The organism is Nonomuraea roseola, assembly GCF_039535395.1.
Taxonomy (GTDB): Bacteria; Actinomycetota; Actinomycetes; order Streptosporangiales; family Streptosporangiaceae; genus Nonomuraea; species Nonomuraea roseola.
In genome coordinates, this window is sequence record NZ_BAAAXC010000005.1 from 112,917 (window position 1) to 342,229 (window position 229,313).

Genomic DNA, 229,313 nt, shown 5'->3' on the forward strand with positions numbered 1-229,313 from the left:
CAGCCGGGCCGCCTCACTCAGCGGCAGGTCGGTGGCGGGGTCGTCGTGCGCGAGCACCAGCGCCTCCATGCCGCGCAGGAAGCGCTCCACGGCCACGGAGTCCATGACCGGCGAGGCGGCGTGGAGCGCCACGGCGACGGCGTCACGCCACTCGTCCACGCGCAGGTAGGTGTCGGAGCCGTGGTGCGCCCAGGCCTCCGGGACCGGGTTCCAGGCGAAGGCGGTGCGCCGGCCGCCGTACTCCTTGGTGCGCTGCTTGATGAAGTTGATCTCCGAGCCCAGCCGTACGGTCGCGCCGCGCAGGGAGCCCTCCCGCGACACCATCTCGACGACCTTGTCGTAGGGCACGTACGCGTGCTCCCCTGCCCGCTCGTAGGCGCTCGCCACCCGGCGTAGCAGCTCGCCGAACGACGGGTCGCCGGCGCAGCCGACCCGCACCAGCATCGGCGAGAACATGCACGTCAGCACGTCCGGGCAAGGGTGGGACCCGCGGTTGCTGACGAACGCCAGGTGCGCGACGCTGTCCTGGCCGGTGTAGGCGGCCATCATCGCGGTGTAGGCGGCCACGTGCACCAGCGACGGCCACACGCCGTGCCGGTCGGCCAGGCGCCGCGAGACCCCCAACATCGCCGGTGAGACCAGTGTCGCGTGCCGGGCGGGCGGCTCTGACCGCGCCCCGCGCCGCGCCGCGAACGGGTCGGCGGGCAACCCGGCCACCTCGTCCTGCCAGTACGCCATCGCCTGCGACGCCAGGATGGCGGCGTCGGCCGACGCCTCGTACCGGGCCAGGTCGGCGGGCTGACGGCGCACAGGGAGCAGGGCCGCAGGACGGCGGGCGGCGGCGCCTGCGCTCTGCGCGCGCAGCTCCCGCTTGATCTCGCCGAGCGTCCACACGTCCACGGCCAGGTGGTTGAACACCAGCACGCAGTGCCTCGGCACGCCGCCCGAAGTGATCAGGCAGGCCCGGATCGGCCACTCGGCGGCGAGGTCGAACGGCCTGCCGGTGAGCTCCTCGACCACGTCGGCGGGCGCGGCGGTGCCGTCCCGCTCGGTGGTGGCCACCGTGACCGGTAGCGGCGCGGCCGGATGCACCCGCTGCGCCGGCTCAGGGCCGAGGTCGAAGGTGGTGCGCAGGATCTCGTGCCGGCGCGCCAGGTAGGTGAGCATCGCCCTGCAGGCGGCGACCGTGAGCCCAGCGGGCAGATCGAAGCGCAGGACCACGTGCGTCTCGCGCTGGTGGCGGGGCGGCAGCTGATGGAACCGCAGCCACATGTAGCGCTGTCCCCAGCCCAGGTTCGCGGATTTCACCGGTTCCCACCCCCAGCGGTTGTCGCATAATCCCGGACACGTTCGAGGATCAGCTTTTCCGGCACCTGGCACAACCACTGCTCAATGGCAGGTTCCGGCCCGGGATAAGCTGCCACGTGCGCCTTTCCCCGGCCGCCTTGACCGGTGCCCGGCCATTCGGCAGCCTCGATATCGGCGAGTATTCTCCGCTGGATTCGAGGTAACGCGATGCTGGAAATACCGGACCGGTTCCAGAGCATTCTGCGCGCGCATCTGCCGTACGCGGAGGCGGGCGGGCTGACCGCCCGCGACGAGCTGTCCGCGCTCGGCCTCGACTCGATGGGCGTCGTGCGCCTGCTCGTCGACATCGAGAACGGCTACGCGGTCGAACTGCCCGACGAGATCCTGGACGAGGCCACGTTCGCGACCGTCGGCTCGTTGTGGCGGGCGCTGTCCACGCTCATGACGACAGGATCGGACAGCTCCCGGTCGTTCTGACGCGGGTCACCTGCCCAGCAGGCCCACCAGGGCCCGCCGGTCCACCTTGCCGTTGGCGTTGAGCGGCAGCTCCGCCAGCACCGTGACCGAGCGGGGCACCATGTATCCGGGCAGCGCCCGCGTGACGCCCTTGACCAGCGTCGTCGCGTCCAGGCCCGCGCCTGTGCAGGCGGCGGCCAGCTCCGCCTCGCCGTCGGGGCCCGGCACCGCCAGCACGATCGCCTCCCGCACCCCCGGCTGTCCGCGCAGGGCGCACTCGACCTCACCCAGCTCCACCCGGTGGCCCGAGATCTTCACCTGCTGGTCCAACCGGCCCAGGTGCACCAGGAGCCCGTCGCGCCACGCCACCCGGTCCCCGGTGCGGTACCACAGCTCGGGCGCGGCCGTGTCGCCCGTCGCGGCGGGGACGGCGGAGCCGCCGTCGAAGGCGGCGAACCGGCCCGCGTTCGCCGCCGGATCGGTGTAACCGGGGAAGCGCTGCACCCCCCGCAGGCACAGCTCGCCCTCCTCGGCGGGCCGCCCGTCCCCGTCGAGCACCAGATGCTCGACGCCGGGGTACGGCAGGCCGATCGGCACCGTGCCGTTGACCGTCTCCGGCCAGCGGGACCGGTCGGCCGGCAGGCGGTACTCGGTGCAGCTGAGCGTCAGCTCCGTCGGGCCGTACAGGTTCTCCAGGACGCTGCCGGGCGCGGCCACCCGCCAGGCGTCGGCCTGCCGCAGGGTGAGGGGCTCCCCGCAGAACAGGCTCCACCGCAGCGACGGCATCGCCGCAGGAGTCAGCCGGCGCAGCCGCATGGCCACCGACACCACCGACGGCACCGAGAACCAGTGGGTCAGCCGTTCCCGAGCGGCGAACGCGACGGGCTTGAGCAGGTCGTAGCGGCCGGGCACGACGAGCGTCGCGCCGCTGCCCCAGGTGGCGAACAGGTCGAACACCGACAGGTCGAACGTCAGGTCGAAGGTCTGGGAGACGCGGCTGCCGGGGCCGAGCTCGTACCGGGGGATCACGTGCCGCAGGTAGGCGTCCACGCCGCGGTGGCGCACCGGCACCCCCTTCGGGACCCCGGTGGATCCCGACGTGAACAGCACGTAGGCCAGGTCGTCGGCGCCCGCCTCCCGAAGGGCGGCGGCGGTGCGCGGGCCGGTCCGCAGGGCGCCCTGCCCCACCCGCAAGGTGCGCGGTCCGCGCCCTGACGGCTCGGCGAGATCCGGCGGCTCGTGGGAGGCGTCGGACAGCACGAGGTCGAGGCGGGCGGAGGCGGCCACCAGGCGGTTGCGCGCGGCCGGCGCGGCCGGGTTCAGCGGGACCGCCGCCGCGCCCAGCCGCTGGATCGCCAGATACCCGGCGTAGGCCAGGACGCCGCGGCCCGCGTGCAGCCCCACCCGCGCCGGAGGCCGGTCGCAGGTGGCCGCGATCCGCGCCGCGAGGCCCCCGGACATCGTCTCCAGCTCGGCGTAGGTGTACCGCTCGCCGCCGACCTCCAGGGCGACCCGATCGCCGAAACGCGCCGCGGAAGCGGCGAACCACTGGTAGAGGGTGCGTGCCATGGGCTCTCCACGGTGATGGCCCGGCCGCTACCCGGGCGGCTCGGGCGGGCGGGAGGGGAACAGCGCCGGCGGCAGCTCCTCGCCCGCGCTCCACAGGTCCTTCAACGCCCGGCCGGGGTCGGTCAGCGCGAGCTGCATTCCCAGCGGGATCGTCCGCATGATGTCGATCATCGCAGGGGCCGGCAGCACCTCGGGGTCGGCCAGCATGAGCACGCTGGTGCGCCCGCCCCGCACCTCGATCCGGACCCGGAAGGCCTGCCCGTACGGCTGGGCCAGAGGCGTCCAGGCCAGCTCGGCGGGCGTCTGGTTGGCCGGATCGCACGGCCGCCTGTCCACCTGGATGTAGTTGAACCAGGCCCGGAAGAGGTGGTTGATCCAGCAGCCGTGCTCCGGCGCAGGCCCGGCGGCCCCGGCCACCTCGGCGATCCGGTCGACGTCGTAGGACCCGTGACGGTAGGCCCGGGCGCCCGCCCAGTGCAGGCGCCTGATGTGCTCGGCGAGCGTGGCCCGCCGGTCGACCTCCGTGACGACGGGGATGAGCTGGTTCATCGTGCCGATGAGGTGCTGGTCCTCAGGGGCGAACCGGTTGGACGACATCAGGCTCATCGTGACCCGGCCGGTGCCGAGATGCCTGGCCAGACCGGCGGCCACGAAGGCCATCACCACCGCAGGGGCGGTGACGCCGTGCCTGCGGGCCGCCTCCGCCGCCAGGCCGCCCAGGCGCCGCGAGTGCAGGGTCAGCTCCAGCCGCTCCCGCTTGACCCGCGCGGGCAGCGTCGGCAGCCCGTCCGTGAGCCCCTCGGCCAGCACCCCCCGCCAGTAGCGCTCCGCGCCCTCCTGCCGGGGCCGCCAGGCCGCCCCGCGCTGCCGCCGCGCCAGCTCGCGCGGCGGAGGCCCTGGCGGCGCCACCGCGCCCGCGCCGGACGTCAGCGCCTTGAACTCGTCCTGCAGGTGGTGGATCGACCACAGGTCGACGATCAAATGGGAGAAGGTCAGCGACAGGTACACCGGGGCGCCCCGCGAGCTGACCATCCGGCCGCGCCAGTTGAGGTCGCCGGCCATCGCGAACGGCAGCGCCACCAGCTCGGCCTTGGTCCGCTCGTGCTCCGAGGGGTCGGTGACGATCCGGTCGACCCGCTCGATCGGCGGCGCCACGCCCTCGTGCACGTGCTGGACCGGGCCGTCGCCGCCCGGGTGGTAGGTGGTCCGCAGGGCCTCGTGCCGCTCGACGAGCCGCTCCAGCGCGGCCGTCACCTGCCCGGTGGACAGGCCACGCAGATCCCAGGTGGCCGGCAGGTTCGCCTCGGCCAGCCAGTCCTCCGGATACCGCTCGATCTCTCGCCAGCTGAAGAGCTGGCCGTGGCTGAGCGGAGACTCGACGGGCATGCGCCCCTCCTCCCGCGGATTTCTCCGTCCGTCATTCATCCCCGAGCCGGACGTCCGGGTCAAGGCTCAGCCCGGTCGGAGGCGATGGCAATAAATGGCGGCAACAAGGTGCCGCCCGCAGACCGTGTGCCGCATGAGAACCGGCAATTAGGGTCTCACTCACTATGCAATAGCCGCGAACTCGTCCGGCTGTCGGTAAATGCATCACAGCCGTTCGGATAAACGGCGTCTTATGGACGCCCGAGGCTTGGGGTGGCGTATTGATGGCTGAGTCGAGACAGCGACCCGGGACGGGCGGGCCGGACGCGATCGCCGTCATCGGCATGGCGTGCAGGCTCCCTCAGGCCGCCGATCCGGTGGGTTTCTGGAGGCTGCTGCGCGAGGGCGTGGACGCGGTCGCCGACGCGCCCGCCGGCCGGTGGCCGGACGCCGCCGAGTACCGGAGGGGCGGGTTCCTGGCCGACGTGGACGGCTTCGACGCGGCCTTCTTCGGCATCTCGCCGAACGAGGCGGCGGCCATGGACCCGCATCAGCGGCTGGCGCTCGAACTCGGCTGGGAGGCGCTGGAGGACGCCCGCGTCCTGCCCGCCGCCCTGCGCGGCAGCGCCGCCGGCGTCTTCCTCGGCGCCATCTCCCAGGACTACGCCGCGCTGAGTGACAGGGCCGCGAGCCCCGGCCGGCACGCCTACACCGGCGTCAACCGGGCGCTGATCGCCAACCGGATCTCGTACGTGCTCGGGCTGCGCGGGCCCAGCCTCACCCTCGACACGGGCCAGTCGTCGTCGCTCGTCGCGGTCCAGATGGCCGGGGCGAGCCTGCGGCGCGGCGAGAGTGACCTGGCGCTGGCCGGCGGGGTGAACCTGAACCTGCTCGCCGAGACCACCGCCGCCATCGGCGCCTTCGGCGCGCTGTCGCCCGACGGACGCTGCCACGTCTTCGACGAGCGGGCCAACGGGTACGTGCGCGGCGAGGGCGGCGCGGTCGTGGTGCTCAAGCGGCTGGCCGACGCGCTGGCCGACGGCGACCGGGTGCACGCGGTGATCCTCGGCGGGGCCGTCAACAACGACGGCGGCGGCGAGGGGCTGACCGTGCCGAGCGCACGGGCGCAGGAGGAGGTCATCAGGCTCGCCTGCGCCGAAGCCGGCGTCGCGCCTGGCGACGTGGGCTACGTCGAGCTGCACGGCACGGGCACCAAGGTCGGCGACCCGGTGGAGGCGGCCGCGCTCGGCGCCGCCTACGGAGCCGGGCGTGCGGAGCCGCTCCTGGTCGGGTCCGTCAAGACGAACATCGGCCACCTGGAGGGCGCGGCGGGCATCGCCGGGCTGCTCAAGGTGGTCCTCGCGGTCAAGCATCGCCGGCTGCCCGCCAGCCTGCACTTCCAGACGCCTCCCGCGCAGATCCCCCTGGACACCCTGCGCCTGCGGGTGGTGCAGGAGACCCGCCCGTGGCCGGAGGGCGGCCGTCTGGTGGCGGGCGTCAGCTCCTTCGGCATGGGCGGCACGAACTGCCACCTGATCGTCGCCGAGCCCCCTCCCGCCGCCACGGTCGCCCCAGGCGGAACGCCCGGCACCGCGCAACGCGACCCCGCGGGACACGACATCGCGGGACACGACATCGCGGGACGCGACATCGCGGGACGCGACATCGCGGGACGCGACATCGCGGGACGCGACATCGCGGGACGCGACATCGCGGGACGCGACATCGCGGGACACGGCACCGCCGGATACGACTCTGCGGGACACGGCACCGCGGGACACGACTCCGAAGGGGTCGACTTCGGGGGACCGGGCGCGGAGGCGCCCTGGGTGGTGTCCGGGCGGACGGAGGAGGCGGTGCGCGAGCAGGCGGGCCGGCTGGCCACGATCGCCGCCGCCCACGCCGCCCCCCACGACGCTGGCGGAGTGGACTTCGACGGCGCGCGGCCGGTGGACGTGGCGTTGAGCCTCGCCGTGAGCAGGACGGCCTTCGAGCGCCGTGCCGTGGTGCACGCCCCCGACGCCGCCACGCGTCAGGAGGCGCTGCGCGCACTGGCCTCGGGCCGCCTCCACGACGCCGTCGTCACCGGCGGCGCCGTCGGTGGGGGGTGCGCCTTCGTCTTCCCCGGGCAGGGCTCGCAGTGGCCGGGGATGGCGCGTGAGCTGATCGCCGCCTCGCCGATCTTCGGCGCGCGGCTGGCGGAGTGCGCAGGCGCGCTCGAACCCTTCACCGGCTACGCCCTGATGGACGTGCTCCAGGAGCGTCCCGGCGCCCCTGGCCTGGACCGGGTGGACGTGGTGCAGCCCGCCCTGTGGGCCGTCATGGTCTCGCTCGCCGAGACGTGGCGGGCGCACGGCGTGCGGCCCGACGTGGTCGTCGGCCACTCCCAGGGCGAGATCGCCGCCGCCACCGTCGCCGGCGCGCTCACCCTGCCCGACGCCGCCAGGGTCGTCGCGCTGCGCAGCCGCGCCATCGCCGGCATCACCGGCAGGGGCGGCATGATGTCGGTCGCCGCCCCCCTGGACGTTGTCGAGCCGGTCCTGCCCGAAGGCGTGTCCGTGGCCGCCTTCAACGGCCCCCGCTCTCTGGTGGTCTCCGGCCCGAGAGAGGCGCTGGCCGAGCTCGCCGCCCGGCTGCCCGGCCACCGAACCAAGATCATTACTGTGGACTACGCCTCCCACTCGCCCGAGGTCGAGGCGGTGCGCGAGGAGGTGCTGGAGGCGCTGGCCCCGATCCGGCCGGTGAGCAGCGCGACGGCGTTCGTCTCCACGCTCACGGGCGAGCCCATGGACACGGCCGGGCTCGACGCCGCCTACTGGTATCGCAGCCTGCGCCGACCGGTCCGCTTCGGCCAGGCCGTACGGGCCGCCCTGGAGCGCTGCGCGCTGTTCGTGGAGTGCAGCCCGCACCCGGTTCTGGTCACGGGCGTGGAAGAGAGCGCGGAAGACGCCGGCCGGGAGGTGGCCGTGGTCGCCACGCTGCGCCGCGGCGAGGGCGGCTCGGAGCGGCTGACCCGGTCACTCGCCCAGGCGTACGCCCAGGGCGCGCCGGTGGACTGGTCCCTGCTCTGCCCCGGCGGGCGGCTGGTGGATCTGCCCACGTACCCGTTCCAGCGCCGCCGCCACACCACGGCCGCCCCGCCGCCCCGAATCGTACGGCCGCAGGCGCCGGACGCGGCGGGCACGCCGGAGCCGTCGGGGACGCCGGACGCGCCGGCGGCCAGGTCCAGGAAGGAGCTGCGCGAGCTGGTGCTGGCGGCCACGGCGCGGCTGCTCGGCTACGGCGACACGACCGCCGTCGAGCCTGAGCGCACGTTCAAGGACCTCGGCCTTGAGTCGGCCACCGCCGTCGAGCTGCGGGACAGGCTGCGCGCGGCCACCGGGCTGCGGCTGCCCGCCGGACTGCTGTACGACCACCCCACGCCCGACCGGCTGGCCGGCCACCTGCACGCGCTGCTCACCGGCGGCGGGCCGGAGGAGGCGGACGGCGGCGGCGCGCGGGATCGGGCGGACGACGACCCGATCGCGGTGGTCGGCATGGGCTGCCGCTATCCCGGCGAGGTCGTCTCGCCCGAGGACCTCTGGCGGCTGGTCAGCACCGGCACCGACGCGATCACCGAGTTCCCCGCCAACCGCGGATGGGACCTCGACACGCTCTTCGCCCCCGGTGCCTCGGGCACCAGCGACACCCGGTACGGCGGGTTCCTGCATGACGCCGACCGGTTCGACGCCGCGTTCTTCGGAATCAGCCCGCGCGAGGCCACGGCCATGGACCCGCAGCAGCGGGTGCTCCTGGAGACCTGCTGGGAAGCCGTGGAGCGCGCCGGCATCGACCCGGCCACCCTGCGGGGCTCGGCCACCGGCGTGTACGTCGGCGCCATGGCCCCCGACTACGGACCCCGGCTGCACCAGCCGGACGGCGCCTCCGACGGTCACCTGCTGACCGGCACCGCGCTCAGCGTCGTCTCCGGCCGCGTCGCGTACGCGCTCGGCCTGCGTGGACCGGCGATCACCACGGACACGGCCTGCTCGTCCTCGCTCGTCTCGATCATCCTGGCGATGCGGGCGCTGCGGCGCGGGGAATGCGCGCTGGCGCTGGCGGGCGGCGTGACCGTCATGTCGACGCCCGGCATGTTCGTGGAGTTCAGCAGGCAGGGCGGGCTGGCCCCCGACGGACGGTGCAAGGCCTTCTCCGCCCTGGCCGACGGCACGGGGTGGGCCGAGGGCGCAGGCATGCTCGTGCTGGAGCGGCTCTCCGACGCGCGCCGCAACGGTCATCCGGTCCTCGCTGTGCTGCGGGGCGGCGCGGTCAACCAGGACGGCGCCAGCAACGGCCTCACCGCGCCGAGCGGTCAGGCGCAGCGGGAGGTCATCAGGCAGGCGCTGGCCGACGCCCGGCTCAGCGCCGCCGAGGTCGACGCCGTGGAGGCGCACGGCACGGGCACCCGGCTGGGCGACCCCATCGAGGCGGACTCGCTCATCGCCGTGTACGGCGAGGGGAGAGACCCGGGGCGACCGGTCTGGCTCGGCTCGCTCAAGTCCAACATCGGCCACACCCAGGCGGCGGCCGGGGTGGCCGGGGTGATCAAGATGGTGAAGGCGCTGGAACACCGCACCCTGCCGCCCACCCTGCACGCCGCCGACCCCACGCCGCACGTGGACTGGGCCTCGGCCGGGGTCAGGCTGCTCACCGGGCAGGTCGAGCTGGCGCAGGACCGGCCGCCGCGGGCAGGGGTGTCCAGCTTCGGCATCAGCGGCACGAACGCCCACCTCATCGTGGAAGCCGCCCCGCCGCCGCCCGCCGCGCGCCCTGACGAAGCGCCGCAGGTCCTCGACCCGGCGGCAGGGCCGATGGTGTGGGTGGTGTCGGCCAGGAGCGAGCCCGCGCTGCGCGCCCAGGCGGCCAGGCTGCACGCGTACGCCGACGGGCTCGCGGACGGCGCGCTGGCCGACGCCGGGAGGACGCTGGCCAGGCGAACCGCGTTCGCGCATCGCGCCGTGGTGGTGGCCGCAGGCCGCGACGAGCTGCTCGCCGGGCTCGAGGCCGTGGCCGCCGGGACCCCGCACGCCGCCGTCACCAGCGGGGCCGCGCCTGCCGAGGCCAGGCCGGTGTTCGTCTTCCCAGGCCAGGGCTCCCAGTGGGCCGGCATGGCCGTGGACCTCCTCGACGCCAGCCCCGCCTTCCGCGACCAGGTCGGCCGGTGCGACCGCGCGCTGCGGCCGTACACCGGATGGTCGGTCGTGGACGTGCTGCGCGGCAGGAACGGCGCGCCCCCGCTGGAGGGCTCGGACGTCATCCAGCCTGCGCTGTTCGCCGTCATGATCGCGCTGGCCGGGCTGTGGCGCTCGCTCGGCGTGCACCCCGCGGCCGTCGTCGGCCACTCCCAGGGCGAGATCGCCGCGGCGTGCGTGGCAGGGGCGCTCTCCCTGGAGGACGCCGCGCGCGTGGTCGCGCTGCGCAGCCGGGCCCTGACGAGGCTCGGCGACAAGGGCGGCATGCTGGCCGTGTCGCTGCCCGCCGCCAGGGCCGAGGAACTGCTGCGACCCTGGGCAGGCCGCCTGTGGCCGGCCGTGTACAGCGGCCCGTCCAGCACGGTGGTGGCGGGCGACGCCGACGCGCTGGAGGAGTGCGCCGCCGCCTGCGGTGACGACGTCCAGGCCCGCCGGGTCGCGATCGGCTACGCCGCCCACACCCCACACATCGAGGAGCTGCGCGAGGAGATCCTGCGCAGCCTCGACGGAGTACGGCCCCGCGACACCGAGGTGGCGTTCTGCTCCTCGTACGCGGGCGAGTTCATCGACACCGGCCTGCTGACGGCCGCCTACTGGTTCACGAGTCTGCGCAACCCGGTCCGCTTCCAGCAGGCGATCGAGGCGGTCGCGGCCACAGGAACGCCGGTGTTCGTCGAGGCCAGCCCGCACCCGGTGCTCACCGGCCACGTCGTGGACACGTTGGCGGCGGCCGGCGTCGCCGGAGGCGCCACGGGCACGCTGCGGCGCGACGACGGCGGCCTGCCCAGGCTGTTCAAGGCGCTCGGCCAGGCGTGGGTGCTCGGCGCCGGCGTGAACTGGGCGGCCGCGCTCGGCCCCGCCGGCCGCCACCACGACAGCCTGCCCGCCTACCCCTTCGAGCGGCACAGGCACTGGCTCGCCCCCGGCCCCGCCGGCGGCCCTGGCGGCTCCGGCCATCCGCTGCTCGGCACCGCCCTGCCGCTCGCGGCCGACGGCGGCTTCCTGCTGGCCGGCCGGCTGTCCGTCGGCACCGATCCGTGGCTGGCCGACCACGCGGTGGACGGCACCGTCCTGCTGCCCGGCACCGCCTTCGTCGAGCTGGCGCTGCAGGCCGCCGTCACGGCGGGCTGCGACGCCGTCGAGGAGCTGACCTTGGAGGCCCCGCTGCCGCTGCCCGCGGCGGGTGGCGTCCACGTCCAGGTCACCGTGGGCGGCCAGGACGAACAGGGCCGCCGCACCGTGGCCGTCCACGCCCGCCCTGCCGGTGACACCGACGCCCCCTGGACCCGCCACGCCACCGGCCTGCTCGGCCCCGCTCCCGAGGACCCGCCCGAGCGCCTGCCTTCCTGGCCGCCCGATGGCGTCCCGATCGGCCTGGACGGGCTCTACGAGCTGCTCGCCGAGCGGGGGTACGCCTACGGTCCCGCGTTCCAGGGACTGCGCGCCGCCTGGCGCGCGGGCGAGGACGCCTTCGTCGAGGTGGCGCCGCCCGACCAGGTACGCGCCGACGCCGGGCGGTTCGTCCTGCACCCTGCCCTGCTGGACGCGGTGCTGCACCTGGTGGTGCTGGAGTCGGCCGACGACCCCACCGCGCTGCTGCTGCCGTTCTCATGGAGCGGGGTGCGAGTGGCCGCGCTCGGCGCGGAGGCGCTGCGCGCTCGTGTGAAGGATCTCGGCGACGACCGGATCGCGCTGAGCCTGTTCGACGGGGCGGGAGACCGGATCGCCGCCGTCGTCCTGCTGGCGCTGCGCCGCCTGCCGCGAAGCGCCGCCCGCCCCGCCTCCGCCGCCGCCCGCTACACCGTCGAATGGGCTGAACCGCCCGTGCTCGGCGCCGGGACGGGTGAAGGGGACTGGGCGCTGGTCGGCTACGACGAGGCGGCCGACGAACTGGGCGCCGAACTGGAGCGGGCGGGCATCGCGGCGCCGCGCCACTACGACCTCGCCTCGCTGGCCGGAATGAGCGCAGGCCGGGTCCCTGGCGTGGTGCTGGCGCCCGTCCACGCCGACGGTGACGACCTTCCCTACGCCGCGCACGACGCCCTGCGTGAGGTGCTCGACCTGGCACAGGGCTGGCTGGCCGACGAGCGGTTCGCCGAGTCCCGGCTGGTGTTCGCCACCCGCCCTGGCGGGCCCGAGGCGGCGGCGGTGTGGGGGCTGGTGCGTTCGGCGCAGTCGGAGCACCCCGGCCGGTTCGTCCTCGCCGAGATCGCCCCCGGCTTCTCCGGCTGGGAGCGGCTGGCCGCCGCGATCGCCGCCGGCGAGACCCAGCTCGCCGCCGCGGGACAGGACCTGCTGGCGCCGCGCCTGACCCGGCGTGAGGTCGCCGCCGAGCCGCTGCCCGAGGTGTCGGGGACGGTGCTGGTGACCGGTGGCACAGGTGGTCTGGGCGCGTTGGTGGCGCGGCGGTTGGTGACGGGCCACGGGGTGCGGGATCTGTTGCTGGTCTCGCGTCGTGGGCCGGCCGCTCCGGGTGCGGCCGAGCTGGTGGCGGAGCTGGAGGGGCTGGGTGCGCGGGTGGTGGTGGCGGCGTGTGACGTCTCCGATCGTGACGCGCTGGCCGCTCTGCTGGCGGAGGTGCCGCTGGGCGGTGTGGTGCACACCGCCGCCGTGCTCGACGACGCCGTGCTCGAAGGGCTTTCCGCCTCCCGGCTCGACGCGGTGCTGGCGCCGAAGGCGGATGCGGCCTGGTATCTGCACGAGTTGACGGCGGAGCGGCCGTTGTCGTTGTTCGTGTTGTTCTCCTCGCTGGCCGGGGTGCTGGGCAATGCGGGGCAGGGCAATTACGCGGCGGCGAACGCGTTCTTGGACGCGCTGGCGGCGCATCGCAGGCAGTCGGGGTTGGCGGGTGTGTCGGTGGCGTGGGGGTTGTGGGACACCGAGTCGGGGATGACCGGTGGTCTGTCGCAGGCGGATGTGGCCCGGCTGGGGCGGGCGGGTGTCGCGCCGTTGAGTGTGGAGCAGGGGTTGGAGCTGTTCGACGCGGCTGTGTCGGGTTCTGATCCGTTGGTGGTGGCGGCGCGGTGGGACATGGCGGGGTTGCGTGCCAGGGCTGAGGCGGGTGATCTGCCGGTCATGCTCCGCGGGCTCGTCCGCACGCCCCGACGCGCGACGGCGGCGGCCGGGACCGTCGCCGCCGGCCTCGGCGGGCTGACCGACCGGCTGGCGGGGCTGAGCGAGGCCGACGGCCGCGCCCACCTGACCGAGCTGGTCCGCTCGCACGTCGCCGCCGTCCTCGCGCACGGCCGCCCCGACCAGGTGGACGTGGACCGCGCTTTCAACGAACTCGGCTTCGACTCCCTGACCGCCGTCGAGCTGCGCAACCGGCTCAACGCCGCCGCCGGGCTCCGCCTGCCGGCCACGCTCGTCTTCGACCACCCGACCGTCACCGCGCTCGCCGGCTACCTGTTCAACGCGCTGGCGCCCGAGGCGCCCTCGGCCGAGGACGCCCTGCGCGCCGCGGTGGACCAGGCCGAGTCGACGCTGCGGGCGGCCAACGGCGAGTCGGAGGCCGTCCGCGGTCAGCTCGTCGCCATCCTGCAGAGCGCGCTGACCAGGATCGGCGGCGCCGCCGCCCCCTCCGCCGCCCCCACCGGCTCCAGCGGGGCCGAGGAGATCGGTTCCGCTTCGGACGAGGAGATCTTCGCCCTCATCGACAACCGGGCGATGACGTCCCCCCTGTCTATGGAAAGGCCCGAACGTGGCGAATGACGAGAAGCTCCGCGCCTACCTCAAGCGTGTGACCGTCGAGCTGGCGGAGACCCGCCGACGCCTCGCCGAGGAGGAGGGCCGCTGGCACGAGCCGGTGGCGATCGTCGGGATGGCCTGCCGTTTCCCCGGCGGGGTGACGGGTCCTGAGGAGTTGTGGGATCTGGTGGCGTCGGGCGGGGACGCGATCAGTGGGTTCCCCGCCGATCGTGGGTGGGATCTGGAGGGGTTGTTCGATCCTGATCCGGAGGCGTCGGGCAAGTCGTACGTGCGGCACGGCGGGTTCGTGCATGACGCGGGGGAGTTCGACGCGGGGTTCTTCGGGATGAGTCCGCGTAGCGCGCTGGCGACCGATCCGCAGCATCGGCTGTTCCTGGAGTCGTGCTGGGAGGCGCTGGAGCGGGCGGGGATCGATCCGGGGTCGTTACGCGGCAGCCGTACCGGCGTCTACGCCGGATGCATGTACGAGCTCTACTCGACCCGGTTCCTCGACCGGGTGCCCGAGTCGGTCGAGGGGACCCTGCTCACCTCCAGCACGCCGAGCGTGCTGTCCGGGCGCGTCTCCTACACCCTCGGCCTGGAGGGGCCGTCCATCACGGTCGACACCGCCTGCTCCTCCTCCCTGGTGGCGCTCCACCTCGCGACCCGGGCGCTGCGCCAGCAGGAGTGCACGCTCGCGCTGGCCGGCGGCGTCACCGTCATCGCCGCCCCCGACGTCTTCGTGGAGTTCTCCCGGCAGCGGGCGCTGTCGGCCGACGGGCGGTGCAAGTCGTTCTCGGCTTCGGCTGACGGTGCGGCGTGGGCCGAGGGGGTGGGGGTGCTGGTGCTGGAGCGGTTGTCGCAGGCGGTTCGTCATGGGCGGCGGGTGCTGGCGGTGATCCGGGGGTCGGCGGTGAACCAGGACGGGGCGAGCAACGGGTTGACGGCGCCGAGTGGTCCTGCGCAGGAGCGGGTGATTCAGCAGGCGTTGGCGGACGCGTTGCTGGACACGCGGGATGTGGATGCGGTGGAGGCGCATGGGACGGGGACGCGGTTGGGTGATCCGATCGAGGCGGGGGCGTTGCTGGCGACGTATGGGCGGGGCCGGGCGGAGGATCGGCCGGTGTGGGTGGGGTCGGTGAAGTCGAACATCGGTCACACGCAGGCGGCGGCGGGGGTGGCGGGGGTGATCAAGATGGTGCAGGCGATGCGGCATGGGGTGTTGCCGCCGACGTTGCACGTCACCGAGCCGACCCCGCACGTCGACTGGTCGGCGGGGCGGGCCGAGCTGCTGACCGGAGCCCGCGCCTGGCCGGCCGGTGAGCGGCCCCGTCGCGCGGGCGTCTCCTCGTTCGGCATCAGCGGCACCAACGCCCACCTCATCCTCGAGGAGCCCCCCGCCCTGCCGGAAGCGGGCCAGGAGACCGATCTCGGCGAGGAGCCGCCGGTCCCTCTCGCGGGGCCGATCGCCTGGCCGATCAGCGCGCGCAGCGACCGGTCCCTGCGGGCCCAGGCCGCCCGGCTGCACGCGGCCGTCACCTCCGGCGAGCAGCCCGACCCCGCCGACGTGGCGCACACACTCGCAGGACGCGCCGCCTTCCCCCACCGCGCCGTCGTGCTCGCCCGCGATCACGCCACCCTCACCGCCACCCTCGCGGCGTACGCGAACCAGCCCACGACGGCGCCCCCGCCCGGCGGCGACGGCCGGCACGGCGAAGCGAGCCCGTCCGCGGGTTCGCGGCGGGACGGGGAGGCCGCGACCGCCGGTGCGCGGCCACTGGCGGCGGTGGTCGAGGGGGTGGCCGCCGAGCAGCCGCGGACCGCGTTCCTGTTCACCGGGCAGGGCGGGCAGCGTGCCCGGATGGGCAGGGAGCTCGCGGCCGCCGCTCCGGCGTTCGCCGCCGCCCTCGAAGAGGTGTGCGCCGCCCTTGACCCCCACCTCGACAGACCGCTGCGCGAGGTGATGTGGGCCGAGCCCGGCAGTCCCGACGCCGAGCTGCTGAACCAGACCGCCTACACGCAACCGGCGCTGTTCGCCTTCGAGGTGGCCGCCTTCCGGCTGCTGGAGTCGTACGGGGTGAGACCCGACATCGTCGCAGGGCATTCGGTGGGCGAGTACGCGGCCGCGTACGCCGCCGGCGTCTGGTCCCTGCCGGACGCGGCCCGCCTCATCGCCGCCCGCGGCCGCCTCATGCAGGAGCTGTGCGAACCCGGCGCCATGGTCGCGGTGGAGGCGACGGCCGAGGAGGTCGCCGCGACGCTGACCGGGCTGGAGTCGCGCGTCGGCGTCGCCGCCGTCAACGGTCCCACCGGCGTGGTCGTGTCCGGCGCCGAGCAGGAGTGCCTGGCGCTGGCCGAGCAGTGGCGGGCGCGCGGCCGGCGCACCCGGCGGCTGTCCGTCAGCCACGCCTTCCACTCCCCGCTCATGGAGCCGATGCTGCCCGCGTTCGCCGCCGAGCTGGCGCGCGTGACGTTCGACCGCCCCCATACGGCCACCGTCACCGGCATCGAGGGAACGTGGACCTCGGCCCGTTACTGGCTCGACCAGATCACCAGGCCCGTCCTGTTCCAGACGGCGATCTCCCGGCTCGAGGACGAGGGCGTCGGCGTCTTCCTGGAAGTGGGGCCGCAGGCGGTGCTGTCCGGCATGGCGCACGACTGCGTCACCCGCGAGGGCGCCGCGATCGTCTCCCTGCACCGCCGCGACCGTACCGAACCCGACGCGCTGGCCGACTGCCTCGCCCGCGCGTGGACGGCGGGGGCGGAGGTGGACTGGCCCGCGCCGGCGGGTGGGGGCAGGCTCGTGGACCTGCCCACGTACGCCTTCGACCGCGAGCGCTTCTGGCTCGACCCGCCCGCACCCGCCGCCGACCTGGCCTCGGCGGGGCTGCGCGAGGCCGGCCATCCGCTGCTCAGCGCGGCCGTCGACCTGCCCGAGGACGGCCAGGCCGTGCTGACAGGCCGGCTGTCGCCGGCCGCCGCGCCATGGCTGGCCGGCCACGCGGTGTCCGGCACGGTCGTCCTGCCCGGGGCCGCGCTCGCCGAGCTGGTCCTGGAGGCCGGCGGCCGGGCGGGCTGCGACCTGGTCGAAGAGCTGGTGTTCGAGGCCCCGCTCACGCTGCCGGCCGGCGGCGGCGTGGCGATCCAGGTCGTCGTGGAGCGCGCCGACGCCTCCGGCGCCAGGCCGGTGCGCGTGTACTCGCGCCCCGCCGACGACCCGGACGCCGCCTGGACCCGCCACGTGTCGGCCACGGTCACCCCCGACGGCGAGGACGGCCCCGTGCCGGTCGCCGGCACTGCCGACGGATCGGGTTCGTGGGCGTCGGTGTGGCCGCCGTCCGGTGCCGAGCCGGTGGAGGTGGAGGGTGGTTACGAGCGGCTGGCCGAGCGGGGTTACGAGTACGGGCCCGCCTTCCAGGGGTTACGCGCGGTGTGGCGGCGGGGGGAGGAGCTGTTCGCCGAGGTGGCGTTGCCTGAGGAGGTCGACCCCGCCGGATACGGCGTCCACCCCGCCCTTCTCGACGCTGCCTTCCACCCGCTGCTCGTCGCCGGGGAGAGCGCGACGGTGCGGCTGCCGTTCGAGCTGCGCGGCCTGCGGCTCCTCCAGCCCGGGACGGGCACACTGCGGGTCCGCCTGACCGGAGCGGAGGCTGACGCGTGCGCCGTCGAGGCCGCCGACACGGCCGGACGGCCCGTGCTCTCCCTCGCCTCGCTCCGGGTACGGCCGGTCCCGTCCGGGGCGCTGGCCGGCTCCGCCCAGGCCGTCTACGGAGTGGACTGGGTCGAGACGCAGGCAGGGGACGGTGTGGCGGAGGCCGTGGTGATCCCGTGCGTGAGCGACCGCCCCGACGTCCCCTCCGCGGTGCGGCAGCTGACCACGCAGGTGCTGGAGGCCATCAGGGACGAGCGGCTGGCCGAGTCCCGGCTGACGTTCGTCACCCGAGCGGGCGACCCCGCGGGCGCCGCCGTGTGGGGGCTGGTGCGCTCGGCGCAGTCGGAGCAGCCTGGCCGGTTCGTCCTGGCCGAGGTCGAGGACGGCCACGCCGACTGGGGGCGGCTGGCGGCGGTCGCCGAGCCCCAGGTACGCGTGCGCGACGGAAAGATGCTGGCCCCCAGGCTGGCCCGCCGCAGGCTTGAGGCACAACCGTTGCCCGAGGTGTCGGGGACGGTGCTGGTGACCGGTGGCACGGGTGGTCTGGGCGCGTTGGTGGCGCGGCGGTTGGTGACGGGTCACGGGGTGCGGGATCTGTTGCTGGTTTCGCGTCGTGGGCCGGGCGCGCCGGGTGCGGCCGAGCTGGTGGCGGAGCTGGAGGGGCTGGGTGCGCGGGTGGTGGTGGCGGCGTGTGACGTCTCCGATCGCGAGGCGCTGGCCGCTCTGCTGGAGCGGGTGCCGCTGGCGGGTGTGGTGCACACCGCGGGAGTGCTGGACGACGCGCTGGTGGAAGGGCTGAGCGCGGAGCGGATGGACGCGGTGCTGGCGCCGAAGGCGGATGCGGCCTGGTATCTGCACGAGTTGACGGCGGAGCGGCCGTTGTCGTTGTTCGTGTTGTTCTCCTCGCTGGCCGGGGTGCTGGGCAATGCGGGGCAGGGCAATTACGCGGCGGCGAACGCGTTCTTGGACGCGCTGGCGGCGCATCGCAGGCAGCTGGGGTTGGCGGGTGTGTCGGTGGCGTGGGGGTTGTGGGACACCGAGTCGGGGATGACCGGTGGTCTGTCGCAGGCGGATGTGGCCCGGCTGGGGCGGGCGGGTGTCGCGCCGTTGAGTGTGGAGCAGGGGTTGGAGCTGTTCGACGCGGCTGTGTCGGGTTCTGATCCGTTGGTGGTGGCGGCGCGGTGGGACATGGCGGGGTTGCGTGCCAGGGCTGAGGCGGGTGATCTGCCGGTCATGCTCCGCGGGCTCGTCCGCACCCCCCGACGCACCACGAACTCCGGGGGCGTGGCCGAACTGATGATCCGCCTCGCGGCTCTCACCAGGGACGAGGCACTGCGGCTGCTCACCGAGAGAGTCCGCGGCCACGTCGCCGCCGTCCTCGCGCACGGCAGTCCCGACAAGGTCAGCGTGGACCGCGCCTTCAACCAGCTCGGCTTCGACTCCCTCACCGCCGTCGAACTGCGCAACCGGCTCAACGCCGACACCGGCCTTCGCCTGCCGCCCACCCTCGTTTTCGACCACCCCACGATCAGCTCACTCGCCGAGTTCCTGTTCAGCACCCTCGCACCGGCGCCGCCGTCTCCCGAGGAGACACTGCGCGGCGCGCTCGAACGCGTGGGATCCATGCTCACCGGCGCCAAGGACGACGGCGAGGCCATCCGCAGCAAGCTCGTCGCCGTGCTGCAGAGCGGCCTGGCCAGATTCGGCGCGGCACCGGACGGCACAGGCCGTCCCGACACGATGGTCGACAAGATCGACTCCGCCTCCGACGAGGAGATCTTCGCCCTCATCGACAACGAACTGTGACGCCATGACCGCGACAGGAAAGGCCCGACCGATGGGAACCGAGGACAAGCTCCGCGCCTACCTCAAGCGTGCGACCGTCGAACTGGCGGAGACCCGCCAGCGCCTCGCCGAGGAGGAGGGCCGCAGGCACGAGCCGGTGGCGATCGTCGGGATGGCCTGCCGTTTCCCCGGCGGGGTGACGGGTCCTGAGGAGCTGTGGGATCTGGTGGCGTCGGGCAGGGACGCGATCAGTGGGTTCCCCGCCGATCGCGGGTGGGATCTGGAGGGGTTGTTCGATCCTGATCCGGAGGCGTCGGGCAAGTCGTACGTGCGGCACGGCGGGTTCGTGCATGACGCGGGGGAGTTCGACGCGGGGTTCTTCGGGATGAGTCCGCGTAGCGCGCTGGCGACCGATCCGCAGCATCGGCTGTTCCTGGAGTCGTGCTGGGAGGCGCTGGAGCGGGCGGGGATCGATCCGGGGTCGTTACGCGGCAGCCGTACCGGCGTCTACGCCGGATGCATGTACGAGCACTACTCCACTCGCTTCCTGGAACTCGCCCCCGGCTCCGTCGAGGGGACCCTGTTCACCTCCAGCGCCTCCAGCGTGCTGTCCGGGCGCGTCTCCTACACCCTCGGCCTCGAGGGGCCGTCCATCACGATCGACACCGCCTGCTCCTCCTCGCTGGTCGCCATGCACCTGGCCGTGCAGGCGCTCCGGCGCGGCGAGTGCTCGCTCGCCCTGTCCGGAGGCGTGTCCGTCATGGCCTCGCCGGTTCCGTTCGTGGAGTTCTCCCGGCAGCGGGCGCTGTCGGCCGACGGGCGGTGCAAGTCGTTCTCGGCTTCGGCTGACGGTGCGGCGTGGGCTGAGGGGGTGGGGGTGCTGGTGCTGGAGCGGTTGTCGCAGGCGGTTCGTCATGGGCGGCGGGTGCTGGCGGTGATCCGGGGGTCGGCGGTGAACCAGGACGGGGCGAGCAACGGGTTGACGGCGCCGAGTGGTCCTGCGCAGGAGCGGGTGATTCAGCAGGCGTTGGCGGACGCGTTGCTGGACACGCGGGATGTGGATGCGGTGGAGGCGCATGGGACGGGGACGCGGTTGGGTGATCCGATCGAGGCGGGGGCGTTGCTGGCGACGTATGGGCGGGGCCGGGCGGAGGGCCGGCCGGTGTGGGTGGGGTCGGTGAAGTCGAACATCGGTCACACGCAGGCGGCGGCGGGGGTGGCGGGGGTGATCAAGATGGTGCAGGCGATGCGGCATGGGGTGTTGCCGCCGACGTTGCACGTCACCGAGCCGACCCCGCACGTCGACTGGGACTCGGGAGGCGTCCGCGTGGCCACCCGCGCGGTGGACTTCCCCACCGACAGGCCGGCCCGCGCCGGTATCTCCAGCTTCGGCGTCAGCGGCACCAACGCCCACGTCGTCCTGGAAGGCGTCCCCGCGACCGCCCCGGAGGAGCGGCCCGCCGCGGCAGGCGAGCCGCTCGTCTGGATCGTGTCGGCCAAGACCAAGACCGCCCTGCGCGCCCAGGCCGGCCGGCTGCGCCGATACGCCGACGGCGCCTCCGACGACGACCTGCGCGCCACCGGCCGCGCCCTGGCAGGAAGAGCCGGGTTCGCGCACCGCGCCGTCGTGGTGGCCGAGGACCGCGCCGAACTGCTCGCCGCGCTCGCGGCCGTCGCCGACGGCACCCCCCACGCCGCCGCCGTCACGGGCGAGGCGCTCCCCGCCGCCAGGCCCGTGTTCGTCTTCCCCGGCCAGGGCTCCCAGTGGGCGGGCATGGCCGTCGACCTCCTGGACACCAGCGAGGTCTTCCGCACCCGGCTGCTGAGCTGCGACGAGGCACTGCGCCCGCACACCGGATGGTCGGTCGTCGACGTCCTGCACGGCAGGAACGGCGCCCCCGCCCTGGAGGGCACCGACGTCATCCAGCCCGTCCTGTTCGCCGTCATGGTCTCCCTCGCCGAGCTGTGGCGCTCCCACGGCGTCCACCCCACGGCCGTCATCGGCCACTCCCAGGGCGAGATCGCCGCCGCGTGCGTCGCCGGAGCGCTCACCCTGGAGGACGCCGCCAAGGTCGTCGCCCTGCGATCGAGGGCGCTGATCCGGCTCAGCGGCACCGGCGGCATGCTCGCCGTGGCCCTGCCCGCGGCCGAGACCCAGGCGCGGCTCGAACCCTGGAAGGGCCGCCTCTGGGTGGCCGTCCACAGCGGCCCCGCCTCCTGCGTCGTCGCAGGCGAGGCCGGCGCGCTGGAGGAGTTCACCGCCGCCTGCGGAGAAAGCGTCCGCGTGCGCCGCATCGCCGTCGACTACGCCTCCCACACCCCGCTCGTCGAGCCCATCGCCGACGAGCTCGCCGTCGCCCTCGACGGGGTGCGGCCGCACGACACCGGCATCGCCTTCTGCTCCTCCCTCGCCGGGCAGTTCATCGAGCCGGCCCGGCTGACCGCCGGATACTGGTACGACAACCTGCGCAACCCGGTGCTCTTCGACGAGGCGATCAGAGCGTGCGCCGGACCGGGCACGCCACTGTTCGTCGAGGTCAGCCCGCACCCGGTGCTGGGCGCCGACGCCGACGACAGCTGCCACGCCGCGGGCATCACCGCCGGGGTCTGCGCGTCACTGCGCCGCGGCGCGGGCGACTGGCCGCGCTTCCTCACCGCGCTCGCCCACGCCTGGGTGCTCGGCGCGGGCGTCGACTGGCTCAGCGCGCTCGGCCCTGCCCCCCCACCCGATGGCCGATCCGCCCACCTACGCCTTCGAGCGGCGCCGGTACTGGCTCGGGGACCACGAGGCGCCCGGCCGCCCCACCGGAGCGGGCATCGAAGGCTCCCGGCATCCGCTGCTCTCCGCCGTCGTCCCCGTGGCCGGCGACGCGTACGTCCTGTCCGGCCAGCTGTCGGCCAGGAGTGCGCCCTGGCTCGGAGACCACGCCGTGGAGGGCGGCGTCCTGCTGCCCGGTGCCGCGTTCGCCGAGCTCGCCCTCGAAGGCGGCGCCCACGCCGGCTGCGGACGCCTGGACGAACTCGTCATCGAGGCGCCGCTGCTCCTTCCTGAGAACGGCTCCGTCACCATCCAGGTCACCGTGGACCCGCCCGACGACGAGCGGCGCCGCGCCGTCGCCATCCACTCCCGCACCTCCGACGGCTGGCGAAGGCACGCCTCCGGCGCCCTCACCGCCGGCGCCCCCGCCGGCGCCCCGTACCCGTGGGCGTCGGTGTGGCCGCCGTCCGATGCCGAGCCGGTGGAGGTGGAGGGTGGTTACGAGCGGCTGGCCGAGCGGGGTTACGAGTACGGGCCCGCCTTCCAGGGATTGCGCGCGGTGTGGCGGCGGGGGGAGGAGCTGTTCGCCGAGGTGGCGTTGCCTGAGGAGGTCGACCCCGCCGGATACGGCATCCACCCCGCCCTCCTCGACGCCGCCCTCCACCCCCTCGTCCTGACCGGCGGCGATGACGACCTGCGGCTGCCGTTCGCGTTCGGCGGCGTGCTGCTGCACGCCTCCGGAGCCCCCGAGCTGCGCGTACGGCTGACCACCACCGGCGAGGACACCCTCGTCGAGGCGGCCGACCCCGCCGGCGCGCCCGTCCTGTCGATCGACGCCCTCCGCGTGCGGGCCGCCGCCCCCCGCCAGGCCGCCCTCGCCGGCACGGCGGCGCACGGCGTGGACTGGGTCGAAGCGCCCGCCGCCGCGGCCGGAGCGGCCGAGCCCGTGGTGATCTCATGCGTGAGCGACCAGCCCGACATGCCCGCCCGCGTCCGCGAGCTGACAGGCCGGGTCCTGGACGCCATCGCCGCACAGCCCGACGACCTCACCCCCAGCGACGCCACCGTCGTCTTCGCCACCCGAGCGGGCGACCCCGCGGGTGCCGCCGTGTGGGGGCTGGTGCGCTCTGCGCAGTCGGAGCAGCCGGGCAGGTTCGTCCTGGCCGAGGTCGAGGACGGGCACACCGACTGGTCCCTCGTCACGGCGACCGGCGAACCCCAGGTCAGGGTCGTGCACGGCAAACCCCTCATCCCGCGCCTGACCCGGCGTGAGGTCGCCGCCGAGCCGTTGCCTGAGGTGTCGGGGACGGTGCTGGTGACCGGTGGCACGGGTGGTCTGGGGGCGTTGGTGGCGCGGCGGTTGGTGACGGGTCACGGGGTGCGGGATCTGTTGCTGGTTTCGCGTCGTGGGCCGGCCGCTCCGGGTGCGGCCGAGCTGGTGGCGGAGCTGGAGGGGCTGGGTGCGCGGGTGGTGGTGGCGGCGTGTGACGTCTCCGATCGCGAGGCGCTGGCCGCTCTGCTGGAGCGGGTGCCGCTGGCGGGTGTGGTGCACACCGCGGGAGTGCTGGACGACGCGCTGGTGGAAGGGCTGAGCGCGGAGCGGATGGACGCGGTGCTGGCGCCGAAGGCGGATGCGGCCTGGTATCTGCACGAGTTGACGGCGGAGCGGCCGTTGTCGTTGTTCGTGTTGTTCTCCTCGCTGGCCGGGGTGCTGGGCAATGCGGGGCAGGGCAATTACGCGGCGGCGAACGCGTTCTTGGACGCGCTGGCGGCGCATCGCAGGCAGTCGGGGTTGGCGGGTGTGTCGGTGGCGTGGGGGTTGTGGGACACCGAGTCGGGGATGACCGGTGGTCTGTCGCAGGCGGATGTGGCCCGGCTGGGGCGGGCGGGTGTCGCGCCGTTGAGTGTGGAGCAGGGGTTGGAGCTGTTCGACGCGGCTGTGTCGGGTTCTGATCCGTTGGTGGTGGCGGCGCGGTGGGACATGGCGGGGTTGCGTGCCAGGGCTGAGGCGGGTGATCTGCCGGTCATGCTCCGCGGGCTCGTCCGCACCCCCCGACGCGCCGCCGGAACCGGCGCCGGAGCCGGACCGGGCGCGCTCGCAGGACGCCTGGCCACGCTGCCCCGCCAGGACGCGCTCCGGCTCCTCGTCGACACCGTCCGCGCCCAGGTCGCCGCCGTCCTCGCCCACGGCAGCCCCGACAGCGTCCAACTCGACCGCCCCTTCAACCAGCTCGGCTTCGACTCCCTCACCGCCGTCGAACTGCGCAACCGGCTCAACGCCGACACCGGCCTGCGCCTGCCGCCCACGCTCGTCTTCGACCACCCCACCGTCAACGCGCTGGCCGCCTACCTGGCCGAAGTCCTCGCCCCCGCGCCGCCCTCAGCAGAGGACACGCTGCGCAAGGCGCTGGAGCAGATCGACGACCTGCTCCTCAACGCCAACGGGGAGGGAGACGTCGTCCGCGCCCGGCTCGTGCCGATCCTGCAGGGCGCGCTCACCAAGCTCGGAGCCGCCCCCGCGGACGCCGGCGGCGTGATGGACAAGATCGACTCCGCCTCCGACGAGGAGATCTTCGCCCTCATCGACAACGAACTGTGACGACATGACCGCGACAGGAAAGGCTCCACCGATGGGGACCGAGGACAAGCTCCGCGCCTACCTCAAACGCGTGACCGTCGAACTGGCCCAGACCCGCCGCCGCCTCGCCGAGGTGGAGGAGCGACGCGACGAGCCCATCGCCGTCATCGGCATGGCCTGCCGTTACCCCGGTGGCGCGGACACCGCCGAGGGCTTCTGGGACCTGCTCAGGGACGGCCGGCACGCGGTCCGCGAAGTGCCGTCCACCCGGTGGGACATCGACGAGTACTACGACCCCGACCCGCGGGTCCCCGGCGGCATCTACACCCGATACGGAACCTTCCTCGACGACATCGCCGGCTGGGACGCCGAGTTCTTCGGCCTGTCACCCCGCGAGGCCCTGCGCATGGACCCCCAGCAGCGCATGCTCCTGGAGCTCGCATGGGAGGGCCTGGAGAACGCCGGCCTGTCACCGTCACGGCTCAGAGGCAGCCGCACCGGCGTCATGGTCGGCTTCATGGACACCCTCCAGTACGGCAGGCTCCAGATGGAATGGCAGGGCCGCGACGCCCTGTCCGACCCCTATCTCGGCCAGGGCGCCATCCCCAGCGTCGCCGCCGGGCGCATCGCCTACCAACTCGACCTGATCGGCCCCACCCTCACAGTCGACACCGCCTGCTCCTCCTCGCTCATCGCCGTCCACCTGGCCGCCGAGAGCCTACGCAGGGGGGAGTGCGACCTCGCTCTTGCGGCCGGGGCGTCCCTGTCGCTGCACCCCACGCTCTACATCCAGGCGTGCGCCGGGCTCATGATGTGCCCCGACGGCCGGTGCAAGACCTTCGACGAGAACGCCGACGGCTACGTCATGGGCGAGGGCGGCGGCCTCGTCGTGCTCGAACCGCTGTCCAAGGCCCTGGCCAACGGCCGCCGCATCCGGGCCGTGCTGCGCGGCTCGGCCGTCAACCAGGACGGCCGCAGCAACGGGCTCACCGCCCCCAGCCGCAAGGCCCAGGCCGACGTGATCACCCGCGCGCTCGCCGCCGCGCACGTCACGCCCGACGAGATCGACTACGTCGAGGCGCACGGCTCGGGCACCCACCTCGGCGACGCCATCGAGCTGTCGGCGCTGCACGACGTCTTCGGCGGACGCCCCGCGGGCCGCCCCCTCCTGGTCGGCGCCGTCAAGACCAACATCGGCCACACCCAGGCCGCCGCCGGGGTCGCCGGGCTGATCAAGACGGTGCTCATCCTGGAGAACGAGCTGATCCCGCCCAGCCTCAACCTGAGCACCCCTGCCGCCGCCATCCCAGGCGACGGCACCGTACAGCCCGTCACCGGAGCGCTGCCCCTGCCCCGCCAGGACACCCCCAGGCTCGCCGGCGTCAGCTCCTTCGGGCTGTCGGGCACCAACGCGCACCTCGTCCTGCAGGCGGCCCCGTCCCCTGCGAGCCCCGACCGTCCGGCGGGGGAGGCTTCGGCCGCGCCGTACGTGCTGCCGCTGTCGGCGGGCAGCGAGGCGGCGCTGCGGGAGCAGGCCGACCGCCTCGCCGGCTGGCTCGAGGAGCGGCCGGGTTCCGGCCTGGCCGACGTCGCCCACACGCTCCAGACCGGCCGCGCCGAACTGGACCACCGTCGCGCCCTCGTCTGCGCCGACACCGGCGAGGCCCTGCGGCAGCTGCGCTCCGCCGCCGCCGGCGGTCACCGTGTCAAGCGCCGCCCCCGCATCGCCTTCCTCCTCCCCGGCGTGGGCGACCAGTACGCCGGCCTCGGCAGGGAGCTTTACGCCGCCGAACCCGTCTACGCCGAGGCCGTCGACCGGTGCGTCGAACTCGTCCGCCGGCGTTCAGGCGTGGACCTTCACCCCCTGTTCTTCCCCGAAGGCGCCACCCCCGCCGGCCGCCCCGCCGACCTGGCCGCGCTCCTCGGCCGGGCGCGCGAGGAGTCCGGCGACTCCCACGACCCGCTCGACCAGGCCGCGATCGCCCACCCCTTCCTGTTCACCGTCGAGTACGCGCTCGCCAGGCTCCTCGGCCACTGGGGCGTCACGCCCGACCTGCTCGTCGGCTACAGCCTCGGCGAGTACGTCGCCGCCTGCCTGGCCGGCGTGTTCACCCTCGAAGACGCCCTGCACGTGGTCGTCGAGCGGGCCCACCTGATCAGCGCCGTGCCCGCGGGACGCATGGTCGCGGTCGCCGCCCCCGAGGACCGGATCCGCGCCGCCCTCGCGGGAACCGGAGCCGAAGTGGACGTCGCCGCCCGCAACGGGCCCGCGATGACCGTGCTCAGCGGCCTGCCCGCCGAGATCGACGCCGTGACCGCCGCGCTCACGGCGGACGGCCTCGCCTGCCGTCCCCTGCGCTCGGCGCACGCCTTCCACTCCACGCTGCTGCAGCCCGCCAGGGAGAAGCTCGCCGCCGTGCTGGAGGGCGTGACCCGGCGTCCTCCCGCCATCGCCATCGTGTCCAACCTCACCGGGCGGCAGCTCACCGCCGACCAGGCCACCAGCACCTCCTACTGGGCCGACCAGCTCGTCGGCACCGTCCGCTTCGCCGACGGCGTCCGGCACTGCCTGGAGCAGGAGGTGTCCGCGTTCGTCGAGCTCGGCCCCGGCCAGACACTCGGCGGGCTGGTCCGCCAGAACCTGACCGGCGGCACGGGCGGCGCCGCCGCCGTCCTCGGCACGCTCACCCCGCGCTGGAGCGCGGCGGAGAGCAGGCACCCCCATGGCGACCTCGTCGCCACCTGCGCCACGCTGTGGGAACTCGGCGTGGACGTCACCTGGGACCTCGCAAGGCCTGGCCGCGGCCGGGTCCTCGACCTGCCCACCTACCCCTTCCAGCGCGTCCGCTTCTGGCCCGAACCGACCCAGCCCCTCCCTGAGACCGCCGGGACAGGGACGGCCGAACCCGCCGATCACACCTTCGCCCCCACCTGGCGGCGCGATCCTGCCGTCCGCGCCACCTCACCGGCCGGCCGCCCGCTGCCCGGCCCACTCGTCGTCTTCGCCGACCCCGAGGGGACCGGGACGGCCCTCGCCGACCTGGCCGCCGCGTCCGGCACTCCCGTCGTCGAGGTGGTGCCCGGCACCGGGCCGCGCCGCGACGGACGCCGCCTCACCATCGACCCGGCCGACCCCGCGCAGTACGCCGAGGCGTTCGCCGGGCTGGGCGACGGGCCCGTGCACGTGGCCCACCTGTGGAGCCTGGCCGTCCCCTGCGCGAAGGGAGCGGCCCCGCCCGGCGACGACGACCTGCGCGCCGCCGTGGAGCACGGCTTCCACAGCCTCATGCTCGCCGTGCAGGCACTGGGGGAGCGGCCCGCCCGGTTGCTCACCGTGACACGGGGGGCGGCGGACATCCTCGGCGGCGACGCCACCGCGCCCCACCAGGCGCTGGCCCACGGGCTGGGCCGGGCGGCACGGCACGAGTACCCCGGCCTCACCTGGTCAGGCGCCGACCTCGACCCCGGCGCCCCGCTCGAAGGCGCCGCCCCGCACCTCCTCACCGAGCTGCTCACCGAGCCCGGCGCGGGCGACGCCCCCGACTCGCCCGACCCGCTCACCGGCTGGCGGCGCGGCCGGCGCTGGGTACGCGGCTGGACCCCTGTCCCCGGCCACGCCGAGCCTGACCGGCCCGCCTGGCGTCCCGACGGCACCTACCTCATCACCGGCGGCACGCGCGGCCTCGGCATGGCTCTGGCCGGGCACCTCGTCCGCGCGGGCGTCCGCCGCCTCGCCCTCCTCGCCCGAACCCCTCTGCCCGAGGGCAACGAAGAGGTCGCACGGCTGGAGGCCGCGGGCGCCGAGGTGCTGCTGCTGACCGCCGACGCGGGGGTGCCCGAGCAGCTGCGCGCCGCCCTCAGACGAGCGCGGGAGCACTTCGGCGGGCTGCACGGCGTGATCCACGCCGCCGGGCTGCCCGCCGGTGGGCTGCTGGTGCGGCGCACCCCCGCCGAAGCAGCCCAGGTGCTCGCCCCCAAGGTGTACGCCATGGGCCCGCTCGCCGAGCTGGTCGGCCCAGACACCCCGGAGAACGAGCGGCTCGAGCTGCTCGTCCTCTACTCCTCCGCCGTCACCGCCTTCGGCGGCATCGGCGAGGGCGACTACTGCGCCGCCAACACCGTGCTCGACGCCTACGGCCAGGCCCTGGCCGGCACCGCGCCCTCCACCCGGGTCGTCTCCGTCGCCTGGGGGCCCTGGCAGCACGACGTCTGGCAGTCGGAACGGCTCGGGACCACCGGCGGCCTCGCCGACAGGGTCGCCGCCTACCGCGCCCACTACGGCTTCGCCGACGACGCCGGATGCGCCCTCCTGGACCGCATCCTCGCCGGTGGCCACGGCTCGGTCATGGCCGTCAGGCAGCCGCTCCGCGAGGTGCTCGACGCCTGGACGAACATGCTCGACCTGGACGGCCTCCTCCAGGCGGCCACGGCCGCGCCGCAGGGCGAGCGCTTCCCCCGGCCCCGCCTGCGCACCGACTTCGCCGCCCCGAGGACCGAGGCCGAGGCCAGGATGGCCGACCTGTGGGGCGCCTACCTCGGAATCGACCAGGTCGGCGTGCACGACCCGTTCTTCGACCTCGGCGGCAACTCCCTGACCGGCATGGCCATGGTGCTCGCCATCGAGAAGGACCTCGGCCGTCCCATCGCGCCCGCGGTGCTGTTCGAGCACCCGACCGTCGCCGCCTTCGCGGCAGCCCTGGACGGCGGCGGCGACCCCGGCGCGCAGGAGGCGCTCTCCACCAGTTCCGCACGGGGGCAGCGGCGGCGCCGGGCCCGTTCAGGCAATCGCAAATGAGGCCGGACATGAGGACGGTAGACGTGATCGACGACATCGACGGCCCTGGCACCGACATCGCGATCGTCGGCATGTCCGGCCGCTTCCCCGGGGCGTCAGGCGTCGCCGAGCTCTGGTCGGCCATCCGCGCGGGAGACTCCGGGATCACCCGCTTCACCGACGACGAGCTGCGGGCCGCGGGCGTCCCCGCCGAACTCGTGGACGACCCCGCGTACGTGAAGGCCGCGCCGGTCATCGACGGCGTCGAGGAGTTCGACGCGGCCTTCTTCGGCTTCAGCCCCAAGGAGGCCCAGATCCTCGACCCGCAGCACCGGCTGTTCCTGGAGCACAGCTGGGCGGCGCTGGAGGACGCGGGCTGCGACCCCAAGCGCTTCGACGGCGCCATCGGCGTGTTCGGCGGTTGCGCCCACAGCTCCTACATGCAGAACAACCTGCTGCCCAGCGGCATCACCGCCGTCATGGGCGACCTCGCCGTCGGCCTGGCCAACGACAAGGACTCGCTCACCACCCGGGTGGCGCACACGATCGGCCTGTCGGGCCCCAGCTACGGCGTGCAGAGCTACTGCTCCACCTCGCTCGTCGCCGTGTGCGCCGGCGCCTCGAGCCTGGCGGGCTACGAGTGCGACCTGGCCCTGGCCGGCGGCGTCGCGGTCAACGTGCCGCAGCGGGTCGGCTACCTGTACCAGCAGGGCGGCATCGCGCCGCCGGACGGCCGGTGCCGCGCCTTCGACGCGCGCGGCCTCGGCAGCCCGCTCGGCAGCGGCGTCGGCGTCGTCGCCCTGCGGCGGCTGGAGGACGCGCTCGCCGACGGCGACCAGATCTACGCGGTCATCCGCGGCTGGGCGGTCAACAACGACGGCGGGCGCAAGGTCGGCTTCACCGCGCCCGGCGTGCAGGGGCAGGCCGCCGTCATGGCCGAGGCGCTGGCCAGCGCCGACCTCTCGCCCGCCGACATCGACTACATCGAGGCGCACGGCACGGGCACCGCGCTCGGCGACGCCGCCGAGCTGGCCGCGCTCCAGCAGGTCTACGGCGGTCAGTCGCTGCTGATCGGCTCCGTCAAGCCGAACGTCGGTCACCTGGACCGGGCCGCGGGCGTGACCAACCTGATCAAGGCCGCGCTCGCCCTGCGTCACGACGAGATCCCGCCCACGCTCAACCTGTCGGAACCGAACCCGCAGCTCGACACCGGTGAGGCCCGGCTCGACGTGGTCACCAGGCTGCGGAGCTGGCCGCGCGAGGCCGGCCGCATCCGCCGGGCAGGGGTGAGCGCGTTCGGCATCGGCGGCACCAACGCCCACGTGGTGCTGGAGGAGGCGCCGCTGGTGCCCAGGACCGAGGAGAGGCCGCGCCCGGAACCGCTGATCTGGTCGGCGCGCACGGCCACGGCCGCCGACGAGATGACCGCCCGGCTCGCCGGCCACCTCGCAGGCGACGGGCGCGAGCACCGGCTGGCCGATGTGGCCCACACGCTGCAGGCCGGGCGGCAGCAGTTCGGACACCGCAGGCTGCTGGTCGCCTCCTCCACCGCCGAGGCCGCCGTGGGGCTGGCGGGCGCGACCGTGCTCGGCCGCGCCGAGAGCCGCACCGACCGGCCCGTCGCCTTCCTCATCGCGGGCACCGGCGAGCAGTACCCCGGCATGGCCGCCGAGCTGTACGTCAGCGAGCCGGTCTTCCGCGAGGTGCTCGACGACTGCCGCGCTCACCTGCGCAGGCTCATGGGCGGCGCCGACCCGCTCGCCGAGATGCTCGCCCCCAGGAAGCCCCCGGCGGACGGCACGCTCGGCGCGCTGTTCGGCCGCGCGCCCGAGCCCGCCGCCGCGACCCCGACCGGCGTGCTGCAGCCCGCCCTGTTCGCGGTCGAGTACGCGCTCGCCAGGCTCGTCCAGTCGTGGGGGATCCAGCCGGCGATGCTGGCCGGATACAGCCTCGGCGAGTACGTGGCCGCCTGCCTGGCCGGCGTGCTCTCCCTGGAATCGGCGCTCGCCCTCGTCACCCACCGCGCCCGCCTCATCGACGAGCTGCCCGCCGGTGCCATGGCCGCGGTGCCGCTGGCCGCCGCGGACGTGCTGGAGCGCATCCAACGCGCAGGCATCACCGGCGTCGGCGTCGGCGCGATCAGCGGGCCCGAGCTCACCGTGCTGTCCGGTGAGCCGCAGGGCATCGCCGCCGTCAGGGCGCTCCTGGAGGCCGAGGCGGTGCCGTGCCGGCCGCTGGCCACCACGCACGCCTTCCACTCCGCCATGATGGAGCCGATCCGCGAAAGGCTCACCTCGTGGATCGCGGCCAACGTGCCGCTGCACGCGCCGCGCGTGCCGTACGTGTCCAACGTCACGGGCGAGCCGGCCGTCGCCGAGCAGGTCACCGACCCTGCCTACTGGGCCGAGCACATGTGCGCGCCCGTCCGCTTCCACGACGTGCTGCGCACCCTCCTGCGGCAGGAGGGCGAGCCCGCGCTCCTGGAGATCGGGCCCGGCCAGTCGCTGGGCGCGATGGCGCGCGGCCACGCCGACTGCCCGCCGGAGCGCTGGCCGCTCATCGTGGCGTCCATGCCCGGCGCGAGCGACCCGCGCCCCGCCCAGGCCGTGCTCGCCGAGGCGGCGGGGCGGCTCTGGCTGGCGGGCGTCCCGATCGACTGGACCGGCTACCGCCAGGACCGCCCCGTCGCCAAGGTCGGCCTGCCCACGTATCCCTTCCAGCGCGAGCGCTTCTGGGTGAACCCCCCAGGAGGCGGCGCGCTCGCCCGCGACACCGCTCCCTCGGTCGGCGAGCCCATCCCCTCGAACGGGCAGGCGGGGGAGGGCGCGTCCGCCCGCAGTGGGACGGGGGACGGCGCTTCGCGGGCCGCCCACGTGACGCTGATGGCCCCCCGGTGGACATCCGGCGCGCCCGCAGAGGCCGGAAAGCAGGTCGCGCGCTGCGTCATCCTGCCCGACGACGCAGGGGCCGGCGAGGCGCTGGCCCGGACGTTGCGCGCCGCGGGCACCGAGGTCATCACCGTCACCGGCGGGAACGCCTTCACCGAGACGCCGGGCGGCTTCACCATCGACCCCGCCTCACCCGCCGATCACGCCGCCCTGGCAGAGCGCCTCACCACCTCCGCCGGCGTCACCGTGGTCGACCTGCGCCTGCTCGACCGTCCCGGAGAGGGTGACGGCAGGGACACGCTGCCTCCCGTGGCGCGGCTGCTCGCCGCCTGGGGCGAGGCGGGCGCCGACTCCGCCCGCGTCATTCTCGTCACGCGGGGCGGCCAGGCCGTGTCCGCCGGCGACCGCCCCGACCCCGGGCAGGCCGCCGCCGCCACGCTCCCCATGGTCGCCAACCAGGAGTACCTGAACCTCGACTGCGCCACCGTCGACGTGGCACCCGGCGCGGACGCCGCCGAAGTGGCAGGCGCGCTCGCCGCGGAGGTGCGCCACCCGTCCGGTGACGTCTTCGTCGCCTACCGCGGCGGATCCCGCCTGATCCGCGCCTACACCCCCGCCGAGCCCGCGTCCGAGCCCGCGTCCGGGCCTGGCGGGGCGCCGGTCCGGCCTGGCGGGACGTATCTCGTCACCGGCGGGCTCGGGGACGTCGGCCTGCTGCTGGCCGGGCACCTGGCCAGGAAGGGCGCAGGCAGGCTGATCCTGCTGAGCAGGGGCGGCGTCCCCGACGACGAGGGGCATCCGCGCCGCACGGCCGTCACCGCGCTGCGCGAGCTGGGAGTCGAGGTCAGCACCCCCAGAGTGGACGTCACGGACGCCGCAGCCGTACGCGCGCTGCTCGCAGGGGAGAGCCGCCTGGACGGCGTCGTGCACGCCGCCGCCGTGACCACTCCCGACACCTTCAGCCCGCTGCGCGACCTTGAAGGGGACGGCGTCGCCAGGCACTTCGACGCCAAGGTCACCGGAGCCCTGGCGCTGGAGCGGGCCCTCGCCGAGACGGACCTCGCGCCGGACTTCTGCGTGCTGTTCTCCTCCACCTCCGCGTTGCTCGGCGGTATCACCTTCGGCAGCTACGCCGCCGCCAACGCGGCGCTGACCGCGATCGCCCACCGCCGCCACGAAGGGCCCGCCCCATGGACGGCCGTGAGCTGGGACACCTGGTCGGTGACGCTCGACCGCATCGAGGGCGGGTTCGGCGCGGCCATGGCCGCCCACTCCATGACCGCCGAGGAGGCGCTGGCCGCCTTCGACCGGCTGCGGGACGCAGGCCACCCACACGTCGTCGTGGCCGCGGGCGGCCTGGACGACCGGCTCCCCAGGGCGGTGCTCGCGCTGCCGGGCGGGGAGGCCGGAGCGGGGTCCGCCGCCGGGGGCGCCGACCGGTTTCCGCGGCCCGAGCTGCCCCAGCCCTACACTGCGCCGACCTCGCAGTCCGAGCGCGACCTGGCCGGGCTCTGGTCGGAGGTGCTCGGCGTCGAGCCGGTCGGCACCCGTGACAACTTCTTCGACCTGGGCGGCAACTCCCTGGTGGCGCTGCAGATGCTGGCGCTGGTGAAGAAGCGGTACGGCATCGCGGTGCCGACCGTGACCCTGTTCGAGGCGCCCACCGTGCAGACGCTGGCCGCCGTCCTCGACGAGCGGCGCGGTGAAAGCGCCCCGCAGCCCGTCCGGCAGCCCGTCAGGGCGGCGCCCGTCCATGTCACCGAGCGCGCCGACGAGGACCGGCGGATCGCGATCGTCGGCATGGCCGGCCGTTTTCCCGGCGCCCCCGATGTGTCCGCGTTCTGGCGGAACCTCCGGGACGGCGTCGAGTCGATCACGTTCTTCTCCGAGGAGGAGCTGATCGCCGCCGGAGCCGACCCCGAGCAGGTGCGCGACCCCGCCTACGTGCCCGCCAGGCCGGTGCTCGACGACGTCGGCGGCTTCGACGCCACGTTCTTCGGCATGAGCCCGCGCATGGCCGCGATCACCGACCCGCAGCAGCGTGCCTTCCTGGAGGTCTGCTGGGAGGCCCTGGAGCAGGCCGGCTACGCCGCACCCGAGCACCGGGGCAGGGTCGGCGTGTTCGGCGGCGCCAACATCAGCACCTACCTGCTCAGGATGACCGACCACCTGCTCGGCGGCGGCCAGAAGGGCTTCACCGACTTCGAAGTGATCATGGGCAACGACAAGGACGCCCTGCCCACCACCGTCTCCTACCTGCTCGACCTGCACGGGCCCAGCGTCGCGGTGCAGACGTTCTGCTCCACCTCGCTGGTCGCCGCGCACCTGGCGGTGCAGAGCCTGCGCAACGGGGAGTGCGAGCTCGCCCTGGCCGGCGGCGTCTCCATCCGCGTGCCTGACCGCGTGGGCCACCTGTACGGGCCGGGCGGGCAGGAGTCGCCCGACGGGCACGTGCGCACCTTCGACGCCCTGGCCAAGGGCAGCATGTTCGGCGACGGCGCCGCCGCCGTCCTGCTCAAGCGCCTGCCCGACGCGCTGCGCGACGGCGACCACATCTGGGGGGTGATCCGCGGCTCGGCCATGAACAACGACGGCGCCATGAAGGTCGGCTACACCGCGCCGAGCGTCGTCGGCCAGTCCCGGGTGATCGCCGACGCGATGGCCGACGCCGGCGTCACCGGCGAGGACATCAGCTACGTCGAGGCGCACGGCACCGCCACCGAGCTGGGCGACCCGATCGAGGTGGCGGCGCTCACCCGCGCCTTCGGGCCCACCCGCGACAACCGGTACTGCGCGATCGGCTCGGTCAAGACCAACGTCGGCCACCTCGACCGCGCGGCGGGGGCGAGCGGCCTGATCAAGACCGCGTTCGCGCTGCGCGAAGGCGTGATCCCGGCCAGCCTGCACTACACCAGCCCCAACCCGGAGATCGACTTCGAGTCCGGCCCCTTCTACGTCAACACCGAGCTGTCGCCGTGGCGGACCCGCGACGGCCGGCCACGCATCGCGGGACTCAACTCGCTCGGCATGGGCGGCACCAACGTGCATATGGTGATCGAGGAGCCGCCCGCCCGCCCCGACGCGCCGCCGCCCGCCCGCCGCTACCAGATGCTGCCGGTCTCGGCCCGCGGCGCCGCCGCCGCGGACGAGGCGTGCCGCCGCCTCGGCCGCCACCTGGCCGCCGAGCCTGGCACGCGGCTCGCGGACGTGGCCTACACCCTGCAGGCCGGGCGCAAGACGTTCGAGCACCGGCGCGCGCTGGTCGCCGCCGACGCCGGCGCAGCCGCCGCCGCGCTGGACGGCGGCACCGGCCTGCTCGGCCGGGTGGACACCGTCCAGGGCCGCAAGGTCGCCTTCCTGCTCGCCGGGGTCGGCGAGCAGTACCCAGGGCTCGCCGGCGACCTGCACCGGCACGAACCGGCCTTCCGCCAGGCCCTCGACGAATGCCTGCACCTGCTGGAGGAGGTCGTGGGCCTCGAGGACGTCGCCGCCCTGCTGACCGGAGCCCGCGCCGCCGGCCCCGGCCTGGCCGCCCTGCTGGGCCGCGACGGCACCCGCGACGAGCGGGCCGCGGCGCTGGCGCGGACCGAGGTCGCGCAGCCCGCGATGTTCGCCGTGGAGTACGCGCTGGCACGCACCCTCATGGCGTGGGGCGTGCGGCCGGAGATCATGCTCGGGTACAGCCTCGGCGAGTACGTCGCGGCCTGCCTGGCGGGCGTGCTCTCCCTCGAGGACGCCGTCGCCCTGGTCGCGTACCGGGCGCGGCTCATCGCCGGGCTGCCCGCCGGGTCGATGCTCGCCGTCTCGATGTCCGCCGCCGCGCTGAGCCGCCGCTTCCGGCTGGAGGAGCGCGGGCTCGACGTCGCCGCGGTCAACGGCCCCCAGGTCACCGTCGTCGCCGGTCCCGCCGAGCCCGTCGCCGCCCTGGCCGCCGAGCTGCGCGCGGCCGAGATCCCCTGCCGGCCCCTTGAGACCACCCACGCCTTCCACTCCCGCATGCTGGAGCCCGCGGCCCACGACCTCACCCAGTGGATCAAGGCCAACATCACGCTCAACCCGCCCGCCATGCCGTACATCTCGAACGTCACCGGCGGCGTCGCGGACGCCGAGCTGGTGTGCGACCCCGGCTACTGGGCCAGGCACATGTGCGCGACCGTGCGGTTCGCCGACGGCGCCGACCGGCTGCTGGCCGATCCTGAGCTGGCCGTCGTGGAGATCGGGCCTGGCCAGTCGCTCGGCGCGCTGGTGCGCGGCGCCGGCTGCCCGCCGGAACGGTGGCCGCTGATCACGCACACGATGCCCGCCGCGAGCGACGCCATGCCAGGAGACGAGGCGCTGGCCGGCTGCCTGGCGCGGCTGTGGCTGTCCGGCGTCACCCTCGACTGGGACGCCTACCACGGCAGGGTCGCAGACGCCGCCGCCGGCGAGCTGCCCGGCCGCATCCCGCTGCCCACCTACCCCTTCCAGCGACAGCGCCACTGGATCGACCCGCCCGCCCGCCGCGCGCCGGCCGCCGCCGAGCCTGAGGACCTGTTCGAGGCCGTCGCCGGGCTGCCCAAGCTGCCCGAGGACGAGTGGCTCTACCTGCCCGTCTGGCGGCAGACCGCGGCCCCCGCGCCCGCCGCGGGGCAGCCCGGCTCCTGGCTGGTCCTCACCCGCGACGGCCTCGCCGACGAGGCCGCGCGGCGGCTGAGCGCCACCGGCGCCACCGTCACCCTGGTACGGCCGGGCGACGCCTACACCGTCACCCCCCACGGCCACACCATCAGGCCGGGCAGCGTCGCCGACGCGCTCGCCCTGCTGCGCGACCTGCGCGCCGCCGGCCGCCCCCTGGAGCGGGTCGTCCACCTGTGGACGCTGGAGCCGGGGCCGCACGACCTCACCGTCGCCCGCGGCCTGCACACGCTCGTCGCGCTCGCCCGCGCCGCCGGCGAGTCGGGCATCGGCGGCTGGTCGCTCGACGTGGCCGTCTCCGGCACCCAGCAGGTGCTGGGCGAGGAGGTGACCGACCCCTCCGGCGCCACACTGACCGGCCCCTGCCTGGTGATCCCGCTGGAGTACCCGGGTGTGACCACCCGCCTCATCGACCTGCCAGGCGAGCCGGCCGCCGCGGACCTGGACGCGCTGGCCGCCGAGCTGGCCCGTCCGCACGGCGACCGCACGGTGGCGCTGCGCCGCGGCCGGCGCTGGCTGCCCGGCTACGACCCGATGCCCGTCCCCGCCACCCCGGAGCCGCTGCGGGACGGCGGCGTCTACCTGATCACCGGCGGGCTCGGCGGCATCGCCCTCGGCCTGGCCGAGCATCTGGCGCGCGAGCGCCGTGCCCGTCTGGTGCTGCTGGCCAGGAACGGCCTGCCGCCCCGCGCGGAGTGGGCCGCCGTCCTGGACGGCCGGCAGGCGGCCGCGGAGACGACCAGGCGGCGCGTGGCCCAGGTCACAGGACTGATCGAGCTGGGCGCCGAGGTCGAGATCGTCACCGGCGACACGGCACGGGCCGCGGACGTGCGCCGCGCCGTGGAGGCGGCCATGGACCGCTTCGGCGCGCTGCACGGCGTCCTGCACGCCGCCGGGGTGCCCGCCATGGGGCTCATGCAGTTCAAGCGTGCCGAGGAGCTCGACGAGGTGCTCGCCCCCAAGGTCGGCGGCACGCTCGCGATCGCCGAGGCGCTGCGCCTCGGCCGCCCCGACGAGATCGAGCTCGACTTCCTCGCCCTGTTCTCCTCGATCACCTCCGCCACCGGCGGCGGCCCAGGCCAGGTCGACTACTGCGCCGCCAACGCCTACCTGGACGCCTACGCCTGCCGGCTCGCGGCCACCGGCCGCCGCGTGGTCGCCGTCGGCTGGGGCGAGTGGACCTGGAACGCCTGGGAGGCCGGGCTCGAAGGGTACGAGGAGGCGCTGCGCGACTTCTTCCGCGACAACAGGGCCCGCATCGGCATCGGGTTCGACGACGGCTGGCGCTCTCTGCTGCGCGCCCTGGCCACCGGCGAGCCGCGCGTCGTCGTCTCCACCCAGGACTTCCCCACCCTGGTGGCCGGCAGCGCCCGGTTCACGCTGGAGGCGGTGACCTCACCGGGGCTGGGAGGCAGCGGCGGCGAGCGGCACCCCCGCCCCGAACTGCTCACCCCCTACCAGGAACCGGCCGGCCCCACCGAGGAGGCCATCGCCGCGATCTGGGGGGAGTCGCTGCGGCTGGAGCGCGTCGGCGTGCTCGACAACTTCTTCGAACTCGGCGGCAACTCCCTGCTCGGCGTCACGATCGTGGCCGCGGTGCGCCGCGCGTTCGAGCTGGACGAGCTGCCGCCGCACATCCTCTACGAGGCCCCGACCGTGGCCGCGCTCGCCCGCACCGCCGAGGCGCTCGCCTCCGGAGCGACGCCCGTGGCCGCCGACCCAGGCGGCAGCCAGGTACGCGCCCAGCTGCGCAGATCCGGGCTCGAAGCCTCCGCCGCCCGCAGACGCGGCCGGTGACACCACATCCACAGAAGGAACCACGATGAGCGGAACGGAGCGCACATGACCGTGATCGGCGTAATCGGCGCCGGCGTGATGGGCGTCGGCGTTGCCCAGAACCTCGCCCAGACCGGCCACGACGTGGTCCTGGTCGACAAGGACGAGCGTGTCCTGCGGGAGGCGCTGGCCACGATCGGCCGCAACGCCAGGATGAGCCGCCTCATGGGCGGCCCCGCCCTGGACCCCGACGAGGTGCTGTCCAGGATCACCACCGCGGTCGGCGCCGCCGGTGCGGCCAAGGCCGACCTCGTCATCGAGAACGTGACGGAGAACTGGGACGTCAAGCGGGAGGTGTACGAGACGCTCGACGCCGAGTGCGGCCCCGGCACCGTCTTCGTCGTCAACACCTCCGCCATCCCCATCACCAAGGTCGCGGCCGTCACCCGGCGGCCCGACAAGGTAATCGGCGTGCACTTCATGAACCCCGTGCCCGCCAAGCCCGCCGTGGAGCTGATCCCCGGCTTCCACACCTCAGAGGACACCGTCCAGCGCACCAGGGACCTGCTGGCCGCCATGGGCAAGAAGGCCATCGACGTCAAGGACTCGTGCGGCTTCGTCTCCAACCGGGTGCTGATGCTGACCGTCAACGAGGCCGCCTACCTGGTGCACGAGGGCGTGGCCGACGCCGAGTCGGTGGACGAGGTCTTCCGCAGCTGCTTCGGCCACCCGATGGGCCCGCTGGAGACCGCCGACCTGATCGGTGTCGACACCATCCTCTACAGCGTCGAGGTGCTCTACGAGCACTACGCCGACAGCAAGTACCGCCCCTGCCCGCTGCTGAAGCAGATGACCGACGCAGGGCTGCACGGACGAAAGTCCGGGCGCGGCTTCTACACCTACGACACGCAGAACTGAAGGAGTCACCGCATGTCCACCACCGCCAAGGGCCAGATCCTCGACTTCATCCGCGGCAGGTACCCGCAGGCTGAGATCGACGAGTCGCAGGACATCTTCGCGCTCGGCTTCGTCAACTCGCTGTTCGCCATGGAGCTGGTGATGTTCGTCGAGAAGACGTTCGACGTCACCATCCCCAACGAGGAGCTGCGCATCGACAACTTCCGCACCGCCGACGCCATGTCCGAGCTGGTGTCCAGGCTCGCGCCCGACCTGGCCGTCGCGTGACCCTCACCGGCACGGTGCCCGCCACTGCCGCGGGCACCGGACCCGTCACCGACCGGCGCTCGGCCCGCGCGTTCGTCGACACCCATGTCGTGCCGTACGCCGACGCCTACGACAGGAGCGGTCGCGTTCCCGAGGAACTGCTGCGGCGGGTCGCCGAGGCCGGGCTGTGGGCGCCCTTCCTGCCGCCGGAGTCGGGCGGCGCGGGAATGGACATGGTCACCCTCGGCGAGATCCACGAGGAGGTGGGCCGCGGCTGCTCGTCGCTGCGCAGCCTGCTCACCGTGCACACCATGGTCTCGTGGACCGTGCAGCGCTGGGGCACCGCCGAGCAGCGCGAGCGATGGGCGGCGGCGCTCGGGCGAGGAGACACGCTCGGCGCGTTCTGCCTGTCGGAGCCCGGCGCGGGCAGCGACGCCGCGGGCATCACCACCACCGCCACCCAGACAGGCGGCGGCTGGGTGATCAACGGCGTGAAGAAGTGGACGACCGGCGGCCAGCGGGCCGACGTGTTCCTCGTCTTCGCCCGCACCGCCACCAGCATCGGCGCGTTCCTCGTGCCGAAGGACACCCCCGGGGTGGAGGTCCGGCCGATCGACGACATGCTCGGCACCCGCGCCTCCATGCTGGCGGAGATCTCCTTCACGGACGTGGCCCTCGGCCCCGACACGCTGCTCGGACCGAGCGGCTTCACCGCCGGCATGGTCCTGACCGGCACCCTCGACCTCGGCCGCTACAGCGTGGCGGCCGGATCCCTCGGCATCCTCCAGGCGTGCCTGGAGGCGTCCGCGAGTTACGCCGCCCGCCGGGAGGTGGGCGGCCGCCCGCTGGCGGAGCTGCCGCTGATCCAGGCCAAGCTCTCCGACATGGTGACCGACGCGCGGGCGGCCCGGCTGCTGGTCGCGCAGGCGGGCCGCCTCAAGGACGCAGGGGAGTCCGCCACGATCATGGCGACCTGGGTGGCGAAGTACTTCGCCTCCACCGCGGCGGCCCGGCACGCCTCCGAGGCTGTCCAGATCCACGGCGCGAACGGCTGCGCGCCCGGCTCCCCGGTGGCGCGCTTCTACCGCGACGCCAAGGTGATGGAGATCATCGAAGGCAGCAACGAGGTCCAGCGGATCACCATCGCGGGCCAGGCAGAACGGGAGACGACCAGATGACCGTGACCACCGAGCGGCCCGACGCGCTTCCCGTCAAGCCCGCGCGCGGCCGCATCAAGTGCATCGTGTGGGACCTCGACAACACGCTGTGGAACGGGGTGCTGCTGGAGGACGGCGAGGTCACCGTGCGGCCCGACGTCGTGGAGCGCATCCATGAGCTCGACCGCAAGGGCGTGCTCCACTCCATCGCCAGCAAGAACGATCGCGACGCGGCGATGGAGAAGCTGCGCGAGCTCGGGCTGGAGGAGATGTTCCTGCACCCGCAGATCAACTGGAACGCCAAGTCCGACTCGATCAGGACCATCGCCAAGGCCCTCAACCTCGGCCTGGACGCCTTCGCCTTCGTCGACGACCAGGAGTTCGAGCGGGCCGAGGTGGCCCACCAGGCACCGGAGGTGACCTGCGTCGACATCCTGGAGCTGGAGGAGGCGCTGACCAGGCCCGAGTTCCGGCCCAGGTTCGTCACCGACGAGTCGGCGCAGCGGCGCGCCATGTACCGCGGCCAGATCGCCAGGGAGGAGCTGGAGCAGGAGTTCGTCGGCACCAACGAGGAGTTCCTGGCCGGCCTTGGCATGACCTTCACCATCGCGCCCGCCCGCAGGGAGGACCTGCAGCGGGCCGAGGAGCTCACGGTCCGCACCAACCAGCTCAACTCCACCGGCCGCACCTACTCCTACGACGAACTCGACGCGCTGCGCGAGTCGCCCGATCACCTGCTTCTCGTCGCCTCCCTCACCGACATGTTCGGCAGCTACGGCAAGATCGGGCTGGCGCTGGTGGAGAAGGGCGAGGACGCCTGGCGGCTGTGCATGATGCTGATGTCGTGCAGGGTGATGTCGCGCGGGGTGGGGATGGTGCTGCTCAACCACATCATGCGGCTGGCCGCGGAGGCGGGCGTCGCCGTGCGGGCCGACTTCGTGGAGACGGGCCGCAACCGCATGATGCAGATCACCTACGCCTTCGCCGGGTTCAGGGAGGTGAGCAGGGACGGGGCCCACGTGGTGCTCGAGGCCGACCTGAGCGCCGTCCAGCCGCCGCCCTCGTACGTGAAGCTCGACATCGCCGAATGAGGGACCGACCATGACCGTCCATGACCTGACCGACGACGACGTGCTCGTCCGCTGGCTGCCGTTCAGGACCCTGACCGGCGCCGAACCGGGGGCGCTGCCGCTCTACTGCCTGCCGCACGCCGGCGGCGCCGCCTCCGCGTTCCGCATGTGGCAGCGCAAGCTGCCGGGCGTCGCCGTCCAGCCTGTTCAGCCGCCTGGCCGGGAGGGCCGGCACAAGGAACCGCCCTACCTGCACATGTCCGAGCTGGCCTCGGACCTGGCCGACGTGGTGCTCGCCGACGTGGAGCTGTCGTCGGCCGGCCGCCGCTACGCCCTGTACGGGCACAGCCTGGGCGCGCTGGTGGCCTTCGAGCTGGTCCGGGAGGTCCGGCGGCGGGGCGGGCCCGAGCCGGTTCACCTGTTCGTCTCGGGAGCCGACGCCCCGCACGTCACCTACGAGCCTGGACCGCCGGTGTCGGGGATGACCAGGGTGGAGGTGGTCGCCCTGCTGCGGCGGCTCGGCGGCACACCCGAGTGGCTGCTGGCCGATCCGGACGCGCTGGAGATGATCCTGCCCGCCGTGCAGGCCGACTTCACCGTCAAGGAGACCTACCTCTACCGGGAGGAGCCGCCGCTCGACGTGCCGATCTCCGCGCTCCCGAGCGCCTCGGACCCGCGCGTCGCGCCCGCGAAGGTGGCCCGCTGGCGTGACCAGACCACGGCCCCGTTCGCGCTGCACCCGTTCGACGGCGGGCACTTCGCGGTGTTCGAGCAGGCGGCGCGAACCCAGCGGCTGCTCGCCCAGGCGCTGCTCCCGTGGGTGTGAGGAACCGGCGGGCGGTCTTCGGGGCGCGGGTGTCGCGCGTCAGGCCGGATCAGGCGGACGCCGCGGGCGTGCGGGTGTGGCGGGTGGACCTGGACAGGGCGGGCGCCCCTCGCGGGTGGCGCCTGCTGTCCGGCGCCGAGCGCGAGCGGGCGCTGGCCTTCGCGGACCCGGCCGAACGGCGCCGCTACGTGGTGGCGCACGCCGCCCTGCGCACGGTGCTCGGCGGGCTGTGCGGCGTGCCCGCCGACCGGCTCGGCTTCGGCCGCGACGGCTCAGGCCGTCCGTGCCTGCTGCCCCTGGGCCGGCGGCCGGTGCCCGACTTCAACCTGTCGCACTCAGGTGCGTGGGCCCTGGTGGCGACCGCGCCGCCGGGCGTCCGCGTGGGCGTGGACGTCGAGCGGGTCCGCGGCTTCGACCACCTGGAGCTGGCCAGGCGCTTCTACCAGCCCGAGGAGGTCGCCCGGCTGCGGGCCGCGGGGCCTGACGGGTTCTTCCGGCTGTGGACCGCCAAGGAGGCCTACGTCAAGGCGTCCGGCGCGGGCCTGGCCGGTATGAGCGACGTCCTCGTACGCGAAGGGAGCGCGACGCACGCCACCGTGCTGTCGCGCTCCGCGCGTTTCCCCGAGTGCCGGGTCCGCTGGCTGGACGTCGCGCCCGGCTACGCCGCCGCCCTGGTCACGACCGCCCTGGTCACGACCGCTTCGACACCGGCACCACGTACCGGCTGAACACCAGCTCGCGCAGCACGTCGTCACCGCCCTCCACGATCGAGACGTAGCGCATGTCGCGCAGCAGCTTGCCGATGACGGACTCGTGCGTGTAGCCGAGCCCGCCGAACATCTCCGAGGCCGCCGAGGCGATGCGCCACCCCGTCTGGCCGCAGAACATCTTGGCCGTCAGCGCCTGCTTCAGCGTGCCCACGCGCAGGAACTCCTCGCCCGCGTCCGGCCGGGCGGCGATCGCGTCGTAGGCGCGCGCCGCGGCCATGCACTGGTTGGCCATGACCTCGATCTCCATCTCGAACTGGCCGAGCCGGCCGGCGAACACCGCGTTGCCGGTCAGCGGGGCGCCCTTCACCGTCTTGGTCGCGCCGTACTCCATGCACACGTCGCGCACGCGGCGGGCGACGCCGAGCGCCGTGGCGGCGATGAGGATGCGGCTGGCGTTCAGCCCCACCTCCAGCAGGCGCAGCCCGTTGCCGCGCAGCACGTTGCCCTTCGGGACGCGCACGCCGGACAGCGACACCTGGTAGGTCGCCGAGGAGCGCAGCCCGATGACGTCCCACCGTTTGTCCACGGTGACGCCCGGCGTGTCGCGCGGCACCAGCACGGCCAGGTACCCGGACGGGTCGTCCTGCGCGCGGGCCACCACCACGAGGAAGCGGGCGAAGTCGGTGTTCGTGGAGAAGGCCTTCTGCCCGTCGAGGACGATCGTGTCGCCCTCATGGCGCGCGGTGGTCGTGATCCTGGCCAGCTCGCTGCCGGCGGCGTGCTCGCTGCCCAGCGTGGCGCAGAAGCCGTTGCCGGCCACGAGCTCGCCCAGGTGGCGCTCCTTGAGCTCCTCGCTGCCGTACCACGTCACCATGCTCGTGGTCAGCACGGGGATGAACAGGGTGAACGCCACTCCGGCGTCGGCGTAGGCCAGCTCGGCGGTGATGCGCACGCTCTCCTCGAGCCCGAGGCCGAGCCCGCCGATCTCCTTGGGCAGCCACCAGTTGGCCAGACCGGTGGCTGCGAAGCGCTCGTAGAGGGGGAGCGGCGCGTCGGCGAGCGAGTCAAGATAGGCGTCCTTGCCCGCCAGCTCGCGGCGGGCGAACCCCTGCACGGCCCTCAGGTACGCGGGCTGCTTCATCGGCGGTTCACGCCTCCTCGTCGTCGCGGACGTCGAGCAACTCGGCGAGCTGGCGGACCGTCGGGCACTCCAGCAGGCCGGTCACCGGCACCGACGCGTTCAGCGCCTTGCGGATCCGGGTGGTGAGCTCGATCGCGAGCAGCGAGTGGCCGCCGAGCTCGAAGAAGTTGTCCAGGGCGCCGATCGGATCGATGCCGAGCACCCGGGACCAGATCGCGGCCAGCGTGGCCTCGGTGCCCTCGCGCGGCTCCACGTAGGCGTTGTTCAGCTCGGGACGAGGGTGCCGCTCCCGGTCGTCATCGTCGTCGCCGGCCTCGTGGATGTCGCCGGTGACCCACTGCGCGATCCGGGCGTCGAGCGAGCCCGTCGAGATGACGAGGTGGCCGGCGCGGTCGGCGGCCGACAGCGCCCGCTCGAACACGTCCACGCCCTCGGCCGGGGTCATCGCGAAGTCGACGACGGCGCCGCTGTGGCCGGCGACCCTGTCAGGATCGATGTTCCAGGTGTCCCAGTCCACCGTGACCCACCGCCCGGCGCCCCTCGTGCGGGCGACGCGGACGTAGGCGTCCAGAGCGGCGTTGGCGGCCGCGTACGGCCCCAGCGTCATGCCTCCGAGCACGGCCGCGATGGACGACAGCGTGATGCGGCGGTCCGGGCAGCGGTCGCCGAGCACCTTCTGCAGGACGTGGAAGCCGGTCACCTTGGCGGCCAGGTGGGCGTCGCACTGGGGCCGGTCCATCAGGTGGGCGAAGTTGAAGTAGGCGCCGTCCTGCACGCCCGCGCCGTGCACCACCACGTCGATGTCGCCGAAGCGGGCGACCGCCTCCGACACGACGGCGCGCATCCGCTCCTCGTCGGCCACGTCGGCCGACAGGGCGAGCACGGTGGCGCCGCGGCTCTCCAGGTCGAGGATGTTGCGGATGTGCCGGGCGGTCCGCTCGCCGCCGGGCGGCACGTCGGCCAGGTAGGCCTCCCATCCCTCCCTCGGCGGCAGCGGGGAGCGGCCGGTCAGCACCAGGCGGCAGCCGTACGCGTCGGCCAGGTGGCGTGCCAGGACCAGCCCTACGTCGCCGAGCCCGCCGGTGATGAGGACCGTGTCGCCGTCGCGGAACGGCCGCCGCTCAGGGTCAAGCTCGGCCACAGGGTAGGGCTCGTAGCGGCGCAGCCACGTCTCACCCGCGCGCACGGCCGTCGGGCCCTCGTGCGCGCAGACCGACGCGGCCAGCACCGCCTCCGCCAGCGCCGCCAGGCCGGGGCCTGTGGAGTCTGTGGCGTCGAGGTCGACGTGGCGGCAGCGCAGCCGCGGGTTCTCCTGCTGGAGGCTGGGGGCGAGCGCCGCCAGCGTGGCGTGCTCGGGGTGGCGCAGCTCGGCCCCCGCGACGTTCACCGCGAGGGAGGTGAGCAGGACCAGCTCGGCCCTGGGCGCCGAGCCGGTGTTGTCGACCAGCTCGCGGGCCAGCTCGAGCGCCGAGTAGAAGCCGCGGTCCTGTTCCGCGGCGAAGTGCGCCACCGGGTCGCCGCCGGGCGCAGGCTCGGCGGACGCGAGGCTGAAGCCGTGCACGATCGCGCGCGGGCTGACCACCAGCGAGTAGAGCAGCTCGGCCATGTCGCCCGGCGTGCCCGAGCGGATAGTGAAGTCGCCGTCGTCGTGCTGCTCGAACCGGTCCCCGTCCCGCACCGCGGTCACTTCGGCGCCGGCCAGGTTCAGCCGCTCGACCAGCGCCTCGCCGCGCTCGTCGGCGGTGAACACCAGCCAGGGGCCTGCCTCGCGCAGCCGCTCGTCCAGGTCGGCGACGGGCAGCGGGCGCTGCCTCCAGGACGGCAGGTGGGTCCACTGCGAACGGTCGAAGCTCTTGCCCTCGCCGGCCGGCGGGCGCGCCTGGCCGGCTGCGGCCTTGACCCAGAACCTGCGCCGCTGGAACGGGTAGGTCGGCAGCTCGAGGCGGAGTCCTGCGCCGCCGTGCAGCTTCGCCCAGTCCAGGACGCTGCCCGCCAGCCAGAGCCTGGCCAGGGTGGACAGCAGCCACGTGGCGGCGTCGGCGCCCTCCTCGGGCGCGACCGGCACCTCCTCGGCCTGCGCGGCGTCACCGCCGCCCACCAGATGGACGCCCAGCCCGGCCAGGCCCTCGGCCAGCGCGCTCAGCGCCTCCTCTCTGCCCGCACCCCCCGCCGTCGCCGCGCCGGGACGCAGCACCACGTCGACCGCCGCGTGCAGCTCCGCCCACCAGGAGTCCTGCGGACCTGCGGCGGCCACTCCATCTGCGCGGGTCTCGCCGGCGGACGGGACGTGCGCCGGCACGGCCAGCCGTACCTTGGGGTTGCGCCGCTGGGTCCTGCCGTCGATCCAGCGTGACGGGTCGGCCAGCGCGGCCACCGCGTCGTCGCGGTCCCTGCACACGACCGCGCGGCGCAGCGCGAAGGCGCCCCGCGACATCTGCAGGGTGAACGCCACGTCCGCGAGATCGGCGGCTCGCTCCTCGGCCAGGTGCCGGCGGAGCCGCTCGGTGAGATCGGACAGGGCCTGCTCGTCGGCTGCCGAGAACACCAGCAGGTGCGGGCCTGGCCTGGCGGGCCGCACCGGCCGGGGCGGCGCCTGCTCCATCACCACGTGCGCGTTGGTGCCGCCGAGCCCGAAGGAGCTCACCCCGGCCCGCCGCGGGTGCGGGCCCGCCGGCCACGGCCGGTCCTCGCTCAGCACGGTGAACCGGTCACGCGCCGTCGCCAGCGCCGGGTTGGGCGTCTCGTAGCCGGGCGTGCCCGGCAGCAGCTCGTGCTTGAGGACGAGCGCGGCGCGCATCAGCCCCGTGACGCCGGAGGCGCGGTCGAGGTGCCCGAGACTCGGCTTGACCGATCCCAGCACGCACGGCGTCTCCGTGGCCTGGGTGAACACCCGGCTCATCGCCGCCAGCTCGATCGAGTCGCCCAGCATGGTGCCGGTCGCGTGGCATTCGACGTAGCCGACGGTCTCGGGCTTGACCCCGGCCACGCCCAGCGCCGACTCGATCACCTCGGCCTGGCCGTCGACACCGGGCGCCGTGTAGCCGGCGCGCAGGCGGCCGTCGTTGTTGGCCGCCGACCCCAGGATGACCGCGTGGATGACGTCCCCGTCGGCGATCGCGTCGGACATGCGCTTGAGCGCCACCGCGCCGGCCCCGCTGCCCATCACCGTGCCGCCCGCCTCGGCGTCGAAGCTGCGCACCCGTCCGTCCGGCGACATGATGCCGCCCTGCTCGTACAGGTAGCCGGACGGCTGGGGGAGCGGGGTGAAGGCGCCGCCGGCCACGGCCAGGTCGCACTCGTAGGTGAGCAGGCTCTGGCAGGCCAGGTGGACGGCGACCAGCGAGGTCGAGCAGAAGGTCTGCACCGACACGGCGGGCCCACGCAGCCCGAGCTTGTAGGAGACCAGGGAGGCCAGAGAGTCGCGCTCGTTGCCGATGGCCATCAGCATGGCGCCGCCCGGCTGGGAGGTGAGGTGCTGGATGTTCTGCACGACGTAGTCGGGGAAGCCGCAGCCGCCGAACACGGCGACCTGGCCGGGCACGTCCGTCGGGCAGTAGCCGGCGCCCTCCAGCGCCTCCCACGAGCACTCCAGGAACAGCCGGTGCTGCGGGTCCATCGTCTCGGCCTCGCGCGGATTGATGCCGAACACGCCGGCGTCGAACCGGTCGAGACCGTCCAGCGGGCCGCCGACGCGGACGTAGCGCGGGTCGGCCAGCTCGCCGGGGTTCACCCCGGCCTCGCGCAGCTCCTCGTCGGTGATCGTACGCAGGCCCTTGACACCCGCCAGCAGGTTGTCCCACAGCTCGGCGACGCCGGCGGCGCCCGGGAATCGCCCGGACATGCCGATCAGCGCGACCGCGGACTCGTAGTCGGTTCCGGTCATGACGTCCTTCCGCTCCTGAGCATGTTGCGCCGCTGCGCGATCCTGGACCGCTGCTGCTCGCGGGCCTCGGCAGGCTGTTCGCCCGCCTCCTGGTCCGCCCTGGCCGCCTCGGCCAGCGAGGCGATGGTCGGTGCCTGGTAGAGGATGTGCGGCGGCAGGTAGGACAGCTCCAGCGCCTTCCTGACCTCGGCGATGATCTCCATGCCGAGCAGCGAGTTGCCGCCGAGCTCGAAGAAGTTGTCGTGCACGCCGACCCGCTCCAGGCCGAGCGCCTCGGTCCACACCCCGGCGATGGCCTCCTCGGCGGGCGACTGCGGCTCGACGTAGGCGGTCGACAGCTCGGGTCTCGGGTGCCTGCCGAAGGCGTCGCGGATCTTCTTCACCGTCGCCTGATGGCTCTCGATGGACGACCGGCGGCTCATCGCCACCATCGGCGCGAAGTCCTGGGTGGAGGCCACCACGTGCGGCTCGCCGCTGGCCAGCACCCGCAGCAGCGTCTGCCAGCCCTGGTCGAAGGTGAGGCCGAAGTTCTCCCTGTACCACTCGAAGTACTGCCGGGAGCCCTCGTCGTAGTTGTCGAGCCCGTCGGTCCAGCCGTTCCACGTCCACTCGCACCAGTCGATCGAGGTGACGGTCACGCCGGGCAGCGGGTCGCTGAGCGCGAAGGAGTCCAGGAAGGCGTTGGCCGCGCAGTAGTCCACCTGGCCCGCGCCGCCGCCCGTCGCCGACGTCGTGGAGGAGAACAGGGCGAGGAAGTCGACAGGCACCTCGCGCAGCACCTCGGCCAGCGCCAGCGTGCCGGCCACCTTCGGCGCCAGCACGCGCTCCATGTCGGCGACGGTCTTGAACTGCATGAGGCCCACCGCCGGCACGCCGGCGCAGTGCAGGACGCCGTCGAGCTCGCCGAAGTGCTCGAGCGCGGCGTCCACGGCTCGTCGTACGTCCTCGGCGCGGGAGACGTCCCCCGCGACGGTGACCACGCCCGAACCGGCCGCCTCCAGGCGGCGCAGCCCTTCAAGCCGCCTGCGGACCTCGCCCGCGGCGCTCCCGCCGGCCAGGATCGACGCCCACTCCTCGCGCGGCGGCACCGGCGTACGGCCGAGCAGCACCAGCCGCGCCCGGTACTGCTCGGCCAGCCTCTCGGCCATCGCGAGCCCGATGCCGCCGAGCCCGCCGGTCACCAGGTAGACGCCGCCCTGGCGGACCCGGGCCGCCGGCGGGGCCTGCTCGATGACGGCGGCGTCGAGAGTCTCGTAGTCGGGGATCCAGCGCCGGCCGGCGCGCAGGGCGACGACCTGGTCGGCGGGCTCCGCGCGCAGCTCGGCGAGCAGCCCGCGGGCCGCGGAGCCGGGACCGAGGTCGATCAGCCGGGTGCGCGTCCTCGGGTACTCGACGGGGATGAGCCTGGTGGGGCCGAGCAGGGTGCCGCTCGCGGCGTGCACGCGGTCGCCGGGGTGCACGCGGTGGGCGCCGCTGGTGACGATGTCGAGGGTCCAGCCGTGCAACCCCAGGTCGCCGCAGGCGCGGGCGAACGCGACCAGCGTGTGCAGGCCGCGCCGCAGGCACTCGCCGACGGGCCGGTCGCCGTCGGCGTTCCACAGGTGCACGACCCGCTCGGGGGCCCAGTCGCGGCCGGTCAGCTCGCGCAGCGCCGCGACGGCGTCCTCCGGCGAGCCTGGCCGCACCTGGATGCCGTCGGGGCCGCTGGCGAACGCCTCGCCTGGCCGTATCAGCACCGCCTCCCTGCCGGTGGCCGCCAGGTGCGCCAGCAGCGGCGCGGCCAGCTCGTCGGCGAGCCCCGCGTCGGTGTAGACCAGCCAGCGGGCCGCCTCCTGCGACATCGGCGGTCGCGGGGTGGTCTCTCGCCAGAGCGGCGCGTGAATCCAGCGGGTGTCGGGCAGTCGGGGGTAGGCCTTGGCGATGCTCTTGGGATCGCTCTCGTCGAACGCGGGCGTGCCGCCGCCCAGCGCGGACTCGTCGATCTCCAGCCAGTACTCCTGGTGCTCGAACGGGTAGGAGGGCAGCGGCACGCGGCCGGGCGCCCAGCCGACGCCGTCGTCGTGCAGCGCCGTCCAGTCCACCGGCACGCCGGTCAGCCAGAGCTTGGCCACCGCCGTCGCCAGCGCGGCCCCCGCGTCCTGAGGGTCGCCGGCGGCGGGCAGCGTGGTCACGATGAGCGGCCACCGGCCGCGCTCACAGGACGGGTGCCCGCGGGTCAGCGCGCCCAGCGACTGGCCGGGGCCGAGCTCGGCGAGGGCGAGCTCGGGGATGCCGAGCACGTGGTCGAGCCCTGCGCCGAACTCGACGGTCTCGCACATGTGCCTGGCCCAGTATCCGGGGTCGGTGACGAGCTCCTCGGTGGCGGGCGCCCCTGTCACGTTGCTCAAGTACGGCAGGGACGGCGCGCGCAGGGTGATGTTGTCGGCGATCCACGTGGTCAGCTCGCCGGCGACCGGCGCGAGCATCCGCGAGTGGAAGGCGTGCGTGGTCTCCAGCCGCCGATGGCCGATCTTGGCTTCCAGCAGCCGGGCCGCCGCCGCCTCGACCGCGGCCACCGGTCCCGCGAGCACCACCTGGGAGCCGGTCCTGACGGCCACGTCCAGGTCACGGCTGCCCTCCTCTCCCAGCACCGCGGTCAGCCGCCGCTCGTTGGCGGAGACGGCCAGCATCGCGCCCTCGGGCTGGGAGGTGATGAGCTTGGCCCGGTAGGCGACCAGCCGCAGCGCGTCGGGCAGCGACAGCACGCCCGCCAGGCAGGCCGCGACGTACTCGCCCAGGCTGTAACCGATCATGACCTCGGGCCGCAGGCCCCACCGCATGAGCCGTCGCGCCAGCGCGTACTCGGCGACGAAGACGGCGGGCTGCACCAGGTGGGCCTCGGTCATGGAGCGCGGCGCCTCCCCGCCGGCCCGCCCCAGCAGCCTGGCCAGGTCGCCCGTCCCGTCCGAGGTCCGCTCGGCGGGCGTGAACACGTCGGACAGCTGCCCTGGCTCGGTGAGCCCGAGAACGGCGAGGCACTCGTCGACGTCCGCCCTGAAGCCAGGGTCCTCGGCGTAGAGCCCGGCCACCATGCCCGGATACTGCTCGCCGACCCCGGCGATCAGGAAGCCGACCTGGCGTCCCACGGTGGCGTCCGTACGGCCCAGCGGCCCCGCGGGGTCGGCGAGCAGGGCGGCTGCCCGGCCGGTCGAGTCGGCGACGACGACCTTGCGATGGTTGAACACCTTGCGCCCGGCCTGCAGCGTGTAGGCCACGTCGCCCAGATCGTCGGCGGAGCTCTCCAGATGCTCGGCCAGCCGGGCGCAGGAGCGCTCGGCGGCCGCCGCCGACCGCGCCGACACGGGCAGGATCTGCCAGCGGCGCGGGCGGGCAGGGCGCTCGGCAGGCTGCGGGGCCTCGGTGATGATCGCGTGCGCGTTCGTGCCGCCCATGCCGAGGGAGCTGATGCCCGCGATGCGGGGCCGGTCGCCGGTGCGCGGCCACGGCGTCGGCTGGGCTGTGACGCGGAAGGGGCTGGCCTCGAAGTCGATCTCCGGGTTGGGGGAGCGGTAGTGCAGCGTGCCGGGGATCAGCTCATGGCGCAGCGACTGGACCACCTTGATCAGCCCCGTCACACCGGAGGCCCTGTCGAGGTGGCCGACGTTCGGCTTGATCGAGCCGAGCACGCAGTACTGCTTGCGCTCGGTCGCCCCGAAGGCGCGGGTCAGCGCGGCCACCTCCATCGGGTCGCCGACCTCGGTGGCGGTGCCGTGCGCCTCGACGTAGGAGACGTCGGCAGGATCGACGCCCGCCCTGGCGAGGGCCGCCGACACGCAGCGGCGCTGGCCGTCGATGCTGGGCGCCAGGTAGCTGAACTTCATCGCGCCGTCGTTGTTGATCGCCGAGGCGCGGATGACGGCGAGCACGGTGTCCCGGTCGGTGACCGCGTCCGACAGGCGCTTGAGCGTCACCACGGCTGCCCCGTCGCCGAACATGCTGCCCCGGCCCTCGGCGTCGAAGGTGCGCACGTGCCCGTCGGGCGACTCCTGGCCGCCCTCTTCCCACAGATAGCCGATCCGGTCCGGGATGCGCACCGACACACCGCCGGCCAGCGCCATGTCGCACTCGCCCCTGCGCAGGCTCTCGCTCGCCAGGTGCACCGCGACCAGCGACGTGGAGCAGAACGTCTGCACCGACACGCTGGGCCCGTTCAGGTCGAGCCGGAAGGAGACGTTCGTGGCCAGCGAGTCCTTGTCGTTGCCGATCATCAGGGCGGAGGTGTCGATGCCCATCTCGAACGCCCTGAGCCGGGTCAGCAGGTAGCCGCTGATGTTCATGCCGGCGAACACGCCGACGCTGCCCCTGCCCTGGGGCGCCGCGTAGCCGGCGGACTCCAGGGCCTCCCACACGCACTCCAGGAAGATGCGCTGCTGCGGGTCGGCGAGAGTGGCCTCGCGGGGGTTGTAGCCGAAGAAGCCGGCGTCGAACCCTCGGATGTCCTCGAGGATCGGCCGGGACCTGACGTAGTTCGGCTGCTGGAAGGTGGCCGGGTCGACGCCCGCGCCGGTCAGGTCCTCGTCGGAGAACCGCGTGAACGACTCGACGCCGGTGCTGATGTTGCGCCAGAACGTCCCGATGTCGGTCGCGCCGGGGAATCGACCGGCCATGCCGATGATCGCGATGTCGTTGTCGCCCGGTGAATGTCCGTGATCCATCAACATGCCTCTATTCACTGGAGTTGGCTTGCGGTGCTCACCGCAGCGCACACGAAGCGCTCACGACGTTCACGTCAGTGCTCACGCCACGTGCTCGCATCAGGTGCTCACATCAGCCCGCCGCGGCCCCAGCCGCGCGCGAGCCTGCGGGCGGCGAACGCGCCGGCCATGACGCCGATCGCCAGCAGGACGGCCGCCGGGCGCAGGGTGCCCGCCACGTCCCCGGCGACCGCGGACTGCATCATGGTCAGGGCCCAGTAACCGGGTGAGGCGGGCGCGGCCACCTGCGCCCATTCGGGCATGAGGCTCAGCGGCACCAGCGCACCGCCCAGCGAGCTGAGCGTGAGCGCGCCCACGTCGGAGATGACGCTGAGCTCGCCGTGACTGCGCACGATCGTGGCGAGCGCCGCCCCGATCGCCAGCAGGGCGAACGCCCAGATCACGATGGACATGAGCACGATGGCGGGATTGGGCGGAACGGGCAGCCCGATCGCCAGGCAGCCGTACACGAGCAGGATCGACTGCTGGGCGACCATCACCACGAACAACGGCAAAGTCTTGCCGATGAGCAGCTCGGCCGCCGGGGCGCGGCTCACCCGCAGCCGGTCCCAGGTGCGCCAGGTGCGCTCGGACAGGATCGCGTTGCCCGCCAGCGAGATCGCGAAGACGGAGAACATGACCATCAGGCCGGTGGCCACCTGGGTGGCGCCGGCGTCCAGCGCCCTGACGTACAGGGGCCTGAGCACCAGCATGAGCACCATCGGCATGGCCACGTAGCTGATCATCTGCCCGGGGTCGCGCAGCCGGAGGAGCAGGTTGAGCCGGGCCAGGGCGGCGATACGGTGCACGGAGCCGAGCACGCCGATGCCGGGCCGCGGGGCGTCAAGGAGCATCGTGGACCGCCAGGGATCGATAGAGGTCGTCCAGGGACGGGTTGCGCACGTCCACCGAGCTGATCGGGCGCTTGGCGTGGTGCAGGAGGTCGATGAGTGTCGCGGCCGGGTCCGAGGTGGAGATCCTGAGCTCCTCCTCGCCCTCCAGCGTCACCCTCACCTCGCCCGGCAGGTCCTTGGCCAGCTCCTCGTAGCTGCCCCTGGCGATGACCCGGCCGTCGCGCGCCACCGCGATCGTGGCCTGCAGCTCGGTGAGCTCGGGCAGGTAGTGAGTGGTGTAGACGACGGCGGCGCCCTCGCCCGCGCGCTGCTTGACGACGTCGAGCATCGCCTGCCGGGTCTCGAGGTCGGCGCCGGCGGTGGGCTCGTCGAGGAGCAGCAGGCCAGGCCGGTGCACGAGCGCCGTCGCGGCCTGCGCGCGGCGCTGCTGGCCGCCCGAGAGCTTGCCGGTCCGCCTGTCCATGAGCTCGGTGAGCCGCAGCACGGCCGCCAGGTCCTCGATCGCCGAGCGCAGCGCTGCCCGCCGGAGCCCCGAGAGCCTGCCGTACAGCTCCAGATGCTCCCTGACGGTCGCCGACGGGTACAGGGCGATGTGCTGGGGAGCCACGCCGACCTGGCCGCGTACGGCGGCGGGCGGCTTGCCGTCGATGGTCACCCTGCCGCCGTCCGGGCGGATCAGATGCGACACGATCTCGACGAAGGTCGTCTTGCCCGCGCCGTTGTGCCCAAGAAGCCCGACGATTTCTCCGGCTGCCACGCTCAGAGTGAATCCGTCGAGCGCCTGGATTTCGCCATAACGTTTGACGAGGTCGGTTGCCACCAGCAACGTGTCACCTCCCCATATTCAATGGAATAAGCAGGTGAATGAGGGTCGAATCCATGTTCGCCTCACGCTAGCGACAAATACCGGCTCGCCCGCTGGCAGGAAGTTGCCGCAAAAGACGGTCACCGCGCTGAGGTACTGTTTTTCCGGCTTTACCGCCTAATCTGACAGATATGCAGGTTGGATCGTTGATCGCCGCCGGCTACGACTGTGAGATCTTCGAGGCGGGGCCCGGCCGGGTCGTCCGCCGCTCGCGTGACGGCCGCAGCCTCGAACGCGAGGCCGCGGTGATGCGGCACGCCCGCCGGCACGGATTCCCCGCCCCCGAGGTCTTCGACGCCGACGGGCCCGACATCCTCATGGAGCACGTGGCGGGGCCGAGCCTGCTCGAGGAGACGGCCCGCGCCCCCGGGCGGGCCGCCGAGCACGGCGAGCTCCTGGCCGGCCTGCTGCGGCGGCTGTCGGCCGTGCGGTCGCCCGGCTGGCTGCAGGCCGCCGCCGGCCGCCCAGGGAACCGGCTGCTCCACCTGGACCTGCATCCCGGCAACGTGCTGCTCACCGGCGACGGCCCCAGGGTCGTCGACTGGGCCAACGCCGCGAGGGGCGCGCCCGGCGCGGACGCCGCGTGCACCTGGCTCATCCTGGCCACCGCCACCGTCACGGAGCCGTCCCTGGAGGAGGGACGGGCCCGCCTGCTCGCCGCCTTCCTCGACGGCGTCGACCCGGCGGCGGCCCGCCCCCACCTGAGGGCGGCGGCGCAGCGGCGGCGCGCGGAACGCGATCTCACGGCAGAGGAGCAGGCCGAGATCGACCGCTTCCTGGCCAGCGAGGCCGGCGAGGCGTCCCTGTAGCCCCCACAGGAGGTAGAGAAGATGGCCGAGCACCGCGACGTGCGGGCATCGGACGACGATCGCGAGGCCGCCACCCGGCGGCTGCGGCTGGCCGTCGAGGAGGGCTGCCTCGATCTCCAGGAGTTCGACGACCGGGTGGGCCGGGCGCTGGGCGCCACCACTCGCGGCGAGCTGGCGGGGCTGCTCGCCGACCTGCCCGCCGAACGCCGGCAGAGCCTGCCGCCGGTGCGCAGGGGCGCGCCCCGGTGGCTGAAGACGCTGTGGGCCGTCTGGGGTGCGGTTCTGGCGGTGAACGTCGTGGTGTGGGCCGCGGTCAGCGTGGCGGAGGCGTGCCTCCTGGACTTCTGGCCCAAGGATCTGCTCGCTCCCGCCGTCGTGCTGGCCGTGGTCACTGCGGTCCACGCGGCCCGCAGGCGCGCCTCCCTCCCCTCCGGCGGCTGACCGTGACCTCCTCACAGACCGCGCCCGCCGCCGAGCGGCGGACGGATGTGGACCTGCTGCGCGTCGTGGTGGTGGCCGGGCTCGTGCTCTTCCACTCGGCGCTGGTGTTCGACGCGCGCGACGACTTCTACGTCAAGAACGCCGAGACCACCGGCGTCACCATGGTCGTCACCGTGCTGGGCGTGCTGTGGGCGATGCCGCTGCTGTTCTACGTCGCCGGCCTGGCCGCCCGCCACTCGTTGCGCCGCCGCGGCCCTGCCGGCTACGCCGTGGAGCGCTTACGCAGGATCGCGGTGCCCCTGGTGTTCGCCACGGTGGCCATCGTCCCCGTGCCGCAGTGGCTGCGCTTGCGTGCCGACCCCGCCCACCAGGAGTCGTACCTGGAGTTCCTGCCCCGGTTCTTCCAGGTCGAGCTGGACCTCGCCGAGTTCCCCTTCGTCCTGCAGGGCGAGTACTTCGAGACCGGGCACCTGTGGTTCCTCGTCCTCCTGCTGACGTTCTCACTGCTGCTGTCGCTCGCGGCCCGGTGGCGGACGCCTCCACGCCTCGGGGAGCGGATGGCCGAGCTCACCCGCAGGCGCGGCGCGGTGCTCCTGCCCGCCCTGCCGCTGGCCCTGATCAGCATGATCCTCGGGCTGGAGGAGGAGTACGCCGGGTGGAGCCGGTGGGCGTACCTGATCTTCTTCTGCTACGGCTTCGCGTTCGCCGCCGATGAGCGTTTCCGCCAGGCGGTGCGCCGGGACCTGCGCCTGGTCGCCGCGTGTGGGCTGGCGCTGTTCGCGGCCGGGGTGCCCGTGCTCCTGTCCGCGGGAGACGACGCCTTCACGGCCTCCGCGCCGCTCGCCGTCCTCGGACGGGCGCTGTACGGCGCGGCCGGATGGTGCTGGCTGCTGGCGATCCTCGGCTTCCTCGACAGGGCGCCCGCCCGTCCAGCCGCCGGTCCGGCCACCCGTCCCCCGCGCGCAGGCGCTGTGCGCGGTTATCTGTCCGAGGCCGTGCTGCCTCTGTACGTGCTGCACCAGCCCATCGTGGTCGCCGTCGCCTACCAGGTGGTGCGATGGGAGGCGCCGATCGCGGTCAAGTACGCCGTCATCGCGGCCGGCTCGCTCATCCTGACAGTCCTCGCCTACGACCTGCTGGTGCGGCGGACCAGGCCGACTCGTTTCCTGTTCGGGATGCGGCCTGCGAAGGCCGGCGCGGGGGAGCGGCCGGCGCGCGGGGCGTCGGAGCCGGGATGACGACCACCGAACCGACCCCGGCGGGGCACGCGGCGGTCGTGCGGCCTGGTCGAGGTCGTGCGGAACGGCCCACGATCGTCTCAGCAGCGCAGCGCTACCTGCTGCTCAGGCTGGCCACCAGATTGATCGTGGTGGCCAGGATGCCCGTGCCGAACAGATAGGACAGCAGCGCATGGCGCAGGGCGGCACGACGTATCAGCGTGGAGCGAAGCGCGGTGTCGGACACCTGGAAGGTCATGCCGATCGTGAACGCCAGGTAGGCGAAGTCGCTGTAGGAGGGCGGGCCCGATCCGTTGAAGTCGATGCCGCCATCGGGCCCCGCGTAGTACAGATGCGCGTACCGCAGGGTGAACACCGTGTGGACCACCGCCCAGGACAGGACGACCGAGGCCAGGCCCAGCGCGATGCCGACCAGTTCCGCGGCCCCTTGGCTGTGCGTGGCCCGCACGATGACGATCCCGACCGCGACCAGGCTCGCGACGGCCGCGGTCAGCAGCACGATGTCGGTGACGGCGCGGTCGGGATCGGTCGTGGTCGCCCGCCGCGCGGTCTCCGCGGCGTCACGCCGTAGGATCCCGGTCCAGATCCAGGTCATGTAGACCACGCATGCGGTGTCCCAGCCCACCAGCACGCCCAGCGCCGGAGAGCTGACCCAGACGAGGGGGACAGCGACCGCCACGCCGCACAACGCGGACACCAGCACCTCTACCTGGGCGGACACTCCGCGGCGTGCTCGCGGCTCGCGCGGCTGATCGACACTTCTAGGCATACTCCCATCGTCCCCGCTCGGCCCCGGGCAGCACGCGGGCCCGGTTCTCGAAGGATCTGATCCGGTCTCGCGCGTGTGAACCGATCTCGTCGACATGAGAGCGATCGAGGTATCTTCACATCAAGATATGCGTGAGGAGTCGTGGGTGCTGCATCACATCCAGCTGGCCTGTCCCCCCGGCAGCGAGCCCGTCCTGCGGGAGTTCTACGCGGGCGTGCTCGGCTTGACGGAGATTCCCAAGCCTCCTGTCCTCGCCGCCCGTGGCGGCTGCTGGTTCCGTGGCCACGGCATCGAGCTGCACCTCGGTGTCGAGACCGACTTCCGGCCGGCGCGGAAGGCGCACCCTGGCATCCTGGTCCGTGACCTCGACGACTGGGCCCGGCGGCTGGGCGAGGCCGGTTACCCCGTTGCCTTCGACGACGACTTCCCCGGGATGCGTCGCTTCTACAGCGAAGACCCGCACGGCAACCGTCTGGAGTTCCTCGAACCGCTTCCCTGAGAACGGACAACCGCCGGCCTCGGAGCCGGCGGGGACGACGGAAGCCACGGCGGTTCGCCCACCCTCCGGACGCTACTGCGCCTGGACCACCGGCGGACCCTCGCTCGCCTGGACCAGAACGAAGCCCTGCCCCTGGAACGCGAGCTGCATGGCCTCACCGCTGCCACGGCCGATCAGCGCGCCGGCCTTCATCGTGCGGTTGACACCCACGTGCAGGTCGGCGCTCCAGCACACGGCGGACTGTCCGTCGGCGAAGGTCGGCATCTGCGAGGTGTCGAGAAGCACGGGGGTGCCGTGGGCGGTGACCGCGACCCAGCCGGTGCCCTTGATCGTCATGTTGAACAGCCCGCCCGCGGCGACACCCGCACCCTGCACGCGCTTGATCTCCCAGGTGAGCGGGGCGTCGAAGGCCAGCAGATTGCGGCCGTTGACGGTCAGGGCCTCGTTCTCGAGGTAGAACAGATGGATGTCGTCGGCGTTGTCGGCCAGGAAGAGCAGGCCCTGCCCTCTGACCCGCATGAGCGGCGCGCCCTCGCCGGTCATCATCTTCTTGAACAGCTTTCCGACCCCGCCCGCCCCCTCGTAGTCGAAGTCCATCTGCCCCTGGAAGGCGACCATCGAGCCCTGCCTGGCGAGCACCTCGTGGGGCAGCTGGACGCGGAGCATCTTGGAGTTCTGCAGGGCGAAGTTGGCGGGAACCTGTTGGGTGTCCAGGTTGTTGAAGAGCGCGCTGCGCATGAGGGCCCCTTCCGGCGGGCGTCGTCGACATGGGTGATGACGAACGGGCCGGTGCTCCGGTTCCTTCGCCCCCACCGTGCTCGTCAGGGAGGATGGCCCGTGCACGTTCCGCACGACACGGTGCGCTCCACGGTCCGGCGGCTCGGTGGCGACACGAGCTCGGCCCGTTCGCGGGGCAGGGACGCGGTCTCGAGGGTCAGCTGCAGGACACGCCACTCATGGCGAAACGAGCTGTTGTCCCGCCGTGTTCGGGCCGGCCCGACGTGATCGGTGGCTCAGCCGGCATCCGGTCGGCGGGGTGCGGTTCTCCTCCGTGGGAGTCGCCGTGGAGGTACGGCGGTGCTCGTGGGGGAGCGGTGGTCGGCGGAGAGACCGGTGATGGCGTGCCGGCCGTCCGCCAGGCGGCTGATCGCGACAGCTGGGGCGTGCCGGTCGAGCGTGTGCGGGAGGGCGTCGCGGCGGGCCGCGTACATCGTGTGCCGCAGGTGGGCCGCGACCCGGAGGTGGCCGTCCGGGCCGCGGGTTTCAGCTGGTTACCTGGTCAGGACCATCAGCGTGAAGAAACCCGTGTACTCGCAGTAGTACGAAAGGTACGTCCCGTTCCGTCGTAGTTCCGCGCCCTTCGCCTTGCACTTCGCCTCGGTGGAGTAGTCGCCGTACTTGATCCAGGTGGACGCGACCGAGGTGCTCGACGCGGTGGAGCCGGTGGCCGCGGCGGCGGGCGTCGCCAGTGCGGTTCCTGCCAGGGTGAGCGCAGCGAATGACGTCGCAGCCAGTCTGGTGAGCTTGGTGGGCATGAGGCATCCCTTCAGGGTGGGGGGTAGGGCCGTTCCGGGCGTGGCGGGGGACCGCCTTCGCCATCACCATGATCATAATCGCCCGAGGCCCAAAGATCACTCATATCAGTATTTATCCGTAAATATCGGGAGTCAGTGCTGTTCGGGGCCCGAACGGGGGGTCGCTCGGAGCGGGGAAGGGGCTGTCCTTACGACGCCGTTCCCGAGGGCTCCACCCTCTACCCGGCCGACTGCGGCCTCCGCGAACACTGAAGAGGCGGGGAACCGGACCACTCCGCACCTCTGACCTCGCCGTCCTGGCGGTCGAGGTTGTCGCCGGTCAGCAGCAGGACCCGCTCGTCTGTGCGGTGGATGGCTCAGAACAGGATTTCGTGGACCGCCGCTCCTCGACCCCCTGAACGAACCGCTTCAGCAGCCTAGATGCGGGGCTTGAGCAGCAACCGAACGGCCAGTCACGTTAAGGAGCCCGGCGGACGCCTCTTATCGTGACTGGCCGTTCTGATGCGGGTGGTCGCGGGATGGCTGGTAGCGCCGAGGGGAACTCCCGCCTTCGGGACCGCTGTCGTCTGCGTGGGCTTACGACCTGGTGCGTAATCGCCTCGCGCACGAGCCGCCCCGCGATCTACCCTCGCGGCATGACGTCACACGATGCGCCTGAAGGCTCCCGGATCACTCCCGATGGTGTCGGGCTGGTGATCCGGCAAGAGACCGCTGACGATCACCGAGATGTGCGCGAGGTTCATACGCGCGCCTTCGGTGACAGTGAGCGGGTTCCCGGGCTCGTGGAGGCACTTCGCGTTGCGGAGGCTGCGTTGGCGCCGATGTCCTTCGTCGCTACCGTTGATGACCGGGTTGTGGGGCATGTCCTGCTGAGCGCGACGCGGTTGGACGCTCCGCGCCGGATCGTGGACGTCCTGTCCCTGTCACCGCTGGGCGTGGTCCCGGAGTTCCAGCATCAGGGGATCGGTACTCAGCTCATCGCGTACGCCCTCGAGGCGGCCGACAGCCAGGGTGTGCCGTTGGTATTCCTGGAGGGTTCGCCACGTTACTACGGCACGCGCGGATTCGAGGGTGCCAGCGCGGTGGGCTTCCGTTCGCCGTCGCTGCGTATCCCTGAAGCCGCGTTCCAGGTCGCCCGGTTGTCCGCTCACGAGCCGTGGATGACGGGCACCTTCGTCTACTCTGAGGCCTTTTGGGCCTTTGACTGCGTTGGCTTGCGCGACCCCGAGGACTGAGGGGCTACCCGACTCGACCTGATCCCCAGGCCTAGCACAGTGGCGACGTCCAGCTCGTCGTCGGTTGCGTGCGATCAGCGAGGCGTCGGGCGAGCGCCGCCACGGTGAACGCCTTCGGGCCGCAGGTGCGGGCCGCCGGCACGATCAGCCCTTCCAGGAGATCGCGGCCAAGCCGGTCCGTCTCCTGGACGGTCAGCAGGTCGCCGTCGCGGATACAGACAGCGCGCTCAACAGGTCGGGGCGGTCGTCGGTGGCGAGCTTGCCGCTGATCTTCCCCTCGAAGACCTTCCAGCAGATGGGGTCGAGGGCGTCGTGCTGCCGCCTCGAACTCGGCGACCATGGCGAGGGGTTGCAGGAACACCCGCCCGAACGGGCCAGGCCGAACAGCACGCCGCGGCCGGAGGGGCCGGTGAGGATCTCGTTGGCCTCGGCCATGTCGCCAGTGAAGCCGAGGCATTGCCATCGATGCTGAGGCAGCCGTAGACCTTTGTCAGGGGACTTGAGGCATTGATCGGCTGGCGGACGGTGAAGGGCAGGGCCCACTGATATCCGGGACCTGCCCTCTCTTTCAGTCTTCGCCGTTGTAGGCGCGCAGCTCGCGGCGCGCCTGGTGACGGCTGCGGCGACGCTCTTCGCGTCGGAAGTGGTACCACTCCCGGCCACCACTGAGGCTGCCGCAATCGAACAGGTAATAGTCGGTGGCGCCCCAGTAACAGCCGCTCCTACCGCAGCGGTTCAGGGACGCGCTGTCGGTGGTGATCCCCTCCGGCAGCGTGCACGGCCCGAACCGGTGATCATGCACGGGCCGGCAGTTCACCATCGGCGCTTCGGCCATCCCCACCCACCAGGGCCGGGTCTTGTCGGTCTTGCTCATACGGTCACCTTTCGGCTCCGTGACGCCCCGGGCTGGGGCTGTCACAAGACCGGATGCACCGTGATCACCTCCGACTTCGCGCACGATATATCGGGACCTAGGCCCATTCGTCGGCCAGGGTGCGGCGGAAGCGTTCGACTTCGCCGTTGGTCTGGGGCCGGTAGGGACGGGTGCGTTTGCGGGTGATGCCCAGGCCGGCGAAGTGGGCGTGGGCGCGGTGCCAGAACCGTATGTCCGGTTGCGAACGTCCGTCGACCGGGGGCCTGCAGCGCGACCTCGACGAGGTCGATACCTCGAGCGGCGCGGCAGCCGGGGAGTGCACGTTCGGCTATCCCACAATTACGAAACCAGTGTTGCGTAATTCGCTTACACAGAGTACCTTTTATTTCGCTACAAGAGTTGCGGAATAGGGGAGGTTCGTGATGGTGCCTCGCGGACGACCGCGTGACACGCAGGTGGACGAGCGGGTGCTGCGAATCGCCGCCGCCCTGATCTTCGAGCGTGGCTATGCCAGTCTGTCCATCGATGAGGTGGCCGAGCGGGTAGGCGTGGCCAAGACCACGCTGTACCGCCGCTGGCCGACCAAGGATCACCTGGCCGTCGCGGTGGTGGCGCGGTTGCAGGCGGACGACGAGATCACCGATACCGGCGACATCCGGGTCGACCTCGTCAACTACCTGGAGAAGATCGCCGTCGGGCTCAACCGCATGCGCGCGGCAGGCGGCCAGAAGGGCTCATCGGCGGGGGTGGTCGGCGAACTGGTGGCGGCTGCGGCCAGGCACGAGGACATCGGCCAGCTGACTCGCGAGCAGTACGCCAGGCGCAACGCCCTCGCGCTCGCCCTGATCGAACAGGCGCGCGTGCGCGGCGAGCTGCGCGCGGACCTTGACGCCGAGGCGCTGTTCGACCAACTGGCCGGCGCCCTCTACTACCGAGTAATGATCACAGGCGCGCCGGTCGACCGGGCCTACGCAGAGCGGCTCGTGTCCTCCGCGCTGGAAAGGAACCTGACATGTCAATGATCGTGGAAACCGCCGTTGTCCGCGCGGTCGACGCCGAGACCATCATCTCGCCCACGGCCACGGGACGGCTGCTGCTCGACTCCAACGACACCGGCGGTGCGCTGAGCACCATCAGGATGACGCTCGCCGAAGGCGCGGACGGCGCTGTACCCCACCACCATGCCACGTCGACCGAGCTGTTCTACGTCTTGGAGGGCAAGGCCCGCCTCCTGTCCGGCGAGGAGGTCGTGACGCTGGCGGCGGGTGACGTGGCAGCCGTGCCCCCGCTGACACCTCACGCCTTCGCCGCCGCCCCCGGCCACACCGCCGACCTCCTCATCGTCGTCGCCCCCGGTATCCAGCGTTTTGAGTACTTCCGCCTGCTCGACCGCCTCCGCAGGGGCGCGGCCACGCTCGAGGAACTGCTGGCCTCCCAGGACGTGTACGACAACCACTTCCTCGACAGCCCCGCCTGGACACGCGACCGCCAGGCGTCCTGATGCCCACCAGTGTTGAAGGAGATTTTCAATGTCCGCGAAGCCGCCCTCTCGCACCTCGATCGGTACCGTTCTCGCTGTCGTCGGCGCCCTCTTCATCGGCTACATCGGGGTGAGTTATCTGCTGGCTCCCCAGTCCATGGCGCCCGACTTCGGCTTGCCGAGTTGGCCACGTGGCGAGGGTGCGGGATTCCTCGCCGTCAAAGGAGTCCGGGATGTGGTGTCCGGCCTGGTGATCCTCGCGGTCCTCGCGACCGGGAACCGTCGCGTCCTGGGGTGGGTCATGCTGGCGATGGCGCTCACCCCCATAGGCGACATGTTCATCGTGCTGCTCTCCGGCGGAGCGCCCGCGATCGCCTTCGGTGTGCACGGCGCCACCGCCTCGGCAGTAATAATCGCCGGCATCCTCCTGCTAAGCGGTTCCCGACCCCAGCCCTCCACGCCTCTCGCAGCCCCACAGGTTCCCCGCGACGGGTTCAGCCGTTCGTCTTGATCTTCTTGCTCCATGGGTGAGGTGGGATTTCGAGGCACAGGGACAGCAGGCCGCCCAGCTCGCTGCTGGGTCGGCGCGGCAGGCGCGATCCGCGCGCGCACCCGGATCTCGCCGACCCAGCAGATCTCACCGCCGCACCGCGGCCAGTTTCTGCCGTATTCCGGTGGCACCCGATCAGGTGCGGTCGGGAGCGGTGGGGATCAGGTGGGCCACCACCACTGCGGCGACACCCACACCTGGTTGGCGCCCTCGTAGCAGCTGTACTGGACTGCCTCACCGAAGTCTGCGGTGCTGTAGTTGAGGATCTCCAGGCACTTGCCGCTGTTCTGGTTGCGCAGCATCATCCTGTTGCTCGGCTGCCCGGGACCGATCACGACCTGGACGAGCTCCCACTTCTGGTTGGCTCCGCCGTCGCAGGTGTCCTGGGTGACGGTCGCGAAGTCGGCTGTGCTCCAGTCGAGCACGTCCAGGCACTTCCCGCTGTTGACGTTGATCAGGGCCTGCCATCCTCCGCCGGCCGACTGTATGTACCACTTCTGGTTGCTCAGGCTGTGGCACGTGTACTGGCCGACGTCCGCGAGGTTCGCGGTGCTGGCGTACGCCACCTCCAGGCACTTGCCGCTGTGCAGGTTGCTGAAGGTGAAGGTCGTGGTGGCTTCGGCCGGTAGGGCAGGGAGGGACATCAGGGCTGCTGCGGAGAGCACCGCCGCAGCACGTTTCCACGAACGCATCTTCTGCCTTTCGACGTTGCCGACTGACGTGATCAGGCGCCTCGGAGGAGCGGTGAGACAGGGGTTCTGCATCGCCGTACGCGTCGATTATTAGCCCGATCTTCACGCGTTTCCATGGCCCGTCAGCTATTGGACACCCCTGCCCCCATGCCCGGCGCGATGGCCGGGTCCGGGAGTGAGGCGCGGCCGGTGCCGTATGCCGCACGAGCGCCACGCCCTGCTGGCCTGGATCGACCGGGCCTGACCAGGCTCAGCCCAGGGCGTCCGCTGGTGGCCAATCGGGCCCCGTCGCCGGCGGGCTTGGCGGCAGGGCGTTCCGCAGGAGCGGACGGGGCGGCCGGTGCGGGCCTGCGCGATCGGCGCGCTGCACACGGGGCAGGCCGAGGTGGTCGGCGTGGCGTTCATCGCGGGCCCGGCGGGGCCCACGGGTCAGCCCACCTTGTCCCGGGAGGCGGACGAGGAGTCGTCGCGCGTGGCGGCCGCGATCGCTTCGTTCTCATCGGCCCAGATGAACGCGCCTCGCTCAGAGCCGGCGAGTCGTTCAGGGGTGGCGTCAGTCCAGTTGCCTTGTGTGTCCATCACGAGGCACGCCTGGCTTTCCCAGTACTGGACGATGAAGCCGCCCTCGGTGGGGTCGATGGTGATCTGCCAGCCGTCGCCTTCGGCGATGGTGCGGTATACGTCTTCGGTCATTTCGTCCTCTCGGGAGTGAGCGGGTGGCCAGGGAGAGCAGGGCCAGAGGGTCAGCTCAGGCGTAGAAGGGACCGGGCGCCACCGGTCAACGCGTCGTCAGGCCGACCGTACGGCCGGCTGACAGCGGCTGGGCACGCCGTACCGCCCATCCGGTGCTCCATCGCCCGGAGCCGCCCCGACCTGCGGGAGCGAGTCAACCGGTAAAAGGACCGCTTCGCTGTGTGCATTCGTACGCACACCGTCGGCGGGAATCGCGATGTACTCCACTTCGTGACAGGGGGCCCATAACTCAGAGGAGTAGAAGTGAAGCTCAACCTCGGGCGCAGGACCGGTCTACGCGCGTTGGCGACGGGGGCACTGCTCGCCATCCCGCTCGCGGCCGTCGGCGCCACACCCGCCATGGCCGCCACCAATGTGGTGGCGATCAGCGGGAAGCTCTCGGTGAACTCGAGCAACATCGGCGACGAGATCAACATCAGCGTGGAGGGAGGGTTCCTGGTTGTCAGGAACTTCAAGGACACCCTCCTCGCCGGCAGCTTCACCTGCGCGAATCTCGACGCCAACACCGTCCGCTGCAACAGCGCGGGGATCACCAACATCCTCGTCAACACGCAGGGCGGAGCCGACACGGTGCGCAACAACACCACGCTGCCGTTGAGGGGCTTCCTCGGTCCTGGCGGCGACGTCTTCTCCGGCGGCTCGGCCCGCGACTTCGTCTCCGGGGACGGCGACAACGACATCATCAACGGCAACGGAGGAAGTGACATCCTTCTCGGCAACGACGGCGGTTTCGACCAGGTCTTCGGCGGAGCCGGGACCGATCTCTGCGACGCGGAGGCGGAGACCTCCTGCGAGGCCGACGCCTAACAAATCACAACAGGGCCATCCCGCCACGGCGGGATGGCCCTTCCGCTTTCTGGACCCTCGGTGAAGCAGTAACGATGGGGACACCTCGACCGCTTTCTGGAGCGAAGCGGCGACGATGGGGGGTCTTGGCCGCTTTCTGGATCCTCTGCGAAACGGCGATGTCGGAGGACGCCCCGGCCGTGCCGTCCGTGCAAGCGGGGAGTAGGCGCACTGCAGGTGAACGGCCGCACAGTGTCATCAGCGACAGCCGAGCACAGCAGCGAGGTAGACATGAAGCAGCGCCACCGGAGGACCCGGATCACGGTTCTCGCCCCAGCGATCGCCCTCGGCGTCGGCGTTCTGGTCGCCGGCCCTGCGCAGGCGGCCGCACCGATCACGAACTGCAGGATGAGCACCGACTCTCTGCAGGACCTGCGGGCGTTGTACCTGGACCAGGTCGAGAGTGAACTCCACGCGCAGATCAACCGGTTCCGTGCCGCGAACGGAGTGCCGAAGCTGGTCTCCGCGACGAGCCTGCAGCGCGCCGCGGCCTGGGCGAGCCATGACAGCGCGGCGCGCGGGCACTCGCCCAAGGATCACGTCGACACGCTGGGCCGCGACATCCCCACGCGGCTGACGCAGTGCGGGGTCACGGGCCTCAGCCGGGTCAGTGAGATCAACTACTACGGGTGGGGCGGTTCGGGCCGGCCCGCCGACGCGATGCACTGGTGGACGGTGGAGTCACCCAAGCTCGGCCTCCGTCACCGCGACATCCTGCTCGACCCCGGCCTGAAGTCGTTCGGTGTCGGGCGGGCGGTCAACGGCGACAAGACTCACTGGACGGTCACGTTCGGCGACAAGGTCATCGGCAAGAGGCTCGGCAAGAGGCCCAGCTGACTCCGGCGGGCATGACGAGAAGGTTCCCGAGCCTCTCCTCAACCCGTCCACGGCTCGGCATCGGCCCGCATGGGACAGCGCCGCACCGCTTGAGTCTCCGGCCACGGGTCGTCGTCATGCTCCGACGGTGACGGAGAAGGACATCCTTCGGTGAAAGCCTGAAGAGCGTGCGCTTGTGGCCGATCAGAACCATGCCGTCTATGAGCGACAGCGCCGGGTATCCAAGAATCACTATCGCAGGACCAAGGGCCTGATGGCGGAGCTGCCATGAGCGACAACCTCATTCGCGCCGCGCTCGACGAGCTGGGCGCCGCGCTTGCGAAGGTGGACGACAGGCTGATCGACGCGGCCTGCCGGGCCATCGCTGACGCGAGAAGGATCGGGGTCTATGGCTGCGGCAGGGAGGCGCTGCAGATCAAGGGCTTCGCGATGCGCCTGTTCCACCTCGGCCTGCCGGTGGGGGTGGTCGGCGACGTGACCATGCCGGCGCTGGGACGCGGCGATGTCCTCCTCGTCACCTCCGGTCCCGGCGAAACATCCACGGTGCTGGCGCTGATGCAGACGGCGAGAGCGGCGGGCACGACAAACCTTCTGCTGACGGCTGAGCCTGCGAGCAGCGCGGCAAGGCTGGCCGACTTCGTGCTCGTGATCCCGGCGCAGACCATGGCCAGCGATCAGGGCGAAGGGCGGGTCTCCGTCCTGCCGATGGGTTCGGTCTACGAGGGCGCGCTGTTCGTGCTGTTCGAGGTGATGGTGTTGAAGCTCAGGAGGCTGACCGGCGCCACGGGCGAGGCGATGCGCGCCAGACACACCAACATGGAGTGAGCAAGCGGCGTCGTCCGCTCCAATTTGCCGCACTCTTCCAGCTCCGCGGGGCTGTCCGCGAAAGCCTGGGACGCACCTCCAGGGGTCTTCATCTGCTCCTCCGGCGTCCGGCTGTAGCGAAAGCTGCTGTTTCCGAGATAACTGGATACCAGGAATTGCGTGCCTGAGCGGATTTGGTGACCATCATGGCGGCCGAGATCGAGGATCCGCGGGGTGATCAGGGCCGCGGGCCGCGCCAGGAGGCACGGTCCGGGGTGGCGGCGGCGGTGGCGCGGCTGGCGGCGTCCGGCGCGCTGAAGCTGACCCCTCCGGCAGTGCTTTCCGTGCTGTCCGCCGGCGCCCTGATCCCGCTGGCCCTGGCGTCTCCGGGCGGGGTGGCGCTGGCAGCTCTCGGCGTGACGGCCGGCGTGGGGACCAACATCCTCAGCGAAATGATCAGCAACGCGGTGGACGCGCTGCGCCGCCGTACCGGCAACGGCGCGCCCGAACCCGGCCAGGTGGAGACCGAGCTTGCGGCGCGGATCGAGCAGATGCTGGAGACCGACACCGCCCGCGCCCGCCGGCTCCGGGTCGAGATCGCCCAGGTGCTGCGCGACATCGACGCAGCCGGAATCGCCTTGGAGGTGGCGATCGACAGCGGGAACCGGGTTCTGCAGACTCAGCTCGCCGTCGCGTTCGACACGCTGAGCACCGAGTTCGCCGAGTTCTCCTTCCTGCTGGCCGGCATCGACCGGGCCGCCGGCCAGATCCAGTACAGCCTGCATCGCCAGGACGCCGAACACCGCCATGACCGTGAACGGATGCGCGAGCAGTCCACCCAGCTGATGCTGATCCGCGAGGAACTGGCCGCGCTCAGGCGTGCTCGTCTGGACGCTGCCGGTGACGAGGCCGACGGCGGGGTCCGGTGGGCGCACGGCAGCCCGTACCGGGGACTGCTCGCTTTCCAGGCCGACCACAGCCACATCTTCTACGGGCGCGAGCAGGCGACTGTCGGCCTGGTGAGCCGGCTGGACGAGCGGCTCTCCGGGCCGGGTGTGGTGCTGGTCACCGGCGCCTCAGGGGTAGGCAAGTCCTCGTTGCTCCGCGCCGGGCTGCTGCCCGCAGTCGCCCGGGGACTGTTGCCGGTGCCGGGCTCTCAGCGGTGGCCGCGCCTGCTGCTCACGCCGACCAGGGCCCCGCTGGACGAACTCGCCGTTCACCTGGCCGCGCTGGGCGGGCCGGACGCGGTCACCGTCCGGCGTGCCCTCGCCGAAGATCCTCGCAACGCCCATCTGATGGTCAGGCAGGCCATGCTGACCTCCGCCGGTCTGGAGCAGGGCCGGGTGGTGATCGTAGTGGACCAGTTCGAGGAGGTCTTCACCCTCGCTGACGAGACCGGCCAGCGTCAGGATTTCATCGCCGCGCTGGCTGCCGCGGCTACCACCCCTGGGCCGGACACTGGGCCTGCCGCGCTGGTCGTCATCGGCGTACGGGCAGATTTCCTTGATCGGTGCGCCGCATATCCGGCACTGGCTGAGGCGATGAGCAACGGGCAGTTCGTCCTCGGCCCGATGGCCAGACCCGAGCTGCTGCGCGTCATCACCGGACCGGCGGCGGCAGCCGGCCTGGAGCTGGAGACCGGCCTGGCCAACGCCGTGCTGGACGAGCTCGGCGCCGCCGCCCGCTTCGGCGACGGAGCGGAGGAGGGCTACACCGCCGGCACGCTGCCGCTGCTGTCCCAGGCGATGCTGGCCACGTGGGAAAACCGTGAAGGCGAGCGGTTGACCATCGGCGGTTACGGCCGCGGCGGTGGAGTCGCCCGGGCGGTCCAGGTCAGCGCGGACGGCGTCTATGACGCGCTGACCTCCGAACGGCGGCTGATCGCCCGTCGGCTGTTCCGCCGGATGACGGTGGTGACCCGCGACGGGCAACTGGCCCGCCGTCGGATCGCCAGGGCCGAGCTGTACGACCAGGGCGATCACACGGGCGACGTGGACGCCGTCCTGGAGGCCTTCGCCGCCAGACGGCTGGTCGTGCTGGGCGATGTGACCGCCGAGATCGCCCATGACTGCCTGCTCCAGGCCTGGCCACGGCTGCGCGGCTGGCTGCAGGAGGATCAGGCGGGGCAGGTGCTGTACAGCCAGCTGCTGGATGACGCCGAGGAGTGGAACCGCAACGGCAAGGATCCGTCGTTCCTTTACCAGGGCACCCGCCTGGACGCGGTTCAGCAGGCCTGGAGCAGGTGGCAGGGCGTTCCCGGACGGTACCCGCCGCTGCACCGGCTCGCCGAGGAGTTCCTCACCGCCGGCGGCCGGGCGGCCGCGCAAGCCCAGGAAACCGCGTCCCGGCGGAGACGCTGGGCGCGGCTCGGCGTCGCGGCGCTGACCGTCCTGACGCTCATCGCCTCCGTCGCCGCCGTGGCCGCCATCAGATCAGCCGAGACCGCAGCCGCCCAACGGCGAACCGCAGAACGGGAACGCGCGCAGGCCCTGTCACGGCAATTCGCCGGAGAAAGCGAAAGAGTGGTGGACACCGACAGCGTCGTCGCCGGCCGGCTGGCAGCCACCGCCTGGGCCTTCTCGCACACCGCCGAAGCCCGGTACGCCATGATCAACGCGTTGATGTCACCCAATCGCGGCGTTCTCGCGGGCCACACCAGCTCGGTCGAGTCGGTGGCGTTCAGTCCTGACGGCCGGATCGTGGCCACCGCCGGCACCGACAAGACGGCCAGGCTGTGGGACGTCGCCACCCACGAACAGATAGGCGCCCCTCTCCCCGGCCACGGAATGATCTTCTCGCTGGCATTCAGCCCCGACGGCACAACCCTGGCCACCGGCGGCGGCGACGACACGGCCCACCTGTGGGACCTCGCCACCCGCGAACAGGTCGTCCTGACCGGTCATACCAAACCCGTCACGTCGGTGGCGTTCAGTCCCGATGGGCGGACCCTGGCGACCGCGAGCACCGACAAGACGGTCCGACTGTGGGACGTCGCCACCCGCGAGCAGATCGGCGCACCCCTCACCGGCCACGCCGGCGTCGTCCACTCGGTGGCGTTCAGTCCCGACGGCAGGACCCTGGCCACCGGCAGCGACCACATCCATCTCTGGGACCTCGCCGGCCGCAGGCGGATCGGTGCACCCCTCACTACTCGCGGATTCGTCCAGACGGTGGCGTTCAGCCCTGATGGCCGGACTCTGGCCACCGGCGGCAGCGACGAGACGGTCTGGTTGTGGGATGTCGCCACGCGCGAACAGGTCGTCCTGGCCCGTCACACCGAACTCATCACGTCGGTGGCGTTCAGTCCCGACGGCAGGACCCTGGCCATCGCCGGCGGCGATTGGACGACCAGGTTGTGGGATGTCGAAAGTCGCGAGCAGATCGGCGCCGCTCTCGTCGGCCACCGCGACATCGTCCGGTCGGTGGCGTTCAGCCCTGACGGCACGAGTCTGGTCACTGCCGGCAGTGACAACACGGCCCGGCTGTGGAGGGCAGGTCGCGCGCAGATCGGCGCCCCCCTCACCGGCCACACCGATGACGTCAGCTCGGTGGCGTTCAGCCCCGATGGGCTGACCCTGGCGACCGCCAGCGACGACGAGACGGCCCGGCTGTGGGACGTCGCCAGTCGGGCGCAGATCGGCGCCTCCCTCATCGGCCGCACCCACCCCGCCACTCCAATGCCCTTCAAACACGTCAAGGTGGCGGCGTTCAGTCCTGACGGCAGGACCCTGGCTACCGCGAGCGCCGACGAGACGGCCCGGCTGTGGAACGTCGCCACCCGCGAACAGATCGGCAGCGACCTCACCGGCCACAGCGGCTTCGTCATGTCGGTGGCGTTCAGCCCCGATGGCAAGAGGCTGATCACTGGCGGTGCCGACGCAACGGTCCGGCTGTGGGATGTCGCCAGCCGCAAGCAGATCGGTGCTCCTCTCACCGGCCACGCCGATACCGTCCACGCGGTGGCGTTCAGTCCCGACGGCAGGACTTTCGCCACCGTCGGCAACGACACAACGGTCCGGCTGTGGGATGTCGCCAGCCGCAAGCAGATCGGCAGCGACCTCACCGGCCACAGCAGCGGCGCCGTGTCGGTGGCGTTCAGCCCCGACGGCAAGACCCTGGCCACGGGCGGCGCCGACGAGACGGTCCGATTGTGGGACCTCGCCGCTCGCAAGCAGATCGGTGCTCCTCTCACCGGCCACGCCGATACCGTTCACTCGGTGGCGTTCAGTCCTGACGGCGGGACCTTGGCCACCTCCAGCGGGGACATGACGGTCCGGTTGTGGGACGTCGCCGTCCGCAAGCAGATCGGTGCTCCTCTCACCGGCCATACCCATGCCGTCCACTCGGTGGCGTTCAGTCCTGACGGCGGGACCTTGGCCACCTCCAGCGGGGACATGACGGTCCGGTTGTGGGATGTCGCCCTGCCCTCGGATCTGGTTTCGGCGACCTGCGCGATGGCGGGCCGATCGCTCAACAGGCAGGAATGGGACCAATACCCGTCAGGCGAGCCGTACCGAAGGATCTGTCCATGACCGCGCGAGCTGGAGCGGACCGTACGGGGCTCGTGCACGGCGGTCCTGCGTTCCTCGGCGTCGCCGTGGTGAGCCGGTTTCTGATGGGGGTCCGATAGTGACGGGGGCTGTTAGGCCCCAGTCTGCTGGAGGCATGGGCCACGCTGTCCGAGGCTGAGCGCTTGAGGTTGGAGAGCTGGGCCAAGCGTCGGATGACGGCGCAGGGCGCCCACCAGCGTGCTGCGGATCTAGCGGACATTCGGCCTGCAGCCGTGGCGCAGCGAGAACTTCAAGATTTCGCCCGACCCGCTGCTGATAGACAAGATCCGGGATGTGGTCGGGTTGTATCTGGCCCCGCCGACCAACGCGGCGGTGTTCGTGGTGGATGAGAAACCCAGGCTGGAACGACAACGCCCGGCCCTTCACATGGACCAAGACCGCCGACCAGATACTGCGACAGGATCTCCGGACCGGCTCTCCTCAGGCGGTGCGTGATCGTGATCGCCTGGAGCCGTCAGGGGGAGGGGCGGACGACCGAGAGTCCCTGCGGGTGCCAGACGGCTCTGCGTGAGCCGGAGAGCTTATGATTCATCAAGCTGCGGTATGCGCGTTCCGGCGGCGGCAGTTGCGGGGCGATCACGGATGACGTTCATGGAGGAGACCATCGACCGTTGGGGCGGCGAGATGGTCGAGCGCTTCTCCGACCTGCCGAGGTGGGGCGCGCCGCGTTCGCCGGCCGCGTGGCCAAGGTCATGATCCGGATCGTCGACGGCGGGAACCGCGCCGAGCGCGCCGTCCGCCGCCGAGCCGTCGTCGCCGCCTCGACGCCACGGATGAGTCCAGGGGTCGCCACGCTTCAGGAGTATCGATGAACGAGTCGCGAATCACCGGCTATCTGGACAGGCTCGGCGTGGCTCGGCCCGCGGCGCCGGACGCGCAGAGCCTGCGGGTCCTGCAACTCGCGCATCTGAAGGCCGTGCCGTTCGAGAATCTGAGCATCCATCTCGGCGAGCCGATCTCGCTCGAGTCCGAGGCGCTCTTCGACAAGATCGTCGAGCGCCGCCGCGGTGGCTTCTGCTACGAGTTGAACGGGTTGTTCGCCGAGTTGCTGGCCGCCCTCGGCTACCGGGTGACGCTGCTGGCCGCACGGGTCTTCAAGGGCAGTCGACCGGGCCCGCTGTTCGACCACCTGGCGCTGCGCGTCGATCTTGACGAGCCGTGGCTGGTCGACGTCGGCTTCGGGGATTTCGCCGACGGGCCGCTGCGCCTCGACGAGCGCGCGGAGCAGAAGGACGACGCCGGTGTGGTTCAGATCGGGCCCGCTCCCAGTGGCCACGGGGACCTCGACGTCGTGCACAACGGCGACCAGGCTTACCGGCTGACCGCCCGGCCGTACGAGCTGGCGGACTTCGTCCCGATGTGCTGGTGGCAGGCGACCTCTCCGAAGTCGCACTTCACCAGATCGCCGGTCTGCTCGATGCGCACGGGCGAGGGCCGGATCACGATCAGCGGAAGGAAGCTGATCCACACCGCGTCAGGCGAGCGCACCGAACGCGTGCTGCAGGAAGGCGACCTCCTTCCCGCCTACGCCGACCACTTCGCGATCACGCTCGACCGCCTTCCCTCCATGGGAAGATGAACTCGAATGGTTCAGTTCCTGGCCGGAGCTCGTTTGCGGGCACGGCCCAGCAACGTGTCGAGCGCCCATATCCCTGGACCCAGCACCGCGATCAGCAGGAACGACCAGGAGTAGACGGCGGCCAGTTCGCCCTCGTTCTGCAGCGGCCACAGGGCTTTCGGCTGATGGACGACGAAGTACGCGTAGGCCATCTCACCCGAGCAGACCAACGCCGCGATTCGAGTGGCGAGGCCGAGAAGGACGAGACCTCCTCCGACGAACTCGATGATGCCCGCGTACCACTGTGGCCAGACGCCGACGGGGACCGCCTCGCCGCCGAGCACGCCGAACAGCTTGGCTGCGCCGTGGCAGGCGAAGAGCAGTCCGACGACGATGCGGAATATCGACAGGACGTACGGCCTGGCCGTCTCTAGGAAGTTCATGATGGCTCTCCTCTTCAGGGTGGCCCTGCCCGTTCGGAGAGAAGTGCTCTGACAGTCAAAAGGACATTTGCCTGGCATTTGACCGACCCGCGAGAACTCGGCGGGGTACCTCTTCGACCCCCAACCGCGCGCCTGTGGGGAACGTGGACCTTCAGGCCGGCGGTGTGCTCTCGCTCGCGCAGGCGGTTCACCACGCGGCGGATTCCGCCGGCTGCGTGAAGCGCTGCCGTCAATGCATGGGAGGGGACCCGAGTGTGTCGGCGAAAGCGGTCACCGCGGCGATGAACTCGCGAGGTTTGTCGTCGTGGATGACATGCCTGGCGTCGATCCGGCGGTAAACGGTCTGAGGGACGAGCTCACGTACCCTGCGGGCGTCGTCATCGTCCATGGCGCCGACGAGTCCGTACCTCTCGTACCGGTTCCAGTTGGCGTGCAACAGCAGGACGGGGGCGGTCGTCGTCCGTAGGGCGGCCTCGTGCGAGAAGTCTCCGTAGAAGCGGCCGTCGACGAACGCCCTGGCGAAGTCGGGGTCGAACATCGACGCCGCCCGGATCGGCTCGTCCAGCGACCGTGGGAGCCACCGAACGCCGAGACCGGCCGGGCGGCCGGGGTGCTGCCGCCGGTGACGGGTCACCAGGCGGTCGAGGAAGTCGATGAAGCGATCCGGCATCCGGACGGTCCTGGTCTCGGAGACGGGGATCTCCTGGCGAAGGATGTCGGCCACACGCCGATGATCGAGGTCACCGAGCACCTGTACGGCGTGAGCGAGGCTGCTGTGGACCCAGCGGTCCCGGTCACGGAAGCGCGGCAGCTCGGCCGAGAAGATCGGCGGGTCCTCCAGGACGATCGCCGCGACCTGTTCCGGGACACGGGCGGCACACCACAGGGCGAGGACGCCGCCGGAGGAGTTCCCGCTGACGATCGCGGGTCTCCCGACGACCTGCCGCAGGAGGTGCGCCACGTCCGTGCCCGCGGAGTCCCATGAGTAGTCCCCTGGCGTCCAGGAGGAGTTCCCGTGCCCTCGGACATCGATGGCGTACACCGTGAACCGACGCGCGAGCTTCGGCATGACCAGGCGGTAACTGCTCCACAAGCTCATCTGGCCGGGGACGAGGAGCAGGGGCACGCCCACTTCGGGGCCGCGGACGTAGCTGATGAGCACGCCGTCGAACTCGGCGAACTCCTGGCGGAAGCCGGCCCTGGCCAGCTCGGACGGCAACGGTTCACGCCGCCCCTCGAAGGGGTTGCGGTAACCGGTCACCGGTCATTCTCCTGGCCGGGATCGGTGGGCGCCTCCTCCTGCACGGCGAGGACACCCGTCGCGAAGTTCCGGAACCTCTCGTTGTCGACCAGCGCGATGCCCTGCTTGCGGTCCACGAGCACGAGAAGGGTGTCGCCCGGTTGGAGGCCGAGCAGGTCGCGCGCATCCTTCGGGATGACGATCTGCCCCTTCTCGCCGATCTTCACGGTACCCACGATGTAACGGCCGTCCGGCCCCTCGATCATCTTCCCTGCCATGCGCTCCGCCCTCTCGGTGTGCTTGGTAGAACTTTACCTACTTATCCTACTTTTCGCACTTACGGCCTGCGGTCCCGCGCCGGCCCTTGCCCGATGGGGTTCACGACCAGAGGCCCCGCCTGGGGCGCGGCGCAGACTTCGTCGAGGAACGAGCATCGGCGCGATCGGCTGTCGTCACGGGCATCGCGCGGCCCGTCAAGGATCAACGCGACACCCACTGGACCTCCACCACGCGGCGGTGCCCTGCAACCCGGAATGTAACGTTCGGTCGGGGATGGGTAGCTTTACCCCGTGGGATCCGCAACCCTCGTCCCCCAGACGCGCACGATGGAGCTTTCCGCCGACGACGCGTGGACGACCCTCAAGCAGTACGGCATGCGCCGCCTCGCCCATGACTCGTTCGTGCGTTTCCGCTACGGCGACGGCATGAGCCATTCGCGTGCCCTGGCCTTCCAGCTGTGCCTGTCGATCATCCCCGGCACGATCGCGCTGGTCGGCCTCGCCTCCGTGGCCCATCAGGAGCACCTCGGCCAGGTGCTGCAGCAGGCGCTGAGCAACCTGGCCCCTGGCGAGGGCGGGGCGGCGGTGCTCGAGGTCCTCAACCAGGGTGCGCGCACCCGCGACGCGGTGGCGCTCTGGCTCGGCCTCGGCACCGCGCTGGCCTCGCTGACCAGCACGATGGCCCAGGTCGAGCGGGGCGCCAACCGCATCTACGGGATGGAGCGCGACCGGCCCTTCCACCGCAAGTACGGCAGGGCGATCGTCCTGGCGCTGACCGCCGGAGCCCTCATGGTGGCCGGGTTCGTCGCCATGGTCGGCGGCGCGGCCATCGGCGACGCGCTGGCGAGCGTGTACCACTGGGGTCCGGGCCTGCGCGGCGCCTTCGACCTGACGCGCTGGCCCGTCGGCTTCCTGCTGGCGCTCGCCTCGACCTCGGTGCTGTTCCGCGCCGCGCCCAGGCGCAGACAGCCCGGCCATACCTGGCTGGCGTTCGGGGCGCTGGTGACGCTGGCGTTGTGGATGACCTTCACGATGGGCCTGGCCCTCTACACCGGCACGAGCGGCACCTTCGGCAGCACGTACGGCCCGCTGACCGCGGTCATGGCGCTGCTGCTGTGGTCGTTCCTCAGCTCGATCGCCCTGTTCCTCGGTCTGGCCTTCGCCGCCCAGTTGGAAAGCTGCCGGGCCGGTTGCGTGGAGCCCGCCCTGCCCGACAAGGGCCCGACTGCCCAGGAGGAGCGCGAGCCGCTGGTCGGCGCGGTCGGCTCCGCCGCCATCGCCGCCGGCCGCCGCCTCATCCGGCTGACCCATCGCGGCGGTCCACCACTCCCACGCGACGGCGAGCCCGGCCGCCCGGAAGCCTGAGCGTTCGGGACGCTCCAGTCCGATTCCGGCGAAGAAGGCCAAGCCGATGGTGCAGGCGGTCCGTGTCAAGCAGGGCGAGCTCCTCCGGGCTGATCCGGCCGTCCAGTGGGTGGTTCAGGACCGGGTCCGGTCGCGTGGCTGCTTCGCCGACCTGGAACGGGATGGGCGGGCGGCGGACCCCGTACGGCCTCCCTGACAGGACCGCCACACGCCGGAAGCGGACCACACCAGAGGGGGCGACACAGAGCCACCGGAATAATCCGTTGCCTGTCGGTGCTCATGTCCGGCACTATGACGCTCATGTTCCGCCACGCTCACCTGACGACGCCCGCAGCCGCGGGCGCGTTCGAGCGTGCCTTCGACGGCCTGGAGCGCTGACCTCTTCCCGTAAGTCCTGATGTGACCCGGCGGGGGGAGGTTGACAGACCCGCACACGGGTCACACCACATCTCAGGCGTCAAGGGAAGGAACCATGGCCAAGCAGGCCTATGTGCGCAACAAGCCGCACCTCAACATCGGCACGATGGGCCACGTCGACCACGGCAAGACCACGCTGACCGCCGCGATCACCAAGGTGCTCGCCGCGCGGGGCGGGGCGACGTACACGCCGTTCGAGCGGATCGACCGCACGCCCGAGGAGGCGCAGCGGGGCATCACGATCAACATCTCGCACGTCGAGTACGAGACGGCCACCCGTCACTACGCGCACGTCGACATGCCAGGTCACGCCGACTACGTGAAGAACATGATCACGGGGGCGGCGCAGCTCGACGGGGCGATCCTGGTCGTCTCCGCGCAGGACGGCATCATGCCGCAGACCCGCGAGCACGTGCTGCTCGCCAAGCGGGTCGGGGTCGAGCACCTGGTCGTCGCGCTGAACAAGGCCGACGGCGCCGACCTCGAGCTGGCCGACCTGGTCGAGCTGGAGCTGGGCGAGCTGCTGGCCGAGCACGGCTACCACGACGTGCCCATGGTCCGGGTCTCAGGGCTGCGCGCGCTCGAGGGTGACCTCGAGTGGACGGCCTCCATCGAGGCGCTGCTCCGGGCGGTCGACGAGCACATTCCGGTGCCGGTCCGCTACGTCGACGCGCCGTTCCTGCTCCCGGTGGAGAACGTGCTCACCGTCACGGGACGCGGCACGGTCGCCACCGGAGCGATCGAGCGCGGCGTCGTCAAGCTCGGCGACACCGTCGAGGTGGTCGGGTTCGGCGAGACGTTCACCGCGGTGGTGACCGGGGTGGAGACGTTCGGCCGGACCATGGAGCGGGGCGAGGCCGGGGACAACGCCGCGGTGCTCCTGCGCGGGGTACGGCGCGAGCAGGTACGCCGCGGCATGGTCCTGGCCACGCCCGGCTCGCAGACCGCCCACCGGCGGCTCACGGCCAGGATCTACCTGCTCACGGAGGCTGAGGGCGGGCGGCGCAAGCCGATCGTCAACGGCTACCGGCCACAGTTCTACCTCCGCACGACCGACGTGCCCGGCCAGATCGTCATCGACGCGCCGGCCGAGCCGGGAGACACGGTCGAGGCGGTCGTGGAACTGGGCAGGGCGGTGGCCCTGGAGCCCGGGCTGGGCTTCGCGATCCGTGAAGGAGGGTTGACGGTCGGCGCGGGCACGGTGTCGGCCGTCCTGGACTAGCCACGTCCGCGACAGCCGGGTCCCTTCGGGGCCCGGCTGTCCGCACGTGGAAGCCGGCCCCGACCCCTCCTCGTCGCCCCGTACAACGAAGCGGTCCGGCTTTTGTGCGGACGGCCGAAGATGCCCCATGATCACTGGCCTACCGTTCGACCATGTCCCGCCTCTCGCTGACCGACCTGTACCGCATCGCCGTACCGGGAGACCCACAGCTGCGTCCCGACGGCGCGGCCGTCGCCTACACGGTGACCACCGCGGACAAGGACTCCGACGAGAACCGGTCGGAGATCTGGCTGGCCGCGCCCGGCGCCGAGCCCCGCCGTCTCACCAGCGGCCCACACGACCTGGCGCCCCGCTGGTCGCCCGACGGCCGCACGCTCGCGTTCCTGCGCCCCGTGGACGGCAGGCCGCAGCTGCACCTGCTGCCCATGGACGGCGGCGAGCCGCGAGCGCTCACCGGCGCCGCGGCGGGCCCCGCGGTCTGGTCGCCGGACGGCAGCCGTCTGGCCTTCACCGCCCCCCACGGCGAGCCCGACCCGAACGCGCCGGTCGTCGCCGACACCCTGGAGTACAAGGCCGACGGACCAGGGCTGCTGCGCGGCCTGCGCACCCACGTGTTCGTCGTCGAGGTCGCCACGGGGCAGCGCGCCCAGCTCACCGACGGCGACTTCCACGCGGGCCCGCCGTCCTGGTCGCCCGACGGGCAGCAGCTGGCCTTCGTCACCAGCATGGAGGAGGACAGGGACCTCACCCCCGCGGGCGCGGTCTACGTCGTCGGGCTGGAGGGAGCCGAACCCAAGCGGCTGACCGAGCCGGACGTCATATGCGCGGGCGTCTGGTGGCTCGGCGAGCGCCTGGTGGTCGCGGGCTTCAAGGGCGACCCCACCGGCCACACCAGGCTGTTCACCCTCGAGGCCGGCGGCCTGTCCGAGGTCGAGACGGGCCTGGACCGCAACGTCATGCTCGGCCACTCCGGCTACCCGGGCGCGCCTCCCGTCCTGCTCGGCGACGAGCTGCTGTTCTGCGCCCGCGACGGCGGTCTCACCCACCTGTACGGCGCGCCGGGCCGTACGAAGGTCGGCGGCGAGCACAGCGTCAGCGGCGTCAGCGTCGCAGGCGCTCGCCTCGCCTACGTGGCCGCCACCCCCTCCAGCCCCGGCGACATCTACCTCGACGGCGAGCGGCTCACCGACCACACGCTGCCGGACCTCGAGCTCTTCCCGCTGGAGCGGCGCCTGTTCACCGCCCCCGACGGCACCCCCGTCGAGGGCTTCCTGCTGCGCGACCCCGAGCGGACGGGCGCGGGCCCGCTCCTGCTCGACGTACACGGCGGCCCGCACAACGCGTGGTCGCCGGTCTTCGACGGCGTCCACCTCTACCACCAGGTGCTCGCCGCCCGCGGCTGGAGCGTGCTCACCCTCAACCCGCGCGGCAGCGACGGCTACGGCGAGGCGTTCTACACCGCCGCGGTCGGCTCATGGGGCCTGTCCGACGCGGACGACCTCCTCGCGCCGATCGACGCGCTCGTGGCCGAGGGCGTCGCCGATCCCGACCGTCTCGCCGTCACCGGCTACAGCTACGGCGGCTACATGGCCTGCTGGCTGTCGGCCACCGACGGCAGGTTCAAGGCGGCCGTTCCCGGCGGCTGCGTCAGCGACCTGACCAGCGTGTCGGGCACCTCGGACGCGGGCTACTTCATGAAGATGTTCGAATGCTGCGGCGACCTCGCCGCGCAGTCGCCGCTCACCCACGTCGCCGCCGTGAGCGCCCCCACCCTCCTCCTGCACGGCGAGCGCGACGACCGCTGCCCCGTCGGGCAGGCCGAGCAGTGGTTCTCCGCACTCCGGGAGCGCGGCGTGCCCGCCCGCCTGGTCAGGTACCCGGGCGCGAGCCACCTGTTCATCATCGAAGGCCGTCCGTCCCACCGTCTCGACTACAACGAAAGGATCGTCGCGTGGCTGGAGCAATGGGTGATCGGCTCGGAGAGCTGATCAGCGAATACGACGTCCCTGGCGCCGCACTGGCCTACCTCCATCAGGGCGAGCTGCACGAGAGCGCCGCCGGCGTGCTCAACACGCGCACCGGCGCGAAGGCGAGCCCCGACTCTCTGTTCCAGATCGGCTCGGTCACCAAGGTCTGGACCGCCACCCAGATCATGCTGCTGGCCGAGCAGGGCCTGCTCACCCTCGACACGCCCGTCGCCGAGCTCCTGCCCGAGTTCAGGGTCGCCGACCCCGAGGTCACCAGGACGGTCACCGTCCGGCACCTGCTGACCCACACCTCGGGCATCGACGGCGACCTGTTCCTCGACACCGGACGCGGTGACGACTGCGTCGAGCGTTACGTCGAGGCCTGCGCCGAGCTGGCGCAGAACCACCCGCTGGGCGTCACGCAGTCCTACTGCAACTCCGGCTTCATCATCGCGGGACGCCTGGTCGAACGGATGACGGGCCAGGTGTGGGACCAGGCGCTGCGCGAGCAGATCATCGAACCGCTCGGCCTCACCCATACCTGGACCCTGCCCGAGGACGTGCTGCGCTTCGGCGCGGCCGTCGGCCACGTCGACGGCGAGCCGGCCCCCGCCTGGGGCCTGATGCGCTCCTGCGGCCCGGCCGGCCTGATCAACGCCCGCCCCGCCGACGTGGTCGCCTTCGCCCGCGCCCACCTCGAGGGCGGCCTGCTCAAGGATCCGAGGGCCATGTGGGAGCCGCAGGTCGAGCTCCCCAACCCGCACACCCTCGGCAGGCACTGGGGCCTCGGCTGGATCCTCGACGAGTGGGACGGCCACCGCGTCGTCTCCCACGGCGGCAACACCATCGGCCAGTCCGCGATGCTGTGGATGCTGCCCGACACCGGCACGATCGCGTGCGCCGTGGTCAACGGCGGCCACAGCGCCGCCTTCATGCACGCCCTGTCCACCGAGCTGTTCCGCGACCTCGACGGCGTGGCCGTGCCACCGGTGCTGGGACCGCCCGAGCAGCCCGTGGAGGTGGACGGGAGCCGCTTCGCCGGCGTGTACGAGCGGGTCGGCGCGCGGATCACGATCGCCGAGCGAGACGGCGGCCTCTCGCTGACCATGGAGTCGACCGGCGCTCTGAAGGTCCTGGACGAGCCGGTCGCCTTCGGCCTGACCGCCGTGGACGAGGTCACCTTCGTCGGCCGCATGCCGGGAGACCCGCAATGGCTGTCGGCGGTCTTCTACGAGCTGGCCGACGGCTCACCGTACGTCCACCTGGGCGCCCGGGCCACCCCCAAGATCTCCTGAGGAGCGCGACATGGACCTGCAGAAGCGTCTCGACGAGGCCGCCCGCCGCCACGACGTGCCGGGAGCCTCCGTCGCGGTGTGGACGGGCACCGAGCTCGTCGAGGCCGCCACCGGCGTGCTCAACAGGAACACGGGCGTGGAGACCACCACCGACAGCCTGTTCCAGGTCGGCTCCACGACCAAGATCTGGACCTCCGCCCTGGTGATGCGCCTGGTCGAGGAGGGGCTGGTCGATCTCGACACGCCGGTGCGCAAGTACCTGCCCGAGTTCGCCGTGGCCGACCCCGAGGTGAGCGAGACGGTGACGGTCAGGCACCTGCTCACCCACACCAGCGGCATCGTCGGCGACCTGTTCGAGGACACCGGCCGCGGCGACGACAGCCTCGACCGCTACATCGAGTTCCTGCACGGCGCGGGCCAGGCGCACGCTCCAGGAGAGCTGTTCTCCTACTGCAACTCCGGCTTCGTCGTGCTCGGCGCCCTGGCGGCCAGGTTCGGCGGCGGCACCTGGGAGCAGGCCATGCGCGAGCGGCTGCTGGACCCGCTCGGAGTCACGCACGTGGGCCTGCTGCCGGAGGAGGCGATCCTGTTCCGCGCCTCGGCGGGGCATGTCGGGCCTGACAACGCGGTGAACCCCCACTGGCAGATGCCGCGCTCCAACGCTCCCGCCGGATCGACGATGTGCCTGGCCCCGCGCGAGCTGGTCCGCTTCGGCAGGATGTTCCTCAACGGCGGCGAGGGCGTGCTCAAGGCCGAGACCGTCGCCGCGATGACCACCCCTCAGGTGGACGTGCCAGGCGTCCGCGGTCTGATGGCCGACCGGTGGGGGCTCGGCTTCGAGCTGTTCGACTGGGGCGCGCCCGTCATCGGCCACGACGGCGGCACGATCGGGCAGAGCACGTTCTGGCGCATCATCCCGGGCAGCGGCGTCACGATCGCGATGAGCGGCAACGGCGGCGGCTTCCTCGGCCTGATCAGCGACCTGGCCCTGCCGGTCATCCGCGAGCTGACCGGGCTGCCCGTCCCCGCCCTGCCCGTCCCGCCTGAGCGGCCCGAGGGGGTCGACGCGGCGCCGTACACCGGCACCTACAGCGCACCGTCCGCCGTCCTGGAGGTGGCGGCGGCCGACGGCGGCCTCGACGTCACCACCATCCCCGGCGAGTTCATGGTCAAGGCGGGCGCCCAGCGGGCGACCGAGAGGTACGTGCACCTGTCGGGCCAGACGTTCATCAAGGCGGAGGCCGAGGGAGGAGGTCACATGACGATCACCTTCGTGCTCCAGGACGGCAGGGCCGCCTACCTGCACAACGGCAGGGCGGTGCCGCGTGCGTGAGCTGTTCGAGGCCGCGGGCGTGGAGGGCTTCCTGCACGCCCGCGAGGTCGACGGAGCGAAGGAGGTGTGCCATGGGGCCGACGACCCCGTGGTGCTCGCCTCCGTCTTCAAGATCCCGGTCGTCCTGGAGTACGCCCGCCAGGCCGCCGACGGCCTGCTCTCCAGGACCGAGCGGCTGCCGCTGACCATGGAGCACCGCGACGGCGGCATCGGCACCTCCGGCTGCGCCGACGAGATCGAGCTGTCGCTGCGCGACCTGGCGCACTTCATGATGTCGATGAGCGACAACGCCGCCACCGACGCGCTGCTGGAGAGGGTGGGGGTGGAGCGGGTCAACGCCACCCTCGCCGAGCTCGGGCTGAAGAACACGCGCCTGGTCGGCGACTGCCGCGTGCTGCTCGACTCCGTGCTCACCGAGATGGGCGCGGGCACGTGGGAGGAGCTGGAGCAGGCCGATCCCGAGACGCTGCGCACGCTGTCGGTGCTCGACCCCGTCAGGACCTCGGCCTCCACCCCGCGTGAGACCACCACGCTGCTGACGAGGATCTGGCGTGACGAGGCGGGACCCGCCGAGGCGTGCGCCGAGGTCAGGCAGATCATGGGCAGGCAGATCTGGCCGCACAGGCTGTCGTCGGGCTTCGGCGACGAGGTGCGGGTGTCGGGAAAGACCGGCACGATCTTCGGCATCCGCAACGAGGCGGGCGTCGTGGAGTACCCCGACGGCGGCCGCTACGCCGTCGCGGTCTACCTCAGGCCGCGCTCGCTCGGCTACCGCCTGCCCGCCGCGGACGCCGTGATCGGCGCGGCGGCCCGCAGGGCGGTCGACGAGCTGCGCGGCTGATGTCGGGTTTCGTCCATTATCGTGAGGAGATGACGACCCGGCCGAGGGCCAGTCTGCGTCGCATCCTCGACGACCTGGGCAGCACCGTGCTCGATGTGGCCGCCTCCCCCGGCGGTCTCGACACCGAGGTCACGGGCGTGCACATCTACGACCCCCTCGACGAGCTGATGCTGCCCTCTGGCGGCATCCTGCTCGGCGTGGGGGTCGAAGGCGCCGAGCACATCTGCGACCTGCTCGAGGCCGCGAAGGCGGGCTCGGGCCTCGTGGTCAAGCAGCCCGTGGCGGTGGACGAGCGGGTGCGCGCCAAGGTGCTGGAGACCGGGGTCGCCCTTCTCGGCCTCACCCGCGCCGCCTCCTGGTCGCAGGTGGCGGCGCTGCTGCGTTCACTGCTGGCCGAGGGTGACCTCACCGAGGCGGGACAGAGCCCGCCCGACGATCTGTTCTCACTGGCGAACGCGCTGTGCGCACTGCTGGACGCGCCCATCACCATCGAGGACCGCTCCTCGCGGGTGCTGGCCTTCTCCGGCCGCCAGGACGAGGCCGACCCCGGCAGGATCGCGACCGTGCTGGGCAGGCAGGTGCCCGAGACCTACCAGCGGATGCTCGACGAGCAGGGCTGGTTCCGCAAGATCTACCAGAACCCCGGCCCCGTCTACATCCCCCTGACCGAGAGCCTGCCCCGCGTGGCCATCGCGGTCAGGTCGGGCGACGAGATCCTCGGCTCCATCTGGGCGGCGGTCCGCGAGCCGCTCAGCAAGCAGCGCGAGTGGGCGCTGATCGACGCCGCCAAGATCGTCGCGCTGCACCTGCTGCGCCAGCGCGTGGGCGCCGACACCCGCAGACGGCTGCAGGCCGACCTGCTGTCCACCGTCCTGGAGGGCGGCAAGGACGCGGCCGAGGCGGCGGGCAGGCTCGGCGTCGCCAGCGAGCGGCTGTGCGTTCTGGCCGCCCAGCTGGCCGACGACCAGATCGACGCGGCCCAGTCCGAGTCGAGCAGGCAGCGCTTCTGCGACGCCCTTGCCCTGCACGTCGGCGCCATCCACCCGAAGGCGGCGGCCGCGCTCGTCGGCTCGGTCGCCTACGCCGTCCTGCCGATGCACGCCAGCGGGGAGGAGGAGGCCCGCGCGGTGCGGGTGGCGCAGAGCTTCCTGTCCAGGGTCGGCCCCCGCCACAACGCCAACATCGGTGTGGGCAGGCTGGCCGCCGACCTGGGCGAGGTCGCCAGGTCGAGGGCCGACGCCGACAGGTCGCTGCGCGTGCTGCGCTCCAGGGGGGTCTCGGGCCAGGTGGCCGGGTACAGCGACGTCCACTTCGAGGCGCTGCTGCTGCGCCTCGGCGACCTCGCGGCCGCGGAGGAGCAGACACCGACGGGCCCCTACCAGCGCCTGCTGCGCTACGACGCCGAGCACGGCACCGAACTGGCCGCCACGCTCGGCGCCTACCTCGACAGCTTCGGCGACGTCAACGCCGCGGCGGCCGCCGTCCACGTGCACTCCAACACCTTCAGGTACCGCCTGCGCAGGCTGACCGAGATCAGTGGCCTCGACCTGGCCGATCCCGAGGCCAGGCTGGCGGCCATGCTCATGATGCGGATCTTCGGACGGCGGCACTAGCCCGGCGGTTCCTTTCGTCGCGGCGCACGAAGAATCGCGCAGGGGCAAAGGGGAGGGTGGGGCCACCCCACAGCCCCGGAGTCCGAATGAACACATCGAAGTCGGTGGCCGTCCTCGTCACGACGGCCGCGCTCACCGCCTCCTGCGGCGGCCAGGCCACTACCGGCGGCGGCGTCGTCGCCGGCGCCACCTACACCAGCACCGTCACCGCGGACCCAGGGGTGCTCGACCCCGCCACCGCCGTCCTGTCGGTGACCAACACCGTGCTGAGCTACGCCTACGACAGTCTCGTCGCGGCCAGGCCCGACGGCAGTCTGGTGCCCGCGCTGGCCGAGAAATGGGACGTCAAACCAGACTCCGTGACCTTCACCCTCCGCAAGAACGTCACCTGCGCCGACGGCTCGCCCGTCACCCCCTCGACCGTGGCGGCCAACTTCAGCCACATCGCCGACCCCGCCAGCAAGTCGCCGCTCAGGGGCGTGTTCGTCCCCGCCGACCTCACCGCCAAGGCCGACGACGCCGCCGGCACGGTCACGCTGGCCACGCCCAAGCCGTTCTCCTTCATCCTGGAGAGCGCCAGAGACGTCTACATCGTCTGCGGCAAGGGACTCAAGGACCGCTCGGTGCTGGCCAGGCAGACCTCGGGTTCGGGCCTGTTCCAGCTCACCGAGGCCGTCTCGGGTGACCACTACACCTTCGCCCTGCGTCAGGACTACGCCTGGGGGCCGCAGGGCGTCACGGGCAAGACGCCGGGGCTGCCTGCCAAGGTGGTGCTCAAGGTCATCCCGAACGAGCAGACGGCGGTCAACCTGCTGGCCTCGGGAGCGGTGAACGCCACCGTCGTGACGGGCTCGGACCGGCAGCGCGTGGAGGCCGACCCCTCGATCACCAAGCTGGTCGTCGCCCTCGGCAACGGCCAGTTCTTCTACCACCAGGGCGACGACAGGCCCGCCAAGGACCCCGCCGTCCGCAAGGCGCTCACCCAGGCCCTCAATCTCCAGCAGCTGGCGGGCGTCGCGAGCGGCGGCACTGGACGCAAGGCCACCAGCCTGGTCCTGGAGCCGCGGCCGTGCAAGGGCGACAGCGTGACCGGCCACGTCCCCGCCTACGACCTCCAGGCGGCCACGGCCGCGCTGGAGGCCGCCGGTTGGAAGCCCGGCCCCGACGGGATCAGGCAGAAGGACGGCAAGCGCCTCACCCTGCGCTACCTGTTCGTCACGACCAAGGGAGCGGCCGTCATGGCCGCGGCCGAGTTCCTGGCCGCCGAGTGGAAGAAGGCGGGCGTGGAGGTGAAGCTCAACGGCGTCATCGACACCAAGCTCGCCGAGTCGCTCAACGCCACCCAGGACTGGGACGTGGTCTGGCTGCCGATCGGTGTGTCGCTGCCGTCCCAGCTCATCGGCTTCCTGAGCGGCCCCGCCGCGCCCGAAGGCGCCAACTTCGCGCACCTGGACAACCCCCGCTACAACGAGCTGGTCGCCAAGGCGGGCAGCAAGCCGGCGCCGGCCAGCTGCGCCGACTGGGAGGCGGCGGAGTCGGCCCTGTTCGAGGCGGCCGACCTGGTACCGGTGATGGAGAGCACCGCGGTCGTCGCCACGAAGGGCGCCACCGTCCAGGCCATCTCCTTTATCGTCATCCCGAGCTCGATCCGCATGACGAAGGCGAGCTGACCTTGTTCGTGCTGCGCCGCCTGCTCAGGTTCGCGGCGGGGCTGGCCGCCCTGATGGTCGCCACGTTCGCGATGATCCACCTCATCCCCGGCGACCCCGTCAGGGCGGCCCTCGGCCCCCAGGCGCCACCAGACCTGATCGCCGCCCGCAGGGCCGCCCTCGGCCTGGACGACTCGCTGGTCCGGCAGTTCCTCGACTACGTCGGGGGCGTGTTCACCGGCGACTTCGGCACCTCCTTCCTCAGCGGGGAGCCGGTCGGCCAGATCGTGATGGACCGGCTGCCCAACACGCTGTCGCTGGCCGTCCTCGCGACCCTGGTGGCGCTGCTGGTGGGGGTGCCGCTCGGGCTGTGGGCCGCGATCCGCACGGAGAACGGCCGCAACAGGGGCACCGAGGTGGGCTTCACCACCGGCACGGGCGCCGCGGTCGCGGTCCCCGAGTTCCTCTACTCGATCGCGCTGGTCGTCGTCTTCGCCGTCGTGCTCGGCTGGCTGCCCCCCGCGGGCAAGGCCGGAGCGCTGTCGTACGTGCTGCCCGTGGCCGCGCTGTCCATCGGGCCCGCCGCGCTCATCGCCCGCCTCGTCAGGGCGGAGACGGCCCGCGAGCTGGGCAAGGACTACGTGCGCCTGGCCAGGGCCAAGCGGCTGCCCGCCGCGCGGGTCCACCTCAGGCACGTGCTGCCCAACGCGCTCACCGCCACGCTGACCACGGGAGGGCTGCTGCTCGGCGGCCTCATCGCGGGCAGCGTGCTGGTCGAGTCCGTCTTCGCGTGGCCGGGACTCGGCATGCGGATGACCGAGGCGATCACGCAGAAGGACTTCCCCGTCGCGCAGGGCGTGATCCTCGTCTACGGGGCGATCGTGCTCATCGTGAACACCGCCGTGGACCTGGCGCTGGCCGTGCTCGATCCCAAGTCGACCATCAAGGAGAGCTGATGCGGACCCCCTCAGGTCTGGCAGGGGCGGCCATCGTCGCGCTCATGCTCGTGCTGGCCGTCGCAGCGCCGCCGATCTGGGGCGACAGTGCCGAGCTGATCGACCCCGTCGCCGCGTTGCAGGGCGTCTCGGCCGCGCACCCGCTGGGCACCGACAACCTCGGCCGCGACATCCTGGCCAGGGTGCTCGTGGCGGCCAGGCTCTCCCTGCTGCTGGCCGCGTTGGCCACCGTCATCGGCGCGGCGATCGGCGTGGTGCTCGGCACTCTCCCCTCCGTCCTGCCGCGCAGGCTCGGACGGCTCGTGAGCTCCACGGTCAGCGCGCTGGTGGCCTTCCCCGGGCTGCTGCTGGCCATGTTCACCGCCGTCGTCGCGGGGCTCGGCGCGCGTGGCGCGGTGCTCGGCATCGGCGTCGCGCTCGCACCCGCGTTCGCCAGGCTCACCCAGACGCTGGCCGCCTCCATCGCGGGCTCCGACTTCGTGGCCGCCGCCCGCATGCTGGGCGTCTCGAAGGCGACGATCGTGCGCAGGCACGTGCTGCCGAACATCGCCGAACCGCTCATCCTCAACCTGACCGTCATGATCGGGGCCAGCCTGGTGGGCCTCGCGGGCATGTCCTTCCTGGGCCTCGGCGTGCAGGCGCCGGGCTACGACTGGGGACGGCTGCTGTTCGACGGGTTCGCGCGCATCTACGTCAACCCGATGGTCGCGCTCGGGCCGGCGTTCATGGTGGTGCTGGCGGGGCTCGGCTTCAACCTCATGGGCGAGGCGCTGGCCAAGAGCGCCACCCGCTCGACCGTCCCGAAGGGCGCCGCGCCCGCCGCGCCGGCGCCGGAGGCGGGGGAGGCCGACCCCGAGGCCGTGCTGGAGGTCAGGAACCTCAGCGTCACCTTCCCCGGCGGCGTCACGCCGGTGCGCGAGGTGTCGCTCACCGTGGGGCCTGGCGAGATCGTCGGCCTGGTCGGCGAGTCGGGCAGCGGGAAGAGCCTGACGGCCTACGCCGTCGGCGGCCTCGTGCCCTACCCTGGCGTGGTCGGCGGCGGCCCCGTGCTGCTCGACGGGCAGGACGTCCACGCGCTGCCGGCCACCGAGCGGAGGAAGTTGCTCGGCACCTCGCTGGCCATGGTCTTCCAGGACCCGATGGCCTCGCTCAACCCCGCACTCAAGGTCGGCGGCCAGCTCGCCGAGGTGGCCACCGTCCACCAGGGCGCGACCAGAGCCGAGGCCTGGCAGAGGGCCGTCGACAGGCTCGGCCACGTGCGCATCTCCGAACCGGCCCGCAGGGCGAGACAGCACCCGCACCAGCTGTCGGGCGGGATGCGGCAGCGCGCGGTCATCGCGATGGGACTCATGGGCGAGCCCAGGCTCATCATCGCCGACGAGCCGACCACCGGCCTCGACGTCACGGTCCAGCGGGAGATCCTTCGCCTGCTACGTGAGGTCACCGAGGAGAGCGCGGCGGCGACGCTGTTCATCTCGCACGACATGGCCGTGGTCGGGTCGCTGTGCGACAGGGTGGTGGTCATGTACGCGGGACGCGTGGTGGAGGAGCTGCCCGCCGACAGGCTCGTCTCGGGCGCCGCCCACCCTTACACCCGCGCGCTGGTCGCCTCGGTGCCCGACATGTCGGCCGACAGGTCGCTCCCCCTGGCCAGCATCCCCGGCCGTCAGCCGGGGCCCGCGGAGGTGGGGGAGGGGTGCGCGTTCGCCGAGCGCTGCGCCCTGTCCACCGACCGCTGTACGGCCACGCGCCCGCCACTGGAAGAGCACGGCAAGGCGCACCGTGTCGCCTGCTGGGAGGCATCATGATCATCAAAGGGCTGACCGTCAGGTTCGGCGCGTTCACCGCCGTGGACGACGTCACGCTGGAGGTCCCCGAGGGCCGCATCGTCGGCCTGGTCGGCGAGTCGGGGTCGGGCAAGTCCACCCTGGCGCGAGCGGTGAGCGGGCTGGTGCCGTACACGGGGGAGATCGTCGACGGCGACGGCGTGCAGATGGTCTTCCAGGACCCCTACGCCTCGCTGAACCCCAGGATGACCGTCGGCGCCTCGGTGGCCGAGGGGCTGCGCCGTCCCACGCCCGCGGACGTCGAACGGCTGCTCGGCCTGGTGTCACTGCCCCCGCAGCTGGCCTCCCGCTATCCGCGCGAGCTGTCGGGCGGCATGCGGCAGCGCGTGGCGATCGCCAGGGCGCTGGGCGCCTCGCCGAGACTGCTGGTGGCCGACGAGATCACCTCGGCCCTCGACGTGTCCGTGCAGGGCGCGGTGCTCAACCTCGTGCGCGGCCTCAGGGCCGAGCTGGGGCTGTCGATGCTGTTCATCTCGCACAACCTGGCCGTGGTGCGCTACGTCGCCGACGAGATCGCGGTGATGCGGGAGGGCAGGGTGGTCGAGCACGGCCCCACCCGGCAGGTGGTGGAGACGCCCGCGCACCCCTACACCCGCGACCTGCTGGCGGCCGTGCCCCGCCTGCCCGCTCCCTGAGCCGGCCGCACGGGCGCCGTCACTTCGCGGGGTGCCTCGGCGACAGCCACCGCATCCACGACGGACGGGCCGCGACGGCGGGGCCCGTCATCGGCTCGGAGGCGGGCGGGGTGGGCACGATGACCAGCGTGCAACGCGCGTGGCGGATGCAGTAGCGGCGGGTGGAGGGCAGCAGCAGCCTGTCCAGCCCGCCCCTGCGCCCCCTGCCCACCACCAGCAGGTCGCCTGGCCTGGCCAGCTCCACCAGCAGCGGCCCCGGCTCGCCGAGCCTGGCGAGCGAGGCCGTGGTGAGGTCGGAGGGTGTCCCGCCCGTCATGTCCTCGAACAGGTCGCGGATGAGCTCGACGCTCCTGGCCTCCTCGAACTGCCTGATCGCGTGCGTGTACGGCAGCGCCTCGGGAAAGGGGTGCACGGAAGCCCGGCTGACATGGACGGCGACCAGCGCCATGCCCCACAGCCGGGCCGCGCCGACCGCCCAGGCCAGCGCCCAGCGGGAGGCGGGAGAGTCGTCCACACCGACGATCACACGCGGTTCCACGGGTAGCATCGCGTCCTCCTCGAAAGAGGTACGCGTCCATACTGCGCCTCTCAGGGCCTCTCGACCACGTAATAGGACTTCGCATGGAAACCTGTTACCCGAGCGCCACCATCGAGCAGCCCGCCCAGGACGTCGCGCACCGCGTGCCGCCAGGCCTTCGCCGCGCCCGCGTCCTCCTTGCGCAGCGACTCCACGTCCTCGGGGACCGCCACCAGCAGGACCCGGGCGTCCATGGAGCCCTCGACGGGCCTGCCCGCCTCCTCTCGCAGCGCCACCCGCGACCCCTCGACGGTGAACGGCGAAGGTGGCGCGCCCAGCCGCCACACGGCCAGCAGCCGATCCGACTCGTCCCCCTTGTTGACGGCGTCGTCCATCGCGCCGTAGAAGCTGGGCAGGTACTTCTCGGGCCTGGCGCCCAACTTGGCCAGGTTGAAGTGCGCGTTGCGGCGCACCAGCGGGTCGTAGGTCCAGGTGATGCGGTCGAGCCCGCGATCGAGCGCCCACGTGCGCTGGTGCCGCTTGAGCTCCAGCCCGATGCCCCTGCCGGTGAGCGCTCCCGTGATGTGGGAGTGCAGCGCGGCGCCCTCGGCGAAGAAGGCCACCGAGGCGCCGACCATCAGCCCGCCCTCGTAGGCGCCCGCCACGTAGTTGCCCGCGTGCGAGAGCGCCCGCATCATCTCGGGGTTGACCGGCTGGTTGCCTGGCTCGAAGCCCCAGATGCCGGTGAAGAGCCTGAAGGCCTCGGCGAACTCCTCCAGGCGGTGCAGCTCCCTGATCTCGATCACCGCAGGGCCTCGCCGAAGAGCCTGTGCACGTTGCCGCCGAGGATCTTGAGCACGTCCTTGTCGGGGACGCCCCTGCCGACCAGGGCCTCGGTGACCAGGGGCAGCCCGCGGGGCCCTTCGAGCCCCTGAACGGTGGCGTAGGGGTCGAGCTCGCCGAAGCCGAGGTCCTCGCAGCAGGGCGGGGTCAGGTCCTGCAGCACCTCGCGGACGAAGTCGGGGCCCAGGCCCACGTGGTCGACACCGGCGACGGAGGCGATGTGCTCGATGTGGTCCACGAGCGTGTCGAGGGTGTAGCCGGAGGGGTCGGCCGCCAGGAAGTGCGGGAAGAAGTTCACGCACACGACGCCGCCCGTCGCCGCGACACCCCTGATCTGGTCGTCGGTGAGGTTGCGGTGGTGGTCGCGCAGGGCTCTGGCCGAGGAGTGGGTGGCCATGACGGGCCTGGTGGCCAGCTCCAGCACGTGGGCGACGCCTGAGGCGCCGAGGTGGGAGACGTCGAACAGGATGCCGAGGCGTTCCATCTCCTTGAGCGCCTCGACGCCGTGGGAGGTGAGGCCGCTGCCGGTGGCGTCCTCGCCGCTGCCGTCGGCCAGCGGGGTGCGGCCCCAGTGGGCGATCGAGGCCACCCGGACGCCGAGGCGGTGCATGGTCGGGATCAGTTCCACGCTGGCGTCGATGCCGGGCATGCTCTCCATGGCCAGGACCAGCGCGATCCTGTCCTCGGCGAGGGCGGCGTCGATCTGGGCGGCGTCGAGGCAGAGCGCCACGGCGTCGGCGTTGCCCTCGGCGATGACGTGCGCGCACTCGATCATGCGCAGCGTCTGCCTGAGCGAGCCCTCGGGCCTGAAGGCGTCGTCGATGAAGACGGGCAGCACCTGCAGCCTCACCCCGCCCTCGCGCAGCTGGGGCAGCCACTGCTCGGCGAAGAAGGGCGCCCACCGCTCGGGTGGGCGCGCGGCTACGGCCATCAACAGGTCGTTATGGGTGTCCGCGACCACGGCGCGGCGGTGGAGGTCCAGCGACATGTCCGTGACGCTATGCCAAAGCACAAGTCCCGAATTCGTCCTGTGACATCAAGACCCGGCCGTTCTTCGTGCGGGAGCCCAACCGCTCAGCCGAGCGGGATCCACTCCGTCGAGGTGGTGACCTCGTCGAGGATCTCCTTGACGGGATCGACGCCCAGGCCGGGGCCAGACGGCACGTTGAGGTGGCCGCCGTCGAGCTCGAAGGGCTCGGTGATGTCGGTGGCGTAGTAACGGCGCGAGCCCGAGGTGTCGCCCGGCAGCGTGAAGCCGGGCAGCGCGGCCAGCGCCACGTTGGCGGCCCTGCCGAGGCCCGTCTCCAGCATGCCGCCGCACCACACCGCGATGCCGTGCGCCCTGCACAGGTCGTGGATGCGCCGCGCCTCCAGGTATCCGCCGATCCTGCCCGGCTTGATGTTGACGATCGAGCAGGCCTTGAGCGAGATGGCGGCCGCGGCGTGCTCGGCCGACTCGATCGACTCGTCCAGGCAGATCGGGGTGCGCAGGCGCTTGGCCAGCTCGGCGTGCTGCACCAGGTCGTCGTTGGCCAGCGGCTGCTCGATGAGCAGCAGGCCGAAGTCGTCGAGCCTGGCCAGCTGCTGGGCGTCGACCAGGGTGTAGGCGGCGTTCGCGTCGACCTGCAGCAGCACCTCGTCGCCGAACCGCTCCCTGACCGCGCGCACCGGCTCGACGTCCCAGCCGGGCTCGATCTTCAGCTTGATCCTGACGTAGCCCTCGTCCAGGTAGCCCTCCACCGCCTCGAGCAGCTGAGGGATGGAGTCCATGATGCCGACCGACACCCCGCAGGGCACCCTGTCCCTCGTGGCGCCGAGGAACTGGCCGAACGACTCGCCCGAGGCCCTCAGCTGGGCGTCGAGCACGGCCGTCTCCAGCGCCGCCTTGGCCATGCGGTGGCCCTTGATCGGCTCGAGGGCGTGGCCCACGCCGTACGCGTCGACGTTGTCGGGCAGCGCGGGCAGCAGGAAGCGGCGGATCACCGCGGCGGCTCCGTCGACGTACTCGGAGGAGTAGAGCGGCTCTGACATCGCCACGCACTCGCCCCACCCCTCGGCGTCGGGGGTGACCACTCTGACCAGGAGGACGTCCCTGTCGTGCTCGGTGCCGAAGGACGTGCGGAACGGCGCGACCAGCGGCATCGCGATCCGGCGCAGCTCCACTCCGGTGATTTTCATGCTCTCTCCACTTCGTAGCACGGACTCCGTCCGACGCTAGGCCACGACGGTCCCCCGACGATTCGTGCCGGACGCCCGAATCAGGCGGTTTCTTCGTGTCCTACCCCCAATCGAGGAGCACCTATGATCTCCGGGTGAGCGATGAGATCCGCGAAGTGCTGGGCTGGAGCGAATGGACGGCGGAGCCGCTGACGCACAACGCCATGAACGCGGTGACCAAGGGCATCTGGCGGCTGCGCGGCGACCGGCCCGTCATCCTCAAGGTGCTCACCAGCGCGGACGAGGGCGGGCTGGGGTGGGCCGCCTCGCACGACCCCAGGCACTGGAACTACTGGCGCAGGGAGGCCGAGGTCTACGCCGACGGGCTGCCCGAGCTGTGGAAGGGCAGCGGGCTGCGCGCGCCCGAGCTGGTCGCGATGGTCGAGAGGGACGACGGCGACGTGGCGCTCTACCTGGAGGACGCCGGGGGCGAGCGGCTGACCTTCGAGCGGCACGCGGTGATGGCCAGGCAGCTCGGCAGGGCCCAGGGCGGCTCGCTCGCGCCCGACCGGCCGTGGCTGAGCAGGTCGTTCCTGCGCGAGTACGTGGAGTCGAAGGACGTGCCGTACGAGCTGCTCGACGACGAGGCGGCGTGGCGGCACCCGTTGGTGGGCGAGCACTTCCCGCCCGGCCTGCGCGCGGAGCTGGTCAGGCTGCACAGGGACCGCGAGTGGTTCCTGCGGCTGATGGAGTCGCTGCCGCGCGCCCTGTGCCACCTGGACGTGTGGCCGAACAACCTGCTGGCGCGCGGGCCTGAGACCGTCCTGCTGGACTGGGCCTTCACCGGTGACGGCGCGCTCGGTGAGGACATCGGCAACCACGTGCCCGACAGCGTCTTCGACCTGTTCGTGCCCGCCGCCGAGCTGCCCGCCCTCGACCGCGCCGTCTTCGGCGCCTACGTGCGGGGCCTGCGGGAGGCGGGCTGGTCGGGTGACGAGCGGCTGGTACGGCTGGCGGTGTGCGCCTCGGCGGTCAAGTACGACTGGCTGGTGCCCATGATGCTGCGCGCCGTGGACAGGGAGCAGCTCGACTACGGGGGCGGGCGGCCCGTCGAGGCGGCCCGCCGCTACCGCGAGCGCGGTGCGGCGATGATGTTCCTGGCCGGATGGGCCGACGAGGCCCGCCGCCTGGCCGACGCGGTGGCGCTCTAAAGGGGGCCGCCGGTGGGGCGCTCTAGAGGGGGCCGCCGGTGGGGCGCGACGCGGGCTCCCCACAGCCGTCGAGGGCGGTCAGGGCGGCGCCGAGCAGGCCCGCGCGGGAGCCGAGCGCGGCGGGGAGCATCGGGGGTCCGCAGGGACGGCGGGCGTTGAGCGCCGTGAAGCGCTCGGCGGCGATCGCGGTGACGACGCTGCCGCTGGTTCCGAGCCCGCCGCCCAGGACCACCACGTCGGGGTCGAGCAGCGACACCAGCCATGACGCCACGGTTCCCACCGCGAGGCCCGCGCTCTTCACGACCTCCCGTGCCGCCGCCGCGCCGGCCGCGTCGGCCTCGGGGGTCAAAAGCGCCATCACCTCGCGCGCGCCAGGCAGCGCCAGCCCCGTCATGGCCGCGAAGCGCTCGGCGATGCCCAGCCCCGAGGCGTAGCGCTCCAGGTTGCCCCGCCAGCGGGAATCCACCTCCGAGGGGACGCCCAGCTCGCCCAGCGCGATCGCCTCACCCCTGCGGCCTGTCACGCACACGCCGTCCAGCACCAGCGTGGACGACAGGCCCGTGCCCCACGACAGGTAGAGCACCGAGCGCGCCCCGCGTCCCGCGCCCATGCGCGCCTCGGCCAGCGCCCCGCACCGAACGTCGGACTCCACGGTGACCGGCACCCCCGGCAGGGCGGCGGCGATCAGATCGCCTGGCTGCTCGGTCCAGTCCAGCACCTCGCGGGCGGTGAGCCGCCCGTCCCTGACGTACTCGGGGAAGCCGCAGCCGGCGCCGGTGATCGTCAGCCCGTCGGCGGCGGCCGAGGCGGCCAGGGCGGAGACGACGCGCAGCGTGACCTGCGAGCCCGGGTCCTTCCTGCTCGGCAGGGCGTGCTCGCGCACGAGCGACCCGTCGGGTCTGACGAGCGCTCCCAGCACCTTGGTGCCGCCCGCGTCGACGGCGACCACGACGCTGCCGTTCTGGTCGTGCAATGTCACGCTCCCTCCGTGAAGTTCCAGCTCAGCGCGGAATCGGCTCGACTAGGGACCATACATCAGTTGGACCTAATGTCTTAACAAACGTTTGACACGGCGCTGTCCCGCTCGATAGAAAAATCCCCACAAGCGATACGAAAGGGGATGTCCCTGATGGCCGCCGAGCTGCTCAGCCTCGCGACCAGCCTGCCCGACCCCGCTCTCGACCTGCACTACATCCACCACCCCGTGGACGTGCCCGAGGGAACGGGCGAGCTGGAGCTGGTGCTGGAGTACGACAAGATCGTGGACGTCGTCCAGATCTACGCCGTCCTCCTGGAGCCCGACGGCACCTTCCGCGGACACGTGCAGTGCCCCGGCGGGCCAGGCCCTCGCCGCCTGGTCATCAGGGTCGGCGCGAGCGACGCCACCCCCGGCTGCGTCGCGGGCCCGATCCCCGCCGGAGGCTGGACCGTGCGGCTCGACCTCGACAGGCACAAGGTCGCCGCGCCGTACCGGCTGGCGGTCACGGCCAGGCAGGGGCACGGCGTGGCGCCGGAGGTAAACGTTTCCGCTCCCGAGCTGATCGGCGGTCCCGGCTGGTACCGGGGCGAGCTGCACAGCCACTCCCTGCACTCCGACGGCCAGAAGCCGGTCGGAGACCTGGTGAAGGCCGCCAAGCGGGCCGGCCTCGACTTCCTGGCGATCTCCGACCACTTCACCGCCTCGCACTGGCACGACCTGCCAGGCCACGACGGTGAAGGGCTGGTCCTGCTGCACTCGATGGAGCTGACCAGCCACCGCGGTCACGCCAACCTGCACGGCCTCACGCGCTGGGTCGACACCTACGTCGACAGGCCCGAGCACACCATGACCCACGTCGCCGACGACGTGCACGAGCAGGGCGGCCTGGTCTGCGTCAACCACGCCTTCAGCGGGGACCAGGCCTGGCGGCGCTTCGACACCCCGTGGGACAGGATCGACCTCATCGAGATCGCCCACCTGCAGCAGGGCGCCAACAACGATGCCCAGATCGGCCTGTGGGACAGGCTGCTGACCGCGGGCCACCGGGTGATCGGCGTGGCGGGCAGCGACTGCCACGACCCCGACGACGAGGGTCAGGCCCTCGGCCAGGTCGTCACCGTCGTCCACGCGGGGGAGGGCAGCGAGAGAGGCGTCGTCGACGGGCTCAGGAACGGCCGGGTGTGGGTGTGGCGCGGCGCCGACCTCGACTTCCACGTCAACGGCGCCGTCATGGGCGCGGCCACGGAGCCGGGCGAGGACGGCCTGGTCACCATCGACGTCGACGTCAGGGCCGACGAGCCCGTCGTCGTGTTCGTGCTGCGCGACGGCCTGCTCATCAACGTCGTGCCCGCCGACGACAGGCCGGGCGAGTGGCAGCGCGTCACTGTGCTCGACCGGATCGAAGGGCCCGGCTACTACCGGGCCGAGGTGCACGCCGATCCGGGCAGGAACGACCCCCAGTTCTGGGCGAGCTCCCTTCGGGACCACAGCTCGCTGAGGGCCGCGAGCAACCCCGTGTGGGTGCGGTCCGAGCTCACATGATCAGGAGAAACTCCATGCGGTACATCCCCTCTCTGAGTGTCGCGTTGCTGGCACTGGCGGTCACGGGCTGCTCAGGCGTCCTGACCAACAACGCCGGCGCGGGCGGTGAGGGCGACGCCAAGACCCTGACGCTCTACACGGTGAGCGGTCCCGAGGTCACCGATCCGATCCTGGCCGCCTTCAAGGCCGCGCACCCCGACATCACCGTCCAGCGGATCGGCCTGCCCGGCACCGGCGAGGCCTTCGCCAGGGTGCGGGCCGAGAAGGACAGGCCCCTCGGCGACGTGATCTGGGGCGGCTCCTCCGAGCTCTACACGGCCAACGCCGACCTGATCGCCCCCGTCGAGCTGCCCAACGACGCCTCCACCGTCGCCAAGGACCCCCAGCACGTCTGGCACGCCACCGACCTGCTCTTCCAGGCCATCGCGGTCAACGCGGACAAGTTCGCCGACGCCGCGAAGCACCCCACGACCCTGGAGGACCTGGCCAAGCCCGGCTACGCCGGAGGGAAGGTCGCCTTCGCCACCCCGAAGTCCTCGGGCACCTCCTACAGCCTGCTCACCACGATGGTGACGCTGCACGACTGGGACTACGTCACCCGGTTCGCCGGGAACGCCACCCTGCTCGACGGCTCGACCGCGATGTTCAACATGGTCAAGGACGGCGAGGTCGGAACCTCCTTCATCAACGAGGACCTCGGCGCCAAGTGGATCGCGGCGGGCGTGAAGATCAAGCTGATCTACCCGGCCGACGGCGTGTCCAACCAGATCGGCTCGGCCGGCGTCATCAAGGGCGCCAAGCACCAGGAGGCGGCCAAGACCTTCGTGGACTTCCTGATGTCGAAGCAGGCCCAGCAGGTCATGGTCGACAAGGTGCAGCGCCGCTCCTCGCGCGGCGACATCGCCGCGCCCCAGGGCCTGCCGCCGGTCGACCAGATCAAGCTCGCCAAGGTCGACCCGAAATGGGCAGCCGACGACAAGGACAAGATCCTCCAGCAGTTCGACGACGCGGTGAAGAATGCCCAGAACTGACCCGTGGCGGCTCGCGGGGCTGGTCGCACTGGCCGTCCTGCTGATCTTCATCGTCTACCCGCAGCTGTGGATCGTCGGCTCGGCCTTCACCACCGACGGCGGCGAGTTCACGCTGGCCAGGTTCACCGCCTTCCTCACCGACTCGCGCTTCACCACCCCGCTGCTGCACAGCGTCGTGGTGAGCCTGGCGGTCGGGGCCGGCGCGGCGCTGGTGGCGGTGCCCTTCGCGTTCGTGATGGCGCGCTACCGCATCCCTGGCCGCGAGGGCGTCATCACGATGCTGACGATGGCGACCACCTCGCCGCCCTTCCTCGGCGCCTACGCGTGGCTGCTGCTGCTCGGCAGCGGCGGCATCGTCACCAAGGCGATGAGGGGCATCGGCCTGCCGCTGCCGTTCGACTCCATCCTCGGGGTGGGCGGCATCATCTGGGTCGGGGTCTGGTTCACCTTCGCGCTGATCTTCCTCATGGTCTACGACGCCTTCAGGGCGGTGGACCCCGCGCTGGAGGAGGCGGCCGCCTCGGTCGGCTCCAAGCCGTGGCGCACCCACTGGAAGCTCACGATCCCGCTGGCGGTGCCCGCCATCGCCACCGGCTTCTACATGGCCGCGATGCGGATCTTCGCCGACTTCGGCACCCCGATGCTGATCGGCGGCGGCTACCAGATGCTGCCGGTCGTGGTCTACCAGAACTTCATGTCCGAGGTCGCCGCCAGCCCGGGCGTCGCCGCGGCCGCCAGCCTCATGATGGTGCTGGTCTCCGGCCTCGCGCTGATCGCCCAGCGGATGATCGTCTCCAGGCGGTCGTTCGCGGTCACCGGTAGCCGCCCCCAGCCGCTGCGCGAGCTGAGGCCGCTGCCCAAGGCGCTGGTCATGATCGGCATCTGGACGGCGCTGCTGCTGGCCTTCGTGCCGCACATCGTGGTCGTGCTGACCAGCTTCCTGCGCTGGCAGTCGGGCATCCTGCAGTGGGAGCCGACGCTCGGCAACTACAGCCAGCTCTTCCAGGAGTCGCTGCAGCCGATCGTGCTCAGCTTCGTCTTCGCAGGGATCGCCTGCCTGCTGGCGCTGGTGATGGGCGTGGTGGTGGCCTACATCGTGGCGCGCAAGAAGTTCAGGATCTCGGGGCCGCTGCTGAACAACCTGGTCATGGTGCCCTACATCCTGCCGGGCACGGTGTTCGCCATCGGGTTCATCCTGGCCTTCAACCACCTGCCGGTCATCCTCACGGGCACCGCCCTGATCATCGTGGTGGCCTACTTCATCAGGCGGCTGCCGTACGTGATGAAGTCGATCGAGACCGCGCTCGGCCAGATCCACCCCTCGCTGGAGGAGGCCGCGATGAGCGTGGGCGCGCCGCCCAGGCGCAGCTTCCGCGACATCGTGATCCCGATCATCAGGCCCGCGGTCATCTCGGGCGGCACGGTCGGCTTCCTGCAGATGATCACCGAGCTCTCCGCGACGGTCATGCTGTACGCGGTGCCGTGGGTGACCATGACCGTGGTCATCTTCACCAACGCGATGCAGCCCGGCAGCCCCTTCGGGGTCGCCTCGGCCATGACCACCGTGCTGATGGTGTCGGTCTACGTCCCGCTGTACCTGCTGCGCCGTCGCTACAAGACGGTCTCCCTCTGATCCCTCCCGCCCATCCATGGAGCATTCGATGGACATCCGTATTGAAGGCGTCTCCAAGTCCTTCGGGCCGACGGTCGCGCTGGAGTCGGTCGACCTGCGCGTCCCCTCGGGTCAGCTGGCCACGCTGCTCGGCTCCTCGGGCTGCGGCAAGACGACGCTGCTCAGGATCATCGCGGGCTTCGAGCAGGCCGACGGCGGCAGCATCCGCTTCGGCGAGCGCGACATCGCCAGGGTGCCGGTCTGGAAGCGCAACATCGGCTTCGTCTTCCAGAGCTACGCGCTCTGGCCGCACATGACGGTCGAGGAGAACGTCGCCTACGGCCTGCGCCTGCGCAAGCAGCCCAAGGACGAGATCAGGGACAAGGTCGCCAAGGGCCTGGCCATGGTCGGCCTGACCGGCAGGGAGCAGCGCCGTCCAGGGCAGCTGTCGGGCGGCCAGCAGCAGCGTGTGGCGCTGGCCCGCGCGCTCGCCCTCGAACCCGACGTGCTGCTGATGGACGAGCCGCTGTCGAACCTCGACGCCAAGCTGCGCGTCGAGATGCGCAGGGAGATCCGCCGCATCCAGCAGGAGACCGGCATCACCGCCATCTACGTCACCCACGACCAGGACGAGGCGCTGGAGATCTCCGACGTCGTCGCGGTCATGAACGGCGGCAACGTCGAGCAGATCGGCACCCCCGAGCAGATCTACGACGAGCCGCGCACCACCTTCGTGGCCTCCTTCGTCGGCAGCGTCTCCCTGCTGCAGGGCAGGGTCAGCGCGGGAGCGCTGCAGCTGGGCAGCGGCGACAAGATCGCCTTCGACGGGCCGCTCGGCGCCGAGGGGCAGGACGTGCACGTCGCCATCCGCCCCGAGGACCTGCTGCTGGTCGAGTCGGACGCCCAGTTCACGGGGAAGGTTCTGCACAGCAGCTTCCAGGGCAGCAGCCGCGAGTCGGTCGCCGAGCTGCCGGGCGGCCAGCACGTCACCTTCGAACACCGCCGCCCGCTGGCCACCGGCTCGACCGTCGGACTGACGGCCGAGCGCTTCACGGTCATCGTCAAGGACACCGGCGTCGCGTGACGCCGCTCATCGAACAGGAGTCACCCATGCGCCTCGGCGTCATCGGTCTCGGGCTCATCGCCCAGGCCGTCCACCTGCAGAACCTTCAGACGCTGCGCGAGAAGTACCAGGTCACCCACGTCTGCGACCTGTCGGCCACGCTGGCCGCGCAGGTCGCCGCGGAGTACGGCGGGCCCGTGCGGCACTCGACCGACGCCGCCGAGGTGCTGGCCGACCCCGAGGTGGACGCGGTCCTCATCCTGACCCCCGGCACCCACGCCTACCTGACCCGCAGGGCGCTCGAGGCGGGCAAGCACGTGCTGGCGGAGAAGCCGTTCGCGCACACCACGGCTGAGTGCCTGGAGCTCGACGCGCTGGCCGCGGCCAAGGGCCTGGTGCTGCAGGTGGCCTACATGAAGATGTACGACCCGATCATGGCCCGCGCCCGCGCCGAGCTGGCCGGCCTGGGCGCGCTCAGGCTCGTGCGGGTGACCGTGCTGCACCCCGACGACGACCCGCAGTTCGCCCACCAGCGCCACCTGCGCTACGGCGACGTCGACCCCGCCGCCGTCGACACCTCCTACGAGCGGGCGAAGGCGGCCGAGGCCGTCGGCGACCTCGGCGAGCCGTACGTGTCGATCTACACCAACGTGCTGCAGGGCTCGGTCGTGCACGAGCTGTCGGTGCTGCGCGCCCTGTTCGGCGAGCAGCCGCTCACCATCGCCCACGCCCAGGCCGCGGGGCTCAAGCCCGGAGTGAAGCTGGAGGAGCCGCCGCAGCTGCAGGCGCTCGGCACGCTCGGCGACGCCCAGCTGTCGCTGTCGTGGAACTGGCTGCCCGACTTCCCCGACTACGGCGAGGAGATCGCGGTCTTCGGCTCGGCCGGCCGCCTCTACCTCAGCATGCCTGGCCCCTACCTGCGCGACGCCAGGGCCGAGCTGGTCGTCGAGAGCGTGCAGGGCGGCGAGCGGGCCACCACCCGCCTCGTCTCCGACCACCGCACCGGCTTCGTCCACGAGCTGCTCGCCTTCCACGCCTCCGTCACCGAGGGCGCACCCGTCCTGTCCACCGCCACCGGCGCCGCCTACGACACCGCCGCCCTCCAGCAGATCGCAAGGAGCCTCGCATGAACAAGATCGCCTCTGCCCCCTGCAGCTACGGAGTGTTCGGCGGGCAGTCCATCGACATGAAGCCGGTCGAGCTGCTCGAGGCCATGGCCGCGGCCGGATACACCGGCAGCGAGCTCGGCCCTCCCGGATTCTTCGGCTCGCCCGCCGAGACCGCCAGGCTGTTCGCCGACAACGGCCTCACGGTCGTCGGCTCCTACGTGCCGCTGCACCTGTCGCTGTCGGAGGAGGTGCTGGCCGCCGACCTGGCCGCCATGCGCCACACCCTGGAGGAGCTGGCCGCCTCGGGCAACCCCGACGTGGTGGCCGTCCTCGCCGACGAGGGCGACGACGCCCTGCGCGCCAACCCCTGGCGCACCGGAGACGGCTGGGACGCCGCCACCTGGCAGCGCGCCGCTGACCGCGTCGCCGCCGCCTGCGAGGTCGTCAGGTCGTACGGCGTGCGCCCCGTCTTCCACCCCCACTACGCCACCTACGTCGAGCAGGCCGCCGAGATCGACAGGCTCATGGAGCTGACCGACGTCTCGCTCTGCCTCGACAGCGGCCACTTCGAACTCGGCGGCGCCTCGCCCGCGGCCTACGCGGAGAAGTACGCCGACCGCGTGCACCACGTCCACGTCAAGGACGTGCGCCACGCCGTCGTCGCCGACGCCAAGGCCCGCGGCGACGTCCATCTCGAGTCTTGGTGGGCCGACGTGGCCTGCCCGCTCGGCCGGGGCGACGTCGCACTCGAGCCCTTCCTCGCCCAGCTCAAGGCCAACGGCTACGCCGGCTGGTACGTCATCGAGCAGGACAGCGCCGCCGTCACCGCCGAGACGTGGGACGCCGTCATCGCCGACCAGCGGCACAACCACACCTGGCTGGCGGAGCGTCTGTGACCGAGCCGACCACCGAGCTCACTCCCGAGCTCATCACGATGGGCCGGATCGGGGTGGACGTCTACCCGCTGCAGAGCGGCCTCTCGCTCCGGCACGTCGAGACCTTCGGCAAGTACCTCGGCGGCTCGCCGTCCAACGTCGCCGTGGCCGCGGCCAGGCACGGGCGCTCCTCGGCGGTCATCACCAGGACCGGCGCCGACCCGTTCGGGGAGTTCCTGCACGACGCGCTCAGGGGCTTCGGCGTCGACGACAGGTACGTGACACCCGTCGCGGGGATGCCGACGCCCGTGACGTTCTGCGAGCTGTTTCCCCCCGACGACTTCCCGCTGTACTTCTACCGCTTCCCGACGGCGCCGGACCTGCAGATCCACTCGGAGGAGCTGGACCTGTCGGCCATCGCGCGGGCGGAGATCTTCTGGGCGACGGTGACGGGCCTGTGCCAGGAGCCCAGCAGGTCGGCCACGCTGGCCGCGCTGGGCGCCGCCACGGGGACGGTGGTGCTCGACCTGGACTACCGGCCGATGTTCTGGTCCTCGCGCGAGGAGGCGGCCCGCTTCGTCCGGCAGGCTCTGGCGCACGCCACGGTCGCGGTCGGCAACCTGGAGGAGTGCGCGGTCGCCGTCGGCTCGCACGACGCCGAGTCGGCCGCCGCCCTGCTGCTCGCGGCCGGGGTGAAGATCGCGATCGTCAAGCAGGGACCGCACGGGGTGCTCGCCACCGACGGCGTCACCACCGTCGTCGCGCCGCCCGTCCCCGTGGAAGTCGTCAACGGGCTCGGCGCGGGGGACGCCTTCGGCGGCGCCCTGTGCCACGGGTTGCTGTCCGGCTGGGACCTGGAGCGGACCGTCCGCTTCGCCAACGCGGCAGGCGCGATCGTCGCCTCACGCCTGTCGTGCGCCGACGCCATGCCGACCTCCGCCGAGGTGGAGGCGGTGCTGGAGCTGGCCGCGTCGGGAACCACCCTGACCGCCGCCCACTCCGCCTCCCTCGCCCCGGCGTCCGGCCTCTCGCCCGTACCCTCGTCGAACTCCCCGGAGACCCCCCGCCCCGTGCCGGGGGCCGGGCCGCAGCAAGACCCTGGCCCCGTGCCCGCCTTCGATCCGCCGAAGAACCTCACAGGAGAGCGCTCATGATCCAGGACAGGCTCGCGACGCTCGTCGAGACCAGAGCCAACAGGCCCGCCGCCATCGCCGAGGCCGCCGCCCTGCGGCTGCGCCCCGACAGCCTGCTCGGCGAGCACGGCAAACTCATGGTGATCGCCGCCGACCACCCCGCGAGAGGCGCGCTCAGCGCGGGCAACCGCCCCATGGCCATGGCCGACAGGCTCGACCTGCTCGACCGGCTCTGCACCGCCCTGGCCAGGCCGGGCGTCAACGGCGTCCTCGGCACCCCCGACATCCTCGAGGACCTCCTGCTGCTCGGCGCGCTCGACGGCAAGGTCGTCATCGGCTCGATGAACCGCGGCGGCCTCGCGGGCTCGGCCTTCGAGATGGACGACAGGTTCACCGGCTACGACGCCGCCAGGATCCAGGCGATGCGGTTCGAGGGCGGCAAGACGCTGACCAGGATCGACTACGCCGACCCCGCCAGCGTCGACACCCTCGAGGCGACCGCCAGGGCCGTCAGCGACCTGGCCCAGCGCGACCTGCTGGCGATGGTCGAGCCGTTCATCTCGCACAGGGTGGACGGCCTGGTGCGCAACGTCCTGACCGCCGACGCCACGGTGAAGGCGGCCGCGATCGCCGCGGCGCTCGGCAGCACCTCCGCCTACACCTGGCTCAAGCTGCCCGTGGTGGACGACATGGAGCGCGTGATGGCCGCCACCACGCTGCCCGTCGTCATCCTCGGTGGGGAGGTGGACTCCGACCAGGAGGCGGTGTTCGCCCGATGGCGCAAGGCGCTGGCCTGCCCGACCGCGCGCGGCCTCGCCGTCGGCAGGTCGCTGCTCTACCCGCCCGACGACGACGTCGTCTCCGCCGTCGACGCGGCGGTGGGGCTGCTGTGAGCCACCACCGCAGGGGCTCGCTGGCGGCTGGGCCGTACGAGCTGGAGGTCACGCCCGAGCTCGCGGGCTGGGGCCACTCGGGGCTGCGCGTCCTGGAGCTGGCGCAGGGCGGCCGTCACGCCTTCCACACCGGCGGGGAGGAGCTGATCGTGCTGCCGCTCAGCGGCGCGGGCACGGTCACCGTGGACGGCACGCGCTTCGAGCTGACCGGCAGGAGGAGCGTCTTCGACGGCCCCTCCGACTTCGTCTACGCCCCCATCGGCGCCCGCGTGGAGATCGAGGGCGGCGGCAGGTTCGCGCTGCCGTCGGCCCGCGCCACCAGGAGCCTGCCGGCCAGGCACTGTCCAGCCGACGCCGTCCCCGTGGAGATCAGGGGAGCGGGCACGGCCAGCCGCCAGGTCAACAACTTCGCCGCCGCCGACGTGTTCGAGGCCGACAGGCTCATCGCCGTCGAGGTTCTCACCCCCGGCGGCAACTGGTCGTCCTACCCGCCGCACAAGCACGACGAGGAGCGGGAGGGCGAGTCGCGCCTGGAGGAGATCTACTACTTCGAGGGCAGCGGCTACCAGCGCGTCTACTCCTCGGGGCCGGGGCGCGAGATCGACGTCTTCGCCGAGGTGGGCGCCGGCGACGTGGTGCTCATCCCGCACGGCTACCACGGCCCCTCGATGGCGCCTCCCGGCTACGACCTCTACTACCTCAACGTCATGGCGGGTCCCGGCGAGCGGGTCTGGCTGTCGTGCGACGACCCCGCGCACGCCTGGATCCGCGACACCTGGGCGGGACTGCCCGCCGACCCCAGGCTGCCCTTCGGGAGGACGTCATGACCGTGCTGACCGTCGCGCAGGCGACCGTCAGGTTCCTCGCCAACCAGTGGACCGAGCGCGACGGCGTGCGGCAACGGCTGTTCGCGGGGTGCTTCGGCATCTTCGGGCACGGCAACGTCGCGGGCCTCGGCCAGGCGCTGCTGGAGGCGGGCGACGCGCTGCCCTACCACCTGCCGAGGAACGAGCAGGCGATGGTGCACACCGCCGTCGGCTACGCGCGGATGAGGAACAGGCTGTCGACCTTCGCCTGCACCACCTCGATCGGGCCAGGCGCGACCAACATGGTCACCGGCGCGGCGCTGGCCACGATCAACAGGGTGCCCGTCCTGCTGCTGCCCGCCGACACCTTCGCCACGCGCGTGGCCTCGCCGGTGTTGCAGGAGCTGGAGCTGCCAGGCTCCCTCGACGTCAGCGTCAACGACTGCTTCAGGCCCGTGTCGGTCTTCTTCGACAGGATCAGCAGGCCCGAGCAGCTGGCCTCCTCCCTCCTGGCGGCGACGAGGGTGCTCACCGACCCCGCCGCCACTGGCGCGGTGACGCTCGCGATGCCGCAGGACGTGCAGGCCGAGGCCCACGACTTCCCCGAGGAGCTGTTCGCCGAGCGGGTGTGGAAGGTCCGCCGTCCCGCCCCCGCCGCCGAGGACCTCGCCGAGGCCGTCGAGCTGATCAGGACCGCGCGCAGGCCGCTCCTCGTCAGCGGCGGCGGCACCATCTACAGCGAGGCGACGGACGCGCTGCGGGCGCTGGCCGAGGCGACGGGCATCCCGGTCGCCGAGACGCAGGCGGGCAAGGGCTCGCTGCCCTACGACCACCCCTCCGCCGTGGGCGCGATCGGCGCGACGGGCAGCACCGCCGCCAACGCGCTGGCCCGCGAGGCGGACGTGGTGATCGGCGTGGGCACCAGGTGGAGCGACTTCACCACCGCCTCCCGCACTGCCTTCCAGCACCCCGGCGTGCGCTTCGTCAACCTCAACGTCGCGCCCGTCGACGCCTACAAGCACGCGGGCGTGCCGCTGGTCGCCGACGCGCGCGCGGGACTGCTCGCGCTGGCCGACGGGCTGCGCGGCTGGTCGGTGGAGGGCGACTACGCCTCGCTGGCCGTACGGCTGGCGCAGCAGTGGGAGCGGACGGTCACCCGCGCCCACACCCTCGGCCACGGCCCCCTGCCCGCCCAGTCGGAGATCATCGGCGTCGTGCAGGAGCTGAGCGAGCCCGCCGACGTGGTGGTGTGCGCGGCCGGCAGCATGCCGGGCGACCTGCACAAGCTCTGGCGCACCCGCGACCCGAAGGGCTACCACGTCGAGTACGGCTACTCCTGCATGGGCTACGAGATCGCCGGAGGGCTCGGCGTGAAGATGGCCGACCCCTCGCGCGAGGTGACGGTCATGGTGGGCGACGGGTCGTACCTGATGATGGCCCAGGAGATCGCCACCGCCGTGCAGGAGGGGGTGAAGCTCACCATCGTGCTCGTGCAGAACCACGGCTTCCAGTCGATCGGCGCGCTGTCGGAGTCGCTCGGCTCGCAGCGGTTCGGCACCCGCTACCGCTACAGGGGCGCCGACGCGCTGCTGCCCGTCGACCTGGCGGCCAACGCGGCCAGCCTGGGCGCCCAGGTGCTGAGGGCGAGCACGGTGGAGGAGTTCAGGAAGGCGCTGGCGCAGGCAAGGGCGGCCGAGGTGACCACGGTCGTGCACGTCGAGACCGACCCTTCGGTGCCCGCGCCCGACTCGGAGTCGTGGTGGGACGTGCCCGTCGCGCAGGTCTCGGAGCTGGAGAGCACCAGGCGGGCGCGGGTCGCCTACGAGAAGGGCAGGCGCGCCCAGCGGCCGCTGCTGTAGGGACGGCTCAGCGGTCGAGCACGTGGAGGGCGGGGGAGCTGGGAGTGAGCAGCAGCGCGCCGTCCCGCCCGCACGCGACCGTGTCGGCCACCCGCGCGCCGAACAGCCCGCTCAGGTGGATGGCGGGCTCCAGGCACAGGGTCATGCCGTCGGCCAGGGGCTCGGGCTCGTCCAGCCTGGGCCCCTCGTCGTGGCCCCAGCCCACTCCTCTGCCGCCCACCTGGCCGAAGTCGCCGTAGCCGCTGTCCTCGATGACCTGGCGTGCGCGGCCCGCGACCTGCAGGGCGGCGGCGCCCGGCCGTACGGCGTCCAGCGCCGCCGCCCTGGCGGCCAGCACCACCGAGTACATCGCCTCGAAGTCCTCGGGAGGTTCGGCCACCGCGAACACCCTGGCCACCTCGGCGCAGAAGCCGTCCCACCTGCCGCAGACGGACACCTGCAGCGCGTCGCCCGGATTGATGACCCGCGCCGTGGGCGGCTGGGCGCGTGAGGCGGTGTGCTCGCCCGCGGCGACCCGCACCGACAGGACCTCCTCGCAGCCGCCCTGGACCATGAGCGTCCGCAGCCTGGCGGCCATCTCCCTCTCGGTCGCGCCGAACCAGGCCAGCTCACGGGCGGCCGTCAGGACGGCGTCGGCCGCCCGCGCCGCCCGCGCCACCGCCTCGACCTCCTCGCGCGACTTCCTGAGCCGCAGCGGCCGCAGCACCGCAGAGGCGGGGATCAGCTCGGCGTCGATCCGCATCGCGAACAGCTCGGCGACGCGCATCTCGTCGTCCACGCCGACCCTGCGCGCCCCCCTGGGCACGAGGGAGGCGGGATCGCTCGTCTCGACCGGCGGGCGGCCCTGGACCACGACGAGGAAGGACTCGCCCGTGCCGCCGAGGAAGCGGTGGTCGGGGGAGGGGCGCAGCACCAGCGCGTCCACGCCCGCCGCCGCCATGGCCTGGCGCACCAGCTGCTCCCTCATCACTCGGGGGCGTGCAGCCAGCAGGCGACGGGGCCGAAGTCGGGTTCCTTCACCCTGCACACGTCCATGACCAGCGGACAGCGCGGGTGGAACCTGCACCCGTGGGGCGGGTCGGCGGGATCGGGGACGTCGCCCGGCAGCTCGGCGGGCAGCACGCCAAGGCCGTCGGGCTGCGGGATCGCGCCCAGCAGCGCCCTGGTGTAGGGATGCTTCGGGTCGGCCCACACCTCCTCCGTCCGGCCCACCTCGACGATCTTCCCGAGGTACATCACCGCGATCCTGTCGGCGATCAGCCGCACCACCGAGAGGTCGTGGCTGATGAACAGCAGCCCCGCGCCCGAGTCCACCGCCAGGTCGCGCATCAACCTGGCGACCTGCGACTGCGCCGAGGCGTCGAGTGCGGAGATCGGCTCGTCACCGATGAGCAGCGAGGGCCTGGCCGCCAGGGCTCTGGCGATCGCGATGCGCTGGCGCTGGCCGCCGGAGAACTCGTGCGGGTGCCGCCCGGCGAACTCGCGGGGCAGACCGACGCGCTCCAGCAGGTCGGCGGGGGCGGTGGTGGTGTCTCCCGCGGTGCGCAGGCCGTCGGCGATCTGGTCGCCGACGCGGCGGCGCGGGTTCAGCGAGGCGTAGGGGTCCTGGAAGACCATCTGGATCGCGGTCAGCTCGCGCCTGCGCAGGCCCAGCGGGCTGACGGGGCGGCCGCCGAAGGTGATCTCGCCCTCGGCGGCGGGGTGCAGGCCGCACACGGCCCTGGCCAGCGTGGACTTGCCGCAGCCCGACTCGCCCACCAGCCCGACCACCTCGCCGGGGGAGACGGTCAGGCTCGCCCCCGCCACCGCCCGTACCACGGGCCGCCCTGGAGAGCGGTGCTCCACGACCAGGTCGCTGATCGTCAGCGTCGTCATGCCGTCTCTCCGTCTCCTGCGCTCTGCTGCCCCGACTCACCCGGGACGGCGTGCGCCTCGGGCAGGGAGTCCAGGAGGGAGCGGGTGTAGGGGTGGGAGGGCGTGCGCAGGACCTGCCCGCGCGGGCCCGACTCGACCACCAGGCCGTCCTTCATCACGCTCACCTCGTCGGCCACCGCCGACATCACCCCGAGGTCGTGCGTGACCAGCAACACCGCCAGCCCGAGGTCGTCGCACAGGCCGCGCAGCAGCCGCAGGACGCCCGCCTGGACGGTGACGTCGAGCGCGGTCGTCGGCTCGTCGGCGATCAGCACCTTCGGCGAGCAGGCCAGCGCGATGGCGATGGCAATGCGCTGGCGCATCCCGCCGGAGAACTGGTGCGGGTAGCGGCCGAAGGCCTCCTCAGGCCCGGGGATGCGGACCTTCGCCAGCAGCTCCACCGCCCTCGACCTGGCCTCCGAGCGGCCGAGCCCGAGGTGGTGGCGCATGTGCTCGGTGAGCTGCCTGCCGATGGTCAGCATGGGGTGCAGGCTGGTGGCGGGGTCCTGGAAGACCATGGCGATCTCGCCGCCGCGCACCCTGTTGAGCTCCTTGGGCCGCAGGCCGAGCAGGTCCCTGCCCTCCAGCGCGATCGAACCCGTGGCCCTCGCGCCGTGCGGGAGCAGGCCGAGGACGGCGAGGCCGGTCATGGTCTTGCCCGACCCGCTCTCTCCCGCCAGGCCGTGGACCTGGCCCTGCCGCAGCGACAGGTCGACGCCGCCGAGGATGTCCCTGCCGCCGATGGTGACCCTGAGATCGGTGATGTCGAGCATCAGAGCGCACGCTCCTTGATGGCGCGGGCCGTACGGGGGTCGAGGGCGTCGCGCAGCGTGTCGCCGAGGAAGTTGAAGGCCAGCACCACGGTCAGGATCGCCAGACCGGGGAAGGTGGCCACCCACCAGCTGTCGAAGACCTCCACGCCGCCCGCGACCATCGCGCCCCACTCGGGAGAGGGCGGCTTGGCACCCAGGCCCAGGAACGACAGGCCCGACAGCAGCAGCAGCGCGGTACCGATGTCGAGCGTGGCCAGCACGAGCACGGGGCCCGTGACGTTCGGCAGCACGTCCACGCGCAGCGAGCGCCACACCGAGAAGCCCAGCAGCCTGCCGCTCAGCACGAACTCCCGCTCCCGCACGCCGAGCACGAGCCCGCGCGTGACGCGGGCGTAGGCGGGCCAGGCCACCACCAGGACGGCGAGCACCGCGTTGACCAGGCTCGCGCCCAGCGCCGCCGCGACCACCATAGCCAGGATGACCGTGGGGAAGGCGAAGACGAGGTCGGCGACCCGCATGATCGTCTCGTCCACCCACCTGCCGAAGTAGCCGGCGCAGGCGCCGAGCAGGCCGCCGATCAGCAGGCTCAGCACGACCAGAAGGAGCGTCAGCGGGATGGAGACGCGCGCGCCGTACATGACCCTGCTGAGGATGTCGCGGCCGAGCTGGTCGGTCCCGAACCAGTGGTCGGCGCCCGGCGGGGCGAGCCTCGGCAGGTCCTGGGCGAGCGGGTCGTGCGGGGCCAGCAGCGGGGCGGCCAGCGCGATCACCAGCCAGGCGAGCGCGATCACCCCGCCGACGATGGCCAGGGGTTGCCGCCATGCTTCGGGCAGTCGTCGTCTCACTGCAGTCTCACTCGGGGGTCGATGACGCCGTACAGCACGTCCACGATCAGGTTGATGACCAGGTAGACCCCGCCGACCACCAGGCCCACGCCCATGACGGCGGGCAGGTCGAGGGTGGTGGCGCTCTTGTAGGCGTACTGCCCGACACCGGGCCAGGCGAAGATCGCCTCGACCAGGACGGTGCCCGACAGCAGGCTGCCGAAGGCGAGGCCCGCCACCGTGATGATGGGCACCAGCGCCGAGCGGAGCACGTACCTGAACAGGATCACCCTGCCGGGCAGGCCCTTGGCGCGGGCGGCGCGGACGTAGTCCTGGCCGAGCACCTCGAGCACCGCGCTCCTGGTGAAGCGGGTGAGCAGGCCGATGGTGTAGAGGGCGAGCACCAGCGCGGGGGTCAGCAGATGGCCGACCGCGCTGGCGAAGACGTCCCACTGGCCCGCCAGCGCCGAGTCGACCGTGGCGAGGCCGGTGACGGGCGGCGGGGCCTGCAGGCCGGGGTCGATGCGACCGCTGCCCGGGGTGATCTGGAGCCGGTAGAAGAAGACGTAGAAGGCCACCAGGGCCAGCCAGAACGTCGGCACCGAGATGCCGATCAGGCTGAGCACCCGCAGCACGTGGTCGGACAGGCGGTCCCTGCGCAGCGCCGCCACCACGCCGAACGCGACGCCGAGGATCAGGGAGACCACGATGGCCGCTCCCGCCAGCTCCAGCGTGGCAGGGACGGTCTCCGCGAGGTCCTGGCTGACAGGGCGGTGGCTCTGCTGGCTGACACCGAGGTCACCCTGCAGCATGCCGCCCAGGTGGATCAGGTACTGCTGGGGGAGCGGCTTGTCCAGGCCGTGGTCCTGCCGCCACTGGGCGACGATCGCGGGGTCGCCGAGGGCGCGCTGGCCCAGGTTGGCGGTCGCGGGGTCGCCAGGGACGAGGTTGGTCAGGACGAAGGTCACCACCGTGATGCCCCAGGCCAGCAGGACCGCGATGAGGACCCTGCGCAGGAGGAACCTGGCGAGGGGATGCCGCAGGGCGCGCCGCCGCCCCCGTGTCCCTGCGGCTTTCTCTGGGGGCTCCGGTACGGCCGTGGCCGTACCGGAGGAGCCGTCGGGGTCGGTCATCAAGACGGCCTACTTGGCGCCGAGGTCGGCGAGGTCGACCGTCCAGACCGGGTGGTACTCCAGTCCGGTCACCGACGCGGCGGTGACGATGTTCTGGCTCGGCTGGATGAGCGGGATGAACGGTCCGGAGGCGTTGAGCTTGGTCTGCACGTCGGCGTAGGCGGCCTTGCGGGCCTCGTCGCCGATGGTCGTGGCCGCCTTGTCGCCCGCGGCCGAGACCGCCTTGTCGGCGCCGTCCTTCCATCCGGCCCGCAGACCCACGAGCTTGCCGGGCAGGAAGGCCAGGTAGTCGCTCGGGTCCGGGTAGTCAGGGCCCCAGTACCACAGGCCGAGCTCCTCCTTGCCGTTGCGGTAGTTGTCGAGCGCGGTGGTGACCGGCGCGGGCGCGAGGTCGACGGTGATGCCGACCTCCTTCAGGTTGGCCTGGATCCGCTCGGCCAGCGGCTGGAAGGACAGCCCGTTGACGGTGAGCTCGCTCGGGAACTCCAGCTTCACGGTCGGGTTGGACAGCCCGCTGGCCGCCAGCGCCGCCTTGGCGCCCTCGACGTCGCGCTTGGCCGCCTGGTCCTGCGGCAGCGCGCCCAGCAGCTGCGAGGGGATGATCCCCGGCGCCTGCGTCGAGCCCTCACCGGCCAGCTCCAGCAGCCCCGCGTAGTCGACGCCCTTGCGCAGGGCCTCGACGAACTTGGCGTTGGGCGTGGTCTTGCTGACCGAGGAGTCCTGGTTGGCGAGGAGGAAGATGACGTTGGCCGAGGCGGTCTTCTTCACCTGCAGGTTCGCCGGCATGCCGGTCACCTGATCGCCGGAGAGGTTGAGCGCCACCTGGCTGTCGCCGCGCTGCACGTTCAGCTTCTGCGTGGCGGCCTCGACGTTGCGGATGACGACCCTGTCGTAGGCGGGCTTGGCGCCGTAGTACTTGGGGTTGGCCTTGAGCACGACCTGGCTCGACAGGTTGAACGACTCGATCGTGTAGGGCCCCGAGCCCGCGGAGGAGGTGTTCAGGTACTGCTCGGCCTTGTCGCCGGCGTCGGTGGTCGCCCCGTGCTCCTTGGCGACCTTGCTGTTGATCACGCCGAGCGCGGGGTTGGGCAGGATGTAGGGCAGCGCGGGGTTGGGCGCCTTCGACGTCAGCGTGATCGTCGTGTCATCGGTCTTGGCCACCTCGACCCCGTCGAGCAGGAACGAGGGCGTGCCCTTCATGTCGCGCACCCGCGTCAGCGAGAAGACCACGTCGTCGGCCGTCAGCGGCGAGCCGTCGGCGAAGGTGGCGCCCTTCTTCAGCTTGAGCGTCAGCACCTTGCCGTCCTCGGACAGCTCGTACGACTCCGCCAGCGCGGGGACCGGCTTGGTCACGTCCGCGCCGTCGAAGGTCAGCAGCGTCTCGTAGACGGCCTTGCCGACGAACAGGCCCGTCGGCTCGTAGGTGCGGCCTGGATCGGCGGTCTTCAGGTCGAAGGACGTGTCGATGACGAGGGTCTTGGCGCCGGACTGCGGTGCGGACGACGGCTTGACGCCGCCGGCGGAGCAGGCGGCGAGCGCGAGAGCACCGACGACCAGCAGAGCTGCCGTCTGAGAGCGGGTCGCCATGGGGTGTCCTCCGAAGCTGGACGGTTGGTTGCGATTGGTGCTGGATTGTCCGGCAGAATGTCCAGCTCATGTCACAAGACTGAGACGTACGTGAAGGGATTGATCACCTAATGACGGAAATGTCTTCAAATAGCGGACGCCCAGCTGATCCTTCTGGACGGATCGGCATCGGGCTCGAACTGGACAGCATCCATATGAAGATCCTCGAGGTCCTGCGCGAGAACGGCAGGATCTCCGTCGCGGCGCTGGCCGAGCGGGTGGGGATCTCGCGGGCGAACGCCTACACCAGGTTCGAGGCGCTGAGGGCCGACGGGGCGATCAAGCGGTTCACCGCGGAGATCGACCATGTCAGGGCCGGGCTCGGCATCACCGCGCTGGTCTTCGTGACCGTGCGGCAGCAGATGTGGAAGCAGTTCAGGGCCGAGCTGGCCAGGATGCCCGAGGTGGAGTACTGCGCGATCACCACCGGCCAGCACGACGCCATGATCCAGGTGCGGATGGCCGACGTGGCGGCGGTGCACAGGCTGGTGACCGAGCGCATGGCCAACATCCCCGCGGTGAAGGCGACCGAGACGGTCTTCATCCTCGACGAGGTGCTCAGGCGGCCGTACGTGCTGCCCACCGACAGGGACGCCGGGCGTACGGCCAGGCGGCCCGCCGCGCCCGAGCCCGCGGAGGTGCCGCTGGGGAAGATGCGCTTCGTCGGCGCGGCCGAGGGCAGGGCGGCGCTCAGGAAGGAGGGAGGCTGAGACCTCCCATGTCTTTCGCCGCGCGGCCGAGGAGGGCGGGCCGGACCAGTCCTCCTCGGCTGGATCTTCTGACGGGCGGCCCGGAAATGAGAGTTAGGAAAGTTTCCTAAATTCCGTTGACCCCCGTGACTTTCTGTGGGATCACGGTGCAAAGCTCCTATCTCTTCACGGAGACCCAGATGAAGTTACGCACCCTTCTCGCCCTTACCGGATTACTCGTCGTGTCCGCCCCTTCGCTCGCCTCCGCCGCGCCCACCCGCTACGAGGCCGAGAACGCCACCGTCTCCCAGGGCGTGGTCGAGTCCAACCACGCCGGATACTCCGGCACCGGCTTCGTCAACGCCGACAACGTGGCCGGCGCCTACACCCAGTGGACGGTCACCGCGCCGCACGCGGGCACCGCCACCATCGCCCTGCGCTACGCCAACGGCGCCACCGCCAACCGGCCGAGCGACATCTCCGTCAACGGCACGCTCGTCGCCGACGACCGGGCCTTCGACCCCACGGGCGCCTGGTCCACCTGGGCCACCAGCACGCTGACCGCCCCCGTGGTCGCCGGCCAGAACACGATCAGGGCGACCGCCTCGGCCGTCGGCGGCAACCCCAACTGGGACTTCCTCGACTTCGAGGTGCAGGCGCCCAGCGACTTCACCGACTACCAGGCCGAGAGCGCGACGATCTCCCAGGGCGTCGTCGACACCAAGCACGCCGGCTACACGGGCTCGGGATTCGTCGACTACGCCAACGTCGCGGGCTCCTACGTGGAGTTCACCGTCAGCGCGGCCGCCGCAGGACAGCAGGCGCTGGCCTTCCGCTACGCCAACGGCACCACGACCAACAGGCCGCTGGACATCTCGGTCAACGGGACCGTCGTCGCCAGGGACTTCCCCGGCACCGGCGCGTGGACCACCTGGCAGGAGGTCACCTTCAACGCGGCGCTGAACGCGGGCGCGAACGTCGTCAGGGCCACCGCCGCCACCGCGAACGGCGGGCCCAACCTCGACAGGCTGCGCGTCAGCGGCCCCGGCGACACCGAGAAGCCCACCCCGCCAGGACAGCCGTCGTGCAGCGAGATCACGCACAACAGCCTCAAGCTGACCTGGGGCGCCTCCACCGACAACCTCGGCGTCGTGGCCTACGACATCTTCCACCAGGGCACCCAGATCGCGACGGCGCCCGCCTCGCCGTACACGCTGACGGGGCTGAACCCCGACTTCGGCTACCAGCTGTCGGTCTTCGCCCGCGACGCCTCGGGCAACGTCTCGCTCAGCAGCCCCGAGGCCGCCTGCCGCACCCTGCCCGCGCCGGCGGACGACCCGCCCACCCAGCCCGGCCAGCCGACCGTCTCAGGTGTGCAGCCCACCCAGGCCACGCTCACGTGGGGCGCCTCGACCGACGACGCCGGCGTGCGCGCCTACCTGATCCGCGACGCCGCCGACACCGTGCTGCAGACCGTCACGGGCAGCCCGCCCGCGACCACAGCCACGGTCCCTCTCGAGTGCGGCAGGACCTACCAGCTGCGCGTCGTCGCCCGTGACACCGCCAACCAGCTCTCCACGCCGAGCGCGCCTTCGGCCGCCTTCACGACGGGCTCGTGCGGGACCGTGCCGCAGACCCCGACGACGATCGCCGGCGGCTGGGACGTGCCGTGGGACCTGTCGTGGGCCCCCGACGGCAGCTACGCGCTGGTGACCGAGCGCGACACGTTCAGGGTCTTCAAGGTGACGCCTTCGGGCGCCAAGACCCAGGTCGGCACCGTGCCCAACGTCGTGACCACCGACGGCGAGGGCGGCCTGATGGGCATCGACTTCTCGCCGGGCTGGAACGGCACCACCGACCAGGAGGTGTTCTTCATGCACACCGCCTCGGAGGGCAACAGGGTCGCGAAGATGAACTTCAACGGCACCTCCCTCAGCGGCTACGCCTCCGTCCTGCAGGGCATCGCCAAGAACCGCTACCACAACGGCGGCCGCCTCAGGTTCGGCCCCGACGGCCACCTGTACGTCACCACCGGCGACGCCCAGCAGACCAGCACCGCCCAGAACCTCTCCTCACTCAACGGCAAGATCCTGCGCATCACCAAGACCGGCGCCGCCGCCCCCGGCAACCCGTTCGGCACCCGCGTCTACAGCTACGGCCACCGCAACCCGCAGGGCCTGGCGTGGGACTCCGCGGGACGGCTGTGGTCCTCGGAGTTCGGCAACGCCACCCGTGACGAGCTCAACCTGATCCAGTCGGGCAAGAACTACGGCTGGCCCACCTGCGAGGGCACCTGCAACGTCTCCGGCATGACCAACCCCAAGCACACCTGGACGGTCTCCGAGGCCTCGCCCAGCGGCATCGCGATCGTCAACAACACCGTCTTCGTGGCGACCCTGCGCGGCCAGCGGCTGTGGCGCGTCGTGCTCAACGGCGAGAACGTCTCCTCCGTCAACTCCTACTTCACCAGCACGTACGGCAGGCTCCGCCTGGTGGAGAAGGTGCCCAACGCCGGCGCCATCTGGTTCGGCTCGAGCAACTCCGACAACAACGGCAACGGGAGCGCCGACGTGATCAGGCGCTCGACGATCCAGTAGGAAGGACCGCCATGCGTCTGTCGCGACGCCAGCTCGGCGCGCTCGTCGGAGCGGCGGTCCTGGCCCGCAGCTGCCGGGCCGCCCGGCCGTGGCCGCGCCGGCCTGGAAGCTGATGTGGTCGATGTACATCCCCTCCTCGCTGAAGGCCACGACCTCCTTCACCCACATCATGCAGACCAAGATGCCCGGCACGGGCACCGGTCCGATCACCGTCACCTCGCTGCGCAGGGTCAACGACGACGAGGCGTCTCCGTACGACCTGGTCGCTGATTCGCTGTTCCACGCTCTCTCCGACCAGTTGTACGCGGCCATCAGCTCGCCGGACTTCGCGGACCGCCTTGGGGAGCGGGGCCTGCGTGTGGGGCCTGCCCTCGACGAAGGGGAGCCGCCGGAGCCGCCGATGGGTGGGCGTAGGAGGTACTTGGCTTCGGCAAACCGGACGGCAAACCGGACGGCAACCCGGTCGAGCCGATCGAGCTGATCGACCGGCTGTACGCCGAAGCATGGCGGCCGGGGTGGGAAGCGCACGCCGCGCTTCCCACCCCGGCCGCCTCTACCGAAGGGGAGGTATCGGAGTGAACGCCCACCCCGACCAGCTACCCGCGCACGCGGCGGAGCTGTTCGCCGCGCTGTCCTGGCAGGGAGACCTGTTCGAGCGGATCCACATGGTCGGGTACGCGAGAGAGCCAGGGAGTGGCGCGTTTGAGGCTGCCGATCGGGCGGCCGTCGCGGTGGCCGCGCTCGATTGGACATTCGTCGAACCCCTAGAACTGGAGCGCATCTTCGACCCTGTACCTGCGCTGCGCGTCTCCCTCACGCTCATGCCCCAGGCCGCTGTCCTGGCAAGCCTGACCACACCCGATACCGGCGAGGACACTCGATGCCTGACCTGCTACCCGCGCGCCTCACCTCCTCCGCCGGCGGGAGCGGCTCGCCGCCGATGCGATGCGGGTGGACCCCGTCCCTCGTGCAGGTCAGGGCGGTGGCGGGGCGCTTTCTGGGTAGGGGGTGCGCATGATTTCGCTCATGGACAAGGTGCGCGCGTACCTGTGCCGTCCGCGCAAGCGGGACGTCGAGAAGGTCAAGCGGGTGGCCGGGGATCCGCACGCCAAGCAGAAGGCTCACCACTTCTTGGATAAGGTCCGCTCGCGGCGTCACCACCACTGAGTGTCGCGTTTTCTGCCCGCACCGGCGCCGGCGCGGCGCGGGGCGGCCTTTCGTGTGTCCGGAGTGAGCGACCAGTGTCAGCTGACGCCTGCTAGGTCACCCACCGTAGCGCGGGTGAGAAAATCCCCGGGCCAAGCACCTACTGTGCGTCACATCCACGGTGTGGCGGGGATCGCCGGACTTGAGGCGGCAAAGCGAGCTTGCCCGGAGACGAAAGAGGTTTGGCCGCACCGCCTCAGCGGTAGGGCCAAACCTTCAACCGAGCCGACGACGGCAGTTATGCGATGTAGCTGATGAGGAAGGGAAGCTGCTGGTTTCCGTCCTCCACGGTGCCAATCGTCCCGTTGGGGTGGAGCACGACGTTGCCCTCGCCATAGCTGTCACCCCTCCAGGAGAAGATCCACGCCGGACCGTCGAGGTATGTGGCAGCACTGGTGCGCCATGAGTCGGAGGGGATGTCGGCCAGTTGGTGCCCCTCTCCCCGGGAGGCGGCGAAGGCATAGGCATCGTTGCGCGTCTTCTTGTGGCCCTTCCCGTACCAGTACAGGCGGTAGGTGCCCTGGGCGGTCGCCTCGTCCTCAGCGTCGGCGAGGGAAATGGGAATCTGTACCAGCTGTTCGGTCATCGCTGCTCCACCTCTCACTTGGGGGATGTGCGCGGAGCGCCATCCCCGCTGTTACCCAATGCTGTATTTCCGTCACTGAGAGTAGTTAAACGGTGGAACCGGCGGCGATCTTCCTTCGGCGCGGGCACGGACGGTAGCCGCTTCCGCCTGTCGCCCTCGCGCGCATGGCCGCTGCGACCCTGGACCTGCTCATCGAGCAGGGCACTGACTACGAGCTGGCGCTGACTCTCACCAGCAAGCCGCCCGACCCGGGCCCGTTGGACCTGGCAGGCTGCCAGCTGCGCGCCCATGTGCGGCCGCACCATGGCGATGACGCCCCCCTGCTGTACGACGTCTCCACCGGCAACGGCCGGATCGTCATCACCGACGCGGCCGCGGGCCAGGCCACCCTCCGCATTCCCGGTCAGGAGTCGGCGGGGTGGGAGTGGCGGCAGGCCGTCTACGATCTGGTGCTCGTGGACGCAGGCGGCCGCCAGAAGCGGCTCCTGCAAGGCGCGGTCCGCGTGCGGGACGCGCTGAGCGAGCTGGCCTTCCCCGATCCGTTGGTTTGTCATACAAAGCATGGCGAGTAACGTGGGCACATGACTTCCGACGCCCTCGTGGACGCCCTCGTCCGCAACACCTTCCAGGTGGTGGGCGTGCTCACCCGCATCGGAGCCGAGCGCGACCTCTCACTCACCCAACTGCGGGTCCTCGGCATCCTGCGCGACCGCCGCCCACGCATGACCGAGCTCGCCGCGTTCCTCGGCCTGGACAAATCGACCCTGTCCGGCCTCATCGACCGTGCCGAACGCCGAGGGCTGGTGGCCAGGGGCAAAAACCCGCAGGACCGCCGCGTCGTCGACGTGTTTCTCACCCCCGCCGGCCTGGAACTGGCGGAGCAGGTGTACGGCGAGGTCCGACGCGCACTGGCATCTGCGACGGACCGGCTCAACCCGCAAGACAGCGACCGACTCGTCCAGCTGCTGCACGCTGTCCTGCGCTCTCCCGACTGAGGCCGCCTCCGCCCAATGGCTCACCCCGGGATCGGCGTTCGATCCCGGGGTGATGCCGGATTGCCTCAGGCGAGGATGGCTACGCCGGTGATCAGGAGTTCCACTCGCCGGTCATCTCGACGTAGTTCTCGCCACGGACCTTCTTGCCGTTGTACTTACCGGTAAAAGCCGCTGTGGCCTCCAGGTAGCCGCTCCCGTCGGGAGTCTCGATCTCCTGGTCCGGATTTCCGGTGACCCGCACGTCGAGCTCGGCGTGCAGGGCGGGAATACGGATGCGCCAACGAGTGGGATACGTCTGGCCGGTGGCCGGACTGGTCCACTGCTGGGAGGCGCCCTGCGCGAGCGGCTCGACGTCGACCACGTCGTAGGAGCCGTCCGGATGGAGGACGGTCGCCCAGCTGTGCTTGGTTTCGGCGCCGATCGTGTCCCAGATGGCGACCTTGTCGCCATTGGGCATGCTGAGGTTCATCCATGTCCACCTTGTCAGCGACGTCGGCATCTCACCCCATTGCCTGTCCAGCCAGGAGGTGCCCCTGATCTGGTGCTTCTGGCCGTCGACGACGAGCGTTCCGGACGTCCGCATCTCCGGGAGTGCGAACTCGTAGTTCGGCACGCCGTCGACCAGGGTGAAAACGCCGGTCGATGCGTAGTTCATGGCGGGGCCGGTGGGCGCCAGTTGGACATCGAGAGATCCCCAAGGCGTCTCGACCTGCACCGACTGGCGGACGAGGTCACCCGTCCAGCTCAGCCCTGGTGCCTTGATGTCGAGCATGCCCTGGCTCCACCGATAGTCCTTCGGCGCGACCATCGCGTCGTAGTCCTTGTACCACCCGGTGGTCTTGTTGATCACCGCGAACGTCCAGCGGTACGCGGCCTCGCCCCTGCTCGGGAGGATGCGCGTGTGGACCTGAAGACCGAACTCCTGACCGTTCGCCTTCACTGAGCTGGTGAAGTAGATCGAGTCGAACCAGGTCGGCTCGGGCCCGGGCGCGTGCCGTCCCAGGTCGGCCGCGGGATCGACCAGGGCGGGGATCCCTGACGTGGCGGAGCGGGCGGTCGGTGTTGCGGAAGGGGCGGTCGCCTGGGCCGTGGAGCTGGCGAATGTACCGAACGCCAGAACCGCTGCCGAGGTGACCAGGGCTGCCGCTCGGCGCCTGGTCCGGATTGCGGGCATGAGGATTTCTCCTTGTATCAGGGGTGGACGAGACCGTCGCTCACCCACCGACGCCGACCGGCAAAGCCGCAGATGATCATCATCGCCACGGAGTCGCCCCTGGCCGGGCCATTTGTTTGCAATACCAACAACTTCATATTGGTTGGTATTGCAAACGATGTCAAGCGCTCCAAGGACCGCACGCCCGACGCGGTGCGCCCTCGCTTCACTCACGTGGTGGCCAAGCGGCCAGGAGGGGGTCGGCCCACATGAGCCCGAAACCCACATAGAGTGGATCATGAACGGTGTTTCCGCTGATCGGCACCGCGTACTCGACGGCTGCTCGTACCGCTCTGCTTCGGCGACGTGCGTGAAAGGGGCGTGCTGGGCGATCAGGCCTCTCCGGCCTTCTGTGCGAGTGCCGCCTCGCGTTCGAGTGCGATATCCCGTAGAAGCGCGGTGTCCTGGTAGAACGAACGCTTTTTGGTGATCTTTCCGTTCGCCACGTCGACCAGCTCGAGAACGGTCATCCTCCACGGGTTGCCGTGGATGTCGGTGCCACTGTTCGTGGCCACCACCACCACGCGAGTGGGAACGTCGGCAATGAGCTCGTCGATGCTGATGGCCCGGATGTCCAACCCGGTCAGCTCGTGCATCCGATGCGGGGTGTCGGTAAGACTCGTGCAACCAGGTACACGCGATTGAGTCCGCCCGGGTCAGTGGCGTTCTACTGATCGGTGGGGAGGCGTCCGACGGCGGCTTCGAGGTCGGCGTAAATGGCGGTGAAACCAGGCGCCGATTCCCCGCGCCGCCATACCGATCCACAGGACACGATGATCACCGAAGTTGGCCCTCCGCTCGGGTCCGTGCGATGAGCCCCAAAGTAGGAGTGTCACCCCAGGTCACAGCAGGTGACCGGGCTCACGCCGTGGTCATCCCCGCGCTCGAGGCGTAAAAGCGCGAGCCCGCCTCCGCCGCCGCGGCCGGAGTGTAACCACATCACGCCCACAGCCATGTGATCCCGAGCATGCGTTTGCAGACCCTTGGTCTCTGAGGACGAATGGCGGGGGTATGTCGCCCCACATGGCCTTTTGCGGCCCAGGGAGGAGGATCAGTATGTACGCAACGGTACGGCGATACGAGGGGGTAACCGATCCCGCCGAGGCGGCGCGCCGAGTGGGTGAGGGGTTCGTGCCGCTCCTTGGCCAGGTACCCGGGTTCGTGGCTTACTACTGGGTCGATGCTGGGGATGGGGTGATGGTTTCCACCAGCGTCTTCGAAGATCAAGCTGGGGCCGAAGAATCCACCAAAAGAGCTGCGGACTTCGTGCGGGAGAATCTTGCCTCCCTGCTTCCGAACCCTCCTCAGGTCACGGCCGGTGAGATTGTGGCGTCCGGGTAGCGGCTACCTGTCACCCGATCGCGGCGGTGGGGGTACGCCGCCCCCATACTGAACGCCACCGTCCGGTCGCCTTCCGCGTCGAAGTCAATGAGCCGCAATGTTTCTGCTGACCTGCTGAGACTCCTTGAGAAACACGCTCAGGGGACGACGGGTCAAGCTCTATCCAGGCAGGTCAGACCCATATCCGTTGGATTTTCCGCGATTGGTACCAGGACTCCGAGAAGGCACACGCGGAGAACCTCGCCCTGCGCCAGGAACTCACCGGGCGCACCGGCGCGTAAACCTCCTCCCCACCGCCAGCGCCGGGATCGCGCTATCGCAGATCACTAGTTATCTGCGATAGCGCGGATGCTGTCCTGGGGAACACCCCGCAGGGTGATTTCCTCGGGCATCGGTTCCTCTTCCAGTCGCCGGTGTCGGAGGAGAAGTGCACGTGAAGGCGTCAGCGTGCAAGCTGCTGCAGGACACTGGCCGATGGGGTTGTTGAACACCCCTGACTTCTCAGCACATCGGCCGGTATCCCGGTCACTCACCGTGATTTGCGGCGATGCTGCTCGTTTGGGCCGTGTGACGCCATTCTCGCGGCGCTTGCCCATCTCGGATCAGGAGCCCCAACAGAAAGTCATTCACCGACAACCATCCACAGTCGCCAGACGTCCGTATCGGCACGGGCCGCGCTGCCACGCGGCCACTAGGGTCGGCAGACATGTATCCCGTCCTGATCACCTCCCCCCGACTCGGCTTGCGCGAGTTCACCCCCGACGACGTGGACGCGCTCACCGACATCTACGGCGATCCGAGGGTTGTCGAGCACATGAGCTTCGAGCCGCGCGACCGCGACCAGGTGGAGACGACCATCTCCAACGTCACCGCCGCAGCCCGGGTAGAGCCGCGGACCGAGTACTCGCTCGCCGCGGTTCTGCCCTCCGGGCACCTGGCAGCCTTCGCGCGGCTAGCCATCGACACCCAGCATCCAGGGCAGTCCAGCGGGCAGCTCGGCTTCGCTCTACGCGCGGACCTGTGGGGCCAGGGCCTTGGTAGCGAGGTGGTTCGGCTCCTGCTGCGGCTCGGCTTCGACGAGCTCGGCCTGTACCGCCTCTGGGGGGCGCGCGGCCCCGACAACCAGCCCTCGGCGCGCGTGATGACCAAGCTCGGCATGATCGAGGAAGGCCGCATCCGTGGCCACATCAACGTAGGTGGCCGGTGGCGAGACTCCGTCGTGCATTCCATCTTGGAGCCCGAGTGGCACCGGGCCTGACACGCACGGTCGCCGAGCGTCACCAGCTTGGCGACGTGCCCGAGGGGGTGCCCGTCGCGAAGATCAGTCGAAGTTGTTGATCATCATCCCGAGTATCCCGACGCTTGCAACGATCTTCCAATCGATGGGCTGACCCTCGGATACCAGAGCCACGACGGCCACGAGGCTGAACGGCGCGCGGACCATCGAGCCCCCAAGTGGGGCATCCAGCGCTCGCTCGGCGACACCTCGGGATCGCTGCAGAACTGGCCCCTGCTGCTGACCGACCTGCGCGCCTGCAAGCCGGTGGAGGCGACGGGGACGAGGCTGGAGGCCGAGAACGCGACGATCTCGCAGGGCGCGGTGGAGTCCGATCGCGCGGGCTATTCGGGCACCGGTTTCGTCAACACCGCCACCACGGCGGGCGGCTGCCCCAATTTCGACTACGTGGAGATCCTGGCCTGACGACTCGCGCGCGCCACCGAGGGGCATCACGCCCGCGGTGGCGCGCCCGGATGTCAAGGGCTTGCTTCGGCTCCATGATCGGGTTTCGATAGGTGCGGTCGTTCACCCCCGACGTGGGAGGCGCACATGGCAGACCCCGACTTCAGCCGAGCGCAGTGGCGCAAGAGCACGTTCAGCGCCGACGGCGCCTGCGTGGAGATCGCCTACGCGGACGGCGCCATCGCTGTCCGCGACACGAAGCACGACGGAGCGGGCCCGATCCTCGTCTTCGACGAGCGGGAGTGGTCGGCCTTCCTGCGGGGCGTCCACGCGGGACAGTTCGAGATCGACGAGCTGACCGCCTGACGAGCTGACGGCCTGACGGCGGGAGGCGATGGCGCGAGCGGCGCGACGGCGCGGGACAGGATCTCGTGGCGTCGTTCCGCTGCTCGCGGCGACCGGCGTCTCCGTCACCGGCGACGGCGCGTTCCTGACGGCGGCCCCGCTCCTCGCCGCCTCCCTGACCAGGGATCCGCTCGCCGTCGCGGCGGTGACGGCCGCCTTCTTCGTGCCCTGGCTGGTCATCGGCCTGCCCGCGGGCGCTCTCGTCGATCGCTGGAACCGGCGGCGGGTCATGCTGGCGGCCGACCTGGTCAGGGCGCTGGTCCTCACCGTCGCCGCCGTCCTGGTCGTCACCGGCAGCGCGAGCGTCCCCGCGCTGGTGGCGGCGGTGCTGGCCGTGGGCGCCGCGCAGTGCTTCTTCGACTCCGCGGCGCAGGCGACCATTCCGGCGGTCGCGGGGCGGGACAAGGACGCGCTCGCCCACGTGAACGGCCGGTTCTGGGCGCTGGACAACATCGGGCGAGGGCTCCTCGGACCTCCTCTCGGCTCGGCCGCGTTCGCGCTGGCCCGAGCTCTGCCGTTCGCGATCGACGCCGCCTCGTTCCTCGTCTCGGCCTGGCTGGTGCGCCGGCTGCCCGACACCGGTACGGCAGGCGCCGCCCGCGAGGGCCTGCTCTCCGCAGTGCGGGCGGGCCTGCGCCACGTGTTCGGAACGCGGGAGCTGCGGGTGCTCGCGCTGAGCCTCGGCGCCTACAACTGCGGCTTCAACCTCGTCCTTGCCACCTTCGTGCTGTACGCCACGGAGGTGCTCGCCGTGCCGGCCGCGGCGTACGGCGCGCTGGTGGCCGCGGGCGCGGTCGGCGGCGTCGTCGCAGGATGGCGGGCCCGCGCCCTCACCAGGCGGCTGTCCTACCGGCAGACGACGGCTCTCGCGCTCGCCGTCCAGGCGCTGGTGTGGCTGGGCGTCCTCGCGGGCGCGAACGTCTGGCTGACGGGCGTCCTGCTCGCCGTCGGCGGCGCGGGAGCGACGCTGACCAGCGTGGCCGTCGGGTCGGCCCGCCAGGCCCTGACCCCCGACGACCTGCTCGGACGCGTGGTCGCGGCGTTCCGCCTCTTCGGGATGGGCGCGGCGGGCCTGGGGGCGCTGATGGGCGGCGTGCTGGCGCGCCTGTTCGGGCTGAGCGCGCCGTTCCTGGCCGCCTCGGGCCTGGTGGCCGTCGCCGCGCTGCTGGCCTGGCCCCGCCGGCCGCGCGCCTAGCGGGTGCCGGCCTGGTGGGCGGTGACCCGGCCGGTCGCGCGCCTGGCGGGTGCCGGCCTGGTGGGGTGGTGGCCCGGCCGGTCGCGGGTCCCGCAGGGAAAGACAGGCAGGGCGCCTGGCGTGCGAGCGCTACGGTGTCCATCGTGAAGTGGCACGGACGTCAACGGCGGGGCCGCACCCCACGCCCGAAGAGGCGGCGGGACTCCCCACCGGTGACCCTGTCGGGCGGGGACGTCCTCCTCGTCGGATTCTTCTCCGCCAAGCAGAGGCGGCACGCCACCCTCATGGCCGAACTCGCCGAGTCGGTGACGGCCCTCGGCGCTCGCGTGGTGGGATGCGTGGTGCAGCGCCGGGGCGTCTCCGACGGCGGCGTGAAGGCGATGGACAGGCCCTACTCCTCGCGCACGCTGGTGAGCGCGGGCAAGGCGCGCGAGATCGCGCTCGCTCGTGAGGAGAGCGGCGCCGACGCGGTCGTCTTTCTCCATCCGCTGACGGATCACCAGCGCGACGTGCTCGCGGAGCTCGTCGGCTGCCCTGTGATCAGCTCCACCGACCTGCGGGCGTGATCTCGGGCCAGCCTCCGGCGTCCGCCCTCCTCCGCCCTGCGGGCCGCTCCCGGGAACCGTCAGGAGCTCCCCCTGAGGACGCACGGCCTCATGTCCCGGCTGGTCAGCGGTGTCGATGCGGCGTCAGATCCCCGCGGTCAGAGCCCCGCTGCGGCCGGCGGGGCGTCGTAGACCAGGGTGTATCGCCAGAAGAGGCGACGCCGGATCCGGGTGCCGGGCAGCTCCCTCGCGGCCGCGGCCCGGATGTCGGCGAGGGTCTCCTGGGCCTCGGTGGTGGGCGCCGTCATGTGCAAGGGCGGCGCGTCGGCGCGGGCCGGGTGTTTGACCAGCCCCATGATCGGATTGGCCGCCATGGCGGGCAGGGCGGCGAGCAGATCGGCGGGTCCTGACTCCCGGTAGCAGCCGACGACCACGAGGCGCCCGCCTGGGGTGAGACAGCCGCGCAGCTCGCGAAGGGTGGGTGCCAGGGGGAGGTGATGCAGGACGGCGACGAGGGTGACGGCGTCCCAGCGTCCCTGGGGGCGTCCGGCGAAGTCGGTGTTGACGACGGTGATCGCGGACTTGTCGGCGAAGCGCTCCGCCGCGGCGCGGGCGGTCGCGGGATGAGGCTCGAGCCCGGTGACGGTGGAGGGGCGGCGGCTGAGCAGAGCGACGAGGTTGCCTGTGCCGCACCCGACGTCGAGAACGGTGCGGGCGCCGGAGGCGGCCACCTGGGACGCGACCCAGGGTCCGTAGTGGTCGTTGTGGCTCCACGGGTGCCGCCGGTTGAAACGGTCGAGGCGAGACATCAGCGTCATGACGATCACGGTAACGATCAGCGCTCCCGCGCGCGGTCTCCCCGGCGCCTCCGGGACCGGATGGTGAGATCGGTGCGGGAGCGGACCGCCCCGACGACCTCAGGTCGTGCGCTCGGAGACGAACACGAACTCGCGACCTGGACGATCAGGGGCTTCTCGCACGTCCAGCACGCGATAACCGTGCGCGGCCAGGCTCGACTCCACCTCCTCGCGGCCTCGGAAGCGGAGAGTGGAGTCGGAGGTGACCACCGCGCCGTCCGACAGGAACCTGTAGGTGTGGCGGAAGGAGATCAGCGGAAGGCTGACGTCGGTGACCTCAAGGCGCTGCTCCACCGGCCCGCTCCCCGGGACGTCGAGGACGGTGGGAGCGGGGTCGGCGGCCCAATCCTCCCATGCCCGGCGTTCGGGACGCCTTGTCTCGAAGACGAGGTGGCCGTGCGGACGAAGCGCGGCGTGGATGCCCTGGAGCGTCCGTGTCCAGTCGTCGTCGGTGAGGAAGACCTGCGCCACGTTTCCCGTCATCAGGGCGAGATCAGCGCCGAGCCCCTGCACGGTCGTGGCATCACCGTGGACCCAGGTGATGCCTGTGGTTCGATCCTTCGACCTCGCGATCTCAAGTGACGCCTCGGCCGGATCGACTCCCACGACAGTGCGGCCGCTCTCGGCGAGCATGACGGCCAGGGATCCCGTCCCGCAGCCGACGTCGAGCACATGGTCGGCGCCCAGCTCCTCGACGATGTCGAGGTAGGCCGTCAGATCGTCGCGCGCACCGTCGAAGGCGTCGTAGACGGGTGCGAGACGAGGGTGGGAGAAGATCGCATCGGGCACCCGGCGACCATATCCGGCGATCAGGCGCTCCGGCGACGTGTTTTCGGCCGGCGCGAGCTCGCAGGGTCCGGCCATCGTCTGGTTCGCTGAACGACCGCGGTGGCAGCCCGGCCGTCGCTCCACGGGGGGAGGTGCGGCCAGGGGAGCGCGGGCGACTACCGTCACACCGTCACCCCCCTCCGCCGCCTCACGTGATCGCACGCGGTCTGACGGGAGAGCCCGTCAGGGGGTGCTGCGCGCGGAACGCCATTCGGGCGCGAGCACCGACCAGATCTCGGTGTCCTGCCGTACGCCCCGGTGGAGGCTGTTCTCTCGCTGGACTCCGTCGCGGCTCATGCCCAGCCGCCTGGCCACGTTGATGCTCGGCGTGTTCTTGGAGGAGACCTGCCACTCCACCCGGTGCATGCCGCGCTCCTTGATCGCCCAGTCGATGATGACGCGCGCCGCGCGGGTGACCAGGCCGCGTCCAGCGGCGGCCGGCTCCAGCCAGCAACCGGCCTCGCAGGTGCCCATGCCCGCCTCGAACACCCTGAACAGGACGCCGCCGACGAGGAGCCCGTCGAGCCAGATGCCGTACAGCCGCCCGGTGTCGGCGGCGGCCCTGTCGGCGTACGACTGGAGCCATCTGCGCGCGGAGTCGAGGTCGCCCACCACGTCGGGGAGCCCGACGTGCTGGCCGACGAACTCACGGCCGCGATCCATGTGGGCGAGGAACTCCTCGGCCTGCCAGGGCTCCAGTGGCCGAAGCTCAGCTCCATCACCCAGGGGAACGGCGAACATTCTCATCCTCCACAGTGGTCGTGCACGATCCCCGGATCCTCGCACGGCCGTCCGGCACGCTGTTCCGCGCCCCCGCACGCCGCCCCTGCACGCCCGCCGCCGCACGTCCGCCCCCCCGCACGTCCGCCACCTCCCGCAGCCGCGACCCTTCGCCGCCGCTCGGCGGGCCGACGCGACCCCGCCTCGGCAGGCGCCTATCGGTCGAAGACGATCACCTGGCGGAGCGCGGTGCCGTCGGCCAGGTGGTCCATCGCCTCGTTGACGGCCGAGAGCCCGATCCTGGCCGAGATCAGCTTCTCCACCGGTAGCCTGCCCTCGCGCCACATGCGCGCGAACACCGGGATGTCCCTGGCGGGCAGCGCCGAGCCCAGGTAGCTGCCGACGATGCTGCGACCCTCGGCCACCAGTGCGAGCGGCGAGATCGAGACGCGGGCGTGCGGCGCGGGCAGCCCCACGCTGACGGTGCGGCCGCCGGGGGCGGTCGCGTTCACCGCCGTCTCGAACGCCGGGGCGCTGCCCGCCGCCTCCACCACGATCTCCGCCTTCTCCGGCAGGTCGGCAGGGAGGTATGCCTCGTGCGCGCCCAGCTCGCGCGCGGTGGCGAGCTTGTCCTGGTTGGCGTCCACGCCGACGACCCTGACGCCGTCGAGGGCACGTGCGGTGAGCAGCGCCGCCATGCCGACGCCGCCGAGCCCGACGACCATGACGGTCTGCCCCGCGCGGGGCCTGCCGACGTTGAGCACCGCGCCTCCGCCGGTCAGTACGGCGCAGCCGAGCAGCGCGGCGACCTCGGGCGGCACGTCGTCGTCGACGGGGACGGCCGAGCGCTGGTCGACCACCACGTGGGTGGCGAACGCCGACACCCCGAGGTGGTGCAGCACCCGCGTGCCGTCCCTGTGCTGGCGGACGGCGCCGCTCAGCAGGGTGCCGCCGTTGTTGGCGGCGCTGCCGGGAAGGCAGGGCGCGACGCCGTCGGTGGCGCAGCCGTCGCAGCCGCCGCACCTGGGCAGGAAGGTCATGACGACGCGTCGCCCCGGGGTGAGGCCGGTCACTCCTGGTCCGACCTGCTCCACCACGCCCGCCGCCTCGTGTCCGAGGAGCATGGGCACCGGGCGCGTCCTGTTGCCGTCGACCACCGACAGGTCGGAGTGGCACACGCCCGCCGCCTCCACTCTGACGAGCAGCTCGCCAGGGCCCGGCGGGTCCAGCTCCAGGTCGCAGACCGAGAGCGGCCGCGACTCGGCGTAGGGCCTGCTCCTGCCGATCTCTTCCAGGACCGCTCCGCGAATCCGCATCAGATCACCCTTGTTCTTGTCGAGAGGTTGGCGAGCAGCACCCCGCAGCCGCCCAGGATCAGGCCGGCGATCGCGAGCGGGTGCAGTGGTTGTCCTGCGAGCAGCCAGGCCAGTACGGCGGTCACCGCGGGGGTCAGGAAGAACACCGTGCTGACCCGGCTGGCAGGTGAGCGCAGCAGCATCCGGTTGAGCAGGATGAACGCCGCGATGGAGTTGACCAGCGCCATCCACGCCACCGAGAGCCCGAAGGCGCTCCAGTCGGACACACGCACGGGCCCTGCCGCCAAGCAGGCCAGGCCGACCGCAGGGGCGCTGACGAGCAGCTGTACGGCGGTGCCGGTCAGCGCATGCATACGGGGCACGAAGCGCTGCTGGTAGAGCGTGCCCGCGCTGAGCCCCGCCAGCCCGGCCAGGCACAGCGCCACCCCGAGGGGGGACAGGCTGACCCGGTCGGCCACCGCGAGAACCACCCCGGCCGCGCCGAGCGCGAAGCCGGCCCACTGCCCGGCGCCTATCCGCTCGCCCAGCACGCGCGAGGCCAGCACGATGACGACCGGGTTCAGCCCCTGAACCAGGGAGACGACCGCGGCGGGCAGCCCGGCGCCGAGCGCGCTGTAGAAGGCGCCGAACTGCACGGCCTGGATCAGCAGCCCGGAGACCGCCACGTGCGCCAGCGCCCGCCCTCGCGGCCACGGCACGCGTCTGACCAGCGCGTACCCTGCGAGCAGCACCCCGGCCACGGCGAACCGGGCGAACATCAGCAGCAGCGGCGGCGCGGCCAGCACCCCCGGGATACCGGCGATGAACGCGCTGCTCCACAGCACGACGAACACCGCGGGCGCCGGCGACCACCGGGCGGGCGCGGCACGCGAGGCTTCCCGCACCTGGACAGGCGTCATCGAACGGTCCTTCCGCGTGCGGATCAGGAGGCGCGCAGCGCGGAGCGGCGCAGCTCCCAGAGCCGCTCCTCGGAGGTGCACACGCCGGCGGCGCCGTGGCCAAGCGCCTCCACCACGTCGTCCTCTGCCTGCACGAACCCCGCGGCCAGGTACGGCACGCCGACCTCCCTGGCCTGCCGCTCGACGTAGCGCAGCACCACGGCCGGCATGAGCTGCACCAGGTCGGGCTGCGACCTGGCGATGGACTGCATGCTCCGCCGCAGGTTGGACCGGTCTGTCACGAACACCTTCTGCATGGTCAGCAGCCCGAGCCCGGCGGCCCGCTCGATCATCGCCTGCCGGGTGGAGCAGATCCCGACCGCCCCGATCTGCTGCAGGTAGGCCAGCGCGCCGGGGTCGTGGCCCAGCCCGGGGGTGGAGTCGATGTTGACGAACCCGATCTTCCCCGCGGCAAGGGTCTGCCTGACGGTCGCCGCCAGGTCTCCGAGCGGGATGGAGGCCAGGATGCCGAGGGGGGCGGCGGTGGTGGTGAATCGCTCCACCGTCTCCACGCCCACCAGCGACGCCACGACGGGGTGCTCGGCCAGGGCGGAGAGCAGCCGCCGGTCGATGGGACGCTTGTGACGATGGTTCACCGCATCCACCTTAATGAGCGACGGATCCGAAGGGGCTGGGCAGGCCCAGCTTGCCCGGGTTCATGATGCCGTGCGGGTCGAGGGCCTGCTTGACCGCCACCAGAGTGGGATAGCCGCTGCCGAGCGCCTGCTCCATGTACGGCGAGCGCAGCAGGCCGACGCCGTGGTGGTGGCTGATCGCGGCGCCGTGCCTGATGAGCACCTGCGCGGCGGCGTCCCAGGCGGCCCTGTACCACTCACGGCGGCGGCCGCGCTCGACGTCGCCGCGCAGCGAGAAGTACAGGCAGGCGCCGTCGGTGTAGGCGTGCGACTGGTGCGCCGAGGCGCGCAGGGTGCCCCGCACACCCTCGATGGCGGCCACCACCTCGCGGTAGATGTCCGGCAACGCGGCCCAGGGGGCGGCGATCTCGCAGGTGTCGGCGACGAACCCCGGCCCCTTGGCGAAGCCGTCGCCGGCCTTGCCGACGAGCATCCGCTCATCCAACCACCTGGCGAACACCGCCTCGCCGTCCAGCGTCACAGACGCGCGCTCCCCGCACGTCTCGGCGGCCACGGCCATGGTGGCGTCGACCAGCACCGGCTCTCCCTCGTCGGCGATGAGCAGCAGGTTGGTGCCAGGCTCGCCGAAGTGGGTGCCGCTCTCCTGCTCGTCGTACAGCCGCAGCACGGCCGGGGTCGCGCCGCGCTGCAGGATCTCCCTGCACGCCTCCAGCCCGGCGGCGAAGGTGTCGAACCCGTAGGCCCGCGCCACGGCGTACGCCGGCAGCCGATGGGTGCGCAGCCGCAGCCGGGTGATCACCCCGAGGGTGCCCTCCGAGCCGATGAACAGCTGCCGCAGGTCCGGCCCGACGGCGGCGCGCGGGTAGGCGCCGTAGGTGGCGGTGGTTCCGTCGGGCAGCACCACGTCCAGCCCGACGACCATGTCCTCGATCTTGCCGTAGCGGGTGGACAGCTGGCCCGCGCCGCGGCAGGCCGCCCAGCCGCCGACGGTGGAGATGGCGAAAGCGGAGGGCCAGTGCCCGGTCGTGGCGGCGTGCACCTCCTGCAACTCCTTCTCGAACAGGTCGCCGAACATGCCCGCCTGCACCTCGACGATCATCGACTCCGCGTCGTAGGAGAGGATCCGGTTGAGCCTGCACACGTCCAGCACGACCCCGCCGAAGACCGGCAGCGCCGCGCCCAGCACGTTGCTGCGCCCCGCGGAGACGGTCAGCGGGATGCGGTGCCGATGGCAGATCCGCACCACCGCCGTCACCTGCTCCTCGTCGGCCGCCTCGACGACCACCGCCTCGGGGGTGGCAGGGTTGCCGTCGGTCTCGCCGATGGAGGTGCCCGCCCACCAGTCGCGGGTGCGCAGGATCACCTCGTCCCTGGCGGTGTGCACCGCGGCGCAGACCGCGCGAAGCTCGGCGACCACGTCCTCGGGAACGCGCACCACCTCGCCCTGCAGGCTGGCCTCGCCCTTCCCCGGCGGGCAGTCGGCGGCCCAGCGCGGCGGGGTGGGCGCGCCGACGACGTAGTCGCCCCTGTTGAACGGATGGGTGACGGTCTGCCTGCTGATCATGAAAGTCCCTCCATCAGAACGCTCTTCTCGCGGTCCACGCCGCGCACGTAGTCCTCGACCTGCCTGGCCACCTCGTCGTCGGAGAGCCCCAGCTCGCGCTGCAGCAGCCGGCCGACCTCGGGGGCGGCCTTCACCGACAGGTCGCGGGCGAACAGCCGCATACGGGTGCGCCGCGACAGCACGTCGTCGACGTTCCTGGCCAGCTCGCACCGTGCCGCGTACACCACCTCGGCCCGCAGGTGCTCGCTGCCCTCCACGACCGGCTCGGCCAGCGCAGGGTCCTCGGCGATGAGGTCGGCGAGGAAGCGGGTCTCGGTCCCGTACCGCTCGCCCAGGTGGGCGCCGAGCCCGCCGGTGGCGGTGGTCGCCTCCGCGTCGTAGCCCGCGCCGCCGAGCAGGGGCAGGCGTGCCGTACGGCAGCGCGCCTGGCGTCCGAGCACCTGCAGCGCCTTGTCGATCACCAGTTCGCCCATGTGCCGGCTGGTGGTGAGCTTGCCTCCGGTGACGGTGACCAGGCCGTTGGCGTCGGTGGAGATGCGGTGGTCGCGGCTCATGTCGAGGGTGGCGCCCTCCTTGGACCCCACCAGGGGCCGCAGCCCGGCCATCGAGCCGACCACGTCGTCGGGGGTGAGGTCGGCGTCGAAGGCGGTGTTGGCGCCGTCGAGCAGGTACCGCATCTCCTCGCGGGTGCACAGCACCTCGTCCAGTGAGCCGTCGTAGTCGGTGTCGGTGGTGCCGATCACGACCACGTCGCCCCAGCGGGTGCAGGTGGCGCGCCGTGCCCGGCCGGGCACGGGCACGGTCACGGTGCCGTCGACGGGCAGCCGGGTCCACGGCACCACGATGTGCACGCCCTTGGCGGGGCGGACGCGCGGCCGGTGGCCGGCGTCGGAGTACGCGTCGAGGGTGTCGGACCAGACGCCGGTGGCGTTGACGACCACCCCCGCACGCACCTCGACGGTCCGCCCGTCCACCTCGACGTGCGCTCCGCGCACCCGGCCGCCCTCCTTGACGAGCTCGCGGCAGGCGGCGCCGTTCAGCACGGTCGCGCCGAAGTGGGCGGCGGTCCTGGCGATGGTCAGGGTCAGCCGGGCGTCGTCGGCGCGGCTGTCGTAGTAGAGCAGCCCGCCCCTGAGCCGGTCGGCGCGTAGCCGCGGCGCCCTGGCCAGCACCTCGGAGGCGCTGAGCCGCTGATGCAGCCGGCCGATGCGCCAGCCGCCCGCCAGGTCGTAGGTCCACAACAGGCCCTCGAAGGCCTTGGCGACGCGGGCGTCGAAGACGCCGTCCTGGGTGAGGATGGGCAGCACGAACGGCAGCCGCCGTACCAGGTGGGGCGCGTTGCGGCGGAAACGCTGCCGCTCCAGCAGCGAGCGGCGCACCAGCGGCAGGTTGCCCTGCTCGATGTAGCGCAGGCCGCCGTGCACCATCTTGGAGGACTTGGAGGAGGTGCCCGAGGCGAAGTCGTCCCGCTCCACCAGCGCCACGCTCAGGCCTCTGGCGGCGGCGTCCAGCGCGGTGTAGCAGCCGGTCACGCCACCGCCGACGACGAGGACGTCGACCGGCCCGGAGGCCAGCCGTTCGATCTGCGCCTGGCGGTCCAGCCGCAGCGGCGTACGCCGGATGGCGCTCCTGGTCTCCGATCTGGGTCTGCGTTCGGGAAGCCGGATCACGAGGGGGTTTCCTCCTGTGCGTGAGCGATGTGCCGGGTGAGCAGGTCGCGCCATTCGGCGCGGGCCTGCCTGCGCGCGGTGTCGGGAAGCGCGGGCTCGAAGACGGGGACGTCGCCGAGGCCGGCGACGACGGTGGACAGGTCCGGCCACAGCCCCGCGCGCACGCCGCCGAGATAGGCGGCGCCGCGCAGGCTGGCGCTCTCGTTGGCGCCGGCGCGGCGCACGGGCCGGCCGATGAGGTCGGCCTGGCCCGCCATCAGCTCGTCGCTGCTGGCCAGACCGCCGCCGCAGAACAGCTCGGTCACCGGCGCGCCCATCGCCTCCTCCACGCCGTCGAGCAGGTCGCACACCGAGTGGGCGATGCCTTCGAGCACGCCGCGAGCCAGCTCGGCCCTGGTGGTGGACAGGCTGAGGCCGGTGAGGACGCCGGTGGCCTCGGGCGACCAGACGGGGGTGCGCAGCCCGGCCAGCGCGGGCACGAAGCGCACCCGGCTGGGCCCAGGGTGCTCGCGGGCGAGCGCGGCCAGCTGGGCGGGCGACTCGAACAGCCCGATCTCCTCGCACAACCACCGCACGGCCGAACCGGTGGTGGCGGCGTAGCCCTCCAGGCTGAACACCGCCGAGCCGCGCGAGCGCCAGCCGACGAGCGTGAGCACTCCGGGCACCTGCCGCCGGTGGACGGGCGGCCGGTCGCCGGCGACGGCGTCGAGGAAGGTGCCGGTGCCGTGCACGCACATGGCCTGGCCGGGCCGGTGCGCGCCGAGCGCGATCAGCGCCGCGTGCTGGTCGCCCATCACCGACAGGACGGGCAGCCGCGCGCCGAGGACCGAAGGGTCGGTGACCCCGTAGTCGCCGTCCTCGTCGAGGATCTGCGGAAGCACGTCGCGCGGGCAGCCGAGGAAGTCCACCCATGGCTCGTGCCAGCCGCCGGTGCGCAGGTCGTAGCCGCCGGCGGCGACGGCGTTGGTGGCGGACATGGCGTGCACGGCACCGCCGGTCAGTTTCCACACCAGCCAGGTGTCGATCGACCCGAAGGCCAGTCGGCCCGCCGCGTGCGCCCGGCGGGCCGCCGGGTTGGCGCCGATCTCCTGCGCGGCCCACAGCAACGGCGCGCGCGAACCGACGGGCCTGCCGGTGTGCTCGATCAGGTGGGCATCCCAGCCGGGCTCCCACGCGCGCAGCCTGGCAGCGTACCGGCGGTCCTGCCACACCACCGCCGGGGTCAGCGGCTCCCCTGTGACGGTGTCCCACAGCAGCACCGTGGCGCGCTGGGTGGCGATCGACACGCCGGTGATCTCCACGCCGTGCGCCTGTGCCCACTCCAGCGCCTCCCGGCAGACCAGCGAGGTCTTGGCCCAGATCTCGGACGCGTCCTGCTCCACCCGCAGATGGTCAGGGGAGTGGACGGAGATGGGCAGGTAGGCGGGTGGGGTGGCGCGGCCGTCGTCCAGCACGATGGCCGCGCGCGTTCCCGTGGTGCCCTCGTCGACGCTGAGTACGCCCCTGCGGCGGTTCGCCGTCATCCGCGCGGACCCCCCGTCGGCAGCGCGATGTCCTCCTGTTCCAGGTTGATCGTGATGCGCGTGGGATCCCATTTGATCGCCAGGCAGGTGAACAGGCCGACCAGCGGCACCACTGACAGCACCATGAGGCTGGCTCCTACCCCGATACCCGCCTGCAACTGCGGGAACAGGTACAGGCCCGCGACCGAGCCGAGGCTGCCGAGCATGCCGGTCACGCCGGTGCCCAGGGTGCGGATGTCGCTGCGGTAGGACAGCGCGGCGATCGACTTGCCGTTCGGGCCAGGCCCGGCCGAGTGGAAGAAGATGAACAGCGCCGGCAGCAGCGCGGCCAGTGCGACCGGCAGTTCCTTGAACGTGGCGCCCATCACCAGCAGCGCGGCGAACACCACCGCGTAGCCGGTCATCGAGCTGACCCGCAGCCCCAACCGGCGGCCCGCGTAGGCCGACAGGCAGCCGCCCACGATGCCGACCGCGTTGAAGGCCATCGAGCCGAGCGTGGCCTTCTCGAACTCCCTGCCGAACAGCTCCAGGCTGATCACCGGCAGGTACCAGCCGACCGCGAAGTACTGCATGGCCTGGGTGAGCGAGATGACCGTGGACAGCACCGTTCTCGGCAGGTAGGGCGGGCGGAACAGCACGCCGGCCTCGCGTATCCCGACCTGCCTGGCGGTCTCGCCCTCAGACCCGCCCTCCTGAGGCCCTTCCTGGACGGCGAAGCCGTACAGCCGGCGCAGGGCCGCGGCGGATTCGCGCAGGCGGCCCTTGGCGGCAAGCCAGGTCGGGCTCTCCACGAGGAAGGTCAGCTGGAGCAGGAACAGCGCGAGCGCGAAGGCGGCCGAGGAGGCCACGGACCAGCGCCAGATGTCGGCGCCCACGTCGAAGCGATAGAACACCAGCGTGAGCAGCAGGTTCGTGGTGGTGGCGGTGTACCAGACGCCCTGCCAGAAGTTGAGCCTGCCCTTGAGCGAGGCCGGGGTGTACTCGGCCAGCAGCGCCATGGCCACCGCGAAGTCGATGCCGTAGGCGATGCCGACCAGGGCCCGCCCGGCGAAGACGGTCTGGAAATCGGAGCCGGCCGCGGTCAGCAGCGCGCCGAGCGCGAACACGACCTTGGTCATGAGCAGCGGCTTGACCCGGCCGATCCGAGCGGCCAGCCAGCCGCCGAAAGGATTGGAGACGATGGCGATGGCAGGCGCCATCGCGGTGAGCAGTCCGACCTCGGTGGGCGTCAGGCCGAGCTGCTTGACCATGGGAGACAGCCCGGCGCCCAGCGCCGCGTTGGAGTAGGCGTCGAGGAACAGGCCCGCCAGGGCGAGGAACCAGATCCAGCTGGCCCTGCCGGTCAGGCTCGTGAGGGTGTCGATGAGGCCGGCCGCGTCTGCGGCGTTGCGGATGCGGGTCGTACTGGTGGCCACGGGGGCGTCGCTCATGCCCAGCCGCCTTTCAGGGGGGTTCAGGTCCCTTGCCAGCGGTCCGGAAATGACAAAAGCACAGACGAAGACCACTGACAGGGATGTCTTCGTCTGTGCCTGCCGATTGACGGGACGCTATGCCCCCGTCGTCCGGAATGTCAAGCAACAAGCCGGGCCTGCTGCCAGCGCTTTCACCTCCGGGAGCGGCGGTTACCGCTACTTTCCTGGGCGTCGCCGGCTACCTGGCGGGGGCGCTGGTCGCCGAGGTCGGGGCGTCCCTGCCGGTGCCCGAAGGCCGTCGCCGGGCCAGCCTCGTGGTGCGCAGGCCAAGTGACCGCCTGACGTGGGGAGCGCGCTGGGGCCCCATCATCGTCGTCGCGACGCTGGGCGTTCACACCTGGATCTACCAGGCGTGGTCCACCGCCGGGCGCGACAGCGTGCCGCCGTCCCGGGTGATGCTCGCCCTCGCGGGGATCGGACTGGCCACGGCCGTCCTGTGGCTGTCGTGCAGATTCGTGGTGCTGCGCAGGGGTTCCTGCCCCGCGCCCACTAGGGCGCGGGGCAGCGGCCGCCTCGTTACAGCTGGACGTCGATCAGGCAAGGGCAGCCCGTGCCTGGCCGCGACGCGAGCACCAGCACGACGACCACCACCAGAAGACAGCCGAGTCGCGCGAGCCACCGAGCCTGGTCGCCGGTGAGCGGGACGCTGATGGACACCAGACTGAAGTCGTTGAACATGATCACTCCCTCTCGGGCGCGACCCGGGCGGAGGGGGAGGTCGTAGGCTGGAGGTGCTGAATCACCGGCCGCGACGCCCTGCTCCGGCAAGGCTCGCGCCGTTGCCCGTCCCTCCGCCTGTTCGGGGGGACGGGCACAACTCTAATTCGCCATAGGACGGCGGAGGCGCCGGTTCTCCGTGCCGCCCTCCGCTCGGCAGTTCTGCCCCCGCGGCGCGGAGGGCCTTTCGGCGTGCGAATAGGGCCGCTTTCTAAAAGGGCGGTTTCCGGCTCTCATGACGTCACGCCAAGCGCATATCGATTGAGTGTTTGCGCAGCTTGCAGCGGGCTCCTGGTACTTCGTCGGGTGCCATTCGGCATGCCGTGAGAGAGTAATCCCTGGTGAGGATCGGCGCCAGGATCGTTCAACAATCCAGAAATGGGTAAATCGCGGTTCCAGGCACGAGGGAAAACAGAAAAGAATGGCGCTCCCCGGGCGGCTCGGAGTCCTTTCGTGCGTTTTCCCGAGGCCGCGACCGAGGCCTGCGCGTCGTCCGTCGGTCCTTTTCTTCGGCTCTGGCGTCACGGTCCACCTCGCTTGCCGCCGGGCTACAGGACCGGAACCTTCTCGACACCCCGTGCCGCGCCTGGCATGACACAACCGGCGGCTGAGCGTCGTGCGGGCCGCCCGGTAGTCTGCATCCGAACGATCACCTGATCCTGGGGCGAGACATGCTTCATCGTGACCCTCTGACGATCGCGGTCGCCCAGCCGCCGACCATGGCGTTCGACGTGGCCGCGAACGCGCGGACCCACGCCGCCGTCGTCCGCGCGGCCGGCGCGCGCGTGGTGGTCTTCCCCGAGCTGTCGCTGACCGGCTACGAACTGGACGCCCCCGCCATCACCTGCGAGGACCCGCGTCTCGTCCCGATCGTCGAGGCGTGTGCCGAGACGGGATCGGTCGCCCTGGCGGGCGCCCTCGTGCGGGGCGAGCAGGGCCGCCCGTCCATCGCGACGCTGGCCGTGGACGCGAGCGGCGTCCTGCTGGCCTACCGCAAGATGTGCCTGGGCGGGGAGGAGCCGGAGCGCTTCCAGCCCGGCGAGAAGCCCTCGGTGCTGGAGGTCGACGGCTGGAGGCTGGGCCTGGCCGTCTGCAAGGACATGGGCGTGCCGCGGCAGGCTGCCGAGACCGCCGAACTGGGGATGGACGCCTACCTGGCCGGCGTGTGCGAGCTGGAGGAGGATCTGCCCATCATGGAGGAGCGGGCCCGCCGCGTCGTCGCCGACCACCGGGTCTGGGTCGCCGTGGCCAGCTTCGCCGGACCGACGGGAGGCGGGTTCGCGCGCACCGCGGGCCGCTCGGGCCTCTGGTCACCCGAAGGAGCCGTGATCGCCCGCGCCGACGCCGAGCCAGGCTCCCTCGCCCGCGCCACGCTCACCGGCTGAGCCGCCGGCGCGGCGTCGCCGGGCAGCACCCCGCACCCTGCCGTGGTGCGTGTGACGGCGGCGGCCACGGCGAGGACCCCGTGGGGCAGGACGGGGATCGCGGATCCCGTCAATCAGGGATCACCGCGACTGCCTCGACCTCGACCAGCTGGTCGTTGTAGCCGAGAACGGTGACGCCGAGCAGGGTGCTGGGCACGTCGTGCTCACCCATGTACTCGCGGTAGACCTTCCATGCGCTGACCAGGTCGGCCTGCCGGGAGGAGGCCACGTACACGGTGGTCTTGGCGACGTCGGCCAGCGACGCTCCCGCGCCCTCCAGCGCGGTCACGAGGTTGCGCATCACCTGATGGGTCTGCCCCGCGTAGTCGCCGACGGCGACTGTCTTGCCGTCGATGTCGAGCGGGCACGCGCCGGCCACCCAGATGGAGCGCACGGGCGCGTCGGCGACGGCGGCGTAGGCGTAGTCGACCGCCTGCGTGAGCCGGTCGTTGCGAACCAGTCGGACACCAGAATTCATAGGCATTCGCATATGGTGTCTTCATGCTTATCGTGTGTCAAAGCATATTATTGGCGCCGTAACAGACCTGGCCTCGCCGCGGGGGTACGGGGCGCCCTGACGGTCTGCCGGTCAGAACTTCGCGGACGCTGGTTGCTAGGGTCAACTGTGATCACTTGTGTCGTCGAGTACGTGATCGACCCTTCTAAGATCGACGCGTTCGAGCGCTTCGGCCGCCGCTGGATCGAACTGGTCAACCGCCACGGAGGCACGCACCACGGCTACTTCCTGCCGGCGGAGGGCGCCAGCGACAAGGCCCTGGCCCTGTTCAGCTTTCCCAGCCTGGCCGCCTACGAGGAGTACCGCGCCCTCTTCGGCGTCCATCCCGACTTCGTCGAAGCCGACCGCATCAGGGACGAGAGCGGGTGCGTGCTCCGTTACGAGCGGACCTTCATGCGGCCGTTGCTTCCCGAACTTCCGGACGGGGGATGAGCCAGGGGTCCGCACGCGTCGGCGGCAGATCAGGGCCGCAGCGCGGCCGTCCACGCGTTCATGCCCGCCTCGGTCAGGACGTGGTCCAGCGCGGTGAGGGCGGCTCCGTGCAGCGCGCCGTCCTGACCGAGGAGGGCGGCCACCACGCGCGGCGGGTCCGCCCGGCGGAAGCGCATGAGCCCGCCGGTCAGCGCGGCCTCGAACTCAGGCGTGGCCGCCGCCCGCAGCGGCTGGGCGAGTCCGCCGAGCGTCACGACGTCGGGGTCGAGGGCGTTGATGAGCCCGGCCAGGCCGCCGCCGAAGCTGCCTGCCGTACGGCCGACGGCCGCGGCTGTCGCCGCGTCTGCTGAGGTCCGGGCGATGGCGGCCAGCGCGTAGGTCCGGGGATCGTCCGGCGGCGGCTCGCCCAGATGGCGGGCGATGGCTCTGCCGTCCACGGCCAGGTCCCAGCAGCCGGTGGCCCCGCACGGGCAGCGCAGCCCGGGCTCCCCGAGCGGGAGGTGGCCGAACTCGCCGCCCGCCCCCGTCGCGCCGCTGACCGGTCGCCCGTCGACGACCAGGGTGCCGCCGACTCCCACCTCGATCATGACGTGCAGCGCCGTCGCCGCGCCCGCCGCGGCGCCCTCGCGGGCCTCGGCGACCCCCGCGAGCGTCGCGTCGTTGCCGATGAGCAGGGGCAGCCGCGCGCCGGAGGCGAGCGCGCCGAGGTCCACCGCGTCCCAGCCCAGCGTGGCGGCCTGGACGACCCTGCCGTGCTGCACGGTCGCGGCGACGGCCACCCCGACGGCCCTGACCCGCCGTCCGTGGCGGGTGTGGACGCGTCGCACCGCCTCGGCGATCGGGCCGATCACCTGCTCGGGGCCGCGGCCGGAGTGGACGCCCGCCTCGACGATCTCCGGCCTGCCGTCGAGGGAAGCGACCGCGCACCGCCAGTCCTCCTGACGCAGGTCGACCGCGATCACGAGCGGGCCGTCGGGGTGCGGACCGAGTACGGTGGTGGGACGGCCCCGCCCCGAGGCCGCGGCCGGAGCCTCGGACAGAAGCGCCAGGTCCCGCAGGCGCGCGGTGATCTCGGTGGCCGAGCCGCTGCTCAGCCCGAGCCGCTGCGCCACCACCGCTCTCGTCACCCCGGGTTCGCGGCGCATCTCCTCGAGAACCGCCAACGCCCCGCGCCAGCGAGCGTCGCCGACGCGAGAGGGGCTTGCCATCCGCACCACTGTCTCCTTTATGCTCGATGGACGAGTTTATACAGAAGGAGGCCCCATGACACGACGGCCGGACCTCGGCGAGGTGGAGGCGGTACTTCTGGACATGGACGGCACTCTCGTCGATTCCGACGCCTGCGTCGAGCGCGCCTGGACCACCTGGGCAGGCGAGTACGGCGTAGCGGTGGAGACGGTGCTCGCGATCGCCCATGGCAACCCGGCAGGCCGTACGGTGCGACAGCTCTTCCCTCAGCTCGACGAGGAGGCGGCCACGATCGCGGCCAAGCGGCAGCTCGCTCTGCAGTACGACGACCTGTCGGACGTCGCCGCCGCGCTCGGCGCGCCTGACCTGCTCGCCGCGCTGGAGGAGTCGGGCGTGCCGTGGGCGGTGGTGACGAGCGCCGACGGACGGCTGGCGAAGGCGCGGCTGGCCACGGCCGGGATCGAACCGCCGCTGCTTCTCACGATCGACGACGTACGGCAGGGCAAGCCCGATCCCGAGGGCTACCTGCGGGCCGCCGCCGCCCTGGGAGTCGACTCCGCCGCGTGCCTCGTCGTCGAGGACTCCGCCCCCGGCCTCGCCGCGGGCACGGCGGCGGGAATGATCACTGCGGCGCTCCGCGGCCTCGACGGCGACCTGCGCGTGAGCGACCTCGGACACCTGGCCCACCTGCTGCGCCGCGCGCGGACCAGGCGCGAAGCCGTCGGCCACCAGGTGGAGCCATGAGCTGGGACCGGCGCGTGGTCCGCCAGGTCGGGCTCGCGCAGGCGGCGCTCGGCTTCACCGTCAACAGTCTCGGCGCCTGCCTCGTGCTGCTGGCCGCCGACCTGGACAGCGCGCCAGAGGAGCTCGCGTGGCTGTCGTCGTCGTTCGGCGTCGGCCTGCTGGTCGCCGGCGTGGCCGGACGGTGGGCGCTCCGTCCTGGCCCGCGACCGGCCCTGCTCGGCTCCGCCCTGGTCGCCGCCGCGGGAACGACCCTGCTCGCGCTCGGCGCGAGCGCGGTCATGGCGGCGGCAGGCGCGCTGCTGCTCGGCTTGGGAGCGGCGGGGTTCGTGCTGGTCACCCCCGCCCTGCTGAGCGGACCGGACGCCGCTGCGGGCCTGGCTCGCGCCAACGCGGCCGCCAGCGTCAGCGCGCTGTTCGGGCCGCTCGCGATCGGGGCCTTGGCCGCCGCGGGTCTCAGCGGACGGCTCGCCCTACTGATCGCCGTCCCTCCTCTGCTGTTCCTGGCCGCCGACACCCGCCCCCGCCGCTCAGCCACTGCCACCGACCCTGATTCGGACCCCGTCTCTGTGGCGGACGCCGTCTCTGTCTCAGCCACCGCCACCGTCTCCAGCTCGGACGCCGTCTCTGTGTCGGACGCTGTCTCTGTCTCCAGTTCGGGCTCCGGCTCCGGTCTTGGAACGGGTGACGTGCCGTTCGGCTCCGTGGAGCGCGCCCGGCCTCACGTGGAGGTCGCGCGGGCGCCGTCCGTGTGGCGGGCCGCAGGTGTGTGGGCCACGATCGTGGTCGCGGTGTCGATCGAGTTCTGCTTCACGATCTGGTCGACGACCAGGCTGCAGGCCACCGGCCTGCCCGCGGGCGCGGCCGCGGCCGCCGCGACCACGTTCCTGGTCGGGATGGCGGCGGGACGGCTGGCGGCGCCGCGCCTGATCGCCCGCCGGGTCCCCGTCATCCCCGTGGGTTGCGGGCTCGCGGCGGCGGGAACCGTCGTCGTCGCGCTGTTCGACGCGCCGGTGCCGGTCACGTTGGGGCTCGCGCTGGCCGGCCTCGGCGTCGCGCCGTTCTACCCGGTCACGCTCGCCCGGCTCGTCCAGGTGCCTGGCCTCCCCACGGCTCGCGCGGCGGCATACGGCGCGCTCGCCTCGGGCACCGCGATCCTGGCGGCGCCCGCGACCCTCGCCGCGCTCGGCGCCGCCCTCGACCTGCGAACCGCCTACCTCGTCGCGGTGCTTCCCCTGGCCCTCGTCCTGGCCGCCGCCACGCTGCCCAGGCGCGTTCGCGCCTGACCTCTCACCTCGGCAGTCGCCCTCCTCCACGACCATGGCCGGCCGCCTCTCAGCCTTCCGCGGCGGTGGCCGGCCGGACGGGGATCCGTGGGGGAGCCGCTACGCGTTCGCGGGGACGACGGTGCGATCGACGAGATTGAAGACCGTGTGCGCGTCATGTCCGCCGAACAGCAGCGAGATCACGATCGCGGCCATCGCCTCGAGGTGGTGCGCATGCCGAAGATCTCCGACCTGCAGTGGTTCGCATCCGATGTCGGTGATCAGTTGACGCGTCGTCTCCAGCGCCGCCTGGTCGTCGCCGCAGTAGGGCACGACCAGGCTGCGGTGATCGAACACCGGCGGCCGCATCTGCCAGACCCGCGCGTGACAGAGGTTGAACGCCTTGACGACATGTCCGCCGGTCGCCTGCTCGATGTCCTGCGCCATCGACCGGCCCGGCGGGGTGACCAGCGTGAAGTGCTCGACCTCGACCGGGTTGTTGCAGTCGACGACGGGCTTGTCCCGCAACGCGTCGCCGATCCCGGCGAGCGTGCCCGCCATTCCCTGGTGGAGCACCGCGACCAGGGCGACGTCCGCGAACTCGGCCACCTCCCTGGAACCGCCGGCGCGAGCTCCCCACTTGCGGGCCAGGGCCTGCGCCTTGCTCGCCGTCCGGCCGGTGATCATCAGTTCGTGCCCCGCGGCGGCCCACTGGGTGCCGAGCGCGTCGGCCATCGCACCGGCCCCGAAGATTCCGATTCTCATGGCGGCAACGGTAGGAGCGCGTGGGGCACCGACAGGTTCCCTACGGCGTCAGTCGTCACCAGTTCGTCGGCGTGCTCCTCGGCCCATCGGGCGAGCACCGACACCGGTTCGAGGAGGCTCTCGCCGAGGCGGGTCAGTCGATACTCCACGCCCGCAGGGGCGGTGGCCAGGGTCCTCCGCTCCACGAGGTTGCCGCGTTCCAGCTTGCGCAGCGTCTGGGTCAGCATCTTGTTGCTGATCCCGCCGATCTGGTCGCGGAGATCGCTGTAGCGCCGCGGGCCGCGTCCCAGCCCGAACACCACCACGACCGACCAGGTGTCGGCGATCAGGTCCAGCGTGGTGCGGGCCGGACAGTCGGCAAGGAACACATCGTAGTCACTCATGTACAGGCGCTGCCCCGCATCCGACCCCTCTGCGTACGGCCTTCCAGTGTAGGACGACCGGGCACCGGCACCGGCGCGCCGTCGTCCTGGGCGCGGGAAGATCTGCGGGAAGAGGGCCGCCTCCCGCTGATGACGCCCGCCGCCTCGCCTATGCCGTCGTCGAGGGCGCGCGGCCCCCGGTCGAGCACCATCACGCCGCATTCGAGGTCAGGGCGGAGGGCGCGGAGGCGAGCCGGTTGATCGGGACCACCGACGTGCTGCCGCACGCGGTCGCAGCCGAGATCCGCGTGCGCGTCGAGCGGGGCGCGGCGGAGATGAAGCAGACGATCGAGAGCGCCGCACGATCACCTCGGCGGTGATCGTGCGGCGTCGTCGTGGTGCGCTCAGTGGTGGGGCTGGGCGTGGCGGGGCAGGAGGCGGACGAGGGCGCAGCAGACCAGGACGCCGGCGGCGACGACGGACAGGCTGAGGGCGGTCCCGCCGGCGGTGTGGAAGTAGACGGTGGTGACGGCCGCCGCGCCGATGCTGTTGGCCAGTTGCTGGATGGCCGAGAGGGAACCGCTGGCGCTGCCGGACTCCTTCGGGTCGATGCCTCCGAGGGTGATCTGATAGATGGTGCCGAAACAGGTCCCCATACCCAGGCCGGTGACGAAGACGGGCGCGACGAGCGCCGGGACGGCCGGCCCCGAGCCCAGGGCGAGGAGCCAGAGCGTGCCGGCCAGGGTGAGGACCAGACCGGCCAGGACGAGGGTACGGCCCAGGCGGGCGATGAGCCGGTGGGCCGCGATCGAGGCGACGACGATGCCCGCCGCGATCGGCGCGAGGCCGAGCGAGGCCTGGGTCGGCGTGCGGTGCAGCACGTCCTGCAGGAAGAGGGAGAGCACGAACAGCAGGCCGGAGATGGCCGCGTAGAAGACCAGGCCGAGGACCAGACCGGAGACGAAGCCGCGGTTGCGCAGCAGCGAGGGCTCGATGAGCGGGCTGGACGCGGTGGACTGGCGCAGGCAGAACAGGGCGAAGAGGACGGCTCCTGCGGCCAGGCACGAGACCGGGCGCAGCGTCCAGCCGTGGCTGGAGCCGTCGATCAGGCCGTAGAGCAGGCCGAGCATCGCGCCCGCCAGGAGACCTGAGCCGAGGCCGTCGACGGTGACGCCACGGTCGCCTTCGTCGTGGGGGAGGAGCCGGACGGCCAGGCCGATGGCCAGGCCGCCGAGCACGATGTTGATCAGGAACATGGAGCGCCAGCCGAGCCCGAACAGGTCGGCGTCGATGAGGACCCCGGCCAGGACGGGGCCGCAGATCGCGGACAGGCCGAGGGCGGGCGCGAAGACGCTGAAGGCCTTACCGAGCTCCTCACGGGGGAAGACGGTGCCCAGGATGCCGAACCCCTGAGGGATGAGCAGGGCGCCGAAGGCCCCCTGGAGCAGCCGGAAGGCGATGATCGAGACCGGGTCGAAGGCCAGGCCGCAGGCGATCGAGGCCACGGTGAAGCCGGTGATGCCGGTCAGGAACAGGCGGCGTCGTCCGTACTTGTCACCGAGCCTGCCGCCGACCACGAGCAGGACGCCCATGGCCAGGGCGTAGCCGGCGCCGAGCCACTGGACGAGGGCGGCGCCACCGTCCAGGTCGGCGGCGATGGTCGGTGCGGCGATGTTGGTGATCGTCGCGTCGAGCAGGTCGAGGATCGCGGCGAAAAGGATGACGGCGAGGACGGCCCAGCGCCTTCGATCGGTGGATCGCGGTGGCGCGGAAGCGGGGAGGGTGGTCATGGTCTGCCTTGTCGAAGGTCGTGATCAGTGTCTGGAGAAGGCGGCGGCGTTCTCGGCCGCCCATTGCCGGAAGGTGCGGGCGGGCCGGCCGAGGAGGGTCTGGGTGGTGTCCTCGATGGCGGCGGGCTCCTCGGAGGCGGCGGCCCAGTACGCGAGCAGGGAACCGACCACCGGAGCGGGCATGTACCGGCTCATCTGCTGCTCGGCCTCGGCGTGGGTGATTCGCACGAGCGGGATGTCGCGCCCAAGAACCTCCGACAGGACGGCCAGCTGCCGGCGGAAGGTGAGCGCTTCCGGGCCGGTCAGGACGACGGCGCGGCCCTTGAGCGAGGGACCGGTCAGCGCTTCGACGGCGATGTCGGCGATGTCGGCGGAGTGGATGGGGGCGACGTCGGCGTCCGGGTAGGCGAGCTCGATCGGCAGGTTCCCGCTGATGAAGTGGGCCCAGCCGAGGGCGTTGCCGGCGAAGGCGCCGGCCCGCAGGAACGTGCAGGGAAGGCCGGAGGCGGTCAGGGACTGCTCGACCTTGAGGCTGTGGCCGGCCAGGGGATTGCTCTCGGCGTCCGGGCTGAGGACCGAGGCGGACGACAGCAGCACGACGTGCTCCACGCCGGCGTCCTGCGCGGTCTTGACGAAGGCGTCGATGCCGCCGGGCTCGGGATACAGGAACACCTGGCGGACGCCGCGCAGAGCGGTGGCGAAGGTCTCGGGCCGGTCGAGCTCGAGGTGGAAGGCCTCGACGCCGGCCGGAACGGTCAGCTCGGCGAGGTTGGCGCTGGCGGCGCGCACCGGCAGGCCGGAGGTGTGGAGGCGGCTGATGACGGCCTGGCCGACCGTGCCGCGAGCGCCGGTCACGAGAGTGGTCATGGGGATCTCCATTCGTTGGTGAAAGCATGTGCATGCTGTCATGCACATAAATTCATGTCAACACATGCCTGTAGAGGCTCACGGAGATACCATGGGCGCATGACGAACCGGCAGAGAGCCGCCGACGAGCTTCTCGACGCCGTGGGTCCCGCCTTCTCCAAGCTGCGCCGCTCGTCATTGCTGCAGGTCGAGCACCCGATCTCGGCCAAGGATCTGAGCCGGACGCTGGTCCTCAACATCGTCATGGAGCACACCCAGGACTCGGCGGACGAGGTCACCGTCGGCGCGGTGGCGGAGCTTCTCGGCGTGGATCCCTCGGTGGCCAGCCGCATGGTCAGCGACAACATCAAGGCGGGCTATCTGGTCCGTGCCGCCTCGCAGCAGGACGGCCGCCGCACCGTCCTGCACCTCAGTCCTGAAGGCGTCGAGCTCATGGCGCGCTTCCGCCGTCATCAGCGTTCGGCGTTCGAGTACATCACCGCCGACTGGTCAGAGCGCGACCGCCTGGAGTTCGCCCGCCTGATGCTCAAGTACGTCGACTCCGTCGCCCACCTTCCCGACCGCCACGCGGCCGAAGACGACAGGGCCACCTGAGCCCGGCACCGGTAGCGGGGCGACGCGGTACGGCCGGTGAAGGGGCGGCGCGGGAAGAGCGCGACATCCATCGCGGTTGGGCATGGACGTGGAGCGAACGGACGTCGTCGTCATCGGCGCGGGACAGGCGGGACTGTCCAGCGCCTACTTCCTGGCCCGCTACGGTCTGGACCCCGTCGTGCTCGACGCGGCGGACGGTCCCGGCGGCGCGTGGCGGCACAGATCTCCCTCGCTGACCATGGACAAGATCCACAGCATCTTCGACCTGCCCGGCGTGCGCAGGGAGCCCGCGGCCGACGGCCGCGCCCCCGCCGCGCTGGTGGTGCCCGCGTACTACGGCGACTACGAGCGCTCGGTCGGCCTGAATGTCGTGCGGCCGGTGCGGGTCAGCGCCGTCACGAGAGGCGGGGAGGACAGGCTCGTCGTCGCCTCCGACGCGGGGGCGTGGGCGGCACGGGCGGTGGTCAACGCGACGGGGACCTGGACGCGTCCGTACTGGCCGTACTACCCGGGCGGCGCGGGCTTCCTCGGCAGGCAGCTGCACTACGCCTCCTACAGGGGGCCCGCCGAGTTCGCCGGGCGCAGGGTGGCGGTCGTGGGCGGCGGCGCCTCGGCGATGCACGTCCTGTCGGAGCTGGGCGGGGTCGCGGCGGGGACTCTCTGGATCACCCGCAGGCCGCCGGTCTGGCGCGACGACGACTTCGGCGAGGAGGCGCGCAGGGACGCGGTGGCCATGGTGGAGGAGCGGGTCCGCCTGGGACTGCCGCCACAGAGCGTGGTCAGCGTGACGGGCCTCGGCTACACGCCCGTCGTGCTGGAGGCGCTGGCCAAGGGGACGCTGCACCGGCTGCCGATGTTCTCCAGGATCGAGCCGAACGGCCTCGCCTGGGCTGACGGGCGTTTCGAGGAGGCCGACACGATCGTGTGGGCGACCGGGTTCCGCTCCGCGCTCGACCACCTGGCCCCGCTGCGGCTGCGCACACCCGGAGGCGGGATCCAGGTGGACGGCACGCAGGCGGTGGCCGAACCCCGGCTGCAGCTGGTGGGGTACGGCCCTTCGGCGAGCACGATCGGCGCCAATCGCGCGGGCCGTACCGCCGCCCTGAACATCCGCCGCCACCTCGCCGCCACGCGAGCCCCCGGCCAGGTGCCCGTCACCCCCTGATCCCTTCGCGAGGGACCTGAGCCCGGGGCCCCACAGGGGCGTTGACGCCGGGATCGTGTGGGCCTAGCTTGCGGGAAAGCCCTTTCCCGACTCGTATGGAGGTCCCCGTGGCTGAGCTTCCCGGCGCCGTCGGCGTCTCGCGGCTGTGCGTCTACGACACGCTCGCCCCCGACGGTCAGGTGGGTGGAACCCCCCACCTCCACCTGTGCTGCAGCGAAGCCTACGTCGTCACCTCGGGCGAAGGCCTGGTCGAGACCCTCAACCTGGACGGCTTCGCCCGGACGCCGCTGAAGCAGGGAGCCGTCGTCTGGTTCACCCCCGGCACCATCCACCGCCTCGTCAACCACGGCGGTCTGGAGATCGTCGTGCTCATGCAGAACAGCGGCCTGCCCGAGGCGGGCGACGCGGTCCTGACCTTCCCCCAGCACATGCTGGACGATCCCGGGACCTACGCGGCAGCCGCCACGCTGCCGGACGGCGGCGCCCCCGGATCGGACCTGGAAGCCGCGTTCAGGCGGAGGGATCTGGCGGTCGAGGGCTTCACGGTGCTGGCCGAAGCGGCGAAGGCGGGTGACCTCGGCCCGCTGAGGGCATTCCACCGGGCCGCCGCCCGCCTGGTTCGTCCGCGGCTGGCGGAGTGGCGCCGGCGCTGGGAGGGCGGGGCGCGGGCGGTGGCCGAGGAGACCGGCAGGCAGCTGGACGCGCTGGAACGCGGCGACCTCGCGCACTTCGAGGCCGCCGCCGTCCACGAGCTGGCAGGGCCGAGCGAGCGTGAGCGCAGGGGGATGTGCGGCCTGCTGGAGGTCTACCACGTAAGAAAGGGGTAGGCAGCTGGTGACCAGAATGCTAGCTTGGTCACTGGTCATCAGTCACTCCATGAAAGGGGGGTCGTGTCCCAGCTCGAACGCGCCGACCGGATCCTCGACACCGCCCAGGACCTCCTGCTGCGGTGGGGATACCGCCGGGTCACGATCGACGAGATCGCCAAGCGCGCCGGGGTCGGCAAGGGCACCGTCTACCTGCACTGGCGCACGCGCGACGAGCTGTTCCTCGCGGTGGGCGCGCGGGAGGCGGTGGCGATGATCGAGGCGGTGGCCGCCGCGATGCGGGCCGACCCCGCCGAGATCGCGCTGCACGCCTACATGCGCAGGTTCTTCCTGGAGGCGATGCGGCGGCCCGTGCTGCGCGCCCTCTTCACCAGGGACACCGACACGCTGGACAGGTTCCTGTCCAGCCCCGCCAGGCAGCCGCTGCAGGGCGCCAAGCTGCTCGCCTCCCGCGAGTACCTCGGTGCGCTCGCCGACCACGGCCTGCTGCGCGAGGACCTTCGTCCTGAGGATCTTGACTACTCGCTGCCCACCATCGCCTTCGGCTTCTTCGCCATCGAGCCACTGCTGCCCAAGGAGCTCGCGCTGGGCCTCGAGGAGAAGGCCGATCAGCTGGCCGACGTGCTGCGCCGGACGTACGGTCCCGCGGCGCCGCCGTCCACGGCGAGGTTCGCCGCCGCGGCGCAGGAAGTCGTGGAGATCTTCGAGCGGCTCGCCCTCGAGTACAGGGCCGTGGCCTACGGAACCACCAAGGGAGGTGACCCCGAGCATGGGTCATGACATCGACGGCCTGCACCACGTGGGACATGTGGTGCGCGACATGGAGCGGGCGCTCGAACGCTACCGGCTCTTGGGCTTCACGCTGCCGCCCGCCGCCTACCCCGCGCTCCCGGGAGCCGCGGGCGCGCCCGCCGAGCCGTTCGGCGCGGGCAACACCCACGCCTACTTCCCTCGAGACTTCGTCGAGCTGGTCACCGTCGTCGACGACGCGAGCGGCGCCGTCCCTGCCGACGCCCACCTCGTCCCGCTGCGGGTTCCGGACGACAAGCTGCCCGCGGTCATGGCCGCCGTGCGCGGCACCGCCGAGAACCTGGCCGCGTGCCTGCGGCGCTTCGAGGGGACGCACATCCTGATGTTTGACTCGCCCGACGTCGAGGGGGCGGCAGGACGGCTGGAGGCGGGCGGTGTCGGGCATGGCGGGGTGCACGCCGTACAGCGCCCGGTCGAGACGGCGGAGGGGACGTGGATGGAACCCGTCCGCTACCTGGAGATCGACGGCGACGACCCTGCGATGCCGCGCGGGCGCGTGCCCGAGGGGAGGGTCGGCCTCGCCGAGAGCCCTTCGGCGGAGCTGGTCGACGCCCAGCGGCGCGTCGACCACCCCAACGGCGCGATCGGCCTTGCCGAGTGCGTGCTGTGCGTCGCGGACGGCGGGCTCGCCGAGGCGGAGCGGCGCTACGAGAACTACCTCGGCCGCCCGGCGAGGGGTGACGCGCTCACGCGGGTGTTCGACCTCGGTGGCGCGAAGGTGGTGCTGGTCGCCGCGTCCGCGCTCGACCGGCTGCTCCCCGGCGAGCGCGCCCCCGCGCTGCCGGCCTTCGTGGCGTACGGCGTGGCGGTGCGCGACCTGTCCGCGACCGAGCGCTTCCTCCGCGGGAGCGGCCTCCCGCTCGTCCGGAGCGCAGGGGGAGACCTCTTCGTGCCCGCCGCGCAGGCGCTCGGCGTCGCGATCGTCTTCCGCCAGGCGAGCCGGCGGTATTGACCACGAACGTGGTCGCCGCCCCAGCGCCACGGCCGCCGAGCTCACCGGGCAGGAGCTGGTCGGGAAAGGGCGGCGGCAGCGGCGGACCCCTCGGGGACCAGCCTATCCAGTCCACCCGCGTGACTTACTGTCTGCGGATCGCCGGGCGGGCTCAGGTGCGCCCACGAAGGACCGAAGCCCGCCGGGCGGGCTCGTGCGCGGCGACGGGGGAGGGGCGTCCGGCGGGTTGGCGTTGACGGGGTGTGACGATCAGTGGTGGTAGGCGTGCACCACGGCGTGGCCCTTGCCCTTGCCGATGAGCCACTTGTTGATCGGTGTCGTCACCACGAAGGCCACCAGGAACGCCACGGCCAGCGCGCCCCAGAACAGCCATGAGGCCAGCCCCGCGTCCATCGCGCCAGGGATGATCAGCATGACCCCGTTGTCGACGATCTCCATCACCAGGATCGAGACGGTGTCGGCGGCCAGCGCCACCTTGAGCGCCTGGCCCCAGCCGAGCCCCGCCTTGCGCACGCCGATCATGGTGAGCAGGTAGCCGAACACGAAGGCCAGCGCGACGGCCAGGGCGATCGTCGGCCCGTTGGACCAGCCGAGCGCGGTGCCGATGACCATGCCGAGCACCTCGCCGATCGCGCACCCCGTGAGGCAGTGCAGCGTCGCGGTCATCGCCATGCGCCACGAGACGCCTTCGGCGGCATGCCCGCCGTGAGCCCCATGACCGGCGGAGTGACCGCCGTGGTCGGCGTGGTCGGCGTGGCTCCCGTGCGCGGCATGCGCTCCGTGGGTCGCGGGTGCGCCCTCCGTCATGCGGTGCGCGCCGTGCGAGCCGCGGTGTCCCGCGTGCTCGTCATGCGCGTGCCCGTGAGCCGTTGGTTCGGACATAACTTGCTCCATCCACCCAAAGCGATCTAATCTCCCCGAAACCTAAACCCCCTACAGGTATCAAGGCAAGCGGGGTCGTTCCGTTACTCCGAAGGCGGTCCACCCCTGGTCGGGGAATCCGGCGGCCTCGGCCACCGCCGCGGACGCCGCGTTCGACGTGGCGTGCATGTACGTCGGCACCGCCCCTTCGTCCAGTACCCGCCTGGCCGCCTGAGCCACCAGCCGCCTGGCCAGACCCTTGCCCCTGGCGGCCTGCGCGGTCACCACCGACAGCTCGTGCCCGTGGACGTCGTGCCGTTTGACGCCCACCCCGGCCAGGTGCTCGCCGGAGGCGGGATCCTCCGCCACCAGCACCTGACCGCCGAACGGCCGCAGCCACTCGGGCACGGAAGCGTCGTCCGCCGCCTTCCACACCCCGGCGTCCGGCAGCGCGGCGGGAGCCGTACTCCATCGGAACGTGGCGGTGAACCACCCCCGCTCGCCGAACCCCACCAAAGCCGGGACCAGCGGCCCGAGCGCCGCCAGCCCCTCGCCGGCCCGCGCGGCCACCTCTTCCCCATACGGCGGCGGCACCGACAGGACGGCTCCGGCAGGGGAGCCGACCCCGATCGCCGGATGGACATTGCCGTCCCAGCCGGGCGTGGAGCGTCGGATGCTGCCGACGACGGAGAGCGGGGCGGAGGGCGGCCAGGCGCCGAGCCAGTCGGCCAGATGCCGGTCAAGTCGTGAGATCACGCCACAGAGTACTACAGGGCATAGTTCCACTGGAGATCTCGACAGCCTGTGAGGATCGGGTTAACGTCCCGGATATGCGGGTGCCTGGCTACACCGAAATAAGGGAGCTCGGCCACGGGGGCGCAGGACGGGTCATGCTGGCCGTGCGCGACACCGACCGATTACCCGTCGCCGTCAAACACCTGTCCGACCCCGACCTGATCGAGCGATTCAGAGCAGAGGCCGTGCTGATCGCCGGGCTGGACAGCCCGCACATCGCCCGCCTCATGGAGTACGTCGAGGACGACGAGGGCGCCGCCATCGTCATGGAGCTGGTCGACGGCGTCACGCTGCGCCACCTGCTCGCCCACGAGGGGGCCACGGGCCCCGAGGCGGCGCTCCTGATCCTGAAGGGCGCGCTGCTCGGCCTGACAGAGGCGCACGCGGCGGGGGTCGTGCACCGCGACTTCAAGCCCGAGAACGTGATGGTCACCGCCGAGGGCCGTAGCCGCCTGGTGGACTTCGGCGTCGCCGCCCATACGGGCGAGGAGGGCCCGCCGGAGGGCACGCCGAGCTACATGGCGCCCGAGCAGTGGCGCGACACTCCCGCGAGCCCCGCCACCGACGTCTACGCCGCCACGGTGGTGTTCTACGAATGCCTCACGGGTCACCGCCCCTTCGACGGCGACGACCCCGCCGTCCTCGCCTTCCAGCACCAGAACCTGCCGCCGCCGCTCGAGGACGTGGACGAAGCGCTCAGGCCGCTGGTCGCGCACGGCATGGCGAAGGATCCCGCCGACAGGCCCGCCTCGGCCGGGCACTTCCTCGCCGAACTCGAGGCCGCGGCCGCCGCGTACGGCGACAACTGGCAGGAGCGCGGCAGGACGGACCTGGCGGTGCTCACGGTGCCGTACAGCGCGCTGTTCCCGCTGTCCACGCCGGTGGCCGGGACCTCCAGCACGCTGGCCCTGACGATTCCGGGTGGCAGGATGACCGTCACCACGGCCGTGACCGTCGCCGCCGTCGCGGCGGTGATCGCCACCTTCACCGTGTGGCGCGAGCCTCCCGCGGAGCCGGTGCGGGCGCAGCGTCCGGCCGCCTCCAGGCCCGCCGCGCTGCCCGTCCCGCCGTCCGTCCCGCCGTCCGTCCCGCCGTCCGTCCCGCCGTCCGTCCCGGCGGCGACGCCCTCGCCAGGCAAGGCGGAGCCGACGCTGGAGCCGACCCTCCTCGTCCCCGTCGGCGAGCCCGACCGCCTGGCCGAACCCGAGCCGGAACCCGGTGTGCCCGAGCGGCCAAGGACTGTGCCGACGACCAGAGGGAGCGCAGCCCCCGAGCCGAGGCCGTCCCCCACGCGCTCCATCGACCCCGAACCCGAACCCGAACCCGACCCCGAGCCCGCGCCGGAACCGGAGCCCGAACCCGAAGCGGCGCCCGAACGCGAGCCGGCCCGGTCCGAGATCACCGAAGCGGCCGACCCCGGCCCTCAAGGCCCCGGCCGCCCCCAAGATCCCGGCCCCGAAGCCCCGGACCCGGGTGATCAAGGACCGGGTGATCAGAGTCCTGGCGACCCAGGCGTGAGCGATCCGGGTCCCGGCGATCCTGGCCCAAGCGATCAGGGGCCCGTGCTCCCAGGCGTGCCGCAGGGCCCGGATCCGTTGATCTCGCTCGAGGTCTCGGCGTCGGTGAACGTCCCCGCGCTCAGCGGCGAGGGTGAGGGCCTGGTCGACGCGGGCCTCGGCATCAGGATCGGCGGGGACCTGCTCGGCGGAGCCGTCCTGCCCGGCGTGCTCCTCCTCGGCCGCGGGCCCACGCTCGTACGGCCCCGCCGCGTGAGGAGGGAGCCGTAGCCTCGGGGCCGAATGTCGCACTTCTCCGCTGATCCTCTACTATCGTCCATCGGACGGAAGGCGGCCCTCGCCCGCCCTCACCCTCGGACGAAGGAGAAGCGTGGCGGTTGCGGCCCCCGGCGACCGGCGGCGCGCCCCGCTCCGCGTGCTGCTCGCGGTGGGACTGGCGGTGAGCCTGCCGATGACCGTCCCGGCCTCGGGCGGTCACGCGGAGCCGAAGCCGACGGCCAAGCAGCTGCGCAAGGAGCTCTCCGCCCTGCAGAAGAACTCCGACAAGCTCATCGCCGAGTACTACTCCAGCCGCCACGAGTTGCAGAAGGTGGAGAAGGCGGAGAAGTCGGCCCGCGAGCGGCTGCGCGTGGCCCAGGCGGACTACGACAGAGAGTCGGCCCAGCTGCGCCTGATGGCCACCGAGCAGTACATCTCGGGCGGGACGGGCGCGATCGGCGTGATGTTCGGCGAGGTCGACCTCAACGGCCTCGCCCTGGTGGAGGCCATGGCCGCCGAGCAGGGCGCCAGACTGCAGGGCTTCACCGACGTGCGCGACAGGCACAAGCGGGCCAGGACCGAGGCCAAGGACCGCGCCGACGAGCTGAGCGACCGCATCGAGGAGCTCGAGAAGCAGAAGAAGGCCGCCGAGAAGGTCATCAGCAAGATCAAGGACCGGATCGACCGGCTCTACCCGACGCCCGGCGTGCGCAGGCCCGACGGCTCGTGGGTGCCGCAGCTGCCGTCGGGTCCCGACAACATCACACCCAGGATGCGGCTGGTGAGGAACCTCATCGCGGAGCGGTTCGGCGTGCCGTACGGGATCGGGTGTTACCGCTCCATCCAGGACGGCGGCGAGCACCCGCTGGGCCGCGCCTGCGACTTCATGCTGAGCAGGGGCGGCGCGATGCCGTCAGCCGCCGAGGTGCGGCGCGGCAACGAGATCTCGGCGTGGGCGATCAAGAACGCCCAGCGGCTGGGGATCATGTACATCATCTACCGGCAGCGGATCTGGCACGCCAGGACGGGCGCCTGGAAGGTGATGTCCAACAGGGGCGGCACCACGGCCAACCACTACGACCACCCCCACATCTCGGTCTACTGACGCTCGAAGGCGCGTCGCTCCCTCCTCGACGGGCAGAGGGGGAGGGAGACGACCATCGCTGAGAGGTGGCTTTCCGCATGATCGACATCGAGAAGGCGCGGGCCGAGACTCCCGGCTGCGCGCACGTGGTCCACCTCAACAACGCCGGCGCGGCGCTGCCCCCTCGCGCCGTCCTCGACGCCGTGAAGGGCCATCTCGACCTCGAGGCGCACATCGGCGGCTACGAGGCGCGCGAGCGGGCGGCGCCGGAGCTGGATCGCTTCTACGACGCGCTCGCCGAGCTGCTCGGCGCGCACCGCGACGAGATCGCCTACGTGGAGAACGCCACCCGCGCATGGGACATGGCCTTCTACAGCGTCCCCTTCAAGCCCGGCGACCGGATCCTGACCACCACCAGCGAGTACGTGAGCAACGGCCTGGCCTACCTCCAGATGGCCCGCTCGCGGGGCGTGAGCGTCGAGGTGGTGCCCGACGACGCCGACGGCACGATCTCGCTGGAGGCGCTGGAGGCCGAGCTGCGCAAGGGCGGCGTGAGGCTGGTCGCCATCAACCACGTGCCCACCCACAACGGCCTGGTCAACCCGGCCGCCGAGGTGGGCAGGCTGTGCAGGCAGGCGGGGGTGCTCTACCTGCTCGACGCCTGTCAGTCGGTCGGTCAGCTGCGCCTGGACGTCACCGAACTCGGCTGCGACATGCTGTCGGGCACCGGCCGCAAGTTCCTGCGCGGCCCGCGCGGCACTGGCTTCCTCTACGTACGGCGCAGCCTGCTCGCCGAGCTCGACCCGCCCTTCATCGACCTGCACGCCGCGAGCTGGCTGACGCCCTCCACCTTCGAGATCCGTCCCGACGCCCGCAGGTTCGAGAACTGGGAGCGCTACTTCGCCGGGCAGATCGGCCTGGGCGTCGCCGTCGACTACGCGCTCGCGCTCGGCATCGACGCCATCGAGGCCCGCGTCCGCGACCTGGGCTCGGACCTGCGCGCCCGCCTGTCGGAGCGGCCGGATGTGACCGTGCACGACAGGGGCGCCCGCCGCTCGGGCATCGTCACCTTCACCGTGGCGGGCCAGGACAGCGAGGAGCTCGCCAACCGCCTGCGCGAGCGGCGCGTCAACGTCAGCGCGACAGATCCGGACCAGCGCTTCGACAGCGTGGCTCCGGAGTCGGCGGTGCGCGCCTCCGTGCACTACTACAACACCGAGGACGACCTGGCCCGCCTGATCGAGGCCCTCTGACGCCGCCCGAGGTGGCAGGCGGGTCTAAGGCGTGTCTGATAAATGATCTCGGTGGTGCGGGTTAGATGAGAACCCACATAGCGGCCGTACGCGGCCGCCTCACGATCAGTCGAGAGGCTCACCCGCAGCATTCCTCGGCAGGATCGAAATGAACCTCATTCCCGCACGTCCGACGAATCATCCCGCCCGCTGGACGACCTCAGGTGGCGGCACTGTGCACGCCGGGCGATTTCGTTGATCGTGATCACTACGGCGACCAGGACGAGCGCGACGACCAGTCCCTGCGCCGGCGAGTCCTGGAATGCGGTGCCGGCGAAGTAGCCCAGGCACGTACCCGAGATACCCCACATCAGTGCGCCGATCGCGTCGAAGAGCGCGAAGGCACGCCACGGGTAGGCGGTCACTCCGGCGGTCAGTGTGGTGATCGACCGTAGGCCAGGAAGGAATCGGCCGATGATGACGATGACGCCACCGCGACGATCGAGGAGTTCGGACAGCCATCTGGCAACGGTGTGGCGTTTTGTGCCGGGCCGCAGGCGGCGTAGCGCAGGCGGCCCGAGGCGCCGCCCGATCAGGTAGCAGATGTGATCGCCGACGGAGGCGCCGAAGGCTGCGACCAGGGCCACCAGCACGACGTTAGGACGGCCGGCGGCAGCGAACGCTCCAGACAGGAGCAGGATGCCCTCGCTGGGCAGGAGGGGCAAGACGCCGTCCAGTACCGCGCACAGGAACAACACCAGGTAGAGCCAGGGCGAGCCCATCAGGCTGCCGGCCAGGTCGAGCACGGCGTCAGTCAATTTCCCTCCCATAATGATACTAGTCTCAATTGAGACTAGTATCATTATGGGAACAGTGGGACACCAGACGAGCAGTTCGATCAGTCAGGAGCAGCACATGCCAGAGCAACTGTCACCATGGGACGGTCGCGTCACGCCGACGCCGTTCGAGGAGTACTCCAAGAAGTACGAGGAGTTCTTCGTGATGACTCGCCGGGACGGGATCATCGAGTTGCGGATGCACACCGACGGCGGGCCGTTCAGGCACAGCTGGGTCGGCCACAATGCCTGGCATCAGGCGTGGGCCGAGGTCGGCAACGACCCGGAGAACGAGGTCCTGATCATCACCGGGACCGGTGAACGGTGGCACACCGGCGATCCGGCCGAGCTGTGGCACACCCCATTCCCGCAGTGGAGCACCGACAGCCAGCTCAAGATGTACGGCGACATGGTCAAGCTGCTGGAGAACTTCGTGTCCGCCATAGACATCCCCACCATCGCCGCGGTCAACGGACCGGGCACGCACTGCGAGTTCGCCACGGCCTGCGACATCACCCTCTGCGCGGAGGACGCCGACTTCTTCGACCCGCATTTCCTGGGCGGCGGGGTACCAGGAGACGGGATGGGGCTGACCCTGCAACACACGATCGGCACCAAGCGCGCGTCGTACTACATGTACACCGGCGAACCGATCGACGGGCCAACCGCGCTCCGGCTCGGCCTGGTCAATGAGGTACTGCCACGCGAGCGCCTGCTGCCGAGGGCCTGGGAGATCGCTGAGATGATGATGGCGCGACCACGCGCCTCACGGCTGCTCACCCATGCGATCGCCAGCAGGCCGTGGAAGCGCGCGTTCGTCGACGACCTCGGTTTCCACACCGCCCACCAGCTATGGGGGATGGCCATCGGCGAGGCAGGGCAACTCGACAAGCTACGACAGATGACCGAACGGTTCCGCGGCCCGCAGGCGGGCGAATCCAGCCGGGAGTGAACGATGGCGAGACGACGGTCGGCCGACGACACCAGCCCGGTGTCGCTACGGGAACGCAAGAAAGCCAGGGCCCAGGCCTCGATCCAACGCGAAGCCATGCGCCTGTTCGCCGAGAACGGCTACGAGACCACCACGATCGACGAGATCGCCGAAGCCGCCGAAGTCTCACGGGCGACGTTCTTTCGCTACTTCCCCACCAAAGCCGACCTCGTCTTGCATGACATCGCCGACTTGATGGTGATCGACGCGCTCCCCCAGCATCTCGAAGAAACGAGCCTGGTCGGTGCGTTGCGCAACGCCATCACCTCGCTCATCGACACCGCCACAGCTGAACAACACACGCTCAACCGGCAACGCGAAGAACTGCTGCGCAGCGTCCCCGACCTGCGTGCCCGAGTCCCCGGCCAGATCGCCGCCGCGCTGCCGCTGCTCACCGAAGCCCTCGCCCTGCGCCTCAACCGCTCCACCGACGACATCCATCTCCTCACCGTCTCAGGAGCTGCCATCGGAGTCGCCATCGCCGCCTGGAACGCCGCCGCGAACGACCTTTCCGAAGGTTTCACCCAACGCCACAGGCAACTACTCGACGATGCGCTGGCTCACCTCGAATCCGGCCTGTCGCTCCGCGGCACCGAAGGTTGAACCGCCCCATGGCGGCCCTGGCGCCCTGCGCTTCACTTACCGGGGTTGCTCACTCCGCCAACGGCCATCTCAGCTCCGCCGAGTATGAGCGCCGACAGGCGTGCAAGCACACCCAGGAAGGCGACTACGCTCCCACCAGGTCAGGCGGCCGCCGGGCCTACGCGCCACGAGGGCGGTTCGGCGCCGGCCTTCGGGCATCGGCAGGGACGTCCCGACCTCGGCGGCCAGCGCACCGGCCAGGTATCCGGCAACGCCCAGGAAGTAGTGGTAGCCGTTGCCGGAGGTGAACGCGCCGGCCGCGAGCCAGCCGATCGCCCCGCCACCAGCCCGCCATCTGCTTGCTCTGGACAGGTAGGCGGAGAGAATCGGCCTGGTACTGCAGGTGAGGGTGACGTCATATTCAGCGGCGAAACGGGCGACCCGCCTCCCTGACACCGGCCGAAACCCGTTCAGCAACACCAGGATGGGTACGACCAGCGCCTGCTCAGCAAGGCCCAGCGGCTGAACTGACCCCGGCTACCTGACCCGGCCGCGCGGCTTCAGCCTCGCCGTCGGGAGGGCGGGGGCGCGCAGCGGGTCGCCGTCGAAGCCGGTGACCGTGCCGAACAGGGCGCCCTCGGTCCACTCCTTGCGGAAGGCCTCGATCTCCTCGTGCGAGCGGCCCACGAAGTTCCACCACATCACGATCTGCTCCTCGAAGGGCGCGCCGCCGATCAGCAGCACCCGCCCCCGCCCCGACACGGGCAGCGAGGAGCGGCCCTGACCGAGGTAGAGCAGCGGGCCCACGGGCAGCGCGCCGCCGTCGACGGCCGGTGATCCGTCCAGTGTCAGCACGGCGTGCTCGAAACCCGGCTCCAGCGGCAGCTCGGCCACGCCGTCGACCACCACCTCCGCGCCCACCAGCGGCGTGTACACGGTGGCGGGCGAGCTGACCCCGCCGAAGGAGCCCATCACGACCCGCGCCTCGTAGGAGGGGCCGCGCGCCACCGGCAGGTCGGCGTGGTGCTCGAAGCCGGGCGCCACCTGCCTGGCCTGCTCGGGAAGCGCCACCCACAGCTGCACGCCGTGCAGCTCCGTCTCGGGTGACTCCTCGGAGTGGGAGATGCCCCGCCCTGCCGTCATCAGGTTGAGCTGGCCGGGGCGTACCTGCTGGAGGCTGCCGACGCTGTCGCGGTGGAGCACCTCGCCCGACAGCAGCCAGGTGACGGTCTGCAGCCCGGTGTGCGGGTGCGGCGGCACGCTCATCGTGGCCGTCTCGGGCCCGTAGTGGTCGACGAAGCACCACGCGCCCACCATGCGCCTGCCCACCGCGGGCAGCGTGCGGGTCACGGTCATCGCGCGCGGCCCGCCGAGGGCCACCTGGTGGCCGCTCACCAGCTCGCGCGCAGGCTCGCCCGCCTCGCACACCAGCTCCTGCGGGTCCTGCTCCACGTTGCTCACGCTACGACTGTACGGCCTGCCACCAGGCGTCCACGGACTGGAGGGAGGCGGTGTCGACCAGCTCGCCTGGACGCGGCACCGCGATCTTGACGTCGCGCGCCTTGGCCTCCCGCCACAGCCTGTCGACCGGCTCCGACCACGGATGCAGCGCCAGCGTGAACGTCGCCCAGTGCACGGGGAGCAGCAGCGACCCGCCCAGCTGGACGTGCGCGTTCACCGCCTCCTCCGGGTTCATGTGGATGTCGGGCCAGGCCGCGTTGTAGGCGCCGATCGGCATCAGCGTCAGGTCGAAGGGCCCGTGGTCGGCGCCGATCTTGGCGTAGCCCTCGAAGTAGCCCGAGTCTCCGGCGTAGAACACCCGCCGGTGCGCGCCCGCGACGACCCACGAGCCCCACAGCGTGTCGTTGCGCCTGAGCGAGCGTCCGGAGAAGTGCCGGGCGGCCGTCGCGACGAACCGCAGGCCCGCGACCGTGGTCTCCTCCTCCCAGTCGAGCTCGACGATCCGGTACAGCGGCACGCCCCAGCGCTCCAGATGCGCGCCGATGCCGAGCGGGACCAGGAAGGGCGCCCTGGAGATGCGGGTGAGCCTGCGCACGGTGGCCAGGTCGAGGTGGTCGTAGTGGTCGTGGGAGATCACGATTGCGTCGACGGCGGGCACCTCGTCGAGCGGGACGGGCAGCGGGTGCAGGCGCCTCGGGCCGACGAAACGGGTGGGCGAGACCCTGTCGCTCCACACCGGGTCGAACAGCACCCGCCTGCCCTCGATCTCGACCAAGGTGGAGGCGTGGCCGTACCAGACGGCGTTCAGCCCCGTGGCCGCGGGCAGGCCGGCGGCGGGCCTGCGCAGCGGGATCGGCCCCGGCGGGCGGCGCGACTCCCTGTCCTTGGCCAGCTCCCTCAGCAGCCCCGGCGAGGGGACGGCGAGACTGGTCGGCTCGGGCATCGGGTTGTGGAAGACGCCGTCCTTGAACTGCGGCGAGCTGCGGATCCTGCTCGCGCGCTCCTCGCCCGAGGTCAGGGGGCGCACGCCGAGCTCGGCTCGCACATCGCGCAGCGCCCATCCGGCCGCGGCCAGGGCCGCGCCGCCCACGAGAGCCCGCCGTACCGTCCGCATACCTGCCATCGCTCACACTCCAGAAATCAGTCTCTCTCCGGACAACTGCTTCCGGAGGCCCACATGTTCCTGGCTACAACGATATATCGCGATATGTTTGGGTGAGCGATCGGGGTGATCGTCCGGGACAGCCTACGCGTCGATCACGGGGAACCCCCGCTTGGACCACAGCGCTCTCGAGGCCGCCTCGGGGTCGCGGACGTCCGAGGGCTCGACGTCGAACACGTGGGTCGAGGCCGCGACCGGCTCGTAGGCGGGCCAGCCGGGATCGCCCGTCTTGGCGAAGCGCGTCCACGCGGCGCGGAACTGCCTCGACACCGCCTCGGCCTCGGGCGCGCCCCTGATGATCCACCCGGCCAGCGCGCCGTTCACGGTGCCGAAGGTCAGCGGGACGTCGAGGGCGTGACAGGCACCCAGCTCGGTCGGCGCCCAGGTCAGCTCGTAGGCGTAGGTCGCGCCCGCGTGCGCGTCGGCCAGCAGCGCGCTCGGCATCCTGAACAGCCAGTCCGACAGCACCACGTTGTACAGCTCGACGGCTCCAGCGTCAGGATGCGCGGTGCGGTAGACGACGTCGGCGTCGGGCAGCGCGAACTCCTTCAGCACCTCGGCCAGGTCGTGCTCGGTCGCGGGCGGGGCCATGGCGGCGAACATCCTGAACTCGTCGCGGTTGTAGCCCACCACGAGCTCGATGTCGCTGCCCGCGCCGTCGGCGAAGGCCTCCCACGGCGTCTCCGGCAGCACCTCGCCGTCCACCACCGGCGAGAACGGCAGCGCCACGCCCTTGCTGCGCGCGACGAAGCGCCGCGCGGCGGCCAGCAGTTCCTCCGGCGAGCAGTCGTGCGCCGACCTGCCCTCGAGCAGGTCGCGGCTCACCTTGCGCGCGTAGGCGGTGCTGAAGAAGGTGCCAGGCACGCTCTGCGCGATCGCCCGCCCGAACAGGCCTCGAGCCATGGGCATCGACATCAGCGCCGCCACCGAGCCGGCCCCCGCGGACTCGCCGAAGACGGTGACCCTTCCGGGGTCGCCGCCGAAGCCCGCGATGTTGTCCTGCACCCAGCGCAGCGCCGCCACCTGGTCGAGGAAGCCCCTGTTGGCGGGCGCTCCCTCCACGTGACCGAACCCCTGCAGCCCGACGCGGTAGTTGAACGTGACGACCACCACGCCCTCGGCGGCCAGCAGCGAGCCGTCGTACTCGGGCATGTCGGCCGAGCCCGCCTGGTAGGCGCCCCCGTAGATCCACACCATCACCGGCAGGCCCGAGCCGCCCTCGTCGGGTGTCCACACGTTGACCGTGAGGCACTCGAGGCCCTCGGCCGCGCTCCACTCGGGCACCCCCGGGGCGATCGAGACCTGGGCGGGCCTCGGGCCGAACGCCGTCGCCTCGCGCACGCCGTCCCACGGCCGCGCGGGAACGGGCGCGGCCAGCCAGTGCTCGCCGTACGGGGCCTGGGCGAACGGGATGCCCCTGAAGACGGACAGGCCGCCCTCCCTGGATCCCTGTACCCTTCCTGCGGTTGTGCGCACCATGACAGCCAGTCTGATCACCGGTGGGAGCGGCCGGAAGCCCCGCTTCCACTGGCCGGAAACGGCCACGGGTTGGGCAGGCAGCGCTCCAGCGACTTCGACTGCTGCACCATGACGGGGGCCGGCATCCCCCGTCCAGGGCAGCCGACGTGGTGGTGACCGAGCCCGTGCCCCACCTCGTGGTTGACCAGATAGTGGCGGTAGCCCTCCAGATCGCCCCGATACTGGGCGACGCCCCTGGCCCAGCGCCGGGCGTTGATGACCGACCTGCGGCCGTTCCAGCACGACAGCTCGCCTGCCGTGCGCAGCGGCCAGCACTCGCGGTCGGTGGTGAAGGGGCTGGTCAGGGCGACGCTGAGCCGGACGGGGCCGTGGTCGACACGCAGGAACCTGCCCCAGCCGCGCGGATCGTTCAGCGTGGCGTGCACGTCGGCGGCGAACTCCTCGCCGCCGAAGGGCAGGCCCTTCTCCACCTCGACGAGGTAGCGCACCAGGGGACCGCCTCCCCTCCTCGGCGCCGCCCTGCCCTCGACCACGGCGTAGCGGCCGCTGCCCCTTCTCGGCACCTTCACGTACGGCACCGGCGCGCTCCCGTGCGGCGGCTGCGCCCTCGTCGGGCCGAAGGAGACGGCAGAGCCGCTCGCGGGAGCGGGGACCGGCGGCGCCGCAGCACAGCCGGTCAGCAGGACGGCCACGGCCCCCAGCGCCACAACGCGCACGTCGTCCCCCAGATGATCGTTTCATCGGGGGAGTCTGATCATACGGCGAAGGGCGCCAGGTCCAGAGCAGGCTTCTCGCCGAGGGCAAGACCGGCCGCCAGCAGCCCGGCGAAGGGCCCCGCGGTCAGCCCGTACGCGCCCAGCCCCGTCACCGCGACCACCCTGTCGCTCACCCTCGCGATGAGCGGCCTGCCGGTGGCCATGACGGGGCGCAGCCCCACCCTGGTCTCGGTGAGCGTCGCCCCGGCCAGGCCAGGCGCGACGGCGAGCCCCGCGGCCACGACCTCGTTGAGCCCCGCCACGGTGATCCTCGGGTCGAACCCCACCTCCTCCACCGTCGCCCCCACGACCACCCGTCCTCCTGGGAAGCCCAGCAGGTAGGGCCCGCGCCTGGGCAGCACGATGGGCCAGGCCGAGCTGTCGGCTCCCTCCAGCGTGGCGTGCACGATCTGGCCCCTGCGCGGGAAGACGGGCAGATCGACTCCGAGCGGCCCGCACACCTGACCCGTCCACGCGCCGGCCGCGACGATCACGGCGTCGGCTTCCAGCCGGGCTCCTCCGGAGACGGTCACCTCGCCGTTGCCGGTGAGGGACGCGGCTCCCTCGTGAACCGTGGCGCCCCGCCGTACCGCCGACCGGAGCAGGCCGTCGCGCACCACGCGGCCGTCGACGCGGGCCGCGCCCGGCACGAGCAGAGCCGACAGCTTCGGGTCCAGCGGCGGGAACAGCTCCGTGGGCCGCCCGACCTCGCGCACCTCGCCCATCTCCGGAGCCTCGGCGTACCTGGCGGCCAGCAGCGCCCGCACGGGCTCGAGCTCGGCGGGGTCCTCGGCCACCAGCAGCGCGCCCACTCCGGCGTGCCCCACGCTCTCGGGAAGGACGGCGTAGTGACGGGCGCCTTCGAGGGCCAGCCGGTACCAGGCGTCGTCGTCCTCGTGGTCGACCCACGGGCAGACGATGCCCGCGCCGGCCGCCGTCGCCTCACCGGCCCGCCCGCCGTCGACGACCGTTACCTCGGCGCCCCTGAGGGTCAGGTGGTAGGCGGCGCCCGCCCCGACAATTCCGCTCCCGATCACGGTGATCCTCATGTACCCGATGATCTCAGACGGTTAGGTTGGGCAAGAGGGCTCGACGGGGAGGTGGCACAGGTGGCAGTCGTACTCATCGGCACGCTCGACACGAAGGGCCGCGAATACGCGTGGCTGCGGGAGCGGCTGACCGAGCTCGGCCGCGAGGTGATCGTCGTCGACGCGGGCGTCGGCCAGGAGAGCACCGGCCCGGTCAGCGACTTCGGGGCGCCCGCCAGCGCCTCGCCCGAGGACGTCTCCAACGTGCGCGTCGCCGCCGCGGGGGGCGCGGAGCTCGCTTCCCTGCGGGCGGCGGGCGACAGGGGAGCGGCTGTCACGGTCATGGGCGAGGGCGCGGCGAAGGTGCTGGCCGAGTTGCACGCCGAAGGACGGGTGGACGGGGTCCTCGCGGTCGGAGGGAGCGGCGGGTCCTCGATCGCCGCGCGGGCGGTGCGTGACCTGCCGATCGGGCTGCCCAAGCTGATCGTCTCCACGATGGGCTCGGGGGACGTCTCGCCGTACGTGGGGGCGAAGGATGTCACGATCATGTACAGCGTCGTCGACATCGCGGGGATCAACCGCGTCTCCCGCCTCATCCTGGGCAACGCGGTCGCGGCGATCGCGGGCATGGCCGCCGCCTGGTCCGCCTCATCGCCGGTCGCCGTTCCTCCGGGCTGGTCCTCCACGGCCGCCTCCACGGCGGCGGCCTCGACGGCTGAAGTCTCGGCCGCGACGGCCTCGTCAGCGGGCATCTCGCCGGAGGGCGAGGAGCGCCCGCTGGTAGCGGCGTCGATGTTCGGGGTCACCACTCCCGCCGTCGACGCCGCCCGCGAACGCCTCTCCGAACTCGGCTACGAGGTGCTCGTCTTCCACGCCACCGGCTCGGGCGGCCAGGCCCTCGAGGGCCTGGCCGCCAGCGGGCTGCTGGCGGGCGTGCTCGACCTCACCACCACCGAACTGGCCGACGACCTGGTCGGCGGCGTCCTGTCGGCAGGGCCCGACAGGCTCACCGCGGCAGGACGGCACGGCGTGCCCCAGGTCGTCGCGCCCGGCGCGCTCGACATGGTGAACTTCGGGCCGCTCTCGACCGTGCCCGAGCGCTTCGCCGACAGGAACCTCCACGTCCACAACCCCACCGTCACGCTCATGCGCACCACCCCCGCCGAGATGGCCGAACTCGGCCGCCGCGTCGCCGCCAAGCTCGCCGCGGCGACCGGGCCCACCGCGCTGTTCGTGCCGCTCGGCGGCGTCTCCGCGCTCGACGCGCCCGGCCTGCCCTTCCACGACCCCAAGGCCGACGACGCCTGCTTCGAGGCGCTCGGCGACCTCCCCGGCACGACCCGGCTCGACCTGCACATCAACGACCCGGAGTTCGGCCGCGCGATGGCCGACCGGCTGCACGACCTGATCAGGGGTGAGGGATGAACCGCCAGACCGTACTCGAACGGCTCCGCCGTACCGTCTCCGAGGGCAGGCCCGTCATCGGCGCGGGCGCGGGCACGGGCCTGTCGGCCAAGTGCGCCGAGGCCGGAGGCGTCGATCTCATCATCATCTACAACTCCGGGCGCTACCGGATGGCGGGGCGCGGCTCCCTTGCGGGGCTGCTGCCGTACGGCGACGCCAACCAGATCGTCGTCGAGATGGCGAGCGAGGTCCTGCCCGTCGTGCGCGACACCCCCGTCCTGGCGGGGGTGTGCGGCACCGACCCCTTCAGGGTGATGCCGCGCTTCCTCGACACACTGAAGGACATGGGCTTCGCCGGCGTGCAGAACTTCCCCACCGTCGGCCTGTACGACGGGGTCTTCAGGCAGAACCTCGAGGAGACCGGCATGGGCTTCGACCTCGAGATCGAGATGGTACGGCTCGCGCACGAGCGTGACCTGGTCACCGCCCCCTACGTCTTCACCGCCGGCCAGGCCCGTGAGATGGCCGCGGCGGGGGCCGACGTCCTGGTGCCGCACGTCGGCCTCACCACCAAGGGCTCGATCGGCGCGGGCACCGCCCTCTCGCTGGACCAGGCGGTCGCCGCCGTCCAGGAGATGCGCGACGCCGCCGCCGAGATCAGGCCGGACATCCTCGTGCTGTGCCACGGCGGACCGATCGCCGAGCCGTCCGACGCCGCCTACGTCCTGTCGCGCACCAAGGGGGTGGTCGGCTTCTTTGGCGCCTCCTCCGTCGAGCGGCTGCCCACCGAGCTCGCCATCACCGCGCAGGTGGCCGCCTTCAAGAATCTGGAGATCTAGATGCTCGTGAGCCCCTCCCAGGTCCCCACGATGACCTTCGACTGGGGGTCGATCAAGTGGTTCGTCACGCCGTCCGCCATCCCCGGCGCGGGCAGCACGCTCGGCGAGGTGATCGTCAATCCGGGACGCGGCCACGCCCGCCACAACCACCCGAACGCCGAGGAGATCATCTACGTGATCTCGGGCGAGGCGACGCAGATGGTCGGCGACGGCGAGCCGTTCCCCATCAGGGAGGGGGACACGGTGCACATTCCGGCCGGGGCCTTCCACTCCACGTTCAACTCCACGTGGCGGCCGTTGCGCCTGATCGTGACGTACACGCCCGGCGGGGAGGAGAAGGCGCTGGAGGGCGCTCCTGACTACTGCCTGCATGAGGCAGGCGCCGTCGCGGAGTGGCGCCAGGCCTGAACCGGCGTTTGTCGAGGAGGCGCGGCCGACCCGGCCGCGCCTCCCGCGGCCTCGCTCGGGATCAGCCGTCGGCGGCCCACCCGTGCGTGCGCATGAGCGTCTTGGCCACCACCGCGAACCTGTCGCGGTGCAGCACGGCGCCCTCCCTGCGGATGTCGCCCTCGTCCAGCGCGAAGACCCGGTCGAGGCGCAGGTACGACACCCGCCCGTCGCCGCCCCACGAGCCGACCTCCAGCCATTCGGGCCCGTCGTCGCCCCTGCTGGAGAGCATCATCGCCAAGAGCCTGCGTCCGTGCCGCCCCACGACCAGCAGCGGGCGGTCCTTGCCCCTGTCCGGGTCCTCCTCGTACGGCACCCAGGCCCACACGATCTCTCCAGGGTCGGCCATGCCGTCCAGGTCGGGAGAGTAGGCGAGGGCCGCGGCCCGGTCCACCGAGTAGATCTCTTTGACCGCGCCGCGCAGGGGGCGGGGGTCATCCTGGTGATCTCGCACACTCGGAGCCTAGACCACTCCGGGTTCGCCACCCCGTGCGCGGGCGCCAGGCAGGGGACTTGTAGCATCAGCCGTCCGTCAGCGACCCCGGAGGCCGCATGTTGTTCCGTCCCACGACCGAGGCAGACCTCGATCGCGTCACCGCCTTCGCGGTCGACGAGCCCATTAGCTGGATCCCCGCCGACCGCTACCTGGCCGAGTTGGCCGAGGGGATGTACCGGCCCGAGTGGACGTGGATAGCCGAGGCCGGCGACCGGGTCGTGGGCCGCGCTCTCTGGTGGGGCCAGTCCGACAGTGAGCACCCGATCGCGCTCGACTGCCTGCACCTCGACCCGTCGGCCGGCGACCGCGTGACCGTCGCGGCCGGGCTGCTCGAAGCTGGACACGCCGCCTTCTCGCGGCAGGGCGCGCCCAAGCCGCCGCTCTACAACCTCACCCTTCCCAACGGATGGCGTGACGATGCCGCCGTGGCGTCCGCGGTCGCCTGGCGCAAGCAGGCCGCTCGTGCGGCGGGGCTCACGGACGAGGTCGAGCGCCTGAGGCTGGAGTGGACGCCCGAGATCGGCGTCCCCGAGACCAAGGGGCGCCTCCGGTTCGCCGAGGCGTCGGACGAGGAGTTCCTCGAGGTCTTCCGGCTGATCGCGGTCGGCAGCCTGGACGCGGAGACGCGCAGGAACGTCGCCGCGATGGGGGCCGTCGAGGCGGCGCGGGAGGAGATGGAGTTCTACCTCGAGCGTCCGGGCAAGCGTTCGTGGTGGCGCATCGCCTACACGCGGGACGGGGCCGTGGCGGGCCTGGCGATTCCCTCGGCCACGCCGTACAACGTTAATGTCGGATATCTCGGAGTTGTGCCCGAAATGAGGGGACAGGGGTACGTCGACGACGTGCTGGCTGAGATCACCCGGATCCACGCGGAGAACGGCGCCGAGCTGATCACGGCCACCACCGACACGACCAACGCGCCGATGGCGGCGGCGTTCGCCCGGGCGGGCTACCGTAACTCCGAGATCCGTCTGCTCTTCTCGGCCCCCGCCGACTGACCAGGCTGTGGCCGGTCCGGGTGGGCACCGCATACCCTAGTCAAAGTTGAATAGACGGTAGAGCGGGGGAGTGCGCGGATGTCGGCGATTCGGTTGCTGGTCCTGGGCGCGGTGCGGCGTCACGGGAGGGCGCACGGCTATCAGGTGCGCAACGACCTGGAGTTCTGGGGCGCCGACGAGTGGTCGAACACCAAGCCGGGCTCGATCTACCACGCGCTGAAGCAGATGGCCAAACAGGGGCTGCTGCACGCCTACGAGAGCGCCCCCAGCACGGCGGGCGGTCCGCCGCGAACCGAGTACGAGGTCACGGAGCTGGGCACCGCCGAGTACTTCTCGCTGCTGCGCGAGGCCCTCACCTCGCGCGACAAGACGGACCTGCTCGCGGCCGGGATCGGCTTCATCGTGGACCTGTCCCGCGAGGAGGCCGTCACGCTGCTGAAGCAGCGGATCAAAGGCATCGAGGGGTGGCGGGAGAGCGTCACCGAGTACTACAAGCCGGAGGAAGGGCCCGAGCAGCTGGGCCATATCGGCGAGATCATGCACATGTGGGTCCACTCCGCGGATGTCGGCGCGGAATGGACGCGCGGGCTGATCGAGCGGATCGAGGCAGGGGCCTACATCTTCGCCGGCGAGGACGGCGACCCCTTCGAGGGCGTGCTCGCCGAGGAGCACGAGAACCCGCAGGAGGCCTGCGGCCCGCACGGGGACGCGCCCGTCTGACCATCATGGCGCCGGATCGGTAGACCCGCTTCGGCGCCACGACGGTCATTGAAACGCGGCGGCTGGGCCCCGCTTGGGCGGCTGGGCCCCGCTTGGGCGGTTGGGCCCCGCTTGGGTAGGTCCGCTTCGGCGGTTGGGCCCCGCTTCCGCGGTTAGGCCCCGGTTCGGGCGGTTGGGCCCCGCTTCCGCGGCACTCGGTCCCGCTTCCGCGGCACCCGACCCAGCCTCCTTCCGCGGCTGGGTGCCGCCTCAGTGGCTCCGCCCGCTTTCAGTGACTGGGTTCGCTTCAGCGGCCGGGTTCGCTTCAGTGACTGGGTTCGCTTCAGCGGCTGAGGCCGCGGAAGCGGGCCGCAGCCATGGGGAAGGCGATCGCCAGCACCGCGAGGGGCCACGCCACGGCCAGCAGGTGGGCGTGCTCGGCGGCCCAGGAGGAGCCGCCCACCCCCGGGTTGCCGAACAGCTCGCGTACCGCGGTGGCGGTGGCCGACATCGGATTCCATTCGGCGATCACGCCCAGCACACTCGGCATGGATTCGGGAGAGGCGAAGACGGCGGAGCTGAAGGAGACCGGCCAGACGAGGATCTGCACGGCCATGACCAGCTCGGGCCTACCGGCGATCAGCCCGAGCCAGATGCCGCACCACAGCATCGAGAAGCGCAGCAGGAGCAGCAACCCGACCGCGGCCAGCGCCGCCGCGAGCGAGCCGTGCCAGCGCCAGCCGATCGCGAGCCCCGCACCGACCATGATCAGCAGGCTGACCACCGACTCCAGCATGTCCGCGACGCTGCGGCCGACCAGGACCGCCGAAGGCGCCATCGGCATGGACCTGAAGCGGTCGACGACGCCCGTGTTGAGATCCTGGGTGAGCGCGGTCATCGTGCCTTCGAGGCCGAAGGCCATGGTGAGCACGAGCATGCCGGGGACCAGGAACTCCTTGTAGTCGCCGCCACCCGCGACCCGCATGCCGCCGCCGAAGAAGAAGGCGAACATCACCAGCATCATCACAGGGAAGGTGAGGCCGATCGCCAGCTGCCAGGGCCTGCGCGCCCAGTGGGCCAGCTCGCGCCGTGTCATGTTCCAGGAGTCGGCCAGCCACCAGCCGACGTCCGATCCGCTGGAGCGCGCAGGCGCCGTGAGCGTCGTCATACGGATTCCTCCTCGCGCACGCCGCTCGGGCGGCCGCTGCCGTCGCCGGTCAACCGCATGAACACCTCGTCGAGCGTGGGACGCCGCACGGCGAGGTCCTCGGCCTCGATACCGGCGTCATGCAACGCCCGCACCAGGTGATTCAGCGCGCTCATACGGTCGGCGACCGGCGCGCTGATCCTGCGGGTGTCCTCGTCGACGTCCACCGCGCCGCCGGAGACCCGGGCGAGTACGGCGGCGGCGGCCTGCAGCTGACCGGCGGCGCGCACGACCACGTCGATGCGATCGCCGCCCACCTTCGCCTTGAGCTCGTCGGCGGTGCCGTCGGCGATCACCCGGCCATGGTCGATCAGGGAGATCCGGTCGGCGAGCTGGTCGGCCTCCTCCAGGTACTGGGTGGTCAGCAGCACGGTGGTGCCGCCGCCGACCAGCGAGCGCACCGCGTTCCACACCTCGCTGCGGCCGCGTGGGTCGAGGCCCGCGGTCGGCTCGTCGAGGAAGAGGACCTGCGGATCGATGATGAACGAGGCCGCGAGGTCGAGACGGCGGCGCATGCCCCCGCTGTAGGCCCTGACGGGCCGGCGGCCCGTCTCGGTGAGGCCGAAGCGCTCGAGTAGTTCGTCGGCGCGCGCGGCCGCGCGGCGGGCGCCCAGGTGATAGAGCCTGCCGAACAGGTCGAGGTTCTGCCGGCCCGAGAGATCCTCGTCCAGCGCCGCGTGCTGCCCGAGCAGCCCGATCCGCCTGCGGACCTCCTCGGGGTGGCGGCGCACGTCGATCCCCGCGACCTCCGCCCTACCCGCCTCTATCCGCAGGAGGGTGGTCAGCGTGCGCACGAACGTGGTCTTGCCTGCGCCGTTGGGGCCGAGCACCCCGTGGACCGTGCCACTCGACACCGTCATGTTCAGTCCGTCCAGGGCCTTCTTCTCGCGGTAGGACTTTTCGAGACCCTCCGCGACGATCGCCAGCTCATGACCAGCCACACATCCTCCCGGACTCAGTGGTCAAATTTGACTACCGGAGTTCAGAGTAGCCCCGTCTTCCGCGACTGGTCAAACTTGATTAGCTGACGTATGTGAGAGGGGCGGGTTCTTCCCGGCGGGCCAGATCGCGCCATGGAACCCTCCCGCAGGGACGCCTCTGGGACTGCAGAGATGCCTTGCGGGTGGGGACGGCGAGGATCCTCTGGCATTCCGGCACCCGGCCCGGCCTCATGGTGTCCGCAGCGGGATTCCGGTTGCCCGAGCCGTCCTGCTGGGAGGCGATGGTCCTCCAATGGCCGTACTCGGGCCCCCGGGCTGCCCGGTGTGGGCGTCTTTGCCCGGGATCCAGGACGTCCGGTTGAGGGGTGTGTCGCGCGGTGGGGGAGGGACGACACCTTCTGGCGTTCCGGCATGCGGAGCTCCCGTCTGATGGCTTCCCTCGGTGGGATTCCGGTCCGCCGAGCGGTTCTGCGGGGATCTCCGGTCTCCCGATGGGCGTTCTGCCGGGTCCCCGGACTCCTGGTGGGCGTCTTGTCGGGGATCGCGGTTTCCTGGCCGGTGGGCGCGGCGCGGTGGGGGAGGGGCCTCGAGCTTCGGAAGTTCTCCCGCATCTCGGGCTCCCACGGGGCTTCCTACGGTGGGATCTCGGCCCCCGAAGGGCCCGTCCTGCCAGGGCGCCCGGTGTGGGCGGGCGTCCTGCCGGGCTTCCGGTGTCCCGGCGTGGGTGTCCTGCCGGGCTTCCGGTGTCCGATGAGGCGTTCTGCCGGAACTCCCGGACTCCCGGTGGGGGCGTCCTGCGGCGGAGGTGGTGTTCCGGCATCCCGCGTTCCACGCCGCGGGGCCTGCGGTCAGCCGGGTTCGACGTGGCGGCGGAGGTTGGCGAGGTGGACGCGCCAGCCGGCGCGGTGGTCGGCGGCGAGGGAGGGGCCGTCTGGCAGGCGCTCCCAGCCGGTCTCCCTGATGCGGACCTCAGTGCCCACCTCGAGCGGCGTGAGCGTGATCTCGACGTCGGTCGAGGCCTCCTGACCTTCGTCGGCCCACGTGAACGCCAGCAGCTTCGGCGCCGCCGCATGCGTCACCTCGCCGCGCGTCACCACGGGCGTGCCGTGCTCGTCGGTCCAGCGTTCCTCGAGAGAGCCGCCCGCGACCGGTTCCAGGTAGAGGTAGTGCCACCATTCGCCGCGATCGTCGTGGTCGGCGAAGGCCCGCCACACGCGCTCGGCGGAGGCGGCGACGACCGCGGTCTCGTCAACGCTCATTGGCGGGTCTCCCGGTGAGCAGGCGCCGCAGCGCGGTGGGCGTGTGGCCGAGGTGACGGCGGACCGTACGGGTGAGGTGGGCCTGATCGGCGAAGCCGAGCTCGACGGCGAGCGCGGCGAGACTCGTCTCACCGTCCTCCAGCCGGTCGAGCGCGCGCCCGACCCGCACCCTGTTGCGGTAGTGGGTGAGGCTGACGCCCATCTCTCGGGAGAAGGCCCTGCTCAGTTGGTACGGCGAGGCGCCCAGCAGCTCGGCGAGCGGGACGAGCCCCTCGGCGGCCGGATGCCCTGCGGCGATCGCCTCACGCGCGGCCGTGACCAGCCGCTCGGCCCGCGCGACCGTGACGAGGCGGGCCTTGGACCCTGTCGTGGCGCTGCCGTCCGAGTGGTCGGAGGATGACTGCCCGAGGACCGCGGACAGGAGCGAGAGGAGGCGTTCGGCGAGCGCGAACTGCTGGTCGCCACTCCGGGCGGCGGTGAGGAGGGCGCGATGAGCCAGCTCGACGCGGGCGTCGACGTAGACGGTGGGACGGAGCTTCCGGCGTCCCTCGCCGGTGAGCGATCGCCACAGCGCGGGGGAGAGGCTGAGGGAGGTGCACACGTCGCCCCCCGCCGGGTGCGCGAACCGCTCCTCCTCGCCGGGGATCCCCAGGTAGGCCGTCGTCGGATCGACCAGGGAGGCGACCTCGTCCGTCTTCCGCCTGAACCTGCCCGTGCGGACGAGCACCAGCCTGTAGTCGTCGCCGACCTCGGGCGGCGACCATCGCCGGTGGTCGTCGACGCACGTCACGGCGTCGACGGTGAAGCCGGGCCCGGTGCCCAGACGACGAGCTGAACGCATGTGGCGAACGTTACGTGGCGGCACCGACATTTCCGCGGGGCCGCCGCCTGCCGTCGCGGCTGGCCGCTTCCCCCCACTTCGCCGGTTTCGTCCAGATCGGCAGGCGGCCACAGGGGACAACTGAGTAAGGTCACCTGCTGACGTTCGCATCCCTACGCTGCGGAGGCAGGATGACGCGGTTCGATCGGTGGAGGCGGTCTCCCGCGTTCTGGCGCGTGCTGACCCTCGTCCTGGCAGCACTCCCACAGCTCATCAACACCGAATACCCCTTCGCCGGCGTGCCTCAGGCCGACCACAGCGAGGAGAGCACTCTGGTGGGAGCGGCGACGGTGGCGGTCGGCGCCGCGTCGCCGCTGTCTCACCGGCTGCTCGAGTACGTCCTGGACTCGGGCCTGGTCCTATTGGTGGCTGCCATCGTGCTCGTGCTGCCTCGCGAGCACCTCCGGCGCGTCACCCCGTGCGCGGCTGGAGCCCTGGCGCTGTTCGGGCTGATCGTCGGGTACGTCGCGATGTCGGCGCTGGAGAGCAGCAACCTGTCGGTGGGATACCTGCTGCTCCTGTCGCCGTTCTATCTGCTGGCCGCGGTCACCCTCGTCGTCGGCGAGCGACGGGCCACCTCCCAGAGGGCGGCAGGCGAAGGCGCGCCAGGCGAGCGGCCGTAGCACCTCAACGAGAGGGACTCACGCAGGCTTGACGATCTCGTCGAGGTTGTCGGCGTAGTAGGCGAGGGCGCGAGCGTATCCTCCGGCCTGCTCGCCCTCGGCCAGCACGTGCAGCAGTGTGCTCACCGCCTCGCGGTGCCGTCCTGCGTTGTGCAGCGCCATCGCCCTGAACGCCCGCATCGCCGGATCTCCTGGGAACTCGGCCAGCCCGCGCTCCAGGACCGCGAGCGCGTCGTCATACCTGCCGATGACCCGCAACGTGCTGCCGAATCCGGTGAACAGGCCGATCCTGTCGTCGGCGCCGAGCTCCAACGCTCTCTCGTAGTACGGCACCGCCTCGTGCTCCAGCCCGAGCCGGTCATGCACGTAGGCCGCTTCCCTTGCCACCTCGCCGTCGTCGGGATGCTGCGCGGCGAGCGCCACCAGCACCTCGCGCGCTTCCTCATGCCGGTCTTCCTGGCGCAATGCCGCCGCTCGCGCCAGTTCCTCATCTTTCACCGCCGCAGTGTGGCACGAATCGCCGAACCCGGCACACAGGGGTGACGTCCTGATCAGGAAGGTGGTGGAGAGCGGTGACCTGCCCGCCGGGAGCGGGCGCCTTACCTCGAGGCTTCGGGGACGCGTCCGCAGCACCTCACACCTGCTGCAGCTCGAGCACCCGCAGCATGTCGAGCACCGTCGCTTGGGGAGATCCCGGCTCGGCCGAGTACACGAGCACGGTCTGGTAGCCGTCCGGGAGCAGCATGGTGTCGCAGTCGAGCGAGATCGTGCCCAGGCTGGGATGCCTGATGCTCTTGGTGGCGGTACGCCATGGGGAGGAGCGCCCCTCCCGCCAGAGCTCGTCGAACCGTGGGCTGCCACGACGTAGTTCCGCGATCAGTCGGACCAAGTCGGGGTCGTCGGGGTAACGGGCCTGTGCGGCACGCAGCGTGCCGACCGAGGCGCGGGCGGCCGCGTCGTCTTCGTCCGGGCCCACGGCGACGTGGCAGCGGCTGCTGCCGAGAAAACGCTGCCAGATGAGGTTGCGTTGCCGCTGCGGCCACGCTGACATGTCGCCCTGCAGCGCTGCCTCGAGGGGGTTCCATGCCAGCACGTCGCCCTTGGCCGACAGGACCAGCACGGGCAGATCCGCCATGCGGTCCAACAGCCGAAGCACGCTCGGCCGTACGACCATCGCGATGCGCCCGGCCTGTGGCGGCTCGTGGCTGGCGAGCCGGAACACCAGGTCGCGATCATCGTCGTCGAGCCGCAGGGCCTGGGCCAGTGCGGCGGCCATTCGCCGTTGGGTTTGACCTGCGGGACTCGCTGCCGGCTTGGACCGCAGACTCGTGCCGAACACCCGGGACTCCTCGCGGGGAACGTGGCGGCTCGCCGTACCTTCCGTCGTACTGGGCCTTTACCGGAGGGTGGCCGGGCACGTGGGACAGTCGGGACATGTGGGAGTGGTTCGCCCGGGAGGTCGCCGAGGCCGGGAAACTGCGGTTGTTCTCCTTCTTCGTGCTGTTCCTGTGCACGTTCCTGTTCATCAGGATCAGCGTGCGCATGATCAGGAAGCAGGTGCGGTGGTGGCCCGGCAACGTCACGCCCGGCGGGATGCACATTCACCACGTCGTGTTCGGGCTGGTGTTCATGTGCCTCGGCGGGATCGGCGGCCTCGCCGTCCATGATGGGCGGTCCTTCGCCGCGGCCGTCACCGCGGCGCTGTTCGGGGTGGGGACGGCGCTGGTGCTCGACGAGTTCGCGCTGGTACTGCACCTCGACGACGTGTACTGGACCGAGCAGGGACGGTTCTCGGTGGACACCGTCTTCATGGCGATCGCGCTGTGCGGGCTCGGGCTGGTCGGCGTCAGCCCGCTGGAGATCGGGGAGGCGCTCGCCAGCGACAACCTCCTCGACGGCGGTGTCATCGTCGGCGCCAACATCCTGTTCGCGGTGATCACGCTGCTCAAGGGCAAGGTCTGGACGGGGCTGGTGGGGATCTACCTCACCCCGCTGGCCCTGGTCGGGGCGGTACGGCTGGGCAGACCCGGATCGCCGTGGGCACGCTGGCGTTACAGGGACGGATCGCGCAAGCTGCGCCGCGCCGAGCGGCGGGAGAAGAAGATCCGCGAGCCGGTGGAGCGCTTCAAGCACACGGTGCAAGACCTGGTCGCCGGGCGCCCGAGCGGCTGAACGGAGCGTCTGTTGCGGCTACCCGCGTAGGGCAGCGCGACCTGTTCAACAAGCCGGCGCGTGAACGCCGAGCCGGGCTGTAGGCCCGCTGGGCCCGAGCAGAGGAGCGGTGGAGTCAGCTTGCGCGGCCTCGCCGGCCGGATCTGATGGACGTTGGGTGATCAAGACATAACTGTTTGATCCGGGTTCCGCCGCGTTGCGCGACCTATCCTGGATATGTATTATCCAGAATATGAAGACGAGCGAGGGCGTGGAGTGGGCGCTGCGCACGTGCCTGAACCTGACCTGGGTCGAGGACGGCCACCCCGTGCCGGCTGCCGCTCTGGCCGACTACTTCAAGCCGCCTCCCGCTTACCTCGGCAAGCAGGTACAGGCGCTAGCGCGGTCCGAGACCGTATCGTCGACCTCCGGCCCGCGAGGCGGGTTCCGGCTTGCCCGCAAGTCGCAGGACATCACTGTGCTGGACGTGGTGGTGGCCATCGAAGGCACTGAAGAAGCGTTCCGATGCCCGAGATCCTGCGCGTGACTACCGGAACACGTGCGTGATCTCCCAGGTCGTGCGGAATGCCGAGCTGGCCTGGCGGAGAGAGTTGGCCGAGCAGACCCTGGCCGACGTGAAGGCCATCGAGTCGCGGTTTCCCGCGGGGCCAGGCCGGTCGCGCCACGGGCCGCGGAACCGGCGAGCCTGAACGTCCCCCTCACGAGGGGCTTTCCTTGGGAGAAATTCTAGATGTTTCCTATCCAGCTAGAGGATAAGGTGCGGGGATGGCCCGCGGTCCTGGCGATAACGCTGGGAATCTTCACCTTGATGACGTCGGAGCTACTGCCCGTGGGCCTGCTCACACCGATCGGCGAGGCGCTGGACGTCTCCGCGGGAACAGCCGGACTGATGGTCACCGTGCCGGGGCTCGTCGCCGGACTGGCCGCGCCCCTGCTCACGGTACGGGCCGCAGCGCTGGACCGGCGGCTCATGCTGGCCGGGCTGGTCGGCCTGATGGCGGTGGCCAACCTGACCTGCGCGCTCGCCCCCAACTTCGCCGTCGTGCTGGCAGCCCGCGTCGCGATCGGGGTGAGCGTCGGAGGCTTCTGGGCCATCGCGGGCGGGCTGGCCGCACGACTGGTGCCGCCCCAGCAGGCCGGCGCCGCGACCGCCGTCATCTTCGGCGGCGTCTCCACGGCCTCCGTGCTCGGCGTTCCAGCCGGAACGCTGATCGGGGAGGCCGCCGGATGGCGGGGTGGATTCGCCGCCGTCGCGGCCCTTGGCCTGGCCGCGCTGGCCGGGCTGCTCCTCCTGGTGCCGCGCCTGCCCTCGCAGAAGACGATCGGCTTCGCCGACCTACCCGCACTCCTGCGGACGAACACGGGCGTGCGGATCGGCCTGGTCGTCACCGTCCTGCTGATCACAGGGCACTTCGCCGCCTACACCTTCATCCGCCCTCTCCTTCACGATCTCGCCGGACTCGACGACAGCCTGATCGGCGCGCTGCTGATGATGTACGGCCTGGCGGGCATTGCCGGCAACTTCGTCGCCGGCCACCGGGTGTCCAGGCAACTGAACGGAACGCTCGTGCTGATCGCCGCCACCCTCGCCGCGGCCACGGCGCTGTTCGCCCTCGCCGCCGCGGGGCCGCTCACGGGCACCGTCTTGCTGGTCGTGTGGGGCCTGGCCTACGGCGGGGTCTCGGTGACGCTGCAGACCTGGATGCTCAGGGCCGCACCCGACATGACCGAGTCAGCGTCGTCACTCTTCGTGGCGGCCTTCAACCTGTCCATCGCCTTCGGCGCTCTGGTCGGCGGGCTCACCGCCGACCGGATCGCCACCGCCGGCGTCTTGTGGGTGGCCTGCGTGCTGGCTCTCGCCGCCACCCTGACCGTCGCCGTTCGCAACAACAAGACGCTCTAACTCATCAGAAGGGACCCAACCATGACACACACCATCATCAACCCCGAGACGCTGCACAACCCGGTCGGATTCGGCTACAGCCACATCGCACGCGCCTCCGGAGAGATCGTCTTCATCGCGGGCCAGTACGCGTCCGACGGCGACGGCCACGTCACCTCCGAGGACTTCGCCGAGCAGGTCAGGCAGTCGTTCGCGAACCTGGGCAGCGCGCTGGCCGCGACCGATCTGGACTACAGCCACGTTGTGCAGATCCGCACCCACATCGTCGGCCACGACGCCGCCAAGCTGGAGATCCTTGCCAAGGCCGTCCATGAGATCTGGGGGGACCTGCCGCCCACGCAGACGCTCACCGGAGTGGCTGCGCTCGCCCTGCCCAGCATGCTGTTCGAGGTGGACGCCGTCGCGCTCGCCGAGGACACCGCCTGAGCGCCGTCCGCCGGCATTCGGGTGCCACCGGAATCGTCTTGGGCACCTGCCCCTGACGCCCATCCCTGAGGTCACCGGCAGGCCGGCTGCCTGCCGGTGACCTACCACTCCCAAGGCTTTGGCGGGGAAGGATCGGCCCGGTGTGGCGTGTGGATGGGGGCGTGTTCCACTCGGTGTGTCACCATCGGCCAAGGCCAGACGAGTGCCTTCCTGCTTCGCACTGACCAGGCCGGCCTCAGCGCTCAGCACAGTCCGGTGCTCGATGAGTTCATCCATGCCAAACGGCGGACGTTCCATGCCCATAGATCCGTGCCAGGCGCTTCTGCATTACAGAAGGCCAGCGCAGCGACTTCGACTCGCCGAGCGCGCCGATCCGGTCGACGTTCAGCTTCAGCCGGCCGCCGGGCTGGACCTCGAAGGAGAGCTTCGCGTCCTGCCCGGCCTCCTCCAGCCGCTCGGCCATCAGCTGCCAGGCCGCGTCCAGCGCCCGCACCCGGCCGACCAGGTGCTCGTCCACCGGACCACCGAGGTCAGCAGCGCGGTGCGCTTCGGCTCCGGGGTGCGCTCCAGGATCGGCACCTTCGACCCCAGCCCGACCCGGGTCAGCGTCGCCAGCCGGTTCGGCGGCACCCGGTCCACCTTCACCCGGCCCAGCCGGAAGGCGGAGATCTCGTCCACCTTCTCCAGGGCCTCCGCCATGCTGGTGCCCGTCGTCCGGGTCGGCGGCCGGCGCAGGCGCTCCAGCTCCGAGATCGAACCGTTCGTACGCCCCGGCCTGCTCATCGGCCAGAAACTCCATCGGCACGCGGCGGACGGTATCGCCAGCCGACCGGCTCATGCGATCTTCGGTCGAAGTCCAGCGGCACGGGCGATCACTGTGCTGGCGAGCAAGATCGTTCTTCACCGCTGACCGGTGCCCGATTGATCCCCGAGGCCGGTGTCGCCGAGGGAGACGAGCAGGCGGCGCAGGAGCACGGGGATCTGGTCGCGGTCGGCGGAGCTCAGGCCCTCCAGCAGCCGCCGCTCGTTGGCGACGTGATGCTCGACGAGCCTGTTGACCAGGCTCAGCCCTTGATCGGTGAGGGAGATCAGGACGCGGCGCCGGTGGGCTGGATCGACGGCGCGGTCGACCAGGCCCTTTTTCTCGAGCTGGTCGATTCGGTTGGTCAGGGCGGCCGAGCTGACCATCGCCGCCGTGCTGAGTTCGCCGGCGCTGAGGACGTGGGGCGGCCCGGAGCGCAGCAGGGTGGCCAGCACATCGAACTCCCAGGGCTCGATGTCGTACAGGGAGAAGTGGTCCTTGATGGCGCGTTCGAGGAGGCGGGAGACCCGGGACAAGCGACCGATGATCTCCATCGGTGAGCAGTCCAGATCGGGGCGCGCCGTCTGCCACTGGCTGATGATCACGTCCACTCCGTCGCGGGGTTCGTCGGTCGTCATCGTGAGTCCTGTCCTGAGCTGTCCTGAGCGTGGGCTTTGTACAGAGGCTAACACTTAGACGTCGAAGGATTTGACTCTTGTGAACGCCATCGTTTAAGTTTTCGACATCGAAATGTTCGAGAGGGGACTTTGATGAAGATCTTGCTTATCGGTGCCAGCGGTTACCTCGGCTCGGCGGTTGCGGACCACCTGGACGAGGCTGGACACCAGATCGTCGAACTGACCCGCGCCACCGACGATCGCCTGGAGAACGGGCGTGAACGGCGTGTCGGCGACCTGACCGATCCGCGTTCGCTCACCCAGGCGGTGACCCCCGACATAGACGCTGTGATCAACATGGCGACGCCCACTGGAGACGCCGAGACTGACGCCGCTGCGATCGCCGCTCTGACGGATCCGCTGCGCGGCACCGGGCGGGCTTTCGTCTACACCAGCGGTGTCTGGGTGCTGGGACCCACCGGGCCCGGCCCCGTTGACGAGCACACCCCTGCCAACCCCATCCCGATCGTGGGATACCGGCCGACGATCGAGCGTCAGGTGCTCGACACCGCCGAGAGCGGTGTGCGCGCCCTGGTGATCCGTCCGGGCATCGTGCACGGCCGGGGTGGTGGCATTCCCGCTCTCCTGGTGAACCTGGCCCGCGAACACGCGGCGCCGAGGTTCGTCGGGGAAGAGGCGGTGCGCTGGCCCATGGTGCACGTCGACGACCTCGCCGACCTGTTCGTCGCCGCAGTGGAGCGGGCGCCCGCCGGGTCGCTCTGGCACGGTGTGACCGAGACCGCGGTCGCCGTCCACGACCTCGCTTCCGCGGCCGGACGCGCCGCCGGTGTCCAGGTGCAACCGCAGGGCTGGCCGCTTGACCAGGCGCGTGAGGCGCTCGGCGCCCTGTTCGCCGACGCCCTCGCCCTCGACCAGAGCGTCAGCGGCGACGCCGCACGCGACAAGCTCGGCTGGCGTCCCCGGCGCGACGGCGCGATCGCCGACCTCGTCGACGGCTCCTACCGGTAGGACGACGGCACCACCCCCGGATCAGCCCCACGACAACGCTTGACCAGCGCCCGGTGGCCACGGGCCGGGCGTGCGGCCCTGGCGGCCGGTCCCGGCCCGCACCCCCCGTACGGCGCCTTCCAGCGGTTGACAGTAGATCAACCCGTCCATATCAATCGATGAGTAGACCGACCGTTCTATCTATGAGGTGTCAGCATGTCGTTCCGTACCACCACCGAGGTCATCGACCGATTCAACCGCGCCTTCACCGATCACGACCCCGACCTGCTCACCGACCTGATCGGCGAGGACTGTGTGATGGAGGCGGTCCAGCCGGCCCCCACCGGAGAGCGCGTCGAGGGTGGCGAGGCCTGCCTGGCCTGGTGGCGGACGCTCGTCGAGGACCGCACCACCCAGTTCGAGCCTCAGGAGGTCGTGATCGCCGCCGACCGGGCGACGATCCGCTGGCACTACCGATTCGGCGACGGTCCCACCGACTGGGTGAGCGGGGTCAACCTCATGCGGGTGCGCGACGGCGTGATCGTAGAGGCCCTCGGTTACAGCAAGACCGCGGGCGAGGTCCCCCTGGCCACCGAGCGGAAGCCCAAGAATGCGTAGTTATCACCTCGACAGCGGTGCCGGAATCGACGGCCTGGCGATCCGGTGGCACGACGATCCCGTCCCCGGTCCCGGGCAGGTCCTCGTCGCGGTGCGTGCCGTCTCGCTCAGCTACCGCGAGCTGATGGTGCTGCGCGGCGACTACGTGCTGCCGGTGAAGCCGGACGTGGTGCCGGTCTCGGACGGAGCCGGTGAGATCGTCGCGATCGGCTCCGGTGTCCGTACCGCGCGAGTCGGCGACCAAGTGACGGCCACGCTCTTCCCGAGCTGGCAGGACGGCCCGTTCGGCGCCCAGCACCTGCCGCAGCGGGGCGGCTCCCTGGACGGCATGCTGACCGAGCTCGCCGTGATCGACGAGGACGCCCTCGTGCCGATTCCCGATCACCTCTCCTACGAGGAGGCCGCGACATTGCCCTGCGTCGCGGTCACCGCGTGGAACGCCCTGACCGGTGACGGCGACGGCCTCCGGCCAGGCCAGACACTGCTCGTGCAGGGATCTGGCGGGGTATCGCTGTTCGCGCTCCAGTTCGCCAAGGCGCTCGGCGCCCGGGTGATCGCCACGACCAGCAGTCCGGCCAAGGCCGACCGGCTGGCCGAACTCGGCGCCGACGCGATCATCGACTACCGGGCCACCCCCGACTGGCCGGACATGGTCCGGGAGCTGACCGCGGGCCAAGGGGCCGACCGCATCGTCGACGTCACGGGCCTGCTGGATCAGTCACTCAAGGCAGTGGCGATGGCGGGCCACATCGCCTGCGTGGGCTTCGTCTCCGACACCGCGCCGCCGATCGACCCCCGGGTGCTGTTCGCCTCCGGGGCCACGGTGCGCGCCGTCGCCGTCGGCAGCCGCGCCCAGTTCCTCGCGATGAACCGCGCCATAGAAGATCACCGGCTCCGTCCCGTCATCGATCGGGTGTTCGCCTTCGACGACGCCCCCGATGCCTACCGCTACTACGCGTCGGGCAAGGCCCTGGGCAAGGTCGTGATCAGGCTCTGAAGCACCTGACCGCGGCCGGGGTCAGCCGTAGGCAGATTGTCATTTCGTTGGATGTGGTGTCCGGGCTGTCTGCGGGGTGGGAGCCCGCAGGAGGTGGCGCCAGTCGGCGGGCCAGTTGGCCAGCGCGAGGATGCCCATGATGACGAGATGGGTCGGTGCTGCCCAGCTCTCCGCCGCTGGGTCGTGGTGGATGATGTGGGTGGTGATCGCGCCGCTCGGGCCTTCGGCCGCGTTCGCTACGAGCAGCTGGGGGCCGAGCCGATCCGGACGGTGGATCTGCCCCACCTGTGCGGCCTGTCGGACACGGCGACGGACAAGGGGTTGAAGATCCTCGGGGAGTTCGGCGTGGCCGAGCGGCTTCGCATTCAGCACTCATGGTGGCGGGCTGGGATCCAGCCCGCCACCAGTGGCCGCGCTCAGTCGCCGGCCAGGGTCCCGCCCAGAGGGGTGCGCTCGTAGCGCACGGATCGGCCGGTCCGCGTCCGCGTGACCAGGCCAGATTCGCGCAGCACGGCCAGGTGGCCGCCGACTGCGCCCAGGCTGAGACCCAGCTGGCGGACCAACTGCGTGGTCGTCGCCGGCACCGCGAGCGCCCGCAGCACCTGCGCGCGGTGCGGGCCGACCAGCCGCGCCAGCGCCGCCGCACCACCCTGCGGGGGCGGCGGCCCGAGCAGGTTCACGACGCCACGCGCCGGATACACCAGGGCGTACGGCCAGGGCGGCTCGACGTAGCTGATGAGGGTGCCGAAGACGGTCGGCATCAGCAGCAGTCCCTTGCCGCCCAGCCGGTGCCGCTCCCACTCGTTCCGGGGGCCGGTGCGCACCTCGATCACACCGTCGGCCCCCTCGGAGCGCCAGCCCACCCGCGGATCCAGGTCGGACAGCGCCGCGGCCCAGCCGTACATGGCGAGGTGCCCGGCGCGGTGCACCAGGTCGCGCTCCAGCACCGTACGCAGCCGCGGCCAGTCGGGCTCGACCAGCGCGTGCCAGGTCGCCTCGATCGCGTCCGAAAGCCGGGTGAGCACGTCCGGGGCGGCCAGGATCTGCTGGACGTGGCGCGGCGGCGTACGCAGCCCGACCAGGTTGCGGGCGATCTCCACGCGAACCTGGCGCAGCGGGGTCGCCCGCACCGCGGCGAGTTCGACGGCGAAGTCGTCGCCGGGGCTCGAAGGCGGAGGATGGATGAAGTCGGCGTTGTAGCCGCCGCGGCGGAACAGCGTTGTCAGCGCCGCGACCGCGGGCGTCTCACGGAGCAGCCGCGCGTAGCGCGGCGCGATCCGCTCCGCCCAGGGCCGCAGCGGCCCGGCCGGCTGCTTGCCCGCCGCGACCCGCAGCGCGTTCATTGCTTCACCCAGCGGTGAGATCGCGTAGCGGGTGTGCGCCACGTCGACCGGCCCGACTTCGATGGCAAGCATCTTTCGCCTCCACGCGAAAGCTTAGCGCCTCCGCCTGCACCGCCCCGAGACTGGCCCGCATGACGACCCTCCAGGCCGCACCGGCGCGGGCCACCTACCGCGAAGTGTTCGCGGTAGGCCAGTTTCGAGTGCTGTTCACCGGCTACACGCTCTTCCTCGGCGGCGAGACGGTGAAGATGCTCGCGCTCTCGGTGACCGTCTACGCCAGCACCGGCTCGCCTCTGCTGGCCGCGCTGGCCTACGTCGCCGGCTTCCTGCCCTACGCCCTCGGCGGCACGCTGCTGCTGGCGTACGCCGACCGGTGGCCGCCGCGGGCCGTGATGGTCGGCTACGACCTGGTCCGCGCCGCGGTCGCCGCTGTGCTCGCCGCCGGGCTGCTCTCTCCCACCGCGATGCTGGTGCTGGTGTTCGTCACCGGCATCCCCAGCGCGGTCGCTTCCGCGGCGCGCAGCGCGCTGCTGCCCGAACTGCTCGACGGCGACCGGTACGTGCTCGGCCGGGCCGTGTTCTCCATGGCCGCCGGCGGCACGCAGGTGCTCGGCTTCGCCGTGGGCGGGATGCTGATCGCGGCGCTCGGCCCGTACGGCGCGCTCTGGATCACCGTGGCGAGCTGCCTGCTGTCCGCCGCGCTGCTGCGCCTGCGGCTGGCCGAGCGGCCGCGCCGCGGCACGGCCGCAGGGTACGCGGTACGCGAGACCTGGCGCGTCAATCGCGAATTGCTGCGCCGGCCGGCGATCCGTTCGCTGCTGCTGGCCCAGTGGCTGCCGCCCGCGCTCGTGGTCGGCGCCGAGGGCGTGCTCGTCCCGTACGCCGTCCAGATCGGCATGCCGGACTCGGCAGGGCTGCTGTTCACCGCCGTGGCGCTCGGCATGCTCACCGGCGACCTCGTGATCGGCCGGCTGGTCACCCCGGAACGAAGGGAACGGCTGGCCGGGCCGCTGGCACTGCTGCTCGGCGCGCCGCTGCTCGGGTTCGTGCTCTCGCCGGGGCCGGTCACCGCGGCGCTGCTGCTCGCCGTGTCCGGGTTCGGGGTCGCCTACCAGCTGGGGCTGGCCCGGCGCTTTCTGAAGGCGGTGCCGGAGGCGAACCGAGGCCAGGCCTTCGGGCTGGCGCTGACCGGGACCATGACGTTGCAGGGGCTGTTCGCGGCCGGCGGCGGGGCGCTGGGCGAGGTGGCAGCGCCCGGCCTGGTCGTCGGCGCGGCGGGCGCGGCGTCCCTGCTGGCCGTATTGAGTCTCTGGCGCGTGCTCGCGTCGCCGAGGGCGTAGCAGCTGCCCGGCTTCGGGATCTCTGAAGCTGAGAGGTCAGCCGACGATCTCCTCGTGCGGTATCGCCGACAACGCCTGGGCGGCGCGCAGGAATGCCTGCCGATCAGCCGCGGAGAGCGCGGCGAGCACCCGGTCCTCGTTCGCCTGAATGTCGGCCTGGGCCGCCCTGCGCGCCGATCGGCCGTCCTGCGTGATGGCCAGCAGCCGGGCGCGCCGGTCCTCCGGGTCGGGTTGGCGGGAGATCAGCCCGGCTTCCTGCAACCGGTCGAGCGTGCTGATGATGCGCGTCTTGTCCGCGCCGATCGCCTCCGCCAGAGCGGCCTGGGTGCGGATCGGGCTGTCGTCCAGTGCGCTGAGCACGACATAGCTCCACATGGAGATGCCGTGCTCCTCCAGCACCCGAAGCTCCGCGGCGATCAGGGACTTCACCAGAGGCTGCAGCATCGCGGCGAGGTCACGACGTTCGGTCACCAACCTACGATATCCCTTGACTTACGATAAGCAAGTGCACATCATAAGCGAATGCATAGCAAATCCTCGACCGCCCCGCTCCACCCTCTGAGTAACGGCGCCGAGCTCATCGCGCTCGACGAGCAGGCCGTCCGGACCAGCATCGAGGTGGTGGCAAAGGTCACGACCGCGGACCTGGCGAGACCCACCCCCTGTGCCGGATGGAGCCTGCACGACCTGCTCGCGCACATGGCCACGCAGCATCACGGCTTCGCGGCGGCCTCCCGTGGCGAGGGCGACCCCGCCTTGTGGGGGCTGCGCTCCCTGGGCGACGACCCGGTCGGAAGTTACCGGTCCGCAGCCGAGCACGTCCTGGCCGCCTTCGCCGCTGACGGTGTGCTCAGCCGGTCGTTCCCGCTGCCCGAGATCAGCGCCGACCGCCCGTTCCCCGCGACGCAGGCGATCAGCTTCCACTTCATCGACTACGTCGTGCACACCTGGGACGTGGCGAAGACCTTGGACCTCGCGGTGGAGTTCGAGCCCCGACTGCTCGACGTGGCGCTCGCCGTCGCCAGGGCCGTACCGGGCGGTGAAACCCGTCTCGTCCCCGGCGCCGCCTTCGCGCCGGAAGTGGCGTGGTCGAGCGGGTCACGTCTGGACGAGATCGTCGCCGTCCTGGGCCGCTCTCCAGACTGGTCCCGAGACTGAACCTCACGCTTTCCGCACCCCTTGCCCGGATCGCGGACCACGTCAGAGGGCGTGGCCTCCCGCGACCTGGAGCACCTGGCCAGTGATCCACCGCGCCTGGTGGGAGGCGAGGAAGACGGCCGCGTCGGAGATGTCGGAGGGCTCTCCGACACGTCCCATGGGGATCACCGACGTGGAGTGCTCGACGATGGCCTCCGTCATCCAGCCGGTCTGCACGGGGCCGGGCGCGACCGCGTTGACCCGGATCCCTCGGGGCCCCAGGTCCAGCGCGGTGGCCCGGGTGAGAGCCTCGAGCGCGGCCTTCGAGGTGCCGTACCCGATCTGCCCGGGAAAGGCGCGCGCGGCATCGGTGGAGATGTTGACGACGCACAACGGGACCCCCGCGATATGGCGCCTGGCCACCTCGGCGATCAGCAGGGCCGGGGCCACGGCGTTGACGCGGTAGTGCCGTTCCAGCGACGCGGCGTCGAACGTGTCGAGGGTGTCGGCGCTCTCGCAGTGCGCGGCGTTGTTGACGAGCACGTTGATCGGCCCGAGACGTCGTTCGACGGCGTCGACGAGCCGCCTGGCGGAGTCGGGGTGGGACAGGTCGGCGCTGACGGGGACCCCGCCGAGCTCGGTGGCGAGCCGCTCGGCTGACGCGGCGCTCGGGGTGAGGTGGGCCCACGCCGTACCGTCAGGCGGGGGTGGCTCCTGCGCGAGATAGTGGACGGCGACGCGAGCCCCCTGCGCGGCGAAGGCCCGGCTGATCGCGCCGCCGATGTTGCCGCCTCCGCCGGTGACGAGCACGTTCTGCCCGGAGAGCTGGGGGTCGATCACGCTCTTGCTCCGTTCTGGTCGGATGTCGACGCCGGACACCACCCCGGTTCGGGGAGTGACCGCCTTGTCGACGGCTACCACAGGCGGGGGAGGCCTGGCAGCGTCCTCGCATGCCGTGATTTCCTTGGAGGGCCGCTGATGTCCCGCCGGGCGGCAGCCACCGGCAAAGGACGTGATCAGAAACGCATATGGCCACCGTAGGCACCGATCCGCGCCACGGGCAACTCGATGACCAGGTCACCGGTGCCCGACTCCGGCGAGGCACACCGCCTCGCGTTCGGGTTCGCCTCTCGTGGGCGACGGCGTTCACCTTTCGCAGGCAGCGAGCGCCAAAGCGGCTTCGTCTTCTCCCTGCCCTTGCCGGAGGACCTGGTGGCGGTGCCAGTCAACGCCCCGGGCCTCATGACGAGCGCCCCGCTCAGGAATGTGGGTCGTGCTGGCTGCCAGGGCGAGGGAGTGCAGCTCCGGTCCGATCAGCTTCCGGCTGGTAGTCATTCTGAGCTCCGTAGTCATTCTCAGCTTCGGGGCGACGGTGATCAGCTGGGCGGTGGTACTGAAACCCTGGACGGCTGCGTTCGGAGGGCTCAGCGGGCGAGGCGCAAGGATGTTCAAGACCGGGGGAGGGGTGGCCGGGCAGCCTGGACGCATGACAACGCACACACCCGCGATCGCTGAAATTTCCGCCCACGTCATCGACTGCGCGCGTCCCGCCCCGTTGGCCGAGTTCTATCGCTCGGTTCTGGGCGGGCGGATCACGCACAGCGACAACGACTCCGCCTACCTGGACGCGGGCCAGGCACAGCTCTCCTTCATGCGGGTCGAGGGCCACCAGGCGCCTGCCTGGCCGGGCGGCACCAAGCAGGCGCATCTCGACCTCAAGGTCACCGACCTGGAGGCGGCGACCAAGGAACTGCTCGACCTCGGCGCGACGAAGCCCGACTTCCAGCCGGGGGCGGGCGAGTGGATCGTGCTGGCCGATCCGGAGGGGCACGTCTTCTGCATCGCCGCGTGACCCGGCCCGACGGGAGCCGCCACTTCCGTTCGTCTCCCAAGAGCGCCGAGATGGCGTAGTCCCGCTGGGAGCCGTCGAAACCAGACTCCCCGCGGGACTGCGGAAACGGCCCTCTGCGGGCGGGAACGGCGCTGCTGCGGGACTGTGGGAGCGGCCTGTGGCGCGGCCTCTCTGTGAGACTGTCGGCGCAACCTGCCCAGCAACGTGGAACGTGCGGGGCGGCGGCGCGTCCGGCCTCCGTTCCGCTTCCGCGAGTTGCGCCCTGTCAGGGGGTTCTCCGGATGCTGGGCCTCCTGGCCCACGCAACCGGCCCAGCGCGGCCCGGTCACGGCGCTTCGTCGTGTCCACGGCGTCTCCCGGTCACCGAGCTTGCGCATTCCGGCGTGCCCCGGTCACGCCGCCCCCGGCATCCCGACGTGTCCGGGTCCCACGGTCTCCATGTGTTTCGGCGTAGTCCAGCACACGGTCTCGTGGCGTGGAGGCGTGCCCAGGTAGGGCCGCCTATAGCGTCCCGACGTGTCCGGGGTCTCACGGTCTTCGTGTGTTTCGGTGTGGTGCGGCAGACGGTCTCGTGGCGTTCGAGGGGTGCCCTGGTCGGGCGGTCTCTAGGGTCCTGGCGCGTCCGGTCTCGTGGTCTTCGTGTATTCCGGGTTAGCCCGGCACACACGGTCTCCCGGCATTCCAGGGGTGCCCAGGTCGCGCGATCTCTAGCGTCCTGGCGTCTTACAGGCACGTAGCGTTTCGGCGGTCCGGTGTGGTCGAGCTGAGCGGGCTGCTGATGTTTCGGTGTGTCGGGCTGCGGGGGTCCTGGTGTTCCGGCGTATCGGGCTAGGCGGTGTCATCGCCTTCCGGTATGCGCAGGTCGGGCGGCGTTCTCGCGCCCCGTACTGCCGGTTACCGTAGCGTCCGCATGCTCCGGATCCCGGCCGGAGTGCGAGGTCTGCGTGCTGGTCTGCTCTGGATGGTTGCCGGCACGGGACCGCGGGGTCGCGGGGCGTTCCGGTTGGCCGAGGCCCCCGAGTGGGTGAGACCTCGGCCAGCCGGAACGCGAGGTCAACCTCCCACCGCCTCAGTCCGAGCTGATCGCCTGGGTGGGGCAGCCGGTGGTGGCTCGCCGTACCTCGGGACCCGTGGCGTTCTCGTCGAGCAGCACCACGCGTCCGTCGTCCTCGTCCTGAGCGAACACCTCGGGCGCGGCCAGTGCGCACTGGCCGGACGAGGCGCACCGCTCGCGGTCTACCTTGATCACCACTCCACCTCCAGCCGGTGCACGCCGTAGATCGCCATGTCGCTCTTGAACGGCACCTTCTCCAGCGGTACGGCCAGCCGCAGGCCGGGCAGCCGCCGGAACAGCGCCGGGTAGGCGATCTCCATCTCCAGCCTCGCCAGGTTCTGCCCCAGGCACTGGTGCGGGCCGAAGCCGAACGCCACGTGTGGCGCCTTCGGCCTGGACACCTCCAGCACCTCGGGCCGGTCGAGCAGAGCGGGGTCGCGGTTGGCGGCGGCCAGCGAACAGGTCACGAACTCGCCCTCCCTGATGATCTGCCCGTCGAGCTCCAGGTCGGTGGAGGCGCGCCTGAACATTCCGACGTCGACGATCGAGAGATAGCGCAGCAGTTCGTCGACCGCAGTCTTGGCCGCCTCGGGGCTCTGCCGTACGAAAGCGAGCTGGTCGGGATGCTGGAGCAGCAGCAGGGTGCCGAGCGAGATCATGTTGGCCGTCGTCTCGTGACCCGCGATGAGCAGCAGTATCGCGATCCCGACCAGTTCCTCGTCGCTGAGGCCGCTCTCGAGCAGGTCGTCGAGCAGGCCCTCGCCCGGCTCGGCGCGCTTGCGGGCGATCAGCTCCGCCAGGTAGCCCCCGAGCCGCATCATCGCCTCCTCCAGCTCCTCCTGGGTGCCGGTGAGGGTCAGCAATTTGGTGCCGGCCTCCTGGAACGACGCGCGCTCGGCGTAGGGCACGCCGAGCAGCTCGCAGATCACCAGCGAGGGGATCGGCAGCGCGAACTCCGCCACCAGATCGGCCGGGCGCGGCGCCCGCTCCAGCGCGTCGAGCCGTTCGGTGACGATCTGCTCGATTCTCGGACGCAGCCGCTGCATCCGCTGGACGGTGAACCGTCCAGTCAGCAGCCGCCTGAGCCTGGTGTGCTCGGGCGGGTCCATCTGAATGAACATTCCCAGCTGGGGCTGTACGGCATGCAACGGCACGTCGAGGAAGCCGCCGTCGATCTCCGAACTGAAACGGGTGTCGCCCAGGACCTGCCGGACCAGGTCGTGCCTGGTCACCAGCCAGACCTGGTCGCCGTTCGACAGGCGAACCTTGCTCAGCGGCTCGTCGGCCATCCCGGCGGGCGGGTCGAACGGGCAGGCGCCTCGGTCAGTGGGTATCGCTCTCATCGGTCCGCTCCTTGTTTCGATTCTGTGCTCTGAGAAGGTGAAAGTGGACGATCCAGCGGGTGTTCCTCGATGACGGTGCCGAGGCCACGCAGGGTGAACAGGGCGGTGACGGCGACGACGGCCACCGCCACACCGCAGATGAGGGAGGTGACGTTGACGGCCTGCACGAACGCGGCCGAGGCCGCCGCGACCACGCCGGCCGCCAGCTCCACGGGCAGGGACGCCGCCGCGTGCAGCGCCGTACCGATGGAGTCGCGGGCGGCGTCAACGGCCTCGGCGGGAAGCCCGACCGGCAGGCGCAACGTCTGCCGGTAGATGCCGCCGAGCAGGCTGCCGATCAGCGCGATGCCGAGGGCGGCGCCCAGCTCGTAGGCGGTCTCGGCGATCGCGGAGGCCGAGCCGGCCCGCTCCTTCGGCACGGTCGCCAGCACGGTGTCGGCGGTCACGGTGAACGACAGCCCCGCGCCGATGCCGATGAGGAGCAGCGACCCGAGCACCACCGGATAGCCGGACTCCGTGGGGAGCAGCACGAGCACCGCCAGCCCTGCCGCCGACAGCCCGAGCCCCACGGAGATCGCCACCGCTCTGCCCCACGCCATCGCAAGCCTGCCCGCGAGGAGCGCCGCGACCATGGAGGCGCCCATGGCGGGCAGCTGGGCGAGACCGGCCTGCAGCGGTGTCCAGCCGAGGACGAACTGCAGGTAGAGGGAGAGGAAGAACAGCGTGCCCACCAGCGCGAAGACCGCGACCATGTCGCCGCCGACCGCCCCGGAGAACGCCCTGCGCCTGAACAGGCTGACGTCGATCAACGGGTGAGTGAGCCTGCTCTGCCGTCTCCAGAACAGGATCAGCGCGCCCACGCCGACCACCGCGGCCACCAGGACGCCGGTCTGGGCGACCCCCGTGTGCGCCGCCTCCTTGACGGCGTAGATGACGCCGATCACGCCGACGACGGACAGCAGCACGCTGCGCAGGTCGAGCGGCCCGGGATCGGGGTTGCGGGACTCGGGCAGCGTGAGCGCGGCGACGATCAGGACGACGACCATCACGGGAACGTTGATCAGGAAGACCGAGCCCCACCAGAAGTTGTCGAGGAGCAGCCCGCCCAGCAGTGGCCCCGCCGCGGCGCCGGCCGTCGTGACCGAGCTCCACAGCCCGATCGCGGTGGTGCGCTCGCGAGGGTCGGTGAACAGGTTGCGGATGATCGACAGGGTGGACGGCATGATGGTGGCGCCCGCCACGCCCAGCACCGCTCGCGCGACGATGAGCAGCTCGGCCGTGGGAGCGTAGGCGGTGGCCAGCGAGGCCAGGCCGAAGGCCGCCACCCCGATGAGCAGAACGCGTTTCCTGCCGAACCTGTCGCCCGCGTTGCCCGCGGTGATCAGCAGGCCGCCGAGTACGAACCCGTAGATGTCGGCGATCCAGAGGATCTGGGTGCTGGTCGGTTGCAACGCCTCGGTCAGGCGCGGGATCGCCAGGTGCAGCACGGTGCCGTCGATCGCGATGAGCGAGACGGCGAGGCACAGGGTGGCCAGGGCTGCCCAGCGTCTGGTCCTGCTCACGGGTGTCATGCCGTCCACGCTGGACCATGGCGCGCACGCGGCTCGCACCCCGCACGCACGAGCCCGCACGAGCCCCCGCATCGGCCTCGCACGCGACGTGCGCGCCAGAACGCAGGTGATCGTGAGGGGCTCTACAGGAAGCCGCTCACCGCCCGGCGGCCGTAGGGGAAGCAGGTCAGCGCGGCGCGCCGTAGTGCGGACGGCGCGTGACAGGCAGCACGGGAAGTCGCTCAGTACGCGGCGGACCGTACCGGAGGCCGGTCGGCATGCGGGGGGTTGTGCGGGCTCTTGTGCGGGGCGGACTGTACGGGAGGCCGGTCGGCATGTAGGGGGTTGTGCGGCGTCTTGTGCGGGGCGGGTTCTGCGGGAGCAGGGCAACGCGGTAGGTCGGCGGGATGCGGGGGACAGCGTTGCGCGCGGAAGTCCTGTGCGCGGGTTCGACCTGCGGGCTGCCGTGAGCGACCCGGGCCGCGACTCGTACGAGGCATGACCTGCGCCGCCGTCGAGACCTGGAGGCGCAGTAGGGTCCGCCCAACCGAGGGCCCTCTCGGCGGTCGAGTCGAAGCGGGCCGCTCGCCGATGGAGGGTGGTCGCGGTCGTGCGGGTGGTGGGCAGGCCCGCGCCAGGAAACGCTTTGCCTCGCTCAGGCCAAGCAGTGATGTAAGGGCGAACGACGAAGGGAGCGAGGCCAGTGCGCCTCAACGAAGACCCCGCGGCCTTTGAGGCCTTCTATCGCCGTCACATCGATGCTGTCATGCGGTTCGTCGTACGCCGGGTGAACGATCCTCACCTGGCCGCCGACCTGACCGCCGACATCTTTCTGGCGGCCTTGGACTCAGCGCACACCTACCGCCCTGGCAGGGGCAGCGAGATCGCATGGTTGTACGGCGTGGCACGCAACGTCGTATCCGCCCAGCTGCGCAGGACGGCGAGGGAGGCCCAGCTGACCAGCCGTGTGGCAGGCAGGCGGCTGATGGACGATGACGATCTCGGCAGGATGGTCGAGAAGATCGACGCCGAACGGCAGATGCGGCACGCCCTGGAGGCGATGCGGGACCTGCCCGAGGGCGAGCGGGCCGTACTCGAGCTCGTGGCGATCGACCAGCTCTCTGTCGCGGAGGCGGCAGCGGCCCTGGGCATCAGGCAGGTGACCGCGCGAGTCCGTCTGCATCGGGCAAGACGTGCCCTTCTGGAGGTCGTTTCGCCGTCGGCTGTGTATGTGGAGGGACAGGCATGAGCAACTTCGAGGAGCGCCTGCTCAGCGCGCTCAAGGACGACATGGCCAGCGAGAACCTGGTCACGGTGACGCCGGCGCGGCGCGGCCACGGCCGCCTGCTGGGGCTGGCCGCCGCGGTGACGGGGGCCGCGGCGGCCGCCACGCTGGTGCTGTACGGCGGGACGGCGAGCCCGGCCTTCGCCGTCGAGAAGCAGGCCGACGGCTCCATCGAGGTGCGGATCAGCGAGTTCCGCGACCCCGAGGAGCTGGAGCGGAGGCTGAGGGACGAGAACGTCAACGCCGACGTCACCTACCTGCCGGCGGGCCAGACCTGTAAGGCGCCCAGGGGCAGGGCCAAGGCCTCGGGCGGAAGGTTCGAGGCGAGCGTCGGCAGCGTCGAAGGCGGCGGAGGCATCGTCTTCAAGATCAAGGAGGGCGAGATCATCGCGGGACAGACGCTTGTCATGACGGTCTCCTCCGACCCCGAGCACCTTGACCGTCCGCCGGTCGGGATGGCGCTCGAGGTGGTCGAGGGGACGGTGGGCCCCTGCGAGGTGGTCCCGATGCCCCTGCCCACGCCGGGCAAGGGGGAGGCCAGGATCGACAAGCGGGACGACAGCCACGGCCCCGGCACCGGCGAGGAGGGCAGGCGCGGCAAGGCCGAGAACAGGACCGACGGCCCCGGCACCAGCGAGAAGGACGGCTGACACGAGCCGGTCGGCGGCCCGCGCAACGGGCCGCCGACCGGCGCCGCCGCGCTCGACATCGATGTGCGGGAGCTGGGGGACGGTCTGCTGGATGGACAGCCCTCGCGCACGACGCCGCAGCGACGACACGCGGTGAAGGAGGCGTCACCTGGATGCGCTGACCGGGCGGGGAACCGAGTGACCGAGGAGTGGATACCAGCGTCGCCTGGAATCGCCGGAGCAGCCTCCGGTGTGGTGGAAGTGGTTGGTGCCGCCCTCCCCGGCCCCGGAAACACCGGGCGAGGGAGAGGGCGTGACACGCGCAGAGGGGGTCAGAAGGGCAGCAGGTCGGTGACCTGGTCGCGAGGTGTCGAGCAGCCACGCTGGTAGGACCGCTCGAACGCCGCGTCGCCCAGCACCCGCCGGGCCTCGCCCGCCGTACGGACCACATCGGGCCCGTCGGTCACAGCGGCGCCGCGCAGCGACACCGCCGCCCCCAGCAGGAAGGCCGCGCGAGCGGCCGACCCTTCGCGAAGCACCAGCTCGGCCATGGCTTCCACCGCGCCGGAGGCGCCCGGCAGATCGAGGACGTCGACCAGGAGGTCGTAGGCCTCGCGCAGCCGCGCTCCCACGCCCTCCACCCTGCCGAGCCCGATCAGGATGCGACCCCGCGTCTCTTGCGCCCCGAGCCAGTGCGCCTCGCAGCCCGTCATGGCCGCCATGTAGAGCTCGGTCGCCCGCGCGGGGTCGCCGCCCAGCCGCGCCAGTTCGGCCAGCCCGTGGGTCGCGATCGCCTCCGCCTCCGAGCCCGGCAGACGGCGCGCCATGGAGGCGGCCCGCTCCAGCTCCACCTCGGCGGCGGCGAGGTCGCCCGCGCGGGCCAGCTCGGCTCCGCGGCGCGACATCAGCAGCGCGGTGTCCTCGGTGGCGCCGAAGGGCGCGATCACCTCCAGCGCCTCCTCCGCCATCGCTATCGCCTCCTTGTGCTCGCCGCGCCATCCCGACAGCTCCGACAGCTGGAGCATCGCCTGACCCACGCCCCACCTGTCGCCGGCCATGCGGAAGGTGTCGAGCGCCAGCCGCAGCTCGCGCTCACCCGCCTCGACCTCGCCGGCGCCCAGCCGCAGGTAGCCGAGCAGCAGCCGGGCGAAGGCCCTTGACCAGGGGTCGGAGGCGGTGGTGGCGGCCAGCAGCGCGGGCAGCAGCAGGGTGTAGTTGCCGGAGGCGATCGCCGGATAGGGCCTGACCATGGCGATCAGCGGGTGGCGCGGCGGCTCGGCCAGACCGCGCGCGAGGCGCTCGGCGTTGTCCAGACGCTCCCGCGTCTCCTCCAGCGGCCGCCCCGTCGTCACCATCTGCAGCGCGCACATGATGTGGTCCTCCGCCAGGCCCTCGGGAGGTTCGGGCCCCACCAGGTCGAGCACCTCGGCCGACAGCAGCGCCCCCTCGTGCCGCAGGCCGCGCAGCCACCAGTACATCCACATGTCGGCGGTCAGGCGCAGCGCCATCTCGGCCCGCCCCGTGTCGATGGCCCAGCGCAGCGCCGCGCGCAGGTTGTCGTGCTCGGCCGCCAGCTCGGCCAGGCGGCGCAGCTGGTCGGGTCCGCGAAGCTGGGACTCGGCGGAGGCGGCCATGCGGGTGTAGTGCTCGGCGTGCGCCTGCCTGACGAGCTGCTCCTCACCCGACTCGGCCAGCCGTTCGGCGCAGAAGGCCCTGACGGTCTCGAGCATGCCGAAGCGCCCGCCGTCGGCCTGCACGATCGACTTGTCGACCAGCGCGGAGAGCAGGTCGAGGTCGCCGCCGCAGACCCGCTCGGCCGCCTCGGCCGTCGTGCCGGAGACGAACACCGACAGCCTGGCGGCCAGGGTGCGCTCCGCGGGGTCGAGCAGGCCCCAGCTCCACGCGACGACCGCGCGCAGCGTGCGATGGCGGGGCAGCGCCGTACGGCTGCCGCCGGTCAGCAGCCTGAAGCGGTCGTCGAGCCTGGCGGCGACCTCGGCGGGGGTGAGCGCCCGCAGCCTGGCGGCGGCCAGCTCGATCGCCAGCGGCAGCCCGTCGAGCGCCCTGCAGATGCGCAGGACGGGCTCGAGGTTGTCGCCGGTGACGGTGAAGCCGTGGCGGACGGCCGCCGCCCTGTCGGCCAGCAGCCGCACCGCGGGGTGCTCGCGCGCCTGCTCGAGGTCGAGACCGTGCGGCGGCTGGGGGAGCGGGGCGATGGGCAGGACATGCTCGCCGTCGATGTTCAGCGGCTCACGGCTGGTGGCCAGCACGCGCACGCGCGGGCACTCGGCGAGGATCCGGTCGACGAGCAGCGCGGCCGCCTCGACGAGGTGCTCGCAGTTGTCGAGGACGAGCGTGACGCGATGGTCGCCGAGCGCCGTCACCAGCGCGTCGACAGGCGGCACCCCACGCGGGAGGGACATCGACGCCGAAGGGTCCTGGCGCGCGGCCGACAGCGGGCCCGGTGGTCCGGAGTGGCCGTACGGCAGGCCGAGCGCGGTGAGCACCGCCAGCGCGACGTCGCTGCCGGGGCCGAGCGGGGCCAGCTCGACGAAGCACACCTCCCCGAGGCCGTGGGCCGCCTCGGCCGCCTCGACGGCCAGCCTCGTCTTGCCCGCGCCGCCGGGCCCCGCGAGCGTCAGCAGGCGGCCTCGGCCGAGCAACCGGCCGACCAGGCGAAGCTCGTGGTCGCGCCCGACGAAGCTGGTCAGCCGCGGTCTGGGCGCCCGGGGCCGCAGCGCCGACACCGCGCCGAGGGCCTCGGCGGAGACGGACGCCGCCGGCAGGCGCCCCACGGCGAGCGGGTCGCCGGAGGCGGCGGGCGAGGCCACGGCGGAGGGTGGTTCGTCGCGCAGCAGGCTCAGGTGGAGGGCGGCCAGCTCGGGCGAGGGGTCGGCGCCCAGCTCCTCGGCCAGCGTCTTGCGCGCCTCCTCGAACACCTCCAACGCCTCCGCCCTGCGCCCCGACCTGGCCAGGGCGAGCATGAGCTGACCTCGCAGCCGCTCCCTCAGCGGCTGCCGCCGCACCAGCTCGCCCAGCTCGGAGACCAGCTCGGCGAGTGGGGCGCAGCCCGTGAGCAGGTCGGCCTCGACCCGGTCCTCCACGGCCGAGAGGCGCAGCTCCTCCAGCGTGGCGGCCTCCGCCTCGGCGAAGGGCAGCGTCAGTACGTCGGCCAGCGCGGGGCCGCGCCACAGGCCGAGCGCCTCACGCAGCAGCCGCGCCCGCTCACCCGGTGAGGACACCCTGCGCGCCGCGGCCACCGCGTGCGTGAACAGGTGGGCGTCGACCTCAAGCGGATCGACCACCAGCCGGTAACCGGCGGGCCCGAGCTCCAGCGGCACCCCCACCAGCCCCCGCAACCGCGACACCTGCGACTGCAGCGCGTTGACCGTGCCCGAGGGCCCGTAGAGCGCCTGGACCAGCCGGTCGACGGAGACGACCCGGCCCGCCTCCAGCGCCAGCAGCACGAGCAGGCCGCTGAGCCCCGCGCCTCTCACAGGGACGCCGGAGACCTCTGTCGGGCCGAGCACGCCGAATCTCATACCTCGATTGTCGCCACCTCTGGCCCCGCCGACGATTTAGAATCACATTCTGTGGATAATCTCGGGGCGTTCTTCGCCCTCACCAAAGGCGAGTACGTCCCCGCGCCGCACGCGCACAGCCCCTGGGCCGTCGACATGCTGCACGGCCGCCTGCTCGGCGGCCTGGCCGCCAGGGCCATCGAGGCCGAGCACGGCGAGGAGGGGCTGCACTTCGCGAGGCTGACCGTCGACCTGTTCCGCAACAGCCCGCTGCTCCCGCTGACGGTGGAGACCGTCAGGGTCAGGGACGGCCGCAGGATCAGGGTCGCCGACGCCGTCCTCTCGACCGAGCAGGGCCAGGTCGCCAGGGCCAGCGCCGTCCTGCTGCGCAACGGCGAGCAGCCCCCCGGGGCGCTGACCCACACCAGGGCGTGGGAGGAGCCGCTGCCGCAGGGCCCGCCGCCGCCAGGAGGGCCGCCGCTGCCGTTCGAGCTGTGGCAGCTCACCGGCTGGGGCGAGCGGCCGGGGCCGCACAGGGCGTGGGTCAGGGAGGTCCGCCCGCTGGTGGAGGGCGAGGAGGTCTCGCCGTTCACGCTGGCCGCGCTGGCCGCCGACTTCGCCAGCCCGCTCAGCAACGTCGGCACCGAGGGCCTGCACTACATCAACGCCGACTACACCCTCACCCTCAGCCGCCTGCCACGCAGTCCCGAACTCGGGCTGGAGACCATCGGCCACCTCGGCAACGAAGGAGTGGCGCTCGGACAGTGCGTCATGCACGACGCGCAGGGACCGATCGGGTACGTGACGGTGACGGCGGTGGCCAACCCTCCTAGCCGAGCGTTGCGGTGACCAGGGTCCAGTCGAGGAGGGCGGCGGCGGTGTTGCCGCCTGCCGTCGCGCTCACCCAGTGGGTGGCCTGCGGGCGCTCGCGGCTGTCCTGAACCACCCAGCTCGCGCCGGTGTCGGCGCCGTCGGCGAACAGCCTGGCCACGCCCGCGCTGTCGACGCTGACCCGCCAGAGCCCCGCGCGGCCCCTGTGCACGCGTTCCCACCGGGAGGAGCCCTTGGGCATCGCCCAGACCTCTCCCTTCTGGACGGTCATCATGAGCCTGCGGGCGCCGTTGGCGACCTTGGTGCCGAGGCTGACGCCGAGACCGGTGACCGGGTCGAGGGCGCTGTCATCGACGACCCTGCCGCTGAACTCCACCGTGAAGTCGCACGACTCGGTGATCTCCAGCGGGACGGTGGCCGAGCCGCGCAGGTCGAGCCTGCCGTCGGTGACGCGGCTGCCCGACAGCGTCCAGCCCGCCCACGGCAGTCCCGCGAGGTTGTCGGTGACCTCGGCCGTGGCCCGTCCCGTCAGGGTGACCTCGCCGAGGCCGGGCCCGGGCGGGAGGCGCCAGCGCAGGCCGGTGTCGGTGAGGTCGCGCCACAGACCGGCCTCGCCGCGCCGGTCGGCCACCACCCGCCAGCGCGTCCCTCCGGGCTCCAGGACGGCGCGCCCGTCCAGCGACACGCCGCCCGCTCCCACCGCGAGGGTCATCCGGCCGGCGAGCGTGAGCTCGAAGTCGTCGCCCTCCACGGTGGCCACGAACCCGGCGGGCGGCATCTGGGGCGCCGAGCCGGGGCCGGACAGCCGGACACCGGTGAAGGCGCGGGTCAGGTCGAGCCTGGCGACCCTGATCGCGATCTGGTTGTGCTCCCAGACGACGAAGAACCGGCCCGGTGCGTACTCCTGCGCGCTGGCGTAGACGTCCCAGCCCCGCGCCGCGTCCCTGGTCAGCCTGGTTCCGTCGGCGAACAGCCGTCCGGGCCCCCACGGGGAGCCCTGCGGCTTCACCTTGTAGTGCAGCACCTCCCGGTACTGCTCGGGCCTCTCACCCCTGAAAGGGCCCGCCAAGGTGTTGTAGATCGTGAGATACCGCCCCTCGGCGTCCGTGGTAAAGAACCCCTTGACGTAATAATTCGGGAGCTGGGGGTCCAGGGACATCGGTTCCCAGGTGAGTCCCCCGTCCGCGCTCCTCGACACCGCCGCGTGCGCCGCGTGGGCGCGGTACCTCGCGTCCCTGGCCTCCGGCGACGAGCCGCCCCGCAGGTCGAGCGCCCTGGCCACCATCACCAGGCCACCCTCCTGGGCGGGCGCCACCTGAGGCTCCTCCACCCCGATTCCCCGCGGGGGCTCGGCCAGCCGGCCCGAGCGCCACGTCCGCAGGTCCGTCGATCGCAGCACCCCTGCCCTGGTGCCGCTCCCCGTCTGCCGCCAGTACGGCAGCAGCCACACACCCTCGTGCCTGATCGGCTTGCCGGCCACGACGACACCCCTGCCGTTGTCCGGCACCTCGACCGTGAGGGGAAAGTCCTCCCATGTCGCACCCGCGTCGGCGCTGCGCCTGGCGACCATCCTGACAGGGAAGCCGTCGACGTTGCCCGCGCTGTCGCGGTCCTCGCTGATCGTGATGCGTCCCAGCAGGGCGTAAAGCACACCGGAGTCGTTGAGGAAGATCACGTAGTGGTAGCGGTGCGTGTCCGTCGCCGCCGCCAGCGTCCCCGTGGTCCAGGTGCGCCCGCCGTCGGCCGAGCGGGCGAAGCCGATCGAACCCTGGTCGGCCGGTGTGGCGTCCATGGGGTCGGCCACCCCCGACCTCCAGCCGACCACCAGCGTGTCCTGATCGAGCACCGCGATGTCCGGAACCCTGTTGCCCTCGTGCGCCAGCTCTCCGTCCGCACGTCTGTCCGCCGTGGCGAAGACCGTCACCGGCTCGCTCACGCACGGCCCCACCACATCCGCTTCGGGCCACTTCACCCACCCATCTTCCGTCGCAGCCGTGCCCGCGGGTGAGCGTGCTCACCCGAAGTTCACCCGCCTGCCGCTGTACGGCAAGCCTCCGACAGCCCACCGTAGTCACCGGTGACCCTCCGTCCATACACGCCACTCCAGCAGGACTTCGGTCCGACCGTCACATCAGGCCCGTACCCCGTCACGGGCCTCTTGACGTCAGATGGGGCGGCGCGGTTGTCCTTTCGGCCGAGACGGCGAGAAATCAGGACCTAGCAGGTCAGCTGTCCACGGTTAGACGCATGGGAAGACGCGGGAGCGCCGGGGATTGGGTAAAATCCCCGGCGCTCCCAAAAAAAATCTACAATGTAAAGGCGCTCACGCGGTGTGCTCGGCCCTGTCGCCCGACCAGTCGACGTGGAAGGCGCCCTCCTTGTCCACCCGCTGGTAGGTGTGCGCGCCGAAGTAGTCGCGCAGCCCCTGCACCAGCGCCGCGGGCAGCCTGTCCCTGCGCAGCCCGTCGTAGTAGGCCAGCGCGGAGGAGAACCCGGGGGTCGGCACCCCGATCTTCACCGCCGTGGTCACCACCCGCCGCCACGCCTCCTGTGCGGCCGCGAGCGCCCCCGCGAAGCCCTCGTCGGCCAGCAGCGTGGCCAGCGCGGGGTCGGCGTCGTAGGCGGCGCGGATCCTGTCGAGGAAGCGCGCCCTGATGATGCAGCCGCCACGCCAGATCGTGGCCATCGCGCCGAGGTCGACGTCCCAGCCGTACTCCTTGGAGGCGGCGGCGATCTGGTCGAAGCCCTGGGCGTAGGCCACGATCTTGGAGGCGTACAGCGCCTGCCGCACGTCCTCGATCAGCTCCTTGCCCGCGACCCCCGACAGCGAGGGGCCTTCGAGCCCGCGAGCGGCCTCGCGCTGGGCGGGATGGCCCGACAGGGCGCGGGCGAAGACCGCCTCGGCGATGCCGGTGACGGGGACGCCCAGTTCGAGCGCGCTCTGGACGGTCCAGCGGCCGGTGCCCTTCTGCTCGGCGCGGTCGACCACGACGTCCACGAACGGGCGGCCCGTCTCGGCGTCGACCTGGTCGAGCACCTCGGCGGTGATCTCGATCAGGTACGACTCCAGGTCGCCCTGGTTCCACTCCCTGAAGATCTGGGCCAGCTCGGCCGGCGTGGCGCCGAGGGCCTGGCGCAGCAGGTCGTAGGACTCGGCGATGAGCTGCATGTCGGAGTACTCGATGCCGTTGTGCACCATCTTGACGAAGTGGCCCGCGCCGTCAGGCCCGACGTAGGTCGCGCAGGGGACACCGTCGACCTGCGCCGCGATGCTCTCCAGCATGGGCCCGAGCGCCTCGTAGGACTCGCGGGAGCCGCCCGGCATGATGCTCGGGCCGAGCAGCGCGCCCTCCTCGCCGCCCGAGATGCCGGTGCCGACGAAGTGGATGCCGCGCTCGCGCAGCGCCGCCTCCCTGCGCCTGGTGTCCTCGAAGTGGGCGTTGCCGCCGTCGACGATCATGTCGCCCGGCTCCATCAGGTCGGCCAACTGGTCGATGACCGCGTCGGTGCCCGCGCCGGCCTTCACCATGATGATCGCTCGGCGTGGCCGTTTGAGCGAGGCGACGAAGTCGGCCACGTCCTCCGACGGCAGGAAGGTGCCCTCGCCGCCGAACTCCTTGACCAGCGCCTCCGTACGGCTGTGCGAGCGGTTGTGCACCGCGACCGCGTAGCCGTTGCGGGCGAAGTTGCGGGCAAGGTTGCGGCCCATCGTGGCCAGCCCCGTCACGCCGATGTCTGCCAGATCCATGTCAGCTCCTGTTCGCACAAACGCGCGAGGTGTTCGCGGGAAGATACGCGTCCCTCACCAGATCGGTTCGGCGCCCCGCGGTTATTCCCCCAGACGCACGCCCAGCTCGTCGAGCCTGTTGAGCATGTCGGCCGGATCGGCGTAGACGCGGAAGGCTCCCGAGCGTTCGAGTTCGTCCCTGCCGTACCCGCCGGACTGCAGGCCGATGCCGAGCGCGCCCGCCCTTCTGGCGGCCAGCAGGTCCCAGACGCTGTCGCCGACGACCATGGCGTGACGGGGGTCGACGTCGAGCAGGGCGGCTCCGGCCAGGAACAGGTCGGGGTCTGGCTTGGCGCGCCGTACCAGGTCGCGGGTGACCATCGGGGTGTCGTCAGGGAGCTTCAGCATGCCCAGCGCCCTGCGGGCGGTCTTGGCGTATCCGCTGGTGGCGATGGCCCAGGGGACCTGGCGCTGGGTCAGCTCGCGCAGCAGCTCGATCGCGCCCGGCAGCGGCCGCACCGTGTCGATCTGCTCCAGGTAGGCGGCGGCGTGCGCCTGCTGCAGGTCGTCGATCTGCTGCTGGGTGAGGCTGAGGCCGGTCTCCCTGAGCAGGGCGGTGACGAACAGGCCGCCGCTCATGCCGATCCTGCGGTGGATCCGCCACACCGACAGGTCGACCCCCATGCCGGACAGGGCGCTGCGCCAGGCGATGACGTGCTGGTAGACGCTGTCGATAAGGGTGCCGTCGAGGTCGAACAGGAAGGCGGGCCCCGGTGGTGCGGTGTAGTCCATTGCTCCATTGTGGTCAGGTCAGCTCGGGCGGCCGACGGCGGGCGGGCTCCGGTGGTCCTTGTGGCCGCGCGTGTACTCGTCCTTGCGCCACAGCATCGCGGCCAGCATGGCGGGCAGCATCAGGACGTGCCCCGCGATCATCACGACCTCTCCCGACAGCGCGCCGAGCCAGTAGGGAGGAAGGAGCAGCAGGAACGGTACGAACATCGCCGCGCCCATCTCGGCGACGGGGGCCCAGGAGTGGCCCCGGTAGCGCATCCAGATCGTCATGGCGACGGTCATGTCGGCGGCCATGACCATGACCGCGACGTCGGTCCTGGCGAACAGGGCCGCGAGGCCGAGCCAGGAGGTGAGCGCGTCCCACACGGGGCCGAGCAGCACCATGCCGAGGATCATCGCGACGAGCATCTCGCCGAAGTGCCAGGCGAAGCGGAGGGTGGCTGTCTTTGTCATGGCTTCAGCGTGCGGGAGGTCGCTCGCGGGTCCCAGATGCGCGCTGTCACGAGGTGACCGGGTGAAACGCATGCCTCGCCCGTGTGAAACGCTGGAGTCATGCGTGTGCTGATCGCGGGTGGACACGGGAAGATCGCGCTTCTGCTGGAGCGCAGGCTGGCCGAGCGGGGGGACCAGGCCGTGGGGCTGGTCCGCAACCCCGATCACCGGGCGGACGTGGAGTCGGCGGGCGGCGAGGCCGTCGTCTGCGACCTGGAGAGCGCTTCGGCCGAGCAGGTGGCCAAGCTCCTCGACGGCGCCGACGCGGTCGTCTTCGCGGCGGGAGCGGGCCCAGGCAGCGGGGCGGCTCGCAAGGACACCGTCGACAGGGGGGCCTCCGTGCTGCTGGCCGAGGCCGCCGAGCGCGCGGGCGTGCGCAGGTTCGTGCAGATCTCCTCGATGGGCGCGGGCGCGCCGCCGCGTCCCGGCACCGACGAGGTGTGGGCGGCCTACATCGCGGCCAAGACCGCGGCGGAGGACGACCTGCGCGGCCGCGACCTCGACTGGACGATCCTGCGGCCCGGCGGCCTGACCGACGAGCCGGGCGCCGCCGGTGTCCTGCTCGCGCCGCCGCCGGTGCCCAGGGGCAAGGTGGCGCGCGACGACGTGGCCGCGGTGGTGGTGGCGCTGCTCGACGAGCCCCGCGCCGCCGGCATGACGCTGGAGCTGGTGGAGGGCGACGTGCCCGTCGACAGGGCGGTTCAGGCACTCTGAGAGATGTGACTGAATACCGCGCACTCGGAAGAACCGGTCTCAAGGTCAGCCCGCTCTGCCTCGGCGCCATGATGTTCGGCGGATGGGGCGAGCATTCCGTGGGGGAGTCCACCAGGATCATCGAGCGCGCCCTCGACTCGGGCGTCAACTTCATCGACACCGCCGACGTCTACTCCCAGGGGGAGTCGGAGGAGATCGTCGGCCAGGCACTGGCCAAGTCGGGCAGGCGCGAGGAGGTGGTGCTGGCCACCAAGGTGCACGGCGTGATGGGGGAGGGGCCCAACCAGCGCGGCAACTCCAGGCGATGGATCTTCCAGGCAGTCGAGGACAGCCTGCGCCGTCTGGGCACCGACTGGATCGACCTCTACCAGATCCACAGGCCCGACCCCGACACCGACATCGAGGAGACGCTCGGCGCGCTGACCGACCTCGTACGGCAGGGCAAGGTCCGCTACGCCGGCAGCTCCACCTTCCCCGCCCACCAACTGGTCGAGGCGCACTGGGCGGCCGAGCGGCGCGGCCTCGAGCGGTTCGTGTGCGAGCAGCCGCCGTACTCCCTGCTGGTGCGCGGCATCGAGGCCGACGTGCTGCCCGTGGTCCAGAAGTACGGCATGGGCGCCATCGTGTGGAGCCCGCTGGCGGGCGGCTGGCTGTCGGGACGCTACCGCCAGGGCGCCGAGCCGCCGCAGTCGCGCAGGGCCGCGCGCATCCCCGAACGCTATGACCTGTCGCTGCCGGCCAACCAGCGCAAGCTGGAGGTCGTGGAACAGCTCGCGGTGCTGGCGGAGGAGGCGGGGCTGACGCTGATCCACCTGGCCCTGGCGTTCACCCTGCGGCATCCAGGGGTGACCTCGGCCATCATCGGACCGAGGACCATGGAGCACCTGGAAGGTCAGCTCGGCGCCGACGAGGTGAAGCTGAGCGACGACGTGCTCGACAGGATCGACGAGATCGTCCCGCCCGGCGTCACGCTGAACGCGGGCGACAGCGGCTGGCGGCCGCCCGCGCTGACCGACGCGAGGCTGCGCCGCCGCTAGGCCGCCTGGGCGGCGGCCACCTTCACCTCGAGGCCGCCGCCGCTCACGTCCACCTCCACGGTGTCTCCCTCCTTCACCTGGCCGCCCAGCAGCAGTGACGACAGCCGGTTGTCCAGCTCCCGCTGCACGGTACGGCGCAGCGGCCGCGCCCCGAACTCGGGCTGGTAGCCGTGCTCGGCCAGCCAGTCCTTGGCCTGGTCGCTGACGCGCAGCTCGATGCCCTGGCCGCGCAGCCGCTGCCTGGTCTTCTCGAGCAGCAGGTCCACGATCTGGCGCAGCTGCTCGCTCGCCAGGCGCGTGAAGATGATCGTCTCGTCGATGCGGTTGAGCAGCTCGGGCTTGAGCGTCGACTTCAGCAGGTCCATGAGCCGCTCCTCGACGTCGTCACCGCCATGCAGGATGAGCTGGGCGCCGAGGTTGCTCGTCATGATCACGATGGTGTTGGTGAAGTCGACCGTGCGGCCCTGCCCGTCGGTGAGGCGGCCGTCGTCGAGCATCTGCAGCAGTAGGTTCATGACGTCCGGGTGCGCCTTCTCGATCTCGTCGAGCAGCACCACGGTGTGCGGGCGGCGGCGGACGGCCTCGGTCAGCTGTCCCGCCTCCTCGTAGCCGACGTATCCGGGCGGGGCGCCCACCAGCCTGGCCGTGGTGTGCCGCTCGCCGAACTCGCTCATGTCGATGCGGACCATGTGGTCCTCGCCGCCGAACAGCGCTCCGGCCAGAGCCCTGGCCAGCTCGGTCTTGCCCACACCTGTCGGGCCGAGGAAGAGGAAGCTGCCGATCGGCCTGTTGGGGTCCGACAGGCCCGCCCTCGCCCGCCGTACGGCCTCGGCGACGGCGGTGACCGCCTCGTCCTGGCCGATGACGCGCTCGTGCAGGTGCTGCTCCAGGCGCAGCAGCCGGTCGCGCTCCTGCTCGGTGAGTTGCGAGACGGGGATGCCGGTGCGCCGCGAGACCACCTCGGCGATGTCGGCCATGGTCACCTCGGGCACGGTGTCGTGGCCGTGACGGGCGTTCTCGAGCTCGGGCCTGAGCCTGTCGATCTCCGAGGTCAGCTCCTTCGCCCTGTCGAACTCGTCGCCCGCGACCGCCTGGTCCTTCTCCCTGCGCAGCGACGCCACCCGCTCCTCCAGCTCGCGCACGTCGGCGGCGGGCGTGCGGGCGCGCAGCCGCACCCTGGCGGCGGCCTGGTCCATCAGGTCGATGGCCTTGTCGGGCAGGAAGCGGTCGGCGATGTAGCGGGCCGACAGGCTCGCGGCCGCGTCGAGCGCGTCGTCGGTGATACGTACCTGGTGGTGGGCCTCGTAGGCGTCGCGCAGCCCCGCGAGGATGCCGACGGTGTCCTCGACGCTCGGCTCGGGCACCAGCACGGGCTGGAAGCGGCGTTCCAGGGCGGCGTCCTTCTCGATGTGCTTGCGGTACTCGTCGATGGTGGTGGCCGCGACGACGTGCAGCTCGCCCCTGGACAGGGCGGGCTTGAGAATGTTGGCCGCGTCCATGCCGCCCTCGGCCGAGCCCGCGCCGACCAGGGTGTGCACCTCGTCGATGAACACCACGATCTCGTCGGAGTGCTGGCGCACCTCGTCGATGACCTTCTTGATCCGTTCCTCGAACTCGCCCCTGTACTTCGAGCCCGCCACCATGCCGGTCAGGTCGAGCGCGATCACCCTGCGGTCCTTGAGCGTGTCGGGGACGCTGCCGTTGACGATGCGCTGGGCGATGCCCTCGACGATGGCGGTCTTGCCGACGCCGGGCTCGCCGATGAGGACCGGGTTGTTCTTGGTGCGGCGCGAGAGGACCTCGATGGCCTGCTCGATCTCCTCCTCCCTGCCGACGACGGGGTCGAGGCCGCCCTTCCTCGCCTCCTCCGTCAGGTCTCTGCCGTACTCGTCGAGCGCAGGGGTCTCGCCCTTCGGCGTGGCGCCGCGCTCGGGCTCGGCGATGGTGGCGGTCTGCAGTTCGTTGGCGGAGACGCCCTGCTCGGTCAGCAGGCGGGCGGCGGTGGAGTCGGGATTGGCGGCGAGCGCGAGCAGCAGGTGCTCGGGCCCGATGTAGGAGGCGCCGAGGGCGCGCGAGACGCGCTGGGCGTCGAGCACCGCGCGCTTGGCGGCGGGGGAGAAGGTGGTGGGTGCCTCGCCCTGCGCCCCGCCCTGGGACACGCTCTCGACGCGCTCGCGCAGCTTGCCGGGGTCGGCGCCGGACGACAGCAGCAGGGCGCGGCCAGGGTCCTCCTCGGTGGCCGCGGCCAGCAGGTCCAGGACGTCGACGTCGGGCGCGCCCCTGTCGGCGGCGATCTGGACGGCTCTCGCCAGCAGCCGCCTGGCCGACTCGCTCAGGAGCCTGCCCACGTCGACGCGCTGCACGCTGGGCCGGGTGGGAGGCCAGGCGTCCATGCCGCCGAACACCCGGCCGCTGAGCTGCTCGAACCCTCTGAATGGGTCGCCGAAGAAGGACCCGAATGGCGTATCCGACATAACAAACCCGTTGCCGGACATTTCCCCACACAAGCCCAGCCCGCGGCAAAGCTGTTGTGGTCCGCCTCTGATAAACATGGCGGATGCGAATCAAGCCATGGCTGGCCGTGGCCGCCGCCGTCCCCCTTCTGGCGGGCACGCCCGCGCTGGCCGCCGCTCCGCCCAAGGTGCCCGCGGGGACGACGGCCGGCTACGTGGTCTTCGACAGGGTGGCGGGGAAGATCGTCGCGCACCGGCTCGCGCACAGGGCGTTCAGGTCCGCCTCGGTGATCAAGATTCTCATCGCGATCGACTTCCTCGAGCGGACCGCCAAGCCGTCCGCCCGCGACCTCGCGCAGCTCAGGATCATGCTGCGCTCCAGCGACGACGACGCGGCCTCCGCCTTCTGGGATCGCGGCGGCAAGGGCGCCATCGTGACTCGGACAGCCAGGCGGCTCGGCCTGGCCGACACCGCCCCGCCGCCCGCCGACAAGCCCGGCTTCTGGGGCTACACCTCGCTGAGCGCCTACGACGTGGCCAGGACCTACCGCTACCTGATGGACAGAGCGGCGCCGAGGGTGCGCGACCTGATCGTCGGGCACCTGAGGCAGGCGACCCCCTGCGGCAGCGACGGCTTCGACCAGACCTTCGGCATCCCGGGCGGCGTGCCCCGCCCCTGGGCGGTCAAGCAGGGCTGGTCGGGCTTCGGGACCGTGCCGCCGGTGAAGTGCTCGGAGCGCCCCGCGGGCGGCGCGCTCGCCGCCCCGGCCGCTCCCGCGCTCACCTCGACCGCCCCCGTGGCCCTCGCCGCCCCGGCTCCCGCGAGCCAGGCGGCGCGGTCGGGGTCGCGATCAGGGGTTCCCGACCTGGGCAGGCCCGTCCTGCACACGACAGGGCTGGTCGGCAAGGACGACAGGCTGATCCTGGTGCTGCTCACCGCGCATCCGGCGGGCGGCGGCTGGCGCGACTCGGTGAAGCGCACCACCACGCTGGCGCGCGAGCTCTACCTGAGCGTCTCCAGATAGGCGGCGTAGACCTTCTTCGGCACCGCCATCCGCCACGCCTCGGTCACCAGCTCGCGCATCTCGGGCTCGTCGAGCGCGGCCATGCGCGCCTGCACCCAGTGAAAGCGCAGGTCGCTCTCGGGGGGCATGAGGAACTTGTCAGGCTCGGCCGCCACGAGCGCGGCCCGCTCCTCCTTGGGGAAGCCGAACCCCATGATCGTCTCGTCCCTGGAGAAGGCGACGTAGACGATGGAGCCCACGCGGAACTTCACGCGATCGCGGATCAGGTGCTCGGAGGAGCGGGGAAACCTTGACGTCAGGCGGCGTACGTCCTCGACCGTGACCATCCCGCCAATCTAGTGGTCGGCCGGGCCACGAGGTTCGCCCATGTCCGGTTTGATCGGTATTCGGCCGGGCAGTCCCGCTTCATGAGAGTCATCGTGGTCGGCGCGTCAGGAAACGTCGGAACCAGCGTGCTGGAGTCGCTCGAATCCGAACACCGCGTCACCTCCGTCGTCGGCGTCGCCCGCCGCAGGCCCCGATGGAGTCCGGGACCCAAGACCAGCTGGCACACCGCCGACGTCGCCGAGGACGATCTGACAGGGGTCTTTGAGGGCGCCGACGCCGTGATCCACCTGGCATGGCTGTTCCAGCCGACGAGGGACCCGCTGGTCACCTGGCGCGCCAACGTGCTCGGCAGCATGGCCGTCTTCCGCTCCGTCGCTCAGGCCCGGGTCCCCGCGCTGATCCACGCCTCGTCCGTCGGCGCCTACTCGCCTGGCCTGAAGGACCACGCGGTCGACGAGAGCTGGCCCACGCACGGCTGGCCGCGCGCGGCCTACAGCAGGGAGAAGGCCTACGTCGAACGCGTCCTCGACCTGTTCGAGCGCGACCACCCGGCCATCAGGGTGGTCAGGATGCGTCCCGCCTTCATCTTCAAGCGGGAGGCGGCCAGCGAGCAGCGGCGGCTGTTCGGCGGGCCGTTCCTGCCCGGCAGACTGGTACACCGCATGCCGCTCATCCCCGACATCCCAGGACTGCGCGTACAGGCGCTGCACGCCTCCGACGCAGCCCAGGCCTACCGGCTGGCCGTCGTCTCCGAGGTGTCGGGCGCCTTCAACCTGGCCGCTGAGCCGGTCCTCGGCGCCGCCGAGCTGGCCGACCTGTTCGGCGCGCGCCTGGTTCCCCTCTCGCCGTGGCTGGCAAGAACCGCCGTCGCGGCCGGCTGGCACGCGCGCCTCATCCCAGCCTCACCTGGCCTGCTCGAGATGGCGCTCAGCCTGCCCGTCCTCGACACCACCAGAGCCCGCACCGAGCTGGGCTGGCAGCCCCAGTACGGCGCCGCGCAGGCGATGCGCGAGATGATCGAGGGGATGTCGGGAGGAGCGGGCATGGACACCCCGCCCCTGGCACCCGGCCACCTGAAAGAGGAGTTCACCACGGGTGTCGGCGCCAGACCCTGACCCGCCGGCGACCAGGTCGATGCCAGCCGCGACCGGGTCGGGGGGCGGGCACGAGGTACTCAGCGACGGCACGGCGGCACCAGGCGGTCACTTCGGGGGCGCCACCCGTAGGGCGGGATCGAGCGGCCCGCCGGACGACAGCGACGCGACATGACGAAGGGCCCGCTGCTCAGCCGTACTCATCGTGACCCCTCGAAAGCGTGCAACAGGAAGGCCAACACATCAGCGAGCAGGGCATGTTCCTGCTCTCGGGTCGAGCCGGCACCGTGCCAACCGTGCTCCTCGACACGCAGCAGCACCGGCAGGCCGGAGGACGTGGCCGCCTGCAGGCGGGCGGCCAGCTTCGCCGGCTGCCACGGCGGCACCCGCGCGTCGCGCAGGCCGGCGGTCAGCAGCACCGCCGGGTACGGCACGCCGTCCTCAACCCGCAGGTAGGCATCGGCGATCAGCAGGCCGCGCAGGCCGTCCGAGGTGACGACGCTGCCGAACTCCGGCACGTTGATCGGCCCGTTCTCGCTGAACTCGGTCCGTGTGGCGTTGGCCGTCGGTACCTGCATCGCCATGGCAGCCCACAGCTCCGGCCGGCGCACCAGCGCGCCGCCGGTGGGGATGCCGCCGGCGCTGGCGCCCTCGCCCAGCAGCCGTCCCGGCCGGGTGTAGCCCAGGGCGCTGAGGTGCTCGGCGCAGTCGATGAAGTCGGTGATGGTGGCCTCCTTGCGCGGGCCGCGCCCGGCCTCGTGCCACTCCCGGCCGTAGGCGCCGCCGCCGCGCAGGTGCGCCATGGCGTAGACGCCGCCGCGCTCGTACCAGGCGAGCATCTCGGGACGGAACTGCGGCAGGTCGGTGACGCCATGGGAGCCGTAGCCGGTGAGCAGGACCGGGTTGTCGCCGTCCAGCTCCAGGTCCTTGCGGTGGATGACGGTGAGCGGGATCCGTGTTCCGTCCCTCGCGGGCACGTGCAGGATGCGGGCGTGCACGTAGCCGAAGTCGACCGGTGAGCGGGGCGCAAGCCTGGTGTCCTCGAGGGTTTCGCCGTCGTAGCGGTAGAGCCGCGGCGCGTCTGTCCAACCGGCCGCCAGCAGCAGGGCTTCGGGCCGTTCCGGGTGGGTGGTCCACTCCCAGATGGCGCCCTCCACCGGCATCGGGAGGTCGACGGGCTCGCCGCCGGACAGGGGCGCATGCCGTACCCGATGGACGCCACCGTCGAGATCGCGCACCAGCAGCCGGTCGCCGACGACCCGCACCGCCTCCACCACGCGCTCACCCGCGGGCACGACCACCCGGGCTTGAGACAGATCCGGTACGGCAAGCGGAACGGCCAGCACGCGGGAGCGCGGCGCGTCCCGATGGGAGACCAGGTAGAGGGTGTCGTGGCTGGTGGCGAAGGCGGTCACGCCGTCCGCCGCGGCCGCTACCTTCCGCCACGGGCAGGTGGCCGGATCGGCGAGCGCGGCTCGTGGCGCCACGTACAGCGAGCAGTCGCTCAGCTGCTCGTTGGTCCAGGGGCCGAGTGCGCTGTGGGAGACGATCGCCAGCATCCACTCGCCGTGCGGCTGCACCACCAGGAAGGGCCGATCCTGCGGGGTCAGCTCGAGGTGGGGGTTGAGCCCGCGCGCCAGCACCACCTGGTCCTGCGCCGGGTCGGTGCCCAGCCGGTGCAGGAAGGAACGGCTGTCCAGGCGGCGCTTCTCCGGCGGGGCGCCCGCCGGGGGATCCAGGAAGCGGTGGTAGACGAACGACCGGCCGTCCTCCAGCCAGCTCAGGAAGGCGAAGCGCGTCGTGGGCGGGATCGTCTCCCTGATGGCGCCGGAGCCGGCGTCGATGACCTGGACCGTGCTCTCCTCCGACCCGGACGGGGAGACGGCGCAGGCGATGTGGCGGCCGTCGGGGGAGGGCACGTACCAGTCGATGGCGTGGTGCGCCTCGCCGGGCAGGGTGTCGGGGTCGAACAGGACTCTGCTCGCTCCCCCGGGGTCACGCCTCGTCAGCACGGGTACGCGGGCGTCGGGTTCGCGTGCCAGGTAGAAGATGCTGTCGCCCGCCGGTGTGAAGCGCGAGTACTGCGGGAGCGCGCCGCCCAGCTCGCGGATCCGGGTCAGCAGCTCCTCCCGGCGCGGCAGGGTGTCCAGCTGCTCGCGGGCATGGCTGGCCTGGCCGTCGAGCCAGCGGTGGAACTCCTCACCGTCCGCCTCCATCCACCGGTAGGCATCGTCGAGCGTGATGCCGTGGTGGACGTCGCGCACCACGTCCACTCGGGCGATCGGGGGGCCGGTGAGGTCGCTCATCTGCATGATCATAGGCGACGCTCGCGAAGCCGGGGTGAGCTGGTGATGGGAGGAAAAGGCGCGGGGTTGGACAGCGTCCCTTTCGCAGGCGGATAGCGCGGCGGAGCTGGTTACGGATCTGGTTGATGACGCCCCGCGCGGGCCCAGCGGGCGAAGAACCCGTAGACGGTCTGGAAAGGAGGGAAGTCCGCGGGCAGGGCTCGCCTGCCGTTGTCGACCAGGCAGCGGATGGCGTCGACGAAGTCGCGGGGTGATGCTTCTCTGGCCTTCCACCCTTCCGCGTCAGACAGGCCGGCGTTGGGAGCAGGGGTTCGAGCAGGGCCCACTCGGCGGCGCTGGTGTCGGAGGGGTAGCGCCGCCGGCGCATGCCTTTGGTCATCGCGTCGCCCGAGTGAGCAAGGCGTCTGCCGTACCCAGCGCCAATGCTGAGCGCGGCAGACTCCGGAGCAATACGCCGCGTCACCCCGAGCACGTCGACGAAGACGCCGGCCGCAACTTGGGCAGCGCCGTACCTCGGCCACGAGCCCATCATCCGCCTACTTCAGGTTCGAAGACAGGCACTCAGTCTCAGGGCTTGAGCAGCACCTTGATGGCGCCGTCCCGCTTCTTCTGGAAGATCTCGTAGCCGTGTGGCGCCTCGGCGAGCGGGAGGCGGTGCGTGGCCAGGTCCATGACGCCCAGGGGGTCGCTGTCGTCGAGCACGAGCGGCAGCAGGTGCGGCATCCAGCGCCGTACGTGGGCCTGTCCCATGCGGAGGGTGATGCCCTTGTCGAACATCTTGAGCATGGGCATCGGGTCGGCCATCCCGCCGTAGACGCCGACGACGGAGATGGTGCCGCCGCGCCGTACGGTGTCGATGGCCTGGTTGAGCGCGGCCAGCCTGTCCACGCCCGCGGTGCGCATCAGCGGTGCGGCCACCATGTCGGGCAGCAGCCCGGTGACCGCGTGGCCGAACTTGGCGACCGGCGAGCCGTGCGCCTCCATGCCGACCGCGTCGATGACCGAGTCGGTGCCCCTGCCGCCGGTGAGGTCGCGGATCTTGTCGGGCACGTCGAGGTCGCGGGCGTCCAGCACCTCGACGCCGTGCCGCCTGGCCATCTCCAGGCGCTCGGCCACGCCGTCCACGCCGATGACGCGGTGGCCGCGGTGCTTGGCGATGCGGGCGCTCATCTGGCCGATCGGGCCGAGCCCGAAGACCGTGAGGCTCCCGCCCTCGGGCAGGTCGGCGTACTGCACGGCCTGCCAGGAGGTCGGCAGCACATCGGACAGGTAGAGGAAGCGCTCGTCGGGCGGGCCCTCCGGCACGGTGACAGGGCCGAACTGCGCCTGCGGCACCCTGAGGTACTCCGCCTGGCCGCCGGGCACCTGCCCGTACAGCTTGGTGTAGCCGAACAGGGCCGCTCCCGTGCCGTGCTCGCGCACCTGTGTGGTCTCGCACTGCGCGTAGAGCTCCATGCGGCACATGTGGCAGTGCCCGCAGGAGATGTTGAACGGGATGACCACCCGCTCGCCGGGTCTGATCTGGGTGACCTCGGCGCCTACCTCCTCCACGATGCCCATCGTCTCGTGGCCGAGGATGTCGCCCTCGCCCATGAACGGGCCGAGCACCTCGTACAGGTGCAGGTCCGAGCCGCAGATGGCGGCCGTGGTGACCTTGATGATCGCGTCGGTCGGTTCCTTGATCGAAGGATCGGGGACGTCCTCGACCCGGACGTCACGCTTGCCGTGCCAGGTGAGTGCTTTCATGGCAACCGCCTACCCGTGAGACACCGCCGAAACGGCCACGCCCGTGACGGCCGCTCCTACCGGTGCTCGACCAGGACGGCGTGCTGGTCGGCGCCGGTGGGGCCGTCGGGATCGGCGTGCACCGTGGCGGCGCGCAGGCCCTGCAGGTCGTGGATGAGCCGGTGCTCGGCCTCCACCGCGACGGCGTGCGCCTGCACCAGCGTCAGCTCGTGGCTCACCACGATGTCCACCTCGGCGCGCAGCGCGTGACCGATCCAGCGCAGCCGCACCGAGCCGGCCCGCCGCACGCCGGGCACCGACGCCAGCACGGTCTCGGCCCTCTCGACCAGCGCGGGATCGACCGCGTCCATCAGCCGGTGGTAGATCTCGCGCGTCGCGTCGCGCAGCACGAACAGGATGGCGACCGTGATCAGCAGGCCGACGACAGGGTCGGCGAGGGGGAGGCCGAGCGCCGCGCCGCCCGCGCCGAGAAGCACGGCGAGCGAGGTGAAGCCGTCGGTGCGCGCGTGCAGGCCGTCGGCCACCAGAGCGGCCGAGCCGATCTCGCGCCCGACCCTGATGCGGTAGCGGGCGACCCACTCGTTGCCGAGGAAGCCGATCGCGCCCGCGGCGGCGACCCAGCCCAGCGCCCGCACCTCCTGCGGGTCCAGAAGGCGCCTGACGGCCTCGTAGCCCGCCAGCCCCGCCGAGGCGGCGATCAGCAGCACGATGACGATTCCCGCGAGGTCCTCGGCCCTGCCGTAGCCGTAGGTGAAGCGGCGCGTGGCGGCGCGCCGCCCCAGCGTGAACGCGATGGCCAGCGGGATCGCGGTCAGCGCGTCGGCGAAGTTGTGCAGGGTGTCGCCCAGCAGCGCCACCGAGCCCGAACGGGCCACGATGACCGCCTGGACGGTCGCGGTGACCATGAGGACGGCGAAGGAGACGCCCAGCACCCGCATGCCTCTGTCGCTGGACTCCAGCGCCTGGTCGGACCTGTCCGCGCTGTCGTGGCTGTGCGCGGCGAACGCGTGACCAACCAGGGACAGCAGCCGCCTGACCCCATCACCGGAGTGTCCATGGCCGTGTCCATGGCCGTGTCCATGGCCGTGCCCGTGCCCGGGTCTGTGGCCGTCGGCGGGCGTGTGATCGGACATGCCTTCACCTCTTCGGCCGTCTCAGGCGTTCTTGCGCAGCGACCCTGCCAGCACCGAGCCGAACACCACGTGCCCCGCCGCCATCACCAGCGGACGCCCCGGCTGGTCACGATGGACGGGCGGCATGGCCGCCACCGCGGGGACCCAGCCCTCGTAGCTGGCCAGCCAGATCGCCAGGCCGTACGCGGCCCCGACCGGCCAGGACACGCCGCGCCCCCTGGTGACCAGCGCCAGCAGCGCGCCCGCGCCCGCGCCGAACGCGTAGTGCATCAGCACGGCCAGCGGTTTCTCCCCCTGCTTCGGCGCGCGGGGATGGCCGGGGAGCAGCGCCCTGACGATGCGCTTGGGCGGCTGGTCGCGCATCAGGCCCAGTCTGTCCCCCGCGAGCATGACCCCGCTCATCGCCGTCGTCGCCTTCGCTCCCGCAAGCGCTCCCTTGAAGATGTGGTCCATCATGGGGGGTGACTGCCCCGAGGAGGTCAGGGAAAACGGGGCAGCGCCCTGCCGTACAGCCAGGACGACAGCAGCGGCTCCAGCTCCGAGGGCGCGTGCGCGAGGAAGGCGGCGGTGCTGACGCTGCCGTGCCTGTGCGCGGCCGTCCACGCCCTGACCATCGAGAAGAACGCCGCGTCGCCCATCGTCGTGCGCAGGTGGTGCAGGGTGAGCGCCCCCCTCTTGTAGACGCGGTCGTCGAAGAGCAGGGCGGGGCCAGGGTCGGCGAGCGTGAAGTCCTGCGGCATGGCCGACAGCCGCTGGTGCCAGCGTGCGGCCAGCTCGGCCGCGCTCTCCCCGCCCGAGGCCTCCGACCAGATCCACTCGGCGTAGGCGGCGAAGCCCTCGTGCAGCCAGATGTCGTTCCACCTGGCCAGGGTCAGGCTGTTGCCGAACCACTGGTGCGCGAGCTCGTGCGCGACCAGCCGTTCGAAGCCGCGCCGCCCGTCGACGTGGTTGCGCCCGAAGATCGACAGGCCCTGCGCCTCGACCGGAATCTCCAGGTCGTCGTCGGTGACGACCGCGGTGTACCCGGCGAAGGGGTAGGGGCCGAAGCGCTCGGTGAACAGCGCCAACATCTGGCTCTGCCGCCCGAAGTCGTGGCGCGCCTTGGCGGCCAGCCTGGCGGGACAGGCCAGCCCTTCACTGCTCTGGTAGCGGCCGATCTGCACGCTCGCCAGGTAGGTCGCCATCGGCTCCGTGGGCGCGAAGACCCACGTCGTCGCCCCCGCCGCGCGCCTCCTGGCCACCGGAGCCCCGTTGGTGAGCACCTGGTAGGCCGAGGCCGTCGACACCGTGAGCGAGTAGGTCGCCTTGTCGTCGGGACGGTCGTTGCAGGGGAACCAGGAGGGCGCGCCGGTCGGCTGGCTGGCCACCATCGCCCCGTCGGTCAGCTCCTCCCAGCCCACGCCGCCGAACGGGCTGGCGACCGGGTGCGGCCGCCCGGCGTAGGCGATCTCGATCGAGATCGGCGCGTCGGCGGGCCTGGGCCTGTCGAGCAGCACCCTGAGCCTGCCCGCGCGGTGGGTGTGCCTGACGCCCACGCCGTCGACCTTGGCCGCGTTGACCCTGAAGGGGCCGAGGTCGAGTTCCAGGTCCACCAGCGGCTCCACGGTGCGCGCCGACAGCGTGGCCGTGCCGCTCAGCCAGTTGGTGGACAGGCGGTAGCGAAGGTCGAGGTCGTAGTGGGCGACGCCGTAGCGCGGATCCCCGTGGCCGGGGAAGTAGGGGCTCAGCGCCATGGGGAGATCGGGTTGCCGAACCACCGGGTGCCCTCCGGGACGTCCTCGCCTCGCATCACCAGTGACGCGGGCCCGACCGTGGTGTGCGCGCCGATCCTGGCGGCGGGCAGGACGACCCCGTGCGGGCCGAGCGTCGCGCCCGCGCCTAGGTCGACTGTGTCGATGCTCATGACCCGATCATGGAACAGATGCGTCTGCAACACACAACCGCGGTTGACGCAGGCGCCGTCGCCGAGGCTCACCAGATCCGCCTCAGGCAGCCAGTAGGTGTGGCAGGAGACCCCATGCCCGATGCTTGCCCCGAGCGAGCGCAGCCACACGTTCAGCGGGGCGCTGCCCAGCCACGGCTCGGCGAACCAGGGCGCGGCCAGCACCTCGACGAAGTTGTCGGCCAGCTCGTTGCGCCACACGAACGAGCTCCACAGCGGCCTGTCGCCGCGGGCGATCCTGCCCAGGAGCGCCCACTTGGCCAGGCTGGCGGTCGCGGCGGCGAGCGCGCCCGCGGCCAGCAGCACCGGGCCTCCGGCCAGGGCGGCGACCGCGACGCCGTACGCCTGGGCCAGCTGGAGCAGGGCGCCCGCGCTCAGCACCGCGAGCGCGACCGTGCAGGTCGCGGGCAGCAGGCGGAGGCTCTCGACCAGCGCGCGGGCGGCCTTCAGCCGCCACGGCGGATCGTAGGTGCGGCTGCGGTCGCCCGTCTCGTTGGTACGGCGCAGCTCGACCGGCGGCATGCCCAGGTACGACGAGCCGGACTTGGCCCTTCTTCGGCGTCGCCGACAGCACGCCGACCAGGCCGTCCTTCGGCACCTTGCGCCCGGCCGCGGTCATCCCCGAGTTGCCGAGGAAGGCGCGCTTGCCGATGCGGGCCTCGGCGATGCGCATCCAGCCGCCGTCGAGCTCGTACGGTGCCACCATCGTGTCGTCGGCCAGGAACGCGCCGTCGCCGACGGAGGTCATGCTGGGCAGCGCGAGCACCGTGGACAGCTCGACGTCGCGGCCCACCCGCATGCCCAGCGCACGCAGCCACGCGGGGGTGAGGATGCTCGCGTACAACGGGAAGAGCCACACCCGCGCCGAGGCCATCAGCCTGCCCGTCGCCCACGCCTGCCAGGCGGGACGGCTGTGCACCGGGTACTGGCCCGGATGCAGGCAGATCGACAGCAGCCGCACGCTGACCAGGGTCACCAGCGCGAACACCGCCATGCCCGCGACCGTGGCCACCGGCAGCGCCCACCACGAGCCCATGGCCAGCAGCACCGCGAGCCCCGTCGCCGCGGCCGCCACGGGCAGCAGGCTGAGACCCACGGCCGACAGCGCGTACACGCCCACCCAGAGGCGCGAGCGGGGAGCGCGCTCCTCCGTCCTGCGCGCCTTGCCCAGCCTGGCCGCGGGAGCTCCGGCCCACCGCGTGCCGGCGGGGATCGCCCCCTCGACCGCCGAGCCAGGAGCGACCTGCGCGTTCTTACCGATCTTGGTGCCGGGCAGCAGCGTCGAGCGCGAGCCGACGGTCGCGCCGGCGCCGATCCTGATCTCACCGACGCGCACGAGATCGCCGTCGTACCACACGCCGCTGAGGTCGACCTCGGGCTCGACCGAGGCGCTCCTGCCGAGTCTGAGCAGGCCGGTGATCGGGGGAGGGGAGTGCAGGTCGGCGTCCTCGCCCACCTGCGCGCCGAGCAGCCTGGCATACCAGGACATCCACGGCGCGCTGCCCAGGTCGGGCAGGCCCAGCCTGGCCGCGAACTGCTCGGCGAACCACAGCTTCAGATGGACGGCGCCGCCGCGTGGGTAGGCGCCCGGCCGCAGGCCGCCGAGCAGTAGCCGCGCGCACGCGGCCGACAGGGCGAGCCGTCCAGGAGGGGAGAGCAGGAGCAGCGCGCCCGCCGCGATCCACCACCAGCTCGTCACCGGCGTCCAGAGCAGGTTCGCCAGCGCCGCCACCACGACCGTCAGCCGCAGCCCCGACACGGTCATCAACGGCACCATCAGCGCGACCTGCGCGATCGAGGCCCTCGTCGGCATGGGCCTGACCCGACGGGTCTCGCCCGCGGCGGCGCGCGGGCTCGAGCGCTCCAGCAGCGCGGTCAGCCCGCCCAGTGTCGAATGCTCGTAGAGGTCGGCGACCGTCACCTCCGGGTAGCGTGCCCGCAGGGCCGACACCAGCCGCGCGGCCGAGAGGCTGCCGCCTCCCTCGGTGAAGAAGTCGCTGTCGGGCCCTTCGGGAGCGACGCCGAGCACCACGGCCCACTGCTCGGCCGGCCACCCGCCCGCCCGCGGCTGCGAGCCGGGCAGCGGCCAGGGGAGCGCGTCCCTGTCGATCTTGCCGGAGGTGCGGGTGGGCAGCTCCTCGACGACGGCCAGGCGCGGCACCAGCGCGGCCGGCAGCGAGTCGTGGAGCAGCTCCCTCGCCTCGGCGAGGTCGAAGTCGTCGCCCGTCACGAGGTAGCCGACCAGCAGCTGACCCCTGACGGCGGCCGCCGCTCCGACCACGCCGGGCAGCGCGCTGAGCGCCGCGTCGACCTCACCCAGCTCGATCCGCCGCCCGCCGAGCTTGATCTGCTCGTCGGCGCGACCGGCGAAGACGAGTCCTTCGGGCTCGGCGCGGACCAGGTCGCCGCTGCGGTAGGCGCGCTCCCAGCCGAGGCTGGGCAGCGGGGCGTACTTCTCGGCGTCCTTGGCAGGGTCGAGGTAGCGGGCCAGGCCGACCCCGCCGATGATCAGCTCGCCGGTGCCGCCCATCTCGACGGGCTCGCCCTGGGCGTCCACGACGGCCAGGTCCCAGCCGTCCAGGGGCAGGCCGATCCGCACGGGGCCCTCACCGGTCATCAGGGCGGCGCTGGCCACGACCGTCGCCTCGGTGGGGCCGTAGGTGTTCCAGACCTCTCTGCCTTCGACGGCCAGGCGGGCGGCCAGCTCGGGAGGGCAGGCCTCGCCTCCGAAGATCAGCAGGCGGACGTCGTCGAGCGTCTCCGCGGGCCAGAGCGCGGCCAAGGTGGGCACCGTCGAGACGGCCGTGATGCCGTGGGCGACCAGCCAGGGGCCGAGGTCCATGCCGGTGCGCACCAGCGATCGGGGGGCGGCGACCAGGCAGGCGCCGTGCCGCCACGCCAGCCACATCTCCTCGCACGAGGCGTCGAAGGCGACCGAGAGCCCGGCCAGCACGCGGTCGCCTGGTCCGAGGGGACGGCCGGACAGGAACAGGCCCGCCTCGGCGTCGACGAAGGCGGCGGCGCTGCGATGGGTGACGGCCACGCCCTTGGGCCTGCCGGTCGAACCCGAGGTGAAGATGATCCAGGCGTCGTCCGCAGGGGAGGGCGGGCCCGCGAGCGCTTCGGCGGGCCGTTCGCCGGACACGGTGAGCCGGTCTGCCGGGGCCATCGAGTCGGCCGGCGTGATGTCGCCGGCCAGGGTGATCTTGTCGGTCACCACCGCCCTGACTCCCGCCTCGGCGAAGACCAGTTCGGCCCGCTCCTCGGGGTCGTCGGCGTCGACGGGCACGTAGGCGGCGCCCGCGGTCAGGACGGCCAGGATCGTGACGTAGAGCTCGGTGGTGCCCGAGGGCACCCGCACGCCGACCCTGTCGCCGCGCCGTACCCCCGCCTCCACCAGCTCGGCGGCGACCCTCGCCACCTCGGCGGACAGTTCGGCGTAGGTGAAGGACGAGGCGCCGTCGTCGAGCGCAGGAGCGCCCGGATGGCGGGCCACCGTGGCCTGGAAGATGTCGAGCAGGGTACGCGGGGGCGCCGCCAGCGGGCCTGAGGTGTAGACGGCGCGGATGGCGAGCTCCTGCGGATCGGCCACGGACGGACGCAAGGCGCGGCTCCAGGGGTGAGAGGACAGCGACGCCAACGTGGCATTCTCCTCCGGTATTCCCCGCATTCATAGGACATGTGCGTGCACTGTCTCTGAATATGAGACATTTCTTCTTGAAATGTGAGAATCAGCTAGGGTTCGTGGCTATGAACGCTGTTTACACCCATGGTCATCACGAGTCCGTCCTGCGCTCCCATCGATGGCGCACCGCCGAGAACTCGGCCGCCTACCTGCTGCCCCACCTGCTGCCGCACATGAAGGTCCTGGACGTCGGCGCGGGGCCTGGCACGATCAGCGCCGACCTGGCCGCGCGGGTGGGCCACCTGACCGTCACCGAGGTCAGCGAGCAGGCGCTGGAGCTGTCGAGGGCGGAGCTGGCCAGGCGCGGCGTGACCAACGCCACCTTCGCCGTCGCCGACGTCCACGCGCTGGACCATCCCGACGACACCTTCTGCGTGGTCCACGCCCACCAGGTCCTGCAGCACGTCGGCGACCCTGTGCGGGCGCTGCGCGAGATGCGCAGGGTGACCAGACCGGGCGGCCTGGTGGCCGTTCGCGACAGCGACTACCGGGCCTTCGCCTGGTATCCCCTGGTGCCCGCGCTGGACGAGTGGATGGAGCTGTACCAGAAGGTGGCCCGCGCCAACGGCGGCGAGCCCGACGCCGGGCGCCGCCTGCTGTCGTGGGCCCGCGAGGCGGGGTTCACCGAGGTCACCGCCACCACCTCCACCTGGTGTTTCGCCACCGAGGAGGACAGGGCCTGGTGGGGCGGCATGTGGGCCGAGCGGATCCTGAGCTCCGACATGGCCGCACAGGCGCTGGCCTCGGGCGCAGCCACGGAGGCCGGCCTGCGGCGTATTTCGGACGGCTGGCGCGAGTGGGCCGCCTCGGGCGACGGCTGGATGTCCATCCTGCACGGCGAGATCCTCTGCCGCGTCTGACGCCCTGCCGGGGTCGAGCTACCTCTGGGTCGAGACGGTGAGCAGGCCGACTCCCAGGCTCAGGCCCAGCACGGTGAGCACGCCCTCGGGCCAGTAGATGTGGCTGCCCAGCCACAGGACGGAAGCGGCGATCAGGACCGTTCCGCCGAGCGCCACGCGTCGCCCGCCGTGATGCGAGGCCAGGGCCGCGGTCGTCGCGACCGAGGCCGGCAGGAAGCCCGCCGAGCCGATCAGCCCGCGCACAGGCAGCAGGAGTGTCCCTGCCGGCAGGGGGAACACCGGCAGGAGCAGCAGGTGCAGGGTGACCCACCGTTCGGCGGTCTCCTGTGTCAGGTGGTGGGGGTGCAGCAGACCGGCGAGCCGTTCAGAGGGGGCCCGCCAGGCCGGGGCCGGCCAGCACGGAGGCGCCCGGCGCCATCGCCGCCGGTCGCGGGAGGAAAGGGGGCGTCAGGCGCCCAGGGTGCGGACCCGTTCCCACGCGGGGTCGCGGTGCAGGACGACCTCGGTGCCCTCCAGCAGTTCGTCGGGCGCGGAGACCATCACGATCTCGTCGGCCGCCTGCATGTCCAGCAGCAGGTCGCGCACGCGAGGCCCGACGGGCAGCCGTCCCACGGGCAGGTTGAGCGCGGCCCGCACCGCGTCGGCGATCTCCGACAGCCGGAACGGGCCCCGGGTCTGCTTCACGAGGTCGCGCACCACGGGCAGGGTGATCAGCTGCGCGGCCTCGTCGTGGGCCAGCTGCCAGATCAGCTGCTCACGGCGGCGGCCGGTGCCCGCGCACGCGCGGCAGGGCCGGTTGTAGCCGGGCACGATCTCCTCTTCGGCGGTGCCGAGGCAGGCCGTGCACTGATCTCGCTCCATCGCGCGCAGTTCTTCGGAAACACTGTGATCTGTCATCACCGCACACCCTACTAAAACATGCTTAACCTACAGTGTTTGCGGGTTTTTGGCGGTGGTGCGAGACTGGCGTCATGAGCCCGATCGAGGCCGCGGTGCAAGCAGCCGGGTGGATTCGCGCGTGCGGGATCGACGACGACAGAGGCCGCCACTGGCGGGCGGGAGAGCGGCCTGCGCTGCCTCACAGGCCCGCCTCGCTCTACTCGGGCGCGGCCGGCATCGTGCTGTTCTTCCTCGAGCTCGCCGCCGCCACCGGCGACGACTCCTACCTCGAGGACGCCGAGCGGGGCGCCCGCCACCTGTCGGCCGTCTGGGCCGAACAGAGCGACCCGACCTTCCACGACGGCCTGGCCGGCGTGGTGTTCGCGCTGGCCGAGGCGGGCTGGGCCATCGACGACTCCTTCACCCGCGCGGCGGCCGCCGCCGCCGACCTGCTGGCCGCCGCGGGCCCCACCTGGACGGGCGATCCCAGCCAGCGCGGCGACGGCGGCATCATCCTCACGCTGCTGCACGCCTCGGCCATGCTCGGAGAGCCCGCCTACGAGCGGGTCGCCGTCGAGGCGGGCCTGCGCATCGCCGCCCTGCCCGTCCCCGGCCATCGCTTCGGCGCCGAGCCACCCGCCGACCTGCCCGTCGACGCCGTCACCCCCGGCTTCCTCTCAGGTACGGCCGGCACCGCGTTCCTGCTTGCCCGCCTGCACGCCGTGACAGGCGACCCGCGCTTCCTCGAGGCGGCCAACAGCGGGGCGGGCTTCGTCAGGGCGGTCAGCGAGGTCACCGGCGCGTGCGCGCTGGTGCCCCACCACGTACCCCAGGGCCGTCACCTGCACTACCTGGGCTTCTGCTCGGGCTCGGCCGGGGTGGCCAGGATGTTCCACGAGCTGGGCGACTCCGACTGGGTCGACAGGCTGGTCCACGGCATCCTCACCAGCGGCGTGCCGCACCGGCGCACGCCGGGCTTCTGGGACGTCATGTGCCAGTGCTGCGGCGCGGCGGGCCTGCTGGAGCTGTTCGTCGGGCTGTGGGAGCGCGACGACTGCAGGGCCTTCGCCAGGGTGCTGGGCGAGCACCTGGTGAACGCCTCCAGCCAAGGGCGCTGGTGGCAGGCCTACCGCAGGCTGCGCCCCCACGAGATCACCGCCGACACCGGCTACATGGTCGGCGCCGCGGGCATCGGCGCGGCGCTGCTGCACCTGGACGCGGCCGAGCGCGGCGACTCGCGCAGGCTGATCCTGCTGCCCGACAACCCCTTCCCGCTGGCGGTGCGCTCAGCACAGGCGTGAGGGCGTCCGCTCCTGCCGCTCCGCGCCCGCGCCGAGCAGCGCCCTCGTCAGCGCCTGCGCGTCGCCTGACATCGCCTGGAAGGCGGTGTCGAAGTGCTCGTCGGTCAGCGCGTGGTCGCCTGCCCTGATCGCCAGCAGGATCACCCGCCGCAGCAGCTCCTTGACGAAGGCGCCCGTGACGCCCTCGGTCGCCGCGACCACCTTGGCCACGTCCGCCTCGATCGGCCTGTTGCGGGCGTAGAGGCGGATCAGGCGGTCCCTGTCGGGCGCCGAAGGCGGCGCCACCTCCACGGCCAGGTCCACCCGGCCGGGCCGCTGCACCAGGGCCCGCTCCAGCGCGTCGACCCTGTTGGTGGTGAGCACGAACGACACGTCCGCCTCACCCGTGATGCCGTCCATGGCCTCCAGCAGCGAGAACAGCAGCGGCGAGGTCTCGAACTGGCTGCGGTCCTCGGCGATGAGGTCGACGTCCTCGATCACCACGATCGACGGCTGCAGCTTGCGGGCCAGCGCGATCGCGTGGTCGAGGTGGCGCATGCCGGGACCCGTCATCAGGATCGCGGTGTGCTCGCGTAACCTGCCCACCAGGTAGCGCACCGTGTGGGTCTTGCCGGTGCCGGGCGGGCCGTACAGCAGCAGGCCCCGTCGCAGATGCTGTCCGGCCTCGACGAGCTGCTCGCGCGCCTCGGCGATGCCGACGATGTGGTCCTCGACCGCCGCGAGGCGGCCCTCGGGCAGCACCACCTCCTCGGCGGTGAGCTCGGGCCTGGGCAGGAAACTGACCAGTTCGTTGTCCCTGTGCTCGCTGAAACCGAAGCTCAGCACCCGCCCCCTGAACGGGTCGTGCAGGCGCTTGAGCCGTTCGACCTCGTCACGCACGGCCGTGGCGGCGGCCATGGAGGGCGACAGCAGGGTCAGCATCGCGTGGCCGTCGTACTCGTCGACGTTGCTGACCACCATGACGACGGGCGAGCCGTCGGGCGCCACCGTCTCGACCAGGCCGAGCTGCATCACCTCCATGCTCTCGGCGGGCCCGATCGGCGTGGTGCCGTAGTCGGGCCTGCCGAGCAGGCGGCTGCCGTCGCGCATGGCGTACAGCAGCATGTTGACGACGCTCTCCCAGCGGCGCTCGCCGCCCACCACGCCGAACCACCGCGCCTCGGGGGAGTGGGCGGCCAGGTAGCGGTCGGCCCCGGTCTGCAGCCCCGCGTGCTCCCACAGCCGGTACTTCTCCTCGACCACCACCACCTCGCCGAGCGGGCAGCCGAGATGGCCCGTCACCCTGGCCACCAGCGGCGAGGAGGCGTTGTCCTCGGCGATCTTCGTCGAGACGGCGTCGTAGACCTTGGCCAGGCTGACGGCCAGCGCGTGGGCGGTGGCGTGGTCGAAGTTCGTCACCTGATCACTGTGACAAACTCCGCGCCCGTCGGGAATGAGTAGCCTCTACTCAGGGATGCGACACCGATCCCCGCAACGATCTGATGACTCCGCTACCGTCGCGAGGGCCAGAGGGCAACGATGGGAGCGTGAGCCTGCCCCGCGTCCGCGTCGTCGTCGAAGACCGGTGGGTGCGGGTGCTCCACCAGGAGAGCGTGGTCGCCGGCCCGTACGAGCTGGGGCCGATCGAGGCGCGGGAGGACAGCGCCCGCGCCGCCGACGTGGCGGCCTACGGCAGAGCCCTGTTCGACGCGCTGCTGGCCCCCGCGTGGCCCGCCGTGACGGCGCTGGCCGAGGTCCGCGCGGCGGGAGGGGCGGAGCTGGCGCTGGTGTGGCCGGCGGACAGCGACCT

At 71.9% G+C, this 229,313-nt stretch carries 190 protein-coding genes and 5 pseudogenes (2 of these 195 cut by a window edge); 102 read left to right on the forward strand and 93 right to left on the reverse strand.

Annotated features, from left to right (window positions below; translation table 11 throughout):
- Positions 1-1,308 carry the 5' portion of a condensation domain-containing protein gene (locus tag ABFX55_RS02510; RefSeq protein ID WP_346117186.1) on the reverse strand. 324 nt of this gene lie to the left of the window's left edge, so the window shows 1,308 of its 1,632 coding nt (coding positions 1-1,308); its start codon is at positions 1,306-1,308; its stop codon lies beyond the left edge, outside the window.
- A gap of 207 nt (positions 1,309-1,515) precedes the next feature.
- On the opposite strand from ABFX55_RS02510, the gene ABFX55_RS02515 reads away from it, so the two are divergent.
- A complete protein-coding gene (locus tag ABFX55_RS02515) occupies positions 1,516-1,785 on the forward strand; it encodes a phosphopantetheine-binding protein (protein ID WP_346117188.1) in 270 nt (89 codons plus the stop codon).
- 6 nt (positions 1,786-1,791) lie between these two features.
- Here the strand turns inward: ABFX55_RS02515 and ABFX55_RS02520 are convergent, their stop codons facing one another.
- Both ABFX55_RS02520 and ABFX55_RS02525 read right to left on the reverse strand, forming a co-directional pair.
- On the reverse strand, positions 1,792-3,333 hold the full coding sequence (locus tag ABFX55_RS02520) for an amino acid adenylation domain-containing protein (RefSeq protein WP_346117190.1): 1,542 nt from the start codon (positions 3,331-3,333) through the stop codon (positions 1,792-1,794).
- A gap of 27 nt (positions 3,334-3,360) precedes the next feature.
- Positions 3,361-4,719: a condensation domain-containing protein gene (locus ABFX55_RS02525; RefSeq protein ID WP_346117192.1), complete on the reverse strand. Its 1,359-nt coding sequence runs from the start codon at positions 4,717-4,719 to the stop codon at positions 3,361-3,363.
- 263 nt (positions 4,720-4,982) lie between these two features.
- Here ABFX55_RS02525 and ABFX55_RS02530 point away from each other — a divergent pair, with 263 nt between their 5' ends.
- The 12 genes and pseudogenes from ABFX55_RS02530 to ABFX55_RS02585 all read left to right on the forward strand — a co-directional run bounded on the left by ABFX55_RS02530 (position 4,983) and on the right by ABFX55_RS02585 (position 43,446).
- Entirely contained in the window at positions 4,983-13,640 is an 8,658-nt protein-coding gene (locus ABFX55_RS02530; RefSeq protein WP_346117194.1) for an SDR family NAD(P)-dependent oxidoreductase, read from the forward strand.
- Complete coding sequence (locus ABFX55_RS02535; protein ID WP_346117196.1) at positions 13,630-19,074, forward strand: SDR family NAD(P)-dependent oxidoreductase; 5,445 nt, start codon at positions 13,630-13,632, stop codon at positions 19,072-19,074. Before ABFX55_RS02530 ends, ABFX55_RS02535 begins: the two co-directional genes overlap by 11 nt.
- 31 nt (positions 19,075-19,105) lie before the next feature.
- A pseudogene (locus ABFX55_RS02540) lies at positions 19,106-21,676 on the forward strand (type I polyketide synthase); the annotation flags it as partial.
- Between the two features lie 106 nt (positions 21,677-21,782).
- On the forward strand, positions 21,783-24,410 hold the full coding sequence (locus ABFX55_RS02545) for a type I polyketide synthase (RefSeq protein WP_346117198.1): 2,628 nt from the start codon (positions 21,783-21,785) through the stop codon (positions 24,408-24,410).
- Positions 24,411-24,414: 4 nt separating this feature from the next.
- Positions 24,415-29,184: a type I polyketide synthase gene (locus tag ABFX55_RS02550; protein ID WP_346117200.1), complete on the forward strand. Its 4,770-nt coding sequence runs from the start codon at positions 24,415-24,417 to the stop codon at positions 29,182-29,184.
- Positions 29,185-29,192: 8 nt separating this feature from the next.
- Entirely contained in the window at positions 29,193-38,522 is a 9,330-nt protein-coding gene (locus ABFX55_RS02555; RefSeq protein ID WP_346117202.1) for a type I polyketide synthase, read from the forward strand.
- Between the two features lie 45 nt (positions 38,523-38,567).
- Entirely contained in the window at positions 38,568-39,419 is an 852-nt protein-coding gene (locus tag ABFX55_RS02560) for a 3-hydroxyacyl-CoA dehydrogenase family protein (protein ID WP_346117204.1), read from the forward strand.
- A gap of 12 nt (positions 39,420-39,431) precedes the next feature.
- The gene (locus tag ABFX55_RS02565; protein ID WP_346117206.1) at positions 39,432-39,686 is read left to right on the forward strand and encodes an acyl carrier protein; all 255 of its coding nucleotides are present in this window, start codon (positions 39,432-39,434) and stop codon (positions 39,684-39,686) included.
- Positions 39,683-40,843: an acyl-CoA dehydrogenase family protein gene (locus tag ABFX55_RS02570; protein ID WP_346117208.1), complete on the forward strand. Its 1,161-nt coding sequence runs from the start codon at positions 39,683-39,685 to the stop codon at positions 40,841-40,843. Before ABFX55_RS02565 ends, ABFX55_RS02570 begins: the two co-directional genes overlap by 4 nt.
- Positions 40,840-41,913 carry an HAD-IIIC family phosphatase gene (locus tag ABFX55_RS02575; RefSeq protein ID WP_346117210.1) on the forward strand — a complete coding sequence of 358 codons (1,074 nt, stop codon included), beginning with the start codon at positions 40,840-40,842 and terminating at the stop codon, positions 41,911-41,913. Before ABFX55_RS02570 ends, ABFX55_RS02575 begins: the two co-directional genes overlap by 4 nt.
- Before the next feature lie 10 nt (positions 41,914-41,923).
- The gene (locus ABFX55_RS02580) at positions 41,924-42,718 is read left to right on the forward strand and encodes a thioesterase II family protein (protein ID WP_346117212.1); all 795 of its coding nucleotides are present in this window, start codon (positions 41,924-41,926) and stop codon (positions 42,716-42,718) included.
- Entirely contained in the window at positions 42,709-43,446 is a 738-nt protein-coding gene (locus tag ABFX55_RS02585; RefSeq protein ID WP_346117214.1) for a 4'-phosphopantetheinyl transferase family protein, read from the forward strand. Before ABFX55_RS02580 ends, ABFX55_RS02585 begins: the two co-directional genes overlap by 10 nt.
- Here the strand turns inward: ABFX55_RS02585 and ABFX55_RS02590 are convergent.
- From ABFX55_RS02590 to ABFX55_RS02610, 5 genes are all read right to left on the reverse strand, one after another.
- Positions 43,409-44,569 carry an acyl-CoA dehydrogenase family protein gene (locus tag ABFX55_RS02590; RefSeq protein ID WP_346117216.1) on the reverse strand — a complete coding sequence of 387 codons (1,161 nt, stop codon included), beginning with the start codon at positions 44,567-44,569 and terminating at the stop codon, positions 43,409-43,411. The genes ABFX55_RS02585 and ABFX55_RS02590 overlap by 38 nt on opposite strands.
- Before the next feature lie 7 nt (positions 44,570-44,576).
- Positions 44,577-48,452, reverse strand: coding sequence for an SDR family NAD(P)-dependent oxidoreductase (locus ABFX55_RS02595; protein ID WP_346117218.1), 3,876 nt, complete (start codon positions 48,450-48,452; stop codon positions 44,577-44,579).
- On the reverse strand, positions 48,449-53,146 hold the full coding sequence (locus ABFX55_RS02600) for a type I polyketide synthase (RefSeq protein WP_346117220.1): 4,698 nt from the start codon (positions 53,144-53,146) through the stop codon (positions 48,449-48,451). The genes ABFX55_RS02595 and ABFX55_RS02600 overlap by 4 nt, the downstream gene beginning before the upstream one ends.
- 107 nt (positions 53,147-53,253) lie before the next feature.
- Complete coding sequence (locus ABFX55_RS02605; protein WP_346117222.1) at positions 53,254-54,039, reverse strand: ABC transporter permease; 786 nt, start codon at positions 54,037-54,039, stop codon at positions 53,254-53,256.
- A complete protein-coding gene (locus ABFX55_RS02610; protein ID WP_312895997.1) occupies positions 54,029-54,859 on the reverse strand; it encodes an ABC transporter ATP-binding protein in 831 nt (276 codons plus the stop codon). Before ABFX55_RS02610 ends, ABFX55_RS02605 begins: the two co-directional genes overlap by 11 nt.
- 176 nt (positions 54,860-55,035) lie before the next feature.
- Between ABFX55_RS02610 and ABFX55_RS02615 the strand changes: the two genes are divergently transcribed.
- Genes ABFX55_RS02615 through ABFX55_RS02625 form a run of 3 tightly spaced genes read left to right on the forward strand, consistent with a single transcriptional unit; the run spans position 55,036 to position 57,392 of the window.
- Positions 55,036-55,713: a phosphotransferase gene (locus tag ABFX55_RS02615; protein ID WP_346117224.1), complete on the forward strand. Its 678-nt coding sequence runs from the start codon at positions 55,036-55,038 to the stop codon at positions 55,711-55,713.
- Positions 55,714-55,734: 21 nt separating this feature from the next.
- Positions 55,735-56,154 (forward strand): DUF1707 SHOCT-like domain-containing protein, encoded by a 420-nt coding sequence (locus ABFX55_RS02620; protein ID WP_346117226.1) that lies wholly within the window; start codon positions 55,735-55,737, stop codon positions 56,152-56,154.
- Positions 56,155-56,156: 2 nt separating this feature from the next.
- Positions 56,157-57,392, forward strand: coding sequence for an acyltransferase family protein (locus tag ABFX55_RS02625; protein ID WP_346117228.1), 1,236 nt, complete (start codon positions 56,157-56,159; stop codon positions 57,390-57,392).
- A gap of 94 nt (positions 57,393-57,486) precedes the next feature.
- Here the strand turns inward: ABFX55_RS02625 and ABFX55_RS02630 are convergent, their stop codons facing one another.
- Positions 57,487-58,161, reverse strand: a complete 675-nt coding sequence (locus ABFX55_RS02630) for a DUF1345 domain-containing protein (RefSeq protein ID WP_346117230.1) — start codon at positions 58,159-58,161, stop codon at positions 57,487-57,489.
- A 145-nt stretch (positions 58,162-58,306) separates the two neighbouring features.
- On the opposite strand from ABFX55_RS02630, the gene ABFX55_RS02635 reads away from it, so the two are divergent.
- On the forward strand, positions 58,307-58,660 hold the full coding sequence (locus ABFX55_RS02635; protein WP_346117232.1) for a VOC family protein: 354 nt from the start codon (positions 58,307-58,309) through the stop codon (positions 58,658-58,660).
- A gap of 72 nt (positions 58,661-58,732) precedes the next feature.
- On the opposite strand, the gene ABFX55_RS02640 is transcribed toward ABFX55_RS02635, so the two are convergent.
- Complete coding sequence (locus ABFX55_RS02640; RefSeq protein WP_346117234.1) at positions 58,733-59,398, reverse strand: AIM24 family protein; 666 nt, start codon at positions 59,396-59,398, stop codon at positions 58,733-58,735.
- A 533-nt stretch (positions 59,399-59,931) separates the two neighbouring features.
- On the reverse strand, positions 59,932-60,195 hold the full coding sequence (locus ABFX55_RS02645; protein ID WP_346117236.1) for a hypothetical protein: 264 nt from the start codon (positions 60,193-60,195) through the stop codon (positions 59,932-59,934).
- Between the two features lie 635 nt (positions 60,196-60,830).
- Here ABFX55_RS02645 and ABFX55_RS02650 point away from each other — a divergent pair.
- Complete coding sequence (locus tag ABFX55_RS02650; RefSeq protein ID WP_346117238.1) at positions 60,831-61,430, forward strand: GNAT family N-acetyltransferase; 600 nt, start codon at positions 60,831-60,833, stop codon at positions 61,428-61,430.
- A 192-nt stretch (positions 61,431-61,622) separates the two neighbouring features.
- Here the strand turns inward: ABFX55_RS02650 and ABFX55_RS02655 are convergent, their stop codons facing one another.
- The 3 genes and pseudogenes from ABFX55_RS02655 to ABFX55_RS02665 all read right to left on the reverse strand — a co-directional run.
- Complete coding sequence (locus ABFX55_RS02655) at positions 61,623-61,865, reverse strand: hypothetical protein (RefSeq protein WP_346117240.1); 243 nt, start codon at positions 61,863-61,865, stop codon at positions 61,623-61,625.
- Between the two features lie 133 nt (positions 61,866-61,998).
- Positions 61,999-62,304 (reverse strand): hypothetical protein, encoded by a 306-nt coding sequence (locus tag ABFX55_RS02660; protein WP_346117242.1) that lies wholly within the window; start codon positions 62,302-62,304, stop codon positions 61,999-62,001.
- Between the two features lie 100 nt (positions 62,305-62,404).
- Positions 62,405-62,497, reverse strand: a pseudogene (locus ABFX55_RS02665) (integrase core domain-containing protein); the annotation flags it as partial.
- Positions 62,498-62,759: 262 nt separating this feature from the next.
- On the opposite strand from ABFX55_RS02665, the gene ABFX55_RS02670 reads away from it, so the two are divergent.
- Genes ABFX55_RS02670 through ABFX55_RS02680 form a run of 3 tightly spaced genes read left to right on the forward strand, consistent with a single transcriptional unit; the run spans position 62,760 to position 64,295 of the window.
- Positions 62,760-63,326, forward strand: coding sequence for a TetR/AcrR family transcriptional regulator (locus tag ABFX55_RS02670; protein ID WP_346117244.1), 567 nt, complete (start codon positions 62,760-62,762; stop codon positions 63,324-63,326).
- Complete coding sequence (locus tag ABFX55_RS02675) at positions 63,317-63,805, forward strand: cupin domain-containing protein (protein ID WP_346117246.1); 489 nt, start codon at positions 63,317-63,319, stop codon at positions 63,803-63,805. The genes ABFX55_RS02670 and ABFX55_RS02675 overlap by 10 nt, the downstream gene beginning before the upstream one ends.
- Before the next feature lie 28 nt (positions 63,806-63,833).
- On the forward strand, positions 63,834-64,295 hold the full coding sequence (locus tag ABFX55_RS02680) for a DUF4267 domain-containing protein (protein WP_346117248.1): 462 nt from the start codon (positions 63,834-63,836) through the stop codon (positions 64,293-64,295).
- Positions 64,296-64,495: 200 nt separating this feature from the next.
- On the opposite strand, the gene ABFX55_RS02685 is transcribed toward ABFX55_RS02680, so the two are convergent.
- Complete coding sequence (locus tag ABFX55_RS02685) at positions 64,496-64,978, reverse strand: RICIN domain-containing protein (RefSeq protein WP_346117250.1); 483 nt, start codon at positions 64,976-64,978, stop codon at positions 64,496-64,498.
- Between the two features lie 477 nt (positions 64,979-65,455).
- A complete protein-coding gene (locus ABFX55_RS02690; RefSeq protein ID WP_346117252.1) occupies positions 65,456-65,719 on the reverse strand; it encodes a hypothetical protein in 264 nt (87 codons plus the stop codon).
- Between the two features lie 303 nt (positions 65,720-66,022).
- Here ABFX55_RS02690 and ABFX55_RS02695 point away from each other — a divergent pair, with 303 nt between their 5' ends.
- From ABFX55_RS02695 to ABFX55_RS02720, 6 genes and pseudogenes are all read left to right on the forward strand, one after another.
- On the forward strand, positions 66,023-66,586 hold the full coding sequence (locus ABFX55_RS02695; protein ID WP_346117254.1) for a hypothetical protein: 564 nt from the start codon (positions 66,023-66,025) through the stop codon (positions 66,584-66,586).
- 270 nt (positions 66,587-66,856) lie between these two features.
- Positions 66,857-67,462, forward strand: coding sequence for a CAP domain-containing protein (locus ABFX55_RS02700; RefSeq protein ID WP_346117256.1), 606 nt, complete (start codon positions 66,857-66,859; stop codon positions 67,460-67,462).
- A 267-nt stretch (positions 67,463-67,729) separates the two neighbouring features.
- The gene (locus tag ABFX55_RS02705) at positions 67,730-68,287 is read left to right on the forward strand and encodes an SIS domain-containing protein (protein WP_346117258.1); all 558 of its coding nucleotides are present in this window, start codon (positions 67,730-67,732) and stop codon (positions 68,285-68,287) included.
- 185 nt (positions 68,288-68,472) lie between these two features.
- Positions 68,473-72,798, forward strand: a complete 4,326-nt coding sequence (locus ABFX55_RS02710) for an nSTAND1 domain-containing NTPase (RefSeq protein WP_346117260.1) — start codon at positions 68,473-68,475, stop codon at positions 72,796-72,798.
- Between the two features lie 231 nt (positions 72,799-73,029).
- Positions 73,030-73,206: pseudogene (locus ABFX55_RS02715) on the forward strand (IS630 family transposase); the annotation flags it as partial.
- Between the two features lie 439 nt (positions 73,207-73,645).
- Positions 73,646-74,416 (forward strand): arylamine N-acetyltransferase family protein, encoded by a 771-nt coding sequence (locus ABFX55_RS02720; RefSeq protein ID WP_346117262.1) that lies wholly within the window; start codon positions 73,646-73,648, stop codon positions 74,414-74,416.
- An 11-nt stretch (positions 74,417-74,427) separates the two neighbouring features.
- Here ABFX55_RS02720 and ABFX55_RS02725 read toward each other — a convergent pair whose 3' ends face one another.
- The 3 genes from ABFX55_RS02725 to ABFX55_RS02735 all read right to left on the reverse strand — a co-directional run bounded on the left by ABFX55_RS02725 (position 74,428) and on the right by ABFX55_RS02735 (position 76,356).
- Positions 74,428-74,838 carry a DoxX family protein gene (locus ABFX55_RS02725; RefSeq protein ID WP_346117264.1) on the reverse strand — a complete coding sequence of 137 codons (411 nt, stop codon included), beginning with the start codon at positions 74,836-74,838 and terminating at the stop codon, positions 74,428-74,430.
- A 229-nt stretch (positions 74,839-75,067) separates the two neighbouring features.
- A complete protein-coding gene (locus ABFX55_RS02730) occupies positions 75,068-76,099 on the reverse strand; it encodes an alpha/beta fold hydrolase (RefSeq protein WP_346117266.1) in 1,032 nt (343 codons plus the stop codon).
- Positions 76,096-76,356 carry an AbrB/MazE/SpoVT family DNA-binding domain-containing protein gene (locus ABFX55_RS02735; RefSeq protein WP_346117268.1) on the reverse strand — a complete coding sequence of 87 codons (261 nt, stop codon included), beginning with the start codon at positions 76,354-76,356 and terminating at the stop codon, positions 76,096-76,098. Before ABFX55_RS02735 ends, ABFX55_RS02730 begins: the two co-directional genes overlap by 4 nt.
- A 291-nt stretch (positions 76,357-76,647) precedes the next feature.
- On the opposite strand from ABFX55_RS02735, the gene ABFX55_RS02740 reads away from it, so the two are divergent.
- From ABFX55_RS02740 to ABFX55_RS02790, 11 genes are all read left to right on the forward strand, one after another.
- The gene (locus ABFX55_RS02740; protein WP_346117270.1) at positions 76,648-77,721 is read left to right on the forward strand and encodes a YihY/virulence factor BrkB family protein; all 1,074 of its coding nucleotides are present in this window, start codon (positions 76,648-76,650) and stop codon (positions 77,719-77,721) included.
- 472 nt (positions 77,722-78,193) lie between these two features.
- Positions 78,194-79,360, forward strand: a complete 1,167-nt coding sequence (gene tuf / locus ABFX55_RS02745) for an elongation factor Tu (protein ID WP_346117272.1) — start codon at positions 78,194-78,196, stop codon at positions 79,358-79,360.
- A gap of 152 nt (positions 79,361-79,512) precedes the next feature.
- On the forward strand, positions 79,513-81,348 hold the full coding sequence (locus ABFX55_RS02750; protein WP_346117274.1) for a S9 family peptidase: 1,836 nt from the start codon (positions 79,513-79,515) through the stop codon (positions 81,346-81,348).
- Positions 81,312-82,622, forward strand: a complete 1,311-nt coding sequence (locus tag ABFX55_RS02755; protein ID WP_346117276.1) for a serine hydrolase domain-containing protein — start codon at positions 81,312-81,314, stop codon at positions 82,620-82,622. Before ABFX55_RS02750 ends, ABFX55_RS02755 begins: the two co-directional genes overlap by 37 nt.
- A gap of 10 nt (positions 82,623-82,632) precedes the next feature.
- Positions 82,633-83,955, forward strand: a complete 1,323-nt coding sequence (locus ABFX55_RS02760; protein WP_346117278.1) for a serine hydrolase domain-containing protein — start codon at positions 82,633-82,635, stop codon at positions 83,953-83,955.
- Positions 83,948-84,796, forward strand: coding sequence for a serine hydrolase (locus ABFX55_RS02765; protein WP_346117280.1), 849 nt, complete (start codon positions 83,948-83,950; stop codon positions 84,794-84,796). Before ABFX55_RS02760 ends, ABFX55_RS02765 begins: the two co-directional genes overlap by 8 nt.
- 29 nt (positions 84,797-84,825) lie before the next feature.
- A complete protein-coding gene (locus tag ABFX55_RS02770; protein ID WP_346117282.1) occupies positions 84,826-86,409 on the forward strand; it encodes a PucR family transcriptional regulator in 1,584 nt (527 codons plus the stop codon).
- A gap of 86 nt (positions 86,410-86,495) precedes the next feature.
- Complete coding sequence (locus ABFX55_RS02775) at positions 86,496-88,079, forward strand: ABC transporter substrate-binding protein (protein WP_346117284.1); 1,584 nt, start codon at positions 86,496-86,498, stop codon at positions 88,077-88,079.
- A gap of 8 nt (positions 88,080-88,087) precedes the next feature.
- On the forward strand, positions 88,088-89,014 hold the full coding sequence (locus ABFX55_RS02780; protein WP_346118287.1) for an ABC transporter permease: 927 nt from the start codon (positions 88,088-88,090) through the stop codon (positions 89,012-89,014).
- Positions 89,014-90,822, forward strand: coding sequence for a dipeptide/oligopeptide/nickel ABC transporter permease/ATP-binding protein (locus ABFX55_RS02785; protein ID WP_346117286.1), 1,809 nt, complete (start codon positions 89,014-89,016; stop codon positions 90,820-90,822). The genes ABFX55_RS02780 and ABFX55_RS02785 overlap by 1 nt, the downstream gene beginning before the upstream one ends.
- Positions 90,819-91,496 carry an ABC transporter ATP-binding protein gene (locus ABFX55_RS02790; RefSeq protein ID WP_183644161.1) on the forward strand — a complete coding sequence of 226 codons (678 nt, stop codon included), beginning with the start codon at positions 90,819-90,821 and terminating at the stop codon, positions 91,494-91,496. The genes ABFX55_RS02785 and ABFX55_RS02790 overlap by 4 nt, the downstream gene beginning before the upstream one ends.
- Before the next feature lie 19 nt (positions 91,497-91,515).
- Here ABFX55_RS02790 and ABFX55_RS02795 read toward each other — a convergent pair whose 3' ends face one another.
- The 4 genes from ABFX55_RS02795 to menC form a co-directional block, all read right to left on the reverse strand.
- Positions 91,516-92,043, reverse strand: coding sequence for a universal stress protein (locus ABFX55_RS02795; protein WP_346117288.1), 528 nt, complete (start codon positions 92,041-92,043; stop codon positions 91,516-91,518).
- Positions 92,044-92,084: 41 nt separating this feature from the next.
- Positions 92,085-92,819: a GNAT family N-acetyltransferase gene (locus tag ABFX55_RS02800; RefSeq protein ID WP_346117290.1), complete on the reverse strand. Its 735-nt coding sequence runs from the start codon at positions 92,817-92,819 to the stop codon at positions 92,085-92,087.
- Positions 92,816-93,844, reverse strand: coding sequence for a dipeptidase (locus tag ABFX55_RS02805; protein WP_346117292.1), 1,029 nt, complete (start codon positions 93,842-93,844; stop codon positions 92,816-92,818). Before ABFX55_RS02805 ends, ABFX55_RS02800 begins: the two co-directional genes overlap by 4 nt.
- 86 nt (positions 93,845-93,930) lie before the next feature.
- Positions 93,931-95,034 (reverse strand): o-succinylbenzoate synthase, encoded by a 1,104-nt coding sequence (gene menC / locus ABFX55_RS02810; RefSeq protein WP_346117294.1) that lies wholly within the window; start codon positions 95,032-95,034, stop codon positions 93,931-93,933.
- Positions 95,035-95,168: 134 nt separating this feature from the next.
- Here menC and ABFX55_RS02815 point away from each other — a divergent pair, with 134 nt between their 5' ends.
- Positions 95,169-96,224 carry a protein kinase family protein gene (locus tag ABFX55_RS02815; RefSeq protein ID WP_346117296.1) on the forward strand — a complete coding sequence of 352 codons (1,056 nt, stop codon included), beginning with the start codon at positions 95,169-95,171 and terminating at the stop codon, positions 96,222-96,224.
- 22 nt (positions 96,225-96,246) lie between these two features.
- Here the strand turns inward: ABFX55_RS02815 and ABFX55_RS02820 are convergent, their stop codons facing one another.
- Entirely contained in the window at positions 96,247-97,203 is a 957-nt protein-coding gene (locus ABFX55_RS02820; RefSeq protein ID WP_346117297.1) for an ROK family protein, read from the reverse strand.
- 141 nt (positions 97,204-97,344) lie between these two features.
- On the opposite strand from ABFX55_RS02820, the gene ABFX55_RS02825 reads away from it, so the two are divergent.
- The 10 genes and pseudogenes from ABFX55_RS02825 (at position 97,345) to iolD (ending at position 109,126) form a co-directional block, all read left to right on the forward strand.
- Complete coding sequence (locus ABFX55_RS02825; protein ID WP_346117299.1) at positions 97,345-98,745, forward strand: CehA/McbA family metallohydrolase; 1,401 nt, start codon at positions 97,345-97,347, stop codon at positions 98,743-98,745.
- 14 nt (positions 98,746-98,759) lie between these two features.
- Positions 98,760-99,776 (forward strand): extracellular solute-binding protein, encoded by a 1,017-nt coding sequence (locus ABFX55_RS02830; protein WP_346117301.1) that lies wholly within the window; start codon positions 98,760-98,762, stop codon positions 99,774-99,776.
- On the forward strand, positions 99,763-101,409 hold the full coding sequence (locus ABFX55_RS02835) for an ABC transporter permease (RefSeq protein ID WP_346117303.1): 1,647 nt from the start codon (positions 99,763-99,765) through the stop codon (positions 101,407-101,409). Before ABFX55_RS02830 ends, ABFX55_RS02835 begins: the two co-directional genes overlap by 14 nt.
- A gap of 28 nt (positions 101,410-101,437) precedes the next feature.
- Positions 101,438-102,472 carry an ABC transporter ATP-binding protein gene (locus ABFX55_RS02840; protein ID WP_346117305.1) on the forward strand — a complete coding sequence of 345 codons (1,035 nt, stop codon included), beginning with the start codon at positions 101,438-101,440 and terminating at the stop codon, positions 102,470-102,472.
- Positions 102,469-103,581, forward strand: coding sequence for a Gfo/Idh/MocA family protein (locus ABFX55_RS02845; protein WP_346117307.1), 1,113 nt, complete (start codon positions 102,469-102,471; stop codon positions 103,579-103,581). Before ABFX55_RS02840 ends, ABFX55_RS02845 begins: the two co-directional genes overlap by 4 nt.
- Complete coding sequence (locus ABFX55_RS02850; RefSeq protein WP_346117309.1) at positions 103,578-104,456, forward strand: sugar phosphate isomerase/epimerase family protein; 879 nt, start codon at positions 103,578-103,580, stop codon at positions 104,454-104,456. The genes ABFX55_RS02845 and ABFX55_RS02850 overlap by 4 nt, the downstream gene beginning before the upstream one ends.
- Positions 104,457-104,494: 38 nt before the next feature.
- Positions 104,495-105,403, forward strand: a pseudogene (gene iolC / locus ABFX55_RS02855) (5-dehydro-2-deoxygluconokinase); the annotation flags it as partial.
- A 182-nt stretch (positions 105,404-105,585) separates the two neighbouring features.
- Positions 105,586-106,461: a Cgl0159 family (beta/alpha)8-fold protein gene (locus ABFX55_RS02860; protein WP_346117311.1), complete on the forward strand. Its 876-nt coding sequence runs from the start codon at positions 105,586-105,588 to the stop codon at positions 106,459-106,461.
- Positions 106,458-107,288, forward strand: a complete 831-nt coding sequence (iolB, locus tag ABFX55_RS02865) for a 5-deoxy-glucuronate isomerase (protein WP_346117313.1) — start codon at positions 106,458-106,460, stop codon at positions 107,286-107,288. The genes ABFX55_RS02860 and iolB overlap by 4 nt, the downstream gene beginning before the upstream one ends.
- Positions 107,285-109,126: a 3D-(3,5/4)-trihydroxycyclohexane-1,2-dione acylhydrolase (decyclizing) gene (gene iolD, locus ABFX55_RS02870; RefSeq protein WP_346117315.1), complete on the forward strand. Its 1,842-nt coding sequence runs from the start codon at positions 107,285-107,287 to the stop codon at positions 109,124-109,126. Before iolB ends, iolD begins: the two co-directional genes overlap by 4 nt.
- A 7-nt stretch (positions 109,127-109,133) precedes the next feature.
- On the opposite strand, the gene ABFX55_RS02875 is transcribed toward iolD, so the two are convergent.
- The 6 genes from ABFX55_RS02875 to ABFX55_RS02900 are packed head-to-tail and all read right to left on the reverse strand — an operon-like array spanning position 109,134 to position 115,357.
- Complete coding sequence (locus ABFX55_RS02875; RefSeq protein WP_346117317.1) at positions 109,134-110,093, reverse strand: M24 family metallopeptidase; 960 nt, start codon at positions 110,091-110,093, stop codon at positions 109,134-109,136.
- Positions 110,093-111,001, reverse strand: coding sequence for an ABC transporter ATP-binding protein (locus tag ABFX55_RS02880; RefSeq protein WP_183644122.1), 909 nt, complete (start codon positions 110,999-111,001; stop codon positions 110,093-110,095). Before ABFX55_RS02880 ends, ABFX55_RS02875 begins: the two co-directional genes overlap by 1 nt.
- Positions 110,998-111,813, reverse strand: coding sequence for an ABC transporter ATP-binding protein (locus tag ABFX55_RS02885; RefSeq protein WP_183644120.1), 816 nt, complete (start codon positions 111,811-111,813; stop codon positions 110,998-111,000). The genes ABFX55_RS02880 and ABFX55_RS02885 overlap by 4 nt, the downstream gene beginning before the upstream one ends.
- Positions 111,813-112,658 (reverse strand): ABC transporter permease, encoded by an 846-nt coding sequence (locus tag ABFX55_RS02890; protein ID WP_183644118.1) that lies wholly within the window; start codon positions 112,656-112,658, stop codon positions 111,813-111,815. The genes ABFX55_RS02885 and ABFX55_RS02890 overlap by 1 nt, the downstream gene beginning before the upstream one ends.
- Positions 112,655-113,770: an ABC transporter permease gene (locus ABFX55_RS02895; RefSeq protein ID WP_346117320.1), complete on the reverse strand. Its 1,116-nt coding sequence runs from the start codon at positions 113,768-113,770 to the stop codon at positions 112,655-112,657. Before ABFX55_RS02895 ends, ABFX55_RS02890 begins: the two co-directional genes overlap by 4 nt.
- Positions 113,771-113,779: 9 nt before the next feature.
- On the reverse strand, positions 113,780-115,357 hold the full coding sequence (locus tag ABFX55_RS02900) for an ABC transporter substrate-binding protein (protein WP_346117322.1): 1,578 nt from the start codon (positions 115,355-115,357) through the stop codon (positions 113,780-113,782).
- A gap of 119 nt (positions 115,358-115,476) precedes the next feature.
- Here ABFX55_RS02900 and ABFX55_RS02905 point away from each other — a divergent pair, with 119 nt between their 5' ends.
- The 4 genes from ABFX55_RS02905 (at position 115,477) to ABFX55_RS02920 (ending at position 119,849) form a co-directional block, all read left to right on the forward strand.
- Positions 115,477-116,106 carry an Lrp/AsnC family transcriptional regulator gene (locus ABFX55_RS02905; RefSeq protein WP_346117324.1) on the forward strand — a complete coding sequence of 210 codons (630 nt, stop codon included), beginning with the start codon at positions 115,477-115,479 and terminating at the stop codon, positions 116,104-116,106.
- A gap of 179 nt (positions 116,107-116,285) precedes the next feature.
- Positions 116,286-118,682, forward strand: a complete 2,397-nt coding sequence (locus ABFX55_RS02910; RefSeq protein ID WP_346117326.1) for a PQQ-dependent sugar dehydrogenase — start codon at positions 116,286-116,288, stop codon at positions 118,680-118,682.
- A 121-nt stretch (positions 118,683-118,803) separates the two neighbouring features.
- Positions 118,804-119,163 carry a hypothetical protein gene (locus ABFX55_RS02915; protein ID WP_346117328.1) on the forward strand — a complete coding sequence of 120 codons (360 nt, stop codon included), beginning with the start codon at positions 118,804-118,806 and terminating at the stop codon, positions 119,161-119,163.
- A gap of 545 nt (positions 119,164-119,708) precedes the next feature.
- Entirely contained in the window at positions 119,709-119,849 is a 141-nt protein-coding gene (locus ABFX55_RS02920) for a hypothetical protein (RefSeq protein WP_346117330.1), read from the forward strand.
- Between the two features lie 277 nt (positions 119,850-120,126).
- Here ABFX55_RS02920 and ABFX55_RS02925 read toward each other — a convergent pair whose 3' ends face one another.
- Positions 120,127-120,474, reverse strand: coding sequence for a hypothetical protein (locus tag ABFX55_RS02925; RefSeq protein WP_346117332.1), 348 nt, complete (start codon positions 120,472-120,474; stop codon positions 120,127-120,129).
- Positions 120,475-120,638: 164 nt separating this feature from the next.
- On the opposite strand from ABFX55_RS02925, the gene ABFX55_RS02930 reads away from it, so the two are divergent.
- A complete protein-coding gene (locus tag ABFX55_RS02930) occupies positions 120,639-121,046 on the forward strand; it encodes a hypothetical protein (protein ID WP_346117334.1) in 408 nt (135 codons plus the stop codon).
- Positions 121,047-121,055: 9 nt separating this feature from the next.
- Positions 121,056-121,469 (forward strand): MarR family winged helix-turn-helix transcriptional regulator, encoded by a 414-nt coding sequence (locus ABFX55_RS02935; RefSeq protein WP_346117336.1) that lies wholly within the window; start codon positions 121,056-121,058, stop codon positions 121,467-121,469.
- 91 nt (positions 121,470-121,560) lie between these two features.
- On the opposite strand, the gene ABFX55_RS02940 is transcribed toward ABFX55_RS02935, so the two are convergent.
- The gene (locus ABFX55_RS02940) at positions 121,561-122,643 is read right to left on the reverse strand and encodes a lipocalin family protein (protein WP_346117337.1); all 1,083 of its coding nucleotides are present in this window, start codon (positions 122,641-122,643) and stop codon (positions 121,561-121,563) included.
- A 371-nt stretch (positions 122,644-123,014) separates the two neighbouring features.
- On the reverse strand, positions 123,015-123,278 hold the full coding sequence (locus tag ABFX55_RS02945; RefSeq protein ID WP_346117339.1) for a nuclear transport factor 2-like protein: 264 nt from the start codon (positions 123,276-123,278) through the stop codon (positions 123,015-123,017).
- A gap of 1,451 nt (positions 123,279-124,729) precedes the next feature.
- Here ABFX55_RS02945 and ABFX55_RS02950 point away from each other — a divergent pair.
- The 5 genes from ABFX55_RS02950 to ABFX55_RS02970 all read left to right on the forward strand — a co-directional run bounded on the left by ABFX55_RS02950 (position 124,730) and on the right by ABFX55_RS02970 (position 127,870).
- Entirely contained in the window at positions 124,730-125,281 is a 552-nt protein-coding gene (locus ABFX55_RS02950; protein ID WP_346117340.1) for a GNAT family N-acetyltransferase, read from the forward strand.
- A gap of 27 nt (positions 125,282-125,308) precedes the next feature.
- Positions 125,309-125,725, forward strand: coding sequence for a carbohydrate-binding protein (locus tag ABFX55_RS02955; RefSeq protein WP_346117341.1), 417 nt, complete (start codon positions 125,309-125,311; stop codon positions 125,723-125,725).
- A gap of 126 nt (positions 125,726-125,851) precedes the next feature.
- Positions 125,852-126,070, forward strand: coding sequence for a DUF397 domain-containing protein (locus ABFX55_RS02960; protein WP_346117343.1), 219 nt, complete (start codon positions 125,852-125,854; stop codon positions 126,068-126,070).
- Between the two features lie 28 nt (positions 126,071-126,098).
- Positions 126,099-127,304 (forward strand): MFS transporter, encoded by a 1,206-nt coding sequence (locus tag ABFX55_RS02965; protein WP_346117345.1) that lies wholly within the window; start codon positions 126,099-126,101, stop codon positions 127,302-127,304.
- 143 nt (positions 127,305-127,447) lie between these two features.
- A complete protein-coding gene (locus ABFX55_RS02970) occupies positions 127,448-127,870 on the forward strand; it encodes an HflX-like GTP-binding protein (RefSeq protein WP_346117347.1) in 423 nt (140 codons plus the stop codon).
- A 137-nt stretch (positions 127,871-128,007) separates the two neighbouring features.
- Here ABFX55_RS02970 and ABFX55_RS02975 read toward each other — a convergent pair whose 3' ends face one another.
- From ABFX55_RS02975 to ABFX55_RS03025, 11 genes are all read right to left on the reverse strand, one after another.
- Positions 128,008-128,667: a class I SAM-dependent methyltransferase gene (locus ABFX55_RS02975; protein WP_346117349.1), complete on the reverse strand. Its 660-nt coding sequence runs from the start codon at positions 128,665-128,667 to the stop codon at positions 128,008-128,010.
- Positions 128,668-128,766: 99 nt separating this feature from the next.
- Positions 128,767-129,495: a class I SAM-dependent methyltransferase gene (locus ABFX55_RS02980; protein ID WP_346117350.1), complete on the reverse strand. Its 729-nt coding sequence runs from the start codon at positions 129,493-129,495 to the stop codon at positions 128,767-128,769.
- Between the two features lie 222 nt (positions 129,496-129,717).
- Complete coding sequence (locus ABFX55_RS02985; RefSeq protein ID WP_346117351.1) at positions 129,718-130,275, reverse strand: GNAT family N-acetyltransferase; 558 nt, start codon at positions 130,273-130,275, stop codon at positions 129,718-129,720.
- Positions 130,276-130,469: 194 nt separating this feature from the next.
- The gene (locus ABFX55_RS02990; RefSeq protein ID WP_346117353.1) at positions 130,470-131,570 is read right to left on the reverse strand and encodes an alcohol dehydrogenase catalytic domain-containing protein; all 1,101 of its coding nucleotides are present in this window, start codon (positions 131,568-131,570) and stop codon (positions 130,470-130,472) included.
- On the reverse strand, positions 131,570-132,469 hold the full coding sequence (locus tag ABFX55_RS02995) for a DMT family transporter (RefSeq protein ID WP_346117355.1): 900 nt from the start codon (positions 132,467-132,469) through the stop codon (positions 131,570-131,572). The genes ABFX55_RS02990 and ABFX55_RS02995 overlap by 1 nt, the downstream gene beginning before the upstream one ends.
- A gap of 23 nt (positions 132,470-132,492) precedes the next feature.
- A complete protein-coding gene (locus ABFX55_RS03000) occupies positions 132,493-133,104 on the reverse strand; it encodes a glycerol-3-phosphate responsive antiterminator (RefSeq protein WP_346117357.1) in 612 nt (203 codons plus the stop codon).
- A gap of 10 nt (positions 133,105-133,114) precedes the next feature.
- Positions 133,115-134,668, reverse strand: coding sequence for an FAD-binding oxidoreductase (locus ABFX55_RS03005; RefSeq protein ID WP_346117359.1), 1,554 nt, complete (start codon positions 134,666-134,668; stop codon positions 133,115-133,117).
- Positions 134,665-136,338: a glycerol-3-phosphate dehydrogenase/oxidase gene (locus ABFX55_RS03010; protein ID WP_346117361.1), complete on the reverse strand. Its 1,674-nt coding sequence runs from the start codon at positions 136,336-136,338 to the stop codon at positions 134,665-134,667. Before ABFX55_RS03010 ends, ABFX55_RS03005 begins: the two co-directional genes overlap by 4 nt.
- Positions 136,335-137,861, reverse strand: coding sequence for an FGGY family carbohydrate kinase (locus tag ABFX55_RS03015; protein WP_346117363.1), 1,527 nt, complete (start codon positions 137,859-137,861; stop codon positions 136,335-136,337). Before ABFX55_RS03015 ends, ABFX55_RS03010 begins: the two co-directional genes overlap by 4 nt.
- Positions 137,858-139,291, reverse strand: a complete 1,434-nt coding sequence (locus ABFX55_RS03020; protein WP_346117365.1) for an MFS transporter — start codon at positions 139,289-139,291, stop codon at positions 137,858-137,860. Before ABFX55_RS03020 ends, ABFX55_RS03015 begins: the two co-directional genes overlap by 4 nt.
- A gap of 558 nt (positions 139,292-139,849) precedes the next feature.
- Positions 139,850-140,011, reverse strand: coding sequence for a hypothetical protein (locus ABFX55_RS03025; protein WP_346117367.1), 162 nt, complete (start codon positions 140,009-140,011; stop codon positions 139,850-139,852).
- 710 nt (positions 140,012-140,721) lie between these two features.
- Between ABFX55_RS03025 and ABFX55_RS03030 the strand changes: the two genes are divergently transcribed.
- The gene (locus ABFX55_RS03030; RefSeq protein ID WP_346117369.1) at positions 140,722-141,435 is read left to right on the forward strand and encodes a carbon-nitrogen hydrolase family protein; all 714 of its coding nucleotides are present in this window, start codon (positions 140,722-140,724) and stop codon (positions 141,433-141,435) included.
- Positions 141,436-141,544: 109 nt separating this feature from the next.
- Here ABFX55_RS03030 and ABFX55_RS03035 read toward each other — a convergent pair whose 3' ends face one another.
- Complete coding sequence (locus tag ABFX55_RS03035) at positions 141,545-141,952, reverse strand: RidA family protein (RefSeq protein ID WP_346117371.1); 408 nt, start codon at positions 141,950-141,952, stop codon at positions 141,545-141,547.
- A gap of 171 nt (positions 141,953-142,123) precedes the next feature.
- Between ABFX55_RS03035 and ABFX55_RS03040 the strand changes: the two genes are divergently transcribed.
- Positions 142,124-142,423 (forward strand): NIPSNAP family protein, encoded by a 300-nt coding sequence (locus ABFX55_RS03040; RefSeq protein ID WP_346117373.1) that lies wholly within the window; start codon positions 142,124-142,126, stop codon positions 142,421-142,423.
- Between the two features lie 29 nt (positions 142,424-142,452).
- Here ABFX55_RS03040 and ABFX55_RS03045 read toward each other — a convergent pair whose 3' ends face one another.
- Positions 142,453-143,631: an ROK family transcriptional regulator gene (locus ABFX55_RS03045; RefSeq protein WP_346117374.1), complete on the reverse strand. Its 1,179-nt coding sequence runs from the start codon at positions 143,629-143,631 to the stop codon at positions 142,453-142,455.
- Between the two features lie 55 nt (positions 143,632-143,686).
- On the opposite strand from ABFX55_RS03045, the gene ABFX55_RS03050 reads away from it, so the two are divergent.
- Positions 143,687-144,355, forward strand: a complete 669-nt coding sequence (locus ABFX55_RS03050; RefSeq protein ID WP_346117376.1) for an HAD-IA family hydrolase — start codon at positions 143,687-143,689, stop codon at positions 144,353-144,355.
- Positions 144,352-145,638 carry an MFS transporter gene (locus tag ABFX55_RS03055; protein ID WP_346117378.1) on the forward strand — a complete coding sequence of 429 codons (1,287 nt, stop codon included), beginning with the start codon at positions 144,352-144,354 and terminating at the stop codon, positions 145,636-145,638. The genes ABFX55_RS03050 and ABFX55_RS03055 overlap by 4 nt, the downstream gene beginning before the upstream one ends.
- A 99-nt stretch (positions 145,639-145,737) precedes the next feature.
- Here ABFX55_RS03055 and ABFX55_RS03060 read toward each other — a convergent pair whose 3' ends face one another.
- The gene (locus ABFX55_RS03060) at positions 145,738-146,382 is read right to left on the reverse strand and encodes an NADPH-dependent F420 reductase (protein WP_346117380.1); all 645 of its coding nucleotides are present in this window, start codon (positions 146,380-146,382) and stop codon (positions 145,738-145,740) included.
- The gene (locus tag ABFX55_RS03065) at positions 146,379-146,765 is read right to left on the reverse strand and encodes a winged helix-turn-helix transcriptional regulator (RefSeq protein WP_346117381.1); all 387 of its coding nucleotides are present in this window, start codon (positions 146,763-146,765) and stop codon (positions 146,379-146,381) included. The genes ABFX55_RS03060 and ABFX55_RS03065 overlap by 4 nt, the downstream gene beginning before the upstream one ends.
- A 236-nt stretch (positions 146,766-147,001) precedes the next feature.
- On the opposite strand from ABFX55_RS03065, the gene ABFX55_RS03070 reads away from it, so the two are divergent.
- The gene (locus ABFX55_RS03070; RefSeq protein WP_346117383.1) at positions 147,002-147,124 is read left to right on the forward strand and encodes a hypothetical protein; all 123 of its coding nucleotides are present in this window, start codon (positions 147,002-147,004) and stop codon (positions 147,122-147,124) included.
- A 24-nt stretch (positions 147,125-147,148) separates the two neighbouring features.
- On the opposite strand, the gene ABFX55_RS03075 is transcribed toward ABFX55_RS03070, so the two are convergent.
- Together ABFX55_RS03075 and ABFX55_RS03080 are read right to left on the reverse strand one after the other, a co-directional pair.
- Positions 147,149-148,534 (reverse strand): MFS transporter, encoded by a 1,386-nt coding sequence (locus tag ABFX55_RS03075; RefSeq protein WP_346117385.1) that lies wholly within the window; start codon positions 148,532-148,534, stop codon positions 147,149-147,151.
- A gap of 24 nt (positions 148,535-148,558) precedes the next feature.
- Positions 148,559-149,401 (reverse strand): NAD(P)H-binding protein, encoded by an 843-nt coding sequence (locus tag ABFX55_RS03080; protein ID WP_346117387.1) that lies wholly within the window; start codon positions 149,399-149,401, stop codon positions 148,559-148,561.
- A gap of 99 nt (positions 149,402-149,500) precedes the next feature.
- Between ABFX55_RS03080 and ABFX55_RS03085 the strand changes: the two genes are divergently transcribed.
- From ABFX55_RS03085 to ABFX55_RS03105, 5 genes are all read left to right on the forward strand, one after another.
- On the forward strand, positions 149,501-149,995 hold the full coding sequence (locus ABFX55_RS03085) for a MarR family winged helix-turn-helix transcriptional regulator (protein ID WP_346117389.1): 495 nt from the start codon (positions 149,501-149,503) through the stop codon (positions 149,993-149,995).
- Between the two features lie 82 nt (positions 149,996-150,077).
- Complete coding sequence (locus tag ABFX55_RS03090; RefSeq protein WP_346117390.1) at positions 150,078-151,160, forward strand: FAD-dependent oxidoreductase; 1,083 nt, start codon at positions 150,078-150,080, stop codon at positions 151,158-151,160.
- A gap of 107 nt (positions 151,161-151,267) precedes the next feature.
- Positions 151,268-151,987, forward strand: a complete 720-nt coding sequence (locus ABFX55_RS03095; RefSeq protein WP_346117392.1) for a cupin domain-containing protein — start codon at positions 151,268-151,270, stop codon at positions 151,985-151,987.
- 63 nt (positions 151,988-152,050) lie between these two features.
- A complete protein-coding gene (locus tag ABFX55_RS03100) occupies positions 152,051-152,767 on the forward strand; it encodes a TetR/AcrR family transcriptional regulator (RefSeq protein ID WP_346117394.1) in 717 nt (238 codons plus the stop codon).
- Positions 152,757-153,749, forward strand: a complete 993-nt coding sequence (locus ABFX55_RS03105; protein WP_346117396.1) for a VOC family protein — start codon at positions 152,757-152,759, stop codon at positions 153,747-153,749. Before ABFX55_RS03100 ends, ABFX55_RS03105 begins: the two co-directional genes overlap by 11 nt.
- 249 nt (positions 153,750-153,998) lie before the next feature.
- Here the strand turns inward: ABFX55_RS03105 and ABFX55_RS03110 are convergent, their stop codons facing one another.
- Both ABFX55_RS03110 and ABFX55_RS03115 read right to left on the reverse strand, forming a co-directional pair.
- Positions 153,999-154,631 (reverse strand): DUF4396 domain-containing protein, encoded by a 633-nt coding sequence (locus ABFX55_RS03110; RefSeq protein ID WP_346117398.1) that lies wholly within the window; start codon positions 154,629-154,631, stop codon positions 153,999-154,001.
- Between the two features lie 60 nt (positions 154,632-154,691).
- On the reverse strand, positions 154,692-155,366 hold the full coding sequence (locus ABFX55_RS03115; RefSeq protein WP_346117400.1) for a GNAT family N-acetyltransferase: 675 nt from the start codon (positions 155,364-155,366) through the stop codon (positions 154,692-154,694).
- A 74-nt stretch (positions 155,367-155,440) separates the two neighbouring features.
- Here ABFX55_RS03115 and ABFX55_RS03120 point away from each other — a divergent pair, with 74 nt between their 5' ends.
- The 3 genes from ABFX55_RS03120 to ABFX55_RS03130 all read left to right on the forward strand — a co-directional run bounded on the left by ABFX55_RS03120 (position 155,441) and on the right by ABFX55_RS03130 (position 159,517).
- On the forward strand, positions 155,441-157,192 hold the full coding sequence (locus tag ABFX55_RS03120) for a serine/threonine-protein kinase (RefSeq protein WP_346117402.1): 1,752 nt from the start codon (positions 155,441-155,443) through the stop codon (positions 157,190-157,192).
- Between the two features lie 100 nt (positions 157,193-157,292).
- The gene (locus tag ABFX55_RS03125; protein ID WP_346117404.1) at positions 157,293-158,285 is read left to right on the forward strand and encodes a coiled-coil domain-containing protein; all 993 of its coding nucleotides are present in this window, start codon (positions 157,293-157,295) and stop codon (positions 158,283-158,285) included.
- 77 nt (positions 158,286-158,362) lie between these two features.
- Positions 158,363-159,517: an aminotransferase class V-fold PLP-dependent enzyme gene (locus ABFX55_RS03130; protein WP_346117406.1), complete on the forward strand. Its 1,155-nt coding sequence runs from the start codon at positions 158,363-158,365 to the stop codon at positions 159,515-159,517.
- Between the two features lie 155 nt (positions 159,518-159,672).
- Here ABFX55_RS03130 and ABFX55_RS03135 read toward each other — a convergent pair whose 3' ends face one another.
- Positions 159,673-160,302, reverse strand: coding sequence for a DedA family protein (locus ABFX55_RS03135; RefSeq protein ID WP_346117407.1), 630 nt, complete (start codon positions 160,300-160,302; stop codon positions 159,673-159,675).
- Between the two features lie 109 nt (positions 160,303-160,411).
- On the opposite strand from ABFX55_RS03135, the gene ABFX55_RS03140 reads away from it, so the two are divergent.
- Both ABFX55_RS03140 and ABFX55_RS03145 read left to right on the forward strand, forming a co-directional pair.
- Positions 160,412-161,284: an enoyl-CoA hydratase/isomerase family protein gene (locus ABFX55_RS03140; protein WP_346117409.1), complete on the forward strand. Its 873-nt coding sequence runs from the start codon at positions 160,412-160,414 to the stop codon at positions 161,282-161,284.
- 3 nt (positions 161,285-161,287) lie between these two features.
- Positions 161,288-161,926 (forward strand): TetR family transcriptional regulator, encoded by a 639-nt coding sequence (locus ABFX55_RS03145; RefSeq protein ID WP_346117410.1) that lies wholly within the window; start codon positions 161,288-161,290, stop codon positions 161,924-161,926.
- A 516-nt stretch (positions 161,927-162,442) separates the two neighbouring features.
- Here the strand turns inward: ABFX55_RS03145 and ABFX55_RS03150 are convergent.
- The 5 genes from ABFX55_RS03150 to ABFX55_RS03170 all read right to left on the reverse strand — a co-directional run bounded on the left by ABFX55_RS03150 (position 162,443) and on the right by ABFX55_RS03170 (position 167,811).
- Positions 162,443-163,366 carry a pirin family protein gene (locus ABFX55_RS03150; RefSeq protein ID WP_346117412.1) on the reverse strand — a complete coding sequence of 308 codons (924 nt, stop codon included), beginning with the start codon at positions 163,364-163,366 and terminating at the stop codon, positions 162,443-162,445.
- A gap of 1 nt (position 163,367) precedes the next feature.
- On the reverse strand, positions 163,368-164,489 hold the full coding sequence (locus ABFX55_RS03155) for an MBL fold metallo-hydrolase (protein ID WP_346117414.1): 1,122 nt from the start codon (positions 164,487-164,489) through the stop codon (positions 163,368-163,370).
- Positions 164,490-164,612: 123 nt separating this feature from the next.
- Positions 164,613-166,007: a carboxylesterase/lipase family protein gene (locus ABFX55_RS03160; RefSeq protein ID WP_346117416.1), complete on the reverse strand. Its 1,395-nt coding sequence runs from the start codon at positions 166,005-166,007 to the stop codon at positions 164,613-164,615.
- Between the two features lie 14 nt (positions 166,008-166,021).
- Positions 166,022-166,723: a DUF3152 domain-containing protein gene (locus ABFX55_RS03165; RefSeq protein ID WP_346117418.1), complete on the reverse strand. Its 702-nt coding sequence runs from the start codon at positions 166,721-166,723 to the stop codon at positions 166,022-166,024.
- 38 nt (positions 166,724-166,761) lie between these two features.
- Positions 166,762-167,811: an NAD(P)/FAD-dependent oxidoreductase gene (locus ABFX55_RS03170; RefSeq protein ID WP_346117420.1), complete on the reverse strand. Its 1,050-nt coding sequence runs from the start codon at positions 167,809-167,811 to the stop codon at positions 166,762-166,764.
- A 60-nt stretch (positions 167,812-167,871) separates the two neighbouring features.
- On the opposite strand from ABFX55_RS03170, the gene ABFX55_RS03175 reads away from it, so the two are divergent.
- Genes ABFX55_RS03175 through ABFX55_RS03185 form a run of 3 tightly spaced genes read left to right on the forward strand, consistent with a single transcriptional unit; the run spans position 167,872 to position 170,441 of the window.
- Positions 167,872-169,215, forward strand: a complete 1,344-nt coding sequence (locus ABFX55_RS03175; protein WP_346117422.1) for a Tm-1-like ATP-binding domain-containing protein — start codon at positions 167,872-167,874, stop codon at positions 169,213-169,215.
- On the forward strand, positions 169,212-170,033 hold the full coding sequence (locus ABFX55_RS03180; RefSeq protein ID WP_346117424.1) for a phosphoenolpyruvate hydrolase family protein: 822 nt from the start codon (positions 169,212-169,214) through the stop codon (positions 170,031-170,033). Before ABFX55_RS03175 ends, ABFX55_RS03180 begins: the two co-directional genes overlap by 4 nt.
- A complete protein-coding gene (locus ABFX55_RS03185) occupies positions 170,034-170,441 on the forward strand; it encodes a cupin domain-containing protein (protein ID WP_346117425.1) in 408 nt (135 codons plus the stop codon). It abuts the gene before it with no gap.
- A gap of 61 nt (positions 170,442-170,502) precedes the next feature.
- Here ABFX55_RS03185 and ABFX55_RS03190 read toward each other — a convergent pair whose 3' ends face one another.
- Entirely contained in the window at positions 170,503-170,934 is a 432-nt protein-coding gene (locus ABFX55_RS03190) for a type II toxin-antitoxin system PemK/MazF family toxin (RefSeq protein WP_346117427.1), read from the reverse strand.
- Between the two features lie 98 nt (positions 170,935-171,032).
- Between ABFX55_RS03190 and ABFX55_RS03195 the strand changes: the two genes are divergently transcribed.
- Together ABFX55_RS03195 and ABFX55_RS03200 are read left to right on the forward strand one after the other, a co-directional pair.
- Positions 171,033-171,974, forward strand: a complete 942-nt coding sequence (locus ABFX55_RS03195; RefSeq protein WP_346117429.1) for a GNAT family N-acetyltransferase — start codon at positions 171,033-171,035, stop codon at positions 171,972-171,974.
- Positions 171,975-172,052: 78 nt separating this feature from the next.
- Positions 172,053-172,694, forward strand: a complete 642-nt coding sequence (locus ABFX55_RS03200; protein WP_346117431.1) for a PadR family transcriptional regulator — start codon at positions 172,053-172,055, stop codon at positions 172,692-172,694.
- Positions 172,695-173,016: 322 nt separating this feature from the next.
- Here ABFX55_RS03200 and ABFX55_RS03205 read toward each other — a convergent pair whose 3' ends face one another.
- From ABFX55_RS03205 to ABFX55_RS03220, 4 genes are all read right to left on the reverse strand, one after another.
- Positions 173,017-173,841 (reverse strand): ABC transporter permease, encoded by an 825-nt coding sequence (locus ABFX55_RS03205; protein ID WP_346117432.1) that lies wholly within the window; start codon positions 173,839-173,841, stop codon positions 173,017-173,019.
- Positions 173,838-174,821, reverse strand: coding sequence for an ATP-binding cassette domain-containing protein (locus ABFX55_RS03210; RefSeq protein ID WP_346117434.1), 984 nt, complete (start codon positions 174,819-174,821; stop codon positions 173,838-173,840). Before ABFX55_RS03210 ends, ABFX55_RS03205 begins: the two co-directional genes overlap by 4 nt.
- An 848-nt stretch (positions 174,822-175,669) precedes the next feature.
- Entirely contained in the window at positions 175,670-176,080 is a 411-nt protein-coding gene (locus ABFX55_RS03215) for an SRPBCC family protein (RefSeq protein WP_346117436.1), read from the reverse strand.
- Entirely contained in the window at positions 176,070-176,921 is an 852-nt protein-coding gene (locus ABFX55_RS03220) for a helix-turn-helix domain-containing protein (RefSeq protein ID WP_346117438.1), read from the reverse strand. Before ABFX55_RS03220 ends, ABFX55_RS03215 begins: the two co-directional genes overlap by 11 nt.
- A 170-nt stretch (positions 176,922-177,091) precedes the next feature.
- Here ABFX55_RS03220 and ABFX55_RS03225 point away from each other — a divergent pair, with 170 nt between their 5' ends.
- Positions 177,092-177,583: a hypothetical protein gene (locus tag ABFX55_RS03225; RefSeq protein ID WP_346117440.1), complete on the forward strand. Its 492-nt coding sequence runs from the start codon at positions 177,092-177,094 to the stop codon at positions 177,581-177,583.
- Between the two features lie 18 nt (positions 177,584-177,601).
- On the opposite strand, the gene ABFX55_RS03230 is transcribed toward ABFX55_RS03225, so the two are convergent.
- Both ABFX55_RS03230 and ABFX55_RS03235 read right to left on the reverse strand, forming a co-directional pair.
- On the reverse strand, positions 177,602-178,081 hold the full coding sequence (locus tag ABFX55_RS03230; RefSeq protein WP_346117442.1) for a tetratricopeptide repeat protein: 480 nt from the start codon (positions 178,079-178,081) through the stop codon (positions 177,602-177,604).
- A 136-nt stretch (positions 178,082-178,217) separates the two neighbouring features.
- Entirely contained in the window at positions 178,218-178,859 is a 642-nt protein-coding gene (locus tag ABFX55_RS03235) for an MmyB family transcriptional regulator (RefSeq protein ID WP_346117444.1), read from the reverse strand.
- Positions 178,860-179,017: 158 nt separating this feature from the next.
- Here ABFX55_RS03235 and ABFX55_RS03240 point away from each other — a divergent pair, with 158 nt between their 5' ends.
- The 4 genes from ABFX55_RS03240 to ABFX55_RS03255 all read left to right on the forward strand — a co-directional run bounded on the left by ABFX55_RS03240 (position 179,018) and on the right by ABFX55_RS03255 (position 182,084).
- Positions 179,018-179,755, forward strand: a complete 738-nt coding sequence (locus ABFX55_RS03240; RefSeq protein ID WP_346117446.1) for a hypothetical protein — start codon at positions 179,018-179,020, stop codon at positions 179,753-179,755.
- A gap of 232 nt (positions 179,756-179,987) precedes the next feature.
- Positions 179,988-180,281: an RrF2 family transcriptional regulator gene (locus ABFX55_RS03245; RefSeq protein WP_346117448.1), complete on the forward strand. Its 294-nt coding sequence runs from the start codon at positions 179,988-179,990 to the stop codon at positions 180,279-180,281.
- Positions 180,282-180,485: 204 nt separating this feature from the next.
- Complete coding sequence (locus ABFX55_RS03250) at positions 180,486-181,658, forward strand: MFS transporter (RefSeq protein WP_346117450.1); 1,173 nt, start codon at positions 180,486-180,488, stop codon at positions 181,656-181,658.
- Between the two features lie 21 nt (positions 181,659-181,679).
- Positions 181,680-182,084 carry a RidA family protein gene (locus ABFX55_RS03255; RefSeq protein ID WP_346117452.1) on the forward strand — a complete coding sequence of 135 codons (405 nt, stop codon included), beginning with the start codon at positions 181,680-181,682 and terminating at the stop codon, positions 182,082-182,084.
- A 268-nt stretch (positions 182,085-182,352) separates the two neighbouring features.
- Here the strand turns inward: ABFX55_RS03255 and ABFX55_RS03260 are convergent, their stop codons facing one another.
- Both ABFX55_RS03260 and ABFX55_RS03265 read right to left on the reverse strand, forming a co-directional pair.
- Positions 182,353-182,601 (reverse strand): hypothetical protein, encoded by a 249-nt coding sequence (locus ABFX55_RS03260; RefSeq protein WP_346117454.1) that lies wholly within the window; start codon positions 182,599-182,601, stop codon positions 182,353-182,355.
- The gene (locus tag ABFX55_RS03265; protein ID WP_346117456.1) at positions 182,547-182,783 is read right to left on the reverse strand and encodes a hypothetical protein; all 237 of its coding nucleotides are present in this window, start codon (positions 182,781-182,783) and stop codon (positions 182,547-182,549) included. The genes ABFX55_RS03260 and ABFX55_RS03265 overlap by 55 nt, the downstream gene beginning before the upstream one ends.
- Here ABFX55_RS03265 and ABFX55_RS03270 point away from each other — a divergent pair.
- Positions 182,782-182,994: a hypothetical protein gene (locus tag ABFX55_RS03270; protein ID WP_346117457.1), complete on the forward strand. Its 213-nt coding sequence runs from the start codon at positions 182,782-182,784 to the stop codon at positions 182,992-182,994. The genes ABFX55_RS03265 and ABFX55_RS03270 overlap by 2 nt on opposite strands.
- Here the strand turns inward: ABFX55_RS03270 and ABFX55_RS03275 are convergent.
- Complete coding sequence (locus tag ABFX55_RS03275) at positions 182,985-183,524, reverse strand: MarR family winged helix-turn-helix transcriptional regulator (protein WP_346117459.1); 540 nt, start codon at positions 183,522-183,524, stop codon at positions 182,985-182,987. The genes ABFX55_RS03270 and ABFX55_RS03275 overlap by 10 nt on opposite strands.
- A gap of 132 nt (positions 183,525-183,656) precedes the next feature.
- Here ABFX55_RS03275 and ABFX55_RS03280 point away from each other — a divergent pair, with 132 nt between their 5' ends.
- From ABFX55_RS03280 to ABFX55_RS03290, 3 genes are all read left to right on the forward strand, one after another.
- Positions 183,657-184,532: an NAD-dependent epimerase/dehydratase family protein gene (locus tag ABFX55_RS03280; protein ID WP_346117461.1), complete on the forward strand. Its 876-nt coding sequence runs from the start codon at positions 183,657-183,659 to the stop codon at positions 184,530-184,532.
- A gap of 195 nt (positions 184,533-184,727) precedes the next feature.
- Complete coding sequence (locus ABFX55_RS03285) at positions 184,728-185,129, forward strand: nuclear transport factor 2 family protein (protein ID WP_346117463.1); 402 nt, start codon at positions 184,728-184,730, stop codon at positions 185,127-185,129.
- A complete protein-coding gene (locus ABFX55_RS03290) occupies positions 185,122-186,126 on the forward strand; it encodes a zinc-dependent alcohol dehydrogenase family protein (protein ID WP_346117465.1) in 1,005 nt (334 codons plus the stop codon). Before ABFX55_RS03285 ends, ABFX55_RS03290 begins: the two co-directional genes overlap by 8 nt.
- Positions 186,127-186,165: 39 nt before the next feature.
- On the opposite strand, the gene ABFX55_RS03295 is transcribed toward ABFX55_RS03290, so the two are convergent.
- Entirely contained in the window at positions 186,166-186,498 is a 333-nt protein-coding gene (locus ABFX55_RS03295) for a hypothetical protein (RefSeq protein ID WP_346117467.1), read from the reverse strand.
- A 44-nt stretch (positions 186,499-186,542) separates the two neighbouring features.
- Positions 186,543-187,541, reverse strand: a complete 999-nt coding sequence (locus tag ABFX55_RS03300) for an ArsR/SmtB family transcription factor (protein WP_346117469.1) — start codon at positions 187,539-187,541, stop codon at positions 186,543-186,545.
- A 59-nt stretch (positions 187,542-187,600) separates the two neighbouring features.
- Here ABFX55_RS03300 and ABFX55_RS03305 point away from each other — a divergent pair, with 59 nt between their 5' ends.
- The gene (locus ABFX55_RS03305; RefSeq protein WP_346117471.1) at positions 187,601-188,809 is read left to right on the forward strand and encodes an MFS transporter; all 1,209 of its coding nucleotides are present in this window, start codon (positions 187,601-187,603) and stop codon (positions 188,807-188,809) included.
- 36 nt (positions 188,810-188,845) lie between these two features.
- On the opposite strand, the gene ABFX55_RS03310 is transcribed toward ABFX55_RS03305, so the two are convergent.
- Positions 188,846-189,280, reverse strand: a complete 435-nt coding sequence (locus ABFX55_RS03310) for a MarR family winged helix-turn-helix transcriptional regulator (RefSeq protein WP_346118289.1) — start codon at positions 189,278-189,280, stop codon at positions 188,846-188,848.
- 51 nt (positions 189,281-189,331) lie between these two features.
- Here ABFX55_RS03310 and ABFX55_RS03315 point away from each other — a divergent pair, with 51 nt between their 5' ends.
- On the forward strand, positions 189,332-189,967 hold the full coding sequence (locus ABFX55_RS03315; RefSeq protein ID WP_346117473.1) for a TIGR03086 family metal-binding protein: 636 nt from the start codon (positions 189,332-189,334) through the stop codon (positions 189,965-189,967).
- Positions 189,968-190,009: 42 nt separating this feature from the next.
- Here ABFX55_RS03315 and ABFX55_RS03320 read toward each other — a convergent pair whose 3' ends face one another.
- A complete protein-coding gene (locus ABFX55_RS03320; protein WP_346117475.1) occupies positions 190,010-190,786 on the reverse strand; it encodes an SDR family NAD(P)-dependent oxidoreductase in 777 nt (258 codons plus the stop codon).
- A 646-nt stretch (positions 190,787-191,432) separates the two neighbouring features.
- Here ABFX55_RS03320 and ABFX55_RS03325 point away from each other — a divergent pair.
- The gene (locus ABFX55_RS03325) at positions 191,433-191,798 is read left to right on the forward strand and encodes a VOC family protein (protein ID WP_346117477.1); all 366 of its coding nucleotides are present in this window, start codon (positions 191,433-191,435) and stop codon (positions 191,796-191,798) included.
- A 1,069-nt stretch (positions 191,799-192,867) separates the two neighbouring features.
- Here ABFX55_RS03325 and ABFX55_RS03330 read toward each other — a convergent pair.
- From ABFX55_RS03330 to ABFX55_RS03340, 3 genes are read right to left on the reverse strand one after another with little or no spacing between them, the layout of a single operon-like run.
- Positions 192,868-193,047: a ferredoxin gene (locus ABFX55_RS03330; RefSeq protein ID WP_346117479.1), complete on the reverse strand. Its 180-nt coding sequence runs from the start codon at positions 193,045-193,047 to the stop codon at positions 192,868-192,870.
- The gene (locus ABFX55_RS03335) at positions 193,044-194,195 is read right to left on the reverse strand and encodes a cytochrome P450 (RefSeq protein WP_346117481.1); all 1,152 of its coding nucleotides are present in this window, start codon (positions 194,193-194,195) and stop codon (positions 193,044-193,046) included. Before ABFX55_RS03335 ends, ABFX55_RS03330 begins: the two co-directional genes overlap by 4 nt.
- Positions 194,192-195,766 carry an MFS transporter gene (locus ABFX55_RS03340; protein ID WP_346117483.1) on the reverse strand — a complete coding sequence of 525 codons (1,575 nt, stop codon included), beginning with the start codon at positions 195,764-195,766 and terminating at the stop codon, positions 194,192-194,194. The genes ABFX55_RS03335 and ABFX55_RS03340 overlap by 4 nt, the downstream gene beginning before the upstream one ends.
- Before the next feature lie 682 nt (positions 195,767-196,448).
- On the opposite strand from ABFX55_RS03340, the gene ABFX55_RS03345 reads away from it, so the two are divergent.
- A complete protein-coding gene (locus ABFX55_RS03345; RefSeq protein WP_183643943.1) occupies positions 196,449-196,994 on the forward strand; it encodes an RNA polymerase sigma factor in 546 nt (181 codons plus the stop codon).
- The gene (locus tag ABFX55_RS03350) at positions 196,991-197,680 is read left to right on the forward strand and encodes a hypothetical protein (RefSeq protein WP_346117485.1); all 690 of its coding nucleotides are present in this window, start codon (positions 196,991-196,993) and stop codon (positions 197,678-197,680) included. Before ABFX55_RS03345 ends, ABFX55_RS03350 begins: the two co-directional genes overlap by 4 nt.
- A gap of 311 nt (positions 197,681-197,991) precedes the next feature.
- On the opposite strand, the gene ABFX55_RS03355 is transcribed toward ABFX55_RS03350, so the two are convergent.
- A complete protein-coding gene (locus ABFX55_RS03355) occupies positions 197,992-201,201 on the reverse strand; it encodes an AfsR/SARP family transcriptional regulator (RefSeq protein ID WP_346117487.1) in 3,210 nt (1,069 codons plus the stop codon).
- 51 nt (positions 201,202-201,252) lie between these two features.
- On the opposite strand from ABFX55_RS03355, the gene ABFX55_RS03360 reads away from it, so the two are divergent.
- Positions 201,253-202,029, forward strand: a complete 777-nt coding sequence (locus ABFX55_RS03360; protein WP_346117489.1) for an acyl-CoA thioesterase domain-containing protein — start codon at positions 201,253-201,255, stop codon at positions 202,027-202,029.
- Here the strand turns inward: ABFX55_RS03360 and ABFX55_RS03365 are convergent.
- The 4 genes from ABFX55_RS03365 to ABFX55_RS03380 form a co-directional block, all read right to left on the reverse strand.
- Positions 202,010-203,983 (reverse strand): sialidase family protein, encoded by a 1,974-nt coding sequence (locus tag ABFX55_RS03365; protein ID WP_346117491.1) that lies wholly within the window; start codon positions 203,981-203,983, stop codon positions 202,010-202,012. The genes ABFX55_RS03360 and ABFX55_RS03365 overlap by 20 nt on opposite strands.
- Before the next feature lie 351 nt (positions 203,984-204,334).
- Positions 204,335-205,759, reverse strand: coding sequence for an NADP-dependent phosphogluconate dehydrogenase (gene gndA, locus ABFX55_RS03370; RefSeq protein ID WP_346117493.1), 1,425 nt, complete (start codon positions 205,757-205,759; stop codon positions 204,335-204,337).
- An 81-nt stretch (positions 205,760-205,840) separates the two neighbouring features.
- A complete protein-coding gene (locus ABFX55_RS03375; RefSeq protein WP_346117495.1) occupies positions 205,841-206,530 on the reverse strand; it encodes an HAD family hydrolase in 690 nt (229 codons plus the stop codon).
- A gap of 18 nt (positions 206,531-206,548) precedes the next feature.
- Positions 206,549-206,983, reverse strand: a complete 435-nt coding sequence (locus ABFX55_RS03380; RefSeq protein ID WP_346117497.1) for a hypothetical protein — start codon at positions 206,981-206,983, stop codon at positions 206,549-206,551.
- Between the two features lie 99 nt (positions 206,984-207,082).
- Between ABFX55_RS03380 and ABFX55_RS03385 the strand changes: the two genes are divergently transcribed.
- The gene (locus ABFX55_RS03385; RefSeq protein ID WP_346117499.1) at positions 207,083-207,736 is read left to right on the forward strand and encodes an SDR family oxidoreductase; all 654 of its coding nucleotides are present in this window, start codon (positions 207,083-207,085) and stop codon (positions 207,734-207,736) included.
- 5 nt (positions 207,737-207,741) lie between these two features.
- Complete coding sequence (locus tag ABFX55_RS03390) at positions 207,742-208,773, forward strand: aldo/keto reductase (RefSeq protein WP_346117501.1); 1,032 nt, start codon at positions 207,742-207,744, stop codon at positions 208,771-208,773.
- Here ABFX55_RS03390 and ABFX55_RS03395 read toward each other — a convergent pair.
- Positions 208,770-211,247, reverse strand: a complete 2,478-nt coding sequence (locus ABFX55_RS03395) for an ATP-dependent Clp protease ATP-binding subunit (protein ID WP_346117503.1) — start codon at positions 211,245-211,247, stop codon at positions 208,770-208,772. The two genes, ABFX55_RS03390 and ABFX55_RS03395, sit on opposite strands and share 4 nt — an antisense overlap.
- Positions 211,248-211,330: 83 nt before the next feature.
- Between ABFX55_RS03395 and ABFX55_RS03400 the strand changes: the two genes are divergently transcribed.
- Entirely contained in the window at positions 211,331-212,251 is a 921-nt protein-coding gene (locus ABFX55_RS03400) for a serine hydrolase (RefSeq protein WP_346117505.1), read from the forward strand.
- Here ABFX55_RS03400 and ABFX55_RS03405 read toward each other — a convergent pair.
- Positions 212,230-212,577 carry an MmcQ/YjbR family DNA-binding protein gene (locus tag ABFX55_RS03405; protein ID WP_346117507.1) on the reverse strand — a complete coding sequence of 116 codons (348 nt, stop codon included), beginning with the start codon at positions 212,575-212,577 and terminating at the stop codon, positions 212,230-212,232. The genes ABFX55_RS03400 and ABFX55_RS03405 overlap by 22 nt on opposite strands.
- A gap of 81 nt (positions 212,578-212,658) precedes the next feature.
- Between ABFX55_RS03405 and ABFX55_RS03410 the strand changes: the two genes are divergently transcribed.
- Positions 212,659-213,693, forward strand: coding sequence for an NAD-dependent epimerase/dehydratase family protein (locus tag ABFX55_RS03410; RefSeq protein ID WP_346117509.1), 1,035 nt, complete (start codon positions 212,659-212,661; stop codon positions 213,691-213,693).
- A gap of 179 nt (positions 213,694-213,872) precedes the next feature.
- On the opposite strand, the gene ABFX55_RS03415 is transcribed toward ABFX55_RS03410, so the two are convergent.
- The 8 genes and pseudogenes from ABFX55_RS03415 to ABFX55_RS03450 all read right to left on the reverse strand — a co-directional run bounded on the left by ABFX55_RS03415 (position 213,873) and on the right by ABFX55_RS03450 (position 224,403).
- Positions 213,873-215,978, reverse strand: a complete 2,106-nt coding sequence (locus tag ABFX55_RS03415) for a prolyl oligopeptidase family serine peptidase (protein ID WP_346117511.1) — start codon at positions 215,976-215,978, stop codon at positions 213,873-213,875.
- A 67-nt stretch (positions 215,979-216,045) separates the two neighbouring features.
- Positions 216,046-216,345, reverse strand: a pseudogene (locus tag ABFX55_RS03420) (transposase); the annotation flags it as partial.
- A gap of 200 nt (positions 216,346-216,545) precedes the next feature.
- Positions 216,546-217,724: a zinc-dependent alcohol dehydrogenase gene (locus ABFX55_RS03425; protein WP_346117513.1), complete on the reverse strand. Its 1,179-nt coding sequence runs from the start codon at positions 217,722-217,724 to the stop codon at positions 216,546-216,548.
- Positions 217,725-217,780: 56 nt separating this feature from the next.
- Positions 217,781-218,857, reverse strand: coding sequence for a cation diffusion facilitator family transporter (locus ABFX55_RS03430; protein ID WP_346117515.1), 1,077 nt, complete (start codon positions 218,855-218,857; stop codon positions 217,781-217,783).
- A 21-nt stretch (positions 218,858-218,878) separates the two neighbouring features.
- A complete protein-coding gene (locus ABFX55_RS03435; protein ID WP_346117517.1) occupies positions 218,879-219,313 on the reverse strand; it encodes a hypothetical protein in 435 nt (144 codons plus the stop codon).
- A gap of 23 nt (positions 219,314-219,336) precedes the next feature.
- The gene (locus ABFX55_RS03440; protein WP_346117519.1) at positions 219,337-220,590 is read right to left on the reverse strand and encodes a M1 family metallopeptidase; all 1,254 of its coding nucleotides are present in this window, start codon (positions 220,588-220,590) and stop codon (positions 219,337-219,339) included.
- Positions 220,581-220,760, reverse strand: coding sequence for a hypothetical protein (locus tag ABFX55_RS03445; RefSeq protein WP_346117521.1), 180 nt, complete (start codon positions 220,758-220,760; stop codon positions 220,581-220,583). The genes ABFX55_RS03440 and ABFX55_RS03445 overlap by 10 nt, the downstream gene beginning before the upstream one ends.
- A gap of 82 nt (positions 220,761-220,842) precedes the next feature.
- A complete protein-coding gene (locus ABFX55_RS03450; RefSeq protein WP_346117523.1) occupies positions 220,843-224,403 on the reverse strand; it encodes a non-ribosomal peptide synthetase in 3,561 nt (1,186 codons plus the stop codon).
- A gap of 146 nt (positions 224,404-224,549) precedes the next feature.
- Here ABFX55_RS03450 and ABFX55_RS03455 point away from each other — a divergent pair, with 146 nt between their 5' ends.
- Positions 224,550-225,344 (forward strand): class I SAM-dependent methyltransferase, encoded by a 795-nt coding sequence (locus ABFX55_RS03455; protein ID WP_346117524.1) that lies wholly within the window; start codon positions 224,550-224,552, stop codon positions 225,342-225,344.
- A gap of 18 nt (positions 225,345-225,362) precedes the next feature.
- Here ABFX55_RS03455 and ABFX55_RS03460 read toward each other — a convergent pair whose 3' ends face one another.
- Positions 225,363-225,623, reverse strand: a complete 261-nt coding sequence (locus tag ABFX55_RS03460) for a hypothetical protein (protein ID WP_346117526.1) — start codon at positions 225,621-225,623, stop codon at positions 225,363-225,365.
- A 168-nt stretch (positions 225,624-225,791) separates the two neighbouring features.
- Complete coding sequence (locus tag ABFX55_RS03465) at positions 225,792-226,241, reverse strand: hypothetical protein (RefSeq protein ID WP_346117528.1); 450 nt, start codon at positions 226,239-226,241, stop codon at positions 225,792-225,794.
- Between the two features lie 74 nt (positions 226,242-226,315).
- On the opposite strand from ABFX55_RS03465, the gene ABFX55_RS03470 reads away from it, so the two are divergent.
- Positions 226,316-227,524 carry a lanthionine synthetase LanC family protein gene (locus ABFX55_RS03470; RefSeq protein ID WP_346117529.1) on the forward strand — a complete coding sequence of 403 codons (1,209 nt, stop codon included), beginning with the start codon at positions 226,316-226,318 and terminating at the stop codon, positions 227,522-227,524.
- Here ABFX55_RS03470 and ABFX55_RS03475 read toward each other — a convergent pair.
- Positions 227,510-228,922 carry an AAA family ATPase gene (locus tag ABFX55_RS03475; RefSeq protein WP_346117530.1) on the reverse strand — a complete coding sequence of 471 codons (1,413 nt, stop codon included), beginning with the start codon at positions 228,920-228,922 and terminating at the stop codon, positions 227,510-227,512. The genes ABFX55_RS03470 and ABFX55_RS03475 overlap by 15 nt on opposite strands.
- Positions 228,923-229,050: 128 nt before the next feature.
- On the opposite strand from ABFX55_RS03475, the gene ABFX55_RS03480 reads away from it, so the two are divergent.
- Positions 229,051-229,313, forward strand: the start of a protein-coding gene (locus tag ABFX55_RS03480; protein WP_346117531.1) for a CHAT domain-containing protein. It continues 1,429 nt past the right edge of the window; 263 of the gene's 1,692 nt are visible here — the first part of the coding sequence; the start codon lies at positions 229,051-229,053; the stop codon falls past the right edge of the window.

Excerpts from the sequence above, each read along its gene's own strand:
- ABFX55_RS03385 (WP_346117499.1), top strand. The coding sequence starts at position 207,083 with ATGCGTGTGCTGATCGCGGGTGGACACGGGAAGATCGCGCTTCTGCTG.
- ABFX55_RS03075 (WP_346117385.1), bottom strand. The coding sequence starts at position 148,534 with ATGACCACCCTCCCCGCTTCCGCGCCACCGCGATCCACCGATCGAAGG.
- ABFX55_RS03410 (WP_346117509.1), top strand. The coding sequence starts at position 212,659 with ATGAGAGTCATCGTGGTCGGCGCGTCAGGAAACGTCGGAACCAGCGTG.
- ABFX55_RS02595 (WP_346117218.1), bottom strand. The coding sequence starts at position 48,452 with ATGACCGGAACCGACTACGAGTCCGCGGTCGCGCTGATCGGCATGTCC.
- ABFX55_RS03350 (WP_346117485.1), top strand. The coding sequence starts at position 196,991 with ATGAGCAACTTCGAGGAGCGCCTGCTCAGCGCGCTCAAGGACGACATG.
- ABFX55_RS02945 (WP_346117339.1), bottom strand. The coding sequence starts at position 123,278 with ATGCACGAGCTGACCGGGTTGGACATCCGGGCCATCAGCATCGACGAG.
- ABFX55_RS03020 (WP_346117365.1), bottom strand. The coding sequence starts at position 139,291 with ATGAGCGACGCCCCCGTGGCCACCAGTACGACCCGCATCCGCAACGCC.
- ABFX55_RS03120 (WP_346117402.1), top strand. The coding sequence starts at position 155,441 with ATGCGGGTGCCTGGCTACACCGAAATAAGGGAGCTCGGCCACGGGGGC.
- tuf (WP_346117272.1), top strand. The coding sequence starts at position 78,194 with ATGGCCAAGCAGGCCTATGTGCGCAACAAGCCGCACCTCAACATCGGC.
- gndA (WP_346117493.1), bottom strand. The coding sequence starts at position 205,759 with ATGGATCTGGCAGACATCGGCGTGACGGGGCTGGCCACGATGGGCCGC.
- ABFX55_RS03470 (WP_346117529.1), top strand. The coding sequence starts at position 226,316 with ATGAGCCCGATCGAGGCCGCGGTGCAAGCAGCCGGGTGGATTCGCGCG.
- ABFX55_RS03285 (WP_346117463.1), top strand. The coding sequence starts at position 184,728 with ATGTCGTTCCGTACCACCACCGAGGTCATCGACCGATTCAACCGCGCC.
- ABFX55_RS02680 (WP_346117248.1), top strand. The coding sequence starts at position 63,834 with ATGTCCGCGAAGCCGCCCTCTCGCACCTCGATCGGTACCGTTCTCGCT.
- ABFX55_RS02935 (WP_346117336.1), top strand. The coding sequence starts at position 121,056 with ATGACTTCCGACGCCCTCGTGGACGCCCTCGTCCGCAACACCTTCCAG.
- ABFX55_RS02795 (WP_346117288.1), bottom strand. The coding sequence starts at position 92,043 with ATGCTACCCGTGGAACCGCGTGTGATCGTCGGTGTGGACGACTCTCCC.
- ABFX55_RS02620 (WP_346117226.1), top strand. The coding sequence starts at position 55,735 with ATGGCCGAGCACCGCGACGTGCGGGCATCGGACGACGATCGCGAGGCC.
- ABFX55_RS03110 (WP_346117398.1), bottom strand. The coding sequence starts at position 154,631 with ATGTCCGAACCAACGGCTCACGGGCACGCGCATGACGAGCACGCGGGA.
- ABFX55_RS02655 (WP_346117240.1), bottom strand. The coding sequence starts at position 61,865 with ATGGCCGAGGCCAACGAGATCCTCACCGGCCCCTCCGGCCGCGGCGTG.
- ABFX55_RS03235 (WP_346117444.1), bottom strand. The coding sequence starts at position 178,859 with ATGGCCGCCGCACTGGCCCAGGCCCTGCGGCTCGACGACGATGATCGC.
- ABFX55_RS02710 (WP_346117260.1), top strand. The coding sequence starts at position 68,473 with ATGGCGGCCGAGATCGAGGATCCGCGGGGTGATCAGGGCCGCGGGCCG.
- ABFX55_RS03275 (WP_346117459.1), bottom strand. The coding sequence starts at position 183,524 with ATGACGACCGACGAACCCCGCGACGGAGTGGACGTGATCATCAGCCAG.
- ABFX55_RS02885 (WP_183644120.1), bottom strand. The coding sequence starts at position 111,813 with ATGCTCGACATCACCGATCTCAGGGTCACCATCGGCGGCAGGGACATC.
- ABFX55_RS03080 (WP_346117387.1), bottom strand. The coding sequence starts at position 149,401 with ATGACCACTCTCGTGACCGGCGCTCGCGGCACGGTCGGCCAGGCCGTC.
- ABFX55_RS02785 (WP_346117286.1), top strand. The coding sequence starts at position 89,014 with ATGCGGACCCCCTCAGGTCTGGCAGGGGCGGCCATCGTCGCGCTCATG.
- ABFX55_RS03380 (WP_346117497.1), bottom strand. The coding sequence starts at position 206,983 with ATGACAAAGACAGCCACCCTCCGCTTCGCCTGGCACTTCGGCGAGATG.
- ABFX55_RS02560 (WP_346117204.1), top strand. The coding sequence starts at position 38,568 with ATGACCGTGATCGGCGTAATCGGCGCCGGCGTGATGGGCGTCGGCGTT.
- ABFX55_RS02750 (WP_346117274.1), top strand. The coding sequence starts at position 79,513 with ATGTCCCGCCTCTCGCTGACCGACCTGTACCGCATCGCCGTACCGGGA.
- ABFX55_RS03465 (WP_346117528.1), bottom strand. The coding sequence starts at position 226,241 with ATGACAGATCACAGTGTTTCCGAAGAACTGCGCGCGATGGAGCGAGAT.
- ABFX55_RS02960 (WP_346117343.1), top strand. The coding sequence starts at position 125,852 with ATGGCAGACCCCGACTTCAGCCGAGCGCAGTGGCGCAAGAGCACGTTC.
- ABFX55_RS03270 (WP_346117457.1), top strand. The coding sequence starts at position 182,782 with ATGCTGGTGCCCGTCGTCCGGGTCGGCGGCCGGCGCAGGCGCTCCAGC.
- ABFX55_RS02565 (WP_346117206.1), top strand. The coding sequence starts at position 39,432 with ATGTCCACCACCGCCAAGGGCCAGATCCTCGACTTCATCCGCGGCAGG.
- ABFX55_RS02640 (WP_346117234.1), bottom strand. The coding sequence starts at position 59,398 with ATGCGCAGCGCGCTCTTCAACAACCTGGACACCCAACAGGTTCCCGCC.
- iolD (WP_346117315.1), top strand. The coding sequence starts at position 107,285 with ATGACCGTGCTGACCGTCGCGCAGGCGACCGTCAGGTTCCTCGCCAAC.
- ABFX55_RS02770 (WP_346117282.1), top strand. The coding sequence starts at position 84,826 with ATGACGACCCGGCCGAGGGCCAGTCTGCGTCGCATCCTCGACGACCTG.
- ABFX55_RS02725 (WP_346117264.1), bottom strand. The coding sequence starts at position 74,838 with ATGAACTTCCTAGAGACGGCCAGGCCGTACGTCCTGTCGATATTCCGC.
- ABFX55_RS02920 (WP_346117330.1), top strand. The coding sequence starts at position 119,709 with ATGGACAAGGTGCGCGCGTACCTGTGCCGTCCGCGCAAGCGGGACGTC.
- ABFX55_RS03315 (WP_346117473.1), top strand. The coding sequence starts at position 189,332 with ATGCATAGCAAATCCTCGACCGCCCCGCTCCACCCTCTGAGTAACGGC.
- ABFX55_RS02700 (WP_346117256.1), top strand. The coding sequence starts at position 66,857 with ATGAAGCAGCGCCACCGGAGGACCCGGATCACGGTTCTCGCCCCAGCG.
- ABFX55_RS02545 (WP_346117198.1), top strand. The coding sequence starts at position 21,783 with ATGGCCGATCCGCCCACCTACGCCTTCGAGCGGCGCCGGTACTGGCTC.
- ABFX55_RS02705 (WP_346117258.1), top strand. The coding sequence starts at position 67,730 with ATGAGCGACAACCTCATTCGCGCCGCGCTCGACGAGCTGGGCGCCGCG.
- ABFX55_RS02735 (WP_346117268.1), bottom strand. The coding sequence starts at position 76,356 with ATGGCAGGGAAGATGATCGAGGGGCCGGACGGCCGTTACATCGTGGGT.
- ABFX55_RS02880 (WP_183644122.1), bottom strand. The coding sequence starts at position 111,001 with ATGACGACGCTGACGATCAGCGACCTGGTCGTGGAGCACCGCTCTCCA.
- ABFX55_RS03440 (WP_346117519.1), bottom strand. The coding sequence starts at position 220,590 with ATGGCGCTGAGCCCCTACTTCCCCGGCCACGGGGATCCGCGCTACGGC.
- ABFX55_RS03325 (WP_346117477.1), top strand. The coding sequence starts at position 191,433 with ATGACAACGCACACACCCGCGATCGCTGAAATTTCCGCCCACGTCATC.
- ABFX55_RS02840 (WP_346117305.1), top strand. The coding sequence starts at position 101,438 with ATGGACATCCGTATTGAAGGCGTCTCCAAGTCCTTCGGGCCGACGGTC.
- ABFX55_RS03425 (WP_346117513.1), bottom strand. The coding sequence starts at position 217,724 with ATGAAAGCACTCACCTGGCACGGCAAGCGTGACGTCCGGGTCGAGGAC.
- ABFX55_RS02875 (WP_346117317.1), bottom strand. The coding sequence starts at position 110,093 with ATGAGGGAGCAGCTGGTGCGCCAGGCCATGGCGGCGGCGGGCGTGGAC.
- ABFX55_RS02580 (WP_346117212.1), top strand. The coding sequence starts at position 41,924 with ATGACCGTCCATGACCTGACCGACGACGACGTGCTCGTCCGCTGGCTG.
- ABFX55_RS03195 (WP_346117429.1), top strand. The coding sequence starts at position 171,033 with ATGTTGTTCCGTCCCACGACCGAGGCAGACCTCGATCGCGTCACCGCC.
- ABFX55_RS02575 (WP_346117210.1), top strand. The coding sequence starts at position 40,840 with ATGACCGTGACCACCGAGCGGCCCGACGCGCTTCCCGTCAAGCCCGCG.
- ABFX55_RS02675 (WP_346117246.1), top strand. The coding sequence starts at position 63,317 with ATGTCAATGATCGTGGAAACCGCCGTTGTCCGCGCGGTCGACGCCGAG.
- ABFX55_RS03130 (WP_346117406.1), top strand. The coding sequence starts at position 158,363 with ATGATCGACATCGAGAAGGCGCGGGCCGAGACTCCCGGCTGCGCGCAC.
- ABFX55_RS03300 (WP_346117469.1), bottom strand. The coding sequence starts at position 187,541 with ATGCTTGCCATCGAAGTCGGGCCGGTCGACGTGGCGCACACCCGCTAC.
- ABFX55_RS03340 (WP_346117483.1), bottom strand. The coding sequence starts at position 195,766 with ATGACACCCGTGAGCAGGACCAGACGCTGGGCAGCCCTGGCCACCCTG.
- ABFX55_RS03160 (WP_346117416.1), bottom strand. The coding sequence starts at position 166,007 with ATGGTGCGCACAACCGCAGGAAGGGTACAGGGATCCAGGGAGGGCGGC.
- ABFX55_RS02895 (WP_346117320.1), bottom strand. The coding sequence starts at position 113,770 with ATGACCGACCCCGACGGCTCCTCCGGTACGGCCACGGCCGTACCGGAG.
- ABFX55_RS02630 (WP_346117230.1), bottom strand. The coding sequence starts at position 58,161 with ATGCCTAGAAGTGTCGATCAGCCGCGCGAGCCGCGAGCACGCCGCGGA.
- ABFX55_RS02530 (WP_346117194.1), top strand. The coding sequence starts at position 4,983 with ATGGCTGAGTCGAGACAGCGACCCGGGACGGGCGGGCCGGACGCGATC.
- ABFX55_RS03415 (WP_346117511.1), bottom strand. The coding sequence starts at position 215,978 with ATGAGCGACCTCACCGGCCCCCCGATCGCCCGAGTGGACGTGGTGCGC.
- ABFX55_RS03170 (WP_346117420.1), bottom strand. The coding sequence starts at position 167,811 with ATGAGGATCACCGTGATCGGGAGCGGAATTGTCGGGGCGGGCGCCGCC.
- ABFX55_RS02915 (WP_346117328.1), top strand. The coding sequence starts at position 118,804 with ATGTACATCCCCTCCTCGCTGAAGGCCACGACCTCCTTCACCCACATC.
- ABFX55_RS03065 (WP_346117381.1), bottom strand. The coding sequence starts at position 146,765 with ATGAGTGACTACGATGTGTTCCTTGCCGACTGTCCGGCCCGCACCACG.
- ABFX55_RS02805 (WP_346117292.1), bottom strand. The coding sequence starts at position 93,844 with ATGTCGCTGGACCTCCACCGCCGCGCCGTGGTCGCGGACACCCATAAC.
- ABFX55_RS03305 (WP_346117471.1), top strand. The coding sequence starts at position 187,601 with ATGACGACCCTCCAGGCCGCACCGGCGCGGGCCACCTACCGCGAAGTG.
- ABFX55_RS02605 (WP_346117222.1), bottom strand. The coding sequence starts at position 54,039 with ATGCTCCTTGACGCCCCGCGGCCCGGCATCGGCGTGCTCGGCTCCGTG.
- ABFX55_RS03205 (WP_346117432.1), bottom strand. The coding sequence starts at position 173,841 with ATGACGACGCTCACGGCGCCTGCGCGCTCCAGCGGATCGGACGTCGGC.
- ABFX55_RS02590 (WP_346117216.1), bottom strand. The coding sequence starts at position 44,569 with ATGAAGCAGCCCGCGTACCTGAGGGCCGTGCAGGGGTTCGCCCGCCGC.
- ABFX55_RS03030 (WP_346117369.1), top strand. The coding sequence starts at position 140,722 with ATGCTTCATCGTGACCCTCTGACGATCGCGGTCGCCCAGCCGCCGACC.
- ABFX55_RS03375 (WP_346117495.1), bottom strand. The coding sequence starts at position 206,530 with ATGGACTACACCGCACCACCGGGGCCCGCCTTCCTGTTCGACCTCGAC.
- ABFX55_RS03400 (WP_346117505.1), top strand. The coding sequence starts at position 211,331 with ATGCGAATCAAGCCATGGCTGGCCGTGGCCGCCGCCGTCCCCCTTCTG.
- ABFX55_RS02760 (WP_346117278.1), top strand. The coding sequence starts at position 82,633 with ATGGACCTGCAGAAGCGTCTCGACGAGGCCGCCCGCCGCCACGACGTG.
- ABFX55_RS03060 (WP_346117380.1), bottom strand. The coding sequence starts at position 146,382 with ATGAGAATCGGAATCTTCGGGGCCGGTGCGATGGCCGACGCGCTCGGC.
- ABFX55_RS02525 (WP_346117192.1), bottom strand. The coding sequence starts at position 4,719 with ATGCCCGTCGAGTCTCCGCTCAGCCACGGCCAGCTCTTCAGCTGGCGA.
- ABFX55_RS03435 (WP_346117517.1), bottom strand. The coding sequence starts at position 219,313 with ATGATGGACCACATCTTCAAGGGAGCGCTTGCGGGAGCGAAGGCGACG.
- ABFX55_RS02965 (WP_346117345.1), top strand. The coding sequence starts at position 126,099 with ATGGCGCGAGCGGCGCGACGGCGCGGGACAGGATCTCGTGGCGTCGTT.
- ABFX55_RS03395 (WP_346117503.1), bottom strand. The coding sequence starts at position 211,247 with ATGTCGGATACGCCATTCGGGTCCTTCTTCGGCGACCCATTCAGAGGG.
- ABFX55_RS03200 (WP_346117431.1), top strand. The coding sequence starts at position 172,053 with ATGTCGGCGATTCGGTTGCTGGTCCTGGGCGCGGTGCGGCGTCACGGG.
- ABFX55_RS02860 (WP_346117311.1), top strand. The coding sequence starts at position 105,586 with ATGATCCAGGACAGGCTCGCGACGCTCGTCGAGACCAGAGCCAACAGG.
- ABFX55_RS03005 (WP_346117359.1), bottom strand. The coding sequence starts at position 134,668 with ATGATCAGCAGGCAGACCGTCACCCATCCGTTCAACAGGGGCGACTAC.
- ABFX55_RS02900 (WP_346117322.1), bottom strand. The coding sequence starts at position 115,357 with ATGGCGACCCGCTCTCAGACGGCAGCTCTGCTGGTCGTCGGTGCTCTC.
- ABFX55_RS02940 (WP_346117337.1), bottom strand. The coding sequence starts at position 122,643 with ATGCCCGCAATCCGGACCAGGCGCCGAGCGGCAGCCCTGGTCACCTCG.
- ABFX55_RS03105 (WP_346117396.1), top strand. The coding sequence starts at position 152,757 with ATGGGTCATGACATCGACGGCCTGCACCACGTGGGACATGTGGTGCGC.
- ABFX55_RS03405 (WP_346117507.1), bottom strand. The coding sequence starts at position 212,577 with ATGGTCACGGTCGAGGACGTACGCCGCCTGACGTCAAGGTTTCCCCGC.
- ABFX55_RS02615 (WP_346117224.1), top strand. The coding sequence starts at position 55,036 with ATGCAGGTTGGATCGTTGATCGCCGCCGGCTACGACTGTGAGATCTTC.
- ABFX55_RS03280 (WP_346117461.1), top strand. The coding sequence starts at position 183,657 with ATGAAGATCTTGCTTATCGGTGCCAGCGGTTACCTCGGCTCGGCGGTT.
- ABFX55_RS02600 (WP_346117220.1), bottom strand. The coding sequence starts at position 53,146 with ATGGATCACGGACATTCACCGGGCGACAACGACATCGCGATCATCGGC.
- ABFX55_RS02995 (WP_346117355.1), bottom strand. The coding sequence starts at position 132,469 with ATGACGCCTGTCCAGGTGCGGGAAGCCTCGCGTGCCGCGCCCGCCCGG.
- ABFX55_RS03140 (WP_346117409.1), top strand. The coding sequence starts at position 160,412 with ATGCCAGAGCAACTGTCACCATGGGACGGTCGCGTCACGCCGACGCCG.
- ABFX55_RS02825 (WP_346117299.1), top strand. The coding sequence starts at position 97,345 with ATGTCCCTGATGGCCGCCGAGCTGCTCAGCCTCGCGACCAGCCTGCCC.
- ABFX55_RS02975 (WP_346117349.1), bottom strand. The coding sequence starts at position 128,667 with ATGACGCTGATGTCTCGCCTCGACCGTTTCAACCGGCGGCACCCGTGG.
- ABFX55_RS02720 (WP_346117262.1), top strand. The coding sequence starts at position 73,646 with ATGAACGAGTCGCGAATCACCGGCTATCTGGACAGGCTCGGCGTGGCT.
- menC (WP_346117294.1), bottom strand. The coding sequence starts at position 95,034 with ATGAAAATCACCGGAGTGGAGCTGCGCCGGATCGCGATGCCGCTGGTC.
- ABFX55_RS03145 (WP_346117410.1), top strand. The coding sequence starts at position 161,288 with ATGGCGAGACGACGGTCGGCCGACGACACCAGCCCGGTGTCGCTACGG.
- ABFX55_RS03025 (WP_346117367.1), bottom strand. The coding sequence starts at position 140,011 with ATGTTCAACGACTTCAGTCTGGTGTCCATCAGCGTCCCGCTCACCGGC.
- ABFX55_RS03220 (WP_346117438.1), bottom strand. The coding sequence starts at position 176,921 with ATGCGTTCAGCTCGTCGTCTGGGCACCGGGCCCGGCTTCACCGTCGAC.
- ABFX55_RS03255 (WP_346117452.1), top strand. The coding sequence starts at position 181,680 with ATGACACACACCATCATCAACCCCGAGACGCTGCACAACCCGGTCGGA.
- ABFX55_RS03055 (WP_346117378.1), top strand. The coding sequence starts at position 144,352 with ATGAGCTGGGACCGGCGCGTGGTCCGCCAGGTCGGGCTCGCGCAGGCG.
- ABFX55_RS02985 (WP_346117351.1), bottom strand. The coding sequence starts at position 130,275 with ATGTTCGCCGTTCCCCTGGGTGATGGAGCTGAGCTTCGGCCACTGGAG.
- ABFX55_RS03430 (WP_346117515.1), bottom strand. The coding sequence starts at position 218,857 with ATGTCCGATCACACGCCCGCCGACGGCCACAGACCCGGGCACGGGCAC.
- ABFX55_RS03335 (WP_346117481.1), bottom strand. The coding sequence starts at position 194,195 with ATGAGAGCGATACCCACTGACCGAGGCGCCTGCCCGTTCGACCCGCCC.
- ABFX55_RS03180 (WP_346117424.1), top strand. The coding sequence starts at position 169,212 with ATGAACCGCCAGACCGTACTCGAACGGCTCCGCCGTACCGTCTCCGAG.
- ABFX55_RS02650 (WP_346117238.1), top strand. The coding sequence starts at position 60,831 with ATGACGTCACACGATGCGCCTGAAGGCTCCCGGATCACTCCCGATGGT.
- ABFX55_RS03215 (WP_346117436.1), bottom strand. The coding sequence starts at position 176,080 with ATGAGCGTTGACGAGACCGCGGTCGTCGCCGCCTCCGCCGAGCGCGTG.
- ABFX55_RS02910 (WP_346117326.1), top strand. The coding sequence starts at position 116,286 with ATGAAGTTACGCACCCTTCTCGCCCTTACCGGATTACTCGTCGTGTCC.
- ABFX55_RS03445 (WP_346117521.1), bottom strand. The coding sequence starts at position 220,760 with ATGAGCATCGACACAGTCGACCTAGGCGCGGGCGCGACGCTCGGCCCG.
- ABFX55_RS03090 (WP_346117390.1), top strand. The coding sequence starts at position 150,078 with ATGGACGTGGAGCGAACGGACGTCGTCGTCATCGGCGCGGGACAGGCG.
- ABFX55_RS02930 (WP_346117334.1), top strand. The coding sequence starts at position 120,639 with ATGGCCGCTGCGACCCTGGACCTGCTCATCGAGCAGGGCACTGACTAC.
- ABFX55_RS02925 (WP_346117332.1), bottom strand. The coding sequence starts at position 120,474 with ATGACCGAACAGCTGGTACAGATTCCCATTTCCCTCGCCGACGCTGAG.
- ABFX55_RS02520 (WP_346117190.1), bottom strand. The coding sequence starts at position 3,333 with ATGGCACGCACCCTCTACCAGTGGTTCGCCGCTTCCGCGGCGCGTTTC.
- ABFX55_RS02685 (WP_346117250.1), bottom strand. The coding sequence starts at position 64,978 with ATGTCCCTCCCTGCCCTACCGGCCGAAGCCACCACGACCTTCACCTTC.
- ABFX55_RS02905 (WP_346117324.1), top strand. The coding sequence starts at position 115,477 with ATGTCTTCAAATAGCGGACGCCCAGCTGATCCTTCTGGACGGATCGGC.
- ABFX55_RS02850 (WP_346117309.1), top strand. The coding sequence starts at position 103,578 with ATGAACAAGATCGCCTCTGCCCCCTGCAGCTACGGAGTGTTCGGCGGG.
- ABFX55_RS03185 (WP_346117425.1), top strand. The coding sequence starts at position 170,034 with ATGCTCGTGAGCCCCTCCCAGGTCCCCACGATGACCTTCGACTGGGGG.
- ABFX55_RS03265 (WP_346117456.1), bottom strand. The coding sequence starts at position 182,783 with ATGGCGGAGGCCCTGGAGAAGGTGGACGAGATCTCCGCCTTCCGGCTG.
- ABFX55_RS03050 (WP_346117376.1), top strand. The coding sequence starts at position 143,687 with ATGACACGACGGCCGGACCTCGGCGAGGTGGAGGCGGTACTTCTGGAC.
- ABFX55_RS03245 (WP_346117448.1), top strand. The coding sequence starts at position 179,988 with ATGAAGACGAGCGAGGGCGTGGAGTGGGCGCTGCGCACGTGCCTGAAC.
- ABFX55_RS02550 (WP_346117200.1), top strand. The coding sequence starts at position 24,415 with ATGACCGCGACAGGAAAGGCTCCACCGATGGGGACCGAGGACAAGCTC.
- ABFX55_RS03015 (WP_346117363.1), bottom strand. The coding sequence starts at position 137,861 with ATGACGGCGAACCGCCGCAGGGGCGTACTCAGCGTCGACGAGGGCACC.
- ABFX55_RS02835 (WP_346117303.1), top strand. The coding sequence starts at position 99,763 with ATGCCCAGAACTGACCCGTGGCGGCTCGCGGGGCTGGTCGCACTGGCC.
- ABFX55_RS02775 (WP_346117284.1), top strand. The coding sequence starts at position 86,496 with ATGAACACATCGAAGTCGGTGGCCGTCCTCGTCACGACGGCCGCGCTC.
- ABFX55_RS03035 (WP_346117371.1), bottom strand. The coding sequence starts at position 141,952 with ATGAATTCTGGTGTCCGACTGGTTCGCAACGACCGGCTCACGCAGGCG.
- ABFX55_RS03085 (WP_346117389.1), top strand. The coding sequence starts at position 149,501 with ATGACGAACCGGCAGAGAGCCGCCGACGAGCTTCTCGACGCCGTGGGT.
- ABFX55_RS03290 (WP_346117465.1), top strand. The coding sequence starts at position 185,122 with ATGCGTAGTTATCACCTCGACAGCGGTGCCGGAATCGACGGCCTGGCG.
- ABFX55_RS02990 (WP_346117353.1), bottom strand. The coding sequence starts at position 131,570 with ATGCGGATTCGCGGAGCGGTCCTGGAAGAGATCGGCAGGAGCAGGCCC.
- ABFX55_RS02515 (WP_346117188.1), top strand. The coding sequence starts at position 1,516 with ATGCTGGAAATACCGGACCGGTTCCAGAGCATTCTGCGCGCGCATCTG.
- ABFX55_RS03240 (WP_346117446.1), top strand. The coding sequence starts at position 179,018 with ATGTGGGAGTGGTTCGCCCGGGAGGTCGCCGAGGCCGGGAAACTGCGG.
- ABFX55_RS02645 (WP_346117236.1), bottom strand. The coding sequence starts at position 60,195 with ATGCCCACCAAGCTCACCAGACTGGCTGCGACGTCATTCGCTGCGCTC.
- ABFX55_RS03355 (WP_346117487.1), bottom strand. The coding sequence starts at position 201,201 with ATGAGATTCGGCGTGCTCGGCCCGACAGAGGTCTCCGGCGTCCCTGTG.
- ABFX55_RS02790 (WP_183644161.1), top strand. The coding sequence starts at position 90,819 with ATGATCATCAAAGGGCTGACCGTCAGGTTCGGCGCGTTCACCGCCGTG.
- ABFX55_RS02830 (WP_346117301.1), top strand. The coding sequence starts at position 98,760 with ATGCGGTACATCCCCTCTCTGAGTGTCGCGTTGCTGGCACTGGCGGTC.
- ABFX55_RS03250 (WP_346117450.1), top strand. The coding sequence starts at position 180,486 with ATGTTTCCTATCCAGCTAGAGGATAAGGTGCGGGGATGGCCCGCGGTC.
- ABFX55_RS03045 (WP_346117374.1), bottom strand. The coding sequence starts at position 143,631 with ATGGCAAGCCCCTCTCGCGTCGGCGACGCTCGCTGGCGCGGGGCGTTG.
- ABFX55_RS03225 (WP_346117440.1), top strand. The coding sequence starts at position 177,092 with ATGACGCGGTTCGATCGGTGGAGGCGGTCTCCCGCGTTCTGGCGCGTG.
- ABFX55_RS03455 (WP_346117524.1), top strand. The coding sequence starts at position 224,550 with ATGAACGCTGTTTACACCCATGGTCATCACGAGTCCGTCCTGCGCTCC.
- ABFX55_RS02690 (WP_346117252.1), bottom strand. The coding sequence starts at position 65,719 with ATGACCGAAGACGTATACCGCACCATCGCCGAAGGCGACGGCTGGCAG.
- ABFX55_RS02950 (WP_346117340.1), top strand. The coding sequence starts at position 124,730 with ATGTATCCCGTCCTGATCACCTCCCCCCGACTCGGCTTGCGCGAGTTC.
- ABFX55_RS03155 (WP_346117414.1), bottom strand. The coding sequence starts at position 164,489 with ATGGCAGGTATGCGGACGGTACGGCGGGCTCTCGTGGGCGGCGCGGCC.
- ABFX55_RS02660 (WP_346117242.1), bottom strand. The coding sequence starts at position 62,304 with ATGAGCAAGACCGACAAGACCCGGCCCTGGTGGGTGGGGATGGCCGAA.
- ABFX55_RS02555 (WP_346117202.1), top strand. The coding sequence starts at position 29,193 with ATGAGGACGGTAGACGTGATCGACGACATCGACGGCCCTGGCACCGAC.